At 71.1% G+C, this 230686-nt stretch carries 116 protein-coding genes and 1 pseudogene (2 of these 117 cut by a window edge); 54 read left to right on the top strand and 63 right to left on the bottom strand.

Annotated elements, in window-relative coordinates:
• The 3 genes from OG408_RS05675 to OG408_RS05685 all read left to right on the top strand — a co-directional run.
• Positions 1–818: the 3' portion of a sensor histidine kinase gene (locus tag OG408_RS05675; RefSeq protein ID WP_326668590.1), read on the top strand. It extends 367 nt beyond the left edge of the window; the window shows 818 of its 1185 coding nt (coding positions 368–1185); the start codon falls outside the window, past its left edge; it ends in the stop codon at positions 816–818.
• 4 nt (positions 819–822) lie between these two features.
• On the top strand, positions 823–1473 hold the full coding sequence (locus tag OG408_RS05680; RefSeq protein ID WP_326668592.1) for a response regulator transcription factor: 651 nt from the start codon (positions 823–825) through the stop codon (positions 1471–1473).
• Between the two features lie 99 nt (positions 1474–1572).
• Positions 1573–2730, top strand: a complete 1158-nt coding sequence (locus OG408_RS05685; RefSeq protein WP_266776088.1) for an ROK family protein — start codon at positions 1573–1575, stop codon at positions 2728–2730.
• A gap of 78 nt (positions 2731–2808) precedes the next feature.
• Here the strand turns inward: OG408_RS05685 and OG408_RS05690 are convergent, their stop codons facing one another.
• On the bottom strand, positions 2809–3576 hold the full coding sequence (locus tag OG408_RS05690; protein WP_266776090.1) for a GntR family transcriptional regulator: 768 nt from the start codon (positions 3574–3576) through the stop codon (positions 2809–2811).
• 825 nt (positions 3577–4401) lie between these two features.
• Here OG408_RS05690 and OG408_RS05695 point away from each other — a divergent pair.
• On the top strand, positions 4402–5232 hold the full coding sequence (locus OG408_RS05695; protein WP_326668595.1) for an alpha/beta fold hydrolase: 831 nt from the start codon (positions 4402–4404) through the stop codon (positions 5230–5232).
• Between the two features lie 57 nt (positions 5233–5289).
• On the opposite strand, the pseudogene OG408_RS05700 reads toward OG408_RS05695, so the two are convergent.
• Positions 5290–6138: pseudogene (locus OG408_RS05700) on the bottom strand (DMT family transporter); the annotation flags it as partial.
• 47 nt (positions 6139–6185) lie between these two features.
• Between OG408_RS05700 and pdxR the strand changes: the two are divergent.
• The 3 genes from pdxR (at position 6186) to OG408_RS05715 (ending at position 10881) form a co-directional block, all read left to right on the top strand.
• Positions 6186–7643 (top strand): MocR-like pyridoxine biosynthesis transcription factor PdxR, encoded by a 1458-nt coding sequence (pdxR, locus tag OG408_RS05705; protein WP_326668597.1) that lies wholly within the window; start codon positions 6186–6188, stop codon positions 7641–7643.
• A gap of 126 nt (positions 7644–7769) precedes the next feature.
• Positions 7770–9350, top strand: a complete 1581-nt coding sequence (locus OG408_RS05710; protein ID WP_326668599.1) for an alkaline phosphatase D family protein — start codon at positions 7770–7772, stop codon at positions 9348–9350.
• A 133-nt stretch (positions 9351–9483) separates the two neighbouring features.
• Positions 9484–10881, top strand: a complete 1398-nt coding sequence (locus OG408_RS05715) for a GNAT family N-acetyltransferase (RefSeq protein WP_442806125.1) — start codon at positions 9484–9486, stop codon at positions 10879–10881.
• Here OG408_RS05715 and OG408_RS05720 read toward each other — a convergent pair.
• Positions 10814–12058 carry a trans-sulfuration enzyme family protein gene (locus OG408_RS05720; RefSeq protein ID WP_326668603.1) on the bottom strand — a complete coding sequence of 415 codons (1245 nt, stop codon included), beginning with the start codon at positions 12056–12058 and terminating at the stop codon, positions 10814–10816. The genes OG408_RS05715 and OG408_RS05720 overlap by 68 nt on opposite strands.
• Positions 12059–12117: 59 nt before the next feature.
• Here OG408_RS05720 and OG408_RS05725 point away from each other — a divergent pair, with 59 nt between their 5' ends.
• Together OG408_RS05725 and OG408_RS05730 are read left to right on the top strand one after the other, a co-directional pair.
• A complete protein-coding gene (locus OG408_RS05725) occupies positions 12118–12672 on the top strand; it encodes an Lrp/AsnC family transcriptional regulator (RefSeq protein ID WP_285566994.1) in 555 nt (184 codons plus the stop codon).
• Between the two features lie 32 nt (positions 12673–12704).
• On the top strand, positions 12705–14390 hold the full coding sequence (locus OG408_RS05730) for a DUF885 domain-containing protein (protein ID WP_326668606.1): 1686 nt from the start codon (positions 12705–12707) through the stop codon (positions 14388–14390).
• Between the two features lie 101 nt (positions 14391–14491).
• On the opposite strand, the gene OG408_RS05735 is transcribed toward OG408_RS05730, so the two are convergent.
• On the bottom strand, positions 14492–15016 hold the full coding sequence (locus tag OG408_RS05735; protein ID WP_326668607.1) for a rhodanese-like domain-containing protein: 525 nt from the start codon (positions 15014–15016) through the stop codon (positions 14492–14494).
• Positions 15017–15109: 93 nt separating this feature from the next.
• On the opposite strand from OG408_RS05735, the gene OG408_RS05740 reads away from it, so the two are divergent.
• Positions 15110–15556 carry an Lrp/AsnC family transcriptional regulator gene (locus OG408_RS05740; protein WP_266776108.1) on the top strand — a complete coding sequence of 149 codons (447 nt, stop codon included), beginning with the start codon at positions 15110–15112 and terminating at the stop codon, positions 15554–15556.
• Here the strand turns inward: OG408_RS05740 and OG408_RS05745 are convergent.
• The 5 genes from OG408_RS05745 to OG408_RS05765 all read right to left on the bottom strand — a co-directional run bounded on the left by OG408_RS05745 (position 15546) and on the right by OG408_RS05765 (position 22227).
• Positions 15546–18638, bottom strand: coding sequence for an SMC family ATPase (locus OG408_RS05745; protein ID WP_326668610.1), 3093 nt, complete (start codon positions 18636–18638; stop codon positions 15546–15548). The genes OG408_RS05740 and OG408_RS05745 overlap by 11 nt on opposite strands.
• Positions 18635–19801: an exonuclease SbcCD subunit D gene (locus OG408_RS05750; protein WP_326668612.1), complete on the bottom strand. Its 1167-nt coding sequence runs from the start codon at positions 19799–19801 to the stop codon at positions 18635–18637. Before OG408_RS05750 ends, OG408_RS05745 begins: the two co-directional genes overlap by 4 nt.
• Positions 19802–19995: 194 nt before the next feature.
• Entirely contained in the window at positions 19996–20622 is a 627-nt protein-coding gene (locus OG408_RS05755; RefSeq protein ID WP_266776114.1) for a YigZ family protein, read from the bottom strand.
• Positions 20623–20678: 56 nt separating this feature from the next.
• Complete coding sequence (locus OG408_RS05760; protein ID WP_326668614.1) at positions 20679–21737, bottom strand: hypothetical protein; 1059 nt, start codon at positions 21735–21737, stop codon at positions 20679–20681.
• Between the two features lie 277 nt (positions 21738–22014).
• Positions 22015–22227, bottom strand: a complete 213-nt coding sequence (locus tag OG408_RS05765; RefSeq protein WP_326668616.1) for an MbtH family protein — start codon at positions 22225–22227, stop codon at positions 22015–22017.
• 365 nt (positions 22228–22592) lie between these two features.
• Here OG408_RS05765 and OG408_RS05770 point away from each other — a divergent pair, with 365 nt between their 5' ends.
• Genes OG408_RS05770 through OG408_RS05780 form a run of 3 tightly spaced genes read left to right on the top strand, consistent with a single transcriptional unit; the run spans position 22593 to position 26372 of the window.
• Entirely contained in the window at positions 22593–23393 is an 801-nt protein-coding gene (locus OG408_RS05770; protein WP_326668618.1) for an alpha/beta fold hydrolase, read from the top strand.
• Between the two features lie 59 nt (positions 23394–23452).
• Complete coding sequence (locus tag OG408_RS05775; RefSeq protein ID WP_326668620.1) at positions 23453–25417, top strand: ABC transporter ATP-binding protein; 1965 nt, start codon at positions 23453–23455, stop codon at positions 25415–25417.
• Positions 25418–25430: 13 nt separating this feature from the next.
• Complete coding sequence (locus OG408_RS05780; protein ID WP_326668621.1) at positions 25431–26372, top strand: TauD/TfdA family dioxygenase; 942 nt, start codon at positions 25431–25433, stop codon at positions 26370–26372.
• A gap of 49 nt (positions 26373–26421) precedes the next feature.
• Here the strand turns inward: OG408_RS05780 and OG408_RS05785 are convergent, their stop codons facing one another.
• The 6 genes from OG408_RS05785 to OG408_RS05810 form a co-directional block, all read right to left on the bottom strand.
• Positions 26422–27330: a GHMP family kinase ATP-binding protein gene (locus tag OG408_RS05785; protein ID WP_326668622.1), complete on the bottom strand. Its 909-nt coding sequence runs from the start codon at positions 27328–27330 to the stop codon at positions 26422–26424.
• Positions 27331–27361: 31 nt separating this feature from the next.
• A complete protein-coding gene (locus OG408_RS05790) occupies positions 27362–30622 on the bottom strand; it encodes a non-ribosomal peptide synthetase family protein (protein WP_326668623.1) in 3261 nt (1086 codons plus the stop codon).
• Positions 30619–31908, bottom strand: coding sequence for an ATP-grasp domain-containing protein (locus OG408_RS05795; RefSeq protein WP_326668625.1), 1290 nt, complete (start codon positions 31906–31908; stop codon positions 30619–30621). The genes OG408_RS05790 and OG408_RS05795 overlap by 4 nt, the downstream gene beginning before the upstream one ends.
• Positions 31905–33419 (bottom strand): argininosuccinate lyase, encoded by a 1515-nt coding sequence (argH, locus tag OG408_RS05800; protein ID WP_326668627.1) that lies wholly within the window; start codon positions 33417–33419, stop codon positions 31905–31907. Before argH ends, OG408_RS05795 begins: the two co-directional genes overlap by 4 nt.
• Positions 33416–34495 (bottom strand): cysteine synthase family protein, encoded by a 1080-nt coding sequence (locus tag OG408_RS05805; protein WP_326668629.1) that lies wholly within the window; start codon positions 34493–34495, stop codon positions 33416–33418. Before OG408_RS05805 ends, argH begins: the two co-directional genes overlap by 4 nt.
• A 140-nt stretch (positions 34496–34635) precedes the next feature.
• Positions 34636–36099: an amino acid adenylation domain-containing protein gene (locus OG408_RS05810; protein WP_326668631.1), complete on the bottom strand. Its 1464-nt coding sequence runs from the start codon at positions 36097–36099 to the stop codon at positions 34636–34638.
• A 190-nt stretch (positions 36100–36289) separates the two neighbouring features.
• Here OG408_RS05810 and sbnA point away from each other — a divergent pair, with 190 nt between their 5' ends.
• The gene (gene sbnA / locus OG408_RS05815) at positions 36290–37252 is read left to right on the top strand and encodes a 2,3-diaminopropionate biosynthesis protein SbnA (RefSeq protein WP_326668634.1); all 963 of its coding nucleotides are present in this window, start codon (positions 36290–36292) and stop codon (positions 37250–37252) included.
• A 29-nt stretch (positions 37253–37281) separates the two neighbouring features.
• Positions 37282–38310 carry a 2,3-diaminopropionate biosynthesis protein SbnB gene (gene sbnB, locus OG408_RS05820; protein ID WP_326668636.1) on the top strand — a complete coding sequence of 343 codons (1029 nt, stop codon included), beginning with the start codon at positions 37282–37284 and terminating at the stop codon, positions 38308–38310.
• Here the strand turns inward: sbnB and OG408_RS05825 are convergent.
• From OG408_RS05825 to OG408_RS05855, 7 genes are all read right to left on the bottom strand, one after another.
• A complete protein-coding gene (locus tag OG408_RS05825) occupies positions 38301–40802 on the bottom strand; it encodes an aminotransferase class I/II-fold pyridoxal phosphate-dependent enzyme (protein WP_326668638.1) in 2502 nt (833 codons plus the stop codon). The genes sbnB and OG408_RS05825 overlap by 10 nt on opposite strands.
• Positions 40799–41815, bottom strand: coding sequence for a 4-hydroxyphenylpyruvate dioxygenase (hppD, locus tag OG408_RS05830; protein WP_326668640.1), 1017 nt, complete (start codon positions 41813–41815; stop codon positions 40799–40801). Before hppD ends, OG408_RS05825 begins: the two co-directional genes overlap by 4 nt.
• 75 nt (positions 41816–41890) lie before the next feature.
• Entirely contained in the window at positions 41891–43480 is a 1590-nt protein-coding gene (locus OG408_RS05835) for an MBL fold metallo-hydrolase (RefSeq protein WP_326668642.1), read from the bottom strand.
• Between the two features lie 575 nt (positions 43481–44055).
• On the bottom strand, positions 44056–44973 hold the full coding sequence (locus OG408_RS05840; protein WP_326668644.1) for an ABC transporter ATP-binding protein: 918 nt from the start codon (positions 44971–44973) through the stop codon (positions 44056–44058).
• Between the two features lie 472 nt (positions 44974–45445).
• Positions 45446–61189, bottom strand: a complete 15744-nt coding sequence (locus OG408_RS05845; protein ID WP_326668646.1) for a non-ribosomal peptide synthetase — start codon at positions 61187–61189, stop codon at positions 45446–45448.
• The gene (locus OG408_RS05850; protein WP_326668648.1) at positions 61189–70650 is read right to left on the bottom strand and encodes a non-ribosomal peptide synthetase; all 9462 of its coding nucleotides are present in this window, start codon (positions 70648–70650) and stop codon (positions 61189–61191) included. The genes OG408_RS05845 and OG408_RS05850 overlap by 1 nt, the downstream gene beginning before the upstream one ends.
• A complete protein-coding gene (locus OG408_RS05855; RefSeq protein ID WP_326668650.1) occupies positions 70647–87437 on the bottom strand; it encodes a non-ribosomal peptide synthetase in 16791 nt (5596 codons plus the stop codon). The genes OG408_RS05850 and OG408_RS05855 overlap by 4 nt, the downstream gene beginning before the upstream one ends.
• 436 nt (positions 87438–87873) lie before the next feature.
• Here OG408_RS05855 and OG408_RS05860 point away from each other — a divergent pair, with 436 nt between their 5' ends.
• Genes OG408_RS05860 through OG408_RS05885 form a run of 6 tightly spaced genes read left to right on the top strand, consistent with a single transcriptional unit; the run spans position 87874 to position 95380 of the window.
• The gene (locus OG408_RS05860; RefSeq protein ID WP_326668652.1) at positions 87874–89706 is read left to right on the top strand and encodes a fatty acyl-AMP ligase; all 1833 of its coding nucleotides are present in this window, start codon (positions 87874–87876) and stop codon (positions 89704–89706) included.
• Positions 89706–90041 carry an acyl carrier protein gene (locus OG408_RS05865; RefSeq protein WP_326668655.1) on the top strand — a complete coding sequence of 112 codons (336 nt, stop codon included), beginning with the start codon at positions 89706–89708 and terminating at the stop codon, positions 90039–90041. Before OG408_RS05860 ends, OG408_RS05865 begins: the two co-directional genes overlap by 1 nt.
• Positions 90038–91795, top strand: coding sequence for an acyl-CoA dehydrogenase family protein (locus tag OG408_RS05870; RefSeq protein ID WP_326668657.1), 1758 nt, complete (start codon positions 90038–90040; stop codon positions 91793–91795). Before OG408_RS05865 ends, OG408_RS05870 begins: the two co-directional genes overlap by 4 nt.
• A gap of 26 nt (positions 91796–91821) precedes the next feature.
• The gene (locus OG408_RS05875) at positions 91822–92616 is read left to right on the top strand and encodes a hypothetical protein (RefSeq protein WP_326668659.1); all 795 of its coding nucleotides are present in this window, start codon (positions 91822–91824) and stop codon (positions 92614–92616) included.
• A 5-nt stretch (positions 92617–92621) separates the two neighbouring features.
• Positions 92622–94388 carry a non-ribosomal peptide synthetase gene (locus tag OG408_RS05880; RefSeq protein WP_326668661.1) on the top strand — a complete coding sequence of 589 codons (1767 nt, stop codon included), beginning with the start codon at positions 92622–92624 and terminating at the stop codon, positions 94386–94388.
• Between the two features lie 17 nt (positions 94389–94405).
• The gene (locus OG408_RS05885; RefSeq protein WP_326668663.1) at positions 94406–95380 is read left to right on the top strand and encodes a TauD/TfdA family dioxygenase; all 975 of its coding nucleotides are present in this window, start codon (positions 94406–94408) and stop codon (positions 95378–95380) included.
• Between the two features lie 78 nt (positions 95381–95458).
• Here OG408_RS05885 and OG408_RS05890 read toward each other — a convergent pair whose 3' ends face one another.
• Positions 95459–105715: a non-ribosomal peptide synthetase gene (locus tag OG408_RS05890; protein WP_326668664.1), complete on the bottom strand. Its 10257-nt coding sequence runs from the start codon at positions 105713–105715 to the stop codon at positions 95459–95461.
• Positions 105715–123801: a non-ribosomal peptide synthetase gene (locus OG408_RS05895; RefSeq protein WP_326668666.1), complete on the bottom strand. Its 18087-nt coding sequence runs from the start codon at positions 123799–123801 to the stop codon at positions 105715–105717. Before OG408_RS05895 ends, OG408_RS05890 begins: the two co-directional genes overlap by 1 nt.
• A gap of 235 nt (positions 123802–124036) precedes the next feature.
• On the opposite strand from OG408_RS05895, the gene OG408_RS05900 reads away from it, so the two are divergent.
• From OG408_RS05900 to OG408_RS05920, 5 genes are all read left to right on the top strand, one after another.
• Positions 124037–125254, top strand: a complete 1218-nt coding sequence (locus OG408_RS05900; RefSeq protein ID WP_326668668.1) for a cytochrome P450 — start codon at positions 124037–124039, stop codon at positions 125252–125254.
• A 132-nt stretch (positions 125255–125386) separates the two neighbouring features.
• The gene (locus tag OG408_RS05905) at positions 125387–126421 is read left to right on the top strand and encodes a beta-ketoacyl-ACP synthase III (protein ID WP_326668670.1); all 1035 of its coding nucleotides are present in this window, start codon (positions 125387–125389) and stop codon (positions 126419–126421) included.
• A gap of 101 nt (positions 126422–126522) precedes the next feature.
• Positions 126523–126768, top strand: a complete 246-nt coding sequence (locus OG408_RS05910) for a phosphopantetheine-binding protein (protein ID WP_326668672.1) — start codon at positions 126523–126525, stop codon at positions 126766–126768.
• Positions 126765–128048 carry a beta-ketoacyl-[acyl-carrier-protein] synthase family protein gene (locus OG408_RS05915; protein ID WP_326668674.1) on the top strand — a complete coding sequence of 428 codons (1284 nt, stop codon included), beginning with the start codon at positions 126765–126767 and terminating at the stop codon, positions 128046–128048. The genes OG408_RS05910 and OG408_RS05915 overlap by 4 nt, the downstream gene beginning before the upstream one ends.
• 18 nt (positions 128049–128066) lie before the next feature.
• Positions 128067–129080, top strand: coding sequence for a pyridoxal-phosphate dependent enzyme (locus tag OG408_RS05920; protein ID WP_326668676.1), 1014 nt, complete (start codon positions 128067–128069; stop codon positions 129078–129080).
• 35 nt (positions 129081–129115) lie between these two features.
• Here OG408_RS05920 and OG408_RS05925 read toward each other — a convergent pair whose 3' ends face one another.
• From OG408_RS05925 to OG408_RS05935, 3 genes are all read right to left on the bottom strand, one after another.
• Positions 129116–130198 carry a prephenate dehydrogenase gene (locus tag OG408_RS05925; RefSeq protein ID WP_326668678.1) on the bottom strand — a complete coding sequence of 361 codons (1083 nt, stop codon included), beginning with the start codon at positions 130196–130198 and terminating at the stop codon, positions 129116–129118.
• 98 nt (positions 130199–130296) lie between these two features.
• Complete coding sequence (locus OG408_RS05930; protein ID WP_326668680.1) at positions 130297–130974, bottom strand: response regulator transcription factor; 678 nt, start codon at positions 130972–130974, stop codon at positions 130297–130299.
• Positions 130971–132203 carry a sensor histidine kinase gene (locus OG408_RS05935; RefSeq protein ID WP_326668682.1) on the bottom strand — a complete coding sequence of 411 codons (1233 nt, stop codon included), beginning with the start codon at positions 132201–132203 and terminating at the stop codon, positions 130971–130973. The genes OG408_RS05930 and OG408_RS05935 overlap by 4 nt, the downstream gene beginning before the upstream one ends.
• 132 nt (positions 132204–132335) lie before the next feature.
• Here OG408_RS05935 and OG408_RS05940 point away from each other — a divergent pair, with 132 nt between their 5' ends.
• The 6 genes from OG408_RS05940 to OG408_RS05965 all read left to right on the top strand — a co-directional run bounded on the left by OG408_RS05940 (position 132336) and on the right by OG408_RS05965 (position 138784).
• Positions 132336–133244 (top strand): ABC transporter ATP-binding protein, encoded by a 909-nt coding sequence (locus tag OG408_RS05940; RefSeq protein WP_326668684.1) that lies wholly within the window; start codon positions 132336–132338, stop codon positions 133242–133244.
• Positions 133241–134047, top strand: a complete 807-nt coding sequence (locus OG408_RS05945; protein ID WP_326668687.1) for an ABC transporter permease — start codon at positions 133241–133243, stop codon at positions 134045–134047. The genes OG408_RS05940 and OG408_RS05945 overlap by 4 nt, the downstream gene beginning before the upstream one ends.
• A 1171-nt stretch (positions 134048–135218) precedes the next feature.
• On the top strand, positions 135219–136283 hold the full coding sequence (locus OG408_RS05950; RefSeq protein ID WP_326668689.1) for a transcriptional regulator: 1065 nt from the start codon (positions 135219–135221) through the stop codon (positions 136281–136283).
• A gap of 206 nt (positions 136284–136489) precedes the next feature.
• Positions 136490–136900, top strand: coding sequence for a CoA-binding protein (locus tag OG408_RS05955; protein WP_326668691.1), 411 nt, complete (start codon positions 136490–136492; stop codon positions 136898–136900).
• A 74-nt stretch (positions 136901–136974) separates the two neighbouring features.
• A complete protein-coding gene (locus tag OG408_RS05960; RefSeq protein WP_442806008.1) occupies positions 136975–137814 on the top strand; it encodes an aminoglycoside N(3)-acetyltransferase in 840 nt (279 codons plus the stop codon).
• Between the two features lie 106 nt (positions 137815–137920).
• Positions 137921–138784 carry an alpha/beta fold hydrolase gene (locus tag OG408_RS05965; RefSeq protein ID WP_266776118.1) on the top strand — a complete coding sequence of 288 codons (864 nt, stop codon included), beginning with the start codon at positions 137921–137923 and terminating at the stop codon, positions 138782–138784.
• A 74-nt stretch (positions 138785–138858) separates the two neighbouring features.
• Here OG408_RS05965 and fxsT read toward each other — a convergent pair whose 3' ends face one another.
• From fxsT to OG408_RS05990, 5 genes are all read right to left on the bottom strand, one after another.
• The gene (fxsT, locus tag OG408_RS05970; protein ID WP_266776120.1) at positions 138859–142818 is read right to left on the bottom strand and encodes an FxSxx-COOH system tetratricopeptide repeat protein; all 3960 of its coding nucleotides are present in this window, start codon (positions 142816–142818) and stop codon (positions 138859–138861) included.
• Positions 142802–144172, bottom strand: a complete 1371-nt coding sequence (locus tag OG408_RS05975) for a TIR-like protein FxsC (RefSeq protein WP_266776122.1) — start codon at positions 144170–144172, stop codon at positions 142802–142804. The genes fxsT and OG408_RS05975 overlap by 17 nt, the downstream gene beginning before the upstream one ends.
• 149 nt (positions 144173–144321) lie before the next feature.
• Entirely contained in the window at positions 144322–146769 is a 2448-nt protein-coding gene (locus OG408_RS05980) for an FxsB family cyclophane-forming radical SAM/SPASM peptide maturase (protein ID WP_326668694.1), read from the bottom strand.
• A gap of 522 nt (positions 146770–147291) precedes the next feature.
• A complete protein-coding gene (locus OG408_RS05985) occupies positions 147292–147846 on the bottom strand; it encodes a YbaK/EbsC family protein (protein WP_285572080.1) in 555 nt (184 codons plus the stop codon).
• A gap of 44 nt (positions 147847–147890) precedes the next feature.
• Complete coding sequence (locus tag OG408_RS05990) at positions 147891–148463, bottom strand: helix-turn-helix domain-containing protein (RefSeq protein WP_285572077.1); 573 nt, start codon at positions 148461–148463, stop codon at positions 147891–147893.
• 94 nt (positions 148464–148557) lie between these two features.
• Here OG408_RS05990 and OG408_RS05995 point away from each other — a divergent pair, with 94 nt between their 5' ends.
• A complete protein-coding gene (locus tag OG408_RS05995) occupies positions 148558–149424 on the top strand; it encodes a DMT family transporter (RefSeq protein ID WP_266776130.1) in 867 nt (288 codons plus the stop codon).
• 21 nt (positions 149425–149445) lie between these two features.
• Here the strand turns inward: OG408_RS05995 and OG408_RS06000 are convergent, their stop codons facing one another.
• Entirely contained in the window at positions 149446–150183 is a 738-nt protein-coding gene (locus tag OG408_RS06000) for an acyltransferase (protein WP_266776132.1), read from the bottom strand.
• A 171-nt stretch (positions 150184–150354) separates the two neighbouring features.
• On the opposite strand from OG408_RS06000, the gene OG408_RS06005 reads away from it, so the two are divergent.
• The gene (locus OG408_RS06005; RefSeq protein WP_266776134.1) at positions 150355–150885 is read left to right on the top strand and encodes a gamma carbonic anhydrase family protein; all 531 of its coding nucleotides are present in this window, start codon (positions 150355–150357) and stop codon (positions 150883–150885) included.
• Positions 150886–150924: 39 nt separating this feature from the next.
• On the opposite strand, the gene OG408_RS06010 is transcribed toward OG408_RS06005, so the two are convergent.
• Together OG408_RS06010 and OG408_RS06015 are read right to left on the bottom strand one after the other, a co-directional pair.
• Positions 150925–151572: a DedA family protein gene (locus OG408_RS06010; RefSeq protein WP_266776136.1), complete on the bottom strand. Its 648-nt coding sequence runs from the start codon at positions 151570–151572 to the stop codon at positions 150925–150927.
• Between the two features lie 190 nt (positions 151573–151762).
• The gene (locus OG408_RS06015; RefSeq protein WP_266785985.1) at positions 151763–152200 is read right to left on the bottom strand and encodes a DUF4442 domain-containing protein; all 438 of its coding nucleotides are present in this window, start codon (positions 152198–152200) and stop codon (positions 151763–151765) included.
• A 154-nt stretch (positions 152201–152354) separates the two neighbouring features.
• Between OG408_RS06015 and OG408_RS06020 the strand changes: the two genes are divergently transcribed.
• Both OG408_RS06020 and OG408_RS06025 read left to right on the top strand, forming a co-directional pair.
• Positions 152355–153476, top strand: a complete 1122-nt coding sequence (locus OG408_RS06020; RefSeq protein ID WP_266776138.1) for a hypothetical protein — start codon at positions 152355–152357, stop codon at positions 153474–153476.
• A gap of 51 nt (positions 153477–153527) precedes the next feature.
• Complete coding sequence (locus OG408_RS06025; protein ID WP_266776140.1) at positions 153528–154838, top strand: MFS transporter; 1311 nt, start codon at positions 153528–153530, stop codon at positions 154836–154838.
• Here OG408_RS06025 and OG408_RS06030 read toward each other — a convergent pair.
• The 3 genes from OG408_RS06030 to OG408_RS06040 form a co-directional block, all read right to left on the bottom strand.
• Entirely contained in the window at positions 154800–155645 is an 846-nt protein-coding gene (locus OG408_RS06030; protein ID WP_266776142.1) for a spermidine synthase, read from the bottom strand. The two genes, OG408_RS06025 and OG408_RS06030, sit on opposite strands and share 39 nt — an antisense overlap.
• A gap of 97 nt (positions 155646–155742) precedes the next feature.
• Positions 155743–156912, bottom strand: a complete 1170-nt coding sequence (tuf, locus tag OG408_RS06035; RefSeq protein WP_266776144.1) for an elongation factor Tu — start codon at positions 156910–156912, stop codon at positions 155743–155745.
• Positions 156913–157217: 305 nt separating this feature from the next.
• A complete protein-coding gene (locus tag OG408_RS06040; RefSeq protein ID WP_326668701.1) occupies positions 157218–157955 on the bottom strand; it encodes a DNA alkylation repair protein in 738 nt (245 codons plus the stop codon).
• Positions 157956–158004: 49 nt separating this feature from the next.
• Here OG408_RS06040 and OG408_RS06045 point away from each other — a divergent pair, with 49 nt between their 5' ends.
• From OG408_RS06045 to OG408_RS06055, 3 genes are all read left to right on the top strand, one after another.
• Positions 158005–158718 carry a TVP38/TMEM64 family protein gene (locus OG408_RS06045; RefSeq protein WP_266776148.1) on the top strand — a complete coding sequence of 238 codons (714 nt, stop codon included), beginning with the start codon at positions 158005–158007 and terminating at the stop codon, positions 158716–158718.
• 192 nt (positions 158719–158910) lie between these two features.
• Positions 158911–159783 (top strand): undecaprenyl-diphosphate phosphatase, encoded by an 873-nt coding sequence (locus tag OG408_RS06050; RefSeq protein ID WP_285572057.1) that lies wholly within the window; start codon positions 158911–158913, stop codon positions 159781–159783.
• 170 nt (positions 159784–159953) lie between these two features.
• On the top strand, positions 159954–160106 hold the full coding sequence (locus OG408_RS06055; RefSeq protein ID WP_323177977.1) for a helix-turn-helix domain-containing protein: 153 nt from the start codon (positions 159954–159956) through the stop codon (positions 160104–160106).
• Between the two features lie 505 nt (positions 160107–160611).
• On the opposite strand, the gene OG408_RS06060 is transcribed toward OG408_RS06055, so the two are convergent.
• Entirely contained in the window at positions 160612–161793 is a 1182-nt protein-coding gene (locus OG408_RS06060) for a helix-turn-helix domain-containing protein (RefSeq protein ID WP_266776152.1), read from the bottom strand.
• A gap of 132 nt (positions 161794–161925) precedes the next feature.
• On the opposite strand from OG408_RS06060, the gene OG408_RS06065 reads away from it, so the two are divergent.
• Both OG408_RS06065 and OG408_RS06070 read left to right on the top strand, forming a co-directional pair.
• Entirely contained in the window at positions 161926–162468 is a 543-nt protein-coding gene (locus OG408_RS06065; protein WP_326668708.1) for a flavoprotein, read from the top strand.
• Between the two features lie 57 nt (positions 162469–162525).
• On the top strand, positions 162526–162657 hold the full coding sequence (locus OG408_RS06070; protein WP_326668710.1) for a hypothetical protein: 132 nt from the start codon (positions 162526–162528) through the stop codon (positions 162655–162657).
• A gap of 100 nt (positions 162658–162757) precedes the next feature.
• Here the strand turns inward: OG408_RS06070 and OG408_RS06075 are convergent, their stop codons facing one another.
• A complete protein-coding gene (locus OG408_RS06075) occupies positions 162758–163192 on the bottom strand; it encodes a hypothetical protein (RefSeq protein ID WP_266776156.1) in 435 nt (144 codons plus the stop codon).
• Positions 163193–163533: 341 nt separating this feature from the next.
• Here OG408_RS06075 and OG408_RS06080 point away from each other — a divergent pair, with 341 nt between their 5' ends.
• Entirely contained in the window at positions 163534–164142 is a 609-nt protein-coding gene (locus OG408_RS06080; protein WP_326668713.1) for a DUF4352 domain-containing protein, read from the top strand.
• Between the two features lie 57 nt (positions 164143–164199).
• On the opposite strand, the gene OG408_RS06085 is transcribed toward OG408_RS06080, so the two are convergent.
• From OG408_RS06085 to OG408_RS06110, 6 genes are all read right to left on the bottom strand, one after another.
• Complete coding sequence (locus OG408_RS06085; RefSeq protein WP_326668715.1) at positions 164200–165060, bottom strand: alpha/beta fold hydrolase; 861 nt, start codon at positions 165058–165060, stop codon at positions 164200–164202.
• Positions 165061–165124: 64 nt separating this feature from the next.
• On the bottom strand, positions 165125–166081 hold the full coding sequence (locus OG408_RS06090; RefSeq protein WP_326668716.1) for an alpha/beta hydrolase: 957 nt from the start codon (positions 166079–166081) through the stop codon (positions 165125–165127).
• Positions 166082–166260: 179 nt separating this feature from the next.
• Positions 166261–166890, bottom strand: coding sequence for a TetR/AcrR family transcriptional regulator (locus tag OG408_RS06095; RefSeq protein WP_285572042.1), 630 nt, complete (start codon positions 166888–166890; stop codon positions 166261–166263).
• A 126-nt stretch (positions 166891–167016) separates the two neighbouring features.
• On the bottom strand, positions 167017–167175 hold the full coding sequence (locus OG408_RS06100; RefSeq protein WP_266776166.1) for a hypothetical protein: 159 nt from the start codon (positions 167173–167175) through the stop codon (positions 167017–167019).
• Positions 167176–167388: 213 nt separating this feature from the next.
• The gene (locus OG408_RS06105; protein ID WP_326668719.1) at positions 167389–168009 is read right to left on the bottom strand and encodes a flavin reductase family protein; all 621 of its coding nucleotides are present in this window, start codon (positions 168007–168009) and stop codon (positions 167389–167391) included.
• A gap of 35 nt (positions 168010–168044) precedes the next feature.
• Positions 168045–168431 carry a hypothetical protein gene (locus OG408_RS06110; RefSeq protein WP_266776170.1) on the bottom strand — a complete coding sequence of 129 codons (387 nt, stop codon included), beginning with the start codon at positions 168429–168431 and terminating at the stop codon, positions 168045–168047.
• 182 nt (positions 168432–168613) lie between these two features.
• Here OG408_RS06110 and OG408_RS06115 point away from each other — a divergent pair, with 182 nt between their 5' ends.
• The 3 genes from OG408_RS06115 to lnt all read left to right on the top strand — a co-directional run bounded on the left by OG408_RS06115 (position 168614) and on the right by lnt (position 171946).
• Positions 168614–169480: a universal stress protein gene (locus OG408_RS06115; RefSeq protein WP_266776172.1), complete on the top strand. Its 867-nt coding sequence runs from the start codon at positions 168614–168616 to the stop codon at positions 169478–169480.
• Between the two features lie 124 nt (positions 169481–169604).
• Positions 169605–170114: a nuclear transport factor 2 family protein gene (locus tag OG408_RS06120; RefSeq protein ID WP_266776174.1), complete on the top strand. Its 510-nt coding sequence runs from the start codon at positions 169605–169607 to the stop codon at positions 170112–170114.
• A gap of 182 nt (positions 170115–170296) precedes the next feature.
• On the top strand, positions 170297–171946 hold the full coding sequence (lnt, locus tag OG408_RS06125; protein WP_326668723.1) for an apolipoprotein N-acyltransferase: 1650 nt from the start codon (positions 170297–170299) through the stop codon (positions 171944–171946).
• Positions 171947–171955: 9 nt separating this feature from the next.
• On the opposite strand, the gene OG408_RS06130 is transcribed toward lnt, so the two are convergent.
• The 3 genes from OG408_RS06130 to OG408_RS06140 form a co-directional block, all read right to left on the bottom strand.
• Positions 171956–172312, bottom strand: a complete 357-nt coding sequence (locus OG408_RS06130) for a hypothetical protein (RefSeq protein ID WP_326668725.1) — start codon at positions 172310–172312, stop codon at positions 171956–171958.
• A gap of 116 nt (positions 172313–172428) precedes the next feature.
• A complete protein-coding gene (locus tag OG408_RS06135; protein WP_285572031.1) occupies positions 172429–173328 on the bottom strand; it encodes a Gfo/Idh/MocA family protein in 900 nt (299 codons plus the stop codon).
• A gap of 19 nt (positions 173329–173347) precedes the next feature.
• Positions 173348–174592 carry an FAD-dependent monooxygenase gene (locus OG408_RS06140; protein WP_326668728.1) on the bottom strand — a complete coding sequence of 415 codons (1245 nt, stop codon included), beginning with the start codon at positions 174590–174592 and terminating at the stop codon, positions 173348–173350.
• A gap of 83 nt (positions 174593–174675) precedes the next feature.
• Between OG408_RS06140 and OG408_RS06145 the strand changes: the two genes are divergently transcribed.
• Complete coding sequence (locus tag OG408_RS06145) at positions 174676–175308, top strand: TetR/AcrR family transcriptional regulator (RefSeq protein WP_266776184.1); 633 nt, start codon at positions 174676–174678, stop codon at positions 175306–175308.
• A gap of 128 nt (positions 175309–175436) precedes the next feature.
• Positions 175437–175886 (top strand): hypothetical protein, encoded by a 450-nt coding sequence (locus OG408_RS06150; protein WP_285572024.1) that lies wholly within the window; start codon positions 175437–175439, stop codon positions 175884–175886.
• 55 nt (positions 175887–175941) lie between these two features.
• On the opposite strand, the gene OG408_RS06155 is transcribed toward OG408_RS06150, so the two are convergent.
• From OG408_RS06155 to OG408_RS06185, 7 genes are all read right to left on the bottom strand, one after another.
• Positions 175942–176445 carry a hypothetical protein gene (locus OG408_RS06155; RefSeq protein WP_326668732.1) on the bottom strand — a complete coding sequence of 168 codons (504 nt, stop codon included), beginning with the start codon at positions 176443–176445 and terminating at the stop codon, positions 175942–175944.
• Positions 176446–176606: 161 nt separating this feature from the next.
• On the bottom strand, positions 176607–177290 hold the full coding sequence (locus tag OG408_RS06160) for a uracil-DNA glycosylase (protein ID WP_266776190.1): 684 nt from the start codon (positions 177288–177290) through the stop codon (positions 176607–176609).
• Between the two features lie 123 nt (positions 177291–177413).
• Positions 177414–178994: an ABC transporter substrate-binding protein gene (locus tag OG408_RS06165; RefSeq protein ID WP_266776192.1), complete on the bottom strand. Its 1581-nt coding sequence runs from the start codon at positions 178992–178994 to the stop codon at positions 177414–177416.
• Positions 178995–179112: 118 nt separating this feature from the next.
• Positions 179113–179868 (bottom strand): SDR family oxidoreductase, encoded by a 756-nt coding sequence (locus OG408_RS06170; protein ID WP_266776194.1) that lies wholly within the window; start codon positions 179866–179868, stop codon positions 179113–179115.
• A 20-nt stretch (positions 179869–179888) separates the two neighbouring features.
• Complete coding sequence (fabG, locus tag OG408_RS06175) at positions 179889–180650, bottom strand: 3-oxoacyl-ACP reductase FabG (protein ID WP_266776196.1); 762 nt, start codon at positions 180648–180650, stop codon at positions 179889–179891.
• Positions 180651–180865: 215 nt separating this feature from the next.
• Complete coding sequence (locus OG408_RS06180) at positions 180866–181249, bottom strand: DUF3037 domain-containing protein (RefSeq protein ID WP_285572014.1); 384 nt, start codon at positions 181247–181249, stop codon at positions 180866–180868.
• Positions 181246–182097: a HipA family kinase gene (locus tag OG408_RS06185; protein ID WP_285572008.1), complete on the bottom strand. Its 852-nt coding sequence runs from the start codon at positions 182095–182097 to the stop codon at positions 181246–181248. Before OG408_RS06185 ends, OG408_RS06180 begins: the two co-directional genes overlap by 4 nt.
• A 440-nt stretch (positions 182098–182537) precedes the next feature.
• Between OG408_RS06185 and OG408_RS06190 the strand changes: the two genes are divergently transcribed.
• The 4 genes from OG408_RS06190 to OG408_RS06205 all read left to right on the top strand — a co-directional run bounded on the left by OG408_RS06190 (position 182538) and on the right by OG408_RS06205 (position 188120).
• Positions 182538–185243, top strand: coding sequence for an AAA family ATPase (locus OG408_RS06190; RefSeq protein ID WP_285572101.1), 2706 nt, complete (start codon positions 182538–182540; stop codon positions 185241–185243).
• A 91-nt stretch (positions 185244–185334) separates the two neighbouring features.
• The gene (locus OG408_RS06195) at positions 185335–186183 is read left to right on the top strand and encodes a metallophosphoesterase family protein (RefSeq protein ID WP_326668737.1); all 849 of its coding nucleotides are present in this window, start codon (positions 185335–185337) and stop codon (positions 186181–186183) included.
• Positions 186180–186845, top strand: a complete 666-nt coding sequence (locus tag OG408_RS06200) for a 4'-phosphopantetheinyl transferase family protein (protein WP_266776203.1) — start codon at positions 186180–186182, stop codon at positions 186843–186845. The genes OG408_RS06195 and OG408_RS06200 overlap by 4 nt, the downstream gene beginning before the upstream one ends.
• Before the next feature lie 420 nt (positions 186846–187265).
• The gene (locus tag OG408_RS06205; RefSeq protein ID WP_266776205.1) at positions 187266–188120 is read left to right on the top strand and encodes a hypothetical protein; all 855 of its coding nucleotides are present in this window, start codon (positions 187266–187268) and stop codon (positions 188118–188120) included.
• 149 nt (positions 188121–188269) lie between these two features.
• Here the strand turns inward: OG408_RS06205 and OG408_RS06210 are convergent, their stop codons facing one another.
• From OG408_RS06210 to OG408_RS06240, 7 genes are all read right to left on the bottom strand, one after another.
• The gene (locus OG408_RS06210; protein WP_285571997.1) at positions 188270–188896 is read right to left on the bottom strand and encodes a TetR/AcrR family transcriptional regulator; all 627 of its coding nucleotides are present in this window, start codon (positions 188894–188896) and stop codon (positions 188270–188272) included.
• 419 nt (positions 188897–189315) lie between these two features.
• On the bottom strand, positions 189316–189759 hold the full coding sequence (locus OG408_RS06215) for a cold-shock protein (RefSeq protein ID WP_266776209.1): 444 nt from the start codon (positions 189757–189759) through the stop codon (positions 189316–189318).
• 179 nt (positions 189760–189938) lie between these two features.
• Positions 189939–190847 (bottom strand): proline iminopeptidase-family hydrolase, encoded by a 909-nt coding sequence (locus OG408_RS06220; protein WP_326668741.1) that lies wholly within the window; start codon positions 190845–190847, stop codon positions 189939–189941.
• Positions 190848–190950: 103 nt separating this feature from the next.
• On the bottom strand, positions 190951–202125 hold the full coding sequence (locus OG408_RS06225; RefSeq protein WP_326668743.1) for a type I polyketide synthase: 11175 nt from the start codon (positions 202123–202125) through the stop codon (positions 190951–190953).
• An 8-nt stretch (positions 202126–202133) separates the two neighbouring features.
• Positions 202134–212870, bottom strand: coding sequence for a type I polyketide synthase (locus OG408_RS06230; RefSeq protein ID WP_326668745.1), 10737 nt, complete (start codon positions 212868–212870; stop codon positions 202134–202136).
• 64 nt (positions 212871–212934) lie between these two features.
• A complete protein-coding gene (locus tag OG408_RS06235; protein ID WP_326668747.1) occupies positions 212935–217800 on the bottom strand; it encodes a type I polyketide synthase in 4866 nt (1621 codons plus the stop codon).
• Positions 217801–217946: 146 nt separating this feature from the next.
• Complete coding sequence (locus OG408_RS06240; protein ID WP_326668749.1) at positions 217947–228572, bottom strand: SDR family NAD(P)-dependent oxidoreductase; 10626 nt, start codon at positions 228570–228572, stop codon at positions 217947–217949.
• A gap of 586 nt (positions 228573–229158) precedes the next feature.
• On the opposite strand from OG408_RS06240, the gene OG408_RS06245 reads away from it, so the two are divergent.
• The 3 genes in view from OG408_RS06245 to OG408_RS06255 are tightly spaced (at most 29 nt apart) and all read left to right on the top strand, a layout consistent with a single transcriptional unit that may run on beyond the window.
• Complete coding sequence (locus tag OG408_RS06245) at positions 229159–229395, top strand: acyl carrier protein (RefSeq protein ID WP_266776221.1); 237 nt, start codon at positions 229159–229161, stop codon at positions 229393–229395.
• A 29-nt stretch (positions 229396–229424) separates the two neighbouring features.
• Positions 229425–230309, top strand: a complete 885-nt coding sequence (locus tag OG408_RS06250; RefSeq protein ID WP_285574689.1) for a helix-turn-helix domain-containing protein — start codon at positions 229425–229427, stop codon at positions 230307–230309.
• Positions 230278–230686 carry the start of an AMP-binding protein gene (locus OG408_RS06255; RefSeq protein ID WP_326668753.1) on the top strand. The gene runs 1142 nt beyond the window's last position, so 409 of the gene's 1551 nt are visible here — the first part of the coding sequence; the start codon lies at positions 230278–230280; the stop codon falls past the right edge of the window. Before OG408_RS06250 ends, OG408_RS06255 begins: the two co-directional genes overlap by 32 nt.

A 230686-nucleotide genomic window follows, 5' to 3' on the forward strand; every position in this document is an offset into this window, starting at 1 on the left:
CAGCGGTCGGCTCCGCGCCGAGCGACGAATGGTTCGCCGCGGGCCTGGGCACGCACTGGTGGGCCGCCGTCCTTGCTCCGGTGCCTCTGATCATGCTGCTCGCGGTGGTCATCAGTTGTGGGGAGCTGATCACGGCTGCCGCCCGGTGGCTTCTCGGACCGACGCCGATGCAACGGATAACCGCGCTGGAGGAGCGTACCGAGCAACTCCTCGAACGCAACCGGATCGCACGCGAACTGCACGATTCGATCGGACACGCCCTGACGGTCGCCGTCGTGCAGGCAGGCGCGGCCCGGGCGGCGCATGACCCCCAGTTCACCGAGCGGGCGCTGGTGGCAATCGAGGAGACGGGCCGAGACGCCCTGGACGATCTCGAACGGGTGCTGAGGGTGCTGCGCGAGTCGGGCACGCCGCCGGGGCAGCGGCCGTCGCTCAGTGAGGCCGGCCGTCTGCTGGACTCGGCTCGCGCTTCCGGGGCCGAGGTCGATGCCGAGGTGTCCGGTGCACTGGAGCAGGTGCCGCCTTCGGTGTCCCGCGAGGGGTACCGGATCCTCCAGGAGGCCCTCACCAATGTCCTGCGGCATTCCGGATCGGTTCCGGTCCGGGTCCGCATCACCGTGGCAGACGGCCGGCTGGAGCTGAAAGTGACGAATCCGCTCAAGGATCCGCTCAAGGATTCGTCCGATAACCCTGGAGGTGGAAGCGGGCTGCGGGGCATCAGGGAGAGAGCGGCACTGCTGGGCGGCACTGCCAAGACGGGACCGTACAAGGAGGAATGGATGGTGCACGCGAGCCTTCCTCTGTACCGCATACGCTGACCGGATGCCGGTTACCGTTCTTCTGGTCGACGACGAACCCCTGGTCCGCGCGGGACTGCGTGCCGTGCTGGAGGCCCAGCCCGACATCGAAGTGGTGGGTGAGGCCGGTGACGGTGCGGCGGCGATCCCGCTGGTGCGTCAACTGCGTCCTGATGTGGTCGCGATGGACGTCCGCATGCCGCTGATGGATGGCATCGAGGCGACGCGGGTCGTGCTGCGCACGGTGCCGGAGCCGCCGAAGATCCTGGTGGTGACGACGTTCGAGAACGATGAGTACGTCTATGAGGCGCTGCGCGCGGGGGCGGACGGGTTTCTCCTCAAGCGGGCCCGGCCGGCCGAGATCGTGCACGCGGTGCGGTTGGTGGCCGAGGGCGAGTCCCTGCTGTTCCCGGCCGCGGTCCGGCAGCTCGCGGCAGAGTACGGAACGAGCAAGGCAAGGAGGGTCATGGAGCGGGCCTCGCTCACGGAACGCGAAGAGGGCGTGCTGCGGCTGATGGCCAGGGGACTGTCCAATGCCGAGATCGCCGCCCGGCTCATGGTGGGCGTCGAGACGGTGAAGACGCATGTCAGCGCCGTGCTGGCGAAGTTGGGCGCCCGGGACCGCACCCAGGCGGTCATCGCAGCCTACGAGTCCGGATTCGTCGCTCCGAGCTGATACCGGGCGTTCCCGGACTGCAGTGCCGCCCACGCTCGCCCTGCCCCTGAGCAGCGAGTACCATCCGCCTGACATGCGCACGAGCTGGGAGGACACACCGTGGGCCGGCTGACCGGTGGGGACCCGTCGTTGCTGCGCCGGATCAATTCCGCGGTGGTGCTGCACGCCCTCCGCGGCGCGCAGTCACCGACACTGACGGACCTGACCCGGATCACGGGTCTCTCCCGGCCCACGGTCGAGGGCGTCATGGAGGGGCTCTTCGAGGCGGGGCTGGTCGTCGAGTCGGCTCCCGACGGGGCCGAGGCGCGGCGGCAGGGCCGTCCGGCCCGCAGGTTCCGCTTCCGGGCCGAGGCCGGACACCTGCTGGGCGTCGAGATCGGACCGCACCGGGTCTCGGCACTGTTGTCGGGGCTGGACGGCCGGATCATCGGTGCCGGCTCACGTGAGGTGTCGGAGACCGCCTGCGCGGACGACCGCCTCGACAGGGTGCGGACCGTGGTCGCCGATGTCCTTCGGCGCACCGGCGTGGCCCGCAGCAGTCTGCGGGCGGTCGGGGTGGGCAGCCCGGGCATCGTGGAGGCCGACGGTACCGTCCGGCTGGGCACGGCTCTGCCTGACTGGACGGGGCTGGCGCTCGGCGAGCGGCTGAGGCGCTCCTTCCGCTGCCCCGTTCTGGTGGAGAACGATGCGAACGCGGCCGCCGTCGCCGAGCACTGGAAGGGTGCGGCCACGGAGTCGGACGACATCGTGTTCGTGCTGGCGGGGCTGAGCCCCGGGGCGGGCTCGCTGATCGGCGGACGGCTGCACCGCGGCTTCGGCGGGGCGGCCGGTGAGATCGGGGCGCTGCACCTCCTCGGCCGCGACGTCACGCCGGAGCGGCTGCTGTCGACGACGGACACGCCACTGGACCCGTTGGACGAGCATGCGGTCGCCGCCGTGTTCGCGAAGGCGCGGCACGGCGACGAGCAGGCGCAGGCCGCCGTGGAGCGCTTCATCCAGCGGCTGGTCCACGACGTGGCGGCGCTGGTCCTGGCTCTCGATCCGGAGCTGGTGGTGATCGGGGGCTGGGCCGCCGGTCTGGACGGGGTACTGGACCCGCTCCGCGGTGAGCTGGCCCGCTACTGTCTCCGCCCCCCTCGGGTCACCTTGTCGCTGCTCGGTGAGGCGGCCGTGGCCACGGGTGCGCTGCGGCTGGCCCTCGACCACGTGGAGGAGCAGCTCTTCGCCGTGGAGGGAACGGTAACGGCCCGCCGCTGATCGCGACGGGCCGTACGGTGCACGCCCGGACGGGCCGGAATCCGGTCAGGATGCCTGGCGTGTCTGGTCGTGATCCGGTCAGGATGCCTGGCGTGTCTGGTCGTGGTGGCTGATCTCCAGGTCGCCCGAGTCACCGAAAGTGAGCCGGCAGGTGTCGGCCCGGTATGTGGCGACGGAGACGGCCGCTGTGCCACCGGCCGCGAGGTAGCGGGTCGTGACGACGAGGACGGGCGCACCGGGGAGCCGGTCAAGCTCCTTGGCGTCGTCCGCGCGCGCCGATCCGAGCTCGACGGAACGGTCCTGTCCGTCGAGGCCGAGCCGGTGCAGCTCACGTACGACGCTGCGGGCCCTGGCGGGACCGGACGGAGTGTCTATCGCTGAGAGGTCCGGGACGGAGGCCGACGGCACGTACAGCAGCTCCGCCGCGACGGGCTGTCCGTGCGTGACGCGGATCCGCCGCACAATGTGGACGGGCTCGTCGCCCGCCACGTCGAGCATGCCGGCCACGGACACCGGAGCGGCTGCCGTATTGCAGTCGACGGCCTGCCAGGCCTCGCCCGCGCCGCCGCCGGTCCAGTCGTGCTGCGCGGTCGAGACGGCGACTCCCACGCGCGGCGGGGCGACAGTAGTGCCCACACCGCGGCGGCGCTGAAGCCTGCCTTCGAGTTCGAGCTGCTCCAGGGCCTGCCGGAGCGTAGCCCGGGCGACACCGAACCGGGCGGCGAGCTCGCGCTCGTTGGGAAGGATCTCCCCCACCGCAAAGTCCGAGTCGAGTGCCTCACTGAGCACGGTCTTGAGGTGCCAGTACTTCGGCTCCTGCACCGATTCCAGCTGCGTGGTCCCCACCCTGTCCTCCGCAATCGCCCAGCGGCTTTTCCGCGACGTTATTTATTAAAGGTTCCTGTCTTAACGTTGAGACCATAGGACGGCGCACCCCCTTGGTCAAGACCAATCCTCCGTCCACGGACCTGTGAATCGGGTGTCTGCCGCACAGCGTTCACAGGACGTTCGTGGACCGGCGCTCTGCGTGCAGCACAAAGCCCCACGTCCGGGCGGGTGCGTGGGGCTTCGACGAGCGGCTGGGGCGTGGGCGGGGCCACCATTCGGTTCCAGTGGGCGGACTCCCGAATCGGCACCTGGCCACCGGAGGCGGCTGTCCGCAGGAAGCAGCGGCCGGCCTTGTCCACGCTCTCCAGGATCCGTAGCGGCACCTTCGGCTCTCCGCCGCTGGCGCCGACCAAGCGCACGTCGGAGCCGGCGGGCACGCCCTGCTCCGCCGTGTCGGGAACGGTGGGGCCGGAGTCCGTGACCACTGGTTCCGACAGCCACGGTCCGGCGTACGCCTCGCGCCGCGTCCCGGGCCGGCGCAGAGCATGTGCCGACGCGGGATGCGGCGCGTACGGGCCGGTGCTCCTCGAAGACGTCGGTCACGGTTTCGGCTGTCACCGGCCCGTGCCGGCCGACCGGTCGCACGCCGCCCAGTCCGAATCCCGCTGCCCTCTTCAGCGTCCCTCTTGAGCGCCGCCTCGCCCCCTGGAGCGCCTCCCCGCCCCCGCGAGAATGCCTTGCCCCCTTGAACTGGAAGCTACCTGGCGGTAATTGTTGCTGACTAAATGTCTAAGCCGTTTGCCGGCACGGCTTCCTCGTGTCGCATCACCCTGGAGCACCTCCATGACCACCACGGCCTCGTTCACCGTCGAGTCACCCCGAGGACCGCGGACCGTGTCCGTGGCGTACGAGCGGTCGGGGTCGGGAGAGCCGCTGCTGCTGCTCCACGGCATCGGTCACCATCGCCAGGCCTGGGACCCGGTGATCTCGGTGCTGGCCGTGGAGCGGGACGTCATCGCCGTCGACCTGCCCGGTTTCGGAGCCTCCCCCGCGCTGCCCGCCGATGTTCCGTACGACCTGACGACCGTGGCGCCCCTGCTCGGGGCCTTCTGTGAAGCGATCGGGGTGGACCGCCCCCACGTGGCAGGGAACTCGCTCGGCGGGCTGCTCGCGCTGGAGCTGGGACGCGAGAAGCTCGCACGGTCGGTGACGGCACTCTCGCCCGCCGGGTTCTGGACCGACGGCGAGCGCAGGTATGCGTTCGGAACCCTGCGTGCCATGCGGCTGGCGGCCGAGTCGATGCCGCTGCCGCTCATCGAGCGCCTGTCCCGCAGCGCGACCGGTCGCACCGTGCTGACCAGCACCATCTACGCCCGGCCGGGACGCCGTTCGCCGGAGGCCGCCGTGTCGGAGACCCTGGCCCTGCGCCGGGCGACGGGGTTCCACCAGACGCTGGCCCTCGGACGGGACGTCCGGTTCACCGACGACGTCCCGGACCTACCGGTGACCGTCGCCTGGGGCGACCGCGACCGGCTGCTTCTGCGCCGCCAGGGCATCCGGGCCAAGGACACCCTCCCGGGCGCCCGGCTGGTCCGGCTCCCCGGCTGCGGTCACGTCCCGATGAACGACGATCCGGCTCTCGTGGCCCGGGTGATCCTCGACACCAGCCGCTGAGACCACCGCCCGCACCCGTCCCCTCCGGCGCAGGACCCCCGAGCCGACCGCCACACCGAGCCCGACCAGGCAGCTGCCCACCACCTGGGCGGGGCCGTACGCACCGGCACCGACCAGCGGGGCGGTGAGCGCGGCGGACACGGGGATCAGTCCGGAGAAGAGCGTGGCCCGCTCGGCACCGATGCGCTGCATCCCCCGGTACCAGCACACGAACCCGATGACGGTGACCACGGCGGCCTGCCAGAGCAGCGCAACGGCCTCGTCGGGTGTGGGCACGCGGACGAAGCCGCCGCCGTCGAGCAGCAGACCGAGGACGGCCGACTCCACGGCGGCGACCGCGCACACCGTGGCGGACAGCAGCGTGGCTCCCAGCGGACGCAGCACCGGCACGGCGAGCACGGCGAAGCCCACCTCACCGGCCAGGGCGCCGACGGAGAAGAGGATTCCCGCGATGTCGGTGCGCCCCCAGCCCTGGACGGTGAAGGCACCGATGGCCACCAGTACCGCGGCGAAGAGCACGGCGCGTGTCGGCCTGCGTCCCGCCATCAGCGGTACGAGGACGGCCACGAGGATCGGGGCACACCCCACGAACACGCCCGGAACAGCCGGTTCCGCCGACCGTTCGGCCGCCAGGACGGCCAGGTTGAAGCCGACCATTCCGACGGCGGCGAGCAGAGCGAGCCGCCCCCACTGCCGGCGGCTGAGGCCACGGAGCACGGCTGCCGGCCGGGGCCCGCCGGTCCGGGTCACCAGGGGCACGAGCAGCAGGGCGGCAAGGCCGTAGCGCAGCGCCTGGCCTCCCGCGTAGGGGTAGTCGCCGAGGACACTGTTGGCGGTGAAGGAGGCACCCACGAGGATGCAGGCGAAGGCGGCGAGAAACGAGCCGCGCAAGTAGGTCACGTTCATGACACCGACGCTAGGCAGTGCGAAGGCCCGGTTTAAGGTCCACTTCCATGACGTCTTCGGGGACCAGTTCACCACCTGACAGCGGCGGCGGTGCGGCCTTGTCCGTCTCGGCCGCCTGGGAGTTACTGCTCCCGGCCGCGTCCGCTCCTGCCCGTGGGCGGGGGCGCGCGCTGCAGTCCGCCCTGCGCGAGGCGGTCCGCTCCGGCCGCCTGGTTCCGGGGACACGGCTGCCGTCCAGCCGCGCGCTCGCGGCCGATCTGGGGGTCTCCCGCGGCCTGGTCACGGAGGCCTACGAACAGCTGACGGCCGAGAGCTATCTGCGCAGCGGGCACGGGGCGGGTACGTGGGTGAGCGGATCGGTGCGGGCCGCCGAGGGCGGGGCCCGCGATCTCGCTCCCCGCCCAGCCGGTACCCGCGTCGACTTCCGGCCGGGCACACCGGACCTCTCGCTCTTCCCGCGCAGTGCCTGGGCCGCCACCCACCGTTCGGTTCTCGGCAGGCTGCCGCACAGCGCACTGGGCTACCCGGATCCACGCGGCCTGCCCGAGCTGCGCAACGCCCTGGCCGCGCTGCTCACCAGGCGCCGCGGTGTGGTGGCCGACCCGGAGCGGCTGCTGGTCTGTTCGGGCGTCGCCCAGGCGACCACGCTGCTCGGACTCGTCCTGCACGGACGCGGACTGCGCACGGTGGGCGTCGAGGACCCCGGCAGCCCCGAGCACGCCTCGCTCTTCGCGTCGGCGGGGCTCGCGACGGCGCGGCTCCCGCTCGACGGCGAAGGGCTGTCGCCCGACGCGCTCGTGCGCTCCGGCGTGCGCGCCGTAGTGACGACACCGGCCCACCAGTTCCCCACCGGGATCGCGTACTCCGCCGCCCGGCGGAGCGCGCTCCTGGACTGGGCGCGGGAAACGGACGGAGTCGTCATGGAGGACGACTACGACGGCGACTTCCGCTACGACCGCGCACCCGTCGGCGCTCTCCAGGGCCTCGACCCCGAGCACGTCGCCTATACCGGCTCGGTGAGCAAATCCCTGGCCCCAGGCCTGCGGCTGGGCTGGCTGCTGGCGCCGGCGTCGATGACGGACGAGATCGTCGACCGCAAGCGGACCATGGACCTCGGCAACCCCGCACTCGACCAGGCCGTGCTCGCCGACTTCGTCGTCCGGGGAGGCTACGACCGCCAGCTGCGCCGCTGCCAGCGCGCCTACCGGGAGCGCCGCGATGTCCTGACGGCAGCGCTCGCCGAGCACTTCCCGGGCACCGAGGTGAGCGGCATCGCGGCGGGACTCCACGTCATCGCCCGGCTGCCCGAACGGTACGGACCGGAGGACGAGTTCGTGACCCGTGCGGCCGGGTCGGGAATCGCCCTGCGCCCTCTGAGCGACTGCGGCGGCGTGCGGCCCGCCGACGGATCGGTGAGCCTGGTGATCGGCTACGCGCACCTCGCACCGGCGGACATCAACCTGGGCGTACAGCTGCTGGCCGCCTCCCTGCTCGCACGCGGCTGAGGGGGCACGGCGTCGGCAAGGGCCGGTTGTTCACCTCGCGTTGGTGTTCCCGCCTCCGCCGGGCGCGAGGGTGGGCCGGTCGCTCAGCTGTCCGTTCACCCGATCCGCTGCCCCGGAGGCGCTCCGATGCCGAACCGTCCGCGAATCCCGTCTCCTGACCGCCGTACCGTGCTGCGCGGTTCGCTGGCCGCGTCGGCCGCTCTCACCCTTCCGGTGGTGGGCGCGGCCGCCCCCGCCTTCGCACGGTCCGGCCGCCCGGACGCGGCCTGGGGTGTGCAGGTGGGTGACGTCACGTCGTCGTCCGCGCTGGTGTGGGTTCGCTCCGACCGGCCGGCGCGGATGGTGGTGGAGACGTCGGCGACCCGGTCGTTCCGGCGGGCCCGCACCTGGCACGGTCCGCTGCTGGGCCCCGCCACGGACTACACGGGGACGACGCCGCTGTACGGGCTGCCGCCGGGCGAGCAGGTGCACTACCGGGTGACGCTCGCCGCGGCGGACGACCCCCGGCGCACGGGCGAGCCGGTGTACGGGACCTTCCGGACGGCGCCCGCGCGGCGGCGGGACGGCGTGCGCTTCCTGTGGTCCGGCGACATCGCCGGCCAGGGCTGGGGCATCAACCCGGACATCGGCGGCTACCGGGTCTACGACGAGATGCGGCGCCTCGACCCGGACTTCTTCCTCTGCAGCGGCGACAACATCTACGCGGACGGCGTCATCGAGCCGAGCGTGACGCTGCCCGACGGCCGCGTCTGGCGCAACGTCACCACCGAGGAGAAGGCTAAGGTCGCCGAGACCCTCGCCGAGTACCGGGGGAACTTCCGCTACAACCTGCTCGACGACAACTTCCGCGCGTTCAACGCCCAGGTTCCCTCGGTGATCCAGTGGGACGACCACGAGGTGCGCAACAACTGGTACCCGGGCCAGATCCTCGACGACGTCCGGTACACCGAGAAGAACGTAAACGTACTGGCGGCCCGCTCGTCGCGGGCCTTCAGGGAGTACTTCCCGGTGTCCACGCTGCACGGTTCCCCCGGCGGTGACCGCGTCCACCGGGTGATCCCGCACGGTCCGCTGCTCGACCTGTTCGTCCTGGACATGCGGACCTTCCGCAATGCCAACTCCCCCGGCCGGCAGCCGGACGACGCCACGGGAATCCTTGGATCCGCGCAACTGGAGTGGCTCAAGCGCGAACTGTCGAAGTCCCGCGCGGTGTGGAAGGTGATCGCCGCGGACATGCCGCTCGGTCTGGTGGTCGCCGACGGTGCCACGGACTTCGAGGCGGTCGCGCAGGGCGATCCCGGGGCTCCGCTCGGGCGTGAACTGCAGATCGCCGAGCTGCTGCGGTTCATCAAGCACCGCCGGATCACCGGGACGGTGTGGCTGACGGCGGACGTGCACTACACCTCGGCCCAGCACTACGCCCCCGAGCGGGCGGCGTTCAAGGACTTCGCGCCCTTCTGGGAGTTCGTCACCGGACCGCTGGCGGCCGGCCAGTTCCCGTCCAACGCACTCGACGGCACGTTCGGGCCGGATCAGGTGTTCGTCCAGGCCCCCGACCGGGCGAACGTCTCCCCCATGGAGACGCCCGCACTGTTCGGGGAGGTGGACATCGACGGCGACACCGGCGAGCTGACCGTGCGCCTGCGCGAGCAGGGCGGATCCGTTCTGTTCACGCAGGTGCTCCAGCCCGGGCGCGTAGGACAGTGAGCCGCACTGCTCAAAACAACTTGCCAAACGGCCAAAAACAGACGATAGGCGACTAGATCCACACTTAACCCATCGGTCACAAGGCGTTCGTGATCAGGCAACACCGTTCGGTCACAGTGAGGACATGACTGATGTGACATCCGCGAAGACTGCCCGCCGCCCGCACCACTGGCGGCGGGACCTCATTGAACTTGCCGCCCTGTTCACCGCGGTCGCCATCGCCGACGCGATCGCCAACCTGATCGGACACCAGCCCGACGGCCCCTACCTGCTCATCGCCTCGGCCGTGGCACTGACCGCGACCGCCGCGTTCCACACCTGGTGGGCTCGGCGCCACAGCCACGCACCACCGCCGGTTGCGGACGACGCCCCGGCCGGCCGGTCCCGTGCCGCCGCGGCCGACGCCGACGCCCCGGAGACGGACTCGGCTCCCGCCGAGACGGTGCTGTGGCGGATGCGCACCACGGTCCGGGACGCGCCCGGCAGCCTCGCCGCGCTCTGCATCGTGCTGGCCCGCCACCGGATCGACATCCTGACCCTCCAGACACACCCGCTGGCGGAGGGCACGGTCGACGAGTTCCTGCTGCGCGCACCCGCCGCGCTGCCGGCTCCGCAGCTGACCCGGGCGATCTCGGAGGCCGGTGGCAGCTCCACCTGGATCGAGCGGGCCGACGCCCACGATCTGGTGGACGCCCCGACCCGGGTGCTCGGCCTCGCCACGCGCACCGCCCTGGACGCCGCCGAACTCCCGCTCGCCCTGCGCCAGCTGCTCGGCCGTTGCACCATCCACTCGCTGCCCGCCGTGTCGATCACCGGACGCGCCACCGGTGAGACCGCACCCGTCGAAGGGGTGCTGGAGGAGACCGTGATGCGGCTGCGCGACCCCTCGGGCGGCGTCATCACGGTCGAGCGCCCTTATCTCCCGTTCACACCCACCGAGTTCGCCAGGGCGCGCGCCCTGGTCGAGCTCGATGCCCGGCTCGGCCCCCGCGTTCCGCGCAGCGAGCACGTGCTGACCCTCCCCGAGGGCAACGCGATCACCGTGCGCCGGGCGGACCGCGGTGACCTCGAAGCGGCCCGCGCCATGCACGACCGGTGCTCGGAACAGACGCTGCGCCTGCGTTACCACGGGCCGGTCCGCGACGCCGACCGCTACCTCGACCACCTGCTGAGTCCGCGCTTCGGCCGCACCCTCGCCGTACAGACGGCCTCCGGCCGGACGGTGGCCCTCGGCCATCTCCTCTGGGACGGCGACGAGACCGAGGTCGCCCTGCTCGTCGAGGACGACTGGCAGCGCCGCGGCATCGGCTCCGAGCTGCTGGCCCGGCTGGTGGCGCTCGCCGTCGAGGCGGGCTGCGAGAGCGTCTACGCCGTCACCCAGGCATCGAACACCGGCATGGTCGCCGCCATGCGCGCGCTCTCGCTGCCGCTCGACTACCAGATCGAGGAAGGCACGCTCGTCATCACCGCCCGGCTGGGCGGCGCGAGTCGGGCGCGGTCCCTGCCCCCGTACGAGCAGGCCGGGCACTGACCACCTGACGTACCGGCTCCTCGCTGCTGAGCGCCTGGCAGAGATCGGCCCAGAGGTCCTCGACGTCCTCGAGACCGACCGACATGCGCAGCAGCCGGTCGCCGACCCCCGAGGCCTGCCGGTCTCCTTCATCCACAATGCGGTGGCTGATGGAGGCCGGGTGCTGGATCAGGCTGTCGACGCTTCCGAGACTGACGGCGGGCGTGATCAGCCGTACCGCGGCGATCACCCGGTGCGGGTCCCCGTACACCTCGAAGGACACCATCGCACCGCCCAGTTCCGGGTAGTGGACGCGGGCGATCCGCGGGTCGGCGGAGAGCCTGCGGGAGAGTTCAGCGGCGCTCGCGGACGCGGCGCGGACACGCACCGGCAGCGTGGCGAGCCCCCGCAGCAGAAGGTATCCGGCCATCGGGTGGAGGACGCCGCCGGTGGCGAAGCGCACCTGGCGCAGCCGGGCCGCGAACTCCTCGTCGCAGGCCACGACTCCGCCCATCACGTCCCCGTGACCGCCCAGGTACTTCGTCGCGCTGTGCAGCACGATCCGCGCCCCGTGCTCGACGGGCCGCTGGAGCACCGGAGTGGCGAAGGTGTTGTCGACCAGGAGCGGCACCGAGCCGCAGGAGTGGGCGACCGCCCTGATGTCCACCTCGGCGAGGGTCGGATTGGCGGGCGTCTCGACGATCACCAGCCCGGTGTCGGGGCGGATCGCGTCGGAGATGCCCGCGGGGTCCGTCCAGGTCACCTCGGTGCCGAGGAGACCGGCGCCCAGCAGATGGTCGCTGCAGCCGTAGAGCGGGCGGACCGCGACGACGTGACGCAGTCCCATGCTCGCCCGGGCCAGCAGGACGGCGGTCAGCGCGGCCATCCCGCTGGCGAACGCGACGGCGCTCGCGGTCCCTTCGAGGCGGGCCAGTGCCGTTTCGAACCGGGCGGTGGTCGGGTTGTCGAGCCGGGCGTAGACCGGCGGCCCGTCGAGCCGGGCGCCGGTGGTGGCGAAGGCGTCGATCCGCTGCGCCTCTCCCCTGGAGTCGTACGAGGGGTAGGTGGTGGAGAGATCGATCGGCGGGGCGTGCAGGCCGAGAGCAGCGAGGTCGTCGCGGCCGGCGTGCACGGCTTCGGTGGCGAGCGCCCGGGACGGGGGTGTCGTCGAGGGCGTCTTCGAGGATGCGGAGTCCATGCCCCCACTCTGAACAGTCACCGGAACTCCTGCCGAAAAGCCCGTGCTACGTTCGGCGAATGACCGATTCCGTCGCTCTCGACACGGTGGATCTGCACATTCTGCGGCTGCTGCAGAACGATGCCCGGACCACGTACCGCGAACTCGCGGCCGAGGTCGGGGTCGCCCCGTCGACGTGTCTTGACCGCGTCACCAGGCTGCGTCGCACCGGCGTCATTCTCGGCCACCAGCTGCGGCTCGACCCGGCCAGGCTGGGGCGCGGTCTGGAGGCGCTCCTGTCCGTGCAGGTCCGGCCGCACCGCCGGGAGCTCATCGGCCCGTTCGTCGAGCGGATCAGGACGCTGCCCGAGTCCCGGGCCCTGTTCCACCTGACCGGTCCCGACGACTACCTGGTCCATGTCGCGGTGACCGACACCGCCGATCTGCAACGCCTGGTACTGGACGAGTTCACCTCGCGGCGCGAAGTGGCCCGTGTGGAGACCCGGCTCATATTCCAGCAGTGGGAGTGCGGTCCGCTGCTGCCGCCCGCGGCCCGGACGGGCGGCCCCGGCCGGGACCAGGAAGCGGGCACGGGTCCGGTTCCGCGTCAGGACCATGGTGCCGGTTCATGGTGACGCGGAGGCCTTCTCCGTACGAGGATGTCCCCATGTCAGATTCTCCGAGCAGCGCGCTGCCCCGCCAGGTCGCCGACACCTACGTCGACGCATTCATCGAACTCGACCCGATCTCGGGCACCTATCTGGGTGTCGCGGAGAGCTCGCGCCGCCTTCCCGACTTCTCCCCCGCGGGCCAGGAGCGGCTGGCCGAGCTCGCCCGCACCACTCTCGCCCAGCTCGACCGTGCCGAGCAGCTGCCGGGTGCGGCGGATGACGCCGAGCGCCGGTGCGGCCGTCTGCTGCGGGAGCGCCTGACGGCCGAACTCGCCGTCCACGAGGCCGACGAGGCGCTGCGCGCCGTGTCCAATCTGCACTCTCCGGCCCACTCGCTCCGTGAGGTGTTCACGGTGACGCCGACCGAGACGGACGAGGACTGGGCGGCCGTCGTCGAGCGGCTCCAGGCCGTCCCGGCGGCACTGTCCGGGTACCGCGAGTCCCTCGCGCTCGGCCTGGAGCGCAAGCTGTACGCCGGTCCGCGTGCCACCACCACGTTCATCGGCCAGCTCGACGAGTGGGCCGGGGACGGCACGACGGGGTTCTTCCAGGACTTCGCCGCCGCCGGCCCGGACGCGCTGCGCACCGGTCTGGACGCCGCCGCGGCGCAGGCCACCCGGTCGCTGGAGGAGCTGCGGGACTGGATGCGGGACGTGTACGCCCCGGCGGTCGAGGGCGAGCCGGACACGGTCGGCCGTGAGCGGTACGCCCGTTGGTCGCGCTACTTCAACGGCACCGACCTGGATCTCGACGAGGCGTACGCGTACGGCTGGTCGGAATACCACCGGCTGCTCGCCGAGATGCGGACCGAGGCCGAGAAGGTGCTGCCGGGTGCCGGCCCCTGGGAGGCGCTGGCCCACCTCGACGTGCACGGCAAGCACATCGAGGGCGTCGACGAGGTCCAGACGTGGCTGCAGGGTCTGATGGACGAGGCCATCGAGGCCCTGGACGGGACGCACTTCGAACTCGCCGAGCGGGTCCGCAAGGTGGAGTCCCGCATCGCCCCGCCCGGCGGCGCCGCGGCGCCGTACTACACGGGTCCCTCCGAGGACTTCTCGCGCCCCGGCCGCACCTGGCTGCCGACGATGGGCGAGACGCGCTTCCCGGTGTACGACCTGGTCTCCACCTGGTACCACGAGGGCGTGCCCGGCCACCACCTCCAGATCGCGCAGTGGGCGCATGTCGCCGAGAGCCTCTCGCGCTACCAGGCGTCCATCGGCATCGTCAGCGCCAACGCCGAGGGCTGGGCGCTGTACGCGGAGCGGCTGATGGACGAGCTGGGCTTCCTGCCCGACGCCGAGCGCCGGCTGGGCTATCTCGACGCCCAGATGATGCGGGCCTGCCGGGTGATCGTGGACATCGGCATGCACGCGGAGCTGGAGATCCCGGCCGACTCCCCGTTCCACCCCGGCGAGCGGTGGACGCCCGAGCTGGCCCAGGAGTTCTTCGGCAACCACAGCGGCCGGCCGGCCGACTTCGTGGAGAGCGAGCTGACCCGCTACCTCTCGATGCCGGGCCAGGCCATCGGCTACAAGCTGGGCGAGCGTGCCTGGCTGCTCGGCCGGGAGAACGCCCGCGCCGCCCACGGGGACGCCTTCGACCTGAAGGCCTGGCACATGGCCGCCCTGTCCCAGGGGCCGCTGGGTCTGGACGACCTGGTCGACGAGCTGTCGAAGCTCTGACCTTCGCGTCGGCCGGTCCCGGGCGTGCTGCCCGGGACCGGCCGCGTGCATACTGACGCCCTATCTCGCGATGCGTCCGGGGCGGCGTCCCGGCCTCCGGTTCAGCAACCGCAGTCGTCGGAGCCGGCCGGGGCGGTCAGCGGGTCGGCCGTGCGGCGCTCGCGCCCCTGCCAGGTCTCGAACTCGAAGCCCTCACGCGCCCAGTACTCGAAACCGCCCAGCATCTCCTTGACCCGGTAGCCGAGTTCGGCGAGTGCGAGCGCGGCCCGGGCGGCGCCGTTGCAGCCGGGTCCCCAGCAGTAGGTGACCACGGGCACCGCGGGGTCGAGCAACTCCCCGGCCTGCTCCGCGATGAGCGCCGTCGGCAGGTGCACCGCCCCGGGGACGTGGCCCTGGTCCCAGGACGCGGTCGAGCGGGAGTCGAGGAGTACGAAGCCGGGGTCACCGCCGGCCGCCAGGGCCGCCGCCACGTCCGAGACATCGGCGTGGAACGCGAGCGAGGCTCCGAAGTGGGCGGCGGCCGCGGCCGGGGCCGCCGGCGGGACGCGGAGCACGCGGTTCGTGACGGTTGCGGGAGCGGGGGCCGTGGCGGTGACGGCGGCGGTGTCGATGAGCTGCGGAGTCATGGTCAGAAATCTATGACCGGCACCTCCGCGCCGGAAGGTGAGATCCCCGGCACATCTCTTGATCCGCCGGGGAAACCCCTGTTTCCTCTAGGCATGACCGACTATTCCCCGGACGCCACCGACTGGCTCATTCTCGACGTCCTGCAGCGCGAAGGGCGCGCGTCGTTCGCCGAACTCGCGCGGGCCGTCGCCATGTCGTCGAGCGCCGTGACCGAGCGGGTCCGCAGGCTGGAGGAGGCCGGAATCATCAGCGGGTACGCGGCGGTGGTGGAACCCGAGCGCCTCGGTCTGCCGATCCTCGCCTTCGTACGGCTGCGGTATCCGAACGGCAACTACAAGCCGTTCCACGACCTCCTCGACACCACGCCGGAGATCCTGGAGGCCCACCACGTCACCGGCGACGACTGCTTCGTGCTGAAGGTGACCGCCCGCTCCATGAGTCATCTGGAGGCGGTCTCCGGGAAGATCGGCGCCCTGGGCTCCGTCACCACCAGCGTCGTCTACTCCTCGCCACTGCCGAGGCGCGCGGTCAGTCGCTGAGCCCCGTCCCGCCCCCGACCCGGTGCCGTACGGCCGAACCGTTCCGCTCCTTCACCACTTCGAGCTGGGCGGGAATGCGCCGGCGGAGATCGCCCACATGGCTGACGATGCCGACGCTGCGGTCCCGCTCGCGCAGCGAGTCCAGTACGTCGAGCACCTCGTCGAGGGTCTGCTCGTCGAGGCTCCCGAATCCCTCGTCGATGAACAGGGTGTCCAGCCGTACGCCGCCCGCCTCGTCGGTGACCACGTCGGCCAGGCCGAGTGCCAGCGCGAGCGACGCGAAGAACGTCTCGCCGCCGGAGAGGGTGGCCGTGTCGCGCTCGTGCCCGGTCCAGGCGTCGATGACGTGCAGACCGAGACCGGCGCGGCGGCCGCCCGCGCGGGCATCGGAGTGGACCAGCTGGTAGCGGCCGGACGACATGCGGCGGAGCCGGGCGCTGGCAGCCTCCGCCACCTGTTCGAGCCGTGCCGCGAGCACGTACGACTCGAGCCGCATCTTGCGTTCGTTGTCGGCCGAGGTGCCCGCCGCGAGGCCGGCAAGCCGGGCGATGCGTTCGTACTCCGCGCGCACCGGCCCCAGATCGCGCACCTCGTCCGCCGCGCGCCGGGACAGCCGGTCGAGTTCGGCGGAGCGTTCACTGGCCGCGGCGAGAGCGGCCGACGCATCGCGGAGCAGGCGTTCGGCCGCGTCGTGGGCCGTCTGTGCCACGTCCGGCGCGGCCGGCGCGCGTTCCGCGGCGGCACGGGCCCCGGTCTCGGCGAGCCGGTCGGCGACGGCACCCGCCTCGGCCTGCCAGGCGTCTATGCGGTGCTGGAGCGCGCGCTGACCCGAGTCGGGGACCAGGGTGGCCGCCGCGGCCTGCGGCGTGTCGAAGCCGGCCCGGAACGCGGCGTCGGCGAGCCGGTCGTCGGCCTGCTTGAGCCGGGCTGCCGCGCTCTCCTCCTCGCGCACCGTCCCGGCCGCCTCGACGAGCAGCGCGACCCTGTTCTGCAGGAGCGCGGCGTGCTCGGAGACGCTGCCCGACCCGCCACGCGCCTGGACCAGCACCTCTTCCAGGGAGGTCTGTTCACGGTCGAGGCCCTCGCGCCGGGACGTGCGGGCCGCGGCCCGGCGTTCGGCCTGCTGCCGGTCCTCGGCCCGCTGTGCCTGCTCGCGTTCGGCGGCGGCCAGCGCCTCACGCGCGGCGTGCGTGCCCGCGGCGGTCCGGTGCACCTGCGCGTGCTCACGGGTCAGCGTGTCCACGAGCGCTGCCAGCCGGGCGACCGTCGGACCGGGCTCCCCGTCCGTCGCGTCCCCCTGCTGCCCGTCCGCGTCCGCCGGACCTCCGGTGCCGCCGTCGTCGGCCGGGCCCACGGCCTCGGCCCGGGCTGCCGCATAGCGTTCCCGTACGGCTCCGAGCGCGTGCTCCGCATCCGTGCGCGCCTGCTCGGCGCGGCGGTGGGCGGCCTCCGCCGCCTCCTCCGTCGCCTGGTCGACATGACCGTCCCCGGGGCGCGCGGGCCTCGGATGGTCGGCGGAGCCGCACACCGTGCAGGCCTCGCCCTCGACGAGTTCCCGCGCGAGCTCCGCCGCGATGTCCCGCAGCCGTCGTTCCCGCAGGTCGAGCCAGTGCTCCCGGGTACCGAGGGCGTGCTCGCGTGCCGTGCCGAGCCGCTCCTGCGCGGACGTCGCCTCGTCCGCCAGCGCGTCCCTGCGGCGGGCCGCTTCGAGACGCCGCCGGGCGGGCTCCAGCCGGCCGGCCAGCAGTTCGGCGCGGGTGACGGCCTCCTGAGCCTGTTCGATGCGGGCGTGCAGACCGCTCCGGGTGTTCTCCCAGCCGGCCAGCCAGCCCTCGGCGTCACGGATCAGCTCGTCGTCCGCCCGGGCCTGCCGCTCCAGTGCGGCACGCTCGTCGTCGATCTCCGCGCTGCGCCGCTCGGCGCGACGTGCGGCGTCCAGCCCGCCGAGCTCCTCGCGGAGTCCTCGTTCCAGTGCCGCCAGTTGTTCGGCACCCGCGTCGGCCAGGGTGGCGGGCATCCGGGACCGGGAGCGGTCGCGGGCCGCGCGCGCGTGCTGATGGGCGCGCCCGGCGTCGTCGCGGAGTTCGAGGGCAGGGGCGACGAGGTCCGCCTTGCGGGCGCGCCGCAGCTGCTCCCGGTCCTCGTCGTGCGCGGCCCGGCCCGCCTCGGACGCGGCGGCACGGCGCCGGGTCTCCTCGTACCTTTGCTGCAGTCCGGCCAGTTCCCGTTCGGCGTCCAGGGCCTGCCGGGCCGCGGCGTGCCTGCTCTCGGCCGCGGACAGCACCGAACCGGCGATGTCCAGCCGCTCCCGGGCGCCGCTGCGGGCCGTCGCGGCCCAGGCCAGGACGGCGTCGGCGAGTCCGGGTTCGCCCGGCTGGAGCGTGGGCATCGGCCACTCGCGGCCGGCCGGGCCCGCGGCCTGGGCGATCCGCTGGGCGAGGGCGAGGATCTGTTCGTCCCCGGTCCTGACCTGGCTCTCGGCGGCCCGGCGGAGATCGGCGAGGCGCTCCTCGACGGCCGCGAAACGACGTGTGTCGAAGAGCCGGCCGAGAAGCCTGCCGCGTGCTTCCGCGTCCGCCCGCAGGAAACGGGCGAAGTCGCCCTGCGGCAGGAGCACCACCTGGCAGAACTGGTCCCGGCTCATACCGATGAGCTGCGTGATCTCCTCACCGATCTCCTGGTGCGTCCGGCTCAGCGCCTGCCAGCCCTGCTCGGGGTCGTGGGCGCGCAGCCAGCTCTGCGCCTTCTCGGTGGTGTGGCCGCCACCCCGCTTCTTCGGGCGGGGCTGGGCGGGGCGCCGGGTGATCTCCAGACGGCGCCCGCCGACGGTGAGTTCGAGCCGGACCTCGGTGGGCAGGTCCACCGGGGCGTGGTCGCTGCGGAGCGAGGTGCCGGGGCTCTGCCGGGCACCGGGCACGGCCCCGTACAGGGCGTAGCAGACGGCATCGAGGACCGAGGTCTTCCCGGCGCCGGTCGGTCCGTGCAGCAGGAAGAGGCCGGCTGCGGAGAGCGCGTCGAAGTCGATCTCCTGGGTGGTGCCGAACGGCCCGAAGGCGGTGATGGCGAGCGTGTGGAGCCTCATCGGTTCACCTCGCGCACACCGTCGTCGACCCGTACGTGATCGAAGGCGCCGCGCAGCACCGTCCGCTCGTGCTCGTCGGTCCCGCAGCCGCCGCGGACATGGGCCACGAAGTCCTCCGCGATGCTCTGGTCGTCGCGTCCCCGCAGCCGCTGGGCGTACGAGGTGTGCGGGGCGTCGGGGGCCCGGTCCGGTTCGAGGACCAGGCTGAGCGTGTGCGGGAAACGCTTCAGGAGACGGGCCATCGGCTCGGACGGCCGGACCGGATCGGTGAGGGTGGCCTCGACCCAGGAGTGCTCGTGCCGGTCGAGGGCGGGGTCGTCGAGGAGGGCGTCGAGCCGGCCCCTGAGCCGGGCGATGGCACGCGGCACCGGGCAGTCGATCCGCTCCGCGGTGATCGCGCCGGTGGCGTCGAGGTCGATCAGCCACATCGTCTTGCGGTGGGTGGCCTCCGAGAAGGAGTACGCGAGGGGCGAGCCGGAGTAGCGGACGCGCTCGGCGACCGTCTGGCAGCCGTGGAGGTGCCCCAGGGCGACGTAGTCGACGCCGTCGAAGACCCCTGCGGGGACGGCCGCCACCCCGCCCACGGTGATGTCGCGCTCGCTGTCGCTCGGCTCGCCGCCCGCGACGAAGGCGTGGGCGAGGACCACCGACCGGGTCGGGCGGGGCCGCTCCGCGAGATCGGCACGGACCCGTTCCATGGCTGCGGTGAGCACGGCCTCGTGCCCGGCCCGCTCCGCCCGGAACACGTCCTTGACGAGGGCGGGCTCCAGATAGGGGAGTCCGTAGAACGCCACGTCGCCGTGCGCGTCCGGGATGACGACGGGGGTGGCGCACCGCGCGGGGTCGGTGCGCAGGTGGATGCCGGCCCGTCCGATGAGTCCCGCGCCGACGCCGAGCCGGCGGGCCGAGTCATGGTTCCCGGAGATCATCACGGTGGGCACACCGGCGGCCGCGAGACGGTGCAACGCGTCGTCGAAGAGCTGCACGGCGGAGAGCGGCGGCACCGCCCTGTCGTACACATCACCCGCCACGAGCACCACGTCGACCTCGTGCTCGCGCACGGTGTCCACCAGGTGGTCGAGGTAGGCGGCCTGTGCCTCCAGCAGCGAGACCCGGTGGAACGACCGCCCCAGGTGCCAGTCCGATGTGTGCAGAATCCTCAAGAGCCGGCTCCGACCCGCATGCTTCGCTTCCTCGTCATCCGCTGCCGGTCAGCCCGTGCGCCGGCCCGGCCCGGACCCCCGGTGCCGGTCCCCGGCGCGGCTGCGCACTCCTGCCCCTGTTCCCTCACGCATCACAGTCTCCCATCACCGGGGACGCGCCCGGGGCGGCTGCCGCAGGACGGCCACGGACGGGCTCAGGCGTCACCGTAGGCCTCGTCACCCAGTTCCAGTTCCGCCTCGCCCGCGGTCGCGTCGGCCAGCCAGCGGCGGAAGTCCTCGACATCGGCGTCCGGCAGCCCGATCTCGATGGTCACCGCCTCCGCGTAACGGACCTCGCGCACGCTGCGTCCGGTGGCCCGCAGTTCGTTCTCCAGCCGTCCGGCGCGCTGATGGCCGACGGTGACCGTCGCGATCCGGAAGCGCTGCCGGGTGAGGGTGCCGATGGCGTCGAGGGCCTCGCCGACCACTCCCCCGTACGCCCGGATCAGCCCGCCGGCGCCGAGCTTCACCCCGCCGTAGTAGCGGGTGACGACCGCGACGACGTACCGCATCTCGCGGCGCGTCAGCATCTGGAGCATGGGGACGCCCGCGGTGCCTCCCGGCTCGCCGTCGTCACTGGCCTTCTGGACGGAGGCGTCGGCGCCGATCACGTACGCGAAGCAGTTGTGCGAGGCGGTCGGGTGTTCCCTGCGGATGCGTGCGACGAAGTCCTGCGCCTCCTGCTCGGTGGCGGCGGGGGCCAGCGCGCAGATGAAGCGCGAGCGGTTGATCTCGGTCTCGTGCACGCCCGCACGGGCGACTGTCCGGTACTGCTCCTGCATCCGGCCACCTTATGCGCAGCGGCGGAACGTGATCTTCGGGGCCGCTCGTGCCGTGGTCAGGCGAAGGCGGGGAACGGGGGCAGGGGTGGGGTGCGCCACTCCTTCGCGGCCCGCTCCAGGAGCAGGGCGGCGGTCTCGGCCAGGGCCGGGAGCTCGCCCACCGGAGCGAGCTCCCGGCGCAGCTCCGTACACCGGTGGACCATGAGCTGTCGCACGGTCGGCGACGGCCCGCCGCGGCCGTTCAGCTTCCGGTCCCCTGCGAGGGCCTCAGGGAACAGCAGCATCGTGCTCGCCGTCCAGGCGCCGACGGCCCGCCGCACTCCGGCGTGCCAGAGCCGGTCGTCCCCGAGATCCGGGTAGACGGGCAGCAGCTCCGTGCGGAAGGCCTCTTCGACAGCGCCGGCGAGGGACGGTTCCAGCCGGAAGGAGCACCAGCAGCTGGGGAACGGCATGCGGCAGTACACGGCGGTCAGGAAGACGGACGGGAATCCGGAGTCCTCGAAGTCCAGGAGCTGCAGACCCGACGCTGTGAGGAGGTTGTTGTCGGGGCATGTGTCGCCCGGACTGAATCCCGGATACCCGTCGTTCTCCAGCTTCGCGATATCGGCGATGTCGGCGTCCAGTCCATCCGGAGGAGTGATCCCCACCCCTGCGAGGCGCTCACCGAGCTTGCGGACGTGCCTGAGGGGGAAGTTCACCTCCTGCAGCGAGGACGGGTCCAGGCCGTATCTGCGCCGCAGCGCGTTGAGTTCGGCCCGACGCCCGTGGGCACCCCGTGCGAGCTGACCGAGGCCTCGCGCCCATTGGAACAACCCGGCCCGGGCCGCGTCCGCGTCATCGCCGAGCAGAAGACCGGCAAGGCTCGGCGCGTTACCGAGATCGGTCATGACGATGAGCGCGCGGTCGGCGTCCACCGCGAGCAGTCTCGGTCCGCGGGAAGCGAGTTCGAGCCCGGAGGCCTCGGCGGCGAAGTCCTCCGCGGCGGCGTACGACTTGACGATCAAGGTGCCGCCCCGGTTGTCGCGGCAGCGGACCACGGTGCTTCGGCCGCGGCTGAGCTCGACGGGCTCGGTCAACTGCTCGCCCAGGGCCTCCGAGGCGGCTTTCAGGATCACGGGGGTGTCGCTAGCGCCGGGGAGCAAGGCCAGCCCTTCTCACTTTTTGCTGCGGGAACCGGGAAGATCCCCGGTTCCGACGGAATGACCGGAAGACCTGGACGTCCTTCTGCCGAGGATCAGGGGCAATGGCCCGATTTCTGCCACTGCCCCTGACATCACGCGTCACCGAGGAAAACACCCGCTCATTCATTCATGCGTGATGAGCTTTATCAGGCATGCGTGATGAGAATTCTTCAGGACCTGCCTGCGGGTTGTGAACCGGGGCGGGGATTCCCTAAGCCTGCTCCATCGCCCTGATGAGGCTCTTGGGCCGCATATCGGTCCAGTTCTTCTCGATGTAGTCGAGGCATTCCTGACGGCCGGCCTCGCCGAATGCCGTCTCCCAGCCCTCGGGCACCTCGACAAATATCGGCCAGAGCGAGTGCTGGCCCTCGTCGTTGACCAGGACCAGGTAATTGGCGTCCGGGTCTTCAAACGGATTCGTCACCTCGTTGTCCTCTCTCAGGGGTTCATGACGGGAGTACGCTTCGGCAGGTCGCGTTAGCGGTCTCGATCAGTAAGGGACACGGCAAGGGCCATTACGGCGAAGGCCATGCCTGGGAGCAGTATGCCTCTCCGTATGCGCGCCACGTCAACGCCGGTCACCCGTCACCGCTTCCATACCTCATGGAGCGCCCCCACACAGCAGTGCTGTTCAACTGTGCCGTGGCCGCAGTTGAACACTCGGGAAAGGAGGGAGGGAAATGATATGTCTTGATCGGCTCAGCCCGCGGTGCCAGAGTTCCGCCGGCCACCAGCATTCCGGAACGGCCATTCAGTGCCTCCGTCATTCCTACGAATCCCGGGAAGAGCATGCCTTTCATCAGCGCCAACGGAGTCCGGCTCGGCTACGAGCGCACGGGCCGAGGTGAGCCGGTGCTCCTCATCATGGGCTCGGGAGCGGCGGGCCACGTCTGGTCCCTCCACCAGACTCCTGCCCTGCACGAGGCGGGATACGAGACTGTCGTCTTCGACAACAGGGGCATCGGATCCTCCGACGCGCCGCCCGGGAAGTACACGCTCGCCGACATGGTCGCCGACACCAAGGGGCTGATCGAGGCCCTGGACCTGGGCCCGTGCCGCATCGTCGGGACGTCCATGGGCTCGATGATCGCGCAGGAGCTGTCGATCGGCTCCCCCCACCTGGTGCGGTCCGCGGTTCTGCTCGCGACCAGGGCGCGTTCGGACACGGCCCGCAGCGCGATGCTCGCCGCCGAGCAGGCACTGCGCGAGAAGGGCATCGAGCTGCCGTCCAAGTACCACGCCGTCAGGACGATGCTGGAGATGCTGTCCCCCACGACCATGAACGATCCGGACGCCATCGCGCCCTGGCTCGAAGTGTTCGAACTCAGCGGCGGCCACAACGCGGCCGACGGTCAGGCGTGGGTGTCCCACGGCGGGGACCGCCGTGCGTCACTGCGCGAGATCACGGTGCCCTGCCGGGCCGTCGCCTTCTCCGACGACGTGATCTGCCCGCCGCATCTGGTCGCCGAGGTGGCCAACGCGATCCCCGACTGCGACTTCGTCGAGATCCGCGACGCCGGCCACCTCGGCAATCTGGAACGCCCGGAAGCCGTCAACACGGCGATCACCGAGTTCTTCGAGAAGCACTGAAACACCGCCCCACCCCTGATGACTCCTCACCACTCCTACTGAAGGCGAGGGAGCTGACCATGACGCGGAAGCCGATCCCCGGAAGGAGGCAGCAGCGTCACGGGACAGGACCTCAACGTGTCCGGTTCGACGACGAGTCCGTCACCCGGCAGAAGATCAGGCCGGGCACGGTGCGCCGCATACTCCCGTACGCCCTGCGGCAACGCGGGACGATGACGATGCTGGTGCTCTCGATCGCCACGCATGCGGCGGTCACCGCCGTGAGCCCGCTCCTCCTCAAGGTCATCATCGATGACGGCATCCTGCCGAAGAACACCGAGCTCATGGTCTGGCTGTGCCTCGGCGCCGTCGGCCTGTCGCTCCTGGACGCCGCTGCGCTGTTCTCACAGGCGCGGTGCGCGGGCAGGGTCGGCGAAGGACTGGTCTACGAACTGCGCACCGTCGTGTTCGACCACGTCCACGCGCAGCCACTGGCGTTCTTCATGCGGGCCCAGACCGGGGCGCTGGTCAGCAGGCTCAACACCGATGTCATCGGGGCCCGGCAGGCGCTGACGACCCTGCTCTCCCAGACCGTGTCGACCGTGCTCACGCTGCTGCTGGTGCTCGGGTCGATGTTCTACCTGTCCTGGCAGATAGCCCTCGCCGCGCTGGCCATGATCCCGTTCTTCCTGCTCCCCGCGCGGCTGGTCTCCCGCAGGCTCCAGCGGCTCACCCGGGAGTCCATGAAACTGGACGCCGAGATGAGCTCGATGATGACCGAGCGCTTCAACGTCGGAGGCGCGCTGCTCGCCAAGCTGTACGGGCGCCCCGCCACCGAGTCCGAGCTGTTCGCGCGGCGCGCCGGACGCGTCCGCGACATCGTGGCCACCCGGGTCGTCTACGGCCGGATCCTCTTCATCGTCCTCACGGTGCTGACCGGCCTGACCACGGCCCTGGTGTACGGCCTGGGCGGCTGGCTGACGATCGAGGGCACACTCGAACTGGGCACGCTGGTCGCCATGGTCGCCCTGCTGCTCCGGCTCTACGGGCCCGTCAACGATCTGTCCAACATGCAGGTGACCGTGCTGACCGCCCTGGTGAGCTTCGACCGGATCTTCGAACTCCTCGATCTGAAGCCCCTGATCACCGAGCGGGCGGACGCCGTGGAACTCCCCTCGCAGCGACCGGCCCCGGTTCCGGCGCCCCGCACCCCCGCGGAGGCGGCACACGGCGTCCAGTTCGACCACGTCTCGTTCCGCTACCCCGCGGGCGACGAGGTCTCGCTGACCTCGCTGGAGTCCACCACGGCGAGCGGGCCCGCGGGCCCCGACGACGACTGGGTGCTGCACGATCTGAGCTTCACCGTCCCGACCGGAAGCCTCACCGCGCTCGTCGGCCCGTCGGGAGCGGGCAAGACCACCATCACCCAGCTCGTGCCCCGGCTGTACGACGTCACCGAGGGCGCCGTCCGGATCAACGGCCACGACACCCGCGATCTGACGCTCCAGTCGCTGCGGGACGCGATCGGCGTCGTGACCCAGGACGCGCACCTCTTCCACGACACGCTGCGCGCCAACCTGGAGTACGCACGCCCCGGCGCCGGCGAACAAGAGCTGATCGAGGCCTGCAGGGCCGCGCTGATCTGGGACACCGTCACGACGCTCCCCGACGGCCTGGACACCGTCGTCGGCGACCGCGGCTACCGGATGTCCGGCGGTGAGAAGCAGCGGATCGCGCTGGCACGGCTGCTGCTGAAGGCCCCGCCCATCGTCGTACTGGACGAGGCGACGGCACACCTGGACTCCGAGTCCGAGGCCGCGATCCAACGGGCCCTGCAGACCGCGTTGCACGGCCGTACCTCACTCGTGATCGCGCACCGGCTGTCCACCATCCGCGAGGCCGACCAGATCCTCGTCATCAAGGACGGCCGCATACGCGAGAGCGGGAGGCACGACGAGCTGCTCGCTCTCGAAGGGCTCTACGCGACCCTGTACCGCACCCAGTTCGCCCACCAGTCCGATCAGCCTCAGTCCCAGCCGAACTGACGGAGTTCCTCACATGACCGAGCACCTCTTCCCTGCCCGCCTGGAAGCCGACGCGGGCAACGGCCCCGAGGGCCCGTCGACGTGGATCGCCGGGCACCGCGCGGAGATCGACGCGGCCGTGGCCGCGCACGGAGCCGTTCTCGTCCGGGGCCTGCCCGTCGACGGCCGGGACGCGGCGATCGCCGCCGTCCGCGCCGTCCTCGGCAGCCCCATGTCCGAGCGCGAGGCGTTCGCCCCGCGTGACCACTACGAGGACGGGATCTACTCGTCCACGCACTGGCCGGCCGACCAGCCCATGTGCATGCACCACGAGCTGAGTTACGCCGCCGAGGTCCCGCGGCTGCTGGCCTTCGCCTGTGTGACGCCGCCCGCGGCCGGCGGCGTCACGGCCCTCGCCGACAGCTCCGCGGTGCTCGCCGACCTGCCGTCCGGACTGATCGACCGCTTCGAGCGGCACGGCTGGCGGCTCGACCGGCACTACAACCCGTACGTCGGCACTTCCTGGCAGGAGGCCTTCGGTACCGCCGACAGGACCGAGGTCGAACGCTACTGCGCGGCCAACGGAGTGCAGGCGCGCTGGCACGACGACGGTGCGCTGACCACCCGCCAGACACGTCCGGCCGTCCTCACCCATCCGGACACCGGGGAGCGCTGCTGGTTCAACCAGATCGCGTTCCTGAACGAGTGGACGATGGCGCCGGAGGTACGCGACTACCTCCTCAGTGAGCTCGGCCCCGAGAGCCTGCCGTTCAACACGTTCTCCGGGGACGGGGCGGGTCTCGACCGGGCGACGGTGGACCACATCAACGAGGTGTACGAGAAGCACACGGTGCGCGAGCCGTGGCAGCGCGGGGATCTGCTGGTCGTGGACAACCTGCGGGTCGCCCACGACCGGGAGCCGTACAAGGGCGAGCGCGAGATCGTGGTGGGTCTCGGCACCCCGTTCCGTCCCTGATGTCCCGGGGCCGCCGGGCGCCCATGCGGCGCCCGGCGGCCCCGGGACATCAGTCGAACGTCAGCGTGCGGTAGATCATGAGGTTCCCGGTCAGCCGCTGGCAGGACTGGGCGGCCGCGGCGAGCTGCGCCGGATAGTCGGGAGCCCCGGCGTCCAGCAGGATCCCCAGCGTCGTTCCGCTGTGCCCGGCCACGACGCCCAGCCCGCCCGCCGACTCACAGATGCCGACCATGGCCGGCAGTGACCACTTGTGGCGCAGCACCTGGTTCATCCGGGCGCTCGCCGTCGCGACCCGGCCGACCTCGGCCAGGTCGCGACGGGACACTGCGTGTGTCAGGCGAGCGAGAAGCCGCTCGTACTCCCGCTTGTCGGCGGTCGTGAACGGCTTGGGGAGAGCGTTGAAGTCGACGGTGTCGACCTCCCCGCCCTCGTCCACTCCGACGACCGTCATCGCGGGCAGCGAACCCAGCAGGGCGCGCAGCCGCACGCTGCGGTGGTGGTAGGCGACGATCGACGGGTAGAGCACCCCGTCCGTCGGCTCGATCCGGGCGAGGTAGGACTCGATGCGCCGCGGCGGCATCGGCTCACTGAGGGCGTTGGCCACGGCGCGCGCCGTGGCCACCAGGTCCGCCGACGAACTGGCCAGGCCCTTCCCCTCGGGCAGCTGGCTCTCGATCGTGAGCTCCCCGCCGCCGGCAAGCCCGGTGTCCTCCAGGATCATGGACGCGAGCCGCAACGCCTTGTGCTTGTGCTGCGGCCGGACCGACGTCATGTCGCTTCCCGGGTCGAAGGTGAAGCGGGCCATGCTCCAGCGCGCCACCGGGAGGGTCACCAGGAAGTCCCCGTCGTCCTCGGGCAGGACTCCCTGGAGCAGCTCGCCGAAGGTGCCGAAGGCCGCGCTGACCCCCGTGGCGGCCGGCCGGTGGCAGTCGGGACCGCCCTTGAGTGTTCGGAGCATCTGAGTGCCTTCTCCTCCGTTGCCCGGACCGTCACTCACGTGCTTCGCAGGCGGCTCTCACGAGGCCCGCCGTGCGCGCCGAGCGGGTACTGGCGAAATAGTGGCCACCATCCTCCAGTTCGTGCAGGACGACCCGGTCGGAGACCGTCTTCCACTCCCCGTGGGCCTCGGCGAACCGCGCGGTCGACGCGTCGTCCCAGGCGATCACCACGTCGACGGGGGCGTCGATGCGGTGGTCCTGCGGGTTGTCGCGGATCCGGAGCTGATGGGTGTTCGAGGTGAGGACGTCGTGCCGATAGGCGCGGCCGACGACGTCCGCCCGCTCGGGCTTGAGCTCGTCGAGCTCGATGTAGGCGTTGTCGGCGCGCAGCCGGCCGAGCAGCGCCTGGGTGTCGGCGCCTTCGACTTCCGCCATCTCCGCCCGCAGTGCCTCGTCGCTCTCCAGCAGGAGGGCGCCGATGAACACCCGCTCCGCCGGGGTCCCCGTCTCCTGGAGCAGCCGGGCCGTTCCCAGCGCGTGCGCGGCGCCCGCGCAGTGTCCCCACAGCAGGACGGGCGTGGACACGTGCTCGGCTATCTCCTCGCACACCCGGCGGGCGATGGCCGGCACGTCCTCCATGGGCTCGGCGTCCCCGGTGAAGTCGTGGCCGGGCAGTTCGACACCGAGTACGGCGACGCCGTCCCGGGCCAGCTCGGCGGCGAGGGAACGGAAGTTCAGGGCGTTGCCGCCCGCATAGGGGAAACAGACGAGCGTGTGGTGCGGCGCCCGTACGGTCGCCAGGGGCTGGAGCAGCCGGGGCACGCCCCGCTCCGCGTCGGCGGTCCGCTCCGCTCCGCTCTCGCGGGCGGTGAGGGCCTCCGCGAGGTCGGCCAGGACGGGCCGGGCGACCAGGTCCTTGAGGGTCAGGGCACGGTCGAGGTGGATGAGGAGGCGTACGGCGGCGAGTGAGGTGCCGCCCAGGTCGAAGAAGCTGTCACTGCGCCCGATCCGCTCCAGCGGAACGCCGAGCACCTCGGCCCACAGTGTCGCCAGGCGCCGCTCGGCGGGGGTACTGGGAGCCGCGTAGGTGGCACCGCCGTGGCCCAGCGGGCCGGCGAGCCGTTCCAGGCCCTTCTTGTCGACCTTGCCGTTCTCCGTGAGCGGGAGGCGCTCCAGCTGGTGGAAGTAGGTGGGCACCATGTACTCGGGCAGCAGTCCCGCGAGATGGTCGCGTGCCTGCTCCGTGGTGATGCCGTCGGCGCAGCTGAAGAAGGCGACGAGATGGCGCGGTTCGCGGGAGCCGTCGATGACGACCGCGGCCTCCCTGATGCCGGGCAGCGCCAGCAGCTTGTTCTCGATCTCGCCGATCTCGATGCGGAAGCCGCGGATCTTCACCTGTTCGTCCCGACGGCCCAGGTACTCGATGCGGCCCTCGGGCAGCCAGCGCCCGAAGTCCCCCGTGCGGTACATCCGGGTGTCGCTGCGGAACGGGTCGGACACGAACGCCTGCCGGGTGCGCTCCGGGTCGTTGATGTAGCCGCGGCCGACGCAGATGCCGGAGAAGGCGATCTCCCCGGGGGAACCCAGCGGCACGAGCCCGAGGTTCTCGTCGAGGATGTACGTGTTGACGTTGCGCAGGGAGCGGCCGACGGTGATGAAGTCCCGCTCGGGCAGCCCGTCGAGAACCTCGTGCATGGTGTCGTCGGAGACCTCGGTGGCGCCGTAGGCGTTGCTCAGCTTGATGTGCGGGAAGACCGCGAACCAGCGCTGCACCAGCTCGTACTTGAGCGCCTCACCGGTCACCGAGACGAAGCGCAGCACGCCGAGGTCGCGTGTGTGCTGTTCCAGGTGGGTGAGGAGGACCTCCAGGTACGAGGGAACGATCTGGGTCACCGTCACCTGTCCCTCGACGATCTCGTCGAGGAAGCCGTCGATGTCCAGCTGTGCCTCGGTGTCGACGACGCGGACCGTGCCGCCGACCATGAGGGGGGCGGCGAACTGCCACAGGGAGATGTCGAAGCACTGCGAGGCGGTCTGGGTGACGACCTCGCCGGGCCCCTCCCCCATCTCCAGGTCCTCGATCTTCATGTTGAGGTGGTTGACCATGCCCACGTGCTCGCACAGGGCGCCCTTGGGCGCACCGGTGGAACCGGAGGTGAAGTAGATGTACGCCGACTGCCCGGGGTCCACCGTCACCTCGGGCGGGTGGGCCGGGCCTTCCTCGGCGTGGATGCGCGGGACGGACAGCTCACGGGGCGGTGTGGTGACGGCCGCGGAGGCCTGGCGCACGAGCTGCTCGCTGCCGGGCTCGGTGAGGGCGAAGGCGCAGCCGCTGCGGTCGAGTTGGGCCGCGACGCGGTCGGCGGGGAAGTCGGGTCGCACGGGGAGGTATACGCCGCCCGCCTTGAACACGCCGATCGCGGCGGCGATCCAGTCCAGGGTGCGGTCCATGACGACGGCGACGACGTCCTCGGGCGCCAGTCCCGCGGCCAGCAGTGCGTGCGCGACGCGGTTGGCCCTTGCGTCGAGTTCGGCGTACGTCCAGTGCCGCGTGCCGTGGACGGCCGCAAGCGCGTCGGGGGCGCTGCGCACCCGGTCCTGGAAGAAGTCGGTGAAGGTGCGCGCGGGAATCCCGGTGCGCGGGCCGGCCAGGCCGTGGAGCTGGGTTTCGATCTCGTCGCCGGACAGCAGGTTCTCCCTGTCGTGGCGCGTGTCCGGACCGGCGGCCAGCGAACGCAGCGCGGCGAGGTGGTAGCCGGCGAGCCGCTCGGCGTATTCCCCGTCGAGCGCCGCGCGGTCGTACAGCACCCGCAGTGCGAGCCCGGCACCGGTGTCCTGCGCCCAGGCGAGGCGCAGCACGGCCCCCGCGCGCAGGGTCGCGTCCTGCCCGGGACCGGCACCGCCGGCCCGCTGGGCATCGCCGGGGGCAAGCCCGGACAGGTCGATGACGGCCTCGGGCGTCGTCGCCGTCCGGTGCCGGGTCCCGGTGGCCCCGGCGGCGGTGCGTATCAGCTCCGTCCAGGTGCCGGGTTCCACCACGAGGTGCAGCGTGGTCTCGGCAGCCCCCGGCGCGGCGAGGTGGCCGATCGTCAGTTCGGTCTCGCTGACGAGCGTGGCCAGGACACGCGCGTGCGCGGCGAGCAGCAGGTCCGGCAGCGGGCGGCCCAGCCGGCCCGCCGTTTCCCGTAGCTTCGCGGCCAGTGCGTCCGGCAGTCGCTGTTCGTGCGTGCCGGTACCCTCGCCGCCGCCGGCCGGTGCGGTCCAACGGGGAATGCTGGTGAACGCCTGGCTGTTCGGGCTGTGATCGGTCATCGGTCCCCGGCTCCTTCTTCCAGTCCGTTTTCCGGTGTGTCCTGCTGGGCGTGCGGTGCTGCCGGCGATGCCGGGACTTCGAAGCGGATGCGGATCTGCCGGAGAGCGGCCTCGGCGCCGCGCGTGGCGCTGTCGGTGTCCGGCCCCTCGGAGACGACCAGGGCCAGCCGGTCCTGGAACGAGTTCGTGAGCCGGACGACGCCGCCTGCGGCGACTCCGGCCCGTACGGTGACGACGCCTGGGCCCGCGAGCGCGTCCTCGACTCCGTCGACTGCGACGATCCGTCCCTCTTGCCCGGCACGCAGGAAGCGGACGGCCGCGTGCCCCGCGCCGGAGCCCGCGGCATCCGGCTGCTGCCCCGCCGCCAGGGCGACGACGGAGTCGACGAGGTCGATGCCGAGCGCCGCACGCACCGCGACGGGAATCATGCCGCCCGCGAGGCGCGGATTGACCTCGATGACGACCGGCCGCCCGCCGGACAGCCGCAGTTCGGTGTGGGCGGCGCCCCACGCCAGGCCGAGGGCCGCAAGGCTGCGCAGCGTGGTGTCCGCGAGCGCAGCAGCCGTCGCGTCGGGTACGGGAGCGGGGATGTCGTGACCGGTCTCGACGAAGTAGGGCTCGGGGCCGAGGTGCTTGGCGACGACGGCGACGACAGCGCCGTCGAAGGTCTCGACGGAGAACTCCGGTCCCTCGACGGCCACTTCGACGAGAATCCTCGTCGGCACGGGATTGCCGCGCTCGTCGGTGGCCCGGCCGAGGAGCTCACCGGCCCACTGACGGGTCTCGTCGCCGTCGCGGCACAGCCGTACGCCGACCGAGCCGGAGCCGGTGGTGGGCTTGAGGACCACCGGGTATCCGAGTGCGTCGGCAGCGTGCCCCGCGTCCGCCACGGTCTCCACGCTCCGGAAGGCGGGCACCGCCACTCCCCCGGCCTCCAGGGCCAGGCGCTGGGTGTCCTTGGCCCGGCAGCGGTCGACTGCGTCGCCGTCGGCGGCGGGCAGACCCAGCTTGGCGGCCGCGTGGGCGGCCGGTGCGACGAAGTACTCGGAGCTGGAGACGAGCCCGGAGAGGCCACCGTCGGCGGCGAGTGCGGTGCAGGTGTCGAGGACGGCTCCGAGGTCGCCGGTGTCCAGCACCCGTGTGTCGATGCCGTCCTCGGCCACGTACGGGTAGCGGCCCGGGTCCCGGGTCAGCAGCACCGGCCGCATGCCGCGGGCGCGTGCGCGGACGCAGAACTCACGCCCCGTTCCCGTGGTGTTGCTCTCCAGCAGTGCGAACCAGGTCATGCGGATTCCCCCGTGCGGTCGGTGACCGTGCCGTCCGTTGCCGTAACGTCCGGCCCGTGCGCGGCGAGGACGGTGTCGACGGCCGCGGTGAGCCGGACCCGCGACTCCCGCAGCCGGTCCCGCCGGGACGCCAGCCAGTCCCCGTCCGAGGCCAGACGCCGCCGCAGCGTACGTACGACCCGGTCGCAGGCACCGGGGCCGCCTCCTCGGTCGTGGCTGTCAACGGCCTCGCGGAGGGTGGGGAGTTTGCTGCCCGCACCACCGAACTCACCTTCGGGCAAGGCGACTTCGGTGAGTTCGGTACGGCCGGCCTCGACGGCTTCGCGGACAGCCGCGCCGACGGCGTGGTGTGCCGTGCGGAACGGCACCCCCTGGGCGACCATCTGGTTGGCGATCACGGTCGCGGTCACGAAGCCCTCCCGGGCGCGCTGTTCCATGCGCCCCGTGTCGGGGCGGGCGCCGATGACGAGGACCTGTGCGAGCAGGACTCCGTCCCGTACGGCGGCGAAGGCCGGCCAGGCCACGGCGACCGCTTCGCTGCCGACCTCGATCGAGTTGGTGAAGGGCGTCGACTTCATGGCGGCGGCGGCAGCCGTCCACGCGCCGACGGCCGGTGCGGCCTTCGCCTTGAGGTGCTCCAGGAGGAAGGCGTTGCGCTTCTGCGGCATCGCGGAGCTGCCCCCGACGAGCCGCTCGGGGAAGGCGAGGAAGCCGAACTCCTGGGTGCTCCACAGCTGCAGGTCGGTTCCGAGCCTGCTGAGCGTCAGCCCGGCGGAAGCGGTGGCCGCGAGGGCGCGCAGCACGGTGTCGCGGGACGCGACGGCGTCGATCGCGTGCAGCGGCGGCTCGTCGAAGCCGAGCAGTGAGGCGGTGCGCTCGGGGTCGATGGGCAGGTCGGTCCCCGCGACGGCGCCCGCGCCGAGGGGACAGCGGTCGAGCTCCTCGACGGCGTGCCGGAGCGCGGTGACGTCGCGGTCGAGTGCGGTCGCGATGCCCGCGAGGTAGTAGCCGTAGCTGATCGGCATCGCGGGCTGGAAGTGTGTGTAGACCGGCATCAGGGCGTTGCGGTGGGCGCGGGCTCGGGCGAGCAGCACGGCCTGGAGGCGCAGCAGCTCACCGAGCAGGTCGAGTAGTTCGGTGCGCAGCCGCATCGCGGTGGTGGTGGCCTTGATGTCGTTGCGGGAGCGGCCGGTGTGCAGTTTGCCGCCGACGTCGGGACCGAGTTCCGTGATCAGCCGGCCCTCGTACATGAGGTAGAGGCCGCGTGGCGCGTCCATGCCGTACAGATCGCGGAATCCGGTGTCGCGCAGGGCCCGGATGCGGGTGAGGAGCGCGGCGGCCGCCTCGCCGGGCAGCAGCCCGGTCTCGGTCAGCATCACCACGTGTGCGAGGTCGATAGTGCTGATGGGCTCGAGTTCGGCACGGATCTCCTCGGGTCCCGGCTCGCCGTAGACGACGCGGCGGGTGCGCGGCCCCAGGGTGCGGGTGAGCCGTCCGGTGGTGGCCGTCATGTGAGGGTCCGTTCGCTGTGGGTGTGCGTCGGGCGGTCCACGGCACCGGGTATGTCCGCGTAGCCGCGGCGTCCCCAGGGCATCCTGGTCCAGCGGTCGTGGACCTCGGCGGGTGAGCCGACGGTGACGGGGCCCTCCGGTTCGCCGGCCCGGTCGAGCCGGTAGCCGTTCTCGTCGAGCCATGCGTCGTCGTAGACGGTGGCCTGGTAGCGGTAGCCCTCGTCGGGCAGGAGCACCACGCAGGTCTCGTCCGGGTGCCTCTCGGACCACCACCGTGCGGCCAGGTAGGCGGCGCCGCTGGTGGGCCCCTGGAACAGGGCGTGCCGGGCGTGCAGCCTGCGTGTCATCAGGTACGCCTCGGCGGCCGTGCACCAGTGGACCTCGTCGAAGACACTGTGGTCGAGGTTGGCGGGCCAGAGGCTGTTGCCGAGGCCACGCAGGGGGCGCGGCCCGTCGGGCTGGCCGAACAGCACGCTGTGGTGGGTGTCGACGCCGAGCGCGACGGTCTGCGGGGTGTGTTCGCGCAGGCCCCGTACGGTGCCGCACATCGAGCCGCCCGAGCCGACCGGCCCGACGACGCAGTCGACCCGTCCGAGCGTCCGGACGAGTTGCTCGGCGACGACTCCGTAGGAGCGGGGGTTGTCCGGGTTGGTGTACTGCTCGGGGCAGAAGGTGTCGGGCAGCCCGGCGCGGACCTCCGCGAGACGGCGCAGCCGCGCCTCCTGGAAGCCACCGACGTCGGCGGGCTCCAGGCAGATCTCGACCTTCGCCCCGAGGTCGACGAGGCGCCGGTGCAGATTGTCGTCGATGGCGGGGTCGCTGACCAGGATCAGCTCGCGTCGCATCAGTGCCGCCTGCATCGCCAGCGCGAGGCCGAACGTGCCCGACGTGGTCTCCACGATGACGGTGTCCCGCCCCAGCTCGCCGCGCTGGTCGGCGTGGCGGAGGATGTAGGTGGCGGGGAGCAGCTTCATCAGGGTGAAGACCGCACCGTACAGGTTGGGACCGAGCCGGATCAGGCGCGGCATCATCTGCGCCTCGGTGATCGAGTGGTACGTCGGTGGGGTCACCGGCATGGAGCAGCTCCCTCGCAGGGCGGTTGGTTCCGGTCTCGGGGTCGGGGGTGCGGTGAACGGCGCCGCGGCGGGCGCACCGCGGGACCCGGAAGCGGTCTCCGTGGGTCCGGTGCGTCCCCCCGCGCGCCGCCCCGGCGGCGTCACGCGAAGTCGTGGACGACGACGGCTGCGGCGGCGACGCTCGGGTGGCGCTGGAGGACGGCCTCGATCTCGCCCAGCTCCATCCGCACACCGGCGATCTTGACCTGCCGGTCGACGCGTCCGAGGTACTGGAGCGCGCCCTGCGGCAGGACCGTCACGGCGTCGCCCGTGCGGTACAGCCGCCCGGTGGGGGTCGTTCCGACGGGGTCCCTGAAGAACGCCTCGCGGGTCCTTTCGGGGTCGCCGGTGTAGCCGCGGCCCACGCCGGTGCCACCGACGAACAGCTCGCCGGTGTCGCCGGGTTCGCAGGCGTGCCAGCCGTCGTCGTCCCGGCGCAGCACGTAGAGCTGGGTGTTGATCACCGGTGCGCCGATCGGCAGCCGGTTCAGTGCCAGGTCGCCGGTGACGACCCTGTGGTGGGTGACGTCGTCGGAGCACTCGGTGGGTCCGTAGGCGTTCAGCAGCCCGGCATGCGGCATCTCGGTCAGCCAGCGTCTGGCCACCTCGGTGGGCAGTTCCTCGCCGGTGGCGAGCATCCAGCGCAGGCCGGCGAGCCACCCGCCGTCGGGGGTTGCGGCGAGATCGTCGAGCAGCAGCCTCACCATGGTGGGTACGAGCTCGACGACCGTGACCCCATGGTCCTCGACCACGCCTGCGAACGCCACCGAGTCGTAGGCGATCTCGTCGCTGATGACGCTGACCCGGCCCCCGTTGAGGAGTGGGCAGAGCATCTGCCAGACCGAGATGTCGAAGCCGAGCGGGGCGGTCTGCGCGAGGACGTCGTCCTCGGTCATCCCCAGATCCACGATCTTGGCGTACAGGTGGTTGATCATGCCCTGGTGCTCGACGACGGCGCCCTTGGGGCGGCCGGTGGAACCGGAGGTGAAGAGCATGTAGCGCGGCTGGTCGGGGCTCTCCAACCGCGCGGGCCCCTGCCACGGGGGGCAGTCGGCGGCGGCGGAGGCGCTGATGAATGCTGCGCCCGCGGCCCGTGCGCCCTCGGCGAGCGCAGGTGTGACCGGGCCGGGGTCGGTGCAGAGCAACAGCACTGCCCCGGACTGGCCGAGGACATCCGTGACGCGCTGCCGCGGCCAGTTCGCGTCGGCGGGGACGTAGACGGCGCCCAGGAGTTCCAGGGCGAGGAAGGCGGAGATCACATGTGCGCCGCGGGCTCCTCCGACCGCGACGACCGTGCCGGCGGCGACGCCCGCCCGCTCCAGCAGGGTGGCGGTTCGGCGGGCCTCCGCGGCCAGTTCGGAGTAGCTGAGTGCACGGAGCCCGTCCCTGACGGCGGGCCGGTCCGCGACCGCGGCCTGGCGCTCGACGCGGGTGATCACGGCGTCGGCGAGGTCGACGTCCAGTGCCCGTTCCATCCGCAGCTCCCGGGCGCGCCGGATTTCCGCGGGAGAGATGGTGAGTTCCGGCAGCCCGGCAAGCGGCAGCAGTTCGTCCGCGATCGTCATGACTCCACTCCTCGACTTGGCGCTCGCTCCTGGCAGCACGGGGAAGCTAAACGAAACAGCCGTGCTTGCAGGGCAAGTTGGCCTCCCGTACGTTAATCCACATTCCGGCGATCAGGGAACGTTCCCCTTCCGGTCCCAGCCACCCGATTCTTCGTCACCCTGGCTCTCACCTCGCAGCGGAGTCGGCAACGTGCCCACGATTATCAATGCACCCCAGCAATTCATCGTCGAGGACCTCTACGTCGACCTGCGCGCCGTGACGGGAGCTCCGCTATATCTGAAGTGCGAGGGATTCAACTTCGCCGGATCCGTGAAATTGAAGGCAGCGGCGGAGATGGTCGCGGCGGCGGAACGCAGCGGCCGGCTCGGCAAGGACTCGGTGCTCGTGGAGTCCTCCTCGGGCAATCTGGGCATAGCGCTGGCCATCATCGCCGCCAGCAAGGGCTATCGCTTCCTGTGCGTCACCGACCCCCGCTGCAACAGCGCCTCGCGGCGGTTGATGCAGTCGCTCGGCGCCGAGGTCCGTGTGATCACGGAGAAGGACGCGAACCAGGGCTACCTGGAGAGCCGCATCCGCCACGTACGGGAGCTGTGTGCCTCGCGGGACCGCTACGTGTGGCTCAACCAGTACGCGAATCCGAGCAACTGGCAGGCCCACTACCGCCATACGGCGCCGGCCATCGTGCAGCACTTCCCGGACCTCGACGTGCTGTTCGTCGGCACGGGCACCACGGGCACGCTGATGGGCTGCGCCCGCTACTTCAAGGACCACGGCGTCCCCGCCACCATCGTGGCGATCGACGCGGAGGGCTCCGTGACGTTCGGCGGCCTGCCGGCGCGTCGCATGGTGCCCGGTCTGGGCACCAGCACCCGCCCCAAGCTGGTGGACGAGTCGTACGTGGACGACGTCGTGCTGGTCGACGAGGCCGACACGATCCGGATGTGCCACCGGATGGCGGGCCGGGGCTTCCTCTTCGGCGGCTCCACCGGAACCGTCGTCAGCGGGGCGACCCGCTGGCTGGAGGCCAAGTACCCGGGGGAGAACCCCGTGGCGGTGGCGATCTCGCCCGACTTCGGCGAGCGCTACCTCGACTCGATCTACGAAGAGGGCTGGCTGCAGGAGCACTTCGGCCCCCTCGATCTCTCTGACTGACCCGCACTCACACACTCTGGAGCTGAGCCATGTCCCACGCCCCCTCGTTCGCCGTGATCCCAGGGGAGCAGGTCGCCGCCGCGCTGCACGGCCAGGAGAAGCAGGTGACCGAGCTGGTGGAGGCCGCCTACCGGATCCACGGGGAGGGACTGACCGTCAATCCGGACTCCTATTTCCTGCGCTTCCCGGACCGGCCCTCCTCGCGCATCATCGCCCTTCCCGCATCGGTGGGGGGCGAGGTGAACGTGCACGGAATCAAGTGGATCTCCTCGTTCCCGGAGAACGTCGAGGCCGGCATCCCCCGTGCCTCCGCCGTCCTCGTCCTCAACGACACCGAGACCGGCTACCCCTTCGCCTGCCTGGAGAGCTCCATCATCAGCGCGGCACGGACGGCGGCCTCGGCGGCGCTCGCCGCGTGCGCCATCGCCGACCGGCGCGGGGCACGTCCTCGCCGCGTGGGCTTCGTGGGCACCGGCCTGATCGCCCGCTACCTGCACACCTATCTCACGGCCAACGGGATGGAGTTCGACGAGGTGGGCGTCCACGACCTGCGGCGGGAGCACGCCGAGGGGTTCCGGGGCTACCTGCGCCGGGCGGAGCCCGGCACCGCGGTGACCGTGCACGATTCGGTGGATTCGCTGCTGCCGTGGGCTGACCTGATCGTTCTGGCGACCGTCGCGGGAGAGCCGCACATCCTCGACCCGGGGATGTTCGCGCACAATCCGCTGGTACTGCACGTCTCGCTGCGCGACCTCGGGCCTGAGATCATCCTGGGTTCGTGCAACGTCGTGGACGATATCGACCACTGCCTCAAGGCGAATACATCTCCGCACCTCGCGGAACAGCGCACCGGAAACCGGGACTTCCTCGACGGAACGCTCTACGACGTTCTGGAGGGCCGGGTCGTTCCACCGGCGGACAAGCCCGTCGTCTTCTCACCCTTCGGGCTCGGAGTGCTCGATATGGCGGTGGCGAAGCACGTGTACGACACGGTCACCGATTCCGGGGAACTGGCGACCGTGCCCGGCTTCTTCCACGAAATGCGGCGCTACGGCTGACCGCTCCTCGCGGCCTTGCACTCGGCTTCGAAGAAGCGCGCGAGTCTGGCGATTCCGTCGGTTGTCTGTTCACGATTCAGATTACTGACGGACAGCCGGAGGCTGTGGTCGCCGCCGCCTTCCGGGTAGAAGTACGACATCGGTGTCCAGATGACGCCGAACTCCTCGGCCGAGCGCAGCAGCGCCGCGTTGTCGACGCGGAACGGCACCTGCATCGCGAGGAAGAAGCCCCCCGTGGGGGCGTTCCAGCGGATGCCCGACGATGCGCGCCCGTTCTCCGGGAAGTGTGCTTCGAGCTCGTCGAGGGTGTGCCGCATCGCCTCGCCGTAGTAGGCGGCGGTGCGGGGGTTGAACCTGGCGGCGCTGCCTCCCCCGTCGAGCAGCAGCCCGGCGACCACGGCCTGGCTCACCGCCGGGGTGTTGACGGTGACCATGCTCTTGATCCGGATCAGCTCGTCGGCGAGCAGCCCCGAGGTCTTCCCCTCGCGGTCGAGCACGGGCTGGTCGGCCACGACGAAGCCGACGCGAGCACCGGGGAAGAGGGACTTGGCGTACGAGCCGAGATGGACCACGCGCCGCTCGGTGTCGAGGGCCTTGAGCGTGGGCACCTGCCGTCCGGGGCTCACCAGCCGGTAGGGGCTGTCCTCCAGGAGCAGGATGTCCTCACGCGCCGCCAGGGCGAGTAGTTCCTCACGGGTCTCAAGGGGGATGGTGAGTCCGGAGGGGTTGGAGTGGTCCGGGATCACGTAGAGGGCGCGGGGACGCCGGCCTCGGGCGCGCTCCGCGCGTATCGCCTCTTCCACGGCCGCGCAGTCGAAGCCCGCCTCGCCTTCCTCCACGGCCCGTACCGGCGCGTCCAGCAGCCGTGCGGCCCCGGTGATGCCCACGTAGCACGGGCTGGAGACGAGCAGCACGTCATCGGGCCCGGAGATCAGGGCGCGGACCGCGAGCAGCATGGCTTCCTGACAGCCGACGGTGACGACGAGGGACTCGGGCGCCACGTCGATGCCCTCGTCCTGGTGCAACGCCCCGGCGATGAGTTCCCGGATCTGGCCGCCGGCCGCACCGTACTGGAACACCGCCCTGCGCACCTGGTCCGGCGAGGCGCCTTCGGCAGCGAGGTGATCGAGGTACCGGCGCAGGGCCGTGATGACCTGCTCGGTCTCGAAGAAGCCCTCGTAGGGGCGGCCGGGCGCGAACGAGACGGCGTCGGGGTAGCGGTCGGTGATCTCGTTGAGGAAGTTCATGGTGTCGAGCAGCGGATCGGAGACGCTCCCGTGCAGGTCCTCCTTGCGCAGCCCGGACCGTGCCGGTGCGGGGACGGCGGGAGCCGGCAGTTCGGTGTCACGCTGCCGGGTGTCATCCGCGGTCCATCCCCGTCGTACCAGTGCGGGACCTGCCGCGCGCGGCGAGGGCGTGCCGGTGAGCGCCATGGCCTCCCGCAGCTCCTCGGTGACCAGGTCGAGTACCTCGCGGGCACCCTGCTCACCGCCGACTGCGAGACCGTGCAGTACGGGCCGTCCCAGCAGCACCGCATCGGCGCCCAGTGCCAAGGACACCAGGACGTCGGTTCCGCGCCGCACTCCGCCGTCGACCAGTACCGGGCACCGCCCCGCGACCGCGCGGGCGATCTCGGGCAGGGCCTCAAGGGCGGCGGGCGCACCGTCGAGCTGCCGCCCGCCGTGGTTCGAGACGAGGATGCCGTCGGCTCCGGCGGCCAGTGCCTCGTGGGCGTCCTCCGCGGTGAGCAGACCCTTGACGAGCACCGGCAGGCCGCTGATGGAACGCAGCCACGCGATCACGGACCAGTCGAGGTGCGGGTCGAACTCGGCGAGCGCGTGCGCGCTGGGCGAGCCGTAGCCGGTGCCCGAGTCGGCATCGGCGAGGTTGGCGGGCCCGATGCCGGGCGGGAGCCGGAAGCCGTTGCGCAGATCACGCACCCGCCGCCCGAGGCGGGGGGCATCGGCCGTGAGGACCAGCGCCTCGAACCCGGCGCGCACCGCCCGCTCGACCAGTCGCCGTGTGACCGACCGGTCGCGGAAGCAGTAGACCTGGAACCAGAGCGGCGCGGACGCGGCTTCGGCGATGTCCTCGAAGGTACGGCTCGCGAAGGTGCTCACTACGAGCGGGAGTCCCGCGGCGCCGGCGGCGAGCGCCGTCGGGACCTCGCCCCCGGGGGCGGCGAGGGAGTGGTAGGCCATGGGCGCGACCCCGATCGGCGCCGCCCAGGCTCGTCCCAGGATCTCGGTCGCGGTGGCCGGGGTGCCGAGCCCCGTGAGCATTCGGGGCCGCAGCCTCAGCTGATCCAGGGCGCGCTGGTTGGCGAGGAGCGTACGTTCCTCACCCGCGCCGCCCGCGAGGAAGTCCCAGATCCCGGGATCGAGCCTGCGCCGGGCGGCGCGCGCGTAGTCGGCGAGGGTCAGCAGCTCCTCCTCCCCGGGGACGAGCCGTTCACCTGCCGGTGCGCGGTCCGTCCCGTGCGCAGGGGTCATCCGGCGGTCAGCCTGTCGCGCTCCACGGCTTCGTACAGGGCGCGGATGTTGGCGCTGCCGAACCCGCGCGATCCGCGGCGCTGGATCAGCTCGTGGAAGAGGGTGTTCCGCTCGCAGGAGGAGCGGGTGAAGACCTGGAGCAGGTGGCCCCACTCGTCGCGGTCGACGAGCACCTGGGCCGCGCGCAGTTCGGCGACCTCGGCCGGCAGGTCGGAGACGCGTTCGGCGAGGACGTCGTAGTACGAGTCCGGGGTGCTGAGGAACGCGGCACCCCGGTCCCGGAACGCGCCGACGGCGGGAATGATGTCGTCCACCAGGAAGGCGAGATGCTGCACACCGGGCCCGCAGTTGCGCTCCAGGAAGGCGTCGAGCTGGCCCGGGTCCTTGCCGGGGACGGGCGCCACCAGGGTGCAGATGACGTTCCCCGAGTCGCTGCGCACCACGATCGAGTCCATGGCCTGGCCGCCGAGCGCAACGTACTCGGAGGAGTACCGGGCCATGCCGAACGCGTCGTTGTAGAAGTCCGCGTAGTGATCCAGGCTGCCTCCTTCGAGACAGACCGCCACGTGGTCGATCTTCTCGATCCGGCCCGTGGGGCGCTGTGCCCCTCCGGGTGTGGCGACCCAGTTGCGGCCCTCGGGCCGCGCCGCCTTCTCGGCGAGGGGAAGGAGGGTGTGCGTGACACCGCCGAAGCCCGACACCACGGGGTGATCCCGCACCGGCCGGTTGAGCACGGCCCCGGCCGCCAGCGCCGCGTCGCGGGTTGCCCCGACGTCGTCGCAGGTCAGCGCGATGTCCGCGATGCCGTCACCGTGCTCGTCCAGGAAGCTCCACACGCCGGGGCCCGAGGTGACGACGATCTGCACCTCGTTCTGCCGGAGCAGCGCGGAGCTGCGATCGGGCTGCACGCAGTCCGCGACCTGGGTGAAGCCGAGCGTGGAGACGAAGTGCTCCACGGCCGATGACTTGTTCTTGGCGTACAGCTCGACGTACGCGATGTCGTGCACAGCCATGCGGTGGTCCTCCGGGACAGTGGGCCGAGAGACGGGCGGAAGCGGGTGCGGGACGACGGGGCCGACGGCGCGCTGTCAGGACTGCCAGCGCCACTCCTGCTGCCTGTAGAGGTGGCCGGCCTTGATCCCCCGGTCCGCGCACCAGGTCATGAAGTCCTCGATCTGCCGGATCTGGTACGTGTCCTCGGTGTACGTCGTGGCCATGACGTGCCCGAGCCAGTCCTCCTCGCCCATCGCGTAGACATACGCTTCCTTGGCGCCCAGCTCGGTCATGATCGCGGCGGCCTGTTCGGCGTTGGAGCCGGACAGCTTGCGCGAGTTGCTCATCTTCTTGGTGACCGGGACGGTGAGCAGCGCCTGGTAGAGCCAGGTCAGCGGGGCGCCGTCGCACTCCATGCCGAGGAACGCGTAGTCGGCGGTGCCCAGGTGGCCCTTGATGTAGCGGTAGAGCGAGGGATCGATGCCGGACGAGTCGGCGCCGACGAAGATCTTCCTGCCGGCCAGTTCGACCCAGTACGTCGACTTGGCACGGATGTCGAGGTCGCAGTGCTCGCCGAGGAACGGGGTGGCGGTGACCTTGCCGCCGGGGAACTCGACCTCGTCGAAGTCGTCGACCTCGACCACGGGGAAGCCCTGGTTCCTGAGCATCAGCGCCATCGAGGGGTCGGAGAGGTTGCCGCGCGAGGAGCGGGGCACCACGATCGCGCCGACGCGGCCACGGAGCTGGAGCAGCGTTTCGAGGACGATGTGGTCCTGGTGGCCGTGCGTGATGACGACGAGGTCGATCCAGTCCGGCAGGTCGTCCAGCGTGTAGCGGTCCCCTGCGGTGCTGTCCGCGCTGATGAAGGGGTCGGTGACGATGGCGGCCTCGGGGGTCTGGAGCACCAGACAGGCGTGGCCGAAGTAGCGGATGCGCCCACCGCCCGCGATGTGCCGGTCCTCGGCGAGGCTCGGCCGTTCGCTGAGCATGCCGGACAGCTGGCCGGCCTGGGTGTCGTCGAGGTCCAGGGCATCGCGAAGATGGCCGAGGGTCGTCGGGTGGACACGGCTCTTGAACAGCTCGGCCAGTCCGTCGTGCCGGAACGGGATGCCCAGTTCCAGCACATCGGGCGACGGCAGCCGGGGTGTGCTCAGAATGAACGGGCGCTCGATGCCGGTCTCGAACGACAGCTGCACCGACTGGCGCTGGTCGGTGTAGACCGGGCTCTTGTACACGAGCGGCTCGATGAAGCGCAGCTGTGCCTGGTTGGCCGTGTCGTAGGCCATCTCGACCAGACCGCCCAGTTCCTCGGGCAGTTTGGGGTAGAGCGGTGTGAGGTCGAATCCGGTGGCGTTCGCCCGCAGCAGCTCCTGGCCGGTCTTGACGGCCTCGGCGAAGCGGAGCATGTCGGCGCGGTCCCGCTTGATGGCGGCGAGCAGGTCGCGCACCTCGTCGGCGCGCTCCTCCGGAATATTGATGAAGTAGCCGCCGCGCAGCTCCGGGTTGTTGCTTGCTGCTATGTGCACCTTCGGGGACTGAAGATACGACTCCAGGAGCGGCACCTGCAGGAAGGCGAGATTCATCGCCGCCTGCACGGGAGCCACCGTGTATGGCCAGGCGAAGAACCTGTCCACCAGCGGCTCGATTATGACCTTTGATCGCAGAAAGAGCTGCTGATCAGCCATCTACGCCTCTCCCTTCAGGAGATCCCGACAACATGGAACGGGCCAGCGGGGCCGCGTAGGACAAGGGGTGACAGAGAGCGCCGGAAACACCGAGGACGATCGGTCAAGGCGCTGTGTGCACACCCGCCTCGTCTCACACACGGTGCTCTCGGGTAGCAGGATGACCCGGCTGCGCCTGTCGATCAATACTCAGCGGGTGTGCACAGCAAAACGGGCGTTCAACCGAGTTCTTGCGGCAGTTGAACCCTTCTTCCGCCGTGCAGGCGCCGCCCGGATGAGGTCATCGGGGCATGCGGATTTCCCTGCCGTCGCTTCGGTCCGGCAGGTACGGACGTGCGGAGGTGGCATCTCGCACACGCGGGCCGCGTTCCGACGGACGGCCTGCGTCGGCTACCCCCGACCGGCAGGGACCAGGGCCTGTCCGGCGGATCTTCGTGGAGCAGCCCGCGGCGTCTGGTGCGTGCTGTCGGCGTGCGCCCGGATCACCCTCGTACTGGACGTACTCGGGTGATTCGGGCGTACGGCGAGAGTGCGTGCCAGGCGTCGCGGGCCCGCGAAGATCCGCCGGACAGGTCCTAGGTGTCCTCCGACGGATACGCGGTGCTGCCGGCGGTCAGCCGTATGAAGGCCTCTTCGAGCGACGAGGAGCACGGTGTCAGCTCGTGCACCGGGACCATGTTCTGAAACGCCAGGTATCCGACGTGCCGCGCGCTCATGCCGATGACGGAGAGCAACTGGTCGCCCGTCCATTCGACGTTGGCCCCTTCCAGTACCAGCACCTCGGCAAGCACCGTCGCGTCGGGGGTGCGCACCAGCACGGAGTGCCGGGTGTGGCGTGCGGCGAACTCCGCGAGACTTCCGGCGGCCAGCAGCTCGCCCCTGCCGATGACGATGAGCTCGTCGACGGTGTTCTCCATCTCCGATATCCGATGGCCGGAGACGAACACCGTGCGCCCTTCCGCCGCGAGCCGTTTGAAGAGGCTTCGCGCCCACGCCACACCCGTGGCGTCGAGGCCGTTGAGGGGCTCGTCGAATATCAGCACGGGGGGATCGCCCAGCAGGGCTGTCGCGATGCCGAGACGCTGCCTCATGCAGAGCGAGAATCCGTCGATCGGGCGTCCTGCCGCTTTCGGGAGTCCGGCCTCCGCCAGTACCTCTTCCACCCGGGTGCCTCTGATGCGGTTGCTCCGTGCGAGCGAGGACAGATGGGCCGCGGCCGTATCGCCGCCGTACACGTCATCCGTGTCCAGGAGCGCGCCGATGTGGTGCAGGCCGCGCGGGAACTCGCACGGAGGCCTGTTCCCCACCCTGACCGAGCCGCTGGTGGGGGCGAGCAGTCCCAGGATCAGCTGCAGCGTGGTGCTCTTCCCCGCACCGTTGGGGCCGAGAAGGCCGGTGACCTCACCGGGGCGCACGGTGAAGGTCAGGTTCCGCACGGCAGTGGTTCTGCCGTATCTCTTCGTCAGCTCATGGGCCTCGATCACAGGACTCATAGTGCCGTACCGGAAGTTGGCGAAGAGTGGCCTTTCCGGGAAATACCGGAGGGAGTCCGAGGAGAACGAGGAGAACGAGGGAACTCCGGACCGGAGAGCCGCGGTTACCGGCTGACACGGTGAATTGCGAGAATCCGCCATTCCGCCTCGCGCGGAGGCCTCTGATGGAATGAATGAGCACGGGGAATCACCACTGACCGCGGCGCGCAAGAGGAAATCCCGCCATTCAATGAAGGCCGCCGGTCTTCCGTTTGAAAAGGACAGCGGGCCGCACGACAGCGGCGATGACGGCCACGCTGCGGCAATCCGTGCAGGTGGCGCCGCCCCAGGGATAACCATGATCCGTTGTCGGTCATCGGTGTTCTCCGGTCGGGGCCGCAAGGGATCCCGCGGGCGCGTCGGGAAGGCAGACCGTCGCGGGGGCCAGGGGTGGCTTACGCCTCCCCCGGCCCCTCATCCGACCGGCCGCGTACTACTCGGCGTCCCGCCCAAGGCGCGCCTCCACGGCGCTCCACACCCGCTCCAGTGTCTCGGGTCGCGTCATCTCATGGTGCGCCCCGGGCACCACCACTTCCTCGACCTCGCCCGTCACATACGGGCCCCAGGCCTCGGCACGGAGTTCGCTCTCCTCCGCGCGGACCAGCAGCACATCACCGTCGAACAGCTTCTGCTGATGACGCCTGCGCAGCACCCGGTGGTTCTGGAGGACGCGGGCGAACACGCGGTACTCGTCCTCCGTCACCGCGCCCAGCGCATCGCCGGCCTCGCGCCGTACGTCCTCGACCAGCCGTTCCGCCTTGGTGTCGAGGTCCTCACCGTCCGGCTCCTGCGACGCCTCGTCCGGCACCCACGGCCCCTGGTCCAGGATCACCAGCGCCGCGACCGCCTGTCCCTCCGCGCGCAGCCGTACGGCCATCTCGTGCGCCACCGCACCGCCGTAGGACCAGCCGAGCAGGTGGTAGGGGCCCTCCGGCTGCACCGTGCGGATCTGCTCGACGTAGTGGGCCGCCATCTCCTCGACGGACGACGAGAGTTCCTTCTCCCCGCCCAGGCCACGGGCCTGGAGCCCGTAGAGCGGGACGTCGGCCGGCGCGTACCGCGCCAGCGGCATGTAGCACCAGCTGATCCCGCCGGCCGGGTGGACGCAGAAGAAGGGCGGCCTGCTGCCCTGGCTGCGGATCGGCAGCAGCACGTCGAGCGCGTCCCGAACCGACGACAGTGTCATCCGCCGCATGAGCTCGGCGGCGGTCGGTGCGACGAACAGATCGCGGACCGTGATGGCCATGCCGCGCTTCCTGAGCCGCTCCACGAGCCGCACGGCAAGCAGCGAGTGACCGCCGAGTGCGAAGAAGTCGTCGTCGACGCCCACCCGTTCGAGGTCCAGGACCTCGGCGAACGCCGCACACACGCTGCTCTCGAACGCGGTGACCGCCGCGCCCTTGGCACTCCCCTGCTGTCCGCCCGCCGCCGGGCCGCCCGGCACGGGCAGCGCCTTGCGGTCCAGCTTGCCGTTCGGCATCAGCGGAAGCTTGTCGATGACGACCACGGCCTGCGGAACCATATAGCCCGGCAGGCGGTCCTGGGCGAGCGACCGGACCGCCTGGCCGAGCCCTTCGGCTCCGCGCCCGGCCGTGTCCTTCCCCGGTACGACGTAGGCCACCAGCCGCTGTCCACCAGTCGTGGAGCTGCCTGCCCCGTCGCCGGCCCCGGAAGGATCCTCGCGCACGAGCGCCACCGCCTGCGCGACCGAGGGGTGAGAGGTGAGCACCGCCTCGATCTCGCCCAGTTCGACACGGAAGCCCCGGATCTTGATCTGGTCGTCGGAACGCCCGACGTACTGCAGCTCGCCGTCCGTCGTCCAGCGGACCACATCACCCGTGCGGTACATCCGCCCGCCGGGAAGGAACGGGCACGCCACGAAACGGCCGGCGGTGAGACCGGAGCGGCCCAGATAGCCGCGCGCCATGCCCTTGCCCGCGATGTAGAGCTCGCCGGGAACGCCCGCGGGGACCGGGGCGAGCGTGTCGTCCAGGACGTACACCTGGGTGTTGCCGACCGGGCTGCCGATCAGGGACACGTCCTCCGAGTCCGGGCGCAGCTCCTGCCCGGTGGACCAGACGGTGGTCTCCGTCGGCCCGTAGAGGTTCGTCAGCGTCGGGGTCCTGGCGAGCATCGTGCGGGCCAGGTCGGCGGGCAACGCCTCGGCGCCGATCATCGCGCGCACCCGCGTCCAGTCGACGGGGTCGTCGGCGTCGGCGATCAGCCCGCGCCACAGGCTCGGCGTGGCGTGCACCGCAGTGGCACCCGTCGTCCGCACCAGCTCCCTCAGCGCCCACGGGTCGAGCACCTGCTCCTGCGCGGCGAGCACCATGCGGGCGCCGTTGACCAGCGGCAGGTAGAACTCGAAACCCGCCATGTCACAGCCGTGCGTGCTCACGGCGAGCAGCCGGTCGTCGGCGCCCAGTGCGAAGCTGTCCTGCATCGTCTCCAGGAAGTTGACGATCGCCCGGTGCTCCACGAGCACGCCCTTGGGCCGCCCGGTGGATCCGGAGGTGTAGATCACCCACATCGGGTGCTCGGGCAGCAGGGGCGCCGTACGTTCGGTGTCCGCGAGGGTGCCGGCGGGAAGGGCCGCGATCTCCTCCGCCACAGCGGCCTCGTCCATCAGCACGACGGGCACCTTGCCTCCGGCCTCGGTGCCGATCTCGTACTCGGCCAGCTGCTCGCGCATGCTCTCGCCGGTCAGCACGCACACGGCGTCCGAGTCGGCGATCACGTACGCGATGCGTGCCGCCGGATACGCCGGGTCGATCGGCAGATAGCCGGCACCCGATTTGAGGACGCCCAGGAGCCCCACGATCAGGTCGGTGGTGCGCTCGAAGACGACCGCGACGATGGACTCGGGGCCCACTCCCCTGCCCGCCAGATAGCGGGCGAGCCGGTTGGCGCGTGCGTCGAGTTCGGCATAGCTCAGCTCCACGTGTCCCGCGTCCGCGGAGCCGGAGACCAGCGCGATCCTGTCCGGAGTACGGGCGACCTGCGCCTCGAACTGTGCGACGACAGTGGTGTGCGGCACCTCGACGGCCGTGTCGTTCCAGCCGGTCAGCATGAGGTGCCGCTCGGCGGGGTCGAGCACGTCCACCGTGCTGAGCCGGACACCCGGATCGGCTGCCAAGGCCGTCAGCACCCGCACGAGACGCTCGGCGATCCGCGCCACCGACTCCGGCGCGAACAGGTCCGCCGCGCCGACCAGCCCGCCGGTCATCCCCGCGGGTCGACCGTCGGCGTCGAACTCCTCGGCGATGCTTACGTCGAGGTCGAACTTGACGACGGCGGAGGGCTCGTCCGGCGATTCGGCCGCGACGGGCCCGTCCCCGTCCGGTGCTCCCCGGCGCGCTTCGACGCCGTTCAGCCCGAGCGTGGCCTCCTCCGTGTTCTGGAGCAGCAGCATCACCTGGAACAGCGGGTGCCGGGCGAGGGAGCGGCTCGGTGCAAGCTCCTCCACCAGCCGCTCGAAGGGCACATCGGGGTGTGCGAACGCTCCGAGACCCGCTTCGCGCACCCGCTTCAGCACCTCGCGGAAGCTCGGGTCGTCCGACAGGTCGGTGCGCAGCACGAAGGTGTTGACGAAGTACCCGACCAGGTCGTCGAGCGCTTCGTCCGTTCGGCCCGCGAGCGCGGAGCCGATCGGAATGTCCTCGCCCGCACCGAGCCGGGACAGGAGTACGGACAGGCCGCCGTGGAGCACCATGAACATGGTGACGCCCTCGTCGCGCGCCACCTCCCGCAGCCGGGCGTGCACTTCGGCGGGAATCTCCAGGGGCACCCGGTGTCCTCGGTGGCTCGCCACCTCGGGGCGTGCACGGTCGAACGGCAGCTCCAGTTCCTCGGGCACCCCGCCCAGGTTCTCGCGCCAGTAGCCGACCTGGCGGGAGATGGGGCTGTCCGGGTCCTCGCTGTCGCCGAGTACCTCGTGCTGCCAGAGGGCGTAGTCCGCGTACTGCACGAGCAGGGGCTCCCACTCGGGGGCGCGGCCGACGCTGCGTGCCGCGTACGCCGCCGAGAGGTCCCGCGCCAGCGGCGCCCAGGACCAGCCGTCGCTCGCGATGTGGTGGACGACCACGACGAGTACGTGGTCCTGCGGGCCGGTGCTGAACAGGGAGGCCCGTACGGGCGCTTCGTTCCGCAGGTCGAAGATGTGTCCCTCGGCCGCGGCGACGGCTTCCGCGAGCTCTCCCGGTGCGACGTTCGCGACGTCGAGCCGCCAGTCCAGCTCGCCGGGGGTCAGGATCCTCTGGTACGGCTCGCCGTCGCGGGAGGGGAAGACCGTGCGGAGCACCTCGTGCCGGGTGAGTACATCCAGGAAGGCCGCGTTCATCGCCTCGGGGTCGAGCTCGCCGGAGAGCCGGGCGGCGACCGGGATGTTGTAGGTCCGGCTCGGCCCCTCCAACTGTGCGAGCAGCCACATGCGGCGCTGCCCGTAGGACAGCGGGATCTGCTCGGGCCGCGCTCGCGCCGTCAGCGGCTCGCGCGTGGCCGCCGACGACGTGTCTGCCAGCCCGGCGGCCAGATCCGCCACGGTCGGGGTCTCGAAGAGCGCACGCACCTCGATCTCGACGCCGAGTGCGGCGCGTATCCGGCTGACCAGCCGCACCGCGAGGAGGGAGTGACCGCCCAGTGCGAAGAAGTCGTCGTCCACGCCGACGGCTTCCAGCCCCAGCACCTCGGCGAACGCCGCACACAGCAGCTCCTCCTGCACCGTCGCGGCACGCCGCCCGCTCACCGACGCAGCGGCGTAGTCGGGTGCGGGGAGGGCTGCGCGGTCGAGTTTGCCGGCCGCGGTCAACGGCAGAGCATCCAGCACCACCACAGCCGAGGGCACCATGTGCTCCGGAAGACGATCAGCAGTGAACTCCCGCACCAGACGCGACAGTTCACCGGCCTCCACGTCCTCGGGATCATCCGCGACCACATACCCCACCAGCCGCGTATCACCCGCCACCCCCTCACGGGCCACGACAGCCACCTGCGAGACCAACGGATGCGCAGCAAGGACAGCCCGGACCTCGCCAGGCTCGACACGGAAACCCCGCACCTTCACCTGATCATCAGCCCGACCAACAAACACCAACTCACCACCAGCCGACCACCGCACCAGATCCCCGGTCCGGTACATCCGCTCACCCACCACGAACGGACACGCCACAAACCGCTCAGCCGTCAACCCGAAACGACCCACATACCCACGCGCCACCTGAACACCCGACACATACAACTCACCCACCACACCCACCGGCACCGGACCCAACCCACCATCCAGCACAAAACACCGCACATTACCCAACGGCAACCCCACCGGCACCGAACCCGACACCACCGAACCCGACAAACGACCAGCAACCACACCAACCGTCAACTCAGTCGGACCATAGTGGTTGAACACCCCCAGCCCCTCACCCCCGACGGCCAGCAGCTCCGCGACCAGGCCCGGATCAGCGGCCTCACCACCCAGCACCAACGACCGCGCAGGCAACAACCCCTTCAGCCCACGCACCCCACCCAACGCCGCCAGATGCGACGGCACCACCTTCAGATAATCAAGCCCCTCACCCCGCACATACGACGCCACCGCATCCGCATCCGTCACCACCCCCTCCGGCAACACATGCAACTCACCACCACACGCCAACGCACCAAACACCATCGTGTTACCCAAATCCGTCACCTGCGACTGCAACACCCCGAACCGGCCACCCCGCTCCGCGAACTCCAACCGCGCCGATACGGAGACCACATAACTCGCCAGCCCCCCATGCGTCACCACCACACCCTTCGGACGCCCCGTCGAACCCGACGTATACACCACATACGCCGCACCCCCCGGCTCGACCACCACACCCGGCACACCCACCGCGGACACCGCCAACTGCATCCGCATCAACGCATCATCCACAGCCACCAACCGCACACCACCAGCCGGCAGATCCTCCAGAACCTCCTCCGTCGTCAACGCCAACACCGCACGCGAATCACGCAACACAAACGAAATCCGCTCCACCGGCTGCCCCGGATCCACCGGCACATAAGCAGCCCCCGCCTTCCACACCCCCAACACCGCAACCACCATGTCCACCCCACGCGGCAGACACAGCCCCACCACCGACTCCACACCCACACCCTGACCCATCAGCCAATGCGCCAGCCGATTCGCCCGCTCCTCCAACTCCCCATACGAAAGCCGTTCCTCACCCGACACCACCGCAACCGCACCCGGAACCCGAGCCACCTGCCGCTCGAACAACCCCACCACCGAAACACCCGAAGGCACCTCAACCACCGGACCGGCACCCAACCCCAGCACCCGGCCCCGCTCACCCGCACCCAGCACATCGACCTCACTCAGCCGAACACCCGGGGCATTGGACAGTTGTTCCACCACGCGCACCCAGCACGCGGTGACGCTCTCGACGGTGGCTGCCTCGAAGAGATCGGCGGCGGCGGTGACGGAGCCGCGCACCCCGGCCGGCGCGCCGTCCGCTTCGAACTCCTCGCCCACCAGCACGTCCAGGTCGAACTTGGCCGCCGAGACCCCCTCCGACCGGCCCGTCGATGTGTTGTCCGCCTGCACTCCCGGCAGGTCCAGAACGGCGTCGACGGTGTCCGTCTTCGTCAGGATGACCTGGAAGAGGGGGTGTCTGGCCATCGAGCGGCTCGGCGCCAGCTCCTCCACCAGCTTCTCGAACGGCACCTCCTGGTGCTCCAGCGCGGACAGTGTCCTCTCCCGCACGCGGCCGAGCATCTCCCGGAAGGTCGGGTCGCCGGTCAGGTCGGTGCGTACCACCATGGAGTTCACGAAGAACCCGACCAGCCCGTTCAGTGCCTCGTCGGTACGGCCCGCGTTGGCCGAGCCGATGGGAATGTCGGTGCCCGCGCCGAGCCGGGACAGCGTCATGGCGAGCGACGCCTGGAGCACCATGAAGAAGGTCACTCCCTCGGTGCGCGCCAGGTCCGCGAGCCGCGCGTGTGTCTGCGCGGAGACGTGCACGGGCACCCGGTGGCCCCGGTGCGAGGAAGTGGTGGGACGCGGGTGGTCGAAGGGCAGAGCCAGCTCCTCCGGCGCGCCCTCAAGCGACTGACGCCAGTGGGCCACCTGACGTGACAGCAGGCTCTCCGGATCATCCTCGTCGCCCAGCAACTCCCGCTGCCACAGCGCATAGTCCGCGTACTGCACCGGCAACGGCTCCCACTCCGGGGCCCGCCCCGCACGACGCGCCGCATACGCGACGGACACATCGCCGGCGAGCGGGGCCTTCGACCAGCCGTCGCTCGCGATGTGGTGCAGCACGACCACCAGCACCTGCCCCTCCGAGCCCGCGTCGAACAGCCACGCACGGATCGGCACATCGGTGGTGAGATCGAAGACTTGCTGCTCGGCCGCGGCCACCGCGGCGTCCAGCTCCCCGGCGCCGACCTCGACAACCGACAGTTGCCACTCCAGGGCGTCCGGTGCGATGACGTGCTGGTACGGCCCGCCGTCATGTGCGGGGAAGACCGTGCGCAGGACCTCGTGCCGCTCGACCACGTCCCGCAACGCCGCGCCCAACGCCTCGGCGTCCACCTCACCCTCCAGGCGCAGCACCACCGGAATGTTGTACGTCGCGCTCGGTCCCTCCAACTGGCCTATGAACCAGAGCCGTTGCTGAGCGAACGACAACGGCAACCGCTCCGGGCGCCTGGTGACCGCGGTCAGGGGCCGCTGCACACTGCGTACATCCGACAGCCGCCGCGCCAGGCGCGCCACTGTGGGGGCCTCGAAGAGCGTACGTATCCCCGTCTCGACGCCGAGTGCGGCGCGTATCCGGCTGACCAGTCGCACCGCGAGGAGGGAGTGGCCGCCCAGTGCGAAGAAGTCGTCGTCCACGCCGACGGCAGCGAGCCCCAGGACCTCGGCGAACGCCGCACACAGCAGCTCCTCCTGCACCGTCGCGGCACGCCGCCCGCTCACCGACGCAGCGGCGTAGTCGGGTGCGGGGAGGGCTGCGCGGTCGAGTTTGCCTGCCGCGGTCAACGGCAGAGCATCCAGCACCACGACAGCCGAGGGCACCATGTGCTCCGGAAGACGATCAGCAGTGAACTCCCTCACCTCGGCTCCGAACCCGTCCCCCGCATCCCCCGCGGGAACCACATAAGCCACCAACGCCCCCTCACGGGCCACGACAGCCACCTGCGAGACCAACGGATGCGCAGCAAGAACGGCCCGGACCTCGCCAGGCTCGACACGGAAACCCCGCACCTTCACCTGATCATCAGCCCGACCAACAAACACCAACTCACCACCAGCCGACCACCGCACCAGATCCCCGGTCCGGTACATCCGCTCACCCACCACAAACGGACACGCCACAAACCGCTCAGCCGTCAACCCGAAACGACCCACATACCCACGCGCCACCTGAACACCCGACACATACAACTCACCCACCACACCCACCGGCACCGGACCCAACCCACCATCCAGCACAAAACACCGCACATTACCCAACGGCAACCCCACCGGCACCGAACCCGACACCACCGAACCCGACAAACGACCAGCAACCACACCAACCGTCAACTCAGTCGGACCATAATGATTGAACACCCCCACCCCATCACCCCCGACGGCCAGCAACTCCGCCACCAGGCCCGGATCAGCGGCCTCACCACCCAGCACCAACGACCGCGCAGGCAACAACCCCTTCAGCCCACGCACCCCACCCAACGCCGCCAGATGCGACGGCACCACCTTCAGATAATCAAGCCACTCACCCCGCACATACGACGCCACCGCATCCGCATCCGTCACCACCCCCTCCGGCAACACATGCAACTCACCACCACACACCAACGCACCAAACACCATCGTGTTACCCAAATCCGTCACCTGCGACTGCAACACCCCGAACCGGCCACCCCGCTCCGCAAAACCCAACCGCGACGAAACCGACACCACATAACTCGCCAGCCCCCCATGCGTCACCACCACACCCTTCGGACGCCCCGTCGAACCCGACGTATACACCACATACGCCGCATCCCCCGGCACCAACGCCACCCCAGGCACCACCACCCCCGACCCACCAGCCAACGCCACCGCCAACGACGCCTCATCCAACGTCACCACAACACCGGCATCACCCCACACAAACGCAACACGCTCCGCCGGCTGCCCCGGATCCACCGGCACATAAGCAGCCCCCGCCTTCCACACCCCCAACACCGCAACCACCATGTCCACCCCACGCGGCAAACACACCCCCACCACATCACCACGACCCACACCCCGACCAATCAGCCAACCCGCCAACCGATCAGCCCGCTCCCCCAACTCCCCATACGAAACCCGCTCCACACCCGACACCACAGCAACCGCACCCGGAACCCGAGCCACCTGCCCCTCGAACAACCCCAACACCGAAACACCCGAAGGCACCTCAACCACCGGACCAGCACCCAACCCCAACACCCGACCCCGCTCACCCACACCCAGCACATCGATGGCGCCGAGGGGGCGTTCCGGTGCTCCGGCGAGTGCTGCCTCCAGCTCGGTGACCAGGTTCTCCGCCGCGGTGTGGAGCAGTTCGACGATCTGGTGCGGGTCGAGGGTGTCGACGGTCGTGGCGGCCAGGGACAGGGCGTCTCCGTCATCGTCCACAGCGACCGCGAGGGGGTAGTTGTGGAGGTAGCGCGAGTACACCCGGGTGATGCCCTCCAGGCCGTCCGTACCGCCGTCGTCGCCGGGCGCGTCCTCTTCCGTCTGCTCCGTGTTGTGGCGGTAGTTGAACAGAGCGGTGAACAGGGGTGTATCGCCCGGGATGCCGCTGGCGCGCTGCGCGGCGGCGAGCGGGGCGTGCTCGTGCTCCAGGAGACCGGCCAGCTGGCCACGCATGGCGCTCACCGCTTCGAGTACGCCGAGATCAGGCGTACGTACGCGCACGGGCAGCGTGTTCATGAAGAGCCCGAGCCCTCGGCCGGCTCCCGCTCCCGCGTCCATGCGTCCGAACAGGACCGTGCCGAAGACGACGTCGTCGCGCCCGCTGACCACTGACAGTACGCGGGCCCACGCGACATGCATGACGGTGGCCGTGCTCGCGCCGGCCCTCCGGGCCACGGCGCGCAGCCGGGTGTCCAGCTGCTGCGGGACCGCCCGGCGTGCCCGCACCATGGATGAGCTGCCGCTGTGCGCGTCGAGCAGGCCGAAGGGGGCCGTGGGCTCGTCCACGTCGCCGAGCAGTTCGGCGAAGTACCGTTCGTGGCCGGAGCGCCCGCCGTCCGCCCGGGACCGGGTCTCGGCCTGGAGCTGGGCGACGAACTCACGGAACGGCGCGGGCTCCGGCAGCTCTGCGGCACGCCCCGCCAGGTGCGCCCGGACCTCGTCGAGCAGCACCTCCAGGGCCGTGTGGTCGAGCGCCATGTGGTGGACGCGCACCAGTCCCAGGCACTTGCCGTCCGGGAGGCCGGCCACGTGCATGTCGATGAGGGGCGCACGGTCCAGGCGCATCGTCATGCCGCCGGCGTTCACCAGCTCGGTGACGGGGTCGGTGCATCCGGGATCCAGGGCGATCTCGTCGACGGGCAGCGGCGCGCGGCGCCACACGACCTGGACCGGCTCCCGCACGCCCTCCCAGACGATCGCCGTATGGAAGATGTCGTGGCGGTCGATCACCTGCTGGAGCGCCGCGGTGAAGGATTCCAGCCTGGACCACGAGTCGAACTCCACCACCTCGGAGATGACATAGGCGTCCTCCCCGTCCTCGGCCATCAGGTGGTGGAAGAGGATGCCCTCCTGGAGGGGGGCCAGCGGGTAGATGTCGGCCACGTTCGGCGCTCCGCCGTCGACCGTGGCGGTCACGCGTGCGATCTCCTCCGCCGTCAGGTCGACCAGCGGCAGCATCGCGGGGGTGATATCGGTGACGGCCTCCGGTATGCGGTTCTCCGGGACCGACGGACGGAGCTCTCCCGCGGACAGGGCGAGCCCAGCCGGCGTCGGGCTGTCGAACAGCGCGCGGACGGACACCGAGACGCCCGCCGTGCGGAGCGTCTCCACCAGCCGCATGGCGAGCAGCGAGTGGCCGCCGAGCTCGAAGAAGTTGGCTTCGGCGCCGACGGCATCGAGGTCGAGAACCTCGGCGAAGGCCGCGCACAGCAGCCTCTCGCGTGCGGTGGCGGGGCCTCGGCCCGTGACCGCCGACGCGGCGAAGTCCGGGGCGGGAAGGGCCTTGCGGTCCAGCTTGCCGCTGCTCGTCAGCGGCAGCGCGTCCAGTACCACCACGGCCTGCGGCACCAGGTGGGCAGGCAGGGCTCGTGCGACGGCCTCACGGATCAGGGCAGGCATCTCGCTCGCGGCAGGGGTCCCGCCGGCAGTGCCGGCGCCCGCCTGGACCACGTAGGCGACCAGCCGCTTCTCGCCGGTGGCGCCGTCCCGGGCGACGACCGCCGCCTGTGCCACGTCTTCGCGCGCCGCGATCAGCGCCTGGACCTCTCCCGGTTCGATGCGGAATCCCCGGATCTTGACCTGTTCGTCGGTCCGGCCGAGGTATTCGAGCTGGCCGTCCGCGTTCCAGCGCACGAGGTCGCCGGTGCGGTAGAGCCGCTCGCCCGGGTCCAGGGGTGAGGCGACGAAGCGCTCGGCCGTCAGTCCCGCGCGGCCGAGGTAGCCGCGCGCGAGGCCCGCGCCCGCGAGATAGAGCTCTCCCGTGACGCCCACGGGCACGGGGGACAGCGTGGCGTCCAGGACGTAGGAGCGGGCGTGCGACAGGGGGCGGCCGATGGGCACGGGGCCCTCGACGCGCTCGTCCGTCGACCATGCGGTGGCGTAGACGGTGGCCTCGGTCGGGCCGTAGATGTTCGCGACGCGGACGCCCGGCACGGCCTGCCGGATGCCCTCCGTCAGCTCGGCCGTGAGCGCCTCGCCCGCCATCACGACGGTACGGGGCCGCACCCGGAGCGCGCCGTTCGCGAGGAGCTGCGCGAACGCCGAGGGCACGCCGCTGACGAGGCTCACCCGCGTCAGGTCGCGCTCGCGGTCGGCGAGCGCCAGCAGGTTGGGGACGAGCTCCACGCTGCCGCCGGACACCAGCGGGCCGAAGAGCTCGAAGACCGATACGTCGAACGTGAACGAGGTGGAGGCCAGCACCCGCGAGAAGACGGCCTCGCCCTCGGCGTCCGGCGCACCGAACTCGTCGGCCGCCCACGCGAGCAGCGCGGATACGGAGCGGTGCTCGACGATCACGCCCTTGGGGCGGCCCGTCGAACCCGAGGTGTGGATCACGTAGGCCGGGTGCCCGGGGAGCAGCGGCCTCGTCCGCTCGTCCTGTGCGAGGGCCGTGCCGCCCAGCTCCGTGAGGGCTTCGAGCGTCGCGCCGTCGTCCAGGACGATCCGCGCCGCGGTCCCGTCCGGGTCCTCGGGCAACCGGTCCTCCAGTACCCCGGTCGTGAGCACGACCGCGGGCGAGGCATCGGCCAGCAGGTAGGCGATGCGTTCGGCCGGGTACTCGGGGTCGATCGGCAGATAGGCGCCGCCGGCCTTGAGGACGCCCAGCAGGGCCACCATCAGTCCGACGCCGCGCTCCAGGCACACGCCGGCCACCGACTCGGGCCCCACGCCGCGCGCGGCCAGCAGCCGGGCGAGCCGGTTGGCGCGCGCGTCGAGTTCGGCGTAGGTGAGGTGCTCGTTTCCGTCGCTCACCGCGGGTGCGTCGGGCGTACGCGCCACCTGTGCCTCGAACAGCTCCGGGACGGTGAGGCGCGGCGCTCGTACGGCCGCGCCGTTCCACTCCTCCAGGACCCGTCGCCGCTCGTCGCCGTCGAGGATGTCGAGGGCGTCCAGGCGCTGCTGGGGGCCGCCGTCGAGGGCCTGTTCGAGCGCGGTGACCAGGCGCTCCGCGGCCGTACGCACGAGCACGCCCACCGCATGCGCGTCGATGGGGGCCACCGCGTCGACGGCGACGGAGAGCCCGTCGCCCTCGTCGTCCACGGCGACGACCAGCGGGTAGTTGGTGCGTTCGTCGGCGGACAGCATCCGGATGCCGGCCAACGGCTCCGCGCGCTCACCGCCCGCGTCGTGCTGCGGGACCTGCCGGGTCCCGGTACCGCCGGTGTTGTGACGGTAGTTGAGGAAGGAGGTGAACAGGGGCGCGTCGCCGGCGACTCCGCCGGCCTGCTGGGCGACGGACAGCGGGGCGTGCTCGTGCTCCATCAGTTCCGCGAGCTGGTCGCGCATCGCGGACACCGCGTCGAGCACGCCGAGTCCGGCCGTACGGGCGCGTACCGGCAGCGTGTTGATGAACGGGCCCGGCACCCGGTCGGACCCCGCCCCGGCGTTCATCCGGCCGAACAGCACGGTGCCGAAGACGACGTCGTCCCGGCCACTGACCACCGACAGGACGCGGGCCCACGCCACGTGCATCACGGTGGCGGGGCTGGTGCCCAGCCGCCTCGCGAGCAGCCGCAGCCGGGATTCGAGCCCGGCGGGGAAGGCCACTTCACGGTGCACGGTGCCCGCGCCGACGCCACGGGCGTCCACCAGGCCGTACGGCGCCGTCGGGTCCTCGACGTCGCCCAGCAGCTCGGTGAAGTAGCGTTCGTGCTCGGCCCGATCGACACCGCCGCGCGCCTGTTCCACGAAGTCGCGGAACGGCAGCGGCTCGGGCAGCGCGGCGCCGTCCCCGGCGAGGAACGCCTCGACCTCCTCCAGCACCACCTCCAGGGCCATGTGGTCCTGCACCAGGTGGTGGATGCGCACCACTCCCAGCCACCGGCCGCCGCCCGTGTCCCCGCCTTCGCCGTCTCCTTCGAGCAGCGGGGTGACGTGCAGGTCGATCTGCGGCGCACTGCCGAGGTCCATCACCAGGCCGGCAGCGGCCAGGAGCCCGGCCACCGGGTCGGCGCCGACGGTTTCCGGTGCCACCTCGGCGACCGGCAGTACGGCGTGCCGCCACACGACCTGGACCGGCTCGGCCAGTCCCTCCCACACGAACGACGTACGGAAGATGTCGTGCCGGTCCAGGACCCGCTGGAGTGCGTCCGTGAAGGCGTCCAGCCGCCCGCGTGAGGCGAACTCCAGGACCATGGGCAGGACGTACGCGTCCTCACCGCCGTCGGCGAGGAGGTGGTGGAACAGGAGCCCCTCCTGGAGGGGGGCGAGGGGGTAGACGTCGGCGATGTTCGCGGCGCCACCGGCCACGCTCGCCACGACGTGCGCCAGCTCCTCGTCCGTCAGCCGCACCAGCGGCAGCATGCCGGGAGTGAGTGCGGTCGCACCGGCCGGAATGCGGTTCTCCGGCACCGCGACGCGCTCCACACCGAAGGAGCCCGCGAGTCCGGCCGGCGTCGGCGTCTGGAAGAGCGCCCGCACGGACACCGCGACGCCGCGGGCCCGCAGCACCTCGACCAGCCGGAGCGCCAGCAGGGAGTTGCCTCCGAGCCTGCGGAAGAAGTCGTCGGCGACCCCGACGCTCTCGACACCGAGGACCTCTGCGAACGCGGCGCAGATGATCTCCTCGCGTGCGTTGGCCGGACCACGGCCGGTGTCGCCCGAGGCCGCCGGACCGGCCGGGTGACGCTCATCGGCCGTGCGGTGCTCCAGCGCACCCTCCCTGGTCCAGTACGCGCGCTCGCCCGTGCGGTACATCAGGGTGCCGGCCTCACCGAACGGGCAGGGCACGCAAGGGAGGTCCTGGTCAGGGGCGCCCGTCAGATACACGTCTCCCTCGACACCCACGGGTACGGGCGCGAGGAAGCCGTCGAGCACGTACACACGTGTTTCGGGCGCGAGGGCCGCGGCCACACTCCACCCGGCGAGCACGCGCTGCCGCTCGTCCTCGTCGAGCACGTCCAGCTCGCTCAGTCGGACGCCCGGGCCGGCCGCCAACTGCTCCAGTGCCCGTACGAGGCGGGAGGCGAACGCGACGGCTGTCTCGGCATCGAAGAGATCGGCGGAAGCCGTCACCGAGCCGCGCAGGCCCGCCGGGGCGCCATCCGCGTCGAAGACCTCCGCGACGTCGAACTCGATGTCGAACTTGGCGCGCGGCGTCCGCCCCACGGCGACGACCTCCGCGCCACCGGTGCCGGTCCCGGTTCCCCCGGCTGTCACCCTCCGCTCGTTGTTCTGGAGCGTGAGCATCACCTGGAACAGCGGATGCCGGGCCAGGGAGCGGGCGGGTGCCAGTTCGTCGACCAGCTTCTCGAACGGCACCTCCTGGTGCGCGAACGCCTCCCAGCCCGTGGTCCGCGCCCGGTCCAGCATTTCGCGGAACGTCGGGTCGCCCGACAGGTCGGTGCGCAGCACCAGGGTGTTCACGAAGAACCCGACCAGATCCTCGAGCGCGACATCCGTGCGGCCGGCCACGGCGGTGCCGACCGGGATGTCGGTGCCGGCGCCGAGCCGGGACAGCAGCATGGTGAGGGCCGCGTGCAGGGCCATGAACGTGGTCGCGTCCCCGGCTCGCGCCAGCTCCGCCAGCCGGGCGTGCGTCGCGGCCGGTATCTCGACCCGCACCTCGTGGCCCTGGTGCGAGGCGGTCTCCGGGCGCGAGTGGTCGAAGGGCAGTGCCAGTTCCTCCGGGGCGCCGTCCAACACCCCGCGCCAGTGGGTGATCTCGCGCGCGAGCACGCTGTCGGGGTCGGACTCGTCACCCAGCAGCTCGCGCTGCCACAGCGTGTAGTCGGCGTACTGCACGGGCAGCGGCTCGAACACGGGCGCCCGGCCCGAAAGCCGGGCCTGGTACGCGGCGGTGACGTCACGTACGAGCGGCCCCATCGACCAGCCGTCGGCGGCGATGTGGTGCACGACCACGACCAGGACGGGCAGCTCGGACCCGTCGGGTGACTCGAACAGCCAAGCACGGATGGGTACTTCAGAGGCCAGGTCGAAGACGCACTCGGTCGCCTTCGTCACGGCGTCCCGCAGGAGGTCGGGCGCGACCTCGACGGCGGTCAGCTCCCACTCCAGGTCGTCGAGGTCCAGGACGTGCTGGTACGGCCCGCCTTCGGCGGTGCGGATGACGGTACGCAGCACCTCGTGACGGGTCATCACATCCCGGAGTGCCGCGTTCAGGGCCTCCCGGTCCGCGGCGGCAGGCAGCCGCTCGACGGTGGGAATGTTGTACGCGGGGCTGGGCCCCTCCATCTGGTCGATGATCCACAGCCGGCGCTGCGCGAAAGACAAAGGGAACATCAGGACTCCTCCTGGGTGCGCATCGGCCGCAACGTGGGCCTGACTGACTTCTGATTTCCGAGCTTGGTGAGGAGCCCAGCCACGGTGGGCGCGTCGAGCAGTGCCTGGAGCGGCAGTTCGGCGCCCAACTCGGCGCGGATCCGGCTGATCAGGCGCATGGCGAGCAGGGAGTGTCCGCCGAGGGCGAAGAAGTCGTCGTCCATGCCGACCCGCTCCAGGCCGAGGAGCTGGGCGAAGATGTCACAGAGCAGCTTCTCCCGTTCATTCGCCGGGGCGCGGCCGCCTGCCTTCGGGTGGGTGGTGGTGTTGGTGTAGTCGGGGGCCGGGAGGGCCTTGCGGTGCAGTTTGCCGTTGTCGGTCCGTGGCAACGCCTCCAGCACCACGACTGCCGAGGGCACCATGTACGCGGGCAACGACTGCCCCACGAACAACCTCAACTCCAAAGGATCCGGGGCAGCCCCGCCCTCCTCGGCCGGCACCACATAACCCACCAGCCGCACATCACCGGGCACATCCTCACGCGCGACCACAACCGCCTGCCCCACCCGGCCATGCCGCTCCAACACCGCAGCAACCTCACCCGGCTCGATCCGATACCCCCGAACCTTCACCTGATCATCAACACGCCCCAGACACTCCAACTCACCCCGCCCCGTCCACCGCGCCAGATCCCCCGTCCGATACATCCGCTCCCCACCCACAAACGGATCAGCCACAAACCGCTCACCCGTCAACCCCGCACGACCCGCATAACCCCGCGCCAACTGCACACCCGACAAATACAACTCACCAGCAACCCCCACCGGCACCGGACACAGCCCACCATCCAGCACATACCCCCGCACCGTCGCGAACGGACGCCCCACCACCACCGGACCACCCCCCACCACCTCGGCAGAAGTAGCCCACACCGCCCCCTCAGTCGGCCCATACACATTCACCACCGACGCCCCACCCGACACCTCACACATCCGCCCCGCCAAATCAGCGGGCAACGCCTCACCCCCCACCAACATCCGCACCCCACCAGGCCACTCACCCGACTCCACCAACCCACGCCACAACGACGGCACCCCCTGCACCACCGTCGCACCACACCCCCGCACCAACCCCACCAACAACCCCGGATCCCGAACCACCTCACGACCCGCCACCACCACACACGCCCCCGACACCAGAGGCAAAAACAACTCCAACACCGCAATATCAAAAGAAACCGTCGTCACCGCCACCAAACGATCCCCAACCCCCAAACCCACCCGCTCCCCCACACCCACCAAATGACCAACCAAAGCCCCCTGCCCCACCACCACACCCTTCGGCAACCCCGAAGAACCCGACGTATAAATCACATACGCCGCACACCCAGAACCACCCAAACCCACAAACCCACCACCACCCAAACCAGCCAACTCCGCGGACACCAGGGCCGCGTCGACCTCCACCACGGGCACCCCGAGCGGTCCGGGAAGCACGGCCACGCTCTGCACCGTCGTCAGCACACAGGCCGGGGATGAATCCTCGATCATGTACGTGATGCGCTCGGCCGGGAACTCCGGGTCGATCGGCAGGTAGGCTCCGCCGGCCTTCATCACGCCCAGCAGCGCCACCACCAGATCGATGCCACGCTCCATCACCACCGCGACCACCGACTCGGCCCCCACACCACGAGCCACCAGCAACCGCGCCAACCGGTTCACCCGCGCATCGAGCTCCGCATAGGAAACCTCAACACCCTCACACACCACCGCCACCGCATCCGGCGTCCGAGCCACCTGCGCCCCGAACATCTCCGGCAACGTCACCCCCGAACCACCAGAAGCTCCTCCACCGTTCCACTCCCACAACACCCGCTCACGCTCCCGCGAACCGAGCACATCCACCCCACCCAGCCGCACATCCCCACCACCCGCCAACGACACCTCCAACGCCGACACCACACCCTCCACAGCGGTGCGGGTGAGCTCTCCGACAGCGCGAGGGTCGATCGGGGCCACGGCATCAACGGCCACAGTGATCCCGTCTCCGTCGTCGACGGCCAGGGCCAGGGGGTAGTTGGTCCGCTCACGCGAGGACAGCACCCGGATCCCGGCCATCGGGTCCTCGCTCCCGGCGGGTTCGTCCCCGCCCTGCCGGCCGTTCCCGCCCTGGCTCCCGTCGTGGCGGTAGTTGAGGAAGGAGGTGAACAGAGGGGTGTCGCCCGGGACGCCACTGGCGCGTTGCGCCAGCGCCAACGGGGCATGCTCATGCTCCAGCAACTCGGCCAACTGCCCCCGCAATACCCCGACCGCCTCCCGCACACCCAAACCACCCGTACGCACCCGCACCGGCAACATGTTCATATGCGGACCCAGCACCCGGTCATCACCACCCACACCGGCACCCATCCGGCCGAACAACACCGTCCCGAACACCACATCCTCACGCCCACTGACCACCGCCAGCACACGCGCCCACACCACATGCATCACCGTCGCCGCACTCGTCCCCAGCCTCGCCGCCACCGAACGAAGCCGAACCTCCAACTCGGCGGGCAGCAGTACGGCGTGGTGCACCGCGTCCACGCCGTCGCCGCGGGTGTTCGTCACCCCGTACGGAGCTGTCGGTTCCTCGACATCGGCAAGCAGACCGGCGAAGTACCGCTCATGCTCCGACCGCTCGACCCCACCACGCGCCTGCGCCACGAAATCCCGAAACGGCAACGGCTCCGACAACCCACCACCACGCCCCGAAAGGAACGCCGCCACCTCCTCCAACAACACCTCCAACGCCGTGTGGTCCTGCACCAGGTGATGCACCCGGACCACACCCAGCCAGCGCCCCTCACCCCCGGGCACCCGCACCACGTGAATGTCGATCAGCGGCGCCCGCCCGAGATCCATCGACAGGCCGGCCGCGGCCAGGAGCGCGGCAGCCGGGTCGGCGCAGTCGGGGGCGAGTACGACCTCGTCGACCGGCAGCGCCGCGTGCCGCCACACCACCTGCACCGGCTCGGGGAGCCCGTCCCACACGAAGGACGTGCGGAAGATGTCATGACGGTCCAGGACCTGTTGCAGCGCGTCGGTGAATTCATCGAGGCGCCGTCGCGAGGCGAACTCCAGGACCGTGGGCAGGATGTAGGCGTCCTCGCCTCCGTCGGCGAGGAGATGGTGGAAGAGGAGCCCCTCCTGGAGCGGGGCGAGCGGATAGACGTCGGCGATGTTCGCGGCACCGCCCTCGACGCTCTCCACGACGCGCGCCAGCTCCACATCCGTGAACTCCACCAACGACAGCATGCCGGGCGTGAGGACGGTCGCACCGGCCGGAATACGGTTCGCCGGCACCACGACGCGCTCCGCACCCGACGACAGCGCCAGGCCCCCGGGCGTCGGGCTGTCGAACAGCGCACGTACCGAGACGGAGACGCCCTGTGTGCGGAGCTTTTCCACCATTCGGATGGCGAGCAGGGAGTGGCCGCCGAGCGCGAAGAAGTCGTCGTCCACGCCGACGCCCTCCACACCGATCACCTCGGCGAACGCCGCGCAGATCAGCTCCTCGCGCGCATTCGCAGGCACCCTCCCCGAGTGGGTGGTGGTGTTGGTGTAGTCGGGGGCCGGGAGGGCCTTGCGGTGCAGTTTGCCGTTGTCGGTCCGTGGCAACGCCTCCAGCACCACGACAGCCGAAGGCACCATGTACGCGGGCAACGACTGCCCCACGAACAACCTCAACTCCAAAGGATCCGGGGCAGCCCCGCCCTCCTCGGCCGGCGGCACCACATAACCCACCAGCCGCACATCACCGGGCACATCCTCACGCGCGACCACAACCGCCTGCCCCACCCGGCCATGCCGCTCCAACACCGCAGCAACCTCACCCGGCTCGATCCGATACCCCCGAACCTTCACCTGATCATCAACACGCCCCAGACACTCCAACTCACCCCGCCCCGTCCACCGCGCCAGATCCCCCGTCCGATACATCCGCTCCCCACCCACAAACGGATCAGCCACAAACCGCTCACCCGTCAACCCCGCACGACCCGCATAACCCCGCGCCAACTGCACACCCGACAAATACAACTCACCAGCAACCCCCACCGGCACCGGACACAACCCACCATCCAGCACATACCCCCGCACCGTCGCGAACGGACGCCCCACCACCACCGGACCACCCCCCACCACCTCGGCAGAAGTAGCCCACACCGCCCCCTCAGTCGGCCCATACACATTCACCACCGACGCCCCACCCGACACCTCACACATCCGCCCCGCCAAATCAGCGGGCAACGCCTCACCCCCCACCAACATCCGCACCCCACCAGGCCACTCACCCGACTCCACCAACCCACGCCACAACGACGGCACCCCCTGCACCACCGTCGCACCACACCCCCGCACCAACCCCACCAACAACCCCGGATCCCGAACCACCTCACGACCCGCCACCACCACACACGCCCCCGACACCAGAGGCAAAAACAACTCCAACACCGCAATATCAAAAGAAACCGTCGTCACCGCCACCAAACGATCCCCAACCCCCAAACCCACCCGCTCCCCCACACCCACCAAATGACCAACCAAAGCCCCCTGCCCCACCACCACACCCTTCGGCAACCCCGAAGAACCCGACGTATAAATCACATACGCCGCACACCCAGAACCACCCACACCCACAAACCCACCACCACCCAAACCAGCCAGGGTCCGGACGGTCTCCTCGTCATCGAGAAGGACCACGTCAGGCAGGGCGGACTCCGGCAGCCGGCCCCGGGTGCGGGACTCCGCCAGCACCGCCACGGGAGCGGCGTCCGCGAGCACATAGGCAATGCGCTCCGCCGGATACTCCGGGTCGATCGGCAGGTAGGCTCCGCCGGCCTTCATCACGCCCAGCAGCGCCACCACCAGATCGATGCCACGCTCCATCACCACCGCGACCACCGACTCGGCCCCCACACCACGAGCCACCAGCAACCGCGCCAACCGGTTCACCCGCGCATCGAGCTCCGCATAGGAAACCTCAACACCCTCACACACCACCGCCACCGCATCCGGCGTCCGAGCCACCTGCGCCCCGAACATCTCCGGCAACGTCACCCCCGAACCACCAGAAGCTCCTCCACCGTTCCACTCCCACAACACCCGCTCACGCTCCCGCGAACCGAGCACATCCACCCCACCCAGCCGCACATCCCCACCACCCGCCAACGACACCTCCAACGCCGACACCACACCCTCCACAGCGGTGTGCATGAGGCTGGCCACCGCGTGCGCCTCGATCGGGGCCACGGCGTCCACGGTCACGCCGATGCCGTCCCCGTCATCGTCGACAGCCACGACCAGGGGGTAGTTGGTCCGCTCGCGCGCGGACAGCAACCGGATCCCGGCCAGCGGATCCGTAGCCGGTCCCGTCTGCGGTTCGGCCTTCCGGTCCGTGTTGTGGCGGTAGTTGAACAGTGCCGTGAACAGAGGGGTGTCGCCCGGGACGCCACTGGCGCGTTGCGCCAGCGCCAACGGGGCATGCTCATGCTCCAACAGCTCGGCCAACTGCCCCCGCAGTACCCCGACCGCCTCCCGCACACCCAAACCACCCGTACGCACCCGCACCGGCAACATGTTCATATGCGGACCCAGCACCCGGTCACCACCCACACCGGCACCCATCCGACCGAACAACACCGTCCCGAACACCACATCCTCACGCCCACTGACCACCGCCAGCACACGCGCCCACACCACATGCATCACCGTCGCCGCACTCGTCCCCAGCCTCGCCGCCACCGAACGAAGCCGAACCTCCAACTCGGCGGGCAGCCGCTCCGAAGCGCGCACGACTCCCGCGCCGTCGCCACGGGTGTTCGTCACCCCGTACGGAGCTGTCGGTTCCTCGACATCGGCAAGCAGACCGGCGAAGTACCGCTCATGCTCCGACCGCTCGACCCCGCCACGCGCCTGCGCCACGAAATCCCGGAACGGCAACGGCTCCGACAACCCACCACCACGCCCCGAAAGGAACGCCGCCACCTCCTCCAACAACACCTCCAACGCCGTGTGGTCCTGCACCAGGTGATGCACCCGGACCACACCCAGCCAGCGCCCCTCACCCCCGTCTCCCGGAGCGGGCGACACATGGAGATCGACGAGCGGCGCCCGCCCCAGGTCCATCGAGAGACCGCACGATGCCACCGGATCCAACGGATCCAGATACATCTCGGTCACCGGCAGCACCGCACGCCGCCACACCACCTGAACCGGCTCCGCCAACCCCTCCCACACAAACGACGTACGGAAGATGTCATGCCGGTCAACCACCCGCTGCAAAGCACCCACGAACGCATCCAGCCGCCCACGCGAAGCAAACTCCAACACCGTCGGCAGCACATACGCGTCCTCACCACCCTCCGACAGAAGATGATGGAACAACAACCCCTCCTGAAGCGGAGCCAACGGATAGACATCCCCAACGTTCGCCCCACCCCCCTCAACACTCGCCACGACCCGCGCCAGCTCCGCCTCCGACAACTCCACCAACGGCAGCATCCCGGGCGAAAGCACCGCCGCACCGGCCGGAATACGGTTCGCCGGCACCACGACGCGCTCCGCACCCGACGACAGCGCCAGACCCGCGGGCGTCGACGCCTGGAACAGGGCGCGCAGCCCGACCTCCACGCCTTGGGCGCGCAGTTGTGCCGCGAGGCGGATGGCGAGCAGGGAGTGGCCGCCGAGCGCGAAGAAGTCGTCGTCCACGCCGACGCCCTCCACACCGAGCACCTCGGCGAACGCGGCGCAGATCAGCTCCTCGCGCGCATTGGCGGGCGCGCGACTCGCCCGCTCCTGGCCGTCGCCGCCCCACGTTCCGCTGCCACCGGCCACCGGCTGCCGTTCCACGGCCAGGACGCCGTCCGCTGTCCACCGCGCGCGCACGCCCGTGCGGTACATCCTGCCGCCGTCTCCGCCGGCGGCTGCCTCGCCTTTCGCGCCGAACGGGCAGGCCACGAAGTGCTGGCCGGTCAGCCCTGCACGCCCGGCATAGCCGCGCGGGAGCTGGGCTCCTGCCACGTACAGATCACCCACGACCCCGACCGGGACCGGGCGCAGCGCGCCGTCGAGCACGTAGGCAAGGGTGTTCGCCAGGGGGATGCCGATCACACCGCCGATACCGTCGCCGTCGGCGGATGCTGTCGCCTCCGGCGCCGTCTCGACGGGACGGTACAGGTGACGCAGGGCCGTGCCGGTGCCGCCGAACACGGCTCGCCACCGGTCGACCAGTGCAGGGGTGAGCTCCTCGCCCGAGGAGACCACCTGTCGCAGTCCGCCCTCACGGGCGGCACGCGCGGCGTCCGGCTCGGCCAGAAGGGCAGCGAGAGTCGAGGACGTGCAGTGCAGCACGGAGACCCGACGTTCCCGCAGCAGCGTCGCCGTGCCCCGCCGGCCGCCCGTTCGTGCCGGCCCCACGGGCAGCAGGGCTGCGCCCTCCAGCAGGGGCCAGAAGAACTCCCATCCGTCGTGCAGTACACGGTCGTCGACGCAGAGGCCGGTGTCGCGTCCCACCGCGGCGAGGCCGTGGACCAGGGCCGCATGCGTCACCAACGCACCCGCGGCCACCCCGTCCTCGTCCGGCGTCAGCCGTCCACAGCGTACGAACGCCGGGTCCTGGGGGTGCGACGGCAGCGGCCGTTCGTCCTCGGTCAGGGGCCCGTCGTCCAGGTCCCCCCCGTCGTCGACGGCCGTCACCACAGTAGTGGTCACCACTCCGTCCGGCAGCCCCTGCTCGCCGACCGGGAGGTATGCGCCGCCCGCCTTCAGTGCGCCCAGCGCGGCCACGACCGCGTCGGCGCCGGGTTCCAGGTGCACTCCGACCAGGGATCCGGGACCGACACCCCACCGGAGGAGGAGCCGCGCCATCCGGTTGGCCCGTGCGTCCAGTTCCGCATACGTCAGCTCCGTTCCGTCCTCGGACACCACCGCGACCGCGTCCGGCTGCCGTGCGGCCCAGGCCTCGAACCGCTCCGGCACCGTGCCCCGGGGCACCTCGACCGCCCTGCCGTTCCACTCCACGAGGACCCGGTCCAGCTCGCCGGCACCGAACACGTCGACCGCGCTCAAGCGGATCTCCGGCTGCTCTGTGACCAGCGCCAGGACGCGCACGAGTCCCGCTGCCAGCCGCTCGGCGGACTCGGGGTCGAAGAGGTCGGCGGCCGCGATCACCGAGCCGCGGAGGCCGGCCGGCGCGCCCCCGGCGTCGAACACCTCGCTGAGCGGGATCTCGAGATCGAACTTGGCAGCGTGCGCGTCTACGCCCCCGGCTTCGCCCTGTGCCGGCCGGCCGGTGCGTGTCTCCCCGTCCGCCAGCATCACCGGGTCGTTGTTCTGGAGCGTGAGCATCGCCTGGAACAGCGGCTGCCGGGACAGGGAGCGGCTGGGGGCCAAGGCCTCGACGAGCTTCTCGAACGGCAGGTCCTGGTGCTTGAAAGCCCCGATGCACACCTTCCGCACCTGTGCGAGGACCTCCCGGAAGGTGGGGTCCCCCGACAGGTCGGTGCGTATGACGAGAGTGTTGACGAAGAACCCGACGAGGTCGTCGAGGGCTTCGTCGGTACGGCCGGCGACGTCGGTCCCGAGCGGGATGTCCGTGCCCGCGCCCAGCCGCGAGAACAGCACGGCCACAGCGGCCTGGAGCACCATGAACGGCGTGACGCCCGCGTCATGGGCCAGTCGGGCCAGCCGCGCGTGGATGTCGCCGGATATCTCGACAGGGGCCCGGTGTCCTCGGTAGCTGGGTACTTCGGGGCGTGGGTGATCGAAGGGGAGCGCGAGCTCCTCCGGGACTCCTGCCAGGGCCTCGCGCCAGTAGGCCGTCTGCCGGGACAGCAGGCTCTTGGAGTCGTTCTCGGCGCCGAGCAGCTCCCGCTGCCAGAGTGCGTAGTCCGCGTACTGCACGGGCAGCGGCTCCCAGCCGGGCGCCCGGCCCTGCCGGCGCGCCAGGTACGCCGTGGCCACATCCCGCGCCAGGGGTCCCATCGACCATGCGTCGCTCGCGATGTGGTGCATGACCACCACCAGGACGGGGTCCCCGGTGCCGGTCTCGAAGAGCCAGGCGCGCACGGGGACTTCGCTCGCCAGGTCGAAGGCGTACGACGACGCCACCGCTGTCGCACCGGCCAGCTCGTCCGGCGCCACCGTGACCGTCGACAGCTCCCAGTCCAGTTCCTCCAGCGGAACGATCCACTGGTAGGGCTCGCCGCGACCGGTGTCACCACCACCGTCCGGGACCACGAACCGTGTCCGCAGCACCTCGTGCCGCTCCAGGACGTCCCGCAGCGCGGCGCCCAGCGCCTGCCGGTCGACCGGGCCCGGCAGGGTCCGCACGACAGGGATGTTGTACGTGTCGCCGGGCCCTTCCAACTGGTTGAGGAACCAGAGCCGCTGCTGGGCGTACGACAGCGGAATCGGCGGGTCCACCGGATTCGACGAACTCATCGGGAGTCCCCTCGCCTGCGCATCGGGCGCAGCGAGGGCCGCGCCGGCATGGTGTCTTCCTGTTCATCGGCCTCGTCGAGCCGCCGCGCGATCCCCGCCACCGTGGGCGCGTCGAACAGGGCCCCGAGGTCGACTTCGAGCCCCAGGACCGTTCTGATCCGGCTGATGAGCCGGACGGCCAGCAGCGAGTGGCCGCCGAGCGCGAAGAAGTTGTCATCGACCCCGACCGTCTCCAGCCCGAGGATCTGCGCGAAGGCGGCGCAGAGCTGCTCCTCGCGCGCGGTGGCCGGGGCACGTCCGGCGCCGGGCACGGGGCCGGGGCGTTCGGGCGCCGGCAGCGCCTTGGTGTCGACCTTGCCGTTCGGGGTGAGGGGCAGCGTGTCCAGTGTCATCAGGACTGCGGGCACCATCGACTCGGGGAGCTGGTCGCGGACGAACCGCCGCAGTTCCTCAGGGTCGATGACCGCTCCGGGTGCGGGGACCAGATAGGCCACGAGGCGGGGGTCCGATGCGGCAGCGCCGGCTCCCCCGTCGGCCGGGGCCGACCGGAGCGGCACCGGCCGGAGCACTTCGCCTTCCTCCAGCACCGCCACCGTGTCCACCCGGGTGTCGGGGTCACGGGTCACCGCGTCCAGTACTCGCGCCAGGCGCCGGGCGAACGTCTCGGCCGACCCGCCGTCGAACAGGTCGACGGACGCCGTGACCGTGCCGCCCAGCCCCGCGGGGGCGCCGTCGGTGTCGAACTCCTCGCCGAGGCTCAGTTCAAGGTCGAACTTGGCGGTCGTCAGCCCTGTCGGCATGGTTCCCGTGTGCACACGGGAGAGGTCGAGTGAGGCGTCGGCGTTGTTGTGGAGCGTCAGCATCACCTGGAACAGCGGATGCCGGGCCCTTGACCGTGTCGGGGCCAGTTCCTCGACCAGCTTCTCGAACGGCACGTCCTGGTGCTCGAAGGCCGCGAGGGTCGACTCGCGCACCCGGCCGAGAACCTCGCGGAAGCTCGGGCCGCCCGAGACGTCGGTGCGCAGTACCAGGCTGTTCACGAAGAATCCGACCGCGTCGTCGAGCGCCGCGTCCGTGCGGCCCGCGATGTCGGTGCCCAGCGGGATGTCCGTACCGGCGCCGAGGCGGGAGAGCAACACCGAGACCGCGGCCTGGAGGGCCATGAAGACGGTGACGTTCTCGGCCCGCGCGATCTCCGCCAGTCGTGCGTGGACCGCGGCCGGCACCTCGACCGGTGCCCGATGGCCCTGGTAGCCGGGCCGTGCGGGCCTCGGCTTGTCCGCGGGAAGCCGCAGCTCCTCCGGCGCACCCGCCAAGGCCTCGCGCCAGTGGGCCACTTGTGCCGTGAGCAGGCTGCCGGGGTCCGACGCATCGCCGAGCAGCTCACGCTGCCAGAGAGCGTAGTCCGCGTACTGGACGGGCAGCGGTTCCCAACCGGGTGCCCGGCCCGCGCTGCGTGCCTCGTACGCCGTCGACACATCACGCGCCAACGGGTTCCGCGACCATCCGTCGGCCGCGATGTGGTGGGTGACCAGGACCAGTACGCGGTCATCGGGCGCGGTTCCGGGGCTGGGCTCGCCATGCCCCGAGGCGTTCTCGAACAGCCAGGCCCGGATAGGTACTTCGGACGCCAGGTCGAAGGCGTACGAGGACGCCTCGGCCACCGCCTCGTCCATCCCCCCGGGCGGCACAGGGACGGTGTGCAGCGCCCAGTCCAGCTCGTCGGGGCCCAGGATCCGCTGGTGCGGCTCGCCGTCGTGGTCCGCGAACACGGTGCGCAGCACTTCGTGCCGTACGACCACGTCCCGCAGGGCCGCACCCAGCGCCTCGACGTCCACCTCACCGGACAGACGCAGTACCACCGGAATGTTGTACGTCGCGCTCGGACCCTCCAACTGTCCTATGAACCAGAGTCGCTGCTGCGCGAACGACAACGGCAGCAGATCCGGGCGCACCCGTGCGGTCAGCGGCAGCCGGGCCGCGCCCGCACCGTCGATCCGCTCCGCAAGTCCCGCGGGCGTAGGCGCCTCGAACAGTGCGCGCAGCGGCACCTCCACACCGAGCACCGCACGCACCCGGCTGATCAGCTGGGTGGCCAGCAACGAGTGCCCACCGAGCGTCCGGAAGAAGTCCTCGTGCACACCGACGCTCACCCGGCCCACCACCTGCGCGAAGAGTCCGCACAGGATCTCCTCGCGCGGCGTGCGGGGAGCCCGGTCCGCGCGCGAGCCGCCGGTGCCGGATTCGGGGTCGGCCAGGACTGCCGCACGCTCGCCGATCACGAGCTCTCCGCCGGGTGTCCAGCGCGCCCTCTCCCCGGTCCGGTACAGGCGCGTGGCGTCATCTCCGGCAGCAGCGCGAGGCAGAAGGCCGTCGTGCACGGCTTCGGACGTCCCGTCGCCGACACCGGCCACGTAAAGGTCGCCGGTCACACCTACCGGCACGGGACGCATGGCCGCGTCGAGAACGAAGACGCCCGCCGTCCGCTCCGGGGCGAGGCCGCCGGCTTCCGGTCCGGGCGTCGCGGCGCTCCACTCCCGCAGCAGCCGTCGTTCGTCATCGGTGCGCACATCCATCGTGTTCAGCCGTAGGCCCGGGTCGAGCGCCAGGAGCCCCACAGCCCGTTCGAGCCGCCGCGCGAGCAGTTCCGCCGACTCCGGATCGAACAGATCCGCTGCCGCGATCAGCCCGCCCCGCAGGCCCATGGGGGTGCCCTCGGCGTCGAACTCCTCCCCTACGCCAAGTTCGAGGTCGACCTTGGCGGCGGCGCGCCCGGCCTGCACGCCGCCGGTCCGCACGCCGGGGAGGTCGAGCGCCGCCTCGGCGTTGTTCTGCAGCGTCAGCATCACCTGGAACAGCGGGTGCCTGGCGAGGGAGCGGCTCGGGGCCAGTTCCTCGACGAGCTTCTCGAACGGCACGTCCTGGTGCGCGAACGCCGCGAGAGTCGAGGCCCGCACCCGGCCCAGCACCTCGCGGAAGCTCGGGTCGCCGGACAGATCGGTGCGCAGCACGAAGGTGTTGACGAAGAACCCGACCAGATCGTCCAGGGCGGCGTCCGTACGGCCGGCGTTGACGGAGCCGACCGGGATGTCGGTGCCGGCGCCGAGCCGCGACAACAGCATCGCCATCGCTGCCTGGAGCGCCATGAAGGTGGTGACACCTTCCTCTCGCGCCGTGTCCACGAGCCGGGCGTGCGTCTCGGCCGGGATCTCGACCATCGCCCGGTGCCCGTGCCGCCCGGGCTCTTCCGGCCGCGCACGGTCGACCGGCAGGTCCAGTTCCTCCGGCGCGCCAGCCAGGGTCTCGCGCCAGTGGTCGACCTGGCGGGAGACGGGGCTGTCCGGGTCCTCGCTGTCGCCGAGCACTTCGCGCTGCCACAGGGCGTAGTCCGCGTACTGCACGGGCAGTGGCTCCCACTCCGGGGCGCGGCCGGCGCTGCGTGCCTCGTACGCCGCCGAGAGGTCCCGCGCCAGTGGGCCCTTCGACCAGCCGTCGCTGGCGATGTGGTGCAGCACCACCGTCAGCACATGTTCGCCGGCCCCCAGATCGAACAGCGATGCACGAATGGGAGGTTCGTTCTCCAGGTCGAACGTGTGGCCTTCGGCGGCTGCGATTGCCGCATCCAGCTCGCCGGGCGTCACCGACGCCGTCTCCAGCTCCCAGTCCAGCTCGCCGGGGTCGACGATGTGCTGGCAGGGCTCGCCGTCGCGTGCGGGGAAGACTGTGCGCAGCACCTCGTGTCGCCCGATGACGTCGAGCAGTGCCGTGTTCAGAGCCTCGGGATCCACCCCGCCGGACAGGCGCAGCACCACCGGGATGTTGTACGTCGCATTCGGGCCCTCCAACTGTCCTATGAACCAGAGGCGTTGCTGGGCAAATGACAACGGCAGCCGTTCCGGACGCTTCCGCGCAGTCAGCGGCAGCCGAGCTGCGGCCGCGCCCTCGATCCGCTCGGCGAGCCCCGCCACGGTCGGGGTGTCGAAGACCCCCGCGAGGTCCACCTCGACGCCGAGTGCGGCCCGTATCCGGCTGACCAGCCGCACGGCAAGGAGTGAGTGCCCGCCCAGATCGAAGAAGTCGTCTTCCACGCCGACGGCTTCCAGCCCCAGCACCTCGGCGAACGCCGCACACAATGCCCGTTCCCGTGCGTTGGCCGGCTCTCGCCCCGTCCCTGCCCTGCCCGCGTAGTCGGGTGCGGGGAGGGCTGCGCGGTCGAGTTTGCCGGCCGCGGTCAACGGCAGAGCATCCAGCACCACCACAGCCGAGGGCACCATGTGCTCCGGAAGACGATCAGCACTGAACTCCCGCACCAGACGCGACAGTTCACCGGCCTCCACGCCCTCGGGATCATCCGCGACCACATACCCCACCAGCCGCATATCACCCGCCACCACCTCACGGGCCACGACAGCCACCTGCGAGACCAACGGATGCGCAGCAAGGACAGCCCGGACCTCGCCAGGCTCGACACGGAAACCCCGCACCTTCACCTGATCATCAGCCCGACCAACAAACACCAACTCACCACCAGCCGACCACCGCACCAGATCCCCGGTCCGGTACATCCGCTCACCCACCACAAACGGACACGCCACAAACCGCTCAGCCGTCAACCCGAAACGACCCACATACCCACGCGCCACCTGAACACCCGACACATACAACTCACCCACCACACCCACCGGCACCGGACCCAACCCACCATCCAGCACAAAACACCGCACATTACCCAACGGCAACCCCACCGGCACCGAACCCGACACCACCGAACCCGACAAACGACCAGCAACCACACCAACCGTCAACTCAGTCGGACCATAGTGGTTGAACACCCCCAGCCCCTCACCCCCGACGGCCAGCAGCTCCGCGACCAGGCCCGGATCAGCGGCCTCACCACCCAGCACCAACGACCGCGCAGGCAACAACCCCTTCAGCCCACGCACCCCACCCAACGCCGCCAGATGCGACGGCACCACCTTCAGATAATCAAGCCCCTCACCCCGCACATACGACGCCACCGCATCCGCATCCGTCACCACCCCCTCCGGCAACACATGCAACTCACCACCACACACCAACGCACCAAACACCATCGTGTTACCCAAATCCGTCACCTGCGACTGCAACACCCCGAACCGGCCACCCCGCTCCGCAAAACCCAACCGCGACGAAACCGACACCACATAACTCGCCAGCCCCCCATGCGTCACCACCACACCCTTCGGACGCCCCGTCGAACCCGACGTATACACCACATACGCCGCACCCCCCGGCTCGACCACCACACCCGGCACACCCACCGCGGACACCGCCAACTGCATCCGCATCAACGCATCATCCACAGCCACCAACCGCACACCACCAGCCGGCAGATCCTCCAGAACCTCCTCCGTCGTCAACGCCAACACCGCACGCGAATCACGCAACACAAACGAAATCCGCTCCACCGGCTGCCCCGGATCCACCGGCACATAAGCAGCCCCCGCCTTCCACACCCCCAACACCGCAACCACCATGTCCACCCCACGCGGCAAACACAGCCCCACCACCGACTCCACACCCACACCCTGACCCATCAGCCAATGCGCCAGCCGATTCGCCCGCTCCTCCAACTCCCCATAAGAAACCCGCTCCTCACCCGACACCACCGCAACCGCACCCGGAACCCGAGCCACCTGCCGCTCGAACAACCCCACCACCGAAACACCCGAAGGCACCTCAACCACCGGACCAGCACCCAACCCCAACACCCGGCCCCGCTCACCCGCACCCAGCACATCGACCTCACTCAGCCGAACACCCGGGCTACGGGTGAGGAGGTCCAGCACTCGCGCCAGCCGGGCCGCGAAGTCCTCGACGGTGGCTGCCTCGAAGAGATCGGCGGCGGCTCCCATGGACCCGGAGAGCCCGGCGGGCGCACCGTCGGCGTCGAACTCCTCGCCCACCAGCACGTCGAGATCGAACTTGGCCGTGGACAGGCCGGTCGGCATGGCCTCCGTGCGGAGTCCTTGCAGGTCGAGCACTGCTTCTGCGTTGTTCTGGAGGGTCAGCATCACCTGGAACAGGGGGTGCCTGGCCATCGAGCGGCTCGGCGCCAGCTCCTCCACCAGCTTCTCGAACGGCACCTCCTGGTGCTCCAGCGCGGAGAGGCTCGTCTCGCGCACTCGGGCCAGGACGTCACGGAAGGCCGGGTCGCCCGACAGGTCGGTCCGTACGACCACCGTGTTGATGAAGAACCCGACCAGGTCGTCCAGCGCCGCGTCCGTGCGGCCGGCGACGTCGGCACCGATGGGGATGTCGGCGCCCGCGCCGAGGCGGGACAGAAGCACGGCCAGGGACGCCTGGAGCGCCATGAAGACGGTGACGTTCTCAGCGCGCGCCAGCTCGACGAGCCGGGCGTGTGTCTCCGCCGGGATCGCGATGGGCACCCGGTGGCCCCGGTGCGAGGAGGTGGAGGGACGTGGGTGGTCGTACGGCAGGGCCAGTTCCTCCGGCGCGCCCTCAAGTGCGCGACGCCAGTGGGCCACCTGACGTGACAGCAGGCTCTCCGGATCATCCTCGTCGCCCAGCAACTCCCGCTGCCACAGCGCATAGTCCGCGTACTGCACCGGCAACGGCTCCCATCCCGGAGCCCGCCCCGCACGACGCGCCGCATACGCGACGGACACGTCACGGGCCAGCGCGCCCATCGTCCAGCCGTCGGTGGCGATGTGGTGCAGCACGACCACAAGCACGCTCCGCCGGGCGGTTCCGCCCTCGGACTCGGCCTCGGCCTCGAACAGCCTTGCGCGGATGGGTACTTCGGTGGCGAGGTCGAAGGGGGTGCGTACGGCTTCGGCCACCGCGCCGTCGAGCTCGGCCTCGGCGACCCGGACCACCCTCAGCTGCGGGTCCACGGTGTCGGGGCCCAGGATCCGCTGGTGCGGCTCGCCGTCGTGGTCCGCGAACACGGTGCGCAGCACTTCGTGCCGTACGACCACGTCCCGCAGGGCCGCACCCAGCGCCTCGACGTCCACCTCGCCCGACAGACGCAGCACCACCGGAATGTTGTACGTCGCGCTCGGACCCTCCAACTGGCTTATGAACCACAGACGACGCTGCGCGAACGACAACGGCAACCGCTCCGGGCGCACCCGGGTCTCCAGCGCGAGGCGTGCCTCGTGGGCATCCCCGATGCGGGCCGCGAGCCTCGCCACGGTCGGCGCCTCGAACAGTGCGCGCAGCGGCACCTCCACACCGAGCACCGCACGCACCCGGCTGATCAGCTGGGTGGCCAGCAACGAGTGCCCACCGAGCGTCCGGAAGAAGTCCTCGTGCACACCGACGCTCACCCGGCCCACCACCTGCGCGAAGAGTCCGCACAGGATCTCCTCGTGCGGTGTGGCGGGGCCGCGGCCGGGGGGCGCTGCGGGCGCGTTGTCCGGTGCGGGCAGGGCGTCGCGGTCGAGCTTGCCGTGGAGTGTGAGGGGGAGCGCGTCGAGGAGCGTGATCGTGGACGGCACCATGTAGCCGGGCAGCCGGCTCTCGGTGAGGCCGCGGAGCCCCGCGACGAGCCGGTCGGCGTGCGCGTCGTCGTGCCGGGCGGGAACGACATAGGCGACGAGACGCCAGTCGCCCGGCGCGGCTTCGCAGGCGAGCACCGCCGCCTGCCGCACCGAGGGGTGCTCCTCCAGCACGGCGCGCACCTCACCGGGTTCGACGCGGCTGCTGCGGATCTGTACCTGGTCGTCGGACCGGCCGATGAACACGAGCTGTCCCGCGGCGGTCCAGCGCACCAGGTCGCCGGTCCGGTACAGCCTGCTGCCCGGGGCACCGTGGGGGTCGGCGACGAAGCGTTCGGCCGTCGTGCCGGGGCGCCCCGTGTAGCCGCGCGCGAGTCCGCCGCCGACGTACAACTCGCCAGTGACGCCCGGCGGCACGGGCGCCAGGGCCGCGTCCAGGACGTAGGTGCGGGTGTTGGTGCCGGGCGTTCCGATGGCTGTCGCGGAGGCTTCCGGATCGGCGCGCCACAGCGTGGCGTCGACGGTGGTCTCCGCCGGGCCGTAGGAGTTGAACAGGGTGTGGTGGCGGGCCCAGCGGCGCATGACCGGAGCGGGGCAGGCCTCGCCGGTGGTCACCACGGTCGTGGCCGCGGGCAGGGAGCCGTCGGGGAGCGCGGCGAGGACCGTGGGGGGCAGGGTGACGAGGGTGATCCGCTGCTCGTCCAGGAACTCCGGCAGCTCTCCGCCCAGGCGCCTGTCCGCGGGGATCACGACGAGCGTGGCACCGGACAGGAGGGTCGTGAGCCATTCCCAGCCGAAGGCGTCGTAGCCCGGTGATGCGAACTGGCCCACCCGTGTGCCGGGTCCCACGGGCAGCTCGCGCCGGGGCCGCTCCACCAGGCTCGCGACACCCGCGTGCGGCACCAGCGTGGCCTTCGGGCGGCCCGTGGAACCCGAGGTGCAGATCACGTAGGCGGGGTGGGCGGGCAGCAGGTCCATGGTGCGTTCGTCTGCGCCCAGCACCGAGTCGTCGAGGCCGTCGAGGGTCCGTGCCGTCCCCGGGTCGTCGAGTGCCACCTGTGTGAGGCCCATGGGCGTCAGGTGTCGCGTGTCCTGCGAGGTGATGACCGTCTCGGCCCCGGCGTCGCCGAGCATGAGCGCGATGCGTTCGGCGGGGTACGCGGGGTCCACCGGCAGATACGCGCCACCGGCCTTGAGCACACCGAGCAGCGCGACCAGGAGGTCGGTGCCCCGCTCCAGGCACACGGCCACGACGGTCTCCGGGCCGATGCCCCGTGCGGACAGCAGTCGTGCCAGCCGGTTGGCGCGCGCGTCGAGTCCGGCGTACGTGGTCTCCGTGCCCCCGGCGACCACGGCGACGGCGTCGGGTGTACGTGCCACCTGTGCCTCGAACAGCGCGGGCACGGTGGTGTGCGGCACGTCGGCCGCCGTGTCGTTCCACTCGGACAGCACCCGGTGCCGCTCGTCCGCGCTCAGCACGTCGATGCCACTCAGCCGCCGCTCGGGCGTGTTGGTGACCTGCCGGACGACACCCTGGAACCGCGCTGCCATGTCCTCGGCCGTCGCACGGTCGAAGAGGTCCGCCGCCGCGGTCAGCAGGCCCCGGATCCCTGCGGGCGTTCCGTCGGCTTCGAACTCCTCGCCGATCAGTACGTCGAGATCGAACTTGGCGGTGTGCAGTCCCGTCGGCATGCCGCTCGTCCGCACGCCGGGGAGTCCGAGGACGGCCTCGGCGTTGTTGTCCACCGTCAGCATCACCTGGAAGAGCGGATGGCGGGCCATCGAACGGCTGGGCGCCAGTTCCTCGACCAGCTTCTCGAAGGGCACGTCCTGGTGGGCGAACGCGGCCAGGTCGGCGGTCCTGACGCGATCCAGGACCTCCCGGAAGGCAGGATCGCCCGCCAGGTCGGTGCGCAGTACCAGCGTGTTGACGAAGAATCCGACGAGGTCGTCCAGGGCTTCGTCGGTACGGCCGGCGTTCGCGGAGCCGACCGGGATGTCGGTGCCCGCGCCCAGCTTCGACAGCAGCACGGACAGCGCGGCCTGGAGGACCATGAAGACGGTCACGTTCTCGGCACGGGCGGTCTCGGCCAGCCGTGCGTGCACGTCTGCGGGGATCTCCAGGGGCACGCGGTGGCCCTCGTAGGAAGCGACCTCGGGGCGGGAGTGGTCGTAGGGCAGGTTCAGCTCTTCGGGGGCGTCCGCCAATGCCTCGCGCCAGTGGGCCACCTGACCGGAGAGCACGCTGTCCGGGTCGGACTCGTCCCCCAGGTAGGTGCGCTGCCACAGCGTGTAGTCCGCGTACTGGACAGGCAGGGGCTGCCACTCGGGGGCGCGGCCCGCCCTGCGTGCCGTGTAGGCCACGGACACGTCGTGGGCCAGCGGCTCGGTCGACCAGCCGTCGGCGGCGATGTGGTGCAGCACGACGACGAGGACGGGGTCCGCTCCCTCCGCCGCCAGCAGCCTCACACGTATGGGGGGTTCGGTCGCGAGGTCGAAGGGGGCGCGTGTCGCCTCGGCGACCGCGTCGTCGAGATCCTCCGCGGACAGGGCGATCCGGTCCAGTTCCCAGTCCAGCGCGTCCGGGGCGATGACGTGCTGGTACGGCTCGCCGTCACTGACGGGGAAGACGGTGCGCAGCACTTCGTGCCGTACGACCACGTCCCGCAGGGCCGCGCCCAGCGCCTCGGCGTCCACCTCGCCCGACAGGCGCAGCACCACCGGGATGTTGTACGTCGCGCTCGGGCCCTCCAGCTGCCCGATGAACCACAGGCGACGCTGCGCGAACGACAGCGGCAGCCGCTCCGGACGTCCGGCGGCGACGAGCGCGGGCCTGGCCGCGCCGGCTTCGGCGAGCCGGCCGGCGAGCGCGGCGGCGGTGGGCGCCTCGAACAGTGTGGCCAGTTCGGTCTCGACGCCGAGCGTCGCGCGGATACGGCTCACCAGCCGCACGGCGAGCAGGGAGTGGCCGCCGAGGGCGAAGAAGTCGTCGTCGACGCCGACGCCGTCGATCCCCAGCACCTCGCCGAAGGCGGCGCACAGCAGCTCTTCCTCGCGGGTGGCGGGGGCGCGGCTCACACCTGCGGTGCCGGAGGACTCCGGAGCGGGGAGTGCGTGGCGGTCGAGCTTGCCGTTGGCGGTCAGCGGCAGCGCGTCCAGGACGACGACGGCCGACGGCACCATGTGGGCGGGCAGCCGCTGGGCGGCGGCCTTCGTGAGTGCGGCGGCGAGTGCGGCGTGGTCCTCGGTGTCCTCGGGGTTGGCCGGCACCGCGTAGGCGACGAGCCGGGTGTCGCCCGGTACGTCCTCGCGGGCGACGACCGCCGCCTGCGCGACCTGCGGGTGCGCGGCGATGACGGCCTGGACCTCGCCGGGCTCGACGCGGAAACCGCGCAGCTTGACCTGCTCGTCGGTGCGGCCCAGATAGGCGAGCTGCCCGTCGGCGTTCCAGCGGGCGAGGTCGCCCGTCCGGTACATCCGGGTGCCGGGCTCGCCGTACGGGCAGGCCACGAAGCGTTCGGCACTCGCTCCCGGCCTGCGTACGTATCCACGGGCGAGCTGTGCGCCGGCGATGTACAACTCGCCTGCCACTCCCACGGGTACGGGAGACAGCGCGCTGTCGAGGACGTACAGGCGGGTGTTGGGTGTGGGGCGCCCGATGGGCACGGTGTCGCCGACCGGGTCGCCCGCACGTATCTCGTGGACGCAGCAGCCGACGACGGCCTCCGTGGGCCCGTACTCGTTGACGACCACGCTGTCCGGCGCGGCCTCCAGCCAGTCGCGGACGACGGCGCCGGTCAGGGCCTCGCCCCCGACGATCCAGCGGTGTGCCGCGCGTGCGGCCTCACCGTCGGTGAGCAGTTCCCTCAGCATCGGCAGGTGGGCGGGCACGGCCTTGGCCAGGCCGAAGCCGCCGCCGGCGCGGATGAGGTCGGCGAGCCCCTCGGCTCCGCCGGTGCGGCTGGCCACGACGGGGGCGCCGGTGACCAGGGGCACCAGCACGCTCGTGACGGTCAGGTCGAAGGCGAGGGACGAGTGCAGGGGCGCCCCGCCCGGCGAGCCACCGGTGTACGACTCGGCGGCCCAGGCCACGTAGTTCGCGAGGCCCCCGTGCGGGACGGCGACACCCTTGGGGGTGCCGGTCGAACCGGAGGTGTAGATGACATACGCGAGCGATTCGGCGCCGGCCCGCACGGCGGGGTCCTGTGCGGGCGCGGCGTCGAGCGTCATCCGGGTCAGCGGGTCGTCTAGCGCGACCATGCGCACGCGCCCTGCGGGCAGGTCCTCCAGCGTCTCGTCGTCGGTGAGCAGCATGGCGGCGCCACTGTCGGCGAGGACGAACGCGATGCGGTCCGCGGGGTGTTCGGGGTCGACGGGGAGATAGGCGGCGCCTGCCTTCCAGATGCCGAGCACGGCCACGGTCTGGGCTGCCCCGCGCGGCAGGCACAGCCCGACGACGGACTCGGGGCCGATGCCCTGGGCGGTGAGGAAGTGGGCGAGCCGGTTGGCGCGCGTGACGAGTTCGCCGTACGGGACCTGCTCGTCGCCGTCCACGAGGGCGATGGCGTCGGGGGTCTCGGCGGCGCGCGCGCCGATCAGCTCGGGGACGAGTGCGGTGCCGAAGTCGCGCGCGGTGCTGTTCCAGTCGGTCAGCAGCAAGCGGCGCTGCGCGGCGTCGAGCAGCGGCACGGTACCGAGCCGCTCCTGTGGAGCACCGTCGAGTGCGTTCTCCAGTGCGGCGGCCAGGTTCCGTGTCGCGGTGTGCATCAGCTCTGCCACGGCGTGTGGGTCGATCGGGGACACGGCGTCCACGGCGAGTCCGAGCCGGTCGCCGCCGTCGTCGTTGACGGCGGCGGACAGCGGGTAGTTGCTGCGGTCGTGGGTGTAGATGGTGCGGATGCCCTCAAGAGCACCGTCGGCGCCCGGGGCGCCCGTCCCGTCGTGCTCGGCGGCGAGGTGCCGGTAGTTGAGGAAGGAGGTGAAGAGCGGGGCGTCGCCGGGAACGCCGCTGGCGCGCTGCGCGGCCGCCAGCGGGGCGTGCTCGTGCTCCAGCAGCCCGGCGAGCTGGCCGCGCATGGCGGCGACCGCGTCCAGCACTCCGGTGTCGCCCGTACGTGCGCGCACGGGCAGGGTGTTCATGTACGGGCCGGGGACGCGGTCGGCGCCCGCACCCGCGTTCATCCGGCCGAACAGCACGGTGCCGAAGACGACGTCGTCGCGGCCGCTGACGGTGGCCAGGACCCGCGCCCACACCAGGTGCATCACGGGAGCGAGGCTGACTCCCAGCCGTCGCGCGAGGGTCCGCAGGCGGCCGGTGAGTTCGGGTGTGCAGTCGACGGTGGCGCGGGTCATCCCGTCGCCGTCACCCCGCACGTCGATCAGCCCGTAGGGCGCGGTGGGCTCGGTCACGTCGCCGAGCAGCGCGGCGAAATGCCTCTCTTGCGCCTCGCGTTCGGTGGCGCCGTGGGCCTGGGCGACGAAGGCGCGGAAGGGCATGGGCCTGGGCAGTTCGGCCTCGCGCCCACCCAGGAAGGCGCGGATCTCGCGCAGCAGGACGTCCTTGGTGGTGTGGTCCTGGACCACATGGTGCATCCTCAGCAGCACCAGGTGGCGTCCGGTCGTCGGGTCGGCCGCGGTGTGCAGTCGCAGCAGTGGGGCCCGGCCGAGGTCCATCGAGGGACCGCCCGCCTCCAGGAGCTGCTGGACGGGGTCGTCGCCGCCGGGATCGAGGGTCACGTCCTGGACGGGCAGCTCGGCGTGCCGCCACACCACCTGGACGGGTTCGCGAAGTCCCTCCCACACCAGCGAGGTCCGCAGGATGTCGTGCCGGTCGACGACCCGCTGGAGTGCGTCGAGGAAGGCGTCGAGCCGGTCGCGCGAGTCGATCTCCAGCACCATGGGCAGCGCGTAGGCGTCGTGCCCGCCGCGGGTCAGCAGGTGGTGGAAGAGCAGGCCCTCCTGGAGCGGGGCCAGCGGGTAGATGTCGGCGACGCCGGGCGCACCGTCCGGGACGGTGGCGACGACGCGGTCGATCTCCTCCTGCTCCAGCTCGACCAGCGGCAGCATCCCCGGGGTGATCCGGGTGGCGCCGTCCGGGATGCGGTTCTCGGGGACGGCGTGCGGCTGCGCCCCGGAGCTCGCGGCCAGTCCGGCGGGCGTGGGCGCGTCGAACAGCGCCCGGACCGACACCGACACATCGCGGCCGCGGAGCCACTCGACCAGCCGCACGGCAAGCAGGGAGTGTCCGCCCAACGCGAAGAAGTCGTCGTCGGCGCCGACCGTCTCCAGGCCGAGGACCTCGGCGAACCCTGCGCACAGGGTCGCCTCGCGCGCGGTCGCCGGGACCCGCCCCGGCCCCGTGGTGCGGGTCGGCGCGGGCAGCGCGGCACGGTCCAGCTTGCCGTTGGGCGTGAGCGGCAGCGCGTCGAGTGCGAGCACCGCCGAGGGCACCATGTGCGCGGGCAGCCGGCCGGCGACGAAGGTGCGCACCGACTCGGTGAGCGGCTCCTCGACGCGGTCCCGTCCCCCGGGTCCGGTGCGTACGGGCACGACATAGGCGGTCAGCCGGAGTTCGCCGGGGGTGTCCTCGCGGGCGACGACCGCGGCCTGCGCGACGTCCGGGTGTGCGGCAACCGCCGACCGCACCTCACCGGGCTCGATCCGGAAGCCGCGGATCTTGACCTGCTCGTCCGCGCGGCCCGCGAAGACGAGTTGGCCCTCCTGGGTCCAGCGCACCCGGTCCCCCGTGCGGTACATCCGCAGCCCCGGGGCGAACGGGCAGGCCACGAAGCGCTCGGCGGTGAGGTCCGCGCGCCCCGTGTAGCCGCGGGCCAGCTGCGCGCCGGAGATGTAGAGCTCGCCGATCACGCCGGCCGGGAGGGGCGCGAGCCGTTCGTCCAGGACGAACATGCCGGTGTTGGCGACGGGGCCGCCGAAGGGCAGCGCGCCCGTTCCGGTGGGATCGACCTGCCCGGCGGCCGTGATGACGGTGGCCTCGGTCGGCCCGTAGGCGTGTACGAGGCGCCTGCCACGGGCCCAGTCGCGTGCCAGCCGGGGGTCCATGGCCTCGGAGCCCACGACCATCGCCGCCACACCCGCAAGGTCCTCGCGTTCCAGTACGGCGAGCAGCGACGGCACGAGGCTGGCCGAGCGCACTCCGGCCCGCTGGGCCAGGGCGCGGAGCAGCGCCGGCTCGGAGCGCTCGGCGGTGCTCGCCACGACGAGCGTGCCGCCGCGGCCGAGGGTGACCGCGACGTCGAGCACGGACGCGTCGAAGTTGAAGGAGGCGAACTGGAGCACGGGTACGCCGGGGCCGACGTCCATGAGCGGCCCGAACACCTCGACCAGGTTCGCCAGCGCGCCGTGTGGGACCGCGACTCCCTTGGGCGCGCCGGTCGACCCGGAGGTGTAGATGACGTAGGCGAGCCCGTCGGCGTGCGGTGCGGTGTCCGGAGCGGTGGCCGGGTGCCCCGCCAGTGCGCCGGCCGTCTCCGTGTCGTCGAGCCAGAGCGTGTGCGGGACCGGGACGGGAGCGAGCAGGTCCGCGGTCGCGCGGTGGGCGACGACCACGGTCGCGTGGCTGTCGGTCAGCATGTACGCGATGCGCTCGGCCGGATGGTCGGGGTCCAGCGGCACGTAGGCGCCGCCGGCCTTCCAGACGGCGAGGATCGCCGCGACCATGTCGATGCCGCGCGGCAGGCACAGGCCGACGACCGACTCCGCGCCGACGCCCAGCTCCCGCAGGTGGTGGGCCAGCCGGTTGGCGCGCTCGTCGAGTCCGGCGTAGGTGAGCCTCTCGGCCTCGTGCTGGGCGGCGCTCGCCCCGGGCGTACGGGCCGCGTGCGCGGCGAACAGCTCGGGCAGGGTGGCGTCGGGGACGTCGGCGGCGGTGTCGTTCCAGTCGATGAGCAGCCTGCGGCGCTCGTCCGCGTCGAGGACGTCGATCTCGCTCAGCGCGAGTTCCGGATGCCGGGCCAGCCCCTCCAGAACACGGACCAGGCGCGCGGCGATCCGTTCCAGTGAGTCGTGGTCCAGCAGGTCTGCCGCGGCGAGGAGTTCACCGCGCAGCCCGTGCGGCGCACCCTCGGCGTCGAACGCCTCACCGAGGAAGACCTCCAGGTCGAACTTGGAGGCGTGGGTACCGGTGGCCGGGCCGCCGGACATGCCGCTGACCTTGAGGCCGGGCAGCTCAGCCGCACCGTCGGCGGCGTTCTGGACGGTGAGCATCACCTGGAACAGCGGGTGGCGTCCGGCGGAGCGCGCGGGCGCCAGCTCCTCGACGAGCTTGTCGAACGGCACGTCCTGGTGCGCGAGCGCGGACACACAGGTCTCGCGGACACGGGCGAGGAGCTCGCGGAAGGTGGGATCGCCCGACAGATCGGTGCGGATCACCAGGGTGTTGACGAAGAAGCCGATGAGATCGCGCAGCGCGATGTCGGAGCGGCCCGCGACGGCCGCACCGACGGGGATGTCGTCGCCCGCGCCGAGCCGGGACAGCAGCAGGGCGAGCGCGGCCTGCTGGACCATGAACATGGTCGCGCCCTCGTCGCGTGCGATGGCCGTCAACCGGGCGTGCGTCTCCGCGGAGACCTCCACCGGCGCCCGGTGGCCGCGACGGCTGGGCACGGCCGGGCGGCCGTGGTCCCAGGGCAGTTCCAGCTCCTCGGGAGCTCCGGCCAGCGCCTGGCGCCAGTAGGCGGTCTGGCGGCGGACCAGGCTGTCCTCGTCGCTCTCGTCACCGAGCAGGTCGTGCTGCCACAGCGCGAAGTCGGCGTACTGCACCGGCAGCGGCTCGAACGAGGGTTCCTTCCCCGCGCGGCGCGCCTCGTACGCAAGGGACATGTCGCGGGCCAGCGGCTCCATCGACCAGCCGTCGCCCGCGATGTGGTGCACCACGACCACCAGGGCGTGCTCCTCGGCCCCGGCCGAGAACAGCCACGCACGGACCGGCAGTTCGCCTTCCAGGTCGAAGACGTGCCCGAGCACGCCGGCGACCGCCGCGGCCAGCTCGGCCGCCGGCTCGGCGCCGGGCAGCTCCTCAGTGTGCAACGCCCAGTCGAGGTCCGCCAGTTCGTGGACGTACTGACCGGGCTCGCCATCGGCCACCCTGATGGTGGTGCGCAGGACTTCGTGGCGCTCCAGGAGGTCGCGGAGGGCTGCGCCGAGCGCCTCCCGGTCCACCCGGCCGCGCAGCCTCAGGGTGACCGGCATGGTGTACGTCGCGCTGGGCCCTTCGAGCTGTTCGATGAACCACAGCCGACGCTGCGCGAATGACAACGGAATCATCAGGGCCCTCCCGGTTGCGTCCCGGCCGCGACGTCGACCTGGGCGGACTGCTTCGGGGAGTGCGGTATCGGCGGCCAAGGAATTCAGCCGGCGAATTCCCGGCGGTCGCGGCCTTCCGCGCCCGCCACACCACCGCACACCACCGCTCTGCGGCGGCCCACTATGGCGCATGCCAGAGCCGGTGATCAAACTTCGCATTCGGTGATGTTCAAGTGCGCTGCGGCCGCAGTTGAACACGCGCACGTGGCACTTGGCGGGAATGTTCACAAGGGCTGTATGCCTTGCGGTGACGACCAGTTGACCGGGTTGGTCATGCACCCCGCGATGGGGGATGATCCGGGCGACCGGGAGCCTTGAGCGGCGTATTGCGCACCGGGGGCGGCGTCGCCGTCATTGTCTCAGAATTCGGCCCAGTAATCCGGGGGGACGAAAATCCATGCTCAGCACGGGCACCATCGTCGACATTGTCGGCGCCCACGCGCAGCGACAGCCGGAGAAGAGGGCATTCGCATTCCTCGGGATCAGCACGTCCGGCTTCGGGATAGTGCGTGAACTGAGTTATGGCGAACTCGACGCTTCGGCGCGCCGGGTGGGTGCCGCGCTCCGACGTGCGTACGGCCCCGCGGCGCGCGTTCTCGTCGCGTGCCCGTCGGGACCCGATTTCGTGGTTTCCTTTCTCGGCGCGTTGTACGGAGGGCTGATTCCGGTCCCGGCACCCGTGCCGTCCGAAGGCCGGGAGCAACACGCCCGCAGGCAGGGCATCGTGGCCTCGGCCGGGATCTCGGCCGTGCTCACCGACAGCCAGCATCTCGACATGGCGCGCACCATGTTCACCGGGCCCGCGGCATCCCTGCCCTGCGTCACGCCCGACGAGTTGTCGCAGAGCACGGCCCCGGCCGGCGGACTGCCGCTCCCCCGTCCGGACGATCTGGCGTTCCTCCAGTACACGTCGGGCTCCACCAGCGAGCCGCGCGGCGTGATGGTGAGCCATGCGAACGTGCGGGCGAACCTCGGGCTGATCCGGCGTTCCTACGGTCTCTCCGACGGGACGCGTGTCGGTGGCTGGTTGCCCCCCTATCACGACATGGGCCTGATAGGCACGGTTCTGCTGCCGCTGTTCCTCGGATCCGAGGGCTTCCTGATGACGCCCGCTGCGTTCCTGCGCAGGCCGAAGCTGTGGCTGGAGATGATCGCCACCCACGGCATCACCATGAGTCCGGCGCCGAACTTCGCCTACGACATGTGTGTGCGGCGGATTCCGGCCGAGCAGGTGGCGCGGCTGGATCTCTCCGGATGGCAGTGGGCGGTGAACGGCTCCGAGCCGGTGCACGCCTCCACGGTCCGCGACTTCACCCGCCATTTCGCACCCGCCGGACTGCGGCCCGGGACGCTCTGCCCGAGCTACGGCATGGCCGAGGCGACTCTGTTCGTGTCCGGCGGCCGGAATCCTTCCGGGCCCGTGCTGCGTGAGGTCGACGGTGACGCGCTGGAGCAGCACCGGCTGGCTCCCGTGCGGGCCTCGGGTGAGCGCCGGGTGCTGGTGAGCAGCGGCGTACTGCCACAGCCCCCGGACGCCGGGGGTGGCGACGGGTTCGATCTGCGGGTCGTGGACCAGGAGTCGCACGAGGAGCTGGCGGACGGCACCGTCGGCGAGATCTGGCTGCGCGGACCGGGCATCGCGCACGGCTACTGGGGCCTGGAGGAGGAGACCGACCGCGTGTTCCGCGCCCGGACGGCGAACGGCGACGGCCCGTTCCTGCGCACCGGCGACCTGGGCGTCCGGCACGAGGGACGGCTGTATGTGACCGGGCGGATCAAGGAGGTGCTGATCCTCAACGGCCGCAACATCTATCCCCAGGACATCGAGCGGGTGGTGCGGGAGCAGCACCCCGCCTGCGCGAGCGGCGCCGGCGCGGCCTTCACCGTGCCGGTGGGCGCGAAGGACGAACGGATCGTGCTCGTCCAGGAGATCCGTGCCCACGGGATGGACGAGCCCGCCCTGCGGGAGCTGGCGCACGGTGTGATGACGGGGCTGTCCGCCGAGTTCGGCATGGCCATGGGAAACGTCGTGTTCGTCCGGCCGGGCGGCGTGCTGCGCAGCACCAGCGGCAAGGTGCGGCGCGTCGCGATGCGCGAGCTGTTCGCCGACGGTTCCCTGGCGCCGGTCTTCGAGGAAGTGGACGAAGGCGTCCGAGAGAGGTTCAGGCCGAACGGGGGCGTGCCCGCCGCCAACCCGGACGGCCGCCCGACCACCAAGGAGTTGCTCTAGTGAACAGCCACGACATACCGCTGGGCGAGGAGTCCGTCGACGAGCGGGCGGCCGAGGCGATCCGGGGGTTCCTCATCTCCCGTATCGCCGGGATGACCCGGCTGCCGGAGGAGAAGGTGGACGCGGACACCCCGATCTCCGCCTACGGCCTCGACTCGGTGCACACACTGGAACTGGTCGTCGAGATCGAGGACTGGCTCGGCATATCCGTTCCGGACGACCTGCCGTGGAAGCACCCGACGATCAGGGCCATCGCCGATGAGCTGACGTCCGCGGGTGTGCCCGGGGACGCGCTCACGGGCATCGGCGAGGCGGACGGACCCAGTGCGGCATGACGGCACATCAGGCCGCTTTCGAACTTGAGCAGTTCCTCGGGGACCCGCGGGAGCGCGGCTCCCGCATGTCGTTCCACACCCAGATGGCCTTCGACGAGCGCGAGGCGCCGGCCCTGCCCGCCATCGCCGCTCTGCGGGAGTGGGGGTTCCCCGCCCACCTCGTACCGCCGGACGCCGGGGGCCGGCTGCGCTCCGCGGAGGAGCTGCTGTACATCTGCCGCTCGCTGGCCCGCAGGGACCTGTCCCTCACCGTCTCGTACGGCACCACGATGCTCACCGCGCTCCCGGTGTGGAACTGGGGGGACGACGGGCAGCGGGCCCGGGTGGGCGAGCTGATCAAGGCGGGTGGGTTCGGCGGGTTCGGCCTGACCGAACGCGCGCACGGCAGTGATCTCCTCGCCTCCGACCTGGTCGCCGAACCGGCCCCCGACGGTGACGGCTTCGTGGTCACGGGCACCAAGTGGCCCATCAACAACGCTACCCGGGGCAGTGTCGCGACGCTCTTCGCCAGGACCGGTTCCGGACCGCGCGGCTACTCGCTGCTCCTGCTGGACAAGGAGCGCTCGGCCACCGGCCGTTGGCACAACGAGCCCCGCGTGCCGACCATGGGCCTGCGTGGCTGCGACTTCTCCGGACTCACCTTCGACCGCACCCCGTTCGCCGCCGGCACGGTCATCGGGGGCCGGGGGCGTGGGCTGGAGAAGATCCTCAAGACCCTCCAGATCACCCGCAGCCTCATCGCCCCGCTCTCCCTCGGCGCCGCGGACACCGCCGTGCGGGTCGCGCTGGAGCACGCCTGCCACCGCCGGCTCTACGGCGGCACGGCGTTCGCCATACCCGTCATCCGGCAGCAGCTCATGTCCGCCTATCTGGACCTGCTGATCGCCGAATGCGTCGCCCTGCCCACGGCACGCGCCTTCTCGCTGGCGCCCGCGCGGCTGAGTGTGTGGTCGGCGGTCACCAAGTACATGGTGCCGGTGCTGGCCGACGAGATCATCCACAGCGCCGGCAGCGTCCTCGGCTCACGGCACTTCCTCCGGGAGGACGTGGCGGACGGCATCTTCCAGAAGGTGAAGCGCGACCACTCCATCGTGAGCGTCTTCGACGGCACCACGCACGTCAATCTCCAGGTCGTGGCGAGCCAGCTCCCCTCACTGACTTGGTCACAGGCCCCGCACTCCGCCCGGTCCTCGGACACGGTGTCGATGGCGGAGCTGTTCTCCAGGAGCGAGCAGGTCGCGTGGAACCCTCGGCAGCCGGGACTCCGGCTCACCAACGACGGACGGGACGAGATCACCCAGTCCTGGGAGCGGGCGGCAGCGACCGTGACCCGGCTGTGCTCGGACGGCGCCGGTGGTCTGACGCACGCGGCCGCGACGGATCTCGCCGACGCGGTGGGCGCCGTGGACAAGCTGTGGCAGCGGCAGCAGGCCGACATCCAGCAGACGCTCGCCGAGGAGGACAACCTGCACTCCAGCGCGCGCGGCTTCGAACTCGCCCGGCGGCACTGCCTGCTGCATGCCGCCGCCTGCTGTGTGCACACCTGGCTGGCCAACAGACAGCAGCCGGGCACGTTCATCAGCACCGGCGAGTGGCTCGTGCTTTGCCTGCACCGGATTCTCGACCGGCTGGAGCCCGTCCTGCGCGGCGAGAGCCCGCACTCGGCCGTGGTCGAACGGGAGATGCTGCGCTGCCTCACCGAGAACCGGCTCCTCTCGCTGACACCGTTCCGGCTCGGCGGTGCCCTCTCTTGACCACCTCTACAGATCGGAACGAGCCCATGGCTCAGCAATGGACCACCATCAGCGAGGACAGACGGGGCGGGCCCGCCGTGCTCGCCGTCGACTTCGACGCCACGGGCCGCAAGGAGGCCACGTTCCACGATCTGGTGGAGCTGTTCCCCGGCAGCCGCACCCTGCGGCTGAGCGTGCAGCCGCCGGACAGCCACGACGGGGCGCTGGCCCCGGACGACTACCTGTCCTGGTGGGGAGGCGGTGCCACGGCCTCGCCCGCGGGAGTCGGCGCTGTCGTGGGCTACTGTGCCGGCTCGCTCTTCGCCTGTTCGCTGGCCGACGAGTTGGAGCAACGGCAGGGCTCTCGCCCCAACGTGGTGCTGTTCAACCCGGGCAAGCCCGACGCCACCACGCTGAAGCGGGACTTCGACGGGACGGTCGGGTCCATGTCGCTGCTCAAGCCCGACGAGCGCGACGCGTTCCTGGAGGAGGCCGCGGTCCGGCTGGCGGAGACGGCGGACGCGTTCGGCGACGCCTGCGACGCCGTGCTCGATCTCTACGACCGGGCCAGCCGCATCACCCTGGAGCGCGCCGGGGTCGACGCGGACGTCGGCGCCGAGCTGATGGGCGTGTTCCGCTCCTACGCCTCGTACCTGCGCGCCGCGCGCCTCATCGAGTACCGCCCGGAATGGGCCTCGGCAACCGCCCTGCTCTCGCTGGAGCACGTGGGCAAGCCGGTCTTCGCGCACAAGGAGATCCCCACCGGGGTCGCCCGTGAACAACTGCTGGCGAACACCGGAGTCGCCCGCACCGCATTCCGCCTCATCACCGCGGAGGAGTAGGACCTATGCACGGACTGATCCCGGCGCCCGAGCTGTTCGGCGCACAGGCGGCGAAGACCCCCGGGGCCGTGGCGGTGCGCGACGGCGACCGCTGTCTGGGCTACGCGGAACTGGACGCCCTTTCGGCGCGGTTCGCCGCTTCGCTCACCGCGCGCGGCATCGGCCGCGGCGACCTGGTCGCGGTCATCCTCGACCGCTCGGCCGAGCTCGTGACCGCGATACTGGCGGTGCTGCGCTCGGGCGCGGCCTATGTCCCGGTCAGCCCCGAGGACCCGACGGAGCGCGTCGGCCATCTGCTGGACGACGCTCACCCGTCTCTCGTCATCACGTCCTCACGGCACGCGAAGGACCTGCCGGCGCTCGACGGGCGCGCCGTCCACCTCGTGGACGAGCCGCTCGGCGCAGCCGGGGACCCGGACACGCCCGTGCCCAGGATCGAGCCACGTGACGCGGCGTACGTCATCTACACCTCCGGCTCCACGGGCCGCCCCAAGGGCGTCGTCATCGAGCACGCGGCACTGAGCGCCTATCTGCAGTACGCCACCGGGCATTACGCGGGACTCGCCGAGCGGGCGCTGCTCCACTCGTCGGTCTCCTTCGACATGGCGGTCACCTCGCTGTACGGGCCGCTGCTCACGGGCGGCACGGTCGATGTCGTGGACCTCCGCGAGATCGGCGCAAGTCCGGTGCACAGTGCCGAGAACGCCGGGCCCGCCTTCCTCAAGGCCACCCCGTCCCACCTCGCGCTGCTGCGGGCCCTGCCGGCCTTCGCCTCGCCCACCGCGGAACTCGTCGTCGGCGGCGAGGCGCTGACGACAGCGCAGCTGGACCCGTGGTGGGCCGAGCATCCCGAGGTGACGGTGGTCAACGAGTACGGTCCGACCGAGGCGACGGTGGGCTGCTGCGTCTACCGTGCGACGCGTGAGCAGGCGGCGGCCGAGGCCGGCCCCCATGTGCCCATCGGCCGTGCCGTACCGGGAATCCGTCTCTCCGTCCTGGACGAGCGGCTGCGGCCCGTGGCACCCGGTGCGACCGGTGAGCTGTACATCGCCGGCGACCAGCTCGCCCGCGGCTATCTCGGCCGCCCCGCCGCAACCGCCGCCGGCTTCGTCGCCGACCCGCTCGGCCGGCCCGGGGAGCGGCTCTACCGCACGGGCGACCTGGTGCGCGAACGGGCCGACGGCAACCTGGAGTTCCTCGGGCGCGCCGACGACCAGATCAAGGTGAACGGCTACCGCATCGAGCCCGCCGAGATCCAGAGCGTTCTCACCGGGCACGGCGGTGTCACCGAGGCGCTGGTGACCGTACGGGGCCGGGAGGCGGGTGCCCCGAAGCTCACGGCGTACGTGGTGCCGTCCGACGGCGGCGGCCCGCTGGACGCGGAGGAGCTGCGCGTCTTCGCGGCCGCCCGGCTCCCCGCGCACATGGTCCCTGTCGGCTTCGTACCGCTCGACGCACTGCCGTTGACGCCGAACGGCAAGGTCGACCAGGACGCGCTGCCGGACCCCGCGCCGGTCGAGGTCGCCCCGGAGAGCGGACCGACGAGCCAGGAGGAACAGACGCTCTGCCGGCTGGCCGCCGAGCTCGCCGGCGTCGCGTCCCTCGGCCCCGACGACGACTTCTTCAGGCTCGGCGGCTCCAGCATCGCCGCGGCGCGCCTCGTCACGCGGGCACGCCGCGAAGGGGTCGCGGTCGACCTCCAGACCGTCCTGAAGGAGCGCACCATCCGCCGGATCCTCGCGCGCGCCACCGGCACGCACGGGAACCCCTGATGCAGACAGGAAGGGACATGACCTCAGCACTACCCGGCCAGCCGGCCCGGCTGGGCCCCGTCAGCGGCCACCTGGAGAACAACGGGCACACGGCCGCGATCGTCTATCCGATCGGCCCGGACATCGTCACGGACCCCCTCGGCTGGACCCAGGAGCACCGCGAGGGAATCCGGAACGGCCTGGACACCGTCGGCGCGGTCCTGCTGACCGGGCTGCCCGTCGACCTGGACCTGTTCTCGAACATCGTCGAGGCCGTGGGCGGCGAGCTGCTCTCGTACAACGAGCGCTCCACACCGCGCAAGGAGGTCCAGGGGAACATCTACACCTCGACCGAATACCCCCCGGACCAGTCCATCCCGATGCACAACGAGAGCTCGTACTCCAACCACTGGCCCGAGAAGCTCTTCTTCCTCTGCCACACCCCGGCCGAGTCGGGTGGTGCCACGCCCATCGCCGACAGCAGGGCCGTGCTCAGGGAACTCGACCCGGAGGTACGCAAGCACTTCGCGGACGGCGTCGCCTACACGAGGACGTTCCGGGACGGCCTCGGGCTGAGCTGGCAGGAGGCGTTCCAGACCGAGTCACCGGACGCGGTCGACGCCTACTGCGGCGAGCAGAGCCAGGAGGCGACCTGGACCGACGGCGGGCTCAAGACCCGCCACCGGCAACCCTCCTGGCGCACCGAGCCGTCGACGGGCGAGGACGTCTGGTTCAACCAGGCCAACCTCTTCCACGTCAGTTCCCTCGACGACGAGGTCAGAGAAGCCCTGACCGCCGTGTACGAGGACGGGGACCTGCCCCGGAACGCCTACTTCGGCGACGGTGAGCCCATTTCCGACAAGGACATCGCCGAGATCAACGCGGTCTACGCGAAGGTGTCCCTGGCCATGCCCTGGCAGGCGGGAAGCGTCCTGATCATCAACAACATGCTGATGGCGCACGGCCGCGAACCATTCACCGGATCGCGTCGCGTACTGGTCGCCATGTCCTGAGGGGCACACGGAAACGGCTCGGGGGGACAGCGCCGGCGCTGTCCCCCCGAGCCGTTTCCGTGTGCCCGGCCGGCGCCGTCAGCCTCGCGCTCTGGGACGCAGGGCGGGCCGCCCGGGTCCGGCGGCTGCGGCGTCCCCGATTCGGCGGGAGAACTCCGCCACCGTGGGGGCCTCGAACAGGGTCCGGATGTCGACTTCGACGTCCAGCGCCGCACGCACCTTGGCGATCAGCACGATCGCCAGCAGGGAGTGTCCCCCGAGCTTGAAGAAGTCGTCGTCGACGCCCACGCTCTCCCGCTTCAGCGCCTCGGCGAACAGCCTGGACACGAGCGCTTCCCGCTCGTCCTTCGGTCCTCGCTGGGCATCCATGCCGATCTGTCCGGCCAGGGGTCCGGGGAGGGCTGCGCGGTCGAGTTTGCCGGCCGCGGTCAACGGCAGAGCATCCAGCACCACCACAGCCGAGGGCACCATGTGCTCTGGAAGACGATTGGCAGCCAACTCCCTGACCTCGGCTCCGAGCCCGTCCCCCGCATCCCCCGCGGGAACCACATAAGCCACCAACGCCCCCTCACGGGCCACGACAGCCACCTGCGAGACCAACGGATGCGCAGCAAGAACGGCCCGGACCTCGCCAGGCTCGACACGGAAACCCCGCACCTTCACCTGATCATCAGCCCGACCAACAAACACCAACTCACCACCAGCCGACCACCGCACCAGATCCCCGGTCCGGTACATCCGCTCACCCACCACAAACGGACACGCCACAAACCGCTCAGCCGTCAACCCGAAACGACCCACATACCCACGCGCCACCTGAACACCCGACACATACAACTCACCCACCACACCCACCGGCACCGGACCCAACCCACCATCCAGCACAAAACACCGCACATTACCCAACGGCAACCCCACCGGCACCGAACCCGACACCACCGAACCCGACAAACGACCAGCAACCACACCAACCGTCAACTCAGTCGGACCATAATGATTGAACACCCCCACCCCATCACCCCCGACGGCCAGCAACTCCGCCACCAGGCCCGGATCAGCGGCCTCACCACCCAGCACCAACGACCGCGCAGGCAACAACCCCTTCAGCCCACGCACCCCACCCAACGCCGCCAGATGCGACGGCACCACCTTCAGATAATCAAGCCCCTCACCCCGCACATACGACGCCACCGCATCCGCATCCGTCACCACCCCCTCCGGCAACACATGCAACTCACCACCACACACCAACGCACCAAACACCATCGTGTTACCCAAATCCGTCACCTGCGACTGCAACACCCCGAACCGGCCACCCCGCTCCGCAAAACCCAACCGCGACGAAACCGACACCACATAACTCGCCAGCCCCCCATGCGTCACCACCACACCCTTCGGACGCCCCGTCGAACCCGACGTATACACCACATACGCCGCATCCCCCGGCACCAACGCCACCCCAGGCACCACCACCCCCGACCCACCAGCCAACGCCACCGCCAACGACGCCTCATCCAACGTCACCACAACACCGGCATCACCCCACACAAACGCAACACGCTCCGCCGGCTGCCCCGGATCCACCGGCACATAAGCAGCCCCCGCCTTCCACACCCCCAACACCGCAACCACCATGTCCACCCCACGCGGCAAACACACCCCCACCACATCACCACGACCCACACCCCGACCAATCAGCCAACCCGCCAACCGATCAGCCCGCTCCCCCACCTCCCCATACGAAACCCGCTCCACACCCGACACCACAGCAACCGCACCCGGAACCCGAGCCACCTGCCCCTCGAACAACCCCAACACCGAAACACCCGAAGGCACCTCAACCACCGGACCAGCACCCAACCCCAACACCCGACCCCGCTCACCCACACCCAGCACATCGACCTCACTCAGCCGAACGGCCGGGGCGGTCACGAGTGACTGGAGCGTCCGTGCCCAGCAGGCGGTCAGCCGCGCGACCGTCTCCGCCTCGAAGAGGTCGGCCGGGGCGACGGTCGAGCCCCGCAGTCCCGCGGGGGCTCCGTCGGCGTCGAAGACCTCACCGATCTGGAGGTGCAGGTCGAACTTGGCCGCCCGTTCCGTCGCGGGCATGCCGCTGGTACGCAGGCCGGCCAGGCCCAGGTTCGCCTCGGCGTTGTTGTGCATGGTGAGCATGACCTGGAACAGGGGATGCCGGGCGAGGCTGCGGCTGGGGGCCAGCTCCTCCACCAGCCTCTCGAACGGCACGTCCTGGTGTGAGATGGCGGACAGGGTCGTCTCGCGTACGCGCGCCAGGATCTGGCCGAAGGTCGGATCGCCCGTCAGGTCCGTGCGTACGACCACGGTGTTGATGAAGAACCCGGCGAGGTCGTCCAGTGCCGCGTCCACGCGTCCCGCGTGCGGGGAGCCGATGGGGATGTCGGTTCCGGCACCGAGCCGGGACAGAGTCACGGCCAGGGCGGCCTGAAGCACCATGAAGGGAGTGACGCCCTCGGCGCGTGCGAGCTCGATCAGCTGGGCGTGCACCTGGGAGGGGACTTCGACGTGCGCCTCGTGGCCCCGGTGCGAACCCACTGCGGGGCGCGCGTGGTCGAAGGGCAGTGCGAGCTCTCCCGGGGCGCCGGCCAGCGTCCGCCGCCAGTAGGCGATCTGACGGGCCAGCAGGCTTTCCGGATCGTCCTCGTCGCCCAGCAGCTCCCGCTGCCACAGCGCGTAGTCCGCGTACTGCACCGGCAGCGGTGCGAAGACCGGGGTTCGCCCCTCGCTCCGAGCCTCGTACGCGAAAGCGAGGTCGCCGGCGAGCGGGCCGTCCGACCAGCCGTCGCTCGCGATGTGGTGGAAGACCACGACGAGCGCGTGCTCGTCCGGGCCGGCCGCGAACAGGGTGGCCCGTACGGGGATCTCGGCGGCCAGGTCGAAGGTGTGCGCCAGAGTCTCGCCGACCGCGGCCTTCAGTTCCTCCGCCGTAGTCTCGGTCACGGTGAGCCGCCAGTCCAGCTCCTCCGGGTCGAGAACGTGCTGGTAGGGCTCGTCGCCGGCCAGGGGGAACACCGTGCGCAGCACCTCGTGACGGGCGATGACGTCGAGGAACGCGGCCCCCAGGGCCTTCCGGTCGAGCGGCCCGGTGAGACGGAGACCGACCGAGATGTTGTAGACGGTGCTGGGCCCCTGGAGCTGTTCCATGAACCAGAGGCGGCGCTGCGCGTAGGAGAGCGGGGGCCGTTCGGGGCGCTCCTGGGGTGTGAGCACGGCGCGGGAGCCGTCACCGCCCGCCAGCCGCGCCGCCAGTCCCGCGGCTGTCGGCTCCTCGAAGAGCAGACGGACGTCGAGGTCGGTGCCGAGCACTCTGCGTACTCTGCTGGCCAGCCGGACGGCGAGCAGTGAGTGGCCGCCGAGAGCGAAGAAGTCGTCGTCGACACCGACGTGTGCCACTCCGAGGACCTCGGCGAACGCCGCGCACAGCAATTCCTCGCGCACGTCGGCGGGTGCCCGGCCGGCCTCGTCGGCGCGCGCCGCGGCCCCGGGTGCGGGCAGGGCGGCACGGTCGAGCTTCCCGTTCACGGTGATGGGCAGTTCGTCCAGCAGCACCACGGCCGAGGGCACCATGTGGTCGGTGAGGAATCCGGCGGCCCATTGCAGGAGCTCGGCGGGAAGTCCGGCCGTGCGGGGGCGGTCGGTGCCGGGCGCGGGGACGACGTACGCCACGAGTCGCCGCTCGCCCGGGGAGTCCTCGCGCACCAGCGCCTCGGCCTGCGCGACCTGCGGGTGGGCGGTGAGCACGGCGCGGATCTCACCGGGCTCGACCCGTGCGCCGCGGATCTTCACCTGGTCGTCGGCGCGGCCCGCGAAGACCAGCTGTCCCGCGGACGTCCAGCGGGCCCGGTCGCCCGTGCGGTAGAGACGCTGCCCGGGCGCACCGTACGGGTGGGCCACGAACCGTTCGGCCGTCAGGCCGGGGCGTCCGAGATAGCCACGTGCGAGGCCGTCGCCGGAGACGTAGAGCTCGCCGGGCACGCCGGCGGGCACGGGGCACAGGGTCTCGTCGAGCACGTACACCCGGGTGTTCACGACGGGGCGGCCGATCGCGACCTGCGTGGCATCGGGGTCGCAGCGCCACATCGTGGCGTCGACGGTGGTCTCGGTCGGCCCGTACGAGTTGAACATGGTACGGCCGGGTGCCCAGCGCGCCATCAGTTCGACGCCGGTGGCCTCGCCCGCGACGGTCAGCACGAGGTCAGTGCCGAGCACGCCGTCCTCCAGCGTCGCGAGGACGGCGGGCGGCAGCGTGACATGGGTGATGTTCCGTGCCCGCAGGAAGCGGGGCAGGGCAGCGCCGAGGCGCTGTTCCCTGGGGATCACCACCAGTGCCGCGCCGGAGACCAGGGCCATCAGCCACTCCCAGCCGAAGGTGTCGAACCCGGCGGAGGCGAACTGGGCGACCCGCGCCCCGGGCCCCACACCGAGGGCGTCGCGCTGCCCGGCGACGAGGGCGGCGACGCCGTTGTGCGGGACGAGCACGCCCTTGGGGCGTCCCGTGGAGCCGGACGTGTAGATCACGTAGGCGGGCTGGGCCGGGTGGGTGGTGCGGCCCTCGGGCGGCGCTTCGGCGTCGGCCGCCGCGAGGGCGGTGGCCGTGCCGGCGTCCTCCAGGTCGATCAGGGGGACGTCGGAGGGCAGGGATCCGCCCCAGGACGCCGCGGTGACGACGCAGTCGGCGCTCGCGTCGCTGAGCATGTAGGCGAGTCGCTCGGCCGGGTGGTCGGCGTCGAGCGGCATGTAGGCACCGCCCGCCTTGAGGACGGCCAGCAGAGTCACCATGAGCTCGGTGCCGCGCTCCAGCGCCACGCCGACGACGGACTCGGGGCCGACGCCGCGGGCGGCCAGCAGGTGGGCCAGGCGGTTGGCGCGCGCGTCCAGTTCGGCGTACGTCAGCGTCGTGCCGCCCGACTCGACCGCGGGCGCGTCGGGGCTGCGGCGCACCTGCACGGCGAACAGGCCGGGGACGGTCATGGGCGGCACGTCGGCGTCGGTGTCGTTCCATTCGTCCAGAACACGCAGGCGCTCGGCCCGGTCGAGGACGTCGAGCGCACCCAGCCGCGTGTCCGGGCCGCTCGACAGCAGGTCCAGCACGTATGTGAGGCGCTCGGAGAACCGGGTGAGGGTCTCGGCGTCGAAGAGGTCGGTGGCACCGGTCACCGAGCCGCGCACCCCGGCAGGTGCTCCGTCGGCGTCGAACTCCTCGCCGACGATGACCTCCAGGTCGAACTTCGCGAGCGAGGCACCCGACGACAGGCCCTCGATGCGCAGCTCCGGCAGGTCGAGCACGGCCTCGGCCTGGTTCTGGAGGGTCAGCATCACCTGGAACAGGGCGTGCCTGGCCATGGAGCGGCTCGGGGACAGCTCCTCGACGAGCCGCTCGAACGGCACGTCCTGGTGCTCCAGCGCGGACAGGCTCGTCTCGCGGACCCGGCCGAGCATCTCGCGGAACGTCGGGTCCCCGTGGAGATCGGTGCGGATCACGAGGGTGTTGACGAAGTAGCCGACGAGGCGGTCCAGCGCCTCGTCCGTACGGCCCGCGTTGGGCGAGCCGATGGGAATGTCGGTGCCCGCGCCCAGCTTCGACAGCAGCATGGCCAGCGCGGCCTGGAGCACCATGAACACGGTCACGCCCTCGGTGCGGGCCAGTTCGGCCAGCCGGGCGTGGGCGGCCGCGGGGATCTCGACAGGGACCCGGTGTCCGCGGTGCGAGGCGACGGCGGGCCTTATGTGGTCGGCGGGCAGTGCGAGTTCCTCGGGTGCTCCGTCCAGCGCCGCGCGCCAGTAGGCCACTTGCCGGGTCAGCACGCTGTCGGGGTCGGACTCCTCGCCCAGCAGCCTGCGCTGCCACAGCGCGTAGTCGGCGTACTGCACCGGCAGCGGCGCGAAGGCGGGTTCCTGCCCCGCGTGGCGCGCCGCGTAGGCGGTGGACAGGTCCCGGGCCAGCGGTTCGGTCGACCAGCCGTCACTGGCGATGTGGTGCAGCACCACCAGCAGGACGTGTTCCCGGGGGCCCGTCCCGTAGAGGTGGGCGCGGATCGGGATCTCCGCGGCCAGGTCGAAGACGTGCGCGGCGTCCTCGGTGACGGTGCGCTCCAGGTCCTCGGGGGCAACCCGGGAGAGCCGCAGTCCCCAGTCGAGGGTGCCTGCGTCGAGGACACGCTGGTAGGGCTCGCCGTCGGCCGTGGCCAGGACGGTGCGCAGCACCTCGTGCCTGCGGACGACGTCGCGCAGCGCCGCGTCCAGGGCCTGCGCGTCGAGGTCGCCGGTGAGCCGCAGCGCGATCGGGACGTTGTAGGTGGGGCTGGGGCCCTCCAGCTGGCCGAGGAACCACAGGCGGCGCTGGGCGAAGGAGAGCGGCAGCCGCTCGGGGCGGTCCGCCGCGGTCAGGGCCGGGCGGGCCGCGCCGGAGCCGGCGATGCGGGCCGCGAGTCCCGCCACGGTCGGCGCCTCGAACAGCGCGCGCAGCGGCACCTCCACGCCGAGCACCACCCGCACCCGGCTCAGCAGTCGGATCGCGGACAGCGAGTGCCCGCCCAGCCGGAAGAAGTCGTCGTCCACGCCGACGCCGTCCCGGCCCAGCACCTGCGCGAAGACGGCGCAGAGCAGTTCCTCGCGCAGTCCGGACGGGCGGCGTCCGCTCCCGCCGCCGGACCGGGGCGCAGGGGTGAGTCCGGCCGCGCGGTCGTCCGTGGCGCCGCTCGTGATCATCAGGCGGCCGTCGGCGGTCCAGCGTGCGCGGGCGCCGGTGCGGTGCAGCCGGGAGCCGTCGGCGGCGAAGGGGTTCGCGACGAGGGCCGCCGCGGTCGGGCCGGGGCCGTCCCGGCGGTCGCGGGCCGGCCCCGACCCGGCGACGTACAGCTCGCCGTGCACTCCGGCGGGGACCGGTGCGAGCCCGGCGTCGAGCACATAGGCGCGGGTGTCCCCGTCGGCCGTACCGGCGCCCTCGATCCGCGGGTCCGTGGCACTCCACTCGGCCAGCACACGCTGCCGCTCGCCCTCGATGTGGACGTCGAGGGCGCTGAGCCGGGTGTCCGGGTCCGTGGCGAGAAGCTCCAGGACGCGGACGAGCCGCTGGGCGAGCAGTTCGGCCGAACCCTGGGCGAAGAGGTCGGCGGCGGCGATGAGGGAGCAGTGCAGCCCCGCGGGGGCACCATGGGCGTCAAAGGTCTCCTGGACACCGAGGTCCAGGTCGAACTTGGCGGTGGTGAGCATCGTCGGCGTGGACTCGGCGCGCACGCCGGGCAGGTCGAGCCCGGACTCGGCCTGGTTCTCCAGGGTGAGGACGACCTGGAAGAGCGGGTGCCGGGCCATGGAGCGTACGGGTGCAAGCTCCTCGACGAGCTTCTCGAACGGCACGTCCTGGTGGGTCAGCGCGGACAGGCTCGTCTCCCGGCCGCGGGCGAGCATCTCCCGGAACGTGGGATCCCCCGAGAGGTCGGTACGCAGCACCAGGGTGTTGACGAAGAATCCGACGAGGTCGTCCAGGGCCTCGTCGGTGCGGCCCGCGGCGTCCGTGCCGATGGGAATGTCGTGGCCCGCACCGAGCTTCGACAGCAGCATGGCCAGCGCGGCCTGGAGCACCATGAACGTCGTCGCGTTCTCGGCGCGCGCGGCCTCGGCGAGGCGCGCGTGCACCTCGGCCGGCACCTCGGCGAGGACCCGGTGGCCGTCGTAGCTCGCGACGTCGGGGCGTGGGTGGTCGGCGGGCAGCGGGAGTTCCTCGGGCACACCGTCCAGAGCCTCGCGCCAGTAGGCCACTTGCCTGCTCAGCACACTGTCCGGGTCGGACTCCTCGCCCAGCAGCCGCCGCTGCCACAGCGCGTAGTCGGCGTACTGCACCGGCAGCGGCCGCCAGTCGGGCACGCGTCCCGCACAGCGCGCCGCGTACGCGACGGAGACGTCCCGGGCCAGCGGCTCGGTCGACCACCCGTCGCTGGCGATGTGGTGCACGACCACGACGAGCACCTGCTCGCCCGGTCCGGTGACGAACAGCGAGGCACGGACCGGGAGTTCCGAGGACAGGTCGAAGGCGTGGGCCGCCGCCGAGGCGACGGCGCCGTCCAGCCTGCCGGGTGCGACGTCCTCGATGTGCAGGGCCCAGTCCAGCGCGCCGGGATCGAGTACCTGCTGGTACGGCTCGCCTTCGAGGACCGCGAAGCGGGTGCGCAGCACCTCGTGACGCGCGATGACATCGCACAGCGCGGCGTTCAGTGCCTCGCGGTCCACGGCGCCGGTGAGGCGGAGGGCGACGGGGATGTTGTACGTGGCGCTGGGGCCTTCGAGCTGGCCGATGAACCACAGGCGGCGCTGGGCGAAGGAGAGCGGCAACCGCTCGGGGCGGCCGGCCGCGGTCAGCGGCAGCGACGCCGCCGGGGAAACCGGGAGGTGTGCGGCGAGTCCGGCCACGGTCGGCGCCTCGAACAGCGCGCGCAGCGGCACCTCCACGCCGAGCACCACCCGCACCCGGCTCAGCAGCTTGATCGCGGACAGCGAGTGCCCGCCCAGCTGGAAGAAGTCCTCCTCGACGCCTACGGTCTCCCGGCCGAGCACCTGGGCGAACATGCCGCACAGCAGCTCTTCCCAGACGGTCGCGGGCGCCCTGCCACGGTTCGGGGGCTCGGGGTCCGCTCCGAGGGCGGCCGGCACGCTCCGGTCCCGCAGCTCGTCCGTACGGCCGAGGAACACGAGCTGCCCGCCGGGCGTCCATCGCGCACTGTCCCCGGTGGGGCGCATCAGCGCTCCCGGTACGAACGGACAGGGCATCGGCTCGGTCCCGGCACCGGCGTCCCCGTCCGGGCCCGCCCCCACGACGTAGACCTCGCCCGCGACGCCCACCGGCACGGGTGCGCGGTGCGCGTCCAGTACGTACACCGCGTCCGGTGCCGCCTCCGGCAGCCGTGACGCCGCCTCGCGGCTCCAGGTCCCGAGGACCAGCTGTCGCTCCGTCCGGTCGAGCACGTCCACCGCGCTCAGCCGGGTCCCCGGGGCATCCGCGGCCTGCTCCAGCACCCGGACCACCCGGGCCGCGAGCCGCTCGACGGTCTCCGCGTCGAAGAGGTCGGCGGCGCCGGTCAGCGAGCCGCGCAGCCCCGCGGGAGCACCGTGCGCGTCGTACGTTTCCTCGACGGCCATCTCCAGGTCGAACTTGGCCACGACGTACCCGGAGGGGATGCCCTCGGCACGCAGCCCCGGCAGGTCGAACTCGGGTCCGGCGTCGTTCCGCAGCGTCAGCACGACCTGGAAGAGGGGGTGCCTGGCCAGCGAACGCGCCGGGACCAGCTCCTCGACCAGCTTCTCGAACGGCACGTCCTGGTGCTCGAAGGCGGACAGGGTGTTCTCCCGCACCCGCGTCAGCACCTCGTGGAACGTCGGGTCGCCGGACAGGTCGGTGCGCAGCACCAGCGTGTTGACGAAGAACCCGACCAGGTCCTCGAGTCCCTCGTCGGTCCGGCCCGCGACGTCCGTACCGATGGGGATGTCCGTGCCCGCGCCGATCTTCGACAGCGCGACGGCGAGTGCCGCCTGCACCACCATAAACGGTGTGGCGCCCTGCGCACGTGCGATGCCGGCCAGCCGGGCGTGTGCCGTGCCCGACACCTCCAGCGGTACTTGGTGCGCGCGCCCCGAGGGGGATCCGGGGCGCGCGCGGTCGGTGGGCAGCGTCAGCTCCTGCGGGGAGCCGGCCAGGGCCTCGCGCCAGTAGGCGACCTGGCGGGCGAGCACACTGCCGGGGTCGCCGGCGTCGCCGAGCAGCTCGCGCTGCCACAGCGCGTAGTCGGCGTACTGCACGGGCAGCGGCTCGAACCCGGGCGCCCGCCCTGCGCTGCGCGCCAGATAGGCGGCGGTGAGGTCGCGGATGAGCGGCCCCATGGACCAGGCGTCGCTGGCGATGTGGTGCATCACGACGACCAGGACGTGGTCGTCGGGTCCCAGCACGAAGAGCGAGGCACGCAGGGGCACTTCGGATGCGAGGTCGAACACGTGCCGGGACGCGTCGGCGACCGCCTTGTCCAGGTCCGCCGGATCGACGTCACCGACGTGCAGCTCCCAGTCGATCAGGTCGGGTCCCTGGGCCCCGTCGATCCGCAGGATGCGCTGGTACGGCTCGCCGTCCCGCACCGGGAACACGGTGCGCAGCACCTCGTTGCGGGCGAGGACGTCGCGCAGCGCCGCGTTCAGCGCAGCCCGGTCCAGCCTGCCCGAGAGCCGCAGGGCCACGGGGATGTTGTACGTCGCGCCGGGGCCCTCCAGCTGGTCTATGACCCAGAGCCGACGCTGCGCGAATGACACCGGAATCATCAGGAATCCCCCTGGTTGCGCATCGGCCGCAACGCCGGCCTAGCTGAAGTTTTGTTGTGGCATTCGAGGGCCAGCGCCTCGACGGTCCGGGCCTCGAAGAGCGTGCGCAGCGTCACTTCCACGCCGAGTGAGGTGCGCACCCGGCTGAGCAGCCGGGTGGCGAGCAGCGAGTGGCCGCCGAGTGCGAAGAAGTCGTCGTCGGCGCTGACCCGTTCGACCCCGAGCACCTCGGCGAAGAGCTCGCACAGGCGCTCCTCCCGCTCGTCGGCCGGCGGCCTTCCCGTGCCGGCGAGCGCGGCGAGGTCGGGGGCCGGGAGGGCCTTGCGGTCGAGCTTGCCGTTGACGGTCACCGGCAGCGCGTCGAGCACGACGACCGCGGAGGGGACCATGGCGTCGGGCAGCCTGGCCGATGTGAACTCCCGGATGCGGGTGGTCACGTCGTCCCCCGTCCCCACGACATAGGCGACGAGACGGATGTCGCCCGGTGTGTCCTCGCGGGCGAGGACGGCGGCCTGCACGACGTCCGGGTGCGCGGCCACCACGGCCTGCACCTCGCCGGGCTCGACGCGGATTCCGCGCACCTTGACCTGGTCGTCCGCCCGCCCCAGGTACTCGACCTCGCCCCGCGTGTTCCACCGGGCCCGGTCACCGGTCCGGTACATCCGCGACCCCGCGTCGAAGGGGCAGGCCACGAAGCGCTCGCCGGTCAGACCCGCCCGGCCCACGTATCCGCGCGCGACCTGGACCCCGGACACGTACAGCTCGCCCGGGACGCCGGGTGGCACGGGCGAGAGCCACTCGTCGAGCACGAACAGACGCGTGTTGGCCACCGGAGCGCCGATCGGCACCCGGTCGCCCTGACCCGGGCGGCAGTTGAAGGAGGTGACATCGACCGCGGTCTCCGTGGGTCCGTACAGATTGTGGAGTTCGGTACCCGCGCCGCCCAGCACGGCGAAGAACCATTCGCGCAGTGCGGGTGTGAGCGCCTCACCCGAGCAGATCACGCGCCGCAGTCCCGTGCAGCGCGCCGCCGCCGGTTCGGCCAGGAAGGCCTCCAGCATCGACGGCACGAAGTGCGCCGTCGTGATCCGGTGAGCGACGACGAACGACGCGAGATACGCCGGGTCCCGGTGTCCGCCGGGGCGTGCCAGCACCAGGGCCGCTCCCTCCAGGAGTGGCCAGAACAGCTCCCACACCGATACGTCGAACCCGGTCGGCGTCTTCTGCAGCACCCGGTCCTCGCCGGCCGTCAGGCCGAACTGCTTCTGCATCCAGCCCAGTCGGTTGACGATCGCGTCGTGCGGGACGACGACGCCCTTGGGGCGTCCCGTGGAGCCGGACGTGAAGATCACATACGCCGGGTGTGCGGGCCGCAGGGCGGGCCGCTCGTCCGCTCCGAGCGGCGTGCCCGGCAGGTCCCGTGCGTCGTCGGCCACGACGGTCGCGATGCCCCTGGGCAGTCGGTGGCGCAGTTCCGTGCTCGTCACGACCACGGAGGGGACGGCGTCCTCCAGCAGCACGGCCACGCGCTCGGCCGGCAGATCGGTGTCGACCGGCAGATAGGCGCCGCCCGCCTTCAGGATCCCCAGCAGTGCGGTCAACAGGTCGGCTCCGCGTTCCAGACAGACGCCGACGACGGACTCGGTACCGACACCGTGCGCGGTCAGCAGCCGCGCCATGCGGTTCGAGCGTGCGTCGAGTTCCGCGTACGAGACCTCGCCGCCGTCCTCGGTCACCAGGGCCACCGCGTCGGGTGTCCGTGCCGCCTGTGCCCCGAACAGGGCAGGCAGGGTGCCTTCGGGAAGCTCCGTCGCGCTGTCGTTCCACTCCGACACCACGCGCCGCAGCTCGTCCTCCCCGAGCACCTCGACCGAGCTCAGCGGTGCCTCGGGGCCGCCGTCGACGGCTGTTTCCAGTGCGCCGACCAGCCCTTCCGTCGCGGTCCTCACCAGCGCGGCGATCTCGCGCGGGTCGAGGGATGCCACGGCGTCCACGGTCACGGCGAGTCCCGCGCCGGGGCCGTGGTCGTCGACGGCCACGGTCAGGGGGTAGTTGGTCCGCTCACGCGAGGACAGCAGCCGGATGCCGTCGGCACCGTCCACCGCGGTTCCGTCTGCGGTCCCGCCCCCGGTGCGGTAGTTGAAGAGTGCGGTGAACAGCGGTGTGCCGGCTGCGACGGCGCCGGCGCGCTGCGCCGTCGAGAGCGGTGCGTGCTCGTGCTCCAGGAGTTCGGCGAGCTGGCCGCGCAGGGCGACGACGGCTTCGCGTACGCCCAGATCCGCCGTACGCACCCGCACCGGCAGCGTGTTGATGAACGGCCCCGGGACGCGCTCCGCTCCCGTTCCGGCGTTCATCCGGCCGAAGAGGACCGTCCCGAAGACGACGTCCTTCCGTCCGGCGATCACCGCGAGCGTCCGCGCCCAGGCGACGTGCATCACCGTGGCGACGGTGGTGTCGAGCCGGCGCGCGACCGTGCGCAGGCGCTCCTCCAGCGCGGGCACCAGGGGTGCGGTCGCACGCACGACGCCGCTGCCGTCACCGTGTGCCTCGGCGAGTCCGTACGGAGCCGTCGGCTCGTCGACGTCGCCGAGCAGTCGGGCGAAGTAGGCCTCGTGTACGCCCTGTTCGACGCCGCTGCGCGCCTGCGCGACGAAGTCGCGGAACGGCAGTGGCTCCGGCAGCGTCTCTTCGTCTCCCGTCAGGAACGCCCGGATCTCCCGCAGGACGACGTCGAGTGCGGTGTGGTCCTGCACCAGGTGATGCACCCGGACCACACCCAGCCAGCGCCCCTCACCCCCGCCTCCCGGAGCGGGCGACACATGGAGATCGACGAGCGGCGCCCGCCCCAGGTCCATCGAGAGACCACACGATGCCACCGGATCCAACGGATCCAGATACATCTCGGTCACCGGCAGCACCGCACGCCGCCACACCACCTGAACCGGCTCCGCCAACCCCTCCCACACGAACGACGTACGGAAGATGTCATGCCTGTCAACCACCCGCTGCAAAGCACCCACGAACGCATCCAGCCGCCCACGCGAAGCAAACTCCAACACCGTCGGCAGCACATACGCGTCCTCACCACCCTCCGACAGAAGATGATGGAACAACAACCCCTCCTGCAGCGGAGCCAACGGATAGACATCCCCAACGTTCGCCCCACCCCCCTCAACACTCGCCACGACCCGCGCCAACTCCACATCCGACAACTCCACCAACGGCAGCATCCCGGGCGAGAGCACCGCCGCACCGGCCGGAATACGGTTCGCCGGCACCACGATCTGCCGGGGTGCTGTCGCCGTGGCCAGCCCCGCGGGGGTCGGTGTCTCGAACAGGGCCCGTACCGACACCGGCATGCCGCGCTCGCGCAGCGTTTCGGCCAGCCGGACGGCGAGCAGGGAGTGGCCGCCGAGCGCGAAGAAGTCGTCGTCCATGCCGATGGTCGCCAGGCCGAGCACCTGGGCGAACGCGGCGCACACGGCCTCCTCCCGATCGTTCGCCGGCATCCGCTGGCCGGCGCCGGCCAGCGCCGCGAAGTCGGGCGCGGGCAGGGCCTTGCGGTCCAGTTTGCCGTTGACGGTCAGGGGCAGTTCCTCCAGCGCGACGACGGCTGCGGGGACCATGTGGCCGGGCAGCCGAGTGGCCGCGAAACCCCTCACCAGCGGCACGAGTTCCGCATCCGCCGCGGCTTCGGCGGCTCCCGGCAGTGCGCTCGCGCCCCGGGCAGGCTGCTGGGGCACGACGTAGGCCACGAGCTGGACGTCGCCGGTGGCACCCTCCCGCGCGACGACCGCGACCTGGTCCACGCCGGGGCACTCGGCCAGCACGGCCTGGATCTCGCCCGGCTCGATCCGGAAGCCCCGGATCTGCACCTGGTCGTCGGCCCGGCCGGCGAAGACGAGCTCCCCGTCCCCGGTCCAGCGTGCCCGGTCCCCCGTGCGGTACATGCGGCCACCGGGCACGTGCGGACAGGCGACGAACCGCTCGGCCGTCAGCCCTGCGCGTCCCAGGTACCCGCGCGCCAGCCGCTCCCCCGCGACGTACATCTCACCGGCGACCCCGACGGGCACGGGTGACAGCCGCTCGTCCAGGACGTAGACGCTCAGTCCCGGCAGCCCGCGGCCTATGACGCTGCCCGCCGTGTCCCGGGCGGCCAGCTCGCGGAAGGTGACGTGGACCGTGGTCTCCGTGATGCCGTACATGTTCACCAGCCGGGGACCGTTCGTCCCGCTGTTCCCGTGCCGCTCCCACCAGCCCGTGAGCCGCGCCGGGTCCAGGGCCTCGCCCCCGAACACCACGGTGCGCAGCGCGGCGACCGCATCGGGGCGACGCTCCTCCGCCACCATGAGCTGGTAGAACGCGGACGGCGTCTGACTCAGCACCGTCACGCGCTCACGCTCCAGCAGCTCCAGGAACTCCTCCGGGGAGCGGGACACCTCGTACGGCACCACGACGACGCGACCGCCGTGCAGCAGCGCTCCCCAGATCTCCCAGACGGAGAAGTCGAAGGCGAACGAATGGAACCAGCTCCACACGTCGTCCGGCCCGAAGCCGAAGAGGCCGCGCGACTGCGCAAACAGGTCGGTGACGGCGCGATGGGTGACCACGACTCCCTTCGGGGTGCCGGTCGAACCCGATGTGTAGATCACGTATGCCGGATGGTCGGGCAGCCTCGGCTGCCGCTCGCCGGCCGTCAGCGGCCGGCCGTCCAGCTCCCGTGCGTCGTCGGGTGTGACCAGTTCCGGCCCCTGGCCGGCCGGCTCCAGCCGCTCGCCGAGCGCGGCGGTCGTGACCACCACCGCCGGCGAGGCGTCCTTGAGGAGAAACGCGATGCGGTCCGCCGGGTAGGCGGGGTCGACCGGGAGGTAGGCGGCGCCTGCCTTGAGCACGCCGAGCAGCGTGGCGACCAGGTCGGTGCCGCGTTCCAGACAGACACCGACGACCGCCTCCGGGCCCACGCCGTGTGCCCGGAGCAGCCGTGCCATCCGGTTGGCCCGCGCGTCCAGGTCGGCATAGGTGACCCGGTCGCCGTGCTCCGGGACGAGCGCCACCGCGTCGGAGTCGCCCGCGGCACGCGCCTCGAACAGTTCGTGCAGGGTGGCGGAGCGAGCCGGTACCGCCTGCGGTACCTGCCAGGTCTCCAGCACCCGGGAGCGCTCGTCGTCGCCCAGGACGTCGACGGCGCTCAGCCTGGTCTCCGGGTTCCGGGTCAGCAGGTCGAGCACCCGCACGAGGCGGCGCGTCAACAGCTCGGCGGTCTCCGTCTCGAAGAGATCGGCGGCCGCGACCACCCTGCCGTGCATTCCGGCGGGCGAGCGATCGGCGCCGAAGGTCTCCTCCACGCCGATGTCGAGGTCGAACTTGGCCTCCGACAGCCCCGTGGGCACGGGCTCGGCCCGCAACCCGGTCAGCTGCGGCACGGACCCGGCGTTGTTCTGGAGGTTCAGCACCACCTGGAAGAGCGGGTGACGGGCCAGGGAGCGGCCCGGAGCCAGCTCCTCCACGAGCTTCTCGAACGGCACGTCACCGTGCGCGAAGGCCGACAGACTCGCCTCGCGGACCCGGGCAAGGGTCTCCCGGAAGGTCGGGTCTCCGGACACGTCGGTCCGTATCACCAGGGTGTTGACGAAGTAGCCGACGAGGTCGTCGAGTGCCTCGTCGGAACGGCCGGCGTGCGGCGAGCCGACCGGGATGTCGGTGCCCGCGCCCAGCCGGGAGAGCAACGAGGCCAGCGCGGCCTGGAGCACCATGAACACCGTCACGTTCTGGGCCCGCGCCAGCTCCGCGACCCGGGCGTGGACCGTGGCCGGGATCTCCAGCGGGATCCGGTGGCCGCGGTGCGAGGCGACGGCTGGCCGGGCGTGGTCGGCGGGCAGCACCAGCTCCTCGGGAGCTCCGGCGAGCGCCGTCCGCCAGTGACCGACCTGACGGGCGAGCAGACTGTCCGGCTCGGACACCTCGCCGAGCAGCCCCCGCTGCCACAGCGCGTAGTCCGCGTACTGCACGGGCAGCGGCTCCCACTCGGGCGCACGGCCCTCCCGGCGCGCCTCGTAGGCGTCCGACAGATCGTGTGCGAGCGGTCCTGCCGACCAGCCGTCGGTGGCGACGTGGTGGATCACGACGAGCAGCACGTGATCCCCGGGCCCGGTGCCGAACAGCCAGGCACGGACGGGCACTTCCCGCGCGAGATCGAAGGCGTACGAGGACGCCTCCGCCAGCGCCCGGTCCAGTCCGTCCGGCGCGACAGCGACCGCAGACAGCTCCCAGTCGAGGTCCTCCAGCGGCACGAGCCTCTGGTACGGCTCGCCCTGGCTCCCGTCCGCCACCTCGAACCGCGTCCGCAGCACCTCGTGCCGCCCCAGCACGTCGCGCAGCGCCACGCCCAGTGCCTGCCGGTCGACGCTGCCGGTGAGCCGCAGCGCCACCGGGATGTTGTAGGTCGCGCTCGGCCCCTCCAACTGGCCGAGGAACCAGAGCCTTCGCTGCGCGTAGGACAACGGCGGCTGCTCGGGGCGCTCCCCTGCGGTCAGCGGGGGCCTCGAAGCCGCGGCACCGGGCAGCCGCCGGGCGAGTCCTGCTGGTGTCGGTGCCTCGAACAGGGCGCGCAGCGGTACCTCGACGCCCAGGAGGGCGCGGGCCCTGCTGATGAGCTGGGTCGCCATCAGCGAGTGTCCGCCCAGCGTCCGGAAGAAGTCGTCGTGCACACCGACCTCGTCCCGGCCCACCACCTGCGCGAACAGCCCGCACAGCAGCTCCTCCCAGATGTTCTGGGGAGCACGGGACGCGGCGGAGGCGGGCTGCTCCTCGTCGTCCGGCGGCGTCGCGTGACGGTCCTGGCCGGCTGCCGGGACCAGGGCCCCGTCGGCGGTCCAGTGGGCGCGCTCACCGGTGCGGTACATCCGTCCACCTGGCGTGTACGGGCAGGCGACGAAGCGCCCGGCCGTTTCGGCCGGCTGGTCCGGGAACCCGTGTGCGCCGTCCGCCCCTGCGACGTACAGCTCACCGTCGACGCCCACCGGAACGGACCGCAGGTACCGGTCGAGCACATAGGCACGGGTGGCCGTGGCAGGTCCCCGGTCGCCCTGCGCGCCACCGAGTTCCGGGAACTGCGGCACCAGGCCCTGCGGCACATGGCCGCTCCACTGCTCCGTGAGACGGCGGTGCTCGTCCTCGTCCAGTACGTCGACAGCGCTCAGCGGCAGTTCGGGGCCGCCGTCAAGCGCCGTCTCCAGGGCGGCGAGGAGACCGTTCACCGCGGTGCGCGTGAGCACGGCGACCGCGTGCGGGTCGATGGGGGCGACCGCGTCCACGACCAGGCCCAGCGAGGCTCCGTCGTCCGCGACGGAGAGGCTGAGCGGGTAGTTGGTGCGCTCCCGGAAGTAGACGAGCCGGGTGCCCGCCATGGCGGTGTCCCAGCGCTCGTCCATGTCCTGGCCGGCGTTGCGGCGGTGGTTGAGGAGCGAGGTGAACAGCGGGGTCTCCGCGGGCACTCCGCTGGCGCGCTGCGCGACGACCAGCGGCGCGTGCTCGTGCTCCAGCAGTTCGGCGAGCTGCCCGCGCAGGGCCGCGACGGCCGCCAGCACACCGAGTTCATGGGTCCTGACCCGCACCGGCAGCGTGTTGATGAACGGCCCCGGCACCCGGTCGGCCCCGGGCCCCGCCGTGATCCGGCCGAACAGCACCGTCCCGAACACGACATCGTCGGACCCGCTGACGGCCGCCAGCACCCGCGCCCATGCCACGTGCATGAGGGTCGCGGCGCTCACACCCGTGCGCCGCGCGGCCGCCCGCAGCCGCCCGTCGAGCGCGCCGGGGAGAGTCAGCTCCGCCCGCTCGACGTCGGCGCCGTCGCCCCGCACGTCGACCAGCCCGTAGGGGGCCGTCGGCCGTTCGACGTCGCCGAGGAGCTCGGCGAAGTAGCGCTCGTGACCGGCGCGTGCGACGCGGCCGCGGGCCTGGGCAACGAAGTTGCGGAACGGCACCGGTTCGGGCAGCTCGTCGCCGCGCCCGGCGAGGAGCGTCTCCACTTCGCCCAGCAGCACGTCCAGCGCCGTGCCGTCGCGCACCATGTGGTGCACCCGCAGCAGCGCGAGCCAGCGCTCGCTGCGCGGAGCGGCCGCGATGTGGATGCCGATGAGCGGCGGCCTGCCCAGATCCATCGACAGCCCGCCTGCCGCGACGAGCTCGGCGACCGGATCGGCGCAGCCCGGGGCGATGACCACTTCCTCGACGGGCAGACCGACGTGGCGCCACACCGCCTGCACCGGCTCCCGCAGTCCCTCCCAGACGACGGAGGAGCGGTAGATGTCGTGCCGTTCCACGACGCTGCGCAGCGCGTTCAGGAAGGCGTCCAGCCGGCCGCGCGTGTCGAACTCCAGGACGGACGGCATCACGTACGCGTCGGCGCCGCCGTCCGCGAGCACATGGTGGAACAGCAGTCCTTCCTGGAGCGGGGCCAGCGGATAGATGTCGGCGATGTTCGCCGCGCCGCCCTCCACGCCGGCGACGACGCGCGCCAGCTCCTCGTCCGTCAGCTCGACCAGCGGCAGCATGCCGGGCGTGAGCGCGGTGGCGCCCTCCGGTATCCGGTTCTCCGGCACGGCCACCTCCTCCGCGCCCACGGACTGCGCCAGGCTGGCCGCCGTCGGTGTGTCGAAGAGCGCGCGCACGGACACCGAGACGCCCTGGGAGCGGAGCACCTCCACCAGCCGCACGGCCAGGAGCGAGTGGCCGCCCAGTTCGAAGAAGTCGTCCTCGACGCCGACGCTCTCCAGGTCGAGGACCTCGGCGAACGCCGCGCACAGCACGCGCTCGCGCTCGGTCTCCGGTGCCCGGCCCGCGCCTGCGGCCCCCGCGAAGTCGGGTGCGGGCAGCGCCTTGCGGTCGAGCTTGCCGCTCGCGGTGATCGGCAGCGCTTCGAGGACGACCACGGCGGACGGCACCATGTGCTCCGGCAGCCGGCGTGCGGCGAACTCCCGTACGGCGGCGGGCAGTCCCTCGTCCTCGCCGGGCTCGTCGGGGACCACGTACGCCACGAGCGTCCCCTCGCGGGCGACGACGGCGGCCTGCGTGACGAGCGGGTGCTCGACGAGGACGGACCGCACCTCACCGGGCTCGACGCGGTAGCCGCGGATCTTCAGCTGGTCGTCGGCACGGCCGCCGAAGACGAGCTCGCCGTCCGCCGTCCAGCGGGCCCGGTCCCCGGTGCGGTACATCCGGGCCCCGGCCTCTCCGTACGGGCAGGCCACGAAGCGTTCGGCGGTCGCGCCGGGGCGCCCGGCGTAGCCGCGCGCGAGCTGTGCGCCCGAGACGTAGAGATCACCGGTCACGCCGCGCGGCACGGGCGCGAGCGCCTCGTCGAGCACGTAGCAGTGGGTGTTGGCCACCGGGGAGCCGATCGGCACCGCCCCGGCCGCCCCGGTCAGGCGTGTGGTGACCACGCCGATCGTGGTCTCCGTCGGACCGTAGTGGTTGAAGACCTCCTGTCCGTCCTGTGCCGCCGCCAGCAGGTCCGCGACGAGGCGTGGTGAGGCGGCCTCGCCGCCGAGCACCAGCGACCGGGCGGGAAGCACGGCGCGAGCGCCCCGCGCCCCGGCCAGGGCCTCCAGGTGGGAGGGCACGGCCTTGAGGTGGTCGATGCGCTGCTCGCGGAGGTACGAGGCGACCGCCTCCGGGTCGGTGACGGACTCCTCGGGCAGGACGTGCAGTTCGCCGCCCCGGGTGAGCGCGGCGAACACGATCGTGTTGCCGAGGTCGGTGACCTGCGCCTGCAGCAGCGCGTAGCGGCCCCCGTCCGCCGCGAAGCCGAGCCGGTCGGGGACCGTGACGACGTAGTTGGCCAGACCTCGGTGAGTGACCGCGACGCCCTTGGGGCGGCCGGTGGAGCCGGAGGTGTGGATGACGTACGCGAGTCCGTCCGGCCGGGTCACGGCCGGCGGGGGTCCGGCCGGGGCGGCGGAGAGCTGCATCCCGGTCAGCGGGTCGTCGAGCGCGATCAGCCGCACCCGCCCCGCCGGCAGCTCCTCCAGGGTCTCCTCGTCGGTGAGCAGCAGCACCGCTCCGCTGTCGGCCAGGACGTACGCGACGCGCTCCGGCGGATGCCCCGGGTCGACGGGCACATAGGCGGCACCCGCCTTCCAGACACCGAGCAGCGCGGTGATCATCTCGGGACCGCGCGGCAGGCAGAGTCCCACCACGGACTCCGGACCCACGCCCTGCCCGCGGAGGAAGTGCGCCAACCGGTTGGCGCGCGCGTCCAGTTCGCCGTAGGTGACGGCCTCGTCCCCCGAGACCACCGCAAGGGAACCGGGCGCCCGTGCCGCGCGCTCCTCGAAGAGGGCTGTCACGGTGGTGGGGGGTACCTCGGCCGCCGTGCCGTTCCATTCCTCCAGCACCCGCGCACGCTCGTCCGCGTCGAGCACCCCGACCTCGCCGAGCCGGGCCTCGGGGCCGCCGTCCAGCGCCGTCTCCAGGGCGTCGACCAGATTGCGTGTGGCCGTACGGATCAGTTCGGCGACCTCGCGCGCCTCGATCGGGGCGACGGCGTCCACGGACACCGAGGTGCCGTCGCCGTAGTCGTCGATCAGGACCACGAGGGGGTAGTTGGTGCGCTCGCGGGAGATCAGCAGGCGGGCGCCGGGCACGGACCACTCGGTGCCCTGGCCGGTGTTGTGGCGGAAGTTGAGGAAGGACGTGAACACCGGGGCGTCCCCGGCGCGTCCGCCGGCCTGCTGGGCCACCGACAGCGGGGCGTGTTCGTGCTCCAGGAGCGCGGCGAGCTGGCTGCGCATGGCGGTCACCGCGTCCAGCACTCCGAGACCGCTCGTACGGGCGCGCACCGGAAGGGTGTTCATGAACGGGCCGGGGACGCGGTCGGCGCCCGCTCCCGCGTTCATCCGCCCGAACAGCACCGTGCCGAACACCACGTCGGAGCGTCCGCTGATCACCGACAGGACACGGGACCAGGCCACGTGCATGAGGGTCGCCGTGCTCGTCCTCAGCCGGAGCGCGGCCGTGCGCAGCCGTGCGTCCAGCTCCGGTGCGAGCGGAAGCACCTCGTGGACCGAGTCCGAGCCGTCGTGGCGGACGTCGGCCTGTCCGTACGGCGCGGTCGGCTCGTCGACGTCACCGAGCAGTCCCGCGAAGTACCGCTCGTGCGCGGCCCGTTCGACGCCTCCGAGTGCCTGGGCGACGAAGTTGCGGAACGGCAGCGGCTCGGGGAGCTCCGCGCCGCGGCCGCCGAGGAACGCCTCCACCTCCTCCAGCAGCACTTCCAGCGCCGTGTGGTCGCGCACGATGTGGTGCATCCGGGCCAGCGCCAGCCAGCGGCCGCCCGGGGCGGCGGCGACGTGCAGGTCGAGCAGCGGTGCCCGGTCGAGCCCCATGGTCCCGCCGACCAGGCCCATCAGCGCGGCGCCCGGATCCTCGGCCCCGGGGTCGAGGACGACCTCCGTCACGGGCAGCCCGGCGCTGCGCCACACCACCTGAACCGGCTCGGGAAGCCCCTGCCAGGCGAGCGAGGTGCGGTAGATGACGTGCCGGTCCACCACTCGCTGCACCGCACCGGCGAACGCGTCCAGCAGCTCACGTGAGTCGAACTCCAGCAGGGCACGCATGACATACCCGTCCTCGCCGCCGTCCGCGAGGAGATGGTGGAAGAGCAGGCCTTCCTGGAGCGGCGCGAGGGGGTAGACGTCGGCGATGTTCGCCGCGCCGCCCTCGACGCCCGCGACGACGCGCGCCAGCTCCTCGTCCGCCAGCTGCACCAGCGGCAGCATGGCGGGGGTGAGCGCGGTGGCACCCTCCGGAATCCGGTTCTCCGGTACGACGACCTGCGCGGCTCCGGCCGCGGCGGCGAGCCCCGCGGGTGTGGGCGCCTCGAACAGTGCGCGCACGGACACCGAGACGCCCTGCGCCCGCAGCAGCTCCACCAGCCGGATGGCCAGCAGGGACTGGCCGCCCAGCGCGAAGAAGTTGTCCTCTGCCCCGACCGTCGCCAGCCCGAGGACCTCGGCGAAGACGGCGCACAGCAGCTCCTCGCGGGCGCCCGACGGCCCGCGCCCGCTGCCCGCGAGCGCGGCGAAGTCGGGTGCCGGCAGGGCTGCGCGGTCCAGCTTGCCGTTGACGGTCACCGGCAGCGCGTCGAGCACCACGATCGCCGAAGGCACCATGTAGCGGGGCAGCCGCGCGGCGGTGAACTCCCGTACCTGTCCGGCCAGGTCATCGCCCGTACCCACCACGTACGCGGCCAGCAGCACCTCACCCGGTACGTCCGCACAGGCCACGACGGCGGCCTGGGTCACGCCCGGGTGTGCGGCGACGACAGCATGGACCTCGGCCGGCTCGATCCGCACGCCGCGGATCTTGACCTGGTCGTCGACACGGCCCAGGTACTCGACCTCGCCCTGCCGGTTCCACCGGGACCGGTCCCCCGTCCGGTACATGCGCTCGCCCGGACCACCGAACGGGCAGGCCACGAACCGCTCGGCGGACAGGTCCGGACGCGCCAGGTACCCGCGCGCCAACTGCGCGCCCGCCAGGTACAGCTCCCCCGCCACGCCCGGGGCCACCGGGCGCAGAGCGGCGTCCAGAACATAGGTCCGGGTGTTCCACACCGGACGCCCGATCGGGACGCTCGGCGCGCCCGGCACCACCCGTGCCGCCGTCACGTCGACGGACGCCTCGGTCGGCCCGTAGAGGTTGTGCAGCCCGGCCGGCAGAAGGGCGTGGAAGCGGGCCGCGAGCGGGGCGGACAGCGCCTCCCCGCTGCACAGCACCCGGCGCAGTCCGGTGCACCGGGCGGCCGTCGGTTCGTCGAGGAAGGACCGCAGCATGGACGGCACGAAGTGGACGGTCGTGACGCCCTCCTCGGCGATCACACCGGCCAGGTACGCCGGGTCCCACTGGCCCTCCGGCCGCGCCACCACCAGCGCCGCACCGGCGAGCAGCGGCCAGAAGAACTCCCAGACCGACACGTCGAAGCCGGAGGCGGTCTTCTGCAGCACCCGGTCCTCGGCCGTGAGACCGAACTCGTCCTGCATCCACAGCAGCCGGTTCGCGATCCCCCGGTGAGGGACCATCACCCCCTTGGGGCGGCCCGTGGACCCGGACGTGTAGATCACGTAGGCAGGGCTCCGCGGGTCGTAGGAACCGGGCAGGTCACCCTCCGGACCCTCCGGGAGCCCGCCCTCCACGACACACGACGCACCGGCGTCCGCGACCATGATCTCGCGCCGCTCCGCCGGGAGATCCGGATCCAGCGGCAGATACGCGGCTCCCGCACGCTGCACGGCGAGCAGTGCGATCACCAGCTCCGTGGAGCGCGGCAGCGACACCGCCACGACGCTCTCCGGCCCGGCTCCCCGCCCCGCCAGCACCCGTGCCACCCGCTCCACCCGCGCGTCCAGCTGCGCGTAGGTGAGCCGCTCGCCCTCGAAGACGACCGCGAGGGCCTCTGGTGTCCGCGCCACCTGCACGCGGAAGAGCTCAGGGAGCGTGGCCGTTCCCACGTCCCGCGCGGTGTCGTTCCACCCGCCCACCACCGCGTGCCGCTCGGCCTCCCCCAGCACGTCCACCGCGCTCAGGCGGGTCTGCGGGGCGGCGGCCACCTGATCGAGTACACGCTGGAATCGCTCCGCCAGCCGCTCGGCGGACCCCGCGTCGAAGAGATCGGCGGCGACCGTCAGCGAACCCGTCAGTCCCACGGGCGAGCCGTCGGCGTCGTACTGCTCCGTCATCACGAGCTCGGCGTCGAACTTCGAGGCCGTCGGACCCCCCGGCAGCACCTCGGTGGTGATGCCGGGGAGGTCGAGCGTGGCCTCGGCGTTGTTCTGCAGCGTCAGCATCACCTGGAAGAGCGGGTGCCGGGACGGCGAGCGGCCGGGCGCCAGCTCCTCGACCAGCCTCTCGAACGGCACGTCCTGGTGTGCGAACGCCGCGAGAGCCGTCTCTCTCACCCGGCCCAGCACGTCACGGAAGGCCGGATCGCCCGACAGGTCGGTGCGCAGCACGAGACTGTTGACGAAGCAGCCGACCAGGCCGTCGGCGGCTTCGTCGGGCCGTCCGGCGACCGCGGCACCGATCGGAATGTCCGTGCCCGCGCCGAGCCGCGACAGAAGTGAAGCCAGTGCCGCCTGGAGCGCCATGAACACGGTGACGCCCTCGGCGCGCGCGAGCTCCGTGATCCGTGCGTGCGTCCCGGCCGGGACGTTCAGGGGGACCAGGTGCCCCTGGTGGGAGGCGACGGCGGCCCGCGGCCGGTCCACGGGCAGCTCCAGCTCGTCCGGAAGGTCTGCCAGGGCCTCGCGCCAGTACGCCAGATGGCGGGCCTGCGTGCTCCCGGGACCGGCGTTCCCCTCCACCAGCTCCCGCTGCCACAGGGCGTAGTCCGCGTACTGCACGGGCAGCGGCGCCCATTCCGGCACCCGGCCCTCCGCGCGGGCGGCGTACGCCGTCGCCAGGTCGTCTGCGAGGGGGCCCATCGACCAGCCGTCCCCGGCGATGTGGTGCACGGTCAGCGCGAGGACATGCTCCTGCGCTCCGGTCGTGAACAGCGCCGCCCGCAAAGGGAGTTCGGCCGCCAGATCGAAGGGGCGCCCGCTCTCCCCGGCCAGGGTGCGGGCCAGCTCGCCGGACCCGGCCTCGGCGCAGCGCAGCTCCCAGCCCAGTGTCTCCGGCTCCTCCGGGCCCAGAACGCGCTGGTACGGCTCACCATCGGCGACGGGGAAGACCGTGCGCAGCGCCTCGTGGCGCAGCAGCAGGTCGCGGAACGCGGCTGCCAGCGCGGCCCGGTCCACGGAGCCCGACAGACGCACGGCCACCGGGATGCTGTAGGCCGTGTGTGCGCCGTCCGCCATGCGGTCGGCGACCCAGATCCGGCGCTGTGCGTAGGACAGCGGGAGCCTCCCGGGGCGCTCCCGCGCCGTCAGGGGCTGACGGGCCTCGCCCGCACCGCGGAGCAGTACGGCGAGCCCGGCCGGAGTCGGCGCGTCGAACAGCGTGCGCAGCGGCAGCTCGGCTCCCAGTACCGTCCGGATACGGCTGAGGAGGCGTGCGGCCAGCAGCGAGTGGCCCCCGAGACGGAAGAAGTCGTCGTGGACGCCGGCGGAGGGCAGGCCCAGGATCTCTGCGAACGCGGCACACAGGATCTCCTCCTGCGGGCTCGTGGCCGCCCTGCCGCCTGTGGCACCGCTCGTCCCGTAGTCGGGTGCGGGCAGCGCCGCGCGGTCCACCTTGCCGTTCGGGGACAACGGAAGCGCGTCCAGGACCACGACGGCCGAGGGGAGCATGTAGGAGGGCAGCCGCTCGGCCGCCGCCGCGATGAGCACGTCGGGGTCCGGGTGCGCACGGTCCTCGCGCCCGTCTCCGGCCGAGGGCACCACGTAGCCGACGAGACGCCGGTCGCCGTCCGCCTCCGTACGGGCCACGGCGACGGCGCGCGACACCGAAGGATGGCCGGCCAGGGCGGCTTCGATCTCGCCGAGTTCGATACGGAAGCCGCGCACCTTGACCTGGTCGTCGACGCGGCCGACGAACTCCAGCTCACCGTCGTGGCTCCACCGCACCAGGTCGCCGGTGCGGTACATGCGTGTGCCGGGCGTCCCGAACGGGCAGGCCACGAACCGTTCGGCGGACAGTCCCGCACGTCCCAGATAGCCGCGGGCCAGCCCGTCGCCCGCGAGGTACAGCTCGCCCTCGGTCCCGGGCGGGACGGGGGCGAGACCGGAACCGAGGACGTATGCGCGGGTGTTGGCGATCGGGCGGCCGATGGACGGTGCCTCGCCTGCGGCCCCGTCGATCCGCAGAGCGGTGGACCAGACGGTGGTCTCGGTCGGGCCGTAGACGTTGGTCACGGATGCGGCGCGTTCGCGCAGGCGGGTGGCCAGCCCGGCGGGCAACGCCTCCCCGCCGACGAGCGCCCGCACCCCCGACAGCACGTGCCCGGCTGCTGCGTCCGCCTCCTCGTCCGCGATCAGCGCGTGCCACAGGCTCGGCGTGGCCTGCATGGCCGTCGCGCCGCTGGAGGCCAGCAGCTCGCGCAGGGCGAGCGGGTCGCGCACCTGGTCGCCGGTGGCGAGGATCGTCCGGGCTCCGGAGAGCAGCGGCAGGTACAGCTCCAGGGCCGCTATGTCGAAGCCGATGGTGGTGACGGCGACCAGGCGGTCTTCCGCACCCAGCGGGCAGTGCTCCCGCATCGCGCTCAGGAAGTTGACGAGGGAGCGGTGCTCGACGACCACGCCCTTGGGCCTGCCGGTCGAACCGGAGGTGTAGATCACGTAGGCCGGATGGCGGGGCGACAGCGCCTCGCCCTGGTCCCCGGGCCGGACACGCCCGGCCGGGAGTGCTGCCAGCTCGGCCGACACGGCGGGGTCCTCGAGGTCGATCACGGGCGCGCTCGCGACCTCGGGCAGCTGCGCTCCCGCGGTCAGCACGTACCGTGCTCCCGAGTCGGCCAGGGTGAACGCCAGCCGTTCTGAGGGGTGTTCTGGATCGAGTGGCAGATAGGCGGCTCCGGCCTTCATGACTCCCAGCAGTGCGGCCGGCAGACCGGTGCCGCGCTCCATGCACACGGCGACGACCGCCTCGGGGCCGACACCGCGTGCGGCCAGGAGCCGGGCGATGCGGTCGGCCCGCGCGTCGAGTTCCGCGTACGTCAGCACGTCGGTGCCCGCGGTCACCGCGATCGCGTCCGGGGTGCGTGCCACCTGTGCCTCGAAGAGTTCCGGCAGGGTGGCGGACGACACCGGCACCGCGGTGTCGTTCCACTCCGTTAGCACGCGGCGCAGTTCGTCCTCGTCGAGCAGTTCGGCCCGGCCGGCGAGTGCGGTGGGAGCGGCGGCGGAGAACCAGCTCACGAGGTGCAGGAAGTGCCGCGCGATGTCGGCGGTCTCCCTGGGACCGTGCAGGTCCGGGTTGGCCACGACGCAGAGCTGCATCTGGTCGCTGTCGTAGACGTCGATGCGCAGGTCGTTGACCGGGCCGCCGTTGAGCACGTGCAGGGTCGCCGGGTGTCCGCCGATCCGCAGCTCGCGGTCGAGGGACATGACGTTGATGTGCGTTCCGCACAGATCACTGTCGACCAGCTTGAGGTCGTGCAGCATGTCCTCGTAGCGGTACCGCTGGCGCGGCAGCGCGGCGCGGACGGCGCCGGAGGTCTGGCGCACGAGGTCCAGGACGGTGGTGTCCGGGCCGACGGTGAGGCGCAGCGGCAGCACGTTCGCGGTGTTGCCCGGGATGCCGTTCTCGCGGATGCCCGAACGGCCGCGCACGGGAAGGCCCAGGACGAGATCGCGCTTGCCCGTGGTGCGGTGCTCGTACAGTGCGCCGACCGCGATGAGCAGCCAGGCAGGCAGGGTCCGGTAGCGCCGGGCCGCCTCCCTGAGGGCAGCGGTGTGCCCGGCGGGGAAGTCCACGGTGTGCCGGACGGGGGGCCGTTGCGCACGGTTCGCGCGGCGCGGTTCCGCGTCGGTGAGGTCGGCAAGGGTGTCGTGCCAGTGCCGTCCGTCGCGCGCCCGGGCGTCGGACGTACGGTAGTCGCGCTCCGACTCCAGCAGTGCGCCGAGGGGTTCCAGCGCACCGTCCTGTGTCGGACGCCTCTCCGCGAGCGCGGCGTAGAGGTCGGCGAAGCGGCTGGTGAGGGTCCAGCCGCCGTGGCCGTCGACGGCCAGGTGGTGGGCCCGGTGATACCAGTAGACCAGATCGGGGCTCAGCGTGAGGAGAGCGGTCGACGCCAGCGGTCCGCCGCCCAGTTCGACCGGGGTGTTGTGGTCGGCCTCCATCCATTCCCGCGCGGCGGCGCGCGGGTCGGGTTCGGCCGAGAGATCGACCACGTGCACGGGACAGTCGCCCGCGTCGTGGACGTACTGCCGGGGAATGCCGTCGGTGACACGGATGCGCAGGCGCAGCGCTTCCGCCTCCTCCACCAGCAGCCGTGCGGCGCTCAGCAGAAGACCGGGATCGGCTCCCTCGATCTCCAGGTATTCGGCGATGTTGAAGCCCTGATTGTCGGGCGCGAGTTGCTGGCCGTACCAAACAGCGAGCTGGCCCGCCATGAGTTCTCGGAATCCGCCCTCAGCCATGGCCATTTTGCAGACTCCTCTTCGCTCAACAATCCGGGCGAATACCCTGACGGTCCCCTGGTGAATGATCCACCATGACTCAGCGACGGGGAGTTGTTCAACGCTCAGTCCGCGCGGACGCACACCGCGACAGCGGCCGAATCCTGGTACAACGAAGGTCGTTCGAGGAAGCTGTTCAACCGCGCCGTTGCTTCAGTTGAACACTCCCCGATGTCGCCCGTGCTATCTGTGAGGATCGCGCATGCCGAGTGAGCCGATGGAACCGATACCCGATATCAACCTGGTCGATCCCGGGCTGTATTCGCATGGCGATCCCTTCGCCCAATGGCGCTGGCTCCGTGCCCATCAGCCCGTCTTCCGGCACCCGGAGACCGAACTGCCCCCGTTCTGGGCGCTGACGAGGTACGACGACATCCGTACCGCCTACCGCGACGCGGAGACGTTCAGCTCGGCGCAGGGCATTCTGCTGCGTCCCACCAGCCATGGCACCGACCCTGGCGGGGGGCGCACCCTGGCGCTCACGGACGCGCCTCGGCACCGGCAGCTGCGGCAGCTGGTGGACGAGTGGTTCGCCGTGCGCTCGGTGCGGGCCCTGGAGAAGGAGATGCGCGGCATAGCCGAGAGCGTCGTCGCCTCGGCGCTGGCCCAGGAGAGCTGTGACTTCGTCACGGAGATCGCGGCGCGGATCCCCCTGTACGTGATCTGCAGGATGATGGGCGTACCCGAGTCGGACTGGCAGCACATGTACGACCTGACCAGCCGGGCCTTCGCCGCCGGCGATCCGCTGACCCGCAGGTTCGCGCACCTGGACATCCTCGGCTACTTCGAGGAACTCCTGGAGGAGAAGGCCCGGGTGCCGGGTGACGACCTGGTGAGTGTGCTGGTGACGGGCACCGTCGACGGAGAGCGGCTGGACGCGGAGGAGGTGATCCTCAACTGCGACAACCTGCTCGTCGGCGGTACGGAGAACACCCGGATCGCCGCGGCGGCCGGCATGCTGGCGCTGCTGGAGCACCCGGACCAGTGGCGCATGCTCCAGGAGGACCAGGCCCTCCTTGCGCCCGCCGTCGAGGAGGTGCTGCGCTGGACGTCGACGGCCACGCACATCATGCGCACGGCGACGCGACCGGTCGAGATCCGGGGAACGAGCATCGCGGCCGGCGACCGTGTGGTGTTCTGGCTGCCGTCGGCGAACCGGGACGAGTCCGTGTTCGAGGAGCCCGACCGATTCGATGTGACCCGGCAGCCGAACCGGCATCTGTCGCTGGGCTTCGGTGAACACTTCTGCCTGGGCAGCATGCTCGCGCGGGTGGAACTGCGGCTGCTGTACGGAGAACTGCTCGCGAAGTCGGACGGCATCGAACTCGCCGGTGAGCCGAAGCTGCTGGATTCCATCGTCGTCAACGGCCCCGAGAGCCTTCCGGTCCTGCTGAAGCCGCGATCCGCCCGACCCGTTTGACCGGACCTGCTTCCGCCCGCGCGAATTGTTGTCGGCCGGATACGGGGCTGTGTACGGTCCCCTCTCGGGAACTCACTCGGGAACATGGCTCTGCGGCCCGCGCCGACGCGGGGGATTCAAGGAGTGTGCGAAATGTCCACACCAGATCTCAGGCCTTTTCCGCACGACGGGACCGGCGCGGGATCGAGCGCGGTGATCTCCGGAATCGGAACGTGCCTCCCCGTACGGGAAATCAGCAATGCCGCGTTGCCGGCCGAATTGGACACCAGTGATGAATGGATTCGGTCACGCACGGGAATCGCCGCGCGGCGGATCGCGGCACCCGGGGTCTCCATGCGCGACCTCGCCGTCGCCGCCGGCGACGGCGCGCTGCGGTCCGCGGGACGGCGGAGCGTCGACGCGCTCGTCCTGGCCACCTCGACGCCCGACCGGCTCGTTCCCGCCGCCGCCCCCGAGGTCGCCGAGGGCCTCGGCCAGGACCGGATACCCGCGTTCGACGTCTCCGCGGTGTGCAGCGGTTTCGTCTACGCGCTCGCCACGGCCACCGGGCTCATCACCGCGGGCATCGCCGACAGCGTCCTCGTCGTGGCCTCCGAGGTGTACTCCCGCATCGTGAACCCCCTGGACCGCGACACGGCCGTGCTCTTCGGTGACGGTGCGGGAGCCGTGGTCCTCCGCCGGGGCGGCGCCGACGAGCAGGGCGCGCTGCTCTCCTTCGATCTCGGCAGCGACGGCGCGGGCTCCGAACTGATCCGCGTTCCGGGAGAGGCCGAACAGCCCGAGGGGCCGCGCTGGTTCGCGATGGCGGGCCGGAAGGTCTACCTGCGTGCCATCGATCACATGACCGCGTCCGCGCTCCACGTGCTGAAGGACTGCGCGTGGACCGCCGGGAGCGTCGGCGCCCTCGTCCCCCACCAGGCCAACGCCCGCATCACTCAGGCCGTGGCCCAGCGGCTCGGCCTTCCTCCCGGACGCGCGCTGTCCACGCTCGAACGGGTCGGCAACACCGCGGCCGCCTCGATCCCCCTGGCGCTGGCCGAGGCGCAGAGGGCGGGGCGGCTGCGGCCGGGGGACAGAACCGTGCTGACCGCGTTCGGCGCCGGACTCACCTGGGGCTCCGCCGGACTGGTCTGGCCCGAGGTGACGGCCGTTCACTCCGAGCTCTGAACCTCGCCTCCGCCCTCACCCCCGAGACCTCCGCGCTTCACCCACGACCTGTGGACCTCCGTTCCCGGGGGTTCGCGCGAACCGAGAGAAAGGACCGGCGTATGTACGTCGACTACCTGATCAGGCTGCTGGGCACGACCTACAAGGTCACCGAGACCATCGAGCCCACGCGGTCGTTCAAGGACCTGGACCTGGACTCGTTGCTGCTCGCCGAGCTGGGCGCGCAACTGGAGGACGACCTCGGCGTCACGATCGAGGAGGAGAACCTCACCTCCGACACGACCGTGGCCGATCTCGCGGACCTCCTGGAAGCCTCCGGCGCCGTCATCCCGGCAACATCGGCATGAACGCGCGCCCGGAGCCCGCCGAAGTCGTGATCACGGGGATCGGCATGGTGACCCCGGCGGGTCCCACGTCCGCGGCCTCCTGGAAGACGGTGTGCGAGGGATGGCCGACAGCGGTGTCCGACCCGCGTCTCGCGGGCCACACCGTGGACTTCAGCTGTGCGCTCACCGGATTCGACGCGGAAGGGGCGTTCGGCTCCGATGCCCGCAGGATGGCGCTGTTCACCCAGTTCGCGGTCGCGGCGGCGCGCGAGGCGGTCGCCGACGCCGGTCTCGTGGACCCGGGCGGAGCCGGGCAGGGCAGTGCTGGTGACGGTCCGGGCGGCGAGGGCAACTGGGACCGCTCCAGGACCGGCGTCCTGCTGGGCACGGCCGTCGGCGGTCTGGACGCCTGGCAGGCCCAGGGGGAACGGCTGCTCGAACGGGGGCCGAGGAGTGTCAACCCGCTGACCGTGCCCATGGCCATCGGCAACACGGCCCCGGCCGCCGTCGCCATGGACCTGGGGCTGCACGGACCCGCCCTCAGCCTCTCCACTGCCTGCGCGGCCTCGACCACCGCCCTGGGCTTCGCACTCGATCTGCTGCGCTCGGGCCGCTGTGACGTGGTGCTGGCGGGTGGCACGGAATCCGGCACCATCCCCCTGGTCTCGGTCGGCTTCGACCGGCTGAAGGCCCTCTCCCGGCGCAGTGACGACCCCGCGGGGGCCTCCCGGCCGTTCGACCGGGACAGGGACGGCTTCGTGCTCTCCGAGGGTGCGGCCGTACTCGTCCTGGAGCGGGCACGAGACGCCCGGGCCAGGGGACGACGCGGCTACGCGCGCCTGCTGGGCTACGGCGAGACCGCGGACGCCCACCACCGCACCGCGCCCGACCCCGGGGGGCACGCCGCACGGCTCGCGGTGACCCGTGCGCTGGCGGATGCCGGCGTCTCGGCCTCGGACATCGACCTGGTCAACGCCCATGCCACGAGCACCCCGACGGGTGACGCCATTGAGGCCCGTCTCGTGGACCAGGTCTTCGGCGGGCGTTCCGCCGTGACCTCCACCAAGGGCGTCACGGGCCACATGCTCGGCGCGGCCGGCGCGGTCGAGGCCGCGTTCACGGCGCTGTCCGTCCACCACGGCGTCATCCCGGCAACGGCGAACTTCGGGGCTCCGGACCCGGACATGCCGGACATCGACCTCGTTCACGGCGCGGCCCGGCACACCCCGGTCTCCTTCGCCGTCAGCAATTCGTTCGGCTTCGGCGGACACAACGCCGTGGTCGTCCTCGGCTCGCCCTGAAGGGCGGAGGGAGCCGCAGTGAGCAGTACGCGCACTCATCAAGGAGACACCGGTTCCAGGGCGGGCGAAGGCGGCCCACGGCTGGACCGCGATGACATCGACCGTGCCCGGCAGAGCCTGGCGGGGCGCATCTGGAAGACCCCGGTCATACGCTCCGAGCAACTGGACGAGATGTCCGGAGTACGTCTGTGGCTGAAGGCCGAGAACCTCCAGCGCGGCGGATCGTTCAAAGTCAGGGGCGCGCTGCTGGCCCTGGACCGGCTCGCCGCTTCGGGAAGTCGCGGGGTGATCGCCCAGAGCACGGGCAACCACGCCATCGCGGTCGCCCTGGCGGCCCGTGAGCACCGGCTGCCCGCGACGCTCGTGCTCCCTGTCGACGCGTCACAGGCCAAGGTCCGGCGTATCAAGGACACCGGTGCCGAGGTCGTGCTCGCGGGGACGCTGCTGGCCGAGCGGAACGCCGTACTCGAAGAACTGCGCGCGCTGCGGGGCTTCGACGCGGTGGATCCCTACGAGAATCCGCGGGTCGTCGCCGGCCAGGGCACCGCCACGGCCGAACTCGTCGACCAGGTGGCCGCGGAGGAACGCCGGCTCGACGCCGTCTTCGTCCCGATCGGCGGGGGCAGCGCCGTCGCCGGCGCCTGTCTCGCGGTCGAGGGGCGCGGTGTGGCGGTGATCGGGGCGGAGCCCGCGGCAGTGCCGTCCTTCACGGCGGCACGGAAGGCCGGGAGCCCTGTGACGGTGACGGCGGGACACACCATCGCCGACGGGCTGCGTCCCGACCGCATCGGCGTCCTCCCGTTCGGCCTCGCCCAGCAGGCCGTAACCGCTGTCGCCACGGTACGTGAGGCAGCCATCGCCCACGCGCTGCGCGCCGCCTTCCTGCACGCCCGTCTGGTCATCGAGCCGGCTGCCGCCACCGCGCTGGCGGCAGCGCTGAGTTGCGCCACCGAACACGGAACCGACGTCGGGGTGTTGCTCTCGGGCGGGAACGTCGACCCCGGTCTGCTCACCACTCTGCTGGCCGAATAGGTTCACCAGGCAGCCGTTCGCGCTGCAGAAACCGCTCAGCGCTCCCGCCAGCCCCTGGCTCGAATGACATCCCGCAGCGGTTCCACATGACCGGGCAGCACACTGACATGAGCCACACCCGCCGGATGGCCGGCAACGTGCTCGATGCGGATGTCCTCGATGTTGACCCCCGCGCGGCCCGCGTGCGTGAACAGCCGCGCGAGCTCGCCCGGCTGGTCTCCGACCACGACCTCGATCACCTCGAACCTCTCGGGCCGGGCACCGTGTTTGCCGGAGATCCGGGCGCGGCCGGCCCGGGCCTGCACGAGCATGGTCTCGACGAGGTCGGCCCCGGCCCGGCGCTTGGCCTCGTCCGTGGAGGCGATGGAGCGCAGGCCGGCTGCCATCTCCGCGACATCCGCGCCCAGTTCGTCGAGCAGGTCGGCGACCACCGCGGCATTGGCGCTCAGGACGTCCAGCCACATCCGGGGGTCCGCCTCGGCGGTCCGCGTGAGATCCCGGAGGGGCTGCCTGGCAAGGTCCGCCGCGCGCTCGTCGGCGGTCAGCAGCCGCCGGGCGACGAGACTTGCCAGCACATGAGGCGTGTGTGACGTCAGGCCGACCGCGCGATCGTGTGCGCCGGCGTCGAGAACCACCGGCACCGCACCGCAGGACGCCACCAGATCCAGGGCCGTGTTGAGCGTCTCGGTGGTGGTGGTCGCCGTGGGGGTGAGGGCCCAGGTGCACCACTCGAAGAGATCCGCGCGCCCCGGAAGCGGCCCGCTGCGGGCGGAGCCGACCATGGGGTGGCCGCCGACGTAGTGCGTGAGGTCGCAGTCGAAGGCGGCCGCGTGGTGCGCCGGCTCGGCCTTCACGCTCGCGACGTCGGTGTAGTGCCGGGCGACACCGTGGGCCTGCGCCTCGGCGAGCACGGCCCCGACCCGCGCCGGAGGCACCGCGATGATCGCCAGGTCCACGGCCGCGGAAGGCGCCTCGAGCAGCCCGGCACCCAGTGCGGCGGCCGTCCGGACCGCCGTCGCATCCACGTCGCGCAGATGCACGGTCACAGCCTGCGCCCTGAGAGCCAGCCCCACCGAGGTGCCTATCACGCCTGTGCCGATCACGAGCGCTGAACGCATGATGCGTGTTCCGTTCCCTTCGGCCGGTCCCTCACACGTTGCACGGGCCCGAGGACCGGTGGCCGGAGCAGGCACGGCGCGTCGGCAGGGCGTACGGGCTACTCGCGGTCTGCGGTGGTCACCAGCCCCGCCTCGTAGGCGAGGATGACGAGGTGCACACGGTCGCGCGCGTCGAGTTTGGTGAGGAGCCGGGACACATACGTCTTGGCGGTGGTGACACTAATGCACAATCGGTCGGCGATCTCGGCGTTGTTCAGGCCACTGCCGATGAGGGTGAGCACTTCTCCCTCACGGCCGGTGATGCCGTCGAGGCTGCGCGGCGACGCCGCGGCCGGCTCCGCCGAATCGGCCGGCCGGGCGGCGAAATCGGCGATCAGCCGGCGGGTGACCTTGGGCGCGATGAGACTGTCGCCCGCGGAGACGACCCGGATCGCGCCCAGGATGTCGTCCAGGGCCATGTCCTTGACCAGGAATCCGGAGGCGCCCGCGCGCAGGGAGCCGTAGACGTATTCGTCGTCGTCGAACGTGGTCAGCATCAGCACACGTGCACCGCTCCGGCCCGCCGCGATGAGGCGGGTGGCCTCGATGCCGTCGGTGCCCGGCATGCGGATGTCCATGACGACGACGTCCGGAGCGAGGGTTTCCGCGAGCTCCGCGGCCTTGGCGCCGTCACCCGCCTCCCCGACCACCTCCAGGTCGGGCGCGTCGGTGATGACCATCTGCAGCGAGGCGCGGACCAGGGGCTGGTCGTCGGCGAGGACCACACGGATGGTCACGAGGCGGCCGCCGTCGACTGCGCACGGCGCGCCGACTGCGGTACGGGCAGCCGGACGGCCACCCGGAAGCCGCCGCCGGGACGTGGTCCCGTTGAGAGGTCCCCGTGCAACAGGGCTACGCGCTCGCGCATGCCGACGAGGCCGTAGCCGGAGTCGGAGCCCGGAGCCGGGCCGCGGCCGGTGTCGGTGACCTCCAGCGACAGCTCGTCCTCCTCGTAGCCGATGCGGACCAGGCATTCACGCGCGCCGGCGTGCCGGACGACATTGGTGACCGACTCCTGGACGATGCGGTACGCGGACAGGTCGATGTCCGGCGGCAGCGGCCGCCGCTTCCCGTGCCATTCCAGGATGGTCCGCACCCCCGCGGCCGTGGTGGCCTCGGCGAGCCGGTGGAGCTGGTCGAGGCCGGGCGCCTCCCACACGGAGGCCTCCCCGCTGTCCGTCTCCCGCAGCGCGCCCAGCATCCGCCGCAACCCGGCCAGGGTCTCCCGGCTCGCGTTCTCCACCTCTCCGATCGCCTCCTTGGCGCGGGTCGGCTGGGTGTCGATGACCCGGCGGGCGGCGCCGGCCTGCAGGGCGACGATGCCCATCGTGTGCGCGACGGCGTCGTGCAGCTCACGGGCGATGCGCAGCCGTTCGTCGGTCACGGCCTGGGTGGCGGCCTGGGCCCGCACCTGCTCGGCGTGCAGCCGGGACTGACGGGCGGAGTCGCCGAGGAGCCAGGCCACGAGCACCGTGAGGGCCACGGCGAGTTGCCCGGCGGTGTTGATCGTGCCACCCTGCTGGGACAGTCGTACCGTCAGCGGGATGAGCAGGCCGACGAGCGCCATCCCTGCCGCGTAGAGCGAGGTACGCCGATTCGTCGCCGCCGCGATGAAGTACAGGGCGACATCCGGCGCCAGGATCTGGACCAGCGGGAACTCGTCGGCCTGGCCGAGGAGCGAGGCCCCGAAGGCCGAACCGATCAGCAACAGCGCGTAGGCCACCAGCGGGCGCCGCTCAAGGAGCCTGCAGGCGGCCAGCACCAGGACCGCGGCACCCAGCAGGATCGGCCAGCTCACCTTCAGGTCCAGACCGGCGGTGAGCTGGTCGTCCCGGGTCCGGTCGCCCGGCAGGATGACGAATTCGTCGATGCACGCGTAGAACATGGCACCGACCCACACTATTCCCGTCCAGCGTCCGGGTGACAGGCGTCTGATCAGCGGTGGTTGTCCGGGCTGTACTGACATGTACCGAATCCTAGGCGCGACCGCTGTCAAGGTCATCAGCCCGTGGGAGTACAACCACGGATGACGTTCGCGGGCCTCGCTGTCAGCCACGGCAGGATGTCACCGCACGGCCGGACCGACATCGTTGATCCCATGATCGAGGCTCGCGAACTAACCAAGAGGTACGGCAAGAAGACCGCCGTGGACAGTCTTTCCTTCACGGTCCGCCCCGGCCGGGTCACCGGCTTCCTCGGCCCGAACGGCGCCGGCAAGTCGACCACGCTGCGGCTGGTCCTCGGCCTGCACGAGCCGACCTCCGGCACCGTCACCGTCGACGGCGTCCGCTTCCGCGACCGCCCGCGCGGCCTGCGTCACATCGGCGCCCTGCTCGACGCCAACGACGTGCACGGCGGTCACACGGCCCGGGCCCATCTCACCGCCCTGGCCCTCAGCAACGGCATCCCGCGCAGCCGGGTCGACGACGTCCTGGCGGAGGTCGGACTCACCGACGCCGCCAAGCGCCGCATCGGCGGCTATTCGCTCGGTATGAAGCAACGTCTCGGCATCGCCACCTCCCTGCTCGGCGACCCGCCCGTGCTCCTCTTCGACGAGCCGCTCAACGGCCTCGACCCCGAGGGTGTGAAGTGGGTGCGCGGGCTGTTCCGACGGCTGGCGGCGGAGGGCCGGACCGTCTTCGTGTCCAGTCACCTGATGTCGGAGATGGAACACACCGCCGACGATCTGATCGTCATCGGCCGGGGCACGCTCATCGCCGAGGAGAGCCTCGCGGACTTCGCCGCCCGCGCCACCGGCGCCGCGGTGACCGTACGCACCAAGGGCGCCGAGACGCTCACACCGGTGCTGACGGTCGAGGGCGCGACCGTACGCGCCGACGGTGACCAGCTCACGGTCACGGGTCTGCCCGCGGCCCGGATCAGCGAGCTGGCGCACGAGCACCAGATCCTGCTGCACGAACTCTCCACACGCACACCTTCCCTGGAGGACGCCTTCATGGAACTCACCGCCACCAGCGTCGAGTACACCGCGGGAGACGCCCGATGAACGACGTGAAGTTCCGCAACCTGCTCTCCGCCGAGCTGCTGAAGATGTGGTCGCTGCGCTCGACGCCGTGGGTTTTCCTGGCGACCGCACTGGCGGCGATCGGTTTCAACGCGGGTGAGGCCTACGACAGGACCCACTACTGGACCGAGCAGGACACGAGAAGTGCCGCGAAGTTCATCAGCGACGGCATCCCCGTGCAGATGTCCTTCACCGACAACGCGAGCCTGATCTTCGCCCTCGCCGTCACCGCCATCGGCATCGTCGCGATCTCGGGTGAGTACAGCACGGGCCTGATCCGCACCACGTTCACCGCCGTGCCGGCCCGCCGGTCGGTGATGGCGGCCAAGGCACTGGTCATGGCCGGTGTCATGAGCATCTTCGGCGCCCTGATCGCGCTCGTCTCCTTCTACGTCACCCAGGGCATCCTGGGCATGAAGGACGTCGGCGTCTCGATCGACCACCCGGGTGCGTTGCGCGGCGTGGTCGCGTCGGCCCTGCTCGCACCCGTCTGCGCTCTCGTCGGCATGGGGATCGGCACGCTTCTGCGGCACGCGGGGCCGTCGATGGTCGCCGGCGTCGTCATCCTGCTGCTGGCCCCGTTCCTCTTCAGCGAGGACCACCGCTGGTCGGCCGTCCTGAACCACGCCCTCCCGATGAGCGCCTGGCGCCGCCTGCTGGAGACCCCGTTCACTCCGGAGATCCCGCAGCCGTGGACGACGACCGGCGCCTGGATCGTGTACGCGGCCTGGGCCCTGGGGGCCGTGGTGGCTTCCGTCACCGTCGTGCAGCGGCGGGACCAGTGAGCCGTCCGGCGCGTATCGGACACCGTCGGCTCGTCCGCCCGAGCCGGCGGGACGTCCGATAGCAATGGCCGAAAAGCATTGCTGGGAACTGCGGTAGGACACGGCCTTCCTTCTCGGGGCGTGTCCCGAGAAGGGGCCCGAGTTCCACCGCACCGACACACGTCATCCACCCCCGGTCATGCACACAACAGATCGACGAACCCATCGCGAGACACCGGCACAACCGGTGGCCTGCTGGTCCGTACCTGCCGAACTCGATGTATGTCACCTGGAACCATCGGTCACGCCGACGCCCGACCCGCTCCCGGAGCGATGGTCAAGGCCCGGCGTGCACTTCTTTTTGGTCCGGAACGGGCGAATGAGGCCCCTGCGCAACGCCATTCCGGGCCGGTCAGTAGCGATTGATACAAGACAAGCTGACTGTGCAACTGACGAAATTGCGCAGTTGAACACACGAACGCTGGATCACCACTGGAGTGAATCTCATATTCCAGTTGCGGCTCACTAAAGCGAACCAGGAAGAACTGCCGGTCGGCGGCCGCACGGAGTCAGGTCGCGAGCCCCTCGGGCCCACATCCGCCGGACTCTTCCCCTCCGGATCCGGGGCAGTTAGCGAACACCACCACCGCGTGCGCGCCGGTAACAGCGGAGTCAAAAAATCCCCACGGATCCGGGCCCGCCGCACGGGCCGGACCGGCAGTCCCGGCGCCCCACAAGCGATGCCGGCGGTGACACCCGAGGACGCCGCGGATGACTTGAATTCAACCGGCCAGACATCCGGTCGGCAGCTCGAACCGCCCCGGTGACCAGCGCTTTCAGGACGCCGAACACTCCCCTGCTTGCACTGCGGCGAACGTCGCGATAAGCGGTAACAGCACGTCACCCGATTGGGCGCTCACCCTCCACCCCGAGCGGGCGCAAACCAGTCAAATCCTGACTCCCCACCCAAGTCCGCGGAGCGCGCACACCCCCAACAACCCCCTCGACAACATCGTGGCGAACAGCGACGATGTTCACTCGTACGGATGAGCATTCGTACCTGTCCTAAAATCGTGTTTTCGCAACCCGGGGGCGGGGCAGAATACAGGGTTTGAGCCGCCAGAAAATTGCCCCATGACGGTTGCCTGACCACGAGCACGAGATCACACAGCGATCCAACGGGGTGGGAAGTTTGAACCAGATTGCCGCAATTTTGCCAGCCAAAGGAGCCCCCGATACAGCACTCCAAACCGCTGCGGCCATATCAAGAGGTGTTCCAGGAATCCCACCGGTCGAAGAAGTTCCCATACCTTCTCTGCTGCCGGGCTATCAACTGCGTGCCGAGGGGCCGGACCAGGACCATATCGACCGGCTCGCGGAGATTGACGCGCGACTTCCACCCATAATCGTCGACCGTCGCACGATGCGCGTGATCGACGGCCTGCACCGCATTCTCGCTGCCTCTGCGAAGGGGCAGGAAACGATAGAAGTCACATTCTTCGAGGGCCCCACCGAGGACGCCTTCCTCTGTGCCGTGGCAGCCAATGTGGCTCACGGTCTTCCCCTCAGCCGAGCGGATCGCAAAGCCGCGGCGGCACGCATTCTCGGCTCGCACCCCGGAATGTCCGACCGGGCGATCGCCCAGGCTTCGGGACTGGGCGCCAAAACCGTCGCAGCCATCCGTCGCACCTCCCTCGACGTGCCCCCGCAGCTGAACGTGCGGATCGGACGAGACGGCAGAGTGCGCCCGCTGAACAGCATCGACGGACGGCTCAAGGCGGCCGAGGCCCTGGCCGAGCGCCCCAATGCCTCGTTGCGTGAAGTGGCCAGAATCGCCGGCATATCGCCCGCCACAGTGAGTGACGTCCGCAAAAGGCTTGCGGCCGGAGAGCTGCCTGTCACGGCGCATTCGACCAGGCCTGCGCCTCCGGAGGAGAGACCGGTACCGGTCGAGTCCGTGAGAACCAGCCCTGAACGCCAGCTCCGCAGAGCGCAGCTGGACCCGGCGGACGTACTCGAGAAACTCATCCGAGACCCTTCTCTGCGCCACAATCAAGAGGGCCGGAACCTCCTCAGACTGCTGCAGCAGAATGCCATGGGCCCGCAGGAGTGGATGACCTTAACCCAGGTGGTCCCTCCGCACTGTGGAGCCCTTGTCGTGGAACTCGCGCGCCAGTATGCCGACATCTGGAAGGAATTCGCACAGGAACTTGACGAGCGCGTGCACTCCATGATGAGCAACACACCTGACCAGTAACACACTTCGCCTCTTACCTCGTCGCAGCTCTCACGGGTCCGGGCCGTCGTGCGCACCTCCCGTCAGGGCGAGGCGGCCGCGGAGGACGCAGGAAGCGGGTCCTCCGCGGCCGCCTCGCATCCCGGCTTCACCGGCCGGATCGGGAATCGCACGGCGCTCCGCGTCGTTGACCCGCCAGGAGCATTCCCACCGATCAGGAGTCAGACATGTACGGGTCGCCCGAGACTGTGCGCAAGATCCTCACCGGGCTCGGTGACACCTGGGCGGTCGTCGGCCTGTCGTCCAACCGCGGCCGGGCCGCCTACGGGGTGGCGGACGTCCTGCAGCGCCATGGGAAGCGGATCGTGCCGGTGCACCCGAAGGCCGAGACCGTCCACGGCGAGCAGGGCTATCCGGACCTCGAATCCATTCCGTTCCCCGTCGACGTCGTCGACGTCTTCGTCAACAGTGAGCTCGCGGGCCCCGTCGCGGACCGGGCCGTCGCGATCGGCGCCTCCGCCGTCTGGTTCCAGCTCGGCGTGATCGACGAGGAGGCGTACGAACGCACCCGGGCGGCCGGGCTGGACATGGTCATGGACCGGTGTCCCGCGATCGAGATCCCCGCACTGAACGGCTGAGAGCGCCGGCCGGTCGTATGTGCGGGGTGTCACGGGGTATCACACTCCGCTCCGGGCTGGGAGGATGGCCCGCTGTGAGTACCGCCCACGCACCGAGCGTGTCCACCGCGCCCCACAGCCGGGCCCTGCTGTCCGGACAGCTCGCCGCGCTCGGCGTCGAGCGCGGCGGGGTGCTGATGGTGCACGCGTCACTGAGCGCGGTGGGGGCGGTGAACGGTGGCGCGGGCACGGTCGCCGCGGCGCTGCGGGAGGCGCTGGGGCCGGAGGGCACACTCGTGGTCCCGTCCTTCACTCCGGAGAACTCCGACACCTCCCCGCAGTTCCGCGCCACCGTCCACGGCCTCGGTGAGCGGGAGCGGGAGGCGGTACGGGCGGCGATGCCCGCTTTCGACCCGGCGCTCACACCCGCCCCGTCGATGGGCCGGCTCTCCGAAACGGTGCGCCGCTCCCCCGGCTCCGTGCGCAGCGCGCATCCGCAGACCTCGTTCGCCGCACTGGGCCCGCTGGCCGGACATGTGGTGGCGGACCACCGTCCGGACTGCCATCTGGGCGAGGACTCCCCGCTGGCCCGTCTGCACGAACTGCGGGCGCAGATCCTGCTGCTCGGCACCGGCTTCGGCTCCTGCACCGCGTTCCACCTGGCGGAGTACCGGGTGCCGTCGCCGCCCCGCCGCACCTACCGCTGTGTGGTGGGTGGCGGGGGCGGGAGCCGGTGGTGGGAGTACGAGGACGTGGCCCTGGACGACGGCGACTTCGCGGAACTGGGCGCGGACTTCGAACGATCGGAGCCCGGCGCCGTCCGCACCGCCCCGGTCGGCTCCGCCGCGGGCCGGCTGTTCCGCTTCCCGGCAGCGGTCTCCTTCGCCACGGGGTGGCTACCGGCGCACAGAGGCGCGCAAGGGGCGCACATCTGACGGCGCTTCACGCCCGCGCGACAACCTCCTGGCCGGTGCATCTATATCCAACTCCCCTTGTGGCGCTCATACTTACCGCGTATCGGCCCCGAGGGGAAGGCACCGGATGGAGCAGCTGATCCGCACCGAGGACGGCAGGGATCTCGCCGTGGAGCGCTTCGGGAATCCGCGCGGCAGACCGGTGTTCCTGCTCCACGGCACCCCGGGCAGCCGGCTCGGACCGGCCCCGCGGGGGGCGGTGCTCTACCGGCTGGGCATCCACCTCATCGCCTACGACCGTCCCGGCTACGGGGCGTCCGACCGGCTGCCCGGCCGTGCCGTGTCCCATGTGGCCGCCGATGTCGCCGCCATCGCCGACGCCCTGGGCATCGGCGAGTTCGCCGTGGTCGGACGGTCGGGCGGAGCGCCGCACGCCCTCGCCTGCGCCGCCCTGCTGGCGGGGCGCGTCGCCCGTACGGCCGCCCTCGTCGGCCTGGCGCCCCGCGACGCCCCCGGGCTCGACTGGTTCGAGGGCATGACCGAGTCGAACGTCCGTGAGTACATCAACGCAGCGGCCGGACGGGGCCGGCTCACCGCGGCGCTGGAACGCCGGTCGGCGTCGATCCGGGCGGATCCGATGGGTTCGGTCGTCGACATGCACCGCGGACTCTCGGCCTCGGACCGCGGGATCGTCTCCGACACGGGCATCCGCGCCATGCTGGTGCGCAACTTCGCCGAGGGGCTGCGCAGTTCGGCCGACGGCTGGGTCGACGACGTCATGTCGTTCAGCAGCGACTGGGGGTTCCGGCCGGAGGACATCGCCTCGCCCGTGCTGCTGTGGCACGGCGAGGACGATGTGTACGCACCGGCGCAGCACACCCGCTGGCTCGGCGAGCGCATCCCCGGCGCGGAGACCGTGGTGGAGCGCGGAGCCGCGCACTTCGGCGCGCTGCGTGTGCTGACCCGGGTGCTGGGCTGGGTCACCCGATGACCGTCCGGTCGCACCCGCCGGCGGCGGCAGGGCGGCCGGATCGCTCCGGATGACCGCCCCGCCGCCCGCGCGGCTCAGACCGGCTGCGGTTCCAGATCGCGGTTGATGCGCCGCCCGGTGCGGGCCGCGACCGCGATGGGGTGGTCCATCCCCAGGTGCTCGACCGCCAGGGGCACGACTTCGGCCCGCAGCCGCTCCGCCTCCCGTTCCCGGTCCATGGAGCGCAGGGTGACGGCCAGGTTGGAGCGGCAGGCGAGCACATCGGGGTGCGCGGGACCGTACCGGTCCAGCAGGCCGTCGAGAGCGGCCCGCTCCCAGCGCTCCGCCGACTGCGGCCGGTTCAGGTCGCCGTAGGCGTTGGCCAGGTTGATCGCGGCGCAGAGGGTGAAGGGGTGCTGTGCTCCCAGGCTGTCCTCCAGCGCGGACCTGACCTCCTCGCCGGCCTCCGCCGCCGACTGGGCCGCTCCCATGCCCCGCAGGTAGATGGCGACGTTGTTGCGGCAGGCCAGGGTGAACGGATGGTCCTCGCCCAGAGTGGCCCGGTAGCCGTCCAGGGACTGCTGGGCCAGGTCCAGTGCCGCCTGCTTGTCGCCGACCGCGGAGAAGTCCGCCGCGAGGTTGAGCCCGCAGGCGAGGGCGTCGGGCACCTTGGTGCCGTACCGCTCCCGGTAGCGGTTGTACGTCTCCTCCGTCAGCAGCTTCGCCTCGTGCGGGTGGCCCGCCTTGCGCAGGGACACGGCCAGGCTCTTGGCCGTGCGCAGCGCCTCGGGCACGTCCGCGTTGAGCACCCGTTCGAAGGCGGCCTTGACCTCACGGAGGATCTGCACGGAGGACTCGTACTCCCCGGTCTCGCGCAGATCGCGGCCCAGGTGGCCCTTGGTCGTCAGGGTGTACGGGTGGTCCTCGCCGAGCAGCGTGCTGCGGCGCTCCACGGTGAGGTCGTCGAGCCTGCGGGCCGCTTCGCTGTCACCGGTCAGCCGGTAGTCGATGGCGAGGTTGTGGGCGGCGACGAGAGTGCGGGGGTGATTGTCCCCGAACGTCTCGCGCATCACGTGGTGGATCTTCTGGTCCCGGGCCAGCGCCTCGTCGAACCGGCCCAGCGCCCGCAAGTCGGCGGCGAGGCTGCCGGTGGTGATCAGCAGGCTGGGATGGTCCTTGCGCAGCAGGCGGGTCTGCCGGGCGAGGGTGTCCTCGTCCATCCGGCGGGCCTCCGGGTAACGCCCCTGTGCACGCAGGGCGTTGGCCAGCTCGAAGCGCAGGTTGAGGGTCTGCAGGTCGTCCTCGCCGAGCTCCTCGGTCCAGGTCTTGTTGAGCTGGGTCCCCAGCACCCGGGCGCTCTCCAGCTCGCCGCGTTTGAGGAGGTAGCGGATGCGGTCGACCATGAGCTGCCGGGCCTCGGCCTCGTCGCAGTCGGCGACGCCCGAAGGTCCCAGGTGCGGCCAGATCAGCTCGAAGGCCGGCCAGCTCCTCGGGTCGTTCACCGGGTTGTCCTGGTCGGCGCCCTGGGCCGGCCGGGCCTCGGCGAGGATGCGGTGCACCTCGTGGACGGCCGTGTCCCGCTCCTCGGGCGACAGTCCGGCCCGGACGGCGGCCTGGACGAGCCGGTGGACCTGGATACTGCTGTCCGCCGGGTCCACCTTGGCCAGGGCGAAACGGTTGAGCGCCTGGATGACACGGCCCAGCATGTACCGCTCGCGGAGGTCGGGGTCGTACGGCAGCAGGGAGCGGAACATCGAGTCGCTGCCGATGAGGGTCATCGATATCGGCTCGGCGGAAAAGAAGGCGCACAGTTCGAGGAGCCGGACCGCCGCTCTGGACTCGTTGCGCAGCCGGGCGATGGAGATGTTCCAGGTGGCGCCGATCTGCAGGGCGTAGTCCTCGGGCCTGCCGAGGGAGAGCACTTTGGTGCTCTGCTCCCTGAGCTGTTCGACGTAGGCGTCGACGGGGGTGGCGGTCTCGGCCAGCCAGGCCGCGGCCACCTCCACGGCGAGCGGCAGGTCCCCGACGGCCTCGGCCACCCGGTCCGCGTCCCTCGCGGGCAGCTTCCGCACCCTGCGGCAGAGGTGCTCGACACTCTCCGAGCGGGTGAACACCTCGACCTCGACCGGCTCCACCCGGCCGGAGATCGGCTTGTTGCGGCAGGTGGCGAGAATGTGGCCGTAGAGCCCGGAGGTGAGCGGTCCGGTCTCGTCGGGGAAGAGTTCCAGCGCCTTGTCCAGGTCCTCGACGTTGTCGAAGATGAGCAGCCAGCGGGCGTACGGTGCCCCGCTGCGCAGCGCCTGGAGTGCTGCCCTGGCCGCCTCGGCGACCACCTCCCCGGCCCGCAGGTCCATCTGCTCGGCGAGTTCCGCGAGTGACGAGACCACCCGGTCGGGCTGCTCGGCCTCCACCCACCACACCAGGTCGTAGTCGGCCCGGAACCGGTGCGCGTACTCCCGCGCCACCTGGGTCTTGCCGACGCCGCCGAGCCCGTAGAGGACCTGCGGCAGATGCTGTGCGGCGCGGTTGCTGCCGCGTAACTGGTCGCGCAGGCGCACCAGTACGGAGCCGCGGCCGGTGAACTCGGCGTGCCGGGGGCGTACGTTCCACACCCGGGGGACCGTGCCCGGGAAGCGCGGGCCGCCGGGTGCGGCCTGCGCCGACTCGATGGCCTCGGGCCGGTCCAGTGCCGTGAGCACGGCGGTGGCCGCCTCGCGTTCGTCCAGCCGGGCGACGTCCACGATGCCCCTGCTGTTGAGCGGCATGGTCAGCCGTACGTCGCTGATCCGCACCGGAACGAGCTGGCGGCGGCTGCCCGAGGGGTCGAGGCCCAGCGCGGACTCCCACAGACTGCGGGCCCTGCTCGAACTCTGGTAGGCCTGCGAGACGACCGGGACGACCCGGAAGGCACCCGCCGTCGCCCATTCCGCGTCGTTCCAGGCGGTGTGGGAGGTGCGCACGTCCACGGGCACGACATGGAATCCGGACCGGGTGAGGACCGACTCCAGCCAGTCCGCCCACATCTGGTCCTCCGCCACATAGGTGAGGACGATGTTGGACGGCGGGACAGGCCTGCGGCGGGTGTAGGCGGCCACGTAGGCCAGCCGCTCCGACTCGTCCATCGCGGGCAGCGCGCTGACCCGGCCCTCGGTGAGCACCGAGGTCAGCCGTTCGCAGGAGGTGAGCATGGAGCTCGATATATTCGGCGCGTCACCGAAGGTGGCGAGGATCTCCTCGTAGGCGTAGAAGGGCCGGTAGGGAATCTCCACCGTGCCCCAGTAGTTGGCCAGTTCCTCGCTGGACAGGCCGCTGGGGAATCCGGGAAAGCTCTCCCGGGCCAGCGCCCGGCCGGCGTCGGCCTTCTCCTTCTCGCCGTCGTCGATGCGCATCGGCACGGGCAGGATGCGTATGTGCTTGTCGTGGAACCGCTCCTCGATGTCGCGGGCCACGGCGGACGCGCCCTCGATGCTCTGGTCGCTGAGGGTGAAACAGACGACCAGCACCTGCGGCATCTGGACGGTGCAGATGTCGGCGATGTCGCTCAGTCCGGTACGGCTGTCGATCAAGGTGAAGTCATAGTGTTTCTGCATGTCGGCCCGCATCGCGTCAAAGAACTGGCCACCGCCGTAGCGCTCGTAGAAGTCGTCCCAGTCCATCCGGCCCACGGTCGAGGAATAGTCCCGGTTGCGGCGTCCCGCGGAAAGGAAATCAAGGCTTCCGCCGTGCTGGAAGGCCCAGTTGAGCGAAGTGGCGTGCGGCCGGACCCGGGCGTATTCACGGTGCCACTCCGGATCGCGCGCCGCCGGCCTGCGCGCCTCCTCCTGGTATTCGGTGATCATATTGATCAGCCCGGGTGTGGCGGCCAGATCGGAGAGATCGAGAAAGGGATGGAAGAACCGGTGCAGTCCGGGGGCTTCGAGATCCCAGTCGACGGCGAGCACCCGGTAGCCGTTGGCGGCGAGAATCCAGGCGGTATTGGCGAGCGCCATGGTGCGCCCCGTGCCGCCTTTGTAGGAGTAGAAGGTGACGACTGTTCCGTCACGGTTCTCGGTCATCTGCTGGGTCCTCCCCCTCGGGGGCGTCACCGTCGCCGGTATCGCCCGTGTCCTGGCCCGTACCGGTAACAGATGGAGCGGAATTGCTGCTTCCGTAACCGACGCCGTCGATCAGCAGTCGTGGCATCGCACCGCCCGCGCCCTCGGGCGGAAATGTCTCGGCATGCGCGGCGTAGTGGCGTTCCGCGGACTTCACGGCTCCCGGGAGTTCCTGGCTGAAGGCCTCCAGGGTGGGGACGCCGCCGCCGTGCGACCGGTGACCGTGCTCGCCCTCGGGCCCGGATTCGAGTACCCCCTCGACCACGGCGCGCAGTTCGGCCTCCCGGCGCCCGGAGTCGGGATCGTCCCTGTTCCACGGGACCATGACGCTGATCCAGGGCCGGCCGTTCTCGCTCAGCCGCCGCAGCAGCTCCTGGCGGCGCGGGGTGTCCAGCGCCCACCGGTCCAGCAGGAGCAGCCCCGGGGCCTGCGGCCGCTCGGCACCGAGCATCCGCTCGGCCTCCGCCTCGAACTCGCCCACCCGCACCTGGTAGTCGAGGTTGCGCACGAGGTCGACGGCGTGGTCGGCCAGCGGCCTGGACGATTTGGGGTGGTAGGGATTCCAGTCCCGCTGCGCGGGCCCGTAGCAGTCCGGTGCCCGGTCGGGCGGCAGGTCGGAGCGGGAACAGGCGAGGACGGATATCTCCATCTGCCGGGCCCTGCCAGGCGGTCCGAAGGCACTCGGCACCGCGGCGTAGTCCTGGTGCGGGTCCCCCTCCGGCATCCGGCTCTGCTCCGCCACCTTCACTATCCGCTTGGCCAGCAGATAGACGGCCCTTTCGTACTGGTCCCGCAGATAGCGCAGTTTGATCAGTCCGTAGAACCCCTCGTCGGCGTATTCCTCACCGAAGGCGGCGTGATTGAACTGCAGTCTCTCGGCCGGCTGCGGCAGGTGTCTGGGCGGTACGGGAACCCAGAGCGCCGGCACGATTCCCGACATCTGGCTGCCGTTGCTGCGGGCAGCCTGATAGTGCACCGCACGGCTGGAGAACGCGTACCACTCCCGGCCGCACTGCTCACTCAGGAAATAGCGCGGCGAGTAGAGCGGAACGAACACCTTGCAGTACGCGAGGGATTCGGAGAGGCGCTCCTGCCATCCCTCTCCGGGCTGCATCTGCTGATCCAGAAACCCGGCCGGAACCCCGGCGGGCAAGGACGTCAGCTGCAGAACGTGGGCACACAGGTCCCGGTAGAATCTCTCGACCCAGAGATTCGGATCTTTGTCCTTCGGATCGTTCCTGGGTGTATGCGCATAGCTGAGGAAGAAGTACGGTCTCGGCTCATCTCCCTGTGCTCCGGCACCTTCAAGATCCAACGTCTCCCCCGGTCCACGTGTGGGACCTCAGTCTAGGAAGTATCGAATCTTCGGCGGAACGGCAGGAACGCGCCTATTTGCCGATCCGGCCGCTCCGCTTTCGGTGCCGGTCAATCAATTGCTGCCATATCCGCCAATTTTGAAAGGGATCAAGGACGGAGCTGCGCTCCATGCACCGGATTGCGGGCGATCCAGTCGGCGCGATGACGCCCGGCCGAGTCCCGCGCCCGGGCCAGGGCCGCGGCGGAGACCTCTTCCGCCTCCCAGGTCTCGGCCGTGCCGCGCATTCCGGCCACGAACCGCTCGCCGAGCGGGGTCAGCAGCCCCGATCCGGCCAGCACCTCCACGGCTTGCGTCGTCTGCTCCCGCCACCGGGCGAACCGCGCTTCGGCCGCGCCCGCCAGGGCGCCCTGTGCCGTGTGCCTGCGCACGCGCCAGAAGTCCGTGACGGCGATGTGCGCGTACGTGCCCTGGAGCAGACCGTCCAGTGGCCGCGGGTCGGGTCGCCAGGGCGCGTAGAACAGCCGTCCGCCGTCGTCGGGGTGGTGGAGGTCGAGGCTGTCCAGAACGGCGCCCAGCTTCACGTGCTGGAACTCGTGGACGATGAGCAGGGCCAGCAGTTCCGGGGTGTCCGGCCGGGCCGCGCCGATCGCCCCGAAGGCATCCCGCGACGCCGCGCTGACATCGCTGCCCCCGGGTGCGTGCAGCGGAGTGACGACCCGCAGTCCGGTCGCCACCCCCGGTGCGTAGCCCGGGAGTTCGTCCTGGATCAGGGTCCAGGCCTCGGCCAGGTCCTGCGCCCAGAGCTTCGCCTCGCCCGCGGAGAGCCGTGGGGCGACGGGCCACTGGTGGCGGTCACGCAGCGGGTCGGTGTCCTCCAGCGCCACCGACCAGCCGGGACGTTCGACCACGCGCACCGGCTGCCAGTACGGAGTGAGTCCGTCCACCCCCTCCTCCCAGTCGATCCGCACACGGCGCCCCGCCGCCCGTACCGAGAACCCCTCGGCGTCCGCGGTCACTTCGGCGAGCGCGGCGTCCGGCGGCAGCGCCACCGAGCCGAGCCCGGGCAGGCGCAGCAGTCCTTCCCGCACGGGGGCCGCGACCGTGTCGCCCCGCCGGGCCCGCAGCACGGCGGCGGCCGCGATCTCCGCCAGGCCGGGAGCCGCGGCGTCCCGTCGCGTCCCGTCCCGGAGCACACCGAGCGCCCATGGCCTGGTGTACGGGTGCGCGAGGACGGCGTCCAGCGCCTCGGGCGCGCACGCGTCGATGTCGACCAGCAGCTCCCAGGCCTGCATCGCCGTGCGGTCGGTGCGCGGGGCGCGTTCGCCGACGGCGGCGAGCAGTTCGTGGTTGATCTCGGCCTGGGCCGCGACGAGCCGGGCCACGGTCCGGTCGCTGCCGAAGCCCGAGGCCAGCTCGTCGAGTCCCGTCGCACCGAGTCCGGCCTCGTCGAGCGGCTCCGGGCCGCTCACCACGGCCGTCGCGGCTTCCCGGTCACGAATGTTCACGATCAGTTCCATCAGGTCGGGGCAGAACACCGAGGGGTTGAGGAAGCCGCTCCCGGTCCGGTAGCGGTGTGCGTAGAGGCCGCCGCCGCAGGAGTCGACCACCGGGCACGCGCGGCACTCGTCGGCGAGCTGCTCCAGACCCTGCTGCCGGGCGAGCATGCCCGGATGGGCGAGCACCTCGTCGAGGGTGTGGTCGACGAGGTTCATGCCGGTGGCGGGTGCCGCGTCGTAGGCCGTCTTGAGGCTGTCGGCCTGTTCGAACGTGCCGTCCGTCTCGATGACCACGAGATCCGCCGGGGCCAGGCCCAGCGACTCGGTGAGACTGCTCTCGCCGCGCAGTGTCCGCAGCACCGAGTCGAAGATCCGCACCGGCACCGGCCGGCCCGCCGCGTCCCAGCGCCGGTAGATCACGTCGAGCCAGTCCGCATAGGGCGTGACCGATCCGTGCGGCCGGGGCGGCGGCACGTCCCAGGTCGCGTGCGGGAGCAGGAAGTCGATGCGCGGCGGGTCCAGGGCCACCAGGGCGTCGTACACGGCGACGGGGTCGTTCTCCACGTCGATCGTGCAGAGCAGCCCGGCGAAGAGCCGCCGGTAGCCCGGGCGGTTGAGCAGTGCGACGGCGCGCAGCACCTGGGGGTGGCTGGTGCGTCCGTCGGCGTAGCGGCGATGGCGGTCGTTGGAGACCCGGTCGCCGTCGAGCGACACCCCTACCTTGATGCCCAGTTCGGCGAAGAGGTCGCAGAAGTCCTCGCTGAGGAGGACGCCGTTGGTGTGGATGCGCAGGTCCAGTGCGCTGATGCCGTCGAGTGCGCGGGTGAGCTCCTCGGCCGCGCACCGGATCAGCTCCGGGCCGGCGAGCAGCGGTTCCCCGCCGTGCAGGACGACGTGAACGACGGGGAGCCCGTGCGCCAGGGCGTGTTCCGCGATGCGGTCGGCCGCCCTGGCCAGGGTCTGTCTCGTCACCGCCCGGGGCCGGCCGCGCCAGCTCGTGTCCGCGTGCTCGTACACGTAGCAGTGATCGCAGGCAAGATCACAACGGCTGTGCATCTTCAGCACGAATTGGCTCAAAGAAGGGGGTGGCCGGTCCATGACGCGTGACGGTTCCGGCTACTCAGACGGACGACTGAAAGGCTGCGATCACCAACGGACTCGCCCCGGTGTCAGTCGGCAGGAGCCGGCTGATCGATGCGGGCAGGGCCCCGCCACCCTGGACAGCGGCTCGCTGCGCGAGCGGCACCCGGGGCACGGCCTGGCTGCGGGGCGCGAACCCCGGCCGGACGGCCGCCGAGACGAGTGTAGTTTTCATTTAAGGCCCTTCATGTTGAGGACGTCCATGATCGCGAACCCCGATATGGACAGGGAAGAATCCCTGGTTTTCCTTATAAATAGGACAAATCTTCAGAGATAGCCACTTGGACACACGTCGGGGCGCTGCGCACCACAACGCGCGCACCCGCCCTGCGGTCACGCGCACCACCCCCGGATGGCCCAATCCGCTCCCCGCCCGGCCCGTTCGCCGGAGCCAGGGCATGCCAGGCCCAGCCTCCCGCAGCGGGGAGGCCCGGACCAGACTGATGCGGAAACAGGACCGGCAACCGAGACACGATTCGGTCAGACTCCCAGGCCCTCGACGACCACGGCCCCCGGCAGCGCCGCCAGCGCCTTGCCCGGCATGATCAGCTTGCCGCGCCGGGTGCCGCTGCCGACGAGGACCCACTCCTCGTCCACCACGGCGGAGTCGATCAACAGCGGCCAGCCGCCCGGGAGTCCGACCGGGGTGATGCCGCCGTACTCCATGCCCGTCTCACCGACCGCCGTGTCCATCGGGGCGAACGACGCCTTGCGGGCGCCGAGGTGCTTGCGGACGGCGCCGTTCACGTCGACGCGGGAGTGGGAGAGGACCAGACAGGCGGCGAGGGTGACCTCGCCGCCGCGCTTGCCGGCCACGACGACACAGTTGGCCGAGCGCTCCAGCAGATCGGCTCCGTGGTGCTTCACGAAGGCCGCCGTGTCGGCGATCTCCGGGTCCGTGTCGACGTGGATGATCTGCTCGGCGGGGATGTCGCCCCAGCCTTCGCGTACCGCCGCGGCCACCGGCGCGGTGAGGAGTGCGAGACGGTCGGCAGCGGGGCAGGCGTCCTCGAAGGAGCCGATGGGGGCGCGCATGCGGGACACGCTAACAGCCCCTCCTTGCCTGCCGGTTGAGCGTCTCATCTGACGGGCGGGATGGAGACCGCCATGGTGACGTCGACGGCTTCGGAACCCTCGTTGCGATAGGCGTGCGGGTGATGGGCCTCGAAGGTGGCGGACGTGCCCGCCGGCACGGTGTACGAGGCGCCGTCCACGTCCAGGGTGAGGGTGCCCGCGGCGACGTGGAGCAGTTCCACGGTGCCCTCGGGATGCGGGTCGGAGGCGCTGCCGTCACCGGGCACCAGATGCCAGGTCCACAGCTCCAGCGGGCCCCGGGCCTCGGTGCCGACCAGCAGGGTGGTGGAACTGCCCGCCTCCGTGGACCACATGCGGACGGCCTGGTCCTCGGGCACCAGGCGGACCGGGGAGCCCTGGTCGTAGTCGAGCAGTGTGGTGATGCTGACCCCGAGCGCGTCGGCGAGCTTGACCGTGGTGCCGACGCTCGGATTGGTGCGGGCCTGTTCGATCTGGATGATCATGCCGCGGCTGACCCCGGCACGCGTGGCGAGTGCGTCCAGAGTGAACCCCCGCTCACCGCGCCAGCGCTTGAGGTTGCGCGCGAGGGACTGGGTCAGCTGGTCGAGGTCAGTCACGTTCCGTCCAATATTTTGGATGACAGAGTCGAAAATACTGCACTACGGTGTGGTGCACCCAACCGTCCACCGCACTGTACTGCGAGGCTCGCCCATGACCGCACTGTTCGCCCTGGCCACCAGCCTGCTGTGGGGTCTGGCCGACTTCGGCGGCGGCCTCCTGACCCGGCGTACGCCCGCGCTGACCGTGGTGGTCGTCTCGCAGGTCGTCGCCGCGGCCGTGCTCGGCGTGATCGTGGTCGCCACCGGCGGCTGGAGCGAGGCCGGCGGGCAGCTCTGGTTCGCCGTCGCGGCGGGCGCGGTGGGGCCGGTCGCGATGCTGAGCTTCTACAAGGCGCTGGCGCTCGGCCCGATGGGGGTGGTGTCGCCGCTCGGTTCGCTGGGGGTGGCCGTGCCGGTGAGCGTCGGACTGATCGTCGGCGAGCGGCCCGGGCTCCTGCAGTTCGCCGGGGTGGCCGTCGCCGTGGCGGGCATCGTGATGGCGGGCGGGCCGCAGCTGCGCGGCGCCCCGGTGCAGCGGCAGGCGGTCCTGCTGACCCTGGTCGCGGCCTTCGGCTTCGGGGCCGTGATGTCCCTCATCGCCGAGGCGTCCACCACCGTGACCGGGCTGTTCCTTGCGCTCTTCGTGCAGCGGATCACCAACGTCGCGGTGGGCGGCACGGCGCTGTACGTCTCCGTGCGGCGCGGAGGCCGGGCGCTGCCCGAGGAGGGCGGTGCCGCCGTGGTGCTCGGCGCGCTGCCGGCGCTGACCTTCGTGGGTCTCGCGGACGTCGCGGCGAACGGCACCTACTCGATCGCCGCACAGCACGGTCCGGTCACCGTCGCCGCCGTACTGGCCTCGCTCTACCCGGTGGTCACGGCCCTGGCCGCGCGGGGATTCCTCGGCGAGCGGCTGCGCGGTGTGCAGGCGGCGGGAGCCGGGCTCGCGCTTCTCGGCACGGTACTGCTCGCGACCGGGTGACAGCCGGTACGGGCGGGCCGGTCAGCTCTCGTCGAGCTCCGCCACGGCCAGCAGCTGCTCGGGGGTCACGCCCTCGGGGATCGGCACCGGAGCCGGTGTGCGCAGGGGCGGCTGCCAGCCCTTCTCGGCGTCCCAGCTCCGTACGACACGGGCCGGAGCCCCGGCCACGACCGCGTGGTCGGGCACCTCGCCGCGTACCACCGCACCCGCGGCCACCACCACGTTGCGGCCCAGCCGGGCGCCGGGCAGGATCACCGCCCCCGTGCCGATCCAGCAGCCCGGCCCGATGACCACCGGCTCCATCCGCGGCCACTGCTTGCCGACCGGCTGCTGCGGGTCGTCGTAGCTGTGGTTGGTCGAGGTGATGTAGACGTACGGTCCGCAGTACGTGTCCGACCCGATCGTCACCGTCGTGTCGGCGACGACATGGCTGCCGCGGCCGAGCACCACACCGTCGCCGAGGGTCAGGACGGTCTCCGGCCCGAGGTCGAGATCGGGCATCAGCCCCGCCGTGAGGGTGACCTGTTCGCCGATGATGCAGTGCGCGCCCAGCTCGATCCACGGTTCCCCGAACACCGTGCCCTGGGGGAAGGCCAGCCGGGTCCCCTCGCCGATCCGGCGGAACCGCAGCCCGCCGGGGTGTGCCGCGGTGACCGCGCCGGTCTCCTGCACCCAGCGCCAGCAGCGGTGGACGGCCCCGGACAGGGCGCGCCGCCGCCAGGCGGTCAGGGATGAGAACGTGTTTCTGTTCTTCGGCACGCGCTCACGGTAGTCGTCGGGCCCGCGGCCGCTCACCGCACCCGCCTGTGATCTTCACCCCACCGGCGGTCCGGCCGGTGCACGCGTCGTTTACCGTTTTCCCGGGCGGGACCGTCCGGCCGCGGTCGGACCGACCGCGGTCCACAGCATCTGAGCAGGGAGGGACGCGCGATGGCAGAGCAGGCGTTGATCACGGCCATGGGCGGCAAGGAGCCGGCCATCGACGCCGATGCCTTCACCGCACCGACGTCGGTCGCGATCGGTGAGATCACCATGGCCGCGGGCTCCAGCCTCTGGTACCAGGCGGTGCTGCGGGCGGACTGCGGCCCCATCGTCATCGGGGCCGACTCCAACATCCAGGACAACTGCAGCGTGCATGTCGACCCCGGCTTCCCGGTCACCGTCGGCGCGCGCGTCTCGGTCGGGCACAACGCCGTGCTGCACGGCTGCACCATCGAGGACGACGTCCTGGTCGGCATGGGTGCCACGGTCCTCAACGGCGCCCACATCGGCACCGGCTCGCTGATCGCCGCCCAGGCCCTCGTCCCGCAGGGGATGCGGGTGCCACCGGGCTCGCTCGTCGCGGGCGTGCCCGCGAAGGTCAAGCGGCAGCTGACCGAGGAGGAGCTCGAAGGCATCAGGTTCAACGCCGTCGGCTACGTGGAGCTGGCGAAGGCGCACCGGCAGGCGTACGAGGGCTGAGCACGCGGGCCCCGGCCGCACGGCCGGGGCGCCCTGCCGTCAGTCGGCGACGGGTACGGCCGCCGGTTCGGCCTCGGCCCGTGCGGCCGCCTTCTTGGCCCGGTTCTTGAGGATCAGCATCGAGGCGAGCCCGATCAGCACGGCGATCGCGAGTCCCAGGTACGAGAACCGCTTGAGCCAGGCCTCGGCGACGACACCCACCGAGTAGATGACGGCCGTGGTGCCGCCGGCCCAGGCGATCCCGCCGAGCACGTTGGCGGTGAGGAACTTCCAGTAGGGCATGTGCAGCACGCCCGCGAGCGGTCCGGCGAAGATGCGCAGCAGCGCGACGAAGCGGCCGAAGAAGACCGCCCACATGCCCCACTTCTGGAACGAGCGCTCCGCCATGGCGATATGGCCCTCGCCGAAGTGCCGGGGGAACTTCCCGCCGAGCCAGGCGAGCAGCGGCCGTCCGCCCTTGCGGCCGATGGCGTAGCCGATCGAGTCGCCGATCACCGCCCCGGCCGTGGCGCAGGCGCCCAGGATCCAGGGGTTGATCCCGTCGTGGCCCGAGGCCAGCAGCGCCGCACTGATCAGCACGATCTCGCCGGGCAGCGGGATGCCCAGGCTCTCCAGCCCGATGACGACGCCCACCAGGGCGTACACGCTGATCGCGGGGACGGTCTCCAGCCACTCCTGGATGTGCAACGCCGGTTCCTCCGTAGTGATGGCCTCATCGCCCGCCGGACAACTCCTCGGCGCACGGCGGGAAGCCTACCGGTCGCCCCGACGGCCGGAACAGCGCGAAGGGCGGTCCCGGCGGATCGGGGCCGGACAGGGCGAAGGGCCGCCCGCTCCCTCTCGGGTGCCTGGCGGCCCCGGCCGGGGACATCCGGTGTCAGGCGTTCGGGCGGAGCGTCCAGACGACGGTCATCTCACCGGTCACGGCGCCGTCCGCGCGCGTGATCTCGATGGTCACCGGGAACTCGGGGCGCTTGCCCGCGTCGAGCTCGGCGACGACGTCGGCCACCGGCCGGCCGAGCGTGGCGGTCGCGGTGACCTCACCCATGGCCAGCTTCCGGTAGCCGATCTCGGCGCTCACCGCCAGCGGCACGGCCCGCGTCAGCTGGTCACCGAAGGCGGCGATGACGATGGCGCCGCTCGCCGACTCCGCCAGGGTGAACATGGCACCGGCGTGCGGTCCGCCGACGTGGTTGTGGAAGTCGGCCTGGTCCGGCATGCGGATCACCGCGCGTTCGGCGGTGGACTCCAGGAATTCGAGGTTGAGGGTCCGGACCATCGGAACCGTCGCGGCGAGCATCTCGCCGGCGGTCATCTTTTCAGCGCTCATGAGCCAGATGTTACTCATGGGTAGCGATGTTTGGCCATGCCTCACCGGTCCCCCTCTCCGGCCCCGGCCGCATCCTTCACCGTCCGCTCACGGGGGCGGCCGTAGCCGACCGGACGGCTCCCCTCTATCGTTACTCGCCATGTGGCCAGGACAGCAGCCGCCCGGGGGCGAGCAAAACCCGCAGGACCAGAACCAGAACCCGTACCAGCAGCCGGGGTACCAGCAGCCGAATCCCTATCAGCAGCCGGGGCAGCAGCAGCCCGGCACCGGGCAGCAGCCCGGACAGCAGCCCGGGTACGGCTACCCGCAGCAGGGCCAGCCGGGGCAGCAGCCGGGGTACGGCTATCCGCAGCAGGGCCAGCCGGGATACCAGCAGCCCAACCCGTACCAGCAGCCGACCGCCCCGCAGTACGCGGTGCCCGGTCCGCCCGGCGGGCCCCAGCCCGGCAACGACAAGAAGAAGACGACGGTCATCGCCATCGTCGCGGCGACCGCGGTCGTCGTGGCCGCGGCGGTCACGGGCGTCGTCGTGCTGAACAAGGACGACGACAAGGACGGCAAGAACGTCGCCGACGACACGAAGTCGTCCGCGCCCGCCAAGCCCTCCGGCTCCGCGTCCCCGTCCGAGGCGAACCCGCGCGGCAGCGACAGCGACCCCAAGCCGCTCATCGCGGGCTGGAAGGTCGTGACCAACCCCAAGTGGGGCACCCAGTTCGACGTGCCCGGTGACTGGGAGGTCTCGTCCCCCGGCACGTTCTCGTACTTCGAGGACGAGGCGAAGGAGGACAAGCCGCCGCTCATCGGCTTCTCCGCGCCGGCGGACCTGAAGAGCAAGTGGTGCGTCGACGACTTCGACAAGGACGGCACCAAGGAGAACTACAGCCTGGCCGGCACCGGCACCCGCGGCGCGGAAGGCGCCACGGACGCCGCCGTGAACGCCCGGAACGAGGCGGGCACCTGGGCGTGGGGCGCGTACGCGCAGCACATGCCGAAGAAGACCATCAAGATCAGCAAGGCCAAGCAGTACACGACCAAGTCGGGTCTGACGGGCAGCGTGGTCACCGCCACGGCCCCGAACGTCACCAAGAAGAAGAAGTGCGACTCCGACGGCAAGACCATCGCCTTCACCTTCAAGAACAGTGAAGGCGCCTTCTCCTCCTGGGTGCTGTACGCCGCCGACAACGTCCCCGACGAACTGCCGGACGCGACGGTCCAGAAGATCCTGAGCACCGTGCGGCTGGTGAAGATCACCAAGTCCTGACCGGCGGAAACGCATTTGGCACAACGGGGTCATTACCGCAATAGTCCCTGGGTGACCGACGCAGCCGCCCCCGCCCCCCGCAAGGACCGCACCGTACCTGCGGACCGTAACTACCGGCTGCTGACCGCCGCCGCGATCATCACCGCCCTGGGTACCCACGGCGCGCTGATCGCGGCGGCGTTCGCGGTTCTGCAGGCGGGCGGCGACGGGGGCGACGTCGGTCTGGTGGCCGCCGCCAGGACCGCGCCGCTGGTGCTGTTCCTGCTGATCGGCGGGGCGATAGCGGACCGCCTGCCGCGCCATCGTGTGATGGTCGCGGCCAACACCCTCAACTGCGTCTCCCAGGCCGTCTTCGCGTGGCTGGTCCTGGCCGGTGACCCCCAGCTGTGGCAGATGATGCTGCTCACCGCCCTGTGCGGCACCGGTCAGGCCTTCTTCAACCCCGCCGCCGAGGGCATGCTGATGTCCAGTGTCAGCGGCGAACAGGCCGGCCGCGCCTTCGCCCTCTTCCGGATGTCCACCCAGGGCGCGGCCATCGGCGGCGCGGCGCTCGGCGGCGCCATGATCGCCGCGATGGACCCGGGCTGGGTGCTGGCCGTCGATGCCGCCGCCTTCGCCGGGGCCGGTGCGCTGCGCGCCTTCCTCGACGTCAGCCACATCCCGTCGCGGGAGCCCGGCGGCGGTCTGCTCGCCGACATGCGGGACGGCTGGCAGGAGTTCATCGGCCGCCCCTGGCTCTGGGCCATCGTGGCGCAGTTCTCGGTGGTGGTGGCCGCCGTCGGGGCCGCGGAGGCGGTGTACGGGCCGCTGGTGGCCCGGGACGAGCTCGGTGGCGCCCGGCCCTGGGGGTTCGCGCTCGCCGCGTTCGGCGTCGGCACGCTGGGCGGGGCGGTGCTCATGATGCGGTGGAAGCCTCGCCGGCTGCTGCTGGCCGGGACCCTCTGCGTCTTCCCGCTGGCCCTGCCGTCGGCCGGACTCGCCGTACCGCTGCCGGTGGCCGGGCTCTGCGTGGTGATGTTCGTCAGCGGGGCGGCCATCGAGGTCTTCGGCGTCTCCTGGATGACGGCGATGCACCAGGAGATCCCGGAGGAGAAACTGTCGCGGGTCTCGGCGTACGACTGGTTCGGCTCGGTGGCCATGGTGCCGCTGGCCACCGCGCTCGCCGGTCCGGTCGAGTCGCTGGTCGGACGCAGTCAGGCGCTGTGGGGCTGCGCGGGTCTGGTCGTGCTGGTCACCGGCGCGGTGCTGTTCGTGCCGGACGTACGCAATCTGACCCGCCGGACCTCGTCCACCGAGGTGCTGCTCTCCAGGGCCGTGCCCGTGTCAGCCGATGCTGAAGGCACCGTCGGGCGGCTCGGGTGAGGCGACCGCCTCGTCGTCCCCGACCGGCCGGGCGCCCTTGACGAACGCGGTCACCGCGTCCCCGTGCTCCACCCGGGCCGGGAAAGCGTCGGCCGCGCAGCGGCGGATCAGGGCGGCCGTGTCGAGGGGCGCCCGGGAGGCCACGAGGACCATGTTGCCGAAGCGCCGCCCGCGCAGCACGGCCGGCTCGGCGATCAGGGCCAGTTCGGGGAAGACGGTCGCGAAGGTGGCCAGCTGCGAGCGCAGGAAGCCGAAGGGCGCACCGTCGGCCAGGTTCGCCGCGTAGACGCCGTCCTCGCGCAGCGCCCGTGCCGCGGCCCGTGCGTAGGGGACCGAGGTGAGGTGGGCGGGTACCCGCGAGCCGCCGAAGACATCGGCCACCAGCACGTCCACGGAGCCGGGTGCGGTCTCCTCCAGCTGCTTGCGGGCGTCCGCCGCGTGCACGGTGATCCCGCTGCCGGCCGGCAGCGGCAGGTGCTCGGTGACGAGGGCGAGGAGACCGCGGTCCGCCTCGGCGACCTCCTGCCGGGAGCCGGGCCGGGTCGCGGCGACGTAGCGGGGCAGCATGAGGGCGCCGCCGCCGAGGTGCAGGACGTCCAGCGGCACGCCCGGTCCGGCCGCGCAGTCCACGACGTGGGCGAGCCGGCGCGCGTACTCGAACTCGAGGTGCTCCGGTGCGTCGAGGTCGACGTACGACTGGGGGGAGCCGTCGACCGTGAGCAGCCAGGCCCGCTCCCGGTCCACGTCGGGAAGCAGTCTGGCGGTGCCCTGGTCCACGTCGCGGATGACGGGTATCGACTCGTTCACTCCCCCATTGTGGGGTGCGGTCCGGCCCCTCCCCCACCGCGACGACGGGCCCGCCTCCCGCGGTGAACGGGAGACGGGCCCGGAACGGCCGGACTCCTCAGAGCAGTCCGGTGACGGTGCCTGCGCCGACGGTGCGGCCGCCCTCACGGATGGCGAAGCCGAGGCCGGACTCCAGCGGCACGTCCCGGCCGAGCTCGACGGTCATGGTGACCGTCTCACCGGGCCGCGCGACCGCCGCGTCCCCGAGGTCCACATCGCCGACGACATCGGCGGTGCGGATGTAGAACTGCGGCCGGTAACCGGTGGCGACCGGCGTGGTGCGGCCGCCCTCGCGCCCCGACAGGACGTACACCTGCGCGGTGAAGCGCCGGCTCGGGGTGACGCTGCCCGGCGCCGCGACGACGTGCCCGCGGCGCACCCGGTCGCGCTCGACCCCGCGCAGGAGCAGCGCGACGTTGTCGCCGGCCTCGGCGGACTCCATCGGCTTGCCGAAGGTCTCCAGACCGGTGACGACCGTCTCGATGTCCGCGCCGAGCACCGACACGCGGTCCCCGACACGCACGGTGCCTCGCTCCACGGCGCCGGTGACGACCGTGCCCCGGCCGGTGATGGTCAGGACGTTCTCCACCGACAGCAGGAACGGCGCGTCGGTGTAGCGCACCGGCATCGGTACGTACGTGTCGACCGCGTCGAGCAACGCCTCGACGGCCGCGGTCCAGCGTGGGTCGCCCTCCAGCGCCCGCAGACCCGACACCCGCACGACGGGCACGGTGTCGCCGCCGTACCCGTGGGAACTCAGCAGCTCACGGACCTCCAGCTCGACCAGGTCGGTCAGCTCGGGGTCCCCCGCGTCCGCCTTGTTGAGGGCGACGACGATGTGGTCGACGCCCACCTGGCGGGCGAGCAGCACGTGCTCCGCGGTCTGCGGCATGATCCCGTCGAGCGCGGAGACGACGAGGATCGCCCCGTCGAGCTGGGCGGCGCCGGTCACCATGTTCTTGATGTAGTCGGCGTGGCCCGGCATGTCCACGTGCGCGTAGTGCCGGGTGCCGGTCTCGTACTCGACGTGCGCGATGTTGATGGTGATGCCGCGCTGCGCCTCCTCGGGGGCCCGGTCGATGCGGTCGAACGGGACGAACGTGCCGGTACCGCGGTCGCTGAGGACCTTGGTGATGGCGGCGGTCAGGGTGGTCTTGCCGTGGTCGACGTGGCCCATGGTGCCGATGTTGAGGTGCGGCTTGGTGCGCACGTATGCCGTCTTGGGCATGGTGAGTTCCTTGGGTGCGAAGCTGAGAAACGAAGACCCCGGGGCCCGGCCGACCCTCCCCTTGCGGGGTCCGCCGGACAGTCGGGGGAGGGTCAGCTTCGGGCGCCGCCGAAGGGCGCTGCGGCAGCGGTGAACGCTGCTGCGACATCTGCTGCGAGGGGGCTCACGGCAGCCTTCGGCGTGTCCGCGACTGCGGACTGCGCTGCGAGGAAGGCGTACCGGAACATGGCTCGATCATCTCCGACGGGCTCACGGTCCGTCGAATGATTATCGGCGGCCGGTAAGGGAGTTGGAGTGCTGCCGTCTCAGAGGTGCTTGGTGGCCTCGCGCACGGAGAGCGGCGACAGCCGGTCACGGGCGCCGTCGACGAAGTCCCGTACGGCCCGCGGGTCCGTCTTGGCGTACTCGCGCAGGGCCCAGCCGATCGCCTTGCGGATGAAGAAGTCGGGGTGGCCGGCCCGGCGCAGGCAGTAGGCGAAGAGCCGCCGGCTGTCGGTGGCCTCCTTGAAGCGCAGCTGGTGCAGCAGCGCGGTGCGGGCGATCCAGAGGTCGTCGTCCTCGATCCACTCGTCCATGGTCCGCCGCAGTTCCGGCCCTGCGGCCACCAGCGGACCCGCGACATGGGCCGCGAGCAGGTCGACGGTGTCCCACCAGGAGACGGTGGAGACCAGATGGCGCAGCACCGGTACGAATCCGGACGAGCACCGTGCGACGTGGCGGCGCAGATAGTCGACGGCGAAGTAGTGGTACTCCCGCTCGGGCAGGGCCCAGCAGCGCAGCGCGATGGCGGTGCAGTCCGCCTCGTCGGGGCGCGGGGTGCCTTCGAGGACGGTGCGGGACAGGGCGCGGCGCCGGGGCGTGGGAATGCCGAGGAACGGCGCCACGTCCTTCATGTACGCGGCGGCCGACCGCGCGCGGACGGCATCGGCGGCCGTGGGATACAGCACGGTCAGGCGCTCCAGCACGGTGTCCGCGAGAACGCTGCGGGGCAGGCCGGGGACCGGTTCGGTACTCCTCCCGGCCGGTTCGGCTCCATGGCTCATAACGGTCACATTACGGCGATCACACACGGGTGTCGGTTACTCTCCCCGAATGCTCGACCCCGTCACCGCCACCCGCCCCGCCGGTGGCCTCGCCGTGCGCTGCACGCGGGTGCTGCTGTCGCCCTGGTCCCGGTTCTCCCTGCTCGTGGCGGTACTGCTGGCCGCCGCGACGACGATGCTGCTCCTGGAGCCACAGCGTCTGCTGTCGTCCGGCTGGCCCACCCAGCTGAGCGGCGGCGCCGCCGCGGTGGTCCTCTTCGGCCTGGCGTACGGCATCTGCACCGTGGCCTTCGTACCGAGACCGCTCCTCAACCTGGCCGCCGGGGCGCTGTTCGGCTCACAGGCGGGGCTGGCGGCCGCGCTCGCGGGCACGGTGCTGGGCGCGGGCATCTCGTTCATGCTCGGCCGGGTGCTGGGGCAGGACGCGCTCCGCACGCTGCTGCGCGGGCGCTGGATGCGGGCGGCGGACGGGCAGCTGAGCCGGCACGGCTTCCGCTCGATGCTGGCGCTGCGGCTCTTCCCCGGGGTGCCGTTCGCTGCCGCCAACTACTGCGCCGCCGTGTCACGCATGGGGTATCCGCCGTTCCTGGTCGCGACCGGCCTCGGTTCGATCCCGAACACGGCCGCGTACGTCATCGCCGGCAGTGAGGCGTCCTCCCCCACCTCGCCCGCCTTCCTGGCCGCGATGGCCTTCATCGTCCTGACGGGCGCGGGCGGGGCCGTGGTCGCCTGGCGGCGGCGCCACCGGCTGAGCGCGGAGTGATGCGGCGGGCGATGCGACGGGCCGGGCGGGGGTTGTCGTAACCCCGTTCATCCGGGGGCGATACGCTGCCCGCGACCGACAGACGATCTCCGGGCCCGCGCGGCCCTGTCATCGCACGACCGCAATCCGCACGCAGCCGACGGCGCCTCGCCGTCGGCAGTTGCATGATCACTCCGGGATGGCCCAAGCCCCATGAGCTGGTTCGAATCGTTCGTCCTCGGCCTCGTTCAAGGACTGACCGAGTTCCTGCCGATCTCCTCCAGCGCGCATCTGCGGCTCACCGCGGCGTTCGCCGGCTGGCACGATCCTGGCGCGGCGTTCACCGCGATCACCCAGATCGGCACGGAGGCCGCAGTCCTCATCTACTTCCGCAAGGACATCGTCCGGATCGTCTCGGCGTGGTTCAGGTCGCTGACGGACCGTTCGATGCGCGGCGACCACGACGCGCAGATGGGCTGGCTGGTCATCGTCGGCTCGATCCCGATCGGCGTCCTCGGTGTGACGTTCAAGGACCAGATCGAGGGCCCGTTCCGCGATCTGCGCCTGATCGCCACCACGTTGATCGTGATGGGCATCGTCCTCGGCATCGCCGACCGGCTGGCCGCGCGCGATGAGACGGGCGGCAAGCACCGGGCCATCAAGGAGCGCAAGTCGCTCAAGGAGCTCGGCGTCAAGGACGGCCTGATCTTCGGCTTCTGCCAGGCCATGGCGCTGATCCCGGGCGTCTCCCGGTCGGGCGCGACGATCAGCGGTGGTCTGCTGATGGGCTACACCCGTGAGGCGGCGGCACGTTACTCGTTCCTGCTCGCGATCCCTGCGGTACTGGCCTCCGGCGTCTTCGAGCTGAAGGACGCGGGAGAGGGCCATGTGTCGTGGCCGCCGACGATCTTCGCGACCTTCATCGCGTTCGGTGTGGGGTACGCGGTCATCGCCTGGTTCATGAAGTTCATCACGACCAAGAGCTTCATGCCGTTCGTGATCTACCGGATCGTTCTGGGGATTGTGCTGTTTGCCCTGGTGGGGGCGGGTGCGCTGAGCCCGCACGCGGGTGAGTCGGCGGGCTGACAGGCCGGCGAGGCATGCATGCAGCGACCAATTGAGTACTGCGTCGTGCTCGACGGGCGCCGAGCGTCCGTCGAGCGTCACGGCGCGACCCGGATCCGCTGCCGCAGTGGGTTCAAGCCCGCCAAATCGCCCTCGGGCATCGCATCGCCGCTCGTCGGAGTGGTGCTGCGATGTCCCGGGAGCAACTCGCCGATAGCGCCGGGCTCAGTCGCCGCAGCATCCAGCGATACGGAGCGGCCACCAGAGAACCCGCGTACAGCGCCCTGCTGCTCATTGCCTCGGCCCCAGATGCCTCCCTCGCCCAGATCGACGAAGACGCCTGACGGGCAGGCACGAGTCAGCGCCGCCGCAGTGCCCGGCCCACCGGTGACCCATATCCGCGAGTCAGCGGCTTCTTGCAGTCCGGGTCGCCCACCGGATGCGGCCAGTCATCCGGGCGGGCCCCGCTCATCGACACGGACCGGTCGAGCCTGACGGCGGTGCCGACGATCGGCTGGTCGCAGCGGGCGCAGATCATTGCGAGGCCCGCTTGTCCTCGCGGGTGGCGCAGGCCTCCACGTCCGAGCAACAACGGGGGAACCAGGAATACGCGGCCCCACCGAGCGGCCGGGCCCGCTGTTCGCCCAGGTCGACGTCCGCACCGACGGTGAGGGGCTCCCGGCACCAGACGCAGCGCCAGCCGCGCTGCTGCTGCTCGGTCAGCCCGGCCACTGGCGGTAAATCCCTCACGGTCATGGTGATCCCCCGGCTTGTCGCTGATCTGGTACGACGAGCGTGCCAGCGACCGACGGACACAACGCTCACAGATTTGTGAGCGTTGTAAGCGACCTACAGACCGATCCAGGTGGCCATGCCGGCAAGAGCGTCAGACGTGCGGCGGCTGGTGTGGAGCAGCCCGGTGACGGTCTCGCGAGTCCGTGGGTGGTAGCGGGTCTGTTCCGGAGCGGCCCGTCGTGCAGCGGTCAGGTGCTGCAGCGAGGCGTCCAGGTGCCCGGTCTCCATCTCGACGAGAGCTCGGTCAACGAGGTAGCGGGACCGCCGTGAAGTCAGCGTCGCGGTCGGCAGCTTCACGGCACGGGCCTGGCCCAGCGCATCGTCGAACCGGCGCATGGTGATGGCCGCTCCCATCTCGTGGAGGGTGACATTCACCTGGCCGAAGCTCAGCCAGTGCACCTCGGGGGCCTCGCCGCCGACGCGGTCGGCCATCTCCCGGGCGGCGGCAATGTGCTGCTCCACGGCGCCTCTGTCTCCCGCACGGGCTGCCACGGCCGAGGCTCCGAGGTGCAGTTGCCCGGCGACGGCGAGCCCTTCCCGCGACGCCTGGCCAGCAACGAGAGCTTGTCCGGCCTCGATCAGGCGGAGCCCGAGACCTTGCTCGGCCTCGGCATGTCCGAGCGCTCTGCGGTACTGGCGGATCGCGGCGAGGCACGGGTCGGAGGCCCTGTCGGCGGCCCACCCCATCCGGTCGAGGGCGACGACCGCAAGGTCCGGGAACCTGAGCTTCACGGCGAGGTCGTGGGCGGTGCGGTACGTGGAGGCGAGGGCGCGCCACGTCTCGGTGGTCGGCGCCGTGGTCGCGGCGAGGGTCAGATCGCTGATGACGTCCGGTAGAGCGCGGGCCGCCTTGCGCAGGTGCGTTGCTCGCACCTCCTGACAGAGGCGGTCCGCGTCAAGCACCAGCTCGGCCACTGGGCGGGCCGGTGTGCGCTCGCCCGGGGCGAGATCGTAGAGGGCGAGGGACTCGCGGATCGGGCGTACCAGGGCGGCGCGACGCCCATGCTGCGTATCGGTCACGTGCGACGGTCCGGTGAGGGCAGTGCTGTCGATCCCGAGAGCGGCGGCCACGGCGGCCACGAAGTCGGGGCTCGCAGGGCGAGCCCCGCACTCGACCTGATTGAGCAGGCTGTAGGAGTACGGAAGCCGCTGCGCCAGCCCGCGCTGGCTGAGGCGGGCGCGCTTCCGCTGCTCCTTGATGCGATCGCCTGTGCTGCTGCCGTCGGGTGTGGCCATTCGGGTACCTCGTTCCTGACTCGTCATCTGGAACGGTACCCACGCGCCCGCGCGGTGGACGTCAATCGCCCCTGATCCGAGCCGGATTGGGGACGGTTGCGTGTTCGAACCCGGGCGCGATGGGATGGCGGCATGACGACTCTCTACCTGCTCGGCTCCGCCGCCCCGCCCGTACTGGAGATCAGCCAGGTGATCGAGGACGCGCAGGGCCGCGGCTACGACGTGTGCCTCGGCCTCACCCCGTCGGCGGCACGCTGGCTGGCGCCGCAACTGGCGGAGCTGGAGCGGTTGACTGGGCACCCGGTGCGATCCGAGTACAAGGCGCCGATGACGGCAGACGTATGGCCTCGCGCAGACGTGGCACTTTTCGCGCCGGCCACATTCAACTCGATCAACTCGTGGGCGATGGGCTTCACGTCGAGTTTCGTGGTCGGACTCGCGGCCGAGGCCATCGGGAAGCGCATCCCGCTCGTCGCAATGCCCTGCGTGAACGCCGCCTACGCGCAACATCGCGCGCTCGACCGCAGCATCGCCGAGCTGCGGGGCATGGGAGTCACTGTGCTGTACGGCCCTGGTGGGTTCGAGCCGAACCAGCCCGGCGAGTACCGTGCGGAGGGCTACCCCTGGGGCCTCGCCCTCGATGTGGTCGGTGCCATGGTCAGCCCCACCACGTAACCTGTCTGCATCCCCACTTCCCCCTCGCCCGGCACTGCCGTGCGTTCGCCGGCTGCGGTGAACGCGGACATCCGCGCGCTCGGGCGGCGGTCATCGGGCCGGCTGTTGCCGGCGGGGCGGCGGGAGTACGAGCGGCTCCTCGCCGAGTGTGCGGCCGCGGTGCGGGGCGATGACGGCGAGGCGGCGTGAACGAGGAATCGCCACCCGCTAGGTGAAGACCGCCATCACCTACCTGGCCGGTCTCCGCATCGCAGGGATCTTCCTCTGGTCAGCCAGCTGACCAGAGGAATCAGTCGGCAGCTCTGCTCTTCAGTTCGGGGTTCTCCGTTCCGAGCGAACCGGTGAAATAGCGCATGTGCTCAGGTGCGCAGGCGACCACGAAGTCGACGCTTCCCTCGTGACATTCGGCGATGTCCCAGAAAGGACGGATGATTCGAGGGTCTGATCGAGTCCGCCTGCGGATCTGGCGTATCTCGATGTGTTCGGTCGGCAGAGCGCGACGTGCGAGCGTCTTTACCTCGGTGGGCGACAGGTGCAGAGCAGTCCTGGAGGCCGCAAGGAAGACTATGCGCGGACTGCAGTACGGGCGGTCGCCGAGGATGCATGCCTCGAAGAGGACCTCACCGCCCTCAGCGAAGGCGCGAGCCTGAGCTCTTGTCCGGCGATTCCCAAAGAAATCGGGGATCAGGAGGCCACCCACCATGTCGAACAGGAACGCAATCACCTGGGCATCCACTCCTGGTTCGCCATGCACACCCCGCGTGCCGCTTGCCGAAGTCCTCGCGCAGTCGCCACCGCCCACATTTGATCGCAAGGCTCGTGCCTGAGCACGCGTTCAGTCAAGCGCCCAGAAGGCGGCCTCCCTCGGCCCGCCGACGGTGTGCCACTGGCCGCTGCCGGACGGGGCGTGTCCAGTTGGGCGGTGGGCGCCCCACCCTGCCGCACCCGTCAACCACCCTTCCTCCACCGCACAGTCACAACTGCGTCACCACCGGAACATGTGCCTCCCCCACCGGGTTCCACCCCGCTACGGTCATGCCTCCACGAGCCGCACTTGGGGGACCCATGCCGCATCACCAGACGCAGCCCGGTCAGCCGCAGCAGCCGGGCTGGGGTCTGCAGCCGCCCGCGCCGAAGAAGAGCAACGCCGGGAAGATCGTGGGCTTCGGCTGCCTCGGCATCGTCCTGGTTGTCATCCTCTTCGCCATCGGCGGCGCCGTTCTCTTCGCCGGTGACGCGGACGACCCCTCGTCCACCAGGAAGCCTGCCGCCACCGAGCCGGCCCCCAAGCCGACCAAGAGCGCTGACGGCAAGGCAGGCGCACCGAAGGAGGAGAAGTCTGCCGACGCGCCAGTCATCGTCTCCGCGAAGAGGGCCACGTTCAAGAAGAGCATCATCGCGGACAATGACAACTACACGAGCGTCCAGGTCACCATCGAGAACAACGGGGACAAGGACATCGACGTGAACCCCCTCTACCTCACCATCACCGACGTCGGCGGCGGCAAGCACACTGCCGAGCTGGGCGTCGACGAGGACCAGCTCGGCACGGTGAAGCTCGCTCCCGGCGAGAACGTCACCGGAACAGTCACGGGGAAGGGCACGTTCGTCGCCAAGTACGTCACGTACACGGAGGGTCTGATCGGCGACAGCATCCGCGGCAACGTGTCCTGACGTGCACGTCCCACCCGAGCAGGACGAAAGGCGCCGCTCCTGCGGTCCCCGCCCGTGTCACCCCGACCCGGCATCAGAGCTGAGCGCGGGCACGAACCCTTTTACCGCGCGCGCCAGTTCCTCGGGCCGGTCGAGCGGGATGAGGGTGCGGCTGTCCGGCACCTCTTCCAGTCGGCCCTGTGGGAGCAGCGCCGCGAGGCGGCGGCCGTGTTCGGGTGGCATCACTCGGTCGCCGGCCGCCCAGACGACCAGGGCGGGCCGGTCGAAGTCGCGCAGGCTCTCGGCCGCGGCGGTCAGTCGGCGGGCATCGGACGGGGCCGCTCTCAGGGTCCGGACCGTGTCGCGGCGGATGCCCGGACTGGTCAGGACGGGCCGCATCCAGCGGCGGGTGGCCGCGTCGCCGTGTGCGGTCAGGCGGCCGAACGCGATCGGCAGGCGGCGGACCGGGCGCAGCCGCATCTGCTGCATGAACATCCCGAACAGGCGGGGCGGGAGCCGGCCGGCGAGTGCGAGCGTCGTGCCCGTCAGCCGGGCCGGGTAGTTGTCGAACGCCTCGCACGAGGCGAGCACGATCCGCCCCACGCGGGCGGCGCCGTCCGCGACGGCCAGTTGGACGAGGGCGCCGCCGGTGTCGTTGCCGACGAGGGTGACATCGGTCAGGTCCAGGCGGTCGAGGAGTTCGGCGACCGTGCGGGCCGTACCGCACAGCGACAGGTCGGCGCCCGCGCGCATCGGCGTGCGGTGGGCCCCCATCGGCAGGGTCGGGACCACGCACCGGTGGGTCGCGGAGAGTGCGGCGACCGTCGCGTCCCACAGCGACGCGTCCATCATCAGTCCGTGCAGCAGGACCACCGTGGGGCCGTCGCCGCCGGTGTCCTCGTAAGCGATCGTCCCGGCGGAGAGTTCGGTCTCCTTCATTGCTCTGTCCCCCTCATCGCCCGATCCCGCTCATCCTGTCGGCCTCTTCGCCGCGTCGGCGTCTTCATGGTGCGAGATCCGCCGCGCGCCCCTGGGGCTCCGCGGCGCCCTCGGCCGCCGGGACGAGCAGGTGGCGGCGCAGGAACGACAGCTCGGCGTCCACGGCCTGCTCGTGCTGGTCCATGAACGGGGCGTAGTGGCCGCCCGGCAGTCGGACCACCTCGGCGCGCGGCGCCCGGCCGGCCGCGCGGACGGCCGGCTCGCTCAGCACCGAACGGTCCTGGTCGCACACGAGCACCAGCAGCGGCGGGCGCACCTGCGGTGTGTCCAGGCCCGGCCGGTAGCGGATGATGCCCGGGATCGAGCGGGCGGCGATCTCCTGCCGCCACTGCGGGTACGTGTTGCCGGGGTTGAGGGCCTTGTCGCCCTCGATGCCGTCCGGCGTGGTGAGCATCGCGACGGTGCCCGGATCGCCCGCCAGCGGCACCAGCAGCGGGCGTCGGCCGAGCAGACCGCCGGCCATGTCCAGGAGGATCCTGGCAGCGAGCCGGAGCGCCGCGAGCGGTCGCTGGTGGCCGGCGGCGCTGCGGGAGGCGGCGGGCCCGTCGGCGTTGGGCGTCTGCGCGACGGCCGCCGCCAGCCGCGGATTGCGCGCCGCCACCCGCAGGACGTGGCCGCCGGACAGGGAGAAGCCCCAGAGGGCGGTCCGCGCCGGGTCGGCATCCGGCAGGGACGCCGCGAAGGCGATCGCCGCCTGCCAGTCGTCGAGCTGGTCCTTGATGCGTACGGTCTGGCGGGGGCCGCCGCCGCTCTCGCCCAGGCACCGGTAGTCGAAGGCGAGGACCGTGAAGCCGGCGGCGTGGAACCGGGCGGCGAACGGATCGGTGCCCGGTTCCTTGGTCACCCCACCACCGCCGGCCATGATCACGCAGCCGCCGTTCGTCCCCGGGTAGTGCCAGGCGGCGCAGTACGTACCGCCCACGTCGAAGCGGACCTTCTCGCGCATTACGGGCGTGTCCATGCCGACCTCCGGGTGGGCGGATTCATCCCTCGCATCTATCCTGCACAAAAAGTGAACCACGTGGTTCGCATACTGTCCATGCCTCCCCATCGCGCGATAGGCGTACGGGGACCGAAGCGCGGAGGGGTCCCGATACGCGTACGGGGTCCGGCCCGCCGTCACCTGTCGGCCGTCCCGGCCTACGCGTCGGCGGCCTCCTCGCGGTCCAGTGCGCGCACCAGTGCGTCGAAGCCGGCGGCGACCCCCTCGGTGTCGCCGCTGGTCCGGGCGTCGACCAGGAATCCGCGCAGCGTCGCCAGCACCATCTCGGCGACCTCCAGCTTGCGGCGGTCGGACCAGTGGCCGGGGCAGACCGACAGGAGGGTGGGCAGGTACTGCTGCGACGCCTCGCGGCCGAGCGCCGAGTAGCGGTCGGAGTCGTACATCGCGAGGCCGATGGCCTGGTCCAGCACCCGCGCCTCCTCGCCGACCAGGATCGGCCAGACCGCCCGCACCCAGTCCCCGAGCGAGCGGCGGACCCGGCCTTCGGTGGCGGCCGCGAGCGCCTTGCGGATGCGTCGCTCGCGCAGCTGGACCACGGCCTGCACCAGAAGGTCGTCGGCTCCGTCGAAGTGGTAGAGCAGCACCTTGTGCGTGGCGCCCGCGGCGCGTGCGGCGCGGCGCAGTGAGAAGTCCACGAGTCCGTTGGCCGCCAGGTCCTCGGTGACCCGCTCCAGCAGTTCGCGGCGCCGGGCCTCACCGCGCGGCGAACCGGCCGATCGCCGGTAGCCGGCGGGTTCCGGCGCGTTCTCGTCGGCAGAGATGTTCATGCCGACAGCTTCCCCGATGCGCCGCCCGGCCACCGCCGCGGGCCGTGGCGCACACGCTGGATACCCGACTGCCCCCGTCCCGCCGGAGCGGGTACGGGGGCAGCGGGTGCCTCTACGCGTGTGGTGTCACTCGGTCTCGACGAAAGGCGGAAGATCGGGTTCGACGAACAGCCCCTGGTAACGCGGTGTCGGCACGGCCTCCACACGGCCCGGGGCCTCGGACGCCGAGCCCGCCGCGCTCTCGTCCGAGCGCCGCTGAACCTGGCGGGGCGGGGTTTCAGCCATCGGGTCTCCTGTTGCTTCGCAGTTGCTTGTGAAGACCCCTGGGCGCCGTCCGGCCCGCATCGGACCGCGGCTGCTTCGGGGTGTGGCATCGTCCCGGTCCCACACCCACCAGGGCACCGGTATCCGACGAGGCCTGCTGAGAGTATCCGTTGTCCCAGCTCCGGCGGTCGGCACCGTCCCCGGGTCCGCTCGTCATTCGCCTGCACAGCCGCGTCAGCGGCCCTCGCGGTCCTCCTGCCACCGGGCGTACGGGACACGGGAGATCTCCCGTACGCCTCCGAAGGTCCCCCACTCGTCCTTGCCGAGCCGGGTCAGCGGGCGCAGCGCGGTGACCTCCGGATGGCCGTCCGCCATGACGTCCTCGTCGACCGCGGCATGCACCACACGGCCGAACACGACGGTGGAGTCGCCGAGCAGAACCGTGCTGTGCAGCTCGCATTCCAGCGCGACCGGTGAGCCCGCCACGCGCGGCGGCTTCACCCGCAGGCTGGGCTCGCGCGCCACGCCGACGGCCTCGAACTCGCTGATGCCGCGCGGGAAGTCGGTCGCCGTGGCGTTGATCTGCTCGAAGAGGTGCTCCGGGGCGAAGTTCACCACGAAGGAGCCGGTCGCCTCGACGTTGCGCAGCGTGTCCTTGCGCCCGACCGAGGTGAACTGCACGACGGGCGGGCTGACACAGGCGATCGTGAAGAAGGAGTGGGGGGCCAGGTTCGCCGTCTCGCCGTCGGGCGTGACGGTCGAGATCCACGCGATGGGCCGGGGCACGACCACGGCGGTGAGCAGCCGGTAGAACGTGCCGGTGTCCGTGGCCCCGGGGTCGATGTCGATGCGCATGACGCCGAGTATGGCGCCCCGCCGGCCCGGTCCTCCTACGCCTCCGCTTCTCCGGGTCCCCCGGGCCCTTCGGAGCCGAACTGCTCGGCCCGCAGGGCGAGGTCCTGGAGCACGTCCGCGGACGTCACGTCCGTCTGCCCGGAGTCGTGCACCTGCGCCAGCATCGCGAACGCCAGCGTGAACGCGCCGACGAGCTGCTCCACCGCGCCGCCCACCTCCCGGCCGACCAGGGCCACCACATCCTCGATCGTGGCGTCCTCGGGAATCGCGATCCGTGGCATCGTCTCGTTGAGGAGGGCGGTCACCACGGTCGAATCGGTGCTGGGGTCGTCGCTGTCCGGATTCTCCTCCAAGAGGCGGCGCATTTCGCCCGCTTCCGTGAGGATGCCGATCACACGCTTCACGACTTCGCTCTGCTCCATCCCGCGAGCATAGGTGCAGGCGTACCGGCCGACGAGGACAACGGCCGTGCGTGGCCCGCCGCGCCGGGTTCACGGCGGCGGCGCCCCGGCCCGTCCTCCCCGGCCCGTCTGCCTCTGCGCGGGGCGCCGGGCGGCCGTAGCGTACGGAACGGGGCACGCACCACCGTTCTCAGGAGGCAGCCATGACCAGTGACGGGCTTCCCGTCATCGCCGCCGTCGACGGGTCCACGCACAGCGGCGACGCACTCGACTGGGCGGCCCGTGAGGCGGCCCGGCGGGGACTGCCCCTGCTGATCGTGCACGTCCGCCTCCTGACCCGGCGTAAGGACCAGGAGGCGCAGGAGCGCGAGGCGGAGGAGCTCCTCGCGCAGTCCGTACGCCGTGTGCACCGGACCGCTCCCGGTCTGCGCCCCACGACGCTCGCGCCGCTCGACTTCCCGTCGGCCGCACTTGTCTCGCTGAGCCGTGACGCCTCGCTGGTGGTCGTCGGCTCGCGCGGGCTCGGCGGGTTCCGCTCCCTGATGCTGGGTTCCAACAGCCTGGCGACCGCCTCGATGGCCGCGTGCCCGGTGGTCGTCGTCCACGGCGGGCGGCGGGACGAGGAGCCGGAGGGGAGCGCCGCGGAGGCCTTCCCGGACGTGGTCGCCGGGGTGGCCGCCGACGAGAGCAGCGAGGGGGTGCTGGAGTTCGCCTTCGAGACGGCGGCGGCCCGGCCCGGTGCGCGGCTGCGGATCGTGCACGGCTGGACCATGTTCTCGTCGATGCTGTCCGGCGGGCCCGTCTTCGACCGGGAGGCGGCCGCCGATGCCGCCGAACGGTCCCTCGCCGAGCTGACCGCCGGCAGGCGCGAGAAGTATCCGCAGGTGGAGGTCGCGATGGAGCCGGTGAACGGCTCCGCCACCCGCACCCTGGTCACGGCGTCGGCGACCGCGGCCCTGACCGTGATCGGGCGGCGCAAGGGCGGCGAGGCGCTCGGGCTCGGCCTCGCGCCGGTGGCGCAGACGACGCTCACCCACGCGCTGGGCCCGGTGGCCGTGGTCCCCTGCTGACACCCCGCTCCGGACGCCCGCCGGGTCGCCCGGCAACGGCCGCACCCGCCTGTTCGCGCCGTTCGCTGCGCGCGGCGGGTGCACGGCACTTGGCCCCTGACCTCCGTGGGCACACACTGACCCGATGACGCAGCGCGTGGATCTCTCGACCGTGATGGACCGGCTCTCCATCGATGCAGTGATCACCGGCTACGCGGTGGCGGTGGACGACGGGGAGTGGAGCGACTACCGGGCCCTGTTCACCGCGGACGGCCGCGCCGACTACCGCACCGCGGGCGGCATCGAGGGCCCCGCCGCCGAGGTGGCGGACTGGCTCTCGCAGACCATGCTGCTCTTCCCCGTACGACAGCACCTGATCGTCAACCGCCGCCTGGACCTCCAGGACCTCGGCGGCTATCCGGGCGATCGCGCCCGGGTGCAGGCCGACTACATGAACCCGATGCGGCTGGAGAGCGGGCAGGCCGCCGACGGGGGCGCGGAAGCCGCCTCCGCGGACCGTCCGACCGCACCGAACTTCGTCTCCGGCGGGCGGTACGCCTTCGAACTGCTGCGAACCGACAGCGGCTGGCGGCTCCAGCGCGTGACGGTCCAGGAGAAGTGGCGGAGCCTGACGGACCCTCTCACCGCCGGTTGATCCGCCCCCGTCCGCTTCCGCTGCCCCACACTGGGGAACAAGCCCGGGAACGGATTCCGGACGGTCCGGTGATCGCTGCCTGACGGTGGTGGAACAAGGACCCGGACGGCGGACGAGGACCGGGCGGCAGGTCGAGGGCCGGACGCAGGTCGTCTGCCGGACGCAGGACGAGGAGGCGCGGGATGCCGAGCGGGGTCTGGCGGCAGGAGCGGGGCGAACGGGTGCTCGGTTCTCCCCTGTGGCGCGCGGTCGCCGCGCTCGTGGCCGGTGCGCTGCCCGCGCTCGCGTTCCCCGCGCCGGGGCTGTGGTGGTTCGCCTATGCCGCCCTGGTCCCGTGGCTGCTCCTGATCCGGTCCGCCGGTACGCCGCGCAGGGCGGCGCTCGACGGCTGGCTCGGCGGGACCGGCTACATGCTGGCGGTGCACCACTGGCTGATGCCGAGCCTGCATGTGTTCATCGTGGTGCTGGCGGCCCTGCTCGGGCTGCTGTGGGCACCGTGGGGGCTGCTGGTCTCCCGTCTCCTGGGCGGGCCGTCGTCCGGCGCCGGGGTCGCCGCCGCCGTGATCGTGGTCCCCTGCGGCTGGCTGATGATCGAACTGGTCCGCTCCTGGGAAGGTCTCGGCGGCCCCTGGGGGCTCCTCGGCGCCAGTCAGTGGCAGGTGACACCGGCGCTCCGGCTGGCGTCCGTGGGCGGGGTGTGGCTGGTGAGCCTCCTGGTGGTCGCGGTGAACACCGTGCTCGCCCTGCTGCTCACCGCCCCCGCCGTGCGTGCGGTGTCCGTCGTGCCGCTGATGGTGGCCGTCGTGGCCGTGGGCGCGGTATGGGTGTGGGCCCCGCAGCCCGAGCGGACGGGGACGACGCGGATCGCCGTCGTGCAGCCGGGTGTCGTCGAGGGTCCCGGCAGCGTGCAGCGCCGCCTCGCCCGCAGCGAGGAGCTGACCCGCGCACTGGCGGGCCGTGACGTCGACCTGGTCGTCTGGGGCGAGAGCAGTGTCGGGGTCGACCCGGCACGGCATCCCGAGGTCACCGCCCGGATCGCCGCGCTGTCGCGCCTGGTGGGCGCGGACGTGCTGGTCAACGTGGACGCCCGGCAGACCGACGCGGCGGGGCGGACCGGAATCTTCAAGAGCGCCGTGCTGGTGGGCCCGGAGGGGCTGACCGGGGACCGTTACGACAAGATGCGGCTGGTGCCCTTCGGCGAGTACATCCCGGCCCGTTCGGCGCTCGGCTGGGCCACCTCGATGGGGAAGGCCGCGGGCGAGGACCGGCTGCGCGGCTCGCGTCCGGTGACGATGACGCTGCCCGGCGCGGACGGCCTGCACATCGGTCCCCTGGTCTGCTTCGAGTCCGCGTTCCCCGACATGAGCCGGCGGCTGACCCGGGACGGCGCCCAGCTCCTGATCGCCCAGTCCTCCACGTCCTCGTTCCAGAACGGCTGGGCGCCCGGCCAGCACGCCTCACTGGGCGCCCTGCGGGCGGCCGAGAACGGCCGCCCGATGGTGCACGCCACGCTCACGGGCGTCAGTGCCGTGTACGGACCGCAGGGGCAGCGCGTCGGCGCTCCTCTCGGTACGGAGACGAGCGGGGCGGCCGTGTACGGCGTGCCGCTGGCCCGGGGCACCACGCTGTATGTGCGGCTGGGCGACTGGCCGCTGTACGGCGCCCTGGGCGTACTGGCGGCCTTCTGTGCCTTCGAGGGCGTGCGGTCGCTGCGCAGGCGCGGCCCGGCGGAGCCGGTGGGCGTGGTCGGCGCGGCAGGCCCGGCCGGCGGTCAGGGGGCGGTGCGCCCGGCTCGTACGGCCCCGGAGGCCCCGGCGGAGACGACGCCGTGAGCCTGCTGCTCAGGGGGTGCGGGGCGGCCCGTCGACCGTGACGATGTCGCCCATGGCGTCGACCGTGAGGGCGACGCGTTCGACCTTGTTGGTCACGCCGATGACCAGCCACACCGCGGCCCAGAGGAAGCAGGTGAGGGCGGTCAGGAGGGCGTGCAGCACATGGTTGGGCGGGCGGCCGCGGACCATGACGACCTGGGTCTCGGAGCGGGTCTCCACCCGCCAGCCGCTCGCGATCCGCTGGCTGACGGCCCAGTCGAGGATCAGGGCGCGCCGCAGGGCGTCGGGCGGCCGCCCGTCCGCCGAGTAGTACCCGGGCGGCGGCTGGAGCGCGCCCCAGCCCGATGGCTCGCGGTGGCGCTTCACCAGGTCACCTCCACGGGCCGGCGGTCCATCCACCCAGCCTGCATCGGCCCCCGCCCGCACGCATCCGGAGCCGTGCCGGGCCGTTGGGGCCCCGGCACGGCACGGACGCAGGAGCGCTACGCGCAGTCGAGGTCCCGCAGGACGCGCTCGCACAGCTCGTGCGTCGCCAGGGCGTCCCGGGCACTCAGCAGCTTCCCGGCCCGCACCGCGTCGAGGAACGACAGGACGCTCTGCTCGATGCCTCGCTGCCGGGCCACCGGCACCCAGTCGCCGCGCCGTCGCAGGCTCGGCTGGCCCTTGTGGTCGATGACCTCGGCGAGGTTGACCACCTCGCGCTTGGAGTCCTGGCCCGAGACCTCCAGCCGCTCCTCGGTCGAGCCGCTGAGCCGGTTCATCGCACCGATGGCGGTGAAGCCGTCGCCGGACAGCTGGAGCACCACGTGGTGCATGAGTCCGTCGCGGATCCGGGCCCGGACCACCGTGTGCTCGACGGGTCCGGGGACCAGGAAGCGCAGCGTGTCGACCACGTGGATGAAGTCGTCGAGGACCATGGCCCTCGGCTCCTCGGGCAGGCCGACCCGGTTCTTCTGCATCAGGATCAGCTCGCGCGGGTGCTCCACGCACTGCGCGTAGCCGGGTGCCACCCGGCGGTTGAAGCCGACGGCCAGCGTGACACCGCGTGCCTCGGCGAGCTCCACCAGACGCTCGGAGTCGGCGAGTTCGTAGGCGAGCGGCTTGTCCACGTAGGTGGGGACGCCCGCTTCGAGCAGCCGGCCGGTGATCTCCGGGTGCACGGCGGTGGGTGCGTGCACGAACGCCGCGTCCAGGCCCTGCGCGAGCAGCGAGTCCAGGTCGGTGTGGCACTGCCCGGCCGGGATGCGGTGGGTGGCGGCGACCGAGGCCAGGGTGGCGGGGGTGCGGGTCTGCAAATGCAGTTCGATCCCCGGCAGGGTGGTGAGTACCGGCAGATACGCCTTCTGCGCGATGTCGCCGAGCCCGATGCAGCCGACCTTCACAGGGTCTCCCTCTCGCTGTTCAACGCCGGACGTCGCGGTCCTCCGGAGCGGGGGCCCACCGCGGCTCCGCCGGCGTGTCCTTCGTCCCGGCAGCATACGTGGGCTGCGGCGGGCGCCAGTCGGCGATGCCGTCGAACGTGCGCAGGACGAGCCCGGGTCCGAGCCGGGAGACCGTGGTCATCACGAAGTCGCGTACGGCGACGGCGGGGGCGGAGCTCAGCCGCATCAGCCGGGACACCTGGGCGGCCTTGCGGACGACGGCGGCGGTCCGCGGCAGCCGGTCGGCGGTGTACGCGGCAAGACCCGCGCCGAGGTCGCCGCCCGGCGCCACGTGGTGGGCGAGCACGATCCCGTCCTCGATGGCCTGGTTGCCGCCCTGGCCCAGGGTGGGCGCCATGGCGTGGGCGGCGTCGCCGAGGAGGACGGTGCGGCCGCGGTGGAAGGCGGGCAGCGGCCGGGTCATCTGGTGCACGTCGTTGCGCAGGACGTCCTCGGGCCGGGCGGCGGCGATGATCTGCGGGACCGGGGCGTGCCAGTCGCCGAAGCGTCGCAGCAGTTCCGCCCGTTCGTCCCCGGCCCTCTCGCCGGCCGGGGCGACGGCCGCCGCGTACGCGTAGATCCGGCCGTCCTTGAGCGGCTGGCTGCCCCACAGGGCGCCCCGGCCCCAGGTCTCGTGGGGTGCGAAGGGCTCCGGGGGCGCGGGGACGACGACGCGCCAGGTGGTGAATCCGGCGTAGGACGGGCCGGGATGGTCCGGGAAGAGCGTGGCCCGTGCCGCCGAGTGGATGCCGTCGGCGCCGACGACGAGATCCGCCTCCATCGTCCCGTCCAGGGTCCGGATCATGGCAGGCCGGCCCCCGGCGACGCCCGGGTCGACCAGGTGCGCGGGGCAGTCCGTGCGGAGAGCGGACGCGGGCAGGGCGGCGGCGATGCGGTCGATGAGGGTGGCCCGGTGGAGCAGGACGAGCGGGCCGCCGAACCGCTCGGCCGCCGCCGCGCTGTCCGTACGGGAGAGCCAGCGGCCGTCCGGGCGGCGCATGCCTCCCTCGCCCTGCCAGGCGGCCAGGGACCTGATCTCGTCCCCGAGCCCGATGACGTCGAGCGCGCGCTGCGCGTTGGGGGCGAGGCCGATGCCGGCGCCGACGGGCGCCAGGGAGCCGGCCCGCTCCAGGACCGTGACCTGCCAGCCGGAGCGGTGCAGCGCCACCGCCGCGGTGAGACCACCGATTCCGCTGCCGATGACGACCGCGCGCGGAGCGTCCATGGCTCCTCCTCACACTCGGGAACTACACCTGTAGTGACGCGACCACGTTACTACAGCTGTAGTGAGAGCGATAGGTTGATCCCATGTCCCCACGCGCCGACGGTCCTCCCCGGGCCGAACTGATCACCGATGCCGCCCTCGCGCTCCTCGCCGAGCGCGGCATGCGAGGGCTGACCCACCGCGCGGTGGACGAGCGGGCCGGCCTCCCGCAGGGGTCGACCTCCAACTACGCGCGCACCCGGCAGTCCCTGCTGGAGGCCACGGTGCGCCGGCTCGCGGAGCGCGAGGCGCGGGTGCTCGCACCGGGCGAACTCCCGGCGCCCGGCGGTGCGAGCGGCCCGGGCGGTCCGTCCGCGTCGGCCGCGCCGCCCGGCCCCGACGCGCTGATCGCCGCTCTCGCGTCGGCCCTGCACCGCTATCTGGCCCGCCACCCCGAACTGCTCATCTGCCGGTACGAGCTCGCGCTGGAGGCCACCCGCCGCCCCGAACTGCGCACGTTCTTCGACGCGACGGGCCGGCAGTTCCGCGAGCCGCTCGAGGCGCTGATGGCGATGGCGGGATCGGCGGAGCCGGAACGCCACGCGCTGTCCCTGGTGGCCTGGTGCGAGGGGCTGATGTTCTCGTGCGCAGCCGGCTCCTATCACCGCTCCGTGCCGAGCGAAGCGGAGCTGCGTACCGGCTTCGGCGAACTGCTGCGCGGACTGCTGGGCCCCTGAGGCTCGCGGTCGCGCGGCCGTCGCGGACCTGCGACATGCGGGGCGCCGTGCTGACCGGGTCACTCGTGCGGGCCAATCAGGCCTTTCCCGCTCACCCGATGACCGGCCGGCACCCCAGAGTTGATCAGGTGCAACGAACCAGAACCACCGTGAAGCTCCTGGTCGGCGTGGCTGTCACGGCCCTGTCCGGGTGCGTGTCCGTTCAACCGCAGCCGAGTGCGCCCGCGCCCCCGGAGAGCAGCCGGGCGCCGCAGCTGCTGGCCCCGCAGATCATGCGGCCGCCGGTACGCGACACCCTGGAGGCGCTGCCGGACCCGAAGCCGTCACCTTCGGCCTCCCGCAGGGCGGCCGCGCCGCCGCCCGCGGCACGACGCGACATCCCACGCCCCGCGCAGGGGCACGAGCCGGCCCGGGCACCGGCGCGCCCGCAGCCGCGCCGGGCCGCCCCGCCGGTCCCCGTACCGGCCCTGCCGAAGCCCGTCACCGGGGCGGATGTGTGCGCGCTCGGGCGGGGGTACGGGCACTGGCCCGCGGGCAGCCCGCAGTCGCGGATCTGCGACGGCACCTACGGCCACTGACGCGACGGCGGCCCGCCCCGGTGGGGTCGGGCCGCTCCGCGCGCTCCTCGGCGGGTCAGAGCTCCCTCAGCCGCCTCTCCAGCCGCCCGATGGCCGCCCGGACGGCTCCCCCGTACCCGTCGTCCGCCCCGTCGTCCGCGAGGACGCCCGAGGCCTCCCGCGCCCGGTCCAGATGGATCCGGGCGGCCGCAGGACGCCGGAGCTTCACGTAGTCCGCCGCAAGGCTGAGATGCAGCGAGGGATAGAAGGCGCGCACCGCGAGCACGTCCCGGTTCTCCCCCCGCTCCCCGCGCTCCTCCGCCTGCTCGCGGGTGAGCGACTGCGCGGCGGTCAGCGCCCGCAGGTCCCAGGCCAGTTCGTCGCCGGGATCGTCCTGGGTGTCGGCCATGTAGTGCGCGAGGGTGCACCGCTCCAGCCCGTCACCGTCCACGCCGATCTCCGCCCAGATCGCTCCGAAGCGATTGCGGGCCTCCTCGCGGTCACCGCCGTGAAGCAGCATGACCGCCTGGCCGATTCTGGTCATGACGACGTCCGGCGACGTCTCCTGCTGCTCCGTCACTGCGGTCTCCCTCGCACCTGTCCACCCGCGCCCGGCCGCTTTCGGCCCACTCCGGCCGGTCCCGGGCGGACCCCGACAGCTTCTGTCGGGTTCCGCCCGGTTACGACCGGTTCGACGCTAGTCGCCCCGGCGGACAATCGCACTCAGGCTCGGGCGCGCCCTCAGCCCAGGTCGGGGATGCGCCAATCGATGGGCTGGTGGCCCTGCGCCGCGACCGCCTCGTTGATCTGGCTGAACGGGCGCGAGCCGAAGAACTTCTTCGCCGACAGCGGCGAGGGGTGCGCCCCCTTCACCACCACGTGACGCTCCTCGTCGATCAGGGGGAGCTTCTTCTGCGCGTAGTTGCCCCAGAGCACGAAGACGGCCGGGTCGGGACGCGAGGCGACCGCGCGGATCACGGCGTCCGTGACCTTCTCCCAGCCCTTGCCCTTGTGGGAGTTGGCCTCGCCCGCGCGCACCGTGAGCACCGCGTTGAGGAGGAGGACACCCTGCTCGGCCCACGGCATCAGATACCCGTTGTCCGGGACGGGGAGGCCGAGCTCCTCCTTCATCTCCTTGTAGATGTTCCGCAGGGAGGGCGGCGTCTTCACACCCGGCCGCACGGAGAAGCACAGGCCGTGCCCCTGGCCCTCGCCGTGATAGGGGTCCTGGCCGAGGACCAGGACCTTCACCTTCTCGTACGGCGTCGCCTCCAGCGCCGCGAACACCTGCTCCCGGGGCGGATAGACCGGCCCGTCGGCCCGCTCCTTCTCGACGAATTCGATGAGCTCCCCGAAGTAGGGCTTCTCGAGTTCTTCGCCGAGGACGCCGCGCCAGGACTCGGGCAGCGGATAGGTGTCGGTCACGTCAACAACCTCCGGTAAGCAATCAGGTCTTGACCTCAGAACCTACCGGGGACCACTGACAACGGGCTCCGGGAGCCCGGTGGCCGGGGCCCGGCGGCAGCGCGGCCGCCGGGCCCGGAGCCGCTACCAGCTCGCCTTGCGGTACAGCTCCCACATCTGCATGACGGTCTGCGGGTCCAGGGCGCGCTCGCCGCCGCCGATGTCCTCGCCCGCGGCGACGTAGAGCTTGCCCTGCCACAGCGGCAGCAGCCGGACGTCGTCGACGAGGATCGTCTGGGCCCGTTCGAACTGCTTGCTGACCGCGCCCCGGTCGCTCTCCTTGCGGGACTGCGGCAGCAGCTCGTTCGTGATCTCGTCCTTCATGTACGGCCTGCCGGTGACGCTGTCCTTGCCGACGAAGGGGGCGATGAAGTTGTCCGGGTCCGGGAAGTCCGGGAACCAGCCGCGGCCGAAGACGGGGAACTCCCCCTTGGTGAAGCCCTCCTGGAAGGTCTTCCAGGGCTTGCTCTTCAGGGTGATCCGGAACAGTCCGGACGACTCCAGCTGGCGCTTGAGCTCGGCGAACTCGGGCGCGGTCGACGATCCGTAGCGGTCGGTCGTGAACCAGAAGGTCATCGGGACCGGCTTCGTGATGCCGGCGTCGGTGAGGATCTTCTTGGCCTTCTTGCGGTCCGGGTCGCCGAACGTGTCGAAGAAGCTGGTCGTGTGGGCCGCGATGCCCTTGGGGACCATGGAGTAGAGCGGCTCCGCGGTGCCCCGGTAGACCTTGGCCACGAGAGCGTCACGGTCGACGAGCTGGGCTATCGCGCGGCGGACGGCCGGGTTCCCGGCGGACGGGTCCTCCGGGTTGAAGACGAGGAAACGGATGTCGGCGCCGACCGTCTCGACCAGCTGGAGATCGCTGTTCTTGTCCTTGTTGTCCTCGAGGTTGACGACCTCCTCGGCGGACAGCCCGCGGTAGGTGGCGTCGATCTCGCCGCTCTTGAGGGCCGGGACCAGGGCGGCGGACTCCTTGAAGTACCGGATGGTCACCGCGTCGTTCTTGCGGTCGGCGAAGCCCTTGTAGTCGGGGTTCTTGACCAGCTCGGAGCGGTCCCCCGGCTTGTACGCGTCCAGCAGGTAGGGACCGGACCCCGTCACCTTGCCGTCGTCACGGATCTTGTTCTTCGAGTACGCGCTGGGCGCCACCAGCGACATGGCGGGCGTGGCCAGGATGAACGGGAAGGTGGCGTCGGGCTTCGTCAGGTGGAAGATGACGATGTCGTCGCCCTTGGTCTCCACCCGGTCGAGCGAGCCGAGCATGCCGACCGGGCCGCCCTTGACCCCGATCGTCCTGATCCGGTCGATGGAGTACTTCACGGCCTCCGCGTCGAGCGTGTCCCCGTTGGAGAACTTCAGCCCCTCGCGGAGCTCGCAGCGGTAGGCGGTGCTGGTCGTGTCCGTGAACCTGCAGTTGTCCGCGGCGTCGGGCTCGGGGCTCGTACTGCCGGTGGGAAAACTCACCAGGGTCTGGAACACGTTGCGCATCAGCTCCCAGGAGCCGTCCCAGGCCGCGGCGGGGTCGAGTGTGGACGGCGAACTGGTGGTCCCGACCGCCAGCTTCTGTTCCACGTCCGAACCGCCGCCGGGGAGCAGACCGCAGCCGGCCAGCAACGACAGGGAAGCAAGGGCTGCAGCAGCCTGCAGACTGGCCCGGTAGAACACGTGCACGCTCCTCGATCAGCCATGGGTCGGCAGACCATACCGCAGCGCCCCACCGGGTCAATCCGCAGGCCCGGTGGGGCACTTGAGTCAATCAGGGCGAAACCGGCCCAGGCCGTTCTCAGCCCACGCCGGCATTCAGGAAAATCCCGCCGTCGACCACGAGGGTCTGACCGGTGATCCAGTCGGACTGGCTGGAGGTGAGGAAGGCCGCGGCGCCGCCGATGTCCTCGGGCACACCGAGCCGGCCCAGCGGGTAGGCGGCGGCCGCCTCCGCCTCGCGGCCCTCGTACAGCGCCTGAGCGAACCTGGTCTTCACGACCGCGGGAGCGATCGAGTTGACCCGGACGACCGGCGCGAACTCGTGGGCCAGCTGCAGGGTCAGGTTGACCATGGCCGCCTTGCTCATGCCGTACGCGCCGATGAAGGGCGAGGCGGAGACACCCGCGACGGATGCGATGTTCACGATCGCCCCGCCGTTCTCCTTCTGCCAGGCCTTCCAGGTCTGCTGGGCGAAGCCGAGCGCCGAGATCACGTTCGTCTCGAAGACCTTGCGGGCCACGTTGAGGTCGAGCTCGGCGATCGGCCCGAAGACCGGGTTGGTGCCGGCGTTGTTGACCAGGAAGTCGACCCGGCCGAACGCCTCCATGGTCCGCTCGACGGCCGCCGCCTGGTGCGCCTCGTCGTGCGCCTTGCCCGCGACCGCGATGACCCGGTCGGAACCGAGCGCCTCGACGGCCTCCTTCAGCGCGTCCTCGCCGCGTCCGGTGATGCACACCCGGTCGCCGCGGGCGACGAGCGCCTCCGCGATGCCGTAGCCGATGCCGCGGCTCGCGCCGGTGATGAGCGCGACCTTGCCGCTGTCCTGAACAGTCATGATGTCGGTAGCCCTTCGGGTCAGTTGAGCGGTCCGCCGGCGACGTACATGACCTGGCCGGAGACGAAGCCCGCGTCGTCGCCCGAGAAGAAGGCGATGGCGTTGGCGATGTCCTCGGGGAAGCCGACGCGCTGCACCGGGATCTGGGTGGCGGCGGCGGCCTGGAACTCCTCGAAGCCCATGCCGACGCGCTCCGCGGTCTGCGCGGTCATCTCGGTGACGATGAAGCCGGGCGCCACGGCGTTGGCGGTGATGCCGAACTTGCCGAGCTCCTTGGCCAGGGTCTTGGTGAAGCCCTGCAGACCCGCCTTGACCGCGGCGTAGTTGGCCTGGCCGCGGTTGCCGAGAGCCGAGGAGGAGGACAGCGAGACGATCCGGCCGAACTTGGCGTCGACCATGTGCTTCTGGACGGCCTTGGCCATCAGGAACGCGCCCTTGAGGTGCACGTTCATCACGATGTCCCAGTCGGACTCGCTCATCTTGAAGAGCAGGTTGTCACGGAGCACGCCCGCGTTGTTGACGAGGATCGTCGGGGCGCCGAGCTCCGCGGCGACGCGCGCGACGGCGGCTTCCACCTGAGCGCTGTCCGACACGTCACAGCCGACGGCGAGGGCCTTGCCCCCGGCGGCGGTGATCTTCTCGACGGTGTCCTTGCAGGCCGCCTCGTCCAGGTCGAGTACGGCGACGGCGCGGCCCTCGGCCGCCAGGCGTACCGCGGTGGCGGCACCGATGCCCCGTGCGGCTCCCGTCACGATGGCTACGCGCTGCTCGGTGGTGGACATGCTTGGCTCTCCTCGCCCTTGGATCGCGGCTCAGCGGACGTCGGGCACGCTCCCGCGAGAACGTCCCCGATAACTGAGCAACCGCTTAGTACCTCAGCAGACGAGACGCTAGAAGCCCTGGCACCCGGTGTCAACGGCCCACGGACGCAGCGGCGCATGTCACACCCGACGGCGCCGCCTCCGCGGAGCGCGGGGGCGGCGCCGAAGGGGTTCGTTCAGCGCACCAGCAGGTCGAGCAGCCGTTCGACCTCGGCGGCGGGGTCGGTGGTGAGACCGCTGTGCACCGGGCTCGGCTGGATGACGGTGGAGCGGGGAGCGATCAGCCAGCGGAAGCGCCGTCCGGCATCGTCACCGGCGGCCTGGCCCGCGTCCGCGCCGCCGCGGCAGACGCCCTCGACGGCGTGCAGCGCGGCCCGCACCCCGGTCACGTCGGCACCCGGGTCCAGGGCCCTGAGCTTGCCCTCGTCGAGCTCGGTGCGGGCGGCGACGAAGCCCTTGGCGCGGCAGTAGACCACGACTCCGGCATTGAAGAACTCGCCGCGCTGGACCCGTGGCACCACGCGCAGCAGGGCGTACTCGAAGACATCGCGCTTGGTCACGGCCGGCCGCCCTTGTCGCTGTTCTGGTTGTCGTGCCGCGGGGCCAGGCGTTCGCTGAGCCAGCCCGGCGCCTGGGACGGCTTGGCCGCCGTCGGCGCGTCCAGGACGATCCGCTCGTGGATCGTGGCGGCGCGCGGCAGCAGCGCGTCCACGTACGCGCGGCGCAGCTGGTCCGTCGAGTCGAATCCCGGCTCGTCCACCAGCCACTCGTCCGGCACGTCGGCCGCGACCTCGGTCAGCAGTTCCTCGGTGACCAGCGGCGCGAGCTCGGCGGCGGCCGCCGCGACATCGGGCCCGAAGGGTGCCAGCGCGTGATCGGACGCGTTGTACGGCTTGGCGGCGGACGCCTGGGCGCCCGGCCAGTTGTGGTGCCAGATCATGGTGGCACCGTGGTCGATGAGCCACAGGTCGCCGTGCCAGACCAGCATGTTCGGATTGCGCCAGGAGCGGTCGACGTTGTTGATCAGGGCGTCGAACCAGACGACCCGGCCGGCCTCGCGGGGGCCGACCTCGTAGGCGAGCGAGTCGAACCCGAGGGAGCCCGGCAAGAAGTCCATGCCGAGATTGAGCCCGCCGCTGGCCTTGAGGAGCTCCTGCACCTCCTGATCGGGCTCGGCGAGCCCGATCACCGGGTCCAGCTGGATCTGCACGAGTTCGGGCACCCGCAGCCCGAGCCGCCGCCCGAGCTGTCCGCAGATCACCTCGGCGACGAGGGTCTTGCGGCCCTGTCCGGCTCCGGTGAACTTCATGACGTACGTACCCAGGTCGTCGGCCTCGACGATCCCGGGGAGCGAACCACCCTCACGCAAAGGCGTGACATAGCGGGTCGCTACGACTTCTTGCAACACTTTCCCAGGCCACCCATCTCTTCAGCATGACAATCCGTGGACGACCTCTCCGGAGCGCAGAGGCACGAATCACGGGTCAACGGCGCTGGGGAGAATTGGTGCGAAGTGAGCATCGTAACCGAGGGTGATCGCTTCCTCAGCAAGCGGGAGCGGCTCCGTCCCGGCATCGCACACACCGGCAAAACCGTCACCGTGGTCATCGAGAAGACCTGCTTCCGTAAGTCCCGGTCTCCGAGGCGTCCACGATCAAGGAGGAAGCTTCACCTCGGGCGCTCCCCGCGTCGCCGAGCGTGCAGCTTGTGACCACTAGAGGATAAGCAGAGCGTGCGCCACACTCATGAGCGTGCATCGCACGCATGCGCGTTGCGCGTACGCCGCACCAGCAACGACAAGGCATTTTCCCGATGCCGGTTACAGGTCAGCTCATCTCGGGGGACAATATGGATTACATTGAGAGAGATCTTGAAATATGCGCGTTGCGCACTGCACTCGATGAGTGCCGGGGCGGCGCAGCCCGCATAGTCGTCATCGAGGGAGCCGCGGGATGCGGCAAGAGCGAGCTCATCGACTCCCTCACCGAATGGGCCGACGAGGGCGACCTGGTCCTGAGGGCATTCGGTTCGCCGACCGAGCGGGATCTCCCCCTGGGCCTGATGCAACAGCTGACCGGGGACGCACCGGCCGGCGCCGTCCCCGAGGTCTCCGTGGCACCGGACGGCGAGCCACAGGTGAGCGCGATGCGTGAATTCCAGGCGGCGTTGGAGGGACTGAGCGCCACGAGGCCGGTCGTGATCTCCGTAGACGACGTGCACCACGCGGACAGCGCCTCCTTGCGCTATCTCCTGCACATCGTCCGGCACAGCCGCTCCACCCGGATGCTGCTGGTGCTCACGATGCCCCTGCACCAGGACACCCAGGACGCCTCCTTCGGTACGGAGCTGCTGCGCAGCCGCAACGTCCGGCGCATCCGGCTGCGGCGGCTCACCCCTGAGGGCTGCCGACGCATCGCGCACTCCGCCCCCGGCCCCACACCACGCGAGGCGGTTTCGGGCGAGCTGCACGCGATCAGCGGGGGCAACCCCTTGCTGCTGCGTGCCCTCTTAGAGGAACACCGCTCCGCGCCCGCCACCGCCGATGGCTTCCGCCCCGAGCAGGGCGGACTGTTCGGACAGGCGGTGCTGACCTGCCTGCGGCACAGCGGCCCCCGCATGCTGGACGTCGCCGCGGCGCTGGCCGTGCTGGGCGACGCCTACACGCCGGAGCGGGCGGGCGCACTCCTGGGCGTCCCGGCTTTCAACGTGGCACAGTCGGTCGCCTCGCTGTCCGCCTCCGGCATCCTCACAGGACACCGCTTCCCGCACCCGCACACGCAGACGGCCGTCCTGGACCAGGTTCCGGCCAAGGTGCTCGCCGACCTGCATCTGCGTACCGCCGAACTGCTGCACGTGGAGGGCGAATCCGTCATCAGTGTCGCCGGACACCTGCTCGACGCCGCCCGGCTGGGCGGATCGCTCACCGTCTTTCCCGGGACAGTGGACGTACTACGGGAGGCCAGCGAGGATCTGCTCACACAACGCGATCTCGTCCGGGCCACCCAAGCACTCGAACTCGCCCATAAACTCAGCAGTGACGAGCAGCAACGGGTCGACATCAAGACCCGGCTCGCGGCCGTCACCTGGCGGGTCAACCCAGGACAGGCGGAGAAACACCTCTCCGCCCCGCTCGCGGTGCTCCGCGCCGGCCGCCTGGCCGCGGAGCGGCTGGCGCCGCTGGCCGGACTCCTCACCTGCCAGGGCCGGGTCGCCGAGGCGGGCGAGGTGATGTCCAGGATCCTCCGGGAGACCGTGGCAAGCAGCACAGGAGGCCGGGACCGGACCGGATTCGAAACCCGCCCTGACGAGACCACGGACGCGCCCGGAGCCCGGGCGGCCCATTCACGGGGGCCCGGCGGAGGGTCACTCGACCAGGAAGCCGGGAGCAGCACGGAGACGTCGGCCGCCGAACGCTACTTGCGTACGGTCGTCCTCACCGACGACACGCTCGCACCGGTGATGCGCGCCCTGAGGTCTCTCACCTACTTCGGCCATCCCGACCGGGCCGCCGCCTGCTGCCGCGAGCTGATCGCCGAGGCCGAGCGGCAGAAGGCCCCCGCCTGGCAGGCGCTGTTCTCCTCGGCTCTCGCGGCAGTGCTGCTGCGCCTGAGTGACCTGTCGGCCGCCGAGGACTACGCGCGAAGAGCGCTCGGCTGCCTGCCGGAGCAGAGCAGCAGCGCGTTCGTCGGAAGTCCGGCCGCCACCCTGATCCGGGCACTCACCCTCATGGGCGACCATGCGGCGGCCGCCCGCCAGCTTCACCAGCCCGTCGCCGACACGCTGTTCAAGAGCACCCACGGCCTCTCCTATCTGCGCGCACGCGGCCAATACCTGATGGCGACGCATCAACTGCACGCCGCACTGGGCGACTTCCTCGAAGCGGGCCGGCTCGCCGGGAGCTGGGGCCTGGACCGGCCGGCGGTACTTCCCTGGCGGACGGACGCGGCCGACGTACTGTTCCGGCTCGGTGAGACGCAGCGTGCCCGGACTCTCGTGGAGCAGCAGTTCGCCGATCCGGACGCGCGCCGGCCATGGGTGCGCGGAATCAGCTTGCGTCTACGCGCGATGACCTCGGACCCGCGCCAGCGGCTCACCCTGCTCAACCAGTCCGCCGACGAGCTCGGCCGGTCCGGCGACCGGGTGGAGCTGGCGCGTACGCTCGCCGAGCTGAGCCGCGCGCTGCGGGCGGTGTCCGAGCCCGCCCGGGCGGACGCGGTGATCCGCAAGGCGTGGAACCTGGCGCGGGAGTGCGGTGCGGAGGCGCTGTGCGAGGAGTTCAGCCCGGAACTCGGCCCGGAGGACCGGATGCTGCAGCGCGGCGCCCCGGAGGAGTTCTGCTCCGATCTCGACACGAAACTGAGCGACTCCGAGCGCCGGGTGGCCACGCTCGCGGCGAGCGGGTACACGAACCGGGAGATCTCCCTGAAGCTGCACATCACCGTCAGCACCGTCGAACAACACCTGACGCGCGTCTACCGCAAGCTCAACATCACGCGCCGACAGGATCTTCCGGTGGACCTCCACCTCGCGGTCTCCACGGCCGAAGCGGTCTGATGGGCCCGGACGGTCCGGCCGGGCCGCGACGGCCCGACCGGCCGGACAGGTCCTGTCACACACGTTCGCTTCGAGGGAAGGACCGGCCTCCGTGCCGCACGGAAAGCTGTTTGCGCTCAGCGACCAGCACGTCAGCCATTCGGAAAACCGGCGCATCACCGAGTCGGTCAGACCGGAGTCCGACGACGACTGGCTGCTCATCGCCGGGGATGTCGGCGAGAAGTTCGAAGACATCGCCTGGGCGCTGAAACTTCTCTCGGAGCGGTTCCGCCGAGTCGTCTGGGCCCCCGGCAACCACGAACTCTGGACCCATCCGGCCGACCCTGTCACTCTGCGCGGCAAGGCCCGCTACGACTCCCTGGTCGCGCTCTGCCGGGAGCTCGACGTGTCGACGCCGGAGGATCCGTACCCGGTCTGGCCGGGCGAGGAGGAACCCGTCACCGTCGCCCCGTTGTTCGTCCTGTACGACTACTCCTTCCGCGCTCCCGGGGCCCGTACGAAGGAGGAGTCTCTGCGGGTGGCCTATGAGTCAGGGGTGGTGTGCACCGACGAGTACCTGCTCCACCCCGACCCGTACCCGTCGCGCGACGCCTGGTGCCGGGCCCGGGTCGCCCTCACCGAGGAGCGGCTCTCGGCCATCGATCCGCAGCACCGCACCGTCCTGGTCAACCACTATCCGCTGGTGCGGGACCCCACGCGGGTCCTGAGGTATCCCGAGTTCGCCCAGTGGTGCGGCACACAGCTGACCGCCGACTGGCACCTCCGGTTCCGGGCGGCCGTCGTCGTCTACGGGCACCTCCACATACCCCGGGTCATCTGGCGCGACGGCGTCCGCTTCGAAGAGGTGTCGATCGGGTACCCGCGGGAGTGGCGCTCCCGGCCGCCCCGCCCGCCGCTGCGTCAGATCCTGCCGAGCCCCGCGTCGGAGCGTCTGACGTGATCAACTCCGTGCTGCCCCCGGAGGTGGCTGCCGTGAGTGTGTTCGGCGACCTGTCGACCCTGGCCGGCCATGGGCTCTTCCCGGCGGAGGCGGCGACGATCGCAAGGTCGGTGCCGCGCCGCCGCGCCGAGTTCACCACTGTCCGGCTGTGCGCCCGCCGTGCGCTGGACGAGCTGGGCGTACCTCCGGTTCCCCTGGTTCCGGGGAAGCGGGGCGCTGTCGAGTGGCCGGCCGGCGTGACCGGCAGCATGACCCACTGCACCGGCTTCCGCGCGGCGGCGGTCGCCCGCTCCGAGGTCGCCGCGTCGCTGGGCATCGACGCGGAGCGGAACGAGCCCCTGCCCGAAGGCATCCTGGAGGTCATCTCCCTGCCGCGCGAGAGGGCCTCTGTCGCCGCACTCGCACGTCAACGCCCCGACGTGCACTGGGACCGGCTGCTGTTCAGCGCCAAGGAGTCAGTGTTCAAGACCTGGTATCCGCTGACCCGTCGCGAGCTCGACTTCACCGAGGCGGAGCTCCAGTTCGACCTCGGATCAAGCACGTTCTCCGCGCGGCTCCTGACACCCGGCCCCGTGGTCGCCGGACGTCGTCATGGAACGCTCTCCGGGCGCTGGACCGTGGGACGCGGCTTCGTCCTCACCGCGATCGTCCTGCCGGCCTGAAGCGGCCCCCGGCAGCCCCCCGCCCGGAGCAAGCGCCGAGATCCTCCCCTGCCCCTCCCCGGAGGGGCATGCCCGGACGGCGCCACAACGCGAAACCGAGTAAAGGGGAAGTAAATGATATGCATTAATTGCGTAAATGATAATCGGTAACTAATCCCCTCGGCTACGATCCACGAACGAGCAAGCAAAGTCAGATTCGCTGACCACGAATCCCGGCCGAGGCGGCCTTTCCGGGGCGAGATCTCCGGACACCCCCTCGTTGCGCACCCTTGCTCAATTCCACCACCAAGCCGAAGCTTGCCGATTCCATCCCCCGCGCGCCCGTACTCTCAGATCACTCACGAGCGAATTTAAGCTCGATTTTTGGATATCTTAGAGTCGACGCCTGAAACGACCTGCGGCCGCAAGGGGGAGCAGCGAATGCCGGCAGCCAGAGGGTTCCACTCGGTCGAGAAGCGCGCACCAATGGACCACGGCGGCGCACTGGGGACCGGCGGCGACGAGTCGCCACTCGGCCGCGACGCGCGCCCGCCGGGCTCGACGACCCCCACTCCGACGGCAGGCGGCCCGACGGGCGGCACGGCCTTGCACACGCTGGTCGGCGAGATGAGCGCCCGCTGCCAGTACGAGTTCCTCCTGGTCCTGCCCAGCGGCGCCCGCCCTTGCCAGTCATTCCCCGCCGCCCGGACCATCACCCTGGACCTGCTGGCCCGCGGGGTGCGGGCACGACTCATCTACCAGCACGCCATACGGGGCGACCTGGTCACCCGGGCATTGGTGCGGGAACTGATCCAGCACGGGGCCGAGATCAGGACAAGTGCCGAGCTGATAGATCCGCTCGTCGCCTTCGACCGCAAGACCCTCGTCCTACCCCACTCCCCGGACTTCTCCGGGGACGTCGGCACGACGGGGACAGTCGCGGTGCGTGACCCGGCAATGGTGGCGTTCGCATGTGGTGCTTTCGAAAACCTATGGAACACCGCATGCCCGCTCATTCCAGACACGAAGGACACCACGCACACTATCGATGCGCTCACGAAATCGATTGTTCACCTTATGGCAATGGGCCATAAGGACGAAATGGTGGCTCGCCGGCTCGGCATATCGGTGCGTACCTGCCGTAGGCATATCGCTAAAATCATGGATGAACAGGGCGCCATCAGCCGTTTCCAGGCCGGCGTTATCCTGACCCGGGCGGGCCTCGTGGCCGAACCTGTTGAGGAGCCCCGGACGGTCATGACGGAGAGCGATTCCGTCTCATCGGAAAACCCTTGAGCCGAGGATGGTCCGATGCCCTCTGCGGAGGCTCCCGGTACCTCACCGGCGTAGTGAACGGGACGACTGCCTACGCGTCGGGGAACCTGGCGGCGCCGTCCGCCGGGGGCGGCCGCCGGCACGGCAGGGCATCGGCTCCCGGCTGCACGCTACGAGCGGTTCCACTCCGGCTTGTCATCCGGGTCCGTCGAGCCCTCCCGGCCCGCGAGAACCGCTTTGAGTCCTTCCGTCAGATCCTGCGCCGACGGCGCCGAGGCACGGTCCATCATCCACTGGACCATGACGCCGGCGAGTAGTGCCTGACAGAACAGCCCGGCCACCCGCGCCCTCTCAGGTTCCTTCTCCGGATCGATCCCCAGCATGTTCTCCGCGAGGCCGTTCCGGCCCTCGCGCTGCGGGCCGACCAGAGCCTTCTGCAGTTCGGGATCGGTGTCGATCCTGGAGATGACCTCCATCTGGAGCTGCCATACCGACCGGGTCCGCTCATAGCTGCCGATCACACGTTCCCAGGTCTTGAGGAACTGGTCGAGCGGGGCCCGGGAGCCGTCCTCGCCGCCGACGCCACTCTCGGGCTCATTGGTCAGCAAGTCGCCCCATTCCTCCGTCACCTTGATGAAGGCGAGGTTGAGCAGGGCCTCCTTGGAGCCGTAGTGATAGCCGATGGAGGCAAGGTTGGTCCCGGAGGCGGCCACAATGTCACGTGCCGTCGTCCGGGCGTATCCCTTCTCCAGCAGGCAGCGCTTGGCACCTTCGAGCAGATCCTCACGATGTCCCATGGCAGCAGCGTACCCGGCATGCAGACGGACGTGTAAGACGGACGTGTAAGGCGCCGGATACGGAGACTGCGGAAGGACTCGGCCAGTCAGACCCACCGAGTGGGCCGACACCGCACCGTCCGGGCGGCGTTGTCGTCAACGAGGACGACCGGCGCCTCGCCGAGGATCCTACCCCGACCACCCCCGACCACGCCGACGACGCCGGGACATTCCTCCCGGCGCCGCGGCGCGACCGTGTGGTTGGCGGGCGCCAGGCCCGCGTCGCGCTTACCGATGGCTGCGAGCGGTTCGGAGTGCCGGGTCTGTGCCGGGGCCGGCATCCCTCGTACGCCTCAGCCCGCCGTTCTCACAGTGCCCCGATCAGCGGCCCAAGGGCCCGGTACCGAGTTCCGAGCCCCGAGGGCGGGTCGACCAGCCGCTCAGCTCTCGATCCAGCCGTGGTTCTTGGCGAACTGCAGCATCCCCTGGCGTACTTGGAGAATGTGCTCCGCGGTGAGCCCCGGGGCCGATTTCAGCAGGATCTCCGTGACGTCCCGCAGGTACTCCTCCGCGTTGAGCACGTCACACAACACGTCGTCGCCGTCTGCGGCCTGCCTGATCAGCGACTCGGAGCGCTGCGTGAAGGCGGCCTCCGTCACCGGCGCGGCCGCGACGCCACTGCCCGAGGCCAAGCGCACGGAGGACGCCTTCAGACCCCGGTCGCCCTGCTCGATCTCGAACTGGACCATCAGGCCGGGCCGGAGCGTTTCCTCGGCCATGCGAAGGTCGTTCACGTGCAGAAAGACGTCCTCACCCCCATGGTCAGGGGTGATGAACCCGTAACCCTTCGCGCTGTCGAAACGCACCACGCGACCACTGACCATGGATGACACCTCTCAACGAGTCCCGGACCCGTGTCCGGGACAAACCTTGTCGCACCAGGCCGCCCGGACCCCACTCCGGACGCTCCTTACTACTACCTGCAAACCACCCCCGATGTCATTGCTCTCCAGCGGTATCCGGGAGGTGTATGCAAGGCCTACGCCTCGCTGGGGTCAGGCTGTCACACCGGCAGGTCCACCTCGTCGAGGAACGTCCGCATGACCTGACGGAAGCGTTCCGGTTCCTCAAGGTGCGGAAGGTGGCTGGACTCCTCGAACACCTCCCAGCGCGCTCCCGGAATGAGGTCCTGGAACGGCTGGACGGTCGCGGGGGTGGCTTCGTCGTGGCGGCCGGATATCAGGAGCGTGGGCACGGCGACGTCGGGACAGAGGTCGATGACCGACCAGTCGCGCAGCGTGCCGTTCACGTGGAACTCGCTGGGGCCGTTCATCGCGTAGTAGACGGAGGGGTCGTTGTACACCTCGTAGAACGAGGCCAGATAGTCGCGGGGCCAGGGCCTGAGACGGCATACGTGTCGCTCGTAGAACGCGCGCATGGCCGTGTGGTACTCGTCCGTCTCGGTGGTTCCGGCGGCCTCGTGCCGAAGCAGCGTTTCGTTGACACCGGGCGGCAACTGGTCCCGGAGAACCTTGGCCTCCTGAAGCCAGAGCGGATAGGAGGCGGGCGAGTTGGCGATGACCAGCCCGCGCAGACCGGCAGGACGTGCGGCGGCGTGGTGCGTGATGAGCATGCCACCCCAGGACTGCCCGAACAGTACGTAGTTGTCGGCGATCCCGAGACCGGTGAGCAGGTTGTCGAGTTCGGCGGCGAACAGCTCCACCGTCCAGAAGTCCGCTCCCCGATCGGGCAGATGAGTCGACCCACCGTTCCCGATCTGGTCGTAGTGCACGACTGACCAGCCGTCTTCGGCCAGGTCGGAGAGGTTCTGAAGATAGTCGTGGGTGGATCCCGGTCCTCCGTGCACGACGACGAGCGTGGGCCGGTCGGAGCGGAGGTCGCCCGTCACTCGGTACCAGGTCTCGTGTTCGCCGAACGGCAGGGTTCCCTTGGCGCTGGGTGCCACGGTCACGTCACTTCGCCTCTCTTCGCATCGATCGCTTCGGTTCTGTGCGCATCTGTGCGTACCGTCTTGGATACGGTCGCACTCGGTCACCGGTCGGTCACTCGGTGGGTCACTCGGAGGCAGGCGCCGATTCCTGCGAAGCCAGCCATGCGTCGATGACCTGTGCGGTCTGATCGGCGCGGTCCTCGACGAGGGTGAAGTGATTGGCGCGGACGGTCCGCAGGGTGTGGGCCGCCTCCCAGGGCTCGGCCCGGCCGCTGACCAGGTCGGGAGACAAGTCGTCCCCGTCCGGGACGAAGGACTGGGTGCACTGGACGAAGAGCACCGGGGCCTCGACCGGGTTGAGCGGGAGTTGCGGGACCAGTTCCACCCAGCGGCCCATCGCGGAGAGCCTGCTGCTGTCGAACCGGCCGAAGACCGCCTCCTTGTCGAACATGCCGAGCGCAAGGCCGTCGAGGGGCACGCCCTCGCTGCCGCCGTCGTGCACCTTGAACGTGTCCAACAGGATGACGCCCGCCGGGCGCACCCCGCATTCCCGTTCCAGATGGCCGGCGGTGGCGTAGGCGAGGGTGCCTCCGGAGGAGTAGCCGAGCAGCACGAACGGCTTCCCGCCCGCCGTGTCCAGCACGCTCCGCGCGAGCGCCTGGACCGCCGCGTCGGAGGACGTGGGCAGGCTTTCGCCCGCGAGGAACCCGGGGACGGGCAGCGCGGATATCCTGTGCCGGCCTCCGAAGTGGGACACCAGACGCGCGTGCTGGTGGACACCGCCGGTGGCCATGGGGGTACTGAGGCAGATGAGATGCGGTCCCTCAGCGGCGTCCGCGAGACGTACTGCTGCGGGGAGCCGGTCGATCTCGTCCAACGAACCGAAGCCCGGCCGTACGTCGGCGGCCGCCTGGAGGAGCGCGAATCCCTTGTCCGCCCGGCCGGAGACGACGGCGGCGTGGAACATGTCGCGGAGCGTCTCCGGCTGCCCGTCGGCCGAGGCGGCCTCGACCTCACCGCTTCCGGTCGCGCTCTGCGTCGCGCCAAGTGCTACGGATGATCCCGCTGATGCCCCTTGTCCGGCGCTGTCGCCGGTCGCGAGTGGGCCGGCCGCCAGGAGTTCCGTACGCAGCAGCCGGGCGAGCTCCGCCGGGCTCTTGCTGTCGAAGACCACCATGGGAGGCAGCCTCAGTCCGGTGTCCTTCATCAGAGCGTTACGGAGTTCCATCGCGCTCAGCGAGTCGAACCCGGACTCCAGGAAGTCCCGTTGTGCGTCGAGGGCGTCCGCACTGCTGTGCCCGAGGAGCGTGGCTGCCCGCCCCAGGACGAGCTCCATGAGGAGCGCTTCCTGCCCGGCCTCGTCGGCCTGCGCGAACCGCCGCCGGAGAGACGTCGCGTCGGCCTTGGAGACGGTGCTGCGCCGCCTGGTGGTGGTGGGTGCGAGGTCGCGGAGGAGTGCGGGGATGGTGTCGGTACGGGTCCGCAGCGCGGTGACGTCGATCGGCAGCGGGACCAGAGCGGCCCGGCCGGACGCCAGACCCGCGTCGAACAACGCCAGACCCTGATCCGGCTGCAACGCCGGAAGACCCTGCCGCCTCATCCGCTCCAGATCCGCCTCACCCAACCACTGCCCCATCCCCGCACCCGCCCACAGCCCATACGCCAGCGAAGTGGCCGGCAACCCCTCCGCCCGACGCTGCACCGCCAGCGCATCCAGGAACACATTCGCCGCCGCATAATTCGCCTGCCCCGCCGCCAGCACCGAACCACCCACCGACGAGAACAACACAAAGAACGCCAAATCCAGCTCACGCGTCAGCTCATGCAGATACCAGGCACCATCCGCCTTCGCACCCAACGCCCGATCCAGCCGGGCCCCATCCATCGACCCCACCAAACCGTTGTCACCCGCACCCGCCGCATGCACCACACCCACCAGACCAGCACCCACACCCTCCACCAGACCAGCCACCGCACCCCGATCCGACACATCACACGCCACCACCGACACCTCAGCACCCAACCCACGCAACACCTCACACAACTCCCCCACCCCCGGAGCCTCCACACCACGCCGCCCCGCCAACACCAAACGCCGCACCCCATACACCTCCACCAAATGCCGCGCCACCAAACCACCCAAACCCCCGGTCCCACCCGTCACCAACACCACCCCACCCGGCACCACCACCGGAAGACCACCACCGACCCCACCCACCTCAACCAACCGCGGAACCAACAACTCACCCCCACGCACAGCCACTTCCGACTCACCCGAACCAACCACCGCATCCGCAACATCAGCGAACGAACCACCCACAGAATCCACATCCACCAACACAAACCGACCCGGATTCTCCGCCTCCGCCGCCCGCACCAACCCCCACACCGGCGCCCCACACACATCAACACCCACATCCCCAGGCAACGAGACCGCGCCCCGCGTCACCACCACCAACCGACCGGCCTCATCACCCTCCAACCAGCCCTGAACCGCCTCAAGCACCCCACCCAACACCGACCGCACACCCACCACCGGATCCACACCCACCAACACCGGCACCTCAAACACCCCACCCACAACACCCGAAACAGCAGCGCCGGCACCCACCAACGGCCGCCACACCACCTCATGCAACCCACCACCCCCACCCGACCCCACCAACTGCTCCACCGACACCGGACGGAGTGTCAGCCCGTCCACCGAAAGGACCGGTTCTCCGGCTGCGTCGGCCATGGCCAGGGAGACGGTGTCGTCGGACCTCGTGAGGCGTACGCGCAACGCGGTCGGACCGGACGAGAACAGGCGGATGCCCTCCCAGAAGAAGGGAAGTGCGGGACGGCCGTCCTCGGCCGAGCCGGATTCGAAGTCGTCGGCATGCAGACCGAGAGCGTGCATGGTGGAGTCGAGCAGAGCGGGGTGCAACCCGAAACGCCTGGCATCCGCGTGCACGGACTCATCGAGTTCGACCTCGGCGAGGATGTCGTCGCCGACGGTCCATGCCGCCTTGAGCCCTTGGAAGACCGGCCCGTAGCCGTAACCACGCTCGGAAAGGGTGTCGTACAGGTCAGCCACCTCGACCCGGATCGCGCCCGGCGGGGGCCAGTCGGTGAGGTCGAAGGTCGGCGCGGGTTCAGCCACACCCACAACACCCTCCGCATGCAACACCCACTCACCAACCGCACCCGCACTCTCCCGACGCGAAAACACCCGCACCGAACGAGACCCCACCTCATCCGAACCACCCACCACCACCTGCAACGCCACACCACCACGCTCCGGAACAACCAACGGCGCCCGCAACGTCAACTCCTCCACCACCCCACAACCCACCTCATCCCCAGCCCGCACCACCAACTCCACAAACGCCGCCCCCGGCAACAACACCGACCCCAACACCACGTGATCCCCCAACCACCCCATCCCCTCCACCGACAAACGACCCGTCAACACCACACCACCACAATCCGGCAACGCCACCGCAGCACCCAACACCGGATGATCCACCACCACCTGCCCCAAACCACCCGCATCCCCACCACCCACACACTCCAACCAAAAACGCTCACGCTGGAAGGCATACGTCGGCAGATCAACACGACGCGCACCCGTCCCCTCGAAGAACCGGGCCCAGTCCACCAACACACCACTCACATGCAACTGCCCCAGCGCGGTAACCGTCGAGGCCACCTCCGGACGCCCCTTACGCACCAACGGGACGAAGACCGTTGCCGCCAGCTCCGCGTCCACCGACTGCTGCGCCATCCCACACAGCACACCATCCGGACCCACCTCAACAAACGACGTCACACCACGCGACACCACAAACGACACCGCATCCGCGAACCGCACCGCCTCGCGCACATGCCGCACCCAATACGACGGCGTCGTCACTTCCTGCGACAACTCCCCCGTCACACCCGACACCACGGGAATCGACGCAGCACCGAACGACAACCCGGACACCACCGCCCCGAACTCCGCCAACATCGGCTCCATCAACGGCGAATGGAACGCATGCGACACCCGCAGCGTGCTCGTCCTGCGGCCCTGACCCTCGAACACCGCCACGAGCTCACGCACCGCAGCATCCGTCCCCGACACCACAACAGACCGCGGCCCGTTCACCGCCGCAATCCCCACCTCAGCGTTCAGCAACGGAAGGACCTCCGCCTCCGACGCCTCCACCGCCACCATCGACCCACCAGCCGGCAACCCCTGCATCAACCGACCACGCGCCACCACCAACTCAGCCGCATCACCGAGCGACAGAGCACCCGACACATGCGCGGCCGCGATCTCACCCACCGAATGACCCACCAGGAAGTCCGGACGCACCCCCCACGACTCCACCAACCGGAACAACGCCGTCTCCACCGCGAACAACCCGGCCTGAGCAAACATCGTCCCGTTCAGCAGACCCGCATCCTCACCCCACACCACCTCACGGAGTGAACGCCCCAACCGCGCATCCAGCTCACCCACGACAGCGTCAAACGCCGCCGCGAACACCGGAAACGCCTCATACAACTCCCGGCCCATCCCCAACCGCTGCGCACCCTGACCCGTGAACAGGAAGGCCGTGGCACCGGCCTGCCGGGCCGAGCCCCGCACCACCGAAGACGACAGCCCACCCCCAGCCAGCGCGGTCAGACCCCGCACCAGCTCCTCACGATCCGACGCCGCCACCACCGCACGATGCTCCAACACCCCACGCGACACCACCGACGAAAAACCCACATCCAACAACGAAGCGGAAGAAACACCCAACAGCTTCCCCGCCTGCGCCGACAACCCCGCCTCACTCCGCGCAGACAACACCACCGGAACCACCGGCAACTCAACAGTCACCGATACATCCGGCTCCTCGACCACCGGGGCCTGCTCCACAATCACATGCGCATTCGTCCCACTCAGACCGAACGACGACACACCAGCACGCCGCGGACGATCCCGCTCCGGCCACGCCCGCGACTCCGTCAACAACTCCACCGCACCCGCCGACCAATCCACCTGCGGCGTCGGCACATCCACATGCAACGTCCTCGGCAACACACCATGCCGAATCGCCTGCACCGCCTTGATCACACCACCCACACCCGCAGCCGCCTGCGCATGCCCCAAATTCGACTTCAACGAACCCAGCCAGAGCGGATCACCCTCCGGACGACCCTGCCCATACGTCGCCAACAACGCCTGCGCCTCGATCGGATCACCCAACCGAGTCCCCGTCCCATGCGCCTCCACCAGATCCACATCGGAGGAGGTCAGCCCCGCACCGTCCAGGGCCGCACGGATCACCCGCTGCTGCGACGGACCATTCGGAGCCGTCATGCCGTTACTCGCACCGTCCTGATTCACCGCACTGCCCCGCACCACGGCCAACACCTCATGCCCCAGCCGACGAGCGTCCGACAGCCGCTCGACCAGCAGCACACCCACACCCTCCGACCACGCGGCACCATCCGCAGCACCCGCGAACGACTTGCACCGCCCGTCCTTCGCCAACCCCCGCTGCCGGCTGAACTCCACGAACATGTCCGGGGTGGACATCACGGCCACACCGCCCGCCAGTGCCATCGAGCACTCGCCCGACCGCAGCGCCTGGACCGCCAGGTGCAGGCTCACGAGCGACGAGGAGCACGCGGTGTCCACCGTCAGGGAAGGCCCTTCGAGGCCCAACGTGTAGGAGATACGGCCTGACACCAGGCTGCCTCCCGTGGTCGCGGCGGCCTCCGTTCCCTGGCCGTAGTCGTGGTACATCAGGCCGGCGAAGACACCCGTCCTGGTCCCCTTCAGGGACCGGGGGTCGATGCCGGCCCGCTCGAACACCTCCCACGACGCCTCCAGCAGGAGGCGCTGCTGCGGGTCCATGATCAGGGCCTCGTTCGGGCTGATGCCGAAGAACGCCGGATCGAAGTCACCGGCGTCGTAGAGGAAGCCGCCCTCGTTCGCGTAGGTCTTGCCGGGCATACCCGGCTGGGGGTCGTACACGCCGTCGATGTCCCAGCCGCGGTCGCGCGGAAAGCCGGAAACCGCGTCACGGCCTTCGGCGACGAGATCCCACAGGTCGTCGGGTGACGTCACTCCGCCCGGGTAGCGGCAGGCCATGCCCACGATGACGATCGGCTCGTCGTCCAGGGCCTGCACAGCGAGGCTGCTGCCAGGCTGTTCCGACTCCCGCGTCCCGCTTCCAACCAGCTCACCGTCGATGTACCCCGCTACGGCCCGCGAGGTGGGGTAGTCGAAAACGAGCGTCGCGGGAAGCCTGAGCCCGGTCGTCAGGTTCAGTTCGTTACGGAGCTCGACTGCGCTGAGCGAATCGAAGCCGAGATCCTGGAAGGGCCGGTCCGCCTCGATCGCCTGGGCCGACGCGTGGCCCAGCACCTTGGCCACTCGGCCGCAGACCGTCTCCAGGAGCTTACGGGCACGCTCTTCGTCGTCGAGTCCCGCCAGGACGCGGAGCAGTTCCTGCCCGTCTCCGGCTCCAGCCACCGCGCGGGCGGCGGGTCGCCTGGTGGTGGTGGGTGCGAGGTCGCGGAGGAGTGCGGGGATGGTGTCGGTACGGGTCCGCAGCGCGGTGACGTCGATCGGCAGCGGGACCAGAGCGGCCCGGCCGGACGCCAGACCCGCGTCGAACAACGCCAGACCCTGATCCGGCTGCAACGCCGGAAGACCCTGCCGCCTCATCCGCTCCAGATCCGCCTCACCCAACCACTGCCCCATCCCCGCACCCGCCCACAGCCCATACGCCAGCGAAGTGGCCGGCAACCCCTCCGCCCGACGCTGCACCGCCAGCGCATCCAGGAACACATTCGCCGCCGCATAATTCGCCTGCCCCGCCGCCAGCACCGAACCACCCGCCGACGAGAACAACACAAAGAACGCCAAATCCAGCTCACGCGTCAGCTCATGCAAATACCAAGCACCATCCGCCTTCGCACCCAACGCCCGATCCAGCCGGGCCCCATCCATCGACCCCACCAAACCGTTGTCACCCGCACCCGCCGCATGCACCACACCCACCAGACCAGCACCCACACCCTCCACCAGACCAGCCACCGCACCCCGATCCGACACATCACACGCCACCACCGACACCTCAGCACCCAACCCACGCAACACCTCACACAACTCCCCCACCCCCGGAGCCTCCACACCACGCCGCCCCGCCAACACCAAACGCCGCACCCCATACACCTCCACCAAATGCCGCGCCACCAAACCACCCAAACCCCCGGTCCCACCCGTCACCAACACCACCCCACCCGGCACCACCACCGGAAGACCACCACCGACCCCACCCACCTCAACCAACCGCGGAACCAACAACTCACCCCCACGCACAGCCACTTCCGACTCACCCGAACCAACCACCGCATCCGCAACATCAGCGAACGAACCACCCACAGAATCCACATCCACCAACACAAACCGACCCGGATTCTCCGCCTCCGCCGCCCGCACCAACCCCCACACCGGCGCCCCACACACATCAACACCCACATCCCCAGGCAACGAGACCGCACCCCGCGTCACCACCACCAACCGACCAGCCTCATCACCCTCCAACCAGCCCTGAACCGCCTCAAGCACCCCACCCAACACCGACCGCACACCCACCACCGGATCCACACCCACCAACACCGGCACCTCAAACACCCCACCCACAACACCCGAAACAGCAGCGCCGGCACCCACCAACGGCCGCCACACCACCTCATGCAACCCACCACCCCCACCCGACCCCACCAACTGCTCCACCGACACCGGACGAGAGACCAGTGCGCCGACTGTGAGCACGGGCTGACCGGATCCATCGGCCACCAAGACCGAGACGCTGTCCTGTCCCGCCGGTGCAATCCGGACGCGGAGGGCCGATGCCCCTGCCGCATGAAGAGCGACATCGGTCCAGGCGAAGGGCAGCACGGTCGATTCGTCGCTCCGTGAACCGTCATCGATGAGCGCCACGTGCATGGCCGCGTCAAGCAGAGCGGGGTGCAGACCGAAGCGCCGGGCGTCGTCGTGCTCCGAGTCGGGAAGTGCGATCTCCGCGTACAGCTCCTCCCCCGACGTCCATGCCGCCTTGAGCCCCTGGAACACCGGCCCGTAACCGTATCCACGCTCCGAGAGGAGCTCGTAGGCGCCCTCGACGCCGATCGCCTCCGCGCCCTTCGGCGGCCACGCGGTCAGGTCCGCCGCTGGGACTCTGCCGCCCACGGCAAGGATGCCTTCGGCATGACGTGTCCACGGGGCGTGATCGGCACCGTCGCCCCGTGAATACACGCTGACCGTGCGTCGCCCCGCCGGATCGGCCGCGCCGACCGCTACCTGAATCGCGACTCCGCCCTGTTCGGGGAGCACCAGCGGTTCCTGCAACATCAGTTCTTCCACCAGGTCGCAACCCACCTCGTCGCCTGCCCTGACGGCCAGTTCAACGAAGGCCGTGCCGGGGAGGAGCACGCTGCCCAGCACGGCGTGGTCGGCAATCCATGCCTGATCGCCCAGAGACAGCCTTCCGGTGAGCACCACCTCGTCAGCCTGCGCCAGAGTGACGATCGCCCCGAGCAGCGGATGGCGGGTGGCTCCCAGGCCCAGCGAGCCGGGGTCGTTACCACCGGTCTCCGCCTGCATCCAGTACCGCTCGCGTTGGAAGGCGTAGGTGGGCAGATCGACGCGGCGGGCACCCGTGCCCTCGAAGAGCCGGGCCCAGTCCACCGGCACGCCACTCACATGCAACTGCCCCAACGCGGTAACCGCCGAGGCCACCTCCGGACGGCCCTTACGCACCAACGGGACGAAGACCCTTGCCGCCAGCTCGGCGTCCACCGACTGCTGCGCCATCCCACACAGCACACCATCCGGACCCACCTCAACAAACGACGTCACACCACGCGACACCACAAACGACACCGCATCCGCGAACCGCACCGCGTCGCGGACATGCCGCACCCAATACTCCGCCGAACCCCACGACTCAGAAAGATCACCGAACACACCCGACACCACGGGAATCGACGGTGCACCGAACGACAGCCCGGACACCACCGCCCCGAACTCCGCCAACATCGGCTCCATCAACGGCGAATGGAACGCATGCGACACCCGCAGCGTGCTCGTCCTGCGGCCCTGACCCTCGAACACCGCCACGAGCTCACGCACCGCAGCATCCGTCCCCGACACCACCACGGAACGCGGCCCGTTCACCGCGGCGATACCGACCTCAGCGTTCAGCAACGGAAGGACCTCATCCTCCGACGCCTCCACCGCCACCATCGACCCACCAGCCGGCAACCCCTGCATCAGGCGACCACGCGCCACCACCAACTCAGCCGCATCGCCCAGGGTCAGGGCGCCGGACACATGCGCGGCCGCGATCTCACCCACCGAATGACCCACCAGGAAGTCCGGACGCACCCCCCACGACTCCACCAACCGGAACAACGCCGTCTCCACCGCGAACAACCCGGCCTGAGCAAACATCGTCCCGTTCAGCAGACCCGCATCCTCACCCCACACCACCTCACGGAGTGAACGCCCCAGCCGGGCGTCCAGTTCGCCCACGACCTCATCGAACGCCGCCGCGAACACCGGAAACGCCTCATACAACTCCCGGCCCATCCCCAACCGCTGCGCACCCTGACCCGTGAACAGGAAGGCCGTGGCACCGGCCTGCCGGGCCGAGCCCCGCACCACCGAAGACGACAGCTCGCCCTCCGCCAGCGCCGTCAGGCCCTGGACCAGCTCCTCACGATCCGACGCCGCCACCACCGCACGATGCTCCAACACTCCACGCGACACCACCGACGAAAAACCCACATCCAACAACGAAGCGGAAGAAACACCCAACAGCTTCCCCGCCTGCGCCGACAACCCCGCCTCACTCCGCGCAGACAACACCACCGGAACCACCGGCAGTTCAACAGTCACCGATACATCCGGCTCCTCGACCACCGGGGCCTGCTCCACAATCACATGCGCATTCGTCCCGCTCAGACCGAACGACGACACCCCCACACGCCTGGGACGATCCCGCTCCGGCCACGCCCGCGACTCCGTCAACAACTCCACCGCACCCGCCGACCAATCCACCTGCGGCGTCGGCACATCCACATGCAACGTCCTCGGCAACACACCATGCCGAATCGCCTGCACCGCCTTGATCACACCACCCACACCGGCCGCGGCCTGGGTGTGGCCCAGGTTCGACTTCAACGAACCCAGCCAGATCGGATCGCCCTCCGGACGACCCTGCCCATACGTCGCCAACAGCGCCTGCGCCTCGATCGGATCACCCAACCGGGTCCCCGTCCCATGCGCCTCCACCAGATCGACCTGATCCGACGAAATCTGCGCATCAGCCAACGCCGCCCGAATCACCCGCTGCTGCGACGGACCATTCGGAGCCGTCAGCCCATTACTCGCACCGTCCTGATTCACCGCACTACCCCGCAACACCGCAAGGACCGGGTGTCCGTTGCTGCGAGCGTCGGAGAGCTTCTCCAGGAGCAGGAGGCCGGCCCCCTCCGACCAGCTGGTGCCGTCGGTGGCACCCGCGAACGACTTGCAGCGGCCGTCCTTGGAGAGGCCGCCCTGCCGGCTGAACTCCACGAAGACCTCAGGCGTCGACATGACGGCCACGCCGCCGGCCAGCGCGAGGGAGCACTCGCCCGACCGCAGCGCCTGGGCCGCCAGGTGCAGGCTCACGAGCGACGAGGAGCATGCCGTGTCCACCGTCATCGACGGACCCTCGAAGCCGAAGGCGTAGGACACGCGGCCTGACGCGATGGAACCGGTAGCGCTGTTGTGGGGGTAATCGTGGTACATCATCCCGGCGAACACACCGGTCTTGCTGCCCTTCAGTGTGGCCGGGTCGATTCCGGCCCGCTCGAACACCTCCCACGAGCATTCCAGCAGCAGCCGCTGTTGCGGGTCCATGATCAGGGCCTCGTTCGGACTGATACCGAAGGGGACCGGGTCGAAGGTGTCTGCGGAGTGAAGGAATCCACCCTTGTTGACGTACGTGGTGTTCGGTCGCTCACCGGTCGGATCGTAGAGAGATCCGACATTCCAGTCACGATTGTTCGGGAATTCGGATATCGCGTCCACACCGTCGTTCACCAGTTGCCACAGGGCCTCCGGCGATTCGACTCCTCCTGGAAAGCGGCAGCTCATCGCGACGATGGCAATGGGCTCGCGGGCCGCGGACGACAGCTTCCTGTTGTGGGCCCGCAGGCGGTCGTTCTCCTTGAGCGACGCACGCAGCGCGGCGACCAGCTTCTCGTCAGAATTAGTCATCGGGGATCTCACATTCCCTGCGTCGCGTCGTCAAGGCCGGAACCTTCGAGTGCCATGCTGATCAGGCTCTCCGCATCCATCGAGTCGATGGATGCGGTCGAGTTCTCGTCCGTGTCCTCGGCCGGGTTCGCCGGCTCTTCGTGAGCGCCGGCCAGATCGAAGAGAACTTCCATCAGTCCTGCGTCCCTGAGCCGGCTCAGGGGAATTCCCTTGAGAATGCGCCGGACCCGCTCCTCCTCGACGTCCTGGGCGTCCGTCGTCGAGTCGGGACGCAGTTCCTCTGCCAGGTACTTCGCGAGCACGCGGGAGTTCGGGTAGTCGAAGACCAACGTCGCCGGCGGGCGCAGCCCCGTGGTCTGGGACAGGCCGTTACGGAACTCCACCGCGGCCAGTGAGTCGAACCCGAGCTCCTTGAACGCCCGGTCCGGCTCGATGGCCGAGGCGCCGGCGTAGCCGAGGATGGCTGCCGCGTGGGCCCGTACCAGATCGAGCACCTGGTCCGTGCGCTCTTCGTCGGTCAGCGCGTTCATCCGCTGGCGGAACGCCGCCGCGCCGGAGGCCGTCGTGTCGACGGCGCGGTGGACGCCGGGCCGTACGAGCCCTCGGAACAGGTCCGGCAGTTCGTCCGGTCCCGGAGCGTCCGTCCCGGTGAGATCGACCCGCATGGTGACGAGTGCCGCACCACCGGCCGTCTCGGCCGCGTCGAAAAGGGCGGTTCCCTCCTCGGCCGACAGGGTTGCGATGCCGGTCCGGCGCATGCGCTGGGAGTCGGCGCTCTGCAGGCTGTACGCCATACCCCCGTCGCCCCACGGCCCCCAGGCGAGGGACTGCGCGGGGAGACCCTCCGCCCTGCGGTACGTGGCCAGCGCGTCGAGGAACGCGTTGGCCGCCGCGTAGTTGCCCTGGCCCGCGTTGCCGATCACCCCGGCGGCAGAGGAGAAGAGGACGAAGGCGGTGAGGTCCAGGTCACGGGTCAGCTCATGGAGGTTCAGTGCCGCGTCCACCTTCGGCCGCAGAACCGCATCCACCCGCTCCGCCGTCAGCGAACCGATCACCCCGTCATCCAGCACACCCGCCAGATGCACCACCCCCACCAGCGGCCGATCCACCGGAACCGACCCCAACACCCGCTCCACAGAAGCACGATCAGCCACATCACACGCCTCCACCACCACCTCCGCACCCCAACCCGCCAACTCCTCGACCAACTCCCCCACACCCTCGACCCCAGCACCACGACGACTCGTCAACACCAACCGCCGCACCCCACGCTCCACCACCAGATGACGAGCGAACACCCGACCCAACGTCCCCGTACCACCCGTCAACAGCACCGTCCCCGCGGAATCGAACTCCACGACCTGCCGGTCGCCATCGGACGGCACGACGCGTTGGAGGCGGCCCACATGCGCACGTCCTTCACGCACCACCACCTGCGACTCCCCCAGCGCCACCACCCGCGACATCTCGGCAGGTGCGCTCAGTTCACCGTCCAGCAGGACGACACGCCCCGGGTTCTCCGACTGCGCCGATCGCACCAGACCCCACACAGCCCCACCCGCAAGGTCATCCACGCCTTCACCGGGCAACGCGACAGCACCCACCGTCCGCACCACCAACCGCGACCGGCCGAACCGCTCGTCGCCCAGCCACTCCTGCACCACCCCCAACACCTCGGAGACCGCATCCCGCACCACACCGGCAGGAACGGCCTCCGCCTCACCGGCGCGCAGCGAATCGAACAGCACCACGTCCGGAACGACACTCGACGAACCCACCACGTCAGCCCAACGCCCCACCGTCAGCTCAGCCGTCTCGCCGGAACCGGGCAACGCCACCTCCGGCCACTCCACTCCGAACAGCGAACCCCGTGCACCGGATTCGGCCGCTGCGCGCCGTTCCCCTTCCACCGAGCGCAGCACGAGCGAACCGACCGATGCCACCATCGCTCCACCGGCATCGGCGAGTGCCACCGACACCCGGCCCTCGCCTTCCACCGAGACCCGGACCCGCACCGCCGAAGCACCCACCGCACCCAGCGACACGCCCGACCATGCGAACGGCAACGCAGCACCCTCACTCACCGCACCTGACAACGCCACCCCGTGCAACGCCGCATCGAAGAGGGCGGGGTGCAGGGCGTAGGTGCCGGGCTCGACCCCTTCGGGGAGGCCCACCTCGGCGTAGACATGTCCGTCGGACCGCCATGCCTCGCTCAGCCCGCAGAAGGACGGCCCGTAGCTCAGACCCGCCTCCGCCATGTCTTCGTAGAACCCGTCCAGCTCAACCGGCTCAGTACCGGCCGGCGGCCACTGTCCCGCGGCCCACGCCACGTCGGCGGCCCCCGATGTGTCAACGGCGGCGACGAGCGAACCGATGGCATGCCTCACCCACGGCTGATCCGTCGTTTCGCCTCGCGAGTGCACGGCCACCGGTCGTCGGCCGGAGTCGTCGGAGGGACCGACGACGACCTGGAGGGCGACGCCCTCATGCTCCGGCAGCACCAGCGGCGCTTCCAGAGTCAGCTCCTCAAGCCCGGCGTACCCGACCTCGTCCGCTGCCCTAAGTGCCAGTTCCACGAAGCCGGTGCCGGGAAAGAGCGTGACGTCACCGAGTGCATGGTCGGCCAGCCAGCTCTGGGTGCCGGTGGACAGGCGACCGGTCAGGATCACGCTGTCGGCATCCGGCGACGTCACGACCGCACTCAGAAGCGGGTGACCGGCCGTCGCCTGCCCCATGGACTCCGCGTCTGCGCCGTGCTGCTCGCCGACGATCCAGTAATTCTGGTGCTGGAAGGCGTAGGTGGGCAGATCAACACGACGCGCACCCGTGCCCTCGAAGAAGCGGGCCCAGTCCACCGGCACACCACTCACATGCAACTGCCCCAGCGCGGTAACCGTCGAGGCCACCTCCGGACGCCCCTTACGCACCAACGGGACGAAGACCGTTGCCGCCAGCTCGGCGTCCACCGACTGCTGCGCCATCCCACACAGCACACCATCCGGACCCACCTCAACAAACGACGTCACACCCCGCGACACCACAAACGACACCGCATCCGCGAACCGCACCGCGTCGCGGACATGCCGCACCCAATACGACGGCGTCGTCACTTCCTGCGACAACTCCCCCGTCACACCCGACACCACGGGAATCGACGCAGCACCGAACGACAACCCGGACACCACCGCCCCGAACTCCGCCAACATCGGCTCCATCAACGGCGAATGGAACGCATGCGACACCCGCAGCGTGCTCGTCCTACGGCCCTCACCGGCGAACTTCCCCACCAGATCCGCAACCGCCGACTCCACCCCCGACACCACAACAGAACGAGGCCCGTTCACCGCGGCGATACCCACCTCAGCGTTCAGCAGCGGAAGGACCTCCGCCTCCGACGCCTCCACCGCCACCATCGACCCACCAGCCGGCAACCCCTGCATCAGGCGACCACGCGCCACCACCAACTCAGCCGCATCGCCCAGGGTCAGGGCGCCGGACACATGCGCGGCAGCGATCTCACCCACCGAATGACCCACCAGGAAGTCCGGACGAACCCCCCACGACTCCACCAACCGGAACAACGCCGTCTCCACCGCGAACAACCCGGCCTGAGCAAACATCGTCCCGTTCAGCAGACCCGCATCCTCACCCCACACCACCTCACGGAGTGAACGCCCCAGCCGGGCGTCCAGTTCGCCCACGACCTCATCGAACGCCGCCGCGAACACCGGAAACGCCTCATACAACTCCCGACCCATCCCCAACCGCTGCGCACCCTGACCCGTGAACAGGAACGCCACCTTGCCCGCCGGCCGCAGAGAACCCCGCACCACCGAAGACGACAACCCACCCTCCGCCAGCGCCGTCAGACCCTGGACCAACTCCTCACGATCCGACGCCGCCACCACCGCACGATGCTCCAACACCCCACGCGACACCACCGACGAAAAACCCACATCCAACAACGAAGCGGAAGAAACACCCAACAGCTTCCCCGCCTGCGCCGACAACCCCGCCTCACTCCGCGCAGACAACACCACCGGAACCACCGGCAGTTCAACAGTCACCGATACATCCAGCTCCTCGACCACCGGAGCCTGCTCCACAATCACATGCGCATTCGTCCCGCTCAGACCGAACGACGACACACCCACACGCCTGGGACGATCCCGCTCCGGCCACGCCCGCGACTCCGTCAACAACTCCACCGCACCCGCCGACCAATCCACCTGCGGCGTCGGCACATCCACATGCAACGTCCTCGGCAACACACCATGCCGAATCGCCTGCACCGCCTTGATCACACCACCCACACCCGCAGCCGCCTGCGCATGCCCCAAATTCGACTTCAACGAACCCAACCACAACGGATCACCCTCCGGACGACCCTGCCCATACGTCGCCAACAACGCCTGCGCCTCGATCGGATCACCCAACCGGGTCCCCGTCCCATGCGCCTCCACCAGATCCACATCGGAGGAGGTCAGCCCCGCACCTTCCAGGGCCGCACGGATCACCCGCTGCTGCGACGGACCATTCGGAGCCGTCAGCCCATTACTCGCACCGTCCTGATTCACCGCACTGCCCCGCACCACGGCCAACACCTCATGCCCCAGCCGACGAGCGTCCGACAGCCGCTCGACCAGCAGCACACCCACACCCTCCGACCACGCGGCACCATCCGCAGCACCCGCGAACGACTTGCACCGCCCGTCCTTCGCCAACCCCCGCTGCCGGCTGAACTCCACGAAGACCTCGGGTTCCGACATGACGGCCACGCCGCCGGCCAGTGCGAGGGAGCACTCGCCGGAGCGGAGCGCCTGGATCGCGAGGTGCAGGCTCACGAGCGACGAGGAGCACGCGGTGTCCACCGTCATCGACGGACCCTCGAGGCCGAGTACGTAGGAGATCCGGCCGGAGGCGATGCCGCCCGTGCTCGCGTTGTGGGCGTAGTCGTGGTACATCATCCCGGCGAAGACACCGGTGCGGCTCTCCTTGAGGGAGAGCGGGTCGATGCCGGCCCGCTCGAACACCTCCCACGACGCCTCCAGCAGCAGCCGCTGTTGCGGGTCCATGATCAGGGCCTCGTTCGGACTGATACCGAAGAACGCCGGGTCGAATCCAGGGGCGTCGTCGAGAAAACCACCGCGGGCGACGTAACTGGTGTCGGGTCGTACACCTTCCGGGTCGTAGATCTTCCGCAGGTTCCAGCCCCGGTCGGTCGGGAAGTCGGAGATGAGGTCGGCGCCCTCGCTCACGGCCTGCCAGAGGTCCTCGGGCGAGGCGATGTTGCCCGGGTAGCGGCACGCCATGCCCACGATCGCGATCGGGTCGTCGGCGTGGGCGGCGGGGTTCGGGCGCACCGGGGTGAGGGTTGCCGCCTCGGGGGCGTCGGTCCCGGACAGCTCCCCCAGCAGGTGGCGGGCCAGGGCCGCGGGGGTGGGGTAGTCGAAGACGACGGTCGCGGGGAGGCGGAGCGTGGTGGCTTCGGACACCGCGTTGCGGAACTCCACCGCACGCAGGGAGTCGAAGCCGAGGTCCTTGAACGCCTTCTCCGGCTCGATGGCCTGGAGCGAGCTGTAGCCGAGGACGGAGGCGACCTGTTCCAGGACGGCCTCCAGGACAACGGCTTCGCGCTCCGCTTCGGGGATGCGGGCGAGCCGCTGCTGAAGACCGTTCGCCTCGATGTGGCCTGCCGCCCTGCGTCGTGCGACGACGGGGACCAGAGTGCGGAAGAGATCGCGGGCCGCAGAGCCCTGGGCTCTCACGGCGGCGAGGTCGAGCCGCACCGGGGCCACCACCGCCCGGTCCAGCCTCAGAGCGGCGTCGAAGAGGGCCACGCCTCCCTCCGAGGAGATCGGGAAGACTCCGCCGACGGACGAGATGCGGGAGCGTTCGGCCCCGGACAGCTTGCCGGTCATTCCACTGGCCTCGTCCCAGAAGCCCCAGGCGAGGGAGTGCGCGGGGAGACCCTCCGCCCTGCGGTACGTGGCCAGCGCGTCCAGGAACGCGTTGGCCGCCGCGTAGTTGCCCTGGCCCGCGTTGCCGAAGGTACCGGCCACGGAGGAGAAGAGGACGAAGGCGGTGAGGTCCAGGTCACGGGTCAGCTCATGGAGGTTCAGTGCCGCGTCCACCTTCGGCCGCAGAACCGCATCCACCCGCTCCGCCGTCAGCGAACCGATCACCCCGTCATCCAGCACACCCGCCAGATGCACCACCCCCACCAGCGGCCGATCCACCGGAACCGACCCCAACACCCGCTCCACAGAAGCACGATCAGCCACATCACACGCCTCCACCACCACCTCCGCACCCCAACCCGCCAACTCCTCGACCAACTCCCCCACACCCTCGACCCCAGCACCACGACGACTCGTCAACACCAACCGCCGCACCCCACGCTCCACCACCAGATGACGAGCGAACACCCGACCCAACGTCCCCGTACCACCCGTCAACAGCACCGTCCCCGCGGAATCGAACTCCACGTCGGCGCTCTCGTCGGCCGGCTGTTCCACACGCACCAACCGACCCACGTGGGCCCGGTTCTCGTGCACCACCACCTGCGACTCGCCCATGGCGGTCACCCGCGCGGCCAGGTCCGTCACCTCGTCCGAGTCGCTGTCCAGCAGCACCACCCGTCCCGGGCTCTCCGACTGTGCCGAGCGCACCAGACCCCACACAGCCGCGCCCGCCATGTCCGCCGGGCTTGCGCCCGGCAGCGCGACGGCACCCCTCGTCCGCACGATCAGACGCGACTCACCGAACCGCTCGTCGGCCAACCACGCCTGCACCACTTCCAGCGCTTCGCCCACCGCGGTCCGGACATCGTCCGCAGTGCCGTCCCCTGCCTCGCCGGTGCGCAGTGATTCGTACACCACCACATCCGGTACGGCGTCCGAAGTCCCCTTCACGTCGTTCCAGCGCCCCACCGAGACACCTTCGAAGGCTTCCGCGTCCGGCAGCGCCGTCTCGGGCCAATCCATCCCGAACAGGGACCCCGCCACACCCGACTCCGTCATGGCGCGCCGCTCTCCGCCCACCGAGCGCAGCACCAGCGAGTCCACCGACGCCACCACTCCACCGCCGGTGTCCGCCAGCACCACCGACACACGGTTCTCACCCACCGCCGACACCCGGACCCGCACCGCCGAAGCACCCACCGCACCCAGCGACACGCCCGACCACGCGAACGGCAACGCAGCACCCTCACTCACCGCACCTGACAACGCCACCCCGTGCAACGCCGCGTCGAGGAGGGCCGGGTGGAGCCGGAAATCGGTCGCGGGTGTGCCGGTGGGGAGGGCGACCTCGGCGTAGATGTCGCCGTCGGCGCGCCATGCGGCGGTCAGTCCCTGGAAGACGGGGCCGTAGCGCAGCCCCTCGTCCGCCATGCCTTCGTAGAACCCGTCCAGATCCACCGGCTCGGCGCCGGCCGGCGGCCACTGCGCCGAGGCCCAGCCAGTGCCCGCGGATGATCCGCGCACGCGCAGGGACTCCGGAGCGATGACTCCGGTCGCGTGCCGGGTCCAGGGCTGGTCGCCGTCCTCCGTGCGGGCGTGCACGGTCACCGGGCGCCTGCCGTCCGAGCCGGCCGTGCCGACCGTGACGCGTACCGCGACTCCGCCTCGTTCGGGGACGGTGAGAGGGGTTTCCAGTGTCAGTTCGTCGATGACGGCGCAGCCGGCCATGTCGGCCGCGTAGCCGACGAGCTCCACGTGTCCGGTGCCGGGGAAGAAGACGGAGTCGCCCACGCGGTGGTCGCCGAGCCAGGGATGCGTGCCGAGGGACAGGCGTCCCGTGAGGCTGAGTGCGTCCGTGTCCGGAGCGGACACGCGCGCGCCGAGCAGCGGGTGGTCCGTCGCTTCGAGACCGGCGGTCAGCACATCGCCCGCCCCGGTGGGGGCTGTGACCCAGTAGCGCTCGCGCTGGAAGGCGTACGTCGGCAGCTCCACGCGGGTGGCGGGCTCGGCGTCGTGGAAGAGGCTCCAGTCGACGGGGGCGCCGTGCACGTACGCCTCGGCCAGTGACAGCGCGAACCGGGCGGGGTCTCCGCTGTGACGGCGCAGCGATCCGACGGCGGCGGCGCCGGCCGGGGTCGTGGCGATCGTCTCTCCGAGGGCGATGAAGAGGCCCGGGTGGGGGCTGGCCTCGACGAAGAGGGTGAACCCGTCGTCGAGCATGGCACGGGTGGTGTCCTCGAACCGCACGGTGCGGCGCAGGTTCTCGTACCAGTAGCCGGCGTCGAGCGCTGTCGTGTCGAGCGAGCCGCCGGTCACCGTGGAGTAGAAGGTCGTGGTGGACGGGCGGGGTGTCACGTCGGCTATCTCGGCCAGGAGGCGGTCGCGGATCTCTTCGACGAACACCGAGTGGGAGGCGTAGTCCACCGGTATCCGGCGGGCCTGCACGCCCTGGGCCTCCAGGTGGGTGTAGAGCTCGTCGAGGGCTTCCCTCTCGCCGCAGACGACGGTGGAGGCGGGGCTGTTGACCACGGCGATCTGGAGCCGGTCGCCCCAGCCGCGCATCACCGATTCGGCCTCGGCTGCGGGCAGGGCGACCGACATCATGCCACCGCGTCCGGCGAGGTCCTGGCGGATGATCCTGCTGCGGAGGGCGACGACGCGTGCGCCGTCCTCCAGTGAGAGGGCCCCGGCGACGCAGGCGGCGGCGATCTCTCCCTGGGAGTGGCCGACGACTGCGGCGGGCTCCACGCCGCACGCGCGCCAGAGGGCGGCCAGGGAGACCATGACGGCCCACAGGACCGGCTGGACGACGTCGACCTCCTCGAAGGTGGGTGCGTCCGGGCGCTGGTGGACCACGTCGAGGAGGTCCCAGTCGGTGAAGGGGGCCAGCGCTTCGGCGCACTCACGCATCCGGTCGGCGAACACCGGTGACGTGGCGAGGAGTTCGACAGCCATGCCGGCCCACTGGGAGCCCTGGCCGGGGAAGACGAAGGCGACTTGTGCGGGGCCGGTGGCCGCTCCCCGCACCACGTGGCGTGCCTTGGCGTCGGCCGCGAGCGCGTCCAGGCCGCTGAGCAGGGGGGTGGACTCGCTGCCGTCCGCGAACTCGGGGTCCCCGGTGTCGAGGACGACGGCACGGTGCTCGAAGGCGGTGCGGGTGGCCATCAGGGCGTGGCCGATGTCGCGGTGGCGGGCGGTGGCGCCGGCTCCGTCCCGTACGAAGGAGGCCAGCCGCTCCGCCTGGGCGCGCAGACCCGCGGCGCTGCGTCCGGAGAGGAGGAACGGCGTGACGGGCGCGCCGGGCGTGACGAAGGGGAGCGCCCGGTCGTCCGTGTCCGGCCGGCTCCCGGCCGTCCCCACGCTCGTCCCGTCGGGGTCCTCGGCCGCGTCCGGCTCCGGTGCTTCCTGAAGGATCACGTGGGCGTTGGTGCCGCTGAGCCCGAAGGCCGAGACGCCCGCGGTACGCGGGTGTCCCTGGCGCGTCCAGGGTTCGGCCTCGGTGAGCAGGCTGACGTGGCCGGAGGTCCAGTCGACGTGGGTGGAGGGCTGCTCGACGTGCAGGGTTCTGGGCAGGAGGCCGTTGCGCAGGGCCATGACCATCTTGATGACGCCGCCGACGCCCGCGGCTGCCTGGGCGTGGCCGATGTTGGCCTTGAACGAGCCGAGCCTCAGCGGATGTTCGGCGGTGCGGTCCTGGCCGTACGTGGCGAGCAGGGCCTGCGCCTCGATCGGGTCCCCCAGGGTGGTCCCGGTGCCGTGCGCCTCGACGGCGTCGACGTGGGCGCCGGGTACGCGTGCGTTGGCGAGGGCCTGGCGGATGACGCGCTGCTGGGACGGGCCGCTGGGAGCGGTGAGGCCGTTGGAGGCCCCGTCGGAGTTGATGGCCGAGCCGCGTATGACGGCGAGGACGGGGTGCCCGTTGCGGCGGGCGTCGGAGAGGCGCTCCAGCAGGACGATGCCGGCGCCCTCGGACCAGCCCGTGCCGTCGGCGCTGTCGGAGAACGCCTTGCACCGCCCGTCGGGCGCGAGGCCTCGCTGCTTGCTGAAGGCGACGAAGGGTGCTGCCGTCGACATGACCATGACGCCGCCGGCCAGGGCGAGGCCGCATTCGTCCTGGCGCAGTGCCTGGGCGGCGAGGTGGAGCGCGACGAGTGACGACGAGCAGGCGGTGTCGACGGTGAAGGAGGGTCCTTCGAGGCCGAGGGCGTACGAGATGCGGCCGGAGATGACGGACGCGGCCCGCGCCGTGGCCATGTACGCCTCGACGGCCTCCGGTACGCCTTCGGGGAAGTCGCCGTAGTCCTGGATGCCGGATCCCATGTAGACGCCGACGCGCCCGCCGCGCAGGGTCTCCGGGTCGATTCCGGCCCGTTCGAAGGCTTCCCAGGCGACTTCGAGGCTGAGGCGCTGCTGCGGGTCGGTGGCCTCCGCCTCCATGGGGCTCATTCCGAAGAACCCGGCGTCGAAGTCGCCCGCTCCTTCGAGGAATCCGCCCTGGTGCACATAGCTGGTTCCCGGCTGCGACGTGTCCTCGCCCATGAGCCGGCCGAGGTCCCAGCCCCGGTCGTCCGGCATGCCCGATACGGCGTCGCGGCCCTCTGCCACCAGCTGCCACAGCTCCTCGGGGGTGGTCACCCCGCCGGGGAAGCGGCAGCCCATGGCCACGATCGCGATGGGTTCCTGCGAGGCGGCCTCGGCGTCCTGGAGGCGGCGCCGGGTGCGGTGCAGGTCGGCGGTCACCTTTTTGAGGTAGTCGAGGATCTTCTCGTCGTTGGCCATGTCGGTCTCACGGTCCTTCGGGGTCAGATGACGGCAGGGGTCAGATGACGGCAGCGTGCCCGTGTCAGGCGAGGCCGAGTTCTTGGTCGATGAAGGCGAGGACGTCGTCGGCGGAGGCCTCGTCGAGGGAGTCCCGTACGGCGGCCACCCCCGTTTCGCCGCTCTGGAGGGTGGTCAGTGTGTCGAGGAGGGTCTGCAGCCGTGAGGTGATGCGGCTGCTGCGGATCTCCTCGATGTCCAGCGCCCCGACCAGTGCCTCGAACCGGTCGACCTCCGCGAGGACGGGCGCGGCGGTGTCGTCGCTGTCCGGGAAGAGCCGGGTGTGCAGGTGGTCGGCGAGTGCGGTGGGTGTCGCGTAGTCGAAGATCAGCGTCGCGGGCAGCTTGGCGCCCGTGGCGGCGGTCAGGGCCTGGCGGAGTTCCACGGCGGCGACGGAGTCGAAGCCGAGGTCCTCGAAGGCGCGCTGCGGGTCGAGCTGGGAGGCCGTGTCGTATCCCAGCAGGGCCGCGACACGGGTCCGTACGAGGTCGAGCACCGCGCGGCCGCGCTCGGCCTCGGAGAGGCCGGCGAGCCGGGCCATCAGGCCCTCCGCGTCCGAGCCCGCCGCTGTGGGCTCGGCGGAGAGGATCCGGCGCACGTCGTCGAGTGCGTCGAGCAGGGGCCGGGGGCGGGCGAGCGTGTATGTGGGGACGAAGCGGGACCAGTCGAACTCGGCGACGACGAGGTGACTCTCGTCGTGTTCCAGGGCCTGCTTCAGTGCGCCGATGGCGAGGCGGGGGTCCATGGCGGGGGCGCCGATGCGTTCCATCACCGCGGCGAGTTCGGCGTCGACCATGCCGCCCTGCCAGGAGCTCCAGGCCACGGAGGTGGCGGTGAGCCCGCGGGCGCGGCGGTGGTGGGCGAGGGCGTCGAGGCGGGCGTTGGCCGCGGCGTAGGCGGCCTGTCCGGCGCTGCCCCAGACGGCGGCGCCGGAGGAGAAGAGCACGAAGGCGTCGAGGGGGCGGTCGCCGAGGAGTTCGTCGAGGTGCCGGGCCCCGGTGACCTTCGCGTGGCCCACGGCCGCGAACTCCTCGTCGGTCAGTTCGGTGAGCGGTGCCATGCGCTGCATGGCACCGGCCGCGTGCACGACGGTGGTCAGCGGCAGTTCCCCGGGGACGGTGCCGAGGACCCGGGCCAGCGCTGCGCGGTCGGTGACGTCGCAGGCGGCGAGGGTCACCCGGGTGCCGGACTCCTCCAGTTCGGCCGCCAGTTCGCGGGCGCCGTCGGCCGCGCCGCCCTGGCGGCTGAGGAGCATGAGGTGCGGGACGCCGTCGGCGGCGAGCATACGGGCGACGTGGGCGCCGAGACCGCCGGTGCCGCCGGTGATCAGCGCGGTGCCGTGCGACGGAGGGGTCCGGACCGGGGTGCGGTCGTTCAGAGGGGCGCGGACGAGGCGGCGGGCGAGGATGCCGTCGGCGCGCAGGGCCACCGCGTCCTCTCCGGTCGCACCCGAGAGCACGTCGCAGAGGCGGTGCAGGTCGGCCGGGCCGGGTTCGGCGGGGAGATCGACGATGCCGCCCCAGGTGCCGGGGTGGTCGAGGGCGAGGCCGCCGCCGAGACCCCAGAACTGGGCCTGTTCCGGGGCGGTCAGCTCCGTGGATCGGGAGGTGGCGACGGCGGACCGCGTGGCGCACCAGAGCCTGGGGGCGTCGGGGGTGTCCGCGAGGGCCTGCACGAGGGTGACGGTGGCCGTGAGGCCCCGGGTGAGATGGGGGTGTGCGGGTTCGGGGCGGTCGTCGAGGGCGAGCAGCGACAGGATCCCGGCGGCGGGCTGCGCGGCGATGCGGGCGGCCAGGCCTGTCCGGCTCAGGCCGGGGATCGCTTCGATGACGTGCGGGGAGGCGCCGCGTTCGATGAGTGCGGCCAGGATCGCGGTGACCGCGGGCGTGTCGGTCTGTCCGTGGGCGACGGCTACGAGCCAGGGGGCGTCGAGCGCGGTGGCTCCGGCGGGCGGTACGGGCACGGGCTGGAAGACGACGCGGTAGCGGAGGTCGTCGAGGGCGGCCCTCTCCTGGTGGAGGCGGCGCCAGCGTGCCATCGCGGGCAGGACCGCGCCGAGTGCGCTCTCGGTGACCGAAAGCCGGTCGGCGAGGGCCGTGGCGTCCTCCCGTTCGACTGCTTCCCAGAAGGCCGCTCCGGCCGGGTCCGCGGCCGTGTCGGTGGAGTCCTGGGCCTCGGGGCGCCCCAGCCAGTGGCTGCGGTGCTGGAAGGGATAGGTGGGCAGGGCGACTCGTCGGGCGCCACGCCCCTCGAAGAAGGCGTTCCAGTCGACCGTGGTGCCGTGCGCGTGGGCGTGGGAGACGGTCGTGATCAGGGTGCGTTCCTCGTCGCGGGCACGGCGCAGGACGGGGACGCACAGGGTGTCGTCGGTGGACGGCAGGCAGTCGACGGCCATGGGGGTGAGGGCGGCGTCCGGGCCGATCTCGATGAACACCCGGACCCCTTCGGCGTGCAGGGTCCCCACCCCGTCATGGAAGCGGACGGGCTCACGGACGTGGCGTACCCAGTAGTCGGCCGAGCTGAGTTCGTCGGGCCCGGCAAGCCGGCCCGTGAGGTGGGAGACGACGGGGAGGCGCGGCGCGTGATACGTCATCCGGGCGGCGACCTCGCGGAAGGCGTCGAGCATGGGCTCCATGAGCGGTGAGTGGAAGGCATGGGACACCGCCAGCCGCTTCGTCCGGCGCCCCAGCCCCGCGAAGTGCTCCGCGACCGCCAGCGTCTCCTGCTCCGCCCCCGACACCACCACCGCAGACGGACCGTTCACCGCCGCCAGCCCCACCCCCTCACCCAACAACGGAAGCACCTCGTCCTCCGACGCGGCCACCGCCACCATCACCCCACCACCCGGCAACCCCTGCATCAACCGGCCACGCGCGACGACCAGTTCAGCGGCATCACCCAGCGACAGCACCCCCGCCACATGCGCGGCGGTGATCTCACCGATCGAATGCCCCGCCACCACATCCGCCCGCACACCCCACGACTCCACGAGACGGAACAGAGCGGTCTCGGCCGCGAACAACCCCGCCTGCGCGAACATCGTCCCGTTCAGCAGAGCCGCGTCCTCACCCCACACCACCTCACGCAGGGGACGACCCAACCGGCCGTCCAACTCCCCCACGACCTCATCGAACGCCGCCGCGAACACCGGAAACGCCTCGTACAACTCCCGTCCCATTCCTAGGCGTTGTGCACCCTGCCCGGTGAACAGGAACGCCGTCAGCCCCTCGGCGGAGGAGGAGCCCGCCGACGTCACGACATCCGCGCTCTCCCGGCCCGCCACCAGGTCCGACAGCGCACGCATCGCCGCCCCACGATCCGCCGCCAGCACCACCGCACGGTGATCCAGCACCGCACGCGTCGTCGCCAACGAAAGACCCAGGTCCACCAGTGCCTCGCCCGGACGCGCCTCGGCATGGGCGAGCAGGCGCCGCGCCTGCTCCGTGAGGGCGTCGGGTGTCTTGGCGGAGATCCGCAGCGGGATCAGCGCCGACGCGGACGTCACGGTGGGCGGGGCCGGCGGTTCGGCCTCCACGGCCGCGGGCGCCTCCTCGATAATGACGTGGGCGTTGGTGCCGCTGAGCCCGAAGGCGGAGACCGCGGCCCGGCGCGGGCGCCCGAGGTCGGGCCAGGCGATGGCTTCGGTGAGCAGGGAGATGTCGCCCGTGGACCAGTCGACGTTCGGTGTCGGTCCGTCCACATGGAGGGTGCGGGGCAGGATGCCGTGGCGCATGGCCTGCACCATCTTGATGATTCCGCCGACGCCGGCGGCGGCCTGGGCGTGCCCGATGTTCGACTTGATCGAACCCAGGTACAGCGGCCGGCCGGCGGGGCGGCCCTGGCCGTACGTGGCGAGCAGGGCCTGCGCCTCGATCGGGTCGCCCAGCGTGGTTCCGGTGCCGTGTGCCTCGACCGCGTCGACCTGGTCGGCGGTGAGCTGGGCGGCTGCGAGGGCCTGGTGGATGAGCCGTTGCTGTGCCGGGCCGTTGGGCGCGGTGAGGCCGTTGCTCGCCCCGTCGGAGTTGACGGCGCTGCCGCGGATCAGGGCGAGCACCTGGTGTCCGTTGCGGCGGGCGTCGCTGAGCCGTTCGACAACGAGCATGCCGACGCCCTCGCCCCAGCCCGTGCCGTCGGCGGCTGCCGCGAAGGACTTGCAGCGGCCGTCGGGGGCGAGGCCACGTTCCTGGCTGAAGCCCACGAAGGAGGTGGGTGTGGCCATCACCGTGACGCCGCCGGCCAGGGCCAGGTCGCACTCGCCGGTGCGCAGCGATTTGACCGCCCAGTCGAGCGCGACGAGGGAGGAGGAGCAGGCCGTGTCGACGGTGACGGCAGGGCCCTGGAGCCCGAGAGTGTAGGAGACCCGTCCGGAGGCGACGCTGGCCAGGCCGCCGGTGCCGCCGTCGGTGGCGTAGTCGTGGTAGACGACGCCGGCGAACACGCCGGTGAGGGAGCCCTTGAGGGAGAGCGGGTCCACTCCGGCGTGCTCCAGGGCCTCCCATGACGTCTCCAGCAGCAGACGCTGCTGGGGGTCGGTCTCGCGGGCGTCCTTGGGGCTCATTCTGAAGAAGTCGGCGTCGAACCGGTCGGCTTCGTGGAGGAAGCCGCCCTCGCGGGCGTACGTGTGTCCGGGTGTGGCGGGTTCGGGGTCGTACAGCCCCTCCACGTCCCAGCCGCGGTTGACGGGAAAGGGCGTGATGCCGTCCCGGCCCTCGGCCACCAGGTCCCACAGCTCGTCGGGGGAGGTCACGCCGCCGGGGTAACGGCAGCTCATGCCGACGATCGCCATCGGCTCGTGTTCCCTGGCCTCGGCTTCGCGCAGACGCCGCTTCACCTGCCGCAGGTCGGCCGTGGCCCGCTGGAGGTAGTCGCGAAGCTTGTCCTGGGTTGCCATCTGAACCTCAACCAATCTCGGTGCGGGTGTCGGCCGTGCCGGGCGGGACCGGTGCCGTGACCGGCGGGGTGCGCGAACGGCTGGTGCGTTTCGGTAACGGGGCCGGGGCGGGGCTCCGCCCGGCCCCGGCGGCCTTGTCGGTGGGGCTAGAGGAGTCCGATCTCCTGGTCCAGCACGTCGAAGAGTTCGTCGTCCGTGACCGAGTCGAGTGCGTCGTCCTCGTCTCGGGTACGGCCGTCGGCGTCGCCGTGGGTGTCCTGCCAGCGGCGCAGAAGCGCCTCCAGCCGGGAGGTGATGCGCGGGCGGGCCCCGGCGTCGGGCTGTGCGGCGGTGAGGCTCACGTCGAGCTGGTCGAGCATGGCCCACAGTGCTTCGGAGGCGTCCTGTTCCCCGGATCCGTCGTCGATCAGTCCGGTGAGGTGCGCCGCGACGGCGCGGGAGTCCGGGTGGTCGAAGACGAGGCTGGCGGGCAGGCTGAGGCCGGTGGCGCCGGCGAGCCGGCGGCGGAGTTCGACGGCGGCCAGTGAGTCGAAGCCGAGGTCCTGGAAGGCCCGGTCGGCGCCGACCGCCTCGGGTGTGGGGTGGCCGAGCAGGGTGGCGACGTGTGAGCGGACGAGTTCCAGCAGCATGCGGCCGCGCTCCTCCTCGCTCCGGCCGGCGAGGCGGCTGCGCAGTTCGGCGGCGGCGGAGAGACCCGTGCCCGGACGGGTCCCGGCGCGGCCGGGCGTGCGGACCAGTGTGCCGAGTACAGGGGGCAGGCTGCCCGCGAGGGTGCGCAGGGCGCCCTGGTCCGGATGGAGGGCGAACAGTGCGGCGGCCCGGGTGCGCAGCGCCTCGTCGAGGAGTGCCGTGGTCCGCTCGGCGGTCAGTGGCAGCAGCCCGGCGCCGGCGGTGGTGTCCTCCGGGGTGAGGGCGAGCGCCGTGGCGGGGAGGCCGAGGGCGTGCCGGTGCCGGGCGAGGGCGTCCAGGAAGGTGTGCGCGGCGGCGTGGTGGGCCTGTTCGGCGCCATGGACGAGACCGTGGGCCGAGGTGAGGAGGACGAAGGCCGACAGGGCGAGACCGGTCGTCAGGTCATGCAGGTTCCATGCGGCGTCGGCATGCCGGCGCAGCGCCTCGTCGAGGAGGTGCGGGGTCCGTTCGCCGATCGGCGCGCTTTCCCCGGCGGGAACCGTGTGGACGACGGCGGTGAGCGGGATGTCGCCGGGGAGGCCGGACAGGAGAGCGGCGAGCTCTTCCCGGTCGGCGGGGTCGCAGTCGCTGACCGTCAGTGCGGCATCGGTGCCTGCGGTGAGCGCGTCCGTCTCCCCGGGTGCGGTACCGCCGGCGACGAGGACGTGGCCGGCGCCGAGTTCGGTGACGAGGCGTCGGACCAGTGCGGCGGCCGTCGTGGAGGGTCCGCCGGTGACGAGTACCGTGCCGCCGGACGCGGGGGCGGGCGCGCCGCCGTCCGGTTCCGCGAGGACGAGTTCCGGTACGAGTACGGTGCCGCCTCGGACGGCGAGTTCGTCGGCGCCGGTGGCGAGGGCGTCCGGCAGCGCGGTCGCCGAGGATTCCAGACCGTCCACGTCGGCGAGGACGAACCGTCCGGGGTGTTCGCTCTGCGCGGCCCGGACGAGGCCCCATACGGCCGCGTGCCGGACGTCCGGCGCCTCGTCCCCCGCCGCGACGGCGTGCCGGGTGACGACGGCCAGCCTGGTCGTTCCCCGGTCCGGCGCGTGGCGGAGGAACTCCCTGATGTGTGAGAGGACGTCGGCGGTGTGCGTGCGGACGCCGTCCGGCTCGTCGCCGGCCGGAGCCGCCAGGGGCAGCAGGACGAAGTCGGGGGCGTCCCCGTCGAGCGGGTGGCGCGGGTCGAAGGTCTGGAAGGGCAGGCCGGTGCGCGGGTCGTCGAAGGGGCCGGCGGCGGCGAGGACGGCGGTCCTGGTGCCGAGGTCGGCGATGTCGACGGGAGCGGGCGCCCACTTCAGCCGGTACAGCGCGCCCAGGGGGGAGCCGGTGGTCAGTTCGGCGGCGGTGACGGGCTTCCACGCGATGTCCTCGGCCGTCAGGACGGGCCGTCCCTCGGCGTCCGCGATGTGGAACGACGCGCGGTCCTGGCCGTTCGGGCGGACCCGTATCCGCACTTCGGTGGCGCCGGGGCGGTGCACCTGTACGCCCGTCCAGGCCGCGGGGCTCAGCGGCGCGCTGCCACCCGGCTCCTCGCCTGCGGGCAGGGCCCCGAAACGGGCCAGCTGGACGGCGGCATCGAGCAGGGCCGGGTGCAGCGCGCACTGCTCCCGGGCCGTCTCCTCGCCGAGTACGGCGTCGGCGAAGAGCTCGTCCCCGCTGCGCCAGGCGGAGCCGATGGTACGGAAGGCCTGGCCGTGTCCGTGGCCGAGGGAGAACAGCCGGTCGTAGAGGGTGTTTGGGTCCACCGGGGTCGCGCCGGGCGGCGGCCAGGCGGCCGTGTCCGCGGCCGGCTCGGTGGCGGCCGGGGCGAGGACGCCCCGGGCGTGCCGGACCCAGGCCGCGTCGTCGTCCTCCGGCTGCGCGCCTTGTTTCCTGGAGTGGATGTCGACCGTACGGCGGCCGTCGTCCGCGGGCGCACCGACGGAGACGCGGAGTTCGGAGCCCGGGCCGGCCGCCGACGGCAGCTGGGCCGTCACCGTCAGCTCGTCAAGCCGCGGGCAGCCCGTTCCTGTTCCCGCGCTGAGGGCGAGGTCGGCGAAGGCGGCGGCGGGCAGGACGGGGGTCCCGAGCAGATCGTGGTCGTCGAGCCAGGGAAGTTCGACAGGGTTCAGCCGGCCGGTCAGGAGGGCGCCGCCGTCGGGCAGCGCCACGACCGCGCCGAGCAGCGGGTGTTCGGTGGTGCCGAGGCCGGCGGCGGTGAGGTCGGCCCCGGCCCGCTCGGGCAGCGCCCAGAACGGTTCGCGGCGGAACGCGTACGTCGGGAGGTCGACGCGGTCGGCCCCGCTCCCGGCGAAGAACTCCGCCCAGTCGACCGGGATATGGCGCACGTGGGCGAGCGCGAGGGCTCCGACGAGTTCCGCGGCCTCGTCGCGGTCGCGGCGCGACAGCGGCAGGAACGCGGCCGTGCTCGTGTCGGGCAGGCAGGCGGGGCCGAGGGCGGACAGTGCCGCGTCGGGGCCGATCTCCAGGTAGGTGGTGACACCCGCTTCGTCCAGGGTGCGTACGGCGTCGGCGAACCGCACGGTCTCCCGCACGTGCCTGACCCAGTGCCCGGGGTCGGCGAGGTCGGCGGCCGTCACGGCGCGTCCGGTCAGGGTGGACACGAGCGGGATGGACGGCTCGGTGACCGTCATCCCGGCGGCGGCGCGCGCGAAGTCGGCCAGCATGGGTTCCATCAGCGGCGAGTGGAAGGCGTGGGACACCCGCAGCGGCTTGGCCGTGCGGCCCAGCGCCGCGAAGTGGTCCGTCACGGCTCGTACGGCGGTGGCGGTGCCGGAGACGACGACGGATCCGGGGCCGTTGACGGCGGCGACGGCGACGTCGGCGGTGAGGAGCGGTGCCACCTCTTCCTCGCTCGCCCGGAGGGCGGCCATGGCGCCGCCCTCCGGCAGCGCCTGCATCAGCAGGCCGCGGGCGGCGACCAGGCGGGCAGCGTCCGGCAGCGACAGGGCCCCGCTGACGTGTGCGGCGACCAGCTCGCCGATCGAGTGACCGGCGAGGAAGTCGGGGCGGACGCCCCAGGACTCCAGCAGCCTGAACTGGGCTACCTCGAAGGCGAACAGCGCCGCCTGGGTGTACCCGGTGCGGTTCAGGGCGGCCTCGTCCTCGCGCACGACGTCGGCGAGCGGCCGGTCGAGATGGGCGTCGAGCGCGGCGACGGCCTGATCGAAGGCCCGCGCGAAGACGGGATGGGTGCGGTGCAGCCGCCCGCCCATGCCGAGGCGCTGCGAGCCCTGGCCGGAGAAGAGGAACGCGGTCGGTCCGCCGCCGGTGCGTCCGGAGTCGGGGTCCTGCACGGTCACGACCGAGGCGGTGGTACCGCCGTCCGCGAGCACGGCCAGGTCGTGCATGGCCCGGGCCCGGTCGGTGACCAGGAGCGCGGCGCGGTGTTCCAGGGGGGTTCGGGTGGTCGCCAGGGAATGGGCGACGTCGAGTGCGCTCGCGGCGGGCCGGGACTCCAGGTGGGTCAGCAGCCGGGCGGCCTGCCGGGCCGTGCCCTCGGGGTCGCGGGCCGACAGGAGCCACGGCACCGGGACGGGGGTGGGGGTGTTCCGCTCGGTGGCGTCGCCGGTCTGCTCGGTGGTGTCGCGGGTGGCCTGCGGCACCACCGTGTCGGGGACGGCCTGCGCCTCCGCGGCATCGGGCGCCGGCGCCTCGATGATCACGTGGGCGTTGGTGCCGCTGATCCCGAACGACGAGACTCCGGCGCGGCGGGGACGGTCCAGCTCGGGCCACGGGCGCGCCTTGGCCAGCAGGACGACGTCACCCGTCTCCCAGTCGACCTGGGACGAGGGCTCGTCCAGGTGGAGGGAGGCCGGAAGGACGCCGTGCCGCATCGCCTCCACCATCTTGATCACCCCGGCGATGCCGGCGGCGGCCTGGGCGTGCCCGATGTTCGACTTGATCGAGCCGAGGTAGAGCGGCTTTCCCTCGACGCGGTCCTGGCCGTAGGTCGCGAGCAGGGCCTGCGCCTCGATGGGGTCGCCCAGGGTGGTCCCGGTGCCATGGGCCTCGACGGTGTCCACGTCGGCGGCGCCGAGTCCCGCGTTCGCCAGCGCCTGGCGGATGACGCGCTGCTGGGACGGTCCGTTGGGGGCCATGAGCCCGTTGCTGGCACCGTCCTGGTTGACGGCGCTGCCGCGCAGCACGGCCAGGACCGGATGTCCGTTCCGACGGGCGTCGGAGAGCCGCTCGATCACGAGCATGCCCGCGCCCTCGGACCAGGCGGCGCCGTCGGCGGCCGAGGAGAACGAGCGGCACCGGCCGTCGCGGGACAGCCCGCGCTGCCGGGCGAACTCGATGAACGTCTCGGGGGTCGACATGACGGTCACGCCGCCGACCAGGGCCAGCCCGCATTCGCCCGACCGCACGGCCTGGGCTGCCAGGTGCAGCGCGACCAGGGACGAGGAGCAGGCGGTGTCGACGGCCAGCGAGGGCCCTTCGAGACCGAAGGTGTACGAGACCCGGCCGGGGCCCAGTGATCCGGCGGCGCTGTTGCCCGCGTAGTCGTGGTACATCGTGCCGGTGAAGACACCGGTCGCGGTGCCCTTGAGCGAGAGCGGATCGATCGTCGCCCGCTCCATCGCCTCCCACGCGACCTCCAGCATCAGCCGGTGCTGCGGGTCGGTGGTCAGCGCGTCGTTCGGGCTGATCCCGAAGAATCCGGGGTCGAAGTCGGCGGCGTCGTGCAGGAATCCGCCGTGGCGTACGTAGCAGGTGCCGGTGCGGGTGGACTCGGGGTCGTAGAGCCGCTCCAGGTCCCAGCCACGGTTGCGGGGGAACTCGGTGATGGCGTCGACCCCGTCGTCGACGAGCTGCCACAGGTCTTCGGGCGAGCGCACCCCGCCCGGGTAGCGGCAGGCCATGGACACGATGACGACGGGGTCGTCGTCGGCGGGCGTCGCGGCCGCGGAGGCGACGGCCGCGGTGCTGCCGCCGGCGAGGAGGGTGTCGAGGTGTCCGGCGACGGCGCGGGCGTTGGGGTGGTCGAAGACCAAGGTGGCGGGCAGTCTGAGTCCGGTCGCGGAGGCGAGCTGGTTGCGCAGCTCCATCGCGGTCAGGGAGTCGAACCCGATCTCGGTGAAGGCCCGGTCGGGCTCCACGTCGGCCGCGGACCCGTGGCCGAGCACGGAGGCCACCTGGGCCCGTACGAGGTCGAGCAGGGCGCGCAGCCGTTCCTTGGGCGCCAGGGCGGCCAGGCCGGAGCGGGACTGCCCGGCCGGAACGGAGGAGGTGGCGCGCGTCTTGCGGTGCACCAGGCCGGACATGATGGCTGACGGCGGCTCCGCCGCGCGCAGGGTCCTGAGGTCGAGGCGGACCGGCAGGAGCAGCGCGTCGTCCGACTGCCCGGCCTCGTCCATCAGCGCCAGTGCGTGGGCGGGCACGAGGGGTTCCACGCCGGAGCGGCTCATACGTCGCAGATCGGTGCCGTCCAGTCCGCTCGCCATGCCGTCGCCGTCGGCCCACAGCCCCCACGCGAGTGACTGCCCGGGCAGGCCCAGTGCCTTCCGTCGGACGGCGAGGGCGTCCAGGAAGGCGTTACCTGCGGCGTAGTTGGCCTGGCCCGGATTGCCGAGGACACCGGCGACGGACGAGAAGAGCACGAACGCGGAGAGGTCGAGGTGTGCGGTCAGTTCGTGCAGGTTCCACGCCGCGTCGATCTTCGGCCGCAGTACGCGGGAGAGTCGGCCGGCGGTGAGCGAGCCGAGGGTGGCGTCCTCCAGCACGCCCGCGCAGTGGACGACCGCTGTCGGCGCGTGCGCGTCCACCAGGGCGCGGGCCGCCTCGCGGTCGGCGAGGTCGCACGCGGCAACGGCTACTTCGGCTCCCAGGCCCGCCAGTTCGGCGCGCAGCTCGGCGGCTCCCGGTGCGTCGGCGCCGCGGCGACCGGTGAGGACCAGGCGCCGGACGCCGTGCACGGTGACGAGGTGACGGGCCACGAGCGCGCCGAGCGTGCCCGTACCGCCGGTGACCAGCACGGTCGCGTCGTCTCCGCCGAACGGTGAGCGGTCCGCCCTGTCCCGCACCTGCGGGACCCGGGTCAGCCGGGGCGCCCACACCCCGCCTTGCCGGACCGCCGACTCAGGTTCGCCGCAGGCGACCACCGCGGCAACGCCCGCAGAAGCCACGCTGTCGGAGCCTCCGTCGGTGTCCGTGAGCAGGATCCGCCCGGGATTCTCACTCTGCGCGGCCCGCACGAGACCGGCGACTGCTGCGGCCGCCGGATGTGTGAGCGTCTCATCCGGCAGAGCGACCGCTCCCTGGGTGACCACGAGCAGCCTGCCGGCCGCGAATCGTTCGTCCGTCAGCCACTCCTGTACGACTCCGAGTGCGCGGGCGGTCAGTTCGTGTGCCCCTGCCACCGGGTCGCCGACGGGCGGCGGGCATTCCCAGACGAGCACGGCATCCTCGGGCACCGGTCCGTCGTTCCGGTGGTCCCAGGGCACGGCGACGACCTCGGGTGCGGCAGCCGGCGTGAACGGCGCCCAGCGCACGGAGTAGAGGGATCCGCGCTGTGCCGTCCCGGCCGCGGCGTCGACGGAGACCGGGCGGGTGACGAGCGCACCCACGGAAAACACGGGACGTCCTTCGGTGTCCGCCCCGTCCACGGTGACGCTGTCGGCACCGGCCGATGCGATCCTCACCCGGAGGCGGGCTGCGCCGGTGGCGTGGAGGCGAACGCCCTTCCACGCGAAAGGAAGACGTGCCGTCCCCTCGTCGCCGGGCGCCGCATCGGTCCCGTCGAGGAGTGAGGCGTGCAGCGCGGCGTCGAACAGAGCGGGGTGCAGGCCGTAGTGCCCGGCGTCCGGGGCCGCCGCCTCGGGCAGGGCCACCTCCGCGAAGATCTCGCCGTCGCGCCGCCAGACGGCGTCGAGTCCCTGGAACGCCGGTCCGTACGCGTACCCCTGTGTCGCCAACTGGCCGTACACATCGTCGAGTTCCACCGGTGACGCGCCCTGCGGAGGCCAGATCGCGGCATCGAAGGCAGGCGCCGGTACGTCGGGGACCAGCACACCGTCGGCGTGCAGGGTCCACGGCGCATCGTCCGCTCCGTCGTCCTCGTCCCTCGCGTGCACGGTGACGCTCCTGGCGCCGGTACCGTCGTCGACGCCCACCACGACCCGGACCTGGACGCCGCCACGGGGCGGCAGCACCAGGGGCGCCTGGAGGGTCAGCTCGTCGAGCACGTCGCATCCGACCTGCGCGCCGGCGCAGAGCGCCAGCTCCACCAGGCCCGTCCCCGGGAACAGGACGGACGCGCCCATTCGGTGATCGGCGAGCCAGGGCTGCCTTTCGAGGGACAACCGCCCCGTGAGCACCGGTCCGTCTGTTCCGGGAAGAGTGACGGTGGCGCCGAGCAGCGGATGATCGGTGGTGCCCAGGCCGAGCGAACCGGGATCGTTGCCGCCGCCCTCCGCCTGCATCCAGTACCGCTCGCGCTGGAAGGCGTAGGTGGGCAGATCTACGCGGCGGGCGCCCGTGCCCTCGAAGAAGCGGGCCCAGTCGACCGGCACACCACTCACGTGCAACTGCCCCAGCGCGGTAACCGTCGAGGCCACCTCCGGACGCCCCTTACGCACCAACGGGACGAAGACCGTTGCCGCCAGCTCGGCGTCCACCGACTGCTGCGCCATCCCACACAGCACACCATCCGGACCCACCTCAACAAACGACGTCACACCCCGTGACACCACGAACGACACCGCATCCGCGAACCGCACCGCGTCGCGGACATGCCGCACCCAGTACTCCGCCGAACCCCACGACTCAGAAAGATCACCGAACACACCCGACACCACGGGAATCGACGGTGCACCGAACGACAACCCGGACACCACCGCCCCGAACTCCGCCAACATCGGCTCCATCAACGGCGAATGGAACGCATGCGACACCCGCAACGCACTCGTCCTACGGCCCTCACCGGCGAACTTCCCCACCACATCGGCAACCGCCGACTCCACCCCCGAGACAACAACAGACCGAGGCCCGTTCACCGCGGCAATCCCCACCTCAGCGTTCAGCAACGGAAGGACCTCCGCCTCCGACGCCTCCACCGCCACCATCGACCCACCAGCCGGCAACCCCTGCATCAGGCGACCACGCGCGACGACGAGTTCCGCGGCATCACCGAGCGACAGGGCGCCGGACACTTGCGCGGCCGCGATCTCACCCACCGAATGACCCACCAGGAAGTCCGGACGAACCCCCCACGACTCCACCAACCGGAACAACGCCGTCTCCACCGCGAACAACCCGGCCTGAGCAAACATCGTCCCGTTCAGCAGACCCGCATCCTCACCCCACACCACCTCACGGAGTGAACGCCCCAGCCGGGCGTCCAGTTCGCCCACGACCTCATCGAACGCCGCCGCGAACACCGGAAACGCCTCATACAACTCCCGACCCATCCCGAGTCGCTGCGCACCCTGACCCGTGAACAGGAAGGCCGTGGCACCGGCCTGCCGGGCCGAGCCCCGCACTACCGAAGACGACAGCTCGCCCTCCGCCAGCGCCGTCAGACCCCGCACCAGCTCCTCACGATCCGACGCCGCCACCACCGCACGATGCTCCAACACCCCACGCGACACCACCGACGAAAAACCCACATCCAACAACGAAGCGGAAGAAACACCCAACAGCTTCCCCGCCTGCGCCGACAACCCCGCCTCACTCCGCGCAGACAACACCACCGGAACCACCGGCAGTTCAACAGTCACCGATACATCCGGCTCCTCGACCACCGGAGCCTGCTCCACAATCACATGCGCATTCGTCCCGCTCAGACCGAACGACGACACCCCCACACGCCTGGGACGATCCCGCACCGGCCACGCCCGCGACTCCGTCAACAACTCCACCGCACCCGCCGACCAATCCACCTGCGGCGTCGGCACATCCACATGCAACGTCCTCGGCAACACACCATGCCGAATCGCCTGCACCGCCTTGATCACACCACCCACACCCGCAGCCGCCTGCGCATGCCCCAAATTCGACTTCAACGAACCCAGCCAGATCGGATCGCCCTCCGGACGACCCTGCCCATACGTCGCCAACAACGCCTGCGCCTCGATCGGATCACCCAACCGAGTCCCCGTCCCATGCGCCTCCACCAGATCCACATCGGAGGAGGTCAGCCCCGCACCGTCCAGGGCCGCACGGATCACCCGCTGCTGCGACGGACCATTCGGAGCCGTCATGCTGCTCGACGCGCCGTCCTGGTTGATGGCGCTTCCCCTGATCACGGCGAGCACCGGATGCCCGTTCCGCTGGGCGTCCGAGAGACGTTCCAGCATGAGGACTCCGACGCCCTCCGAGCAGCCGGTGCCGTCGGCGTCGGCCGCGAAGGACTTGCAGCGGCCGTCCGCCGCCATGCCCCGCTGGTGGCTGAAGTAGAGGAACATGTCCGGCGTCGTCATCACCGTCACGCCGCCCACCAGCGCCATCGAGCACTCGTCGGACCGCAGCGCCTGGGCGCCCAGATGCAGGGCCACCAGTGACGACGAGCACGCGGTGTCCACCGTGACGGACGGGCCTTCGAGGCCGAGGGTGTAGGAGACGCGCCCCGAGACGAGGCTGCCGCCGGTCGTTGCCGAGGCCTCGGTGCCCAGAGCGTAGTCGTGGTACATCAGGCCGGCGAAGACGCCGGTGCGGCTGCCCTTCAGGGAGAGGGGATCGATCCCCGCACTCTCCACCGCCTCCCAGGACGCCTCCAGCAACAACCGCTGCTGCGGATCCATCCCCAACGCCTCACGCGGCGAGATCCCGAACACCCCGGCATCGAAATCAGCCGCGTCGTACAGGAAACCACCCTCACGCGTCACCGTACGATTCGGCTTCCCCGGCTCCGGATCGTAAAGCCCCTCGACATCCCACCCACGGTCCACCGGAAACGCCGACACACCGTCCCGGCCCTCCACCACCAGATCCCACAACTCATCCGGAGAACCCACCCCACCCGGATAACGACACGCCATACCCACGATCGCAATCGGCTCGCCGCTGGACTTGCGCTCCGCGGCGGCGAGTCTTTTGCGCATGTCGCGCAAGTCGGCTGTCGCCCGGCGCAGATACTCGAGAAGTTTTTCCTCGTTACTCACCGAGCATGCCCTCCTGTGTCATGACGTTCAGCGGACCGCGGACCCGAGCCAATGGCGGAATGAGCGGATGAAGAGAATGAAGTGTGGGGCCATTCGGAAAATTACGGTGCCGACGGACCTGTTGCCCACCCCTTAGTCGTGGCCGGGGTCCCCACAATCGGGCCCCTGCCCGGCCTCCGTCACCCCAGAGCCGGGGTGGGGTCGCCGGGCCGTCGGGGCGGGCGAATCGCTGTGGACCGGGGCCGGCAGACCGTCCTCACCTGCGAGGACAGGGGCAGCCACGGAGGATCTGCCCTGCATCCGCTTGTGGAGCGTCCTTCGCGCGACGCCTTCATAGGGGCGGGTAGGGGTACTCGTTCGGGCCCGCCGGGACTAGCGTCGGGGCCCGGTATCCCCTTTCCGGCCGCGCTCGTGGGCGGTCGGTCTCTTCACATTTCCGGCCGGGCTCGCGGGCGGCCGGCTGCTTCGCAATTTCCGGCCGGCGTCGTGGCGGCCGACCGCTTCCCGTCTCCGTTCCGGTCCGTCCAGCGGTCCGGCGATCCCGGAGCGACCATTCAACCCCTTCGCGCCTGAAACCGGAGTCCTCATGTGGGATGAACAGTTCGACATTCTCCTTCGGAAGCAGCTGTCCTTCCTTCCTCCGGACGAGCCGATCACGGAGGACATGAGACTGCGCGACTACGGCCTCGATTCGCTGGGCATGATCGAACTTCTCGCGGGCCTCGAAGCCGCTTACGACGTGCGTTTCCGCGACGAGGCGCTCTCGCTGGAGATATTCGAGACCCCGGACGTCCTCTGGGACGCGCTGCAACGTCTGCGCTGAGGACCGCTGTCATGCATAGCGTCCCGGCCTTGCGACTGCACGAGGGCGACCGGGCCCGACTGGAGGCTCTGACCCGCATGTCGACGGCGCCCGCCGGGCTCGTCCGGCGGGCGCGGATCGTGCTGCTCGCCGCAGGAGGCATCTCGAACACGGAGGTCGCCGCCCAGTTGCGGGTCTCCCGGCCGACCGTCATCAAGTGGCGTTCCCGCTATGCGGATTCGGGTATCGCGGCGCTGGGCGATCTGCCCCGGCCGGGGCGTCCCGCGACGGTGGACGAGGTGGCGGTGCTCGTCGCCACGCTTGCCGACGGCGCCAGGCCCCCGGCCCGGCTGCGGGCTCCGTACTGGTCCTCGCGGCTGCTGGCCGACGAGTTGGGGATCGCCCACACCACCGTGTCGCGCGTGTGGCGCAAGTGGGGGGTACGGCCGCATCGCCCCGAGGCCTTCCAGCTGCCCGCCGTGCCACCCCTGCCGCCCGGTGTCCATCGAGGGGTCGTCGGTGTCTTTCGCACAGCGTCGTGGAACGCCGTGGTCCTGCGGGCGGACGAGCGGCCGGGGTGCCGTGCCGAGGAGCGGTTCCGGCCCCTGCTGGTCGACCGGGCCGGGCCCGCGGCCGACAGCGCCGCGGCACCGGCCGCCTTCCTGCACCTCCTGGACTCCGTCGCCCAGGCCCACCCCTACCCGAGGCTTCACGTACTCCTGAACGGGACAGGTGCGGTGCGGTCCAGGGGCGTACGCGAGTGGCTCGTCAGGAATCCCCGGGTCTCCCTGCACCACGCGCCGGCCAACCGCCCCTGGGCCGACCCCACCGAGGTCCTTCTGCGGCTCGCCGGGACCGGGCACCGCCCCACCTCACCCATCCATCGCCATCCGGGGAACACTCATGGACCAGACATCGGCCCACGCTCTCTATGACCGCTTCCTGCGCGGACTGGCACGGTCCCCGGAAGGGGTGGCCGTCCGGGCCGGCGAAGCCTCGTTGACGTACCGGGAGCTGCACGACCGGGCGCTGACCTGGGCGGGCTCGCTCCTGGCCGCGCTCCCGGAGCGCCCGGCCGCGGTGGGCGTGCTCGCGGGCAAGGGTCTCGACGCCTACACGTCCATCCTGGCCTGCCTGTTCACCGGGGTGCCGATGGTTCCGCTACAGCCTTCCTTCCCTGTTCTCCGTACGCTCCAGATGCTGGAGGCTGCGGGGGTGGAGGCGCTGATCGTGGACGCCGAGGCGGTCACGGCGCTGGAGAAGCTGCGCGCGGAAGGCGTCGCGCTTCCCGCCCTGCTGGACGGGGGTGCCG

Origin of the sequence: Streptomyces sp. NBC_01257, from assembly GCF_035917255.1 — a bacterium.
Classification (GTDB): Bacteria; Actinomycetota; Actinomycetes; order Streptomycetales; family Streptomycetaceae; genus Streptomyces.

Coding starts and splice junctions, on each gene's coding strand:
- OG408_RS06065 (WP_326668708.1), top strand. CDS start 161,926: ATGACGACTCTCTACCTGCTCGGCTCCGCCGCCCCGCCCGTACTGGAG.
- OG408_RS06210 (WP_285571997.1), bottom strand. CDS start 188,896: ATGGGACATCGTGAGGATCTGCTCGAAGGTGCCAAGCGCTGCCTGCTG.
- OG408_RS06040 (WP_326668701.1), bottom strand. CDS start 157,955: ATGAGCCATGGAGCCGAACCGGCCGGGAGGAGTACCGAACCGGTCCCC.
- OG408_RS06235 (WP_326668747.1), bottom strand. CDS start 217,800: ATGGCAACCCAGGACAAGCTTCGCGACTACCTCCAGCGGGCCACGGCC.
- OG408_RS05725 (WP_285566994.1), top strand. CDS start 12,118: ATGACCGATTCCGTCGCTCTCGACACGGTGGATCTGCACATTCTGCGG.
- OG408_RS06230 (WP_326668745.1), bottom strand. CDS start 212,870: ATGGCCAACGACGAGAAGATCCTCGACTACCTCAAAAAGGTGACCGCC.
- tuf (WP_266776144.1), bottom strand. CDS start 156,912: ATGCCCAAGACGGCATACGTGCGCACCAAGCCGCACCTCAACATCGGC.
- OG408_RS05860 (WP_326668652.1), top strand. CDS start 87,874: ATGCTCAGCACGGGCACCATCGTCGACATTGTCGGCGCCCACGCGCAG.
- fabG (WP_266776196.1), bottom strand. CDS start 180,650: ATGTCCACCACCGAGCAGCGCGTAGCCATCGTGACGGGAGCCGCACGG.
- OG408_RS06115 (WP_266776172.1), top strand. CDS start 168,614: ATGACCAGTGACGGGCTTCCCGTCATCGCCGCCGTCGACGGGTCCACG.
- argH (WP_326668627.1), bottom strand. CDS start 33,419: ATGACGGCCACCACCGGACGGCTCACCCGCACCCTGGGGCCGCGCACC.
- OG408_RS05880 (WP_326668661.1), top strand. CDS start 92,622: ATGCACGGACTGATCCCGGCGCCCGAGCTGTTCGGCGCACAGGCGGCG.
- OG408_RS05980 (WP_326668694.1), bottom strand. CDS start 146,769: ATGGACCGGCCACCCCCTTCTTTGAGCCAATTCGTGCTGAAGATGCAC.
- OG408_RS05945 (WP_326668687.1), top strand. CDS start 133,241: ATGAACGACGTGAAGTTCCGCAACCTGCTCTCCGCCGAGCTGCTGAAG.
- OG408_RS05995 (WP_266776130.1), top strand. CDS start 148,558: ATGACCGCACTGTTCGCCCTGGCCACCAGCCTGCTGTGGGGTCTGGCC.
- OG408_RS05935 (WP_326668682.1), bottom strand. CDS start 132,203: ATGTCAGTACAGCCCGGACAACCACCGCTGATCAGACGCCTGTCACCC.
- OG408_RS05775 (WP_326668620.1), top strand. CDS start 23,453: ATGACGCGGAAGCCGATCCCCGGAAGGAGGCAGCAGCGTCACGGGACA.
- OG408_RS05790 (WP_326668623.1), bottom strand. CDS start 30,622: ATGACCGATCACAGCCCGAACAGCCAGGCGTTCACCAGCATTCCCCGT.
- OG408_RS06120 (WP_266776174.1), top strand. CDS start 169,605: ATGACGCAGCGCGTGGATCTCTCGACCGTGATGGACCGGCTCTCCATC.
- OG408_RS06215 (WP_266776209.1), bottom strand. CDS start 189,759: ATGGTCAGTGGTCGCGTGGTGCGTTTCGACAGCGCGAAGGGTTACGGG.
- OG408_RS05925 (WP_326668678.1), bottom strand. CDS start 130,198: ATGCGTTCAGCGCTCGTGATCGGCACAGGCGTGATAGGCACCTCGGTG.
- OG408_RS05955 (WP_326668691.1), top strand. CDS start 136,490: ATGTACGGGTCGCCCGAGACTGTGCGCAAGATCCTCACCGGGCTCGGT.
- OG408_RS05745 (WP_326668610.1), bottom strand. CDS start 18,638: ATGAGGCTCCACACGCTCGCCATCACCGCCTTCGGGCCGTTCGGCACC.
- OG408_RS05735 (WP_326668607.1), bottom strand. CDS start 15,016: ATGACTCCGCAGCTCATCGACACCGCCGCCGTCACCGCCACGGCCCCC.
- OG408_RS05985 (WP_285572080.1), bottom strand. CDS start 147,846: ATGCGCGCCCCCATCGGCTCCTTCGAGGACGCCTGCCCCGCTGCCGAC.
- OG408_RS05885 (WP_326668663.1), top strand. CDS start 94,406: ATGACCTCAGCACTACCCGGCCAGCCGGCCCGGCTGGGCCCCGTCAGC.
- OG408_RS05840 (WP_326668644.1), bottom strand. CDS start 44,973: ATGAGTCCTGTGATCGAGGCCCATGAGCTGACGAAGAGATACGGCAGA.
- OG408_RS06205 (WP_266776205.1), top strand. CDS start 187,266: ATGCCGGCAGCCAGAGGGTTCCACTCGGTCGAGAAGCGCGCACCAATG.
- OG408_RS05755 (WP_266776114.1), bottom strand. CDS start 20,622: ATGCAGGAGCAGTACCGGACAGTCGCCCGTGCGGGCGTGCACGAGACC.
- OG408_RS06140 (WP_326668728.1), bottom strand. CDS start 174,592: ATGGACGCTCCGCGCGCGGTCGTCATCGGCAGCGGAATCGGTGGTCTC.
- OG408_RS05905 (WP_326668670.1), top strand. CDS start 125,387: ATGTCCACACCAGATCTCAGGCCTTTTCCGCACGACGGGACCGGCGCG.
- OG408_RS05890 (WP_326668664.1), bottom strand. CDS start 105,715: ATGATTCCGGTGTCATTCGCGCAGCGTCGGCTCTGGGTCATAGACCAG.
- OG408_RS06105 (WP_326668719.1), bottom strand. CDS start 168,009: ATGCGCATCGACATCGACCCCGGGGCCACGGACACCGGCACGTTCTAC.
- OG408_RS05910 (WP_326668672.1), top strand. CDS start 126,523: ATGTACGTCGACTACCTGATCAGGCTGCTGGGCACGACCTACAAGGTC.
- OG408_RS05720 (WP_326668603.1), bottom strand. CDS start 12,058: ATGGACTCCGCATCCTCGAAGACGCCCTCGACGACACCCCCGTCCCGG.
- OG408_RS05730 (WP_326668606.1), top strand. CDS start 12,705: ATGTCAGATTCTCCGAGCAGCGCGCTGCCCCGCCAGGTCGCCGACACC.
- OG408_RS06005 (WP_266776134.1), top strand. CDS start 150,355: ATGGCAGAGCAGGCGTTGATCACGGCCATGGGCGGCAAGGAGCCGGCC.
- OG408_RS05875 (WP_326668659.1), top strand. CDS start 91,822: ATGGCTCAGCAATGGACCACCATCAGCGAGGACAGACGGGGCGGGCCC.
- OG408_RS06170 (WP_266776194.1), bottom strand. CDS start 179,868: ATGACTGTTCAGGACAGCGGCAAGGTCGCGCTCATCACCGGCGCGAGC.
- OG408_RS06190 (WP_285572101.1), top strand. CDS start 182,538: ATGGATTACATTGAGAGAGATCTTGAAATATGCGCGTTGCGCACTGCA.
- OG408_RS05850 (WP_326668648.1), bottom strand. CDS start 70,650: ATGAGTTCGTCGAATCCGGTGGACCCGCCGATTCCGCTGTCGTACGCC.
- OG408_RS06095 (WP_285572042.1), bottom strand. CDS start 166,890: ATGAACATCTCTGCCGACGAGAACGCGCCGGAACCCGCCGGCTACCGG.
- OG408_RS06055 (WP_323177977.1), top strand. CDS start 159,954: ATGTCCCGGGAGCAACTCGCCGATAGCGCCGGGCTCAGTCGCCGCAGC.
- OG408_RS06110 (WP_266776170.1), bottom strand. CDS start 168,431: ATGGAGCAGAGCGAAGTCGTGAAGCGTGTGATCGGCATCCTCACGGAA.
- sbnB (WP_326668636.1), top strand. CDS start 37,282: ATGTCCCACGCCCCCTCGTTCGCCGTGATCCCAGGGGAGCAGGTCGCC.
- OG408_RS05680 (WP_326668592.1), top strand. CDS start 823: ATGCCGGTTACCGTTCTTCTGGTCGACGACGAACCCCTGGTCCGCGCG.
- OG408_RS05810 (WP_326668631.1), bottom strand. CDS start 36,099: ATGACGATCGCGGACGAACTGCTGCCGCTTGCCGGGCTGCCGGAACTC.
- OG408_RS06015 (WP_266785985.1), bottom strand. CDS start 152,200: ATGACCGCCGGCGAGATGCTCGCCGCGACGGTTCCGATGGTCCGGACC.
- OG408_RS06145 (WP_266776184.1), top strand. CDS start 174,676: ATGTCCCCACGCGCCGACGGTCCTCCCCGGGCCGAACTGATCACCGAT.
- OG408_RS05780 (WP_326668621.1), top strand. CDS start 25,431: ATGACCGAGCACCTCTTCCCTGCCCGCCTGGAAGCCGACGCGGGCAAC.
- OG408_RS05965 (WP_266776118.1), top strand. CDS start 137,921: ATGGAGCAGCTGATCCGCACCGAGGACGGCAGGGATCTCGCCGTGGAG.
- OG408_RS05940 (WP_326668684.1), top strand. CDS start 132,336: ATGATCGAGGCTCGCGAACTAACCAAGAGGTACGGCAAGAAGACCGCC.
- hppD (WP_326668640.1), bottom strand. CDS start 41,815: ATGGCTGTGCACGACATCGCGTACGTCGAGCTGTACGCCAAGAACAAG.
- OG408_RS05855 (WP_326668650.1), bottom strand. CDS start 87,437: ATGATTCCGTTGTCATTCGCGCAGCGTCGGCTGTGGTTCATCGAACAG.
- OG408_RS05845 (WP_326668646.1), bottom strand. CDS start 61,189: ATGTTCCCTTTGTCTTTCGCGCAGCGCCGGCTGTGGATCATCGACCAG.
- OG408_RS05895 (WP_326668666.1), bottom strand. CDS start 123,801: ATGGCCATGGCTGAGGGCGGATTCCGAGAACTCATGGCGGGCCAGCTC.
- OG408_RS05740 (WP_266776108.1), top strand. CDS start 15,110: ATGACCGACTATTCCCCGGACGCCACCGACTGGCTCATTCTCGACGTC.
- lnt (WP_326668723.1), top strand. CDS start 170,297: ATGCCGAGCGGGGTCTGGCGGCAGGAGCGGGGCGAACGGGTGCTCGGT.
- OG408_RS05770 (WP_326668618.1), top strand. CDS start 22,593: ATGCCTTTCATCAGCGCCAACGGAGTCCGGCTCGGCTACGAGCGCACG.
- OG408_RS05805 (WP_326668629.1), bottom strand. CDS start 34,495: ATGCCGGTGACCCCACCGACGTACCACTCGATCACCGAGGCGCAGATG.
- OG408_RS05710 (WP_326668599.1), top strand. CDS start 7,770: ATGCCGAACCGTCCGCGAATCCCGTCTCCTGACCGCCGTACCGTGCTG.
- OG408_RS06050 (WP_285572057.1), top strand. CDS start 158,911: ATGAGCTGGTTCGAATCGTTCGTCCTCGGCCTCGTTCAAGGACTGACC.
- OG408_RS05915 (WP_326668674.1), top strand. CDS start 126,765: ATGAACGCGCGCCCGGAGCCCGCCGAAGTCGTGATCACGGGGATCGGC.
- OG408_RS06060 (WP_266776152.1), bottom strand. CDS start 161,793: ATGGCCACACCCGACGGCAGCAGCACAGGCGATCGCATCAAGGAGCAG.
- OG408_RS05835 (WP_326668642.1), bottom strand. CDS start 43,480: ATGGCTGATCAGCAGCTCTTTCTGCGATCAAAGGTCATAATCGAGCCG.
- OG408_RS06045 (WP_266776148.1), top strand. CDS start 158,005: ATGCTCGACCCCGTCACCGCCACCCGCCCCGCCGGTGGCCTCGCCGTG.
- OG408_RS06225 (WP_326668743.1), bottom strand. CDS start 202,125: ATGACTAATTCTGACGAGAAGCTGGTCGCCGCGCTGCGTGCGTCGCTC.
- OG408_RS06080 (WP_326668713.1), top strand. CDS start 163,534: ATGCCGCATCACCAGACGCAGCCCGGTCAGCCGCAGCAGCCGGGCTGG.
- pdxR (WP_326668597.1), top strand. CDS start 6,186: ATGACGTCTTCGGGGACCAGTTCACCACCTGACAGCGGCGGCGGTGCG.
- OG408_RS05825 (WP_326668638.1), bottom strand. CDS start 40,802: ATGACCCCTGCGCACGGGACGGACCGCGCACCGGCAGGTGAACGGCTC.
- OG408_RS05900 (WP_326668668.1), top strand. CDS start 124,037: ATGCCGAGTGAGCCGATGGAACCGATACCCGATATCAACCTGGTCGAT.
- OG408_RS06020 (WP_266776138.1), top strand. CDS start 152,355: ATGTGGCCAGGACAGCAGCCGCCCGGGGGCGAGCAAAACCCGCAGGAC.
- OG408_RS06245 (WP_266776221.1), top strand. CDS start 229,159: ATGTGGGATGAACAGTTCGACATTCTCCTTCGGAAGCAGCTGTCCTTC.
- OG408_RS06100 (WP_266776166.1), bottom strand. CDS start 167,175: ATGGCTGAAACCCCGCCCCGCCAGGTTCAGCGGCGCTCGGACGAGAGC.
- OG408_RS05785 (WP_326668622.1), bottom strand. CDS start 27,330: ATGCTCCGAACACTCAAGGGCGGTCCCGACTGCCACCGGCCGGCCGCC.
- fxsT (WP_266776120.1), bottom strand. CDS start 142,818: ATGACCGAGAACCGTGACGGAACAGTCGTCACCTTCTACTCCTACAAA.
- OG408_RS05695 (WP_326668595.1), top strand. CDS start 4,402: ATGACCACCACGGCCTCGTTCACCGTCGAGTCACCCCGAGGACCGCGG.
- OG408_RS06085 (WP_326668715.1), bottom strand. CDS start 165,060: ATGAAGGAGACCGAACTCTCCGCCGGGACGATCGCTTACGAGGACACC.
- OG408_RS05870 (WP_326668657.1), top strand. CDS start 90,038: ATGACGGCACATCAGGCCGCTTTCGAACTTGAGCAGTTCCTCGGGGAC.
- OG408_RS06090 (WP_326668716.1), bottom strand. CDS start 166,081: ATGGACACGCCCGTAATGCGCGAGAAGGTCCGCTTCGACGTGGGCGGT.
- OG408_RS05795 (WP_326668625.1), bottom strand. CDS start 31,908: ATGACCTGGTTCGCACTGCTGGAGAGCAACACCACGGGAACGGGGCGT.